The organism is Kocuria tytonicola (genome assembly GCF_003687175.1).
In the GTDB taxonomy this organism is placed as follows: Bacteria; Actinomycetota; Actinomycetes; order Actinomycetales; family Micrococcaceae; genus Kocuria; species Kocuria tytonicola.
This window is the reverse complement of sequence record NZ_RDEX01000001.1, coordinates 569,621-797,298: the sequence shown is the minus strand read 5'-3', so window position 1 is coordinate 797,298 and position 227,678 is coordinate 569,621. Positions and strand designations below refer to the sequence as shown.

General features: G+C 71.8%; 203 protein-coding genes, 5 tRNA genes, 1 other RNA gene, 4 pseudogenes and 1 riboswitch (2 of these 214 running past the window's edge). Of the genes and pseudogenes, 107 read left to right on the top strand and 106 right to left on the bottom strand.

The genetic code is table 11. The annotated features are described in order from the left end of the window. On the bottom strand, positions 1–879 hold the 5' portion of the coding sequence (locus EAE32_RS03610; RefSeq protein ID WP_243635561.1) for a DUF7059 domain-containing protein. 822 nt of this gene lie to the left of the window's left edge; 879 of the gene's 1,701 nt are visible here — the first part of the coding sequence; the start codon lies at positions 877–879; its stop codon lies off the left edge, out of view. A 114-nt stretch (positions 880–993) separates the two neighbouring features. Beyond that, positions 994–1,467, bottom strand: coding sequence for a pyridoxamine 5'-phosphate oxidase family protein (locus tag EAE32_RS03605; protein ID WP_121864205.1), 474 nt, complete (start codon positions 1,465–1,467; stop codon positions 994–996). Positions 1,468–1,725: 258 nt separating this feature from the next. Between EAE32_RS03605 and EAE32_RS03600 the strand changes: the two genes are divergently transcribed. Then, positions 1,726–4,056: a DEAD/DEAH box helicase gene (locus tag EAE32_RS03600; protein WP_121864777.1), complete on the top strand. Its 2,331-nt coding sequence runs from the start codon at positions 1,726–1,728 to the stop codon at positions 4,054–4,056. 138 nt (positions 4,057–4,194) lie between these two features. Here EAE32_RS03600 and EAE32_RS03595 read toward each other — a convergent pair whose 3' ends face one another. The 7 genes from EAE32_RS03595 to ssd form a co-directional block, all read right to left on the bottom strand. Beyond that, positions 4,195–4,566 (bottom strand): Rv3654c family TadE-like protein, encoded by a 372-nt coding sequence (locus EAE32_RS03595; RefSeq protein WP_243635560.1) that lies wholly within the window; start codon positions 4,564–4,566, stop codon positions 4,195–4,197. After that, positions 4,550–4,993, bottom strand: coding sequence for a TadE family type IV pilus minor pilin (locus EAE32_RS03590; RefSeq protein WP_243635653.1), 444 nt, complete (start codon positions 4,991–4,993; stop codon positions 4,550–4,552). The genes EAE32_RS03595 and EAE32_RS03590 overlap by 17 nt, the downstream gene beginning before the upstream one ends. 178 nt (positions 4,994–5,171) lie before the next feature. Beyond that, entirely contained in the window at positions 5,172–5,549 is a 378-nt protein-coding gene (locus tag EAE32_RS03585; RefSeq protein WP_121864203.1) for a DUF4244 domain-containing protein, read from the bottom strand. 150 nt (positions 5,550–5,699) lie between these two features. After that, complete coding sequence (locus EAE32_RS03580; RefSeq protein WP_243635559.1) at positions 5,700–6,188, bottom strand: type II secretion system F family protein; 489 nt, start codon at positions 6,186–6,188, stop codon at positions 5,700–5,702. Positions 6,189–6,469: 281 nt separating this feature from the next. Next, positions 6,470–7,237: a type II secretion system F family protein gene (locus tag EAE32_RS03575; protein WP_243635558.1), complete on the bottom strand. Its 768-nt coding sequence runs from the start codon at positions 7,235–7,237 to the stop codon at positions 6,470–6,472. Next, on the bottom strand, positions 7,231–8,430 hold the full coding sequence (locus tag EAE32_RS03570; protein WP_121864202.1) for a TadA family conjugal transfer-associated ATPase: 1,200 nt from the start codon (positions 8,428–8,430) through the stop codon (positions 7,231–7,233). The genes EAE32_RS03575 and EAE32_RS03570 overlap by 7 nt, the downstream gene beginning before the upstream one ends. After that, positions 8,427–9,737, bottom strand: coding sequence for a septum site-determining protein Ssd (gene ssd / locus EAE32_RS03565; RefSeq protein WP_121864201.1), 1,311 nt, complete (start codon positions 9,735–9,737; stop codon positions 8,427–8,429). The genes EAE32_RS03570 and ssd overlap by 4 nt, the downstream gene beginning before the upstream one ends. Before the next feature lie 252 nt (positions 9,738–9,989). Here ssd and EAE32_RS03560 point away from each other — a divergent pair, with 252 nt between their 5' ends. Further along, complete coding sequence (locus EAE32_RS03560) at positions 9,990–10,559, top strand: hypothetical protein (RefSeq protein ID WP_124035154.1); 570 nt, start codon at positions 9,990–9,992, stop codon at positions 10,557–10,559. A gap of 6 nt (positions 10,560–10,565) precedes the next feature. Here EAE32_RS03560 and EAE32_RS03555 read toward each other — a convergent pair whose 3' ends face one another. Beyond that, positions 10,566–11,243, bottom strand: a complete 678-nt coding sequence (locus EAE32_RS03555) for an aminoacyl-tRNA hydrolase (RefSeq protein WP_207803850.1) — start codon at positions 11,241–11,243, stop codon at positions 10,566–10,568. Positions 11,244–11,522: 279 nt separating this feature from the next. Here EAE32_RS03555 and EAE32_RS03550 point away from each other — a divergent pair, with 279 nt between their 5' ends. Beyond that, positions 11,523–11,969, top strand: coding sequence for an HD domain-containing protein (locus EAE32_RS03550; RefSeq protein ID WP_121864199.1), 447 nt, complete (start codon positions 11,523–11,525; stop codon positions 11,967–11,969). 190 nt (positions 11,970–12,159) lie between these two features. Continuing rightward, entirely contained in the window at positions 12,160–13,917 is a 1,758-nt protein-coding gene (locus tag EAE32_RS03545; RefSeq protein ID WP_165860439.1) for a bifunctional 3'-5' exonuclease/DNA polymerase, read from the top strand. A gap of 53 nt (positions 13,918–13,970) precedes the next feature. Here the strand turns inward: EAE32_RS03545 and EAE32_RS03540 are convergent, their stop codons facing one another. Next, on the bottom strand, positions 13,971–14,753 hold the full coding sequence (locus EAE32_RS03540; RefSeq protein ID WP_121864197.1) for an NUDIX hydrolase: 783 nt from the start codon (positions 14,751–14,753) through the stop codon (positions 13,971–13,973). Between the two features lie 11 nt (positions 14,754–14,764). After that, complete coding sequence (gene nth, locus EAE32_RS03535) at positions 14,765–15,628, bottom strand: endonuclease III (protein ID WP_121864773.1); 864 nt, start codon at positions 15,626–15,628, stop codon at positions 14,765–14,767. 182 nt (positions 15,629–15,810) lie between these two features. On the opposite strand from nth, the gene acs reads away from it, so the two are divergent. Further along, the gene (acs, locus tag EAE32_RS03530) at positions 15,811–17,763 is read left to right on the top strand and encodes an acetate--CoA ligase (RefSeq protein ID WP_121864196.1); all 1,953 of its coding nucleotides are present in this window, start codon (positions 15,811–15,813) and stop codon (positions 17,761–17,763) included. 171 nt (positions 17,764–17,934) lie between these two features. Further along, positions 17,935–18,381: a type II 3-dehydroquinate dehydratase gene (gene aroQ / locus EAE32_RS03525; protein ID WP_165860438.1), complete on the top strand. Its 447-nt coding sequence runs from the start codon at positions 17,935–17,937 to the stop codon at positions 18,379–18,381. Positions 18,382–18,384: 3 nt separating this feature from the next. On the opposite strand, the gene EAE32_RS03520 is transcribed toward aroQ, so the two are convergent. Beyond that, complete coding sequence (locus tag EAE32_RS03520; protein WP_121864194.1) at positions 18,385–19,569, bottom strand: MarP family serine protease; 1,185 nt, start codon at positions 19,567–19,569, stop codon at positions 18,385–18,387. Positions 19,570–19,827: 258 nt separating this feature from the next. Here EAE32_RS03520 and EAE32_RS03515 point away from each other — a divergent pair, with 258 nt between their 5' ends. Next, positions 19,828–20,505 (top strand): Crp/Fnr family transcriptional regulator, encoded by a 678-nt coding sequence (locus EAE32_RS03515; RefSeq protein WP_121845447.1) that lies wholly within the window; start codon positions 19,828–19,830, stop codon positions 20,503–20,505. Positions 20,506–20,570: 65 nt separating this feature from the next. On the opposite strand, the gene EAE32_RS03510 is transcribed toward EAE32_RS03515, so the two are convergent. Genes EAE32_RS03510 through EAE32_RS03500 form a run of 3 tightly spaced genes read right to left on the bottom strand, consistent with a single transcriptional unit; the run spans position 20,571 to position 22,181 of the window. After that, positions 20,571–21,485: an NUDIX hydrolase gene (locus tag EAE32_RS03510; RefSeq protein WP_121845446.1), complete on the bottom strand. Its 915-nt coding sequence runs from the start codon at positions 21,483–21,485 to the stop codon at positions 20,571–20,573. Between the two features lie 2 nt (positions 21,486–21,487). Further along, the gene (locus EAE32_RS03505) at positions 21,488–21,967 is read right to left on the bottom strand and encodes a RidA family protein (protein WP_121864772.1); all 480 of its coding nucleotides are present in this window, start codon (positions 21,965–21,967) and stop codon (positions 21,488–21,490) included. Between the two features lie 19 nt (positions 21,968–21,986). Further along, positions 21,987–22,181, bottom strand: a complete 195-nt coding sequence (locus tag EAE32_RS03500; RefSeq protein ID WP_121864193.1) for a DUF4177 domain-containing protein — start codon at positions 22,179–22,181, stop codon at positions 21,987–21,989. Between the two features lie 115 nt (positions 22,182–22,296). Between EAE32_RS03500 and EAE32_RS03495 the strand changes: the two genes are divergently transcribed. Genes EAE32_RS03495 through EAE32_RS03485 form a run of 3 tightly spaced genes read left to right on the top strand, consistent with a single transcriptional unit; the run spans position 22,297 to position 28,427 of the window. Beyond that, positions 22,297–24,438 carry a transglycosylase domain-containing protein gene (locus EAE32_RS03495; protein ID WP_121845444.1) on the top strand — a complete coding sequence of 714 codons (2,142 nt, stop codon included), beginning with the start codon at positions 22,297–22,299 and terminating at the stop codon, positions 24,436–24,438. Further along, on the top strand, positions 24,438–25,358 hold the full coding sequence (locus EAE32_RS03490; protein ID WP_121864192.1) for a metallophosphoesterase: 921 nt from the start codon (positions 24,438–24,440) through the stop codon (positions 25,356–25,358). The genes EAE32_RS03495 and EAE32_RS03490 overlap by 1 nt, the downstream gene beginning before the upstream one ends. A 9-nt stretch (positions 25,359–25,367) precedes the next feature. Beyond that, positions 25,368–28,427, top strand: coding sequence for an FAD-binding and (Fe-S)-binding domain-containing protein (locus EAE32_RS03485; RefSeq protein WP_121864191.1), 3,060 nt, complete (start codon positions 25,368–25,370; stop codon positions 28,425–28,427). Positions 28,428–28,466: 39 nt separating this feature from the next. On the opposite strand, the gene EAE32_RS03480 is transcribed toward EAE32_RS03485, so the two are convergent. Beyond that, complete coding sequence (locus tag EAE32_RS03480) at positions 28,467–29,705, bottom strand: MFS transporter (protein WP_121864190.1); 1,239 nt, start codon at positions 29,703–29,705, stop codon at positions 28,467–28,469. Between the two features lie 98 nt (positions 29,706–29,803). Between EAE32_RS03480 and EAE32_RS03475 the strand changes: the two genes are divergently transcribed. The 3 genes from EAE32_RS03475 to EAE32_RS11965 all read left to right on the top strand — a co-directional run bounded on the left by EAE32_RS03475 (position 29,804) and on the right by EAE32_RS11965 (position 31,465). After that, positions 29,804–29,877 (top strand) — tRNA-Pro (locus EAE32_RS03475). A gap of 143 nt (positions 29,878–30,020) precedes the next feature. After that, positions 30,021–30,878 carry a PhzF family phenazine biosynthesis protein gene (locus tag EAE32_RS03470; protein WP_121864189.1) on the top strand — a complete coding sequence of 286 codons (858 nt, stop codon included), beginning with the start codon at positions 30,021–30,023 and terminating at the stop codon, positions 30,876–30,878. Continuing rightward, positions 30,875–31,465 carry a thiol-disulfide oxidoreductase DCC family protein gene (locus tag EAE32_RS11965; RefSeq protein WP_243635557.1) on the top strand — a complete coding sequence of 197 codons (591 nt, stop codon included), beginning with the start codon at positions 30,875–30,877 and terminating at the stop codon, positions 31,463–31,465. The genes EAE32_RS03470 and EAE32_RS11965 overlap by 4 nt, the downstream gene beginning before the upstream one ends. A gap of 81 nt (positions 31,466–31,546) precedes the next feature. On the opposite strand, the gene thiE is transcribed toward EAE32_RS11965, so the two are convergent. After that, the gene (gene thiE / locus EAE32_RS03455) at positions 31,547–32,209 is read right to left on the bottom strand and encodes a thiamine phosphate synthase (RefSeq protein ID WP_121846834.1); all 663 of its coding nucleotides are present in this window, start codon (positions 32,207–32,209) and stop codon (positions 31,547–31,549) included. Between the two features lie 212 nt (positions 32,210–32,421). On the opposite strand from thiE, the gene thiO reads away from it, so the two are divergent. The 4 genes and pseudogenes from thiO (at position 32,422) to moeB (ending at position 36,618) form a co-directional block, all read left to right on the top strand. Then, complete coding sequence (gene thiO / locus EAE32_RS03450; RefSeq protein ID WP_341537792.1) at positions 32,422–33,720, top strand: glycine oxidase ThiO; 1,299 nt, start codon at positions 32,422–32,424, stop codon at positions 33,718–33,720. Continuing rightward, complete coding sequence (gene thiS, locus EAE32_RS12165; protein ID WP_121864187.1) at positions 33,717–34,127, top strand: sulfur carrier protein ThiS; 411 nt, start codon at positions 33,717–33,719, stop codon at positions 34,125–34,127. The genes thiO and thiS overlap by 4 nt, the downstream gene beginning before the upstream one ends. Before the next feature lie 122 nt (positions 34,128–34,249). Beyond that, a pseudogene (locus tag EAE32_RS03440) lies at positions 34,250–35,014 on the top strand (thiazole synthase); the annotation flags it as partial. Positions 35,015–35,235: 221 nt separating this feature from the next. Then, a complete protein-coding gene (moeB, locus tag EAE32_RS11955) occupies positions 35,236–36,618 on the top strand; it encodes a molybdopterin-synthase adenylyltransferase MoeB (protein WP_243635556.1) in 1,383 nt (460 codons plus the stop codon). 271 nt (positions 36,619–36,889) lie between these two features. Here the strand turns inward: moeB and EAE32_RS03425 are convergent, their stop codons facing one another. The 3 genes from EAE32_RS03425 to EAE32_RS03415 are packed head-to-tail and all read right to left on the bottom strand — an operon-like array spanning position 36,890 to position 40,286. Next, entirely contained in the window at positions 36,890–37,534 is a 645-nt protein-coding gene (locus EAE32_RS03425) for a LutC/YkgG family protein (RefSeq protein WP_121845720.1), read from the bottom strand. Next, complete coding sequence (locus EAE32_RS03420; protein ID WP_121864186.1) at positions 37,531–39,447, bottom strand: lactate utilization protein B; 1,917 nt, start codon at positions 39,445–39,447, stop codon at positions 37,531–37,533. Before EAE32_RS03420 ends, EAE32_RS03425 begins: the two co-directional genes overlap by 4 nt. Beyond that, positions 39,444–40,286 (bottom strand): (Fe-S)-binding protein, encoded by an 843-nt coding sequence (locus EAE32_RS03415; protein ID WP_121845718.1) that lies wholly within the window; start codon positions 40,284–40,286, stop codon positions 39,444–39,446. The genes EAE32_RS03420 and EAE32_RS03415 overlap by 4 nt, the downstream gene beginning before the upstream one ends. Before the next feature lie 323 nt (positions 40,287–40,609). Here EAE32_RS03415 and EAE32_RS03410 point away from each other — a divergent pair, with 323 nt between their 5' ends. Next, positions 40,610–42,280: an L-lactate permease gene (locus EAE32_RS03410; protein WP_121864185.1), complete on the top strand. Its 1,671-nt coding sequence runs from the start codon at positions 40,610–40,612 to the stop codon at positions 42,278–42,280. Between the two features lie 100 nt (positions 42,281–42,380). Next, positions 42,381–43,112, top strand: a complete 732-nt coding sequence (locus tag EAE32_RS03405; protein WP_121864184.1) for a FadR/GntR family transcriptional regulator — start codon at positions 42,381–42,383, stop codon at positions 43,110–43,112. 339 nt (positions 43,113–43,451) lie between these two features. Here EAE32_RS03405 and EAE32_RS03400 read toward each other — a convergent pair whose 3' ends face one another. Beyond that, positions 43,452–44,198 carry a response regulator transcription factor gene (locus tag EAE32_RS03400; RefSeq protein WP_121864183.1) on the bottom strand — a complete coding sequence of 249 codons (747 nt, stop codon included), beginning with the start codon at positions 44,196–44,198 and terminating at the stop codon, positions 43,452–43,454. 22 nt (positions 44,199–44,220) lie between these two features. On the opposite strand from EAE32_RS03400, the gene EAE32_RS03395 reads away from it, so the two are divergent. Genes EAE32_RS03395 through EAE32_RS03385 form a run of 3 tightly spaced genes read left to right on the top strand, consistent with a single transcriptional unit; the run spans position 44,221 to position 46,075 of the window. Then, positions 44,221–44,427: a hypothetical protein gene (locus EAE32_RS03395; protein ID WP_121864182.1), complete on the top strand. Its 207-nt coding sequence runs from the start codon at positions 44,221–44,223 to the stop codon at positions 44,425–44,427. A 50-nt stretch (positions 44,428–44,477) separates the two neighbouring features. After that, positions 44,478–45,620 carry a sensor histidine kinase gene (locus EAE32_RS03390; protein ID WP_121864181.1) on the top strand — a complete coding sequence of 381 codons (1,143 nt, stop codon included), beginning with the start codon at positions 44,478–44,480 and terminating at the stop codon, positions 45,618–45,620. After that, the gene (locus EAE32_RS03385) at positions 45,617–46,075 is read left to right on the top strand and encodes an MGMT family protein (RefSeq protein WP_243635554.1); all 459 of its coding nucleotides are present in this window, start codon (positions 45,617–45,619) and stop codon (positions 46,073–46,075) included. The genes EAE32_RS03390 and EAE32_RS03385 overlap by 4 nt, the downstream gene beginning before the upstream one ends. A 118-nt stretch (positions 46,076–46,193) precedes the next feature. On the opposite strand, the gene EAE32_RS03380 is transcribed toward EAE32_RS03385, so the two are convergent. After that, a complete protein-coding gene (locus EAE32_RS03380) occupies positions 46,194–47,165 on the bottom strand; it encodes a phosphoribosylaminoimidazolesuccinocarboxamide synthase (RefSeq protein ID WP_121864180.1) in 972 nt (323 codons plus the stop codon). Beyond that, positions 47,162–48,511: a phosphoribosylamine--glycine ligase gene (gene purD / locus EAE32_RS03375; protein ID WP_121864179.1), complete on the bottom strand. Its 1,350-nt coding sequence runs from the start codon at positions 48,509–48,511 to the stop codon at positions 47,162–47,164. The genes EAE32_RS03380 and purD overlap by 4 nt, the downstream gene beginning before the upstream one ends. A gap of 69 nt (positions 48,512–48,580) precedes the next feature. On the opposite strand from purD, the gene EAE32_RS03370 reads away from it, so the two are divergent. The 5 genes from EAE32_RS03370 (at position 48,581) to purM (ending at position 53,327) form a co-directional block, all read left to right on the top strand. Further along, positions 48,581–49,582: an asparaginase gene (locus tag EAE32_RS03370; protein ID WP_121864178.1), complete on the top strand. Its 1,002-nt coding sequence runs from the start codon at positions 48,581–48,583 to the stop codon at positions 49,580–49,582. A 181-nt stretch (positions 49,583–49,763) separates the two neighbouring features. Next, entirely contained in the window at positions 49,764–50,123 is a 360-nt protein-coding gene (locus tag EAE32_RS03365) for a sterol carrier family protein (protein ID WP_121845710.1), read from the top strand. Positions 50,124–50,270: 147 nt separating this feature from the next. Next, positions 50,271–50,612: a hypothetical protein gene (locus tag EAE32_RS03360; protein WP_121845709.1), complete on the top strand. Its 342-nt coding sequence runs from the start codon at positions 50,271–50,273 to the stop codon at positions 50,610–50,612. 13 nt (positions 50,613–50,625) lie between these two features. Next, positions 50,626–52,170, top strand: coding sequence for an amidophosphoribosyltransferase (gene purF, locus EAE32_RS03355; RefSeq protein WP_121864177.1), 1,545 nt, complete (start codon positions 50,626–50,628; stop codon positions 52,168–52,170). Beyond that, positions 52,167–53,327, top strand: coding sequence for a phosphoribosylformylglycinamidine cyclo-ligase (gene purM, locus EAE32_RS03350; protein WP_121864176.1), 1,161 nt, complete (start codon positions 52,167–52,169; stop codon positions 53,325–53,327). Before purF ends, purM begins: the two co-directional genes overlap by 4 nt. Before the next feature lie 176 nt (positions 53,328–53,503). Here the strand turns inward: purM and EAE32_RS03345 are convergent, their stop codons facing one another. Beyond that, on the bottom strand, positions 53,504–53,704 hold the full coding sequence (locus EAE32_RS03345; RefSeq protein WP_121845706.1) for a DUF3073 domain-containing protein: 201 nt from the start codon (positions 53,702–53,704) through the stop codon (positions 53,504–53,506). 388 nt (positions 53,705–54,092) lie between these two features. Here EAE32_RS03345 and EAE32_RS11950 point away from each other — a divergent pair, with 388 nt between their 5' ends. After that, the gene (locus EAE32_RS11950; protein WP_243635640.1) at positions 54,093–54,596 is read left to right on the top strand and encodes a BCCT family transporter; all 504 of its coding nucleotides are present in this window, start codon (positions 54,093–54,095) and stop codon (positions 54,594–54,596) included. Then, positions 54,479–55,945, top strand: a pseudogene (locus EAE32_RS03340) (BCCT family transporter). The gene EAE32_RS11950 and the pseudogene EAE32_RS03340 overlap by 118 nt, the downstream one beginning before the upstream one ends. 121 nt (positions 55,946–56,066) lie before the next feature. Here the strand turns inward: EAE32_RS03340 and clpB are convergent. The 4 genes from clpB to EAE32_RS03320 form a co-directional block, all read right to left on the bottom strand. Beyond that, positions 56,067–58,733 (bottom strand): ATP-dependent chaperone ClpB, encoded by a 2,667-nt coding sequence (clpB, locus tag EAE32_RS03335; protein WP_121864175.1) that lies wholly within the window; start codon positions 58,731–58,733, stop codon positions 56,067–56,069. Positions 58,734–58,827: 94 nt separating this feature from the next. Next, positions 58,828–59,439, bottom strand: coding sequence for a DNA-3-methyladenine glycosylase I (locus EAE32_RS03330; RefSeq protein ID WP_121845722.1), 612 nt, complete (start codon positions 59,437–59,439; stop codon positions 58,828–58,830). After that, positions 59,436–60,287 (bottom strand): GNAT family N-acetyltransferase, encoded by an 852-nt coding sequence (locus tag EAE32_RS11870; protein WP_121864174.1) that lies wholly within the window; start codon positions 60,285–60,287, stop codon positions 59,436–59,438. Before EAE32_RS11870 ends, EAE32_RS03330 begins: the two co-directional genes overlap by 4 nt. Beyond that, positions 60,284–60,883, bottom strand: a complete 600-nt coding sequence (locus EAE32_RS03320; protein WP_121864173.1) for a hypothetical protein — start codon at positions 60,881–60,883, stop codon at positions 60,284–60,286. The genes EAE32_RS11870 and EAE32_RS03320 overlap by 4 nt, the downstream gene beginning before the upstream one ends. Before the next feature lie 52 nt (positions 60,884–60,935). Here EAE32_RS03320 and EAE32_RS03315 point away from each other — a divergent pair, with 52 nt between their 5' ends. Both EAE32_RS03315 and EAE32_RS03310 read left to right on the top strand, forming a co-directional pair. Continuing rightward, on the top strand, positions 60,936–61,610 hold the full coding sequence (locus EAE32_RS03315; protein ID WP_121864172.1) for an HAD family hydrolase: 675 nt from the start codon (positions 60,936–60,938) through the stop codon (positions 61,608–61,610). 131 nt (positions 61,611–61,741) lie between these two features. After that, positions 61,742–62,392, top strand: a complete 651-nt coding sequence (locus EAE32_RS03310) for an HAD family hydrolase (RefSeq protein ID WP_121864171.1) — start codon at positions 61,742–61,744, stop codon at positions 62,390–62,392. An 85-nt stretch (positions 62,393–62,477) separates the two neighbouring features. On the opposite strand, the gene EAE32_RS03305 is transcribed toward EAE32_RS03310, so the two are convergent. From EAE32_RS03305 to EAE32_RS03295, 3 genes are all read right to left on the bottom strand, one after another. After that, positions 62,478–64,112 (bottom strand): DEAD/DEAH box helicase, encoded by a 1,635-nt coding sequence (locus EAE32_RS03305; RefSeq protein WP_121864170.1) that lies wholly within the window; start codon positions 64,110–64,112, stop codon positions 62,478–62,480. Positions 64,113–64,321: 209 nt separating this feature from the next. Continuing rightward, a complete protein-coding gene (locus EAE32_RS03300) occupies positions 64,322–65,074 on the bottom strand; it encodes an SDR family NAD(P)-dependent oxidoreductase (protein ID WP_121864169.1) in 753 nt (250 codons plus the stop codon). Positions 65,075–65,224: 150 nt separating this feature from the next. Continuing rightward, positions 65,225–66,004 carry a type 1 glutamine amidotransferase domain-containing protein gene (locus EAE32_RS03295; protein ID WP_121864168.1) on the bottom strand — a complete coding sequence of 260 codons (780 nt, stop codon included), beginning with the start codon at positions 66,002–66,004 and terminating at the stop codon, positions 65,225–65,227. A 205-nt stretch (positions 66,005–66,209) separates the two neighbouring features. On the opposite strand from EAE32_RS03295, the gene EAE32_RS03290 reads away from it, so the two are divergent. Then, positions 66,210–66,608: a hypothetical protein gene (locus tag EAE32_RS03290; protein WP_121846017.1), complete on the top strand. Its 399-nt coding sequence runs from the start codon at positions 66,210–66,212 to the stop codon at positions 66,606–66,608. A gap of 160 nt (positions 66,609–66,768) precedes the next feature. Further along, a complete protein-coding gene (locus EAE32_RS03285; RefSeq protein ID WP_121864167.1) occupies positions 66,769–68,307 on the top strand; it encodes an alanine/glycine:cation symporter family protein in 1,539 nt (512 codons plus the stop codon). Positions 68,308–68,418: 111 nt separating this feature from the next. On the opposite strand, the gene EAE32_RS03280 is transcribed toward EAE32_RS03285, so the two are convergent. The 4 genes from EAE32_RS03280 to EAE32_RS03265 form a co-directional block, all read right to left on the bottom strand. Further along, the gene (locus EAE32_RS03280; RefSeq protein ID WP_121864166.1) at positions 68,419–69,279 is read right to left on the bottom strand and encodes a D-hexose-6-phosphate mutarotase; all 861 of its coding nucleotides are present in this window, start codon (positions 69,277–69,279) and stop codon (positions 68,419–68,421) included. A gap of 51 nt (positions 69,280–69,330) precedes the next feature. Further along, positions 69,331–70,791 (bottom strand): amino acid permease, encoded by a 1,461-nt coding sequence (locus tag EAE32_RS03275; protein WP_121864165.1) that lies wholly within the window; start codon positions 70,789–70,791, stop codon positions 69,331–69,333. 152 nt (positions 70,792–70,943) lie between these two features. Beyond that, positions 70,944–72,410, bottom strand: a complete 1,467-nt coding sequence (locus tag EAE32_RS03270) for an alanine/glycine:cation symporter family protein (protein WP_121864164.1) — start codon at positions 72,408–72,410, stop codon at positions 70,944–70,946. Positions 72,411–72,700: 290 nt separating this feature from the next. Further along, the gene (locus EAE32_RS03265) at positions 72,701–74,023 is read right to left on the bottom strand and encodes a multidrug effflux MFS transporter (RefSeq protein ID WP_121864163.1); all 1,323 of its coding nucleotides are present in this window, start codon (positions 74,021–74,023) and stop codon (positions 72,701–72,703) included. Between the two features lie 127 nt (positions 74,024–74,150). Between EAE32_RS03265 and trmB the strand changes: the two genes are divergently transcribed. Then, positions 74,151–75,008: a tRNA (guanosine(46)-N7)-methyltransferase TrmB gene (trmB, locus tag EAE32_RS03260; protein ID WP_121864162.1), complete on the top strand. Its 858-nt coding sequence runs from the start codon at positions 74,151–74,153 to the stop codon at positions 75,006–75,008. Between the two features lie 212 nt (positions 75,009–75,220). Here trmB and EAE32_RS11945 read toward each other — a convergent pair whose 3' ends face one another. The 4 genes from EAE32_RS11945 to dnaK all read right to left on the bottom strand — a co-directional run bounded on the left by EAE32_RS11945 (position 75,221) and on the right by dnaK (position 79,372). Further along, the gene (locus EAE32_RS11945; RefSeq protein WP_240625200.1) at positions 75,221–75,739 is read right to left on the bottom strand and encodes a heat shock protein transcriptional repressor HspR; all 519 of its coding nucleotides are present in this window, start codon (positions 75,737–75,739) and stop codon (positions 75,221–75,223) included. Position 75,740: 1 nt separating this feature from the next. Next, on the bottom strand, positions 75,741–76,790 hold the full coding sequence (locus EAE32_RS03250; RefSeq protein WP_121846562.1) for a DnaJ C-terminal domain-containing protein: 1,050 nt from the start codon (positions 76,788–76,790) through the stop codon (positions 75,741–75,743). Between the two features lie 84 nt (positions 76,791–76,874). Continuing rightward, the gene (locus EAE32_RS03245) at positions 76,875–77,498 is read right to left on the bottom strand and encodes a nucleotide exchange factor GrpE (protein ID WP_424321729.1); all 624 of its coding nucleotides are present in this window, start codon (positions 77,496–77,498) and stop codon (positions 76,875–76,877) included. 2 nt (positions 77,499–77,500) lie between these two features. Then, positions 77,501–79,372 (bottom strand): molecular chaperone DnaK, encoded by a 1,872-nt coding sequence (dnaK, locus tag EAE32_RS03240; protein ID WP_121846561.1) that lies wholly within the window; start codon positions 79,370–79,372, stop codon positions 77,501–77,503. A 353-nt stretch (positions 79,373–79,725) separates the two neighbouring features. Here dnaK and EAE32_RS03235 point away from each other — a divergent pair, with 353 nt between their 5' ends. After that, positions 79,726–81,711, top strand: a complete 1,986-nt coding sequence (locus tag EAE32_RS03235; protein ID WP_121864161.1) for a BCCT family transporter — start codon at positions 79,726–79,728, stop codon at positions 81,709–81,711. 98 nt (positions 81,712–81,809) lie between these two features. Here the strand turns inward: EAE32_RS03235 and EAE32_RS03230 are convergent, their stop codons facing one another. Beyond that, complete coding sequence (locus EAE32_RS03230; RefSeq protein ID WP_121864160.1) at positions 81,810–83,273, bottom strand: MFS transporter; 1,464 nt, start codon at positions 83,271–83,273, stop codon at positions 81,810–81,812. A gap of 323 nt (positions 83,274–83,596) precedes the next feature. On the opposite strand from EAE32_RS03230, the gene EAE32_RS03225 reads away from it, so the two are divergent. The 4 genes from EAE32_RS03225 to EAE32_RS03210 are packed head-to-tail and all read left to right on the top strand — an operon-like array spanning position 83,597 to position 86,376. After that, entirely contained in the window at positions 83,597–84,310 is a 714-nt protein-coding gene (locus EAE32_RS03225) for a TetR/AcrR family transcriptional regulator (protein WP_121864770.1), read from the top strand. A 40-nt stretch (positions 84,311–84,350) separates the two neighbouring features. After that, the gene (locus tag EAE32_RS03220) at positions 84,351–84,842 is read left to right on the top strand and encodes a low molecular weight protein-tyrosine-phosphatase (RefSeq protein WP_121845359.1); all 492 of its coding nucleotides are present in this window, start codon (positions 84,351–84,353) and stop codon (positions 84,840–84,842) included. Beyond that, the gene (locus EAE32_RS03215) at positions 84,812–85,465 is read left to right on the top strand and encodes a uridine kinase family protein (RefSeq protein WP_243635552.1); all 654 of its coding nucleotides are present in this window, start codon (positions 84,812–84,814) and stop codon (positions 85,463–85,465) included. The genes EAE32_RS03220 and EAE32_RS03215 overlap by 31 nt, the downstream gene beginning before the upstream one ends. Beyond that, positions 85,462–86,376, top strand: coding sequence for an aminotransferase class IV (locus EAE32_RS03210; protein ID WP_121864159.1), 915 nt, complete (start codon positions 85,462–85,464; stop codon positions 86,374–86,376). The genes EAE32_RS03215 and EAE32_RS03210 overlap by 4 nt, the downstream gene beginning before the upstream one ends. 18 nt (positions 86,377–86,394) lie before the next feature. Here EAE32_RS03210 and EAE32_RS03205 read toward each other — a convergent pair whose 3' ends face one another. From EAE32_RS03205 to EAE32_RS03160, 10 genes are all read right to left on the bottom strand, one after another. Then, positions 86,395–87,198: an energy-coupling factor transporter transmembrane component T family protein gene (locus tag EAE32_RS03205; RefSeq protein WP_121864158.1), complete on the bottom strand. Its 804-nt coding sequence runs from the start codon at positions 87,196–87,198 to the stop codon at positions 86,395–86,397. Continuing rightward, positions 87,195–88,910: an ABC transporter ATP-binding protein gene (locus tag EAE32_RS03200; protein ID WP_121864157.1), complete on the bottom strand. Its 1,716-nt coding sequence runs from the start codon at positions 88,908–88,910 to the stop codon at positions 87,195–87,197. Before EAE32_RS03200 ends, EAE32_RS03205 begins: the two co-directional genes overlap by 4 nt. Then, entirely contained in the window at positions 88,907–89,530 is a 624-nt protein-coding gene (locus tag EAE32_RS03195; RefSeq protein ID WP_121864156.1) for an ECF transporter S component, read from the bottom strand. Before EAE32_RS03195 ends, EAE32_RS03200 begins: the two co-directional genes overlap by 4 nt. A 57-nt stretch (positions 89,531–89,587) precedes the next feature. Then, a riboswitch (TPP riboswitch) is annotated at positions 89,588–89,694 on the bottom strand. 96 nt (positions 89,695–89,790) lie between these two features. Next, positions 89,791–90,063, bottom strand: coding sequence for a DUF4235 domain-containing protein (locus EAE32_RS03190; RefSeq protein ID WP_121845331.1), 273 nt, complete (start codon positions 90,061–90,063; stop codon positions 89,791–89,793). Between the two features lie 130 nt (positions 90,064–90,193). Beyond that, a complete protein-coding gene (gene mnhG, locus EAE32_RS03185; protein WP_121845332.1) occupies positions 90,194–90,556 on the bottom strand; it encodes a monovalent cation/H(+) antiporter subunit G in 363 nt (120 codons plus the stop codon). Beyond that, positions 90,553–90,822, bottom strand: a complete 270-nt coding sequence (locus tag EAE32_RS03180; RefSeq protein ID WP_121864155.1) for an MrpF/PhaF family protein — start codon at positions 90,820–90,822, stop codon at positions 90,553–90,555. The genes mnhG and EAE32_RS03180 overlap by 4 nt, the downstream gene beginning before the upstream one ends. Beyond that, positions 90,819–91,466 carry a Na+/H+ antiporter subunit E gene (locus EAE32_RS03175; protein WP_121864154.1) on the bottom strand — a complete coding sequence of 216 codons (648 nt, stop codon included), beginning with the start codon at positions 91,464–91,466 and terminating at the stop codon, positions 90,819–90,821. Before EAE32_RS03175 ends, EAE32_RS03180 begins: the two co-directional genes overlap by 4 nt. Next, positions 91,463–93,100, bottom strand: coding sequence for a Na+/H+ antiporter subunit D (locus EAE32_RS03170; RefSeq protein WP_121845335.1), 1,638 nt, complete (start codon positions 93,098–93,100; stop codon positions 91,463–91,465). The genes EAE32_RS03175 and EAE32_RS03170 overlap by 4 nt, the downstream gene beginning before the upstream one ends. After that, positions 93,090–93,620, bottom strand: a complete 531-nt coding sequence (locus EAE32_RS03165; RefSeq protein ID WP_121845336.1) for a Na(+)/H(+) antiporter subunit C — start codon at positions 93,618–93,620, stop codon at positions 93,090–93,092. Before EAE32_RS03165 ends, EAE32_RS03170 begins: the two co-directional genes overlap by 11 nt. Next, a complete protein-coding gene (locus EAE32_RS03160; RefSeq protein WP_121864153.1) occupies positions 93,617–96,718 on the bottom strand; it encodes a Na+/H+ antiporter subunit A in 3,102 nt (1,033 codons plus the stop codon). The genes EAE32_RS03165 and EAE32_RS03160 overlap by 4 nt, the downstream gene beginning before the upstream one ends. A 205-nt stretch (positions 96,719–96,923) precedes the next feature. Here EAE32_RS03160 and EAE32_RS03155 point away from each other — a divergent pair, with 205 nt between their 5' ends. Beyond that, complete coding sequence (locus EAE32_RS03155) at positions 96,924–98,369, top strand: MFS transporter (RefSeq protein WP_121864152.1); 1,446 nt, start codon at positions 96,924–96,926, stop codon at positions 98,367–98,369. A gap of 10 nt (positions 98,370–98,379) precedes the next feature. On the opposite strand, the gene dcd is transcribed toward EAE32_RS03155, so the two are convergent. Continuing rightward, the gene (gene dcd, locus EAE32_RS03150) at positions 98,380–98,958 is read right to left on the bottom strand and encodes a dCTP deaminase (RefSeq protein ID WP_121864151.1); all 579 of its coding nucleotides are present in this window, start codon (positions 98,956–98,958) and stop codon (positions 98,380–98,382) included. A 112-nt stretch (positions 98,959–99,070) separates the two neighbouring features. On the opposite strand from dcd, the gene EAE32_RS03145 reads away from it, so the two are divergent. The 7 genes from EAE32_RS03145 (at position 99,071) to EAE32_RS03115 (ending at position 105,460) form a co-directional block, all read left to right on the top strand. After that, positions 99,071–99,144: transfer RNA gene (locus EAE32_RS03145), tRNA-Gly, on the top strand. A gap of 141 nt (positions 99,145–99,285) precedes the next feature. Next, positions 99,286–99,738 (top strand): aspartate 1-decarboxylase, encoded by a 453-nt coding sequence (panD, locus tag EAE32_RS03140; protein ID WP_121845339.1) that lies wholly within the window; start codon positions 99,286–99,288, stop codon positions 99,736–99,738. Between the two features lie 124 nt (positions 99,739–99,862). Beyond that, a complete protein-coding gene (locus tag EAE32_RS03135) occupies positions 99,863–100,783 on the top strand; it encodes an AEC family transporter (RefSeq protein WP_121864150.1) in 921 nt (306 codons plus the stop codon). A gap of 129 nt (positions 100,784–100,912) precedes the next feature. Beyond that, complete coding sequence (locus EAE32_RS03130; RefSeq protein ID WP_243635551.1) at positions 100,913–102,229, top strand: extracellular solute-binding protein; 1,317 nt, start codon at positions 100,913–100,915, stop codon at positions 102,227–102,229. Then, positions 102,226–103,194, top strand: coding sequence for a carbohydrate ABC transporter permease (locus EAE32_RS03125; RefSeq protein ID WP_121845342.1), 969 nt, complete (start codon positions 102,226–102,228; stop codon positions 103,192–103,194). Before EAE32_RS03130 ends, EAE32_RS03125 begins: the two co-directional genes overlap by 4 nt. 6 nt (positions 103,195–103,200) lie before the next feature. After that, complete coding sequence (locus EAE32_RS03120; protein WP_121864148.1) at positions 103,201–104,037, top strand: carbohydrate ABC transporter permease; 837 nt, start codon at positions 103,201–103,203, stop codon at positions 104,035–104,037. A 49-nt stretch (positions 104,038–104,086) separates the two neighbouring features. Next, entirely contained in the window at positions 104,087–105,460 is a 1,374-nt protein-coding gene (locus tag EAE32_RS03115; RefSeq protein ID WP_121864147.1) for an ABC transporter ATP-binding protein, read from the top strand. A 234-nt stretch (positions 105,461–105,694) separates the two neighbouring features. Here EAE32_RS03115 and EAE32_RS03110 read toward each other — a convergent pair whose 3' ends face one another. Beyond that, the gene (locus EAE32_RS03110; RefSeq protein ID WP_121864146.1) at positions 105,695–106,345 is read right to left on the bottom strand and encodes a hypothetical protein; all 651 of its coding nucleotides are present in this window, start codon (positions 106,343–106,345) and stop codon (positions 105,695–105,697) included. 245 nt (positions 106,346–106,590) lie between these two features. Between EAE32_RS03110 and EAE32_RS03105 the strand changes: the two genes are divergently transcribed. After that, on the top strand, positions 106,591–107,571 hold the full coding sequence (locus tag EAE32_RS03105; protein ID WP_121864145.1) for a hypothetical protein: 981 nt from the start codon (positions 106,591–106,593) through the stop codon (positions 107,569–107,571). Positions 107,572–107,616: 45 nt separating this feature from the next. Here EAE32_RS03105 and EAE32_RS03100 read toward each other — a convergent pair whose 3' ends face one another. From EAE32_RS03100 to malQ, 11 genes are all read right to left on the bottom strand, one after another. After that, positions 107,617–109,563, bottom strand: a complete 1,947-nt coding sequence (locus EAE32_RS03100) for an NHL domain-containing thioredoxin family protein (protein WP_121864144.1) — start codon at positions 109,561–109,563, stop codon at positions 107,617–107,619. 254 nt (positions 109,564–109,817) lie between these two features. Continuing rightward, complete coding sequence (locus EAE32_RS03095; protein ID WP_121864143.1) at positions 109,818–111,992, bottom strand: bifunctional copper resistance protein CopD/cytochrome c oxidase assembly protein; 2,175 nt, start codon at positions 111,990–111,992, stop codon at positions 109,818–109,820. Between the two features lie 88 nt (positions 111,993–112,080). Beyond that, the gene (locus EAE32_RS03090) at positions 112,081–113,373 is read right to left on the bottom strand and encodes a Dyp-type peroxidase (protein ID WP_121845349.1); all 1,293 of its coding nucleotides are present in this window, start codon (positions 113,371–113,373) and stop codon (positions 112,081–112,083) included. After that, positions 113,363–114,118, bottom strand: coding sequence for a copper chaperone PCu(A)C (locus tag EAE32_RS03085; RefSeq protein WP_121864142.1), 756 nt, complete (start codon positions 114,116–114,118; stop codon positions 113,363–113,365). The genes EAE32_RS03090 and EAE32_RS03085 overlap by 11 nt, the downstream gene beginning before the upstream one ends. Positions 114,119–114,430: 312 nt before the next feature. Next, the gene (locus tag EAE32_RS03080; RefSeq protein WP_121864141.1) at positions 114,431–115,105 is read right to left on the bottom strand and encodes a copper resistance CopC family protein; all 675 of its coding nucleotides are present in this window, start codon (positions 115,103–115,105) and stop codon (positions 114,431–114,433) included. 109 nt (positions 115,106–115,214) lie between these two features. Further along, positions 115,215–115,811: a hypothetical protein gene (locus EAE32_RS03075; RefSeq protein ID WP_121845352.1), complete on the bottom strand. Its 597-nt coding sequence runs from the start codon at positions 115,809–115,811 to the stop codon at positions 115,215–115,217. Between the two features lie 339 nt (positions 115,812–116,150). Further along, complete coding sequence (locus EAE32_RS03070; protein WP_035964049.1) at positions 116,151–116,435, bottom strand: HU family DNA-binding protein; 285 nt, start codon at positions 116,433–116,435, stop codon at positions 116,151–116,153. A 79-nt stretch (positions 116,436–116,514) separates the two neighbouring features. Continuing rightward, positions 116,515–116,820, bottom strand: coding sequence for a 30S ribosomal protein S14 (gene rpsN, locus EAE32_RS03065; protein ID WP_012397436.1), 306 nt, complete (start codon positions 116,818–116,820; stop codon positions 116,515–116,517). 4 nt (positions 116,821–116,824) lie between these two features. Then, positions 116,825–116,992 carry a 50S ribosomal protein L33 gene (gene rpmG, locus EAE32_RS03060; RefSeq protein WP_012397435.1) on the bottom strand — a complete coding sequence of 56 codons (168 nt, stop codon included), beginning with the start codon at positions 116,990–116,992 and terminating at the stop codon, positions 116,825–116,827. 1 nt (position 116,993) lies between these two features. Further along, positions 116,994–117,230, bottom strand: coding sequence for a 50S ribosomal protein L28 (rpmB, locus tag EAE32_RS03055; protein ID WP_012397434.1), 237 nt, complete (start codon positions 117,228–117,230; stop codon positions 116,994–116,996). 552 nt (positions 117,231–117,782) lie between these two features. Next, positions 117,783–120,014 carry a 4-alpha-glucanotransferase gene (gene malQ, locus EAE32_RS03050; protein WP_121864140.1) on the bottom strand — a complete coding sequence of 744 codons (2,232 nt, stop codon included), beginning with the start codon at positions 120,012–120,014 and terminating at the stop codon, positions 117,783–117,785. A gap of 175 nt (positions 120,015–120,189) precedes the next feature. On the opposite strand from malQ, the gene EAE32_RS03045 reads away from it, so the two are divergent. Then, positions 120,190–120,894, top strand: a complete 705-nt coding sequence (locus EAE32_RS03045) for an HAD family hydrolase (RefSeq protein WP_121864139.1) — start codon at positions 120,190–120,192, stop codon at positions 120,892–120,894. Positions 120,895–120,943: 49 nt separating this feature from the next. Here the strand turns inward: EAE32_RS03045 and EAE32_RS03040 are convergent, their stop codons facing one another. Together EAE32_RS03040 and EAE32_RS03035 are read right to left on the bottom strand one after the other, a co-directional pair. After that, positions 120,944–121,789 (bottom strand): HpcH/HpaI aldolase/citrate lyase family protein, encoded by an 846-nt coding sequence (locus EAE32_RS03040; protein WP_121845355.1) that lies wholly within the window; start codon positions 121,787–121,789, stop codon positions 120,944–120,946. A 205-nt stretch (positions 121,790–121,994) separates the two neighbouring features. Further along, positions 121,995–123,071, bottom strand: a complete 1,077-nt coding sequence (locus EAE32_RS03035) for a glutathione S-transferase family protein (RefSeq protein ID WP_121864138.1) — start codon at positions 123,069–123,071, stop codon at positions 121,995–121,997. A 212-nt stretch (positions 123,072–123,283) separates the two neighbouring features. Here EAE32_RS03035 and EAE32_RS03030 point away from each other — a divergent pair, with 212 nt between their 5' ends. Then, the gene (locus tag EAE32_RS03030) at positions 123,284–124,150 is read left to right on the top strand and encodes a hypothetical protein (protein ID WP_121864137.1); all 867 of its coding nucleotides are present in this window, start codon (positions 123,284–123,286) and stop codon (positions 124,148–124,150) included. An 80-nt stretch (positions 124,151–124,230) separates the two neighbouring features. Beyond that, positions 124,231–124,716, top strand: coding sequence for a MarR family winged helix-turn-helix transcriptional regulator (locus EAE32_RS03025; protein WP_121864136.1), 486 nt, complete (start codon positions 124,231–124,233; stop codon positions 124,714–124,716). A 468-nt stretch (positions 124,717–125,184) separates the two neighbouring features. Here the strand turns inward: EAE32_RS03025 and EAE32_RS03020 are convergent, their stop codons facing one another. Together EAE32_RS03020 and EAE32_RS03015 are read right to left on the bottom strand one after the other, a co-directional pair. Continuing rightward, positions 125,185–126,066, bottom strand: a complete 882-nt coding sequence (locus EAE32_RS03020; protein WP_121864135.1) for a LysR substrate-binding domain-containing protein — start codon at positions 126,064–126,066, stop codon at positions 125,185–125,187. Between the two features lie 113 nt (positions 126,067–126,179). Then, complete coding sequence (locus EAE32_RS03015; RefSeq protein WP_121864134.1) at positions 126,180–127,889, bottom strand: long-chain-fatty-acid--CoA ligase; 1,710 nt, start codon at positions 127,887–127,889, stop codon at positions 126,180–126,182. A gap of 140 nt (positions 127,890–128,029) precedes the next feature. Here EAE32_RS03015 and EAE32_RS03010 point away from each other — a divergent pair, with 140 nt between their 5' ends. The 5 genes from EAE32_RS03010 to EAE32_RS02990 all read left to right on the top strand — a co-directional run bounded on the left by EAE32_RS03010 (position 128,030) and on the right by EAE32_RS02990 (position 133,018). Beyond that, entirely contained in the window at positions 128,030–128,992 is a 963-nt protein-coding gene (locus EAE32_RS03010) for a TIGR04086 family membrane protein (protein ID WP_121864133.1), read from the top strand. Positions 128,993–129,055: 63 nt separating this feature from the next. Then, positions 129,056–129,772, top strand: coding sequence for a response regulator transcription factor (locus EAE32_RS03005; RefSeq protein WP_121846790.1), 717 nt, complete (start codon positions 129,056–129,058; stop codon positions 129,770–129,772). A gap of 19 nt (positions 129,773–129,791) precedes the next feature. After that, positions 129,792–131,093: a sensor histidine kinase gene (locus tag EAE32_RS03000; protein ID WP_240625237.1), complete on the top strand. Its 1,302-nt coding sequence runs from the start codon at positions 129,792–129,794 to the stop codon at positions 131,091–131,093. Continuing rightward, positions 131,090–132,115: a hypothetical protein gene (locus EAE32_RS02995; protein WP_121864132.1), complete on the top strand. Its 1,026-nt coding sequence runs from the start codon at positions 131,090–131,092 to the stop codon at positions 132,113–132,115. Before EAE32_RS03000 ends, EAE32_RS02995 begins: the two co-directional genes overlap by 4 nt. Positions 132,116–132,319: 204 nt before the next feature. Next, positions 132,320–133,018 carry a DNA-3-methyladenine glycosylase I gene (locus EAE32_RS02990; protein WP_121846693.1) on the top strand — a complete coding sequence of 233 codons (699 nt, stop codon included), beginning with the start codon at positions 132,320–132,322 and terminating at the stop codon, positions 133,016–133,018. Between the two features lie 117 nt (positions 133,019–133,135). On the opposite strand, the gene EAE32_RS02985 is transcribed toward EAE32_RS02990, so the two are convergent. The 6 genes from EAE32_RS02985 to EAE32_RS11865 all read right to left on the bottom strand — a co-directional run bounded on the left by EAE32_RS02985 (position 133,136) and on the right by EAE32_RS11865 (position 140,953). Then, complete coding sequence (locus tag EAE32_RS02985) at positions 133,136–134,677, bottom strand: dihydrolipoamide acetyltransferase family protein (protein WP_121846692.1); 1,542 nt, start codon at positions 134,675–134,677, stop codon at positions 133,136–133,138. A 57-nt stretch (positions 134,678–134,734) separates the two neighbouring features. After that, positions 134,735–135,709, bottom strand: coding sequence for an alpha-ketoacid dehydrogenase subunit beta (locus EAE32_RS02980; protein WP_121846691.1), 975 nt, complete (start codon positions 135,707–135,709; stop codon positions 134,735–134,737). Further along, positions 135,706–136,887, bottom strand: a complete 1,182-nt coding sequence (locus EAE32_RS02975) for a thiamine pyrophosphate-dependent enzyme (protein WP_243635550.1) — start codon at positions 136,885–136,887, stop codon at positions 135,706–135,708. The genes EAE32_RS02980 and EAE32_RS02975 overlap by 4 nt, the downstream gene beginning before the upstream one ends. A 96-nt stretch (positions 136,888–136,983) precedes the next feature. Continuing rightward, positions 136,984–138,144, bottom strand: coding sequence for a histidinol-phosphate transaminase (locus tag EAE32_RS02970; protein WP_121846689.1), 1,161 nt, complete (start codon positions 138,142–138,144; stop codon positions 136,984–136,986). A gap of 212 nt (positions 138,145–138,356) precedes the next feature. After that, positions 138,357–140,351: an alpha/beta hydrolase family protein gene (locus EAE32_RS02965; protein ID WP_121864130.1), complete on the bottom strand. Its 1,995-nt coding sequence runs from the start codon at positions 140,349–140,351 to the stop codon at positions 138,357–138,359. After that, positions 140,348–140,953 (bottom strand): hypothetical protein, encoded by a 606-nt coding sequence (locus tag EAE32_RS11865; RefSeq protein WP_206059883.1) that lies wholly within the window; start codon positions 140,951–140,953, stop codon positions 140,348–140,350. Before EAE32_RS11865 ends, EAE32_RS02965 begins: the two co-directional genes overlap by 4 nt. 127 nt (positions 140,954–141,080) lie before the next feature. Here EAE32_RS11865 and purB point away from each other — a divergent pair, with 127 nt between their 5' ends. Next, positions 141,081–142,523 carry an adenylosuccinate lyase gene (gene purB, locus EAE32_RS02955; protein ID WP_121846322.1) on the top strand — a complete coding sequence of 481 codons (1,443 nt, stop codon included), beginning with the start codon at positions 141,081–141,083 and terminating at the stop codon, positions 142,521–142,523. 125 nt (positions 142,524–142,648) lie between these two features. Here the strand turns inward: purB and EAE32_RS02950 are convergent, their stop codons facing one another. The 6 genes from EAE32_RS02950 to manA form a co-directional block, all read right to left on the bottom strand. Next, the gene (locus EAE32_RS02950; protein WP_121864129.1) at positions 142,649–143,590 is read right to left on the bottom strand and encodes a glycerophosphodiester phosphodiesterase; all 942 of its coding nucleotides are present in this window, start codon (positions 143,588–143,590) and stop codon (positions 142,649–142,651) included. Between the two features lie 176 nt (positions 143,591–143,766). Continuing rightward, positions 143,767–144,570 (bottom strand): di- and tripeptidase, encoded by an 804-nt coding sequence (locus tag EAE32_RS02945; protein ID WP_121846320.1) that lies wholly within the window; start codon positions 144,568–144,570, stop codon positions 143,767–143,769. A gap of 238 nt (positions 144,571–144,808) precedes the next feature. After that, positions 144,809–145,147: an acylphosphatase gene (locus tag EAE32_RS02940; protein ID WP_121846324.1), complete on the bottom strand. Its 339-nt coding sequence runs from the start codon at positions 145,145–145,147 to the stop codon at positions 144,809–144,811. 190 nt (positions 145,148–145,337) lie between these two features. After that, complete coding sequence (locus EAE32_RS02935; RefSeq protein ID WP_121864128.1) at positions 145,338–146,000, bottom strand: SDR family oxidoreductase; 663 nt, start codon at positions 145,998–146,000, stop codon at positions 145,338–145,340. 126 nt (positions 146,001–146,126) lie between these two features. Beyond that, positions 146,127–146,675, bottom strand: coding sequence for a TetR/AcrR family transcriptional regulator (locus tag EAE32_RS02930; protein ID WP_121846323.1), 549 nt, complete (start codon positions 146,673–146,675; stop codon positions 146,127–146,129). Positions 146,676–146,769: 94 nt separating this feature from the next. Next, entirely contained in the window at positions 146,770–147,951 is a 1,182-nt protein-coding gene (manA, locus tag EAE32_RS02925; protein ID WP_240625173.1) for a mannose-6-phosphate isomerase, class I, read from the bottom strand. 81 nt (positions 147,952–148,032) lie between these two features. On the opposite strand from manA, the gene EAE32_RS02920 reads away from it, so the two are divergent. Then, complete coding sequence (locus tag EAE32_RS02920; protein ID WP_121846317.1) at positions 148,033–149,442, top strand: phosphomannomutase/phosphoglucomutase; 1,410 nt, start codon at positions 148,033–148,035, stop codon at positions 149,440–149,442. Positions 149,443–149,604: 162 nt separating this feature from the next. On the opposite strand, the pseudogene EAE32_RS02915 reads toward EAE32_RS02920, so the two are convergent. Together EAE32_RS02915 and EAE32_RS02905 are read right to left on the bottom strand one after the other, a co-directional pair. Beyond that, positions 149,605–150,000: pseudogene (locus tag EAE32_RS02915) on the bottom strand (globin domain-containing protein); the annotation flags it as partial. A 227-nt stretch (positions 150,001–150,227) separates the two neighbouring features. Further along, entirely contained in the window at positions 150,228–152,093 is a 1,866-nt protein-coding gene (locus EAE32_RS02905) for a phosphoenolpyruvate carboxykinase (GTP) (RefSeq protein WP_121864127.1), read from the bottom strand. Positions 152,094–152,360: 267 nt separating this feature from the next. Here EAE32_RS02905 and EAE32_RS02900 point away from each other — a divergent pair. Together EAE32_RS02900 and EAE32_RS11940 are read left to right on the top strand one after the other, a co-directional pair. Beyond that, positions 152,361–152,433, top strand: a tRNA-Arg gene (locus EAE32_RS02900). A 4-nt stretch (positions 152,434–152,437) separates the two neighbouring features. After that, positions 152,438–153,634 (top strand): GmrSD restriction endonuclease domain-containing protein, encoded by a 1,197-nt coding sequence (locus EAE32_RS11940; protein WP_341537802.1) that lies wholly within the window; start codon positions 152,438–152,440, stop codon positions 153,632–153,634. Between the two features lie 25 nt (positions 153,635–153,659). On the opposite strand, the gene EAE32_RS02885 is transcribed toward EAE32_RS11940, so the two are convergent. The 3 genes from EAE32_RS02885 to upp form a co-directional block, all read right to left on the bottom strand. Continuing rightward, a complete protein-coding gene (locus EAE32_RS02885) occupies positions 153,660–154,181 on the bottom strand; it encodes a SixA phosphatase family protein (protein WP_121864124.1) in 522 nt (173 codons plus the stop codon). 88 nt (positions 154,182–154,269) lie between these two features. Then, positions 154,270–155,058: a winged helix-turn-helix domain-containing protein gene (locus EAE32_RS02880; RefSeq protein WP_121845663.1), complete on the bottom strand. Its 789-nt coding sequence runs from the start codon at positions 155,056–155,058 to the stop codon at positions 154,270–154,272. 334 nt (positions 155,059–155,392) lie between these two features. After that, positions 155,393–156,028: a uracil phosphoribosyltransferase gene (gene upp, locus EAE32_RS02875; protein WP_121845664.1), complete on the bottom strand. Its 636-nt coding sequence runs from the start codon at positions 156,026–156,028 to the stop codon at positions 155,393–155,395. A 213-nt stretch (positions 156,029–156,241) separates the two neighbouring features. Here upp and EAE32_RS02870 point away from each other — a divergent pair, with 213 nt between their 5' ends. From EAE32_RS02870 to EAE32_RS02840, 7 genes are all read left to right on the top strand, one after another. Then, a complete protein-coding gene (locus tag EAE32_RS02870; RefSeq protein ID WP_121864123.1) occupies positions 156,242–157,147 on the top strand; it encodes an ABC transporter ATP-binding protein in 906 nt (301 codons plus the stop codon). Beyond that, positions 157,144–158,427 carry an ABC transporter permease gene (locus EAE32_RS02865; RefSeq protein ID WP_121864122.1) on the top strand — a complete coding sequence of 428 codons (1,284 nt, stop codon included), beginning with the start codon at positions 157,144–157,146 and terminating at the stop codon, positions 158,425–158,427. The genes EAE32_RS02870 and EAE32_RS02865 overlap by 4 nt, the downstream gene beginning before the upstream one ends. A 50-nt stretch (positions 158,428–158,477) precedes the next feature. Continuing rightward, positions 158,478–159,191, top strand: coding sequence for a hypothetical protein (locus tag EAE32_RS02860; RefSeq protein ID WP_121864121.1), 714 nt, complete (start codon positions 158,478–158,480; stop codon positions 159,189–159,191). A 6-nt stretch (positions 159,192–159,197) separates the two neighbouring features. Then, positions 159,198–159,683 carry a tRNA adenosine(34) deaminase TadA gene (tadA, locus tag EAE32_RS02855; protein ID WP_121845668.1) on the top strand — a complete coding sequence of 162 codons (486 nt, stop codon included), beginning with the start codon at positions 159,198–159,200 and terminating at the stop codon, positions 159,681–159,683. Positions 159,684–159,873: 190 nt separating this feature from the next. Further along, positions 159,874–159,963: transfer RNA gene (locus tag EAE32_RS02850), tRNA-Ser, on the top strand. Between the two features lie 200 nt (positions 159,964–160,163). Continuing rightward, complete coding sequence (locus tag EAE32_RS02845) at positions 160,164–161,216, top strand: flavin reductase family protein (RefSeq protein ID WP_121864120.1); 1,053 nt, start codon at positions 160,164–160,166, stop codon at positions 161,214–161,216. Between the two features lie 64 nt (positions 161,217–161,280). Beyond that, the gene (locus tag EAE32_RS02840) at positions 161,281–162,396 is read left to right on the top strand and encodes a fatty acid desaturase family protein (RefSeq protein ID WP_243635549.1); all 1,116 of its coding nucleotides are present in this window, start codon (positions 161,281–161,283) and stop codon (positions 162,394–162,396) included. A gap of 49 nt (positions 162,397–162,445) precedes the next feature. On the opposite strand, the gene EAE32_RS02835 is transcribed toward EAE32_RS02840, so the two are convergent. Beyond that, positions 162,446–162,898 (bottom strand): Lrp/AsnC family transcriptional regulator, encoded by a 453-nt coding sequence (locus EAE32_RS02835; RefSeq protein WP_121864119.1) that lies wholly within the window; start codon positions 162,896–162,898, stop codon positions 162,446–162,448. A gap of 97 nt (positions 162,899–162,995) precedes the next feature. Here EAE32_RS02835 and EAE32_RS02830 point away from each other — a divergent pair, with 97 nt between their 5' ends. The 8 genes from EAE32_RS02830 to EAE32_RS02795 all read left to right on the top strand — a co-directional run bounded on the left by EAE32_RS02830 (position 162,996) and on the right by EAE32_RS02795 (position 174,884). Further along, positions 162,996–163,625, top strand: coding sequence for a LysE family translocator (locus EAE32_RS02830; protein WP_121864118.1), 630 nt, complete (start codon positions 162,996–162,998; stop codon positions 163,623–163,625). A gap of 183 nt (positions 163,626–163,808) precedes the next feature. Continuing rightward, positions 163,809–164,630, top strand: coding sequence for a thioesterase family protein (locus EAE32_RS02825; RefSeq protein WP_121864117.1), 822 nt, complete (start codon positions 163,809–163,811; stop codon positions 164,628–164,630). Positions 164,631–164,791: 161 nt separating this feature from the next. Next, complete coding sequence (locus tag EAE32_RS02820) at positions 164,792–165,118, top strand: 2Fe-2S iron-sulfur cluster-binding protein (protein ID WP_121845674.1); 327 nt, start codon at positions 164,792–164,794, stop codon at positions 165,116–165,118. A gap of 57 nt (positions 165,119–165,175) precedes the next feature. Continuing rightward, positions 165,176–168,193, top strand: coding sequence for an FAD-binding and (Fe-S)-binding domain-containing protein (locus EAE32_RS02815; protein ID WP_121864116.1), 3,018 nt, complete (start codon positions 165,176–165,178; stop codon positions 168,191–168,193). After that, positions 168,190–168,960 (top strand): DUF4232 domain-containing protein, encoded by a 771-nt coding sequence (locus EAE32_RS02810; protein WP_121864115.1) that lies wholly within the window; start codon positions 168,190–168,192, stop codon positions 168,958–168,960. The genes EAE32_RS02815 and EAE32_RS02810 overlap by 4 nt, the downstream gene beginning before the upstream one ends. Continuing rightward, positions 168,950–174,244 (top strand): Lhr family helicase, encoded by a 5,295-nt coding sequence (locus EAE32_RS02805; RefSeq protein ID WP_121864114.1) that lies wholly within the window; start codon positions 168,950–168,952, stop codon positions 174,242–174,244. The genes EAE32_RS02810 and EAE32_RS02805 overlap by 11 nt, the downstream gene beginning before the upstream one ends. A 77-nt stretch (positions 174,245–174,321) precedes the next feature. Beyond that, on the top strand, positions 174,322–174,525 hold the full coding sequence (locus tag EAE32_RS02800; protein ID WP_121864768.1) for a CopG family transcriptional regulator: 204 nt from the start codon (positions 174,322–174,324) through the stop codon (positions 174,523–174,525). Continuing rightward, complete coding sequence (locus EAE32_RS02795; RefSeq protein WP_121864113.1) at positions 174,522–174,884, top strand: type II toxin-antitoxin system death-on-curing family toxin; 363 nt, start codon at positions 174,522–174,524, stop codon at positions 174,882–174,884. Before EAE32_RS02800 ends, EAE32_RS02795 begins: the two co-directional genes overlap by 4 nt. 64 nt (positions 174,885–174,948) lie before the next feature. Here EAE32_RS02795 and EAE32_RS02790 read toward each other — a convergent pair whose 3' ends face one another. After that, positions 174,949–175,491 carry a GNAT family N-acetyltransferase gene (locus EAE32_RS02790; RefSeq protein ID WP_121864112.1) on the bottom strand — a complete coding sequence of 181 codons (543 nt, stop codon included), beginning with the start codon at positions 175,489–175,491 and terminating at the stop codon, positions 174,949–174,951. 107 nt (positions 175,492–175,598) lie between these two features. Between EAE32_RS02790 and EAE32_RS02785 the strand changes: the two genes are divergently transcribed. The 4 genes from EAE32_RS02785 (at position 175,599) to EAE32_RS02770 (ending at position 177,718) form a co-directional block, all read left to right on the top strand. Further along, positions 175,599–175,793: a hypothetical protein gene (locus tag EAE32_RS02785; RefSeq protein WP_124035153.1), complete on the top strand. Its 195-nt coding sequence runs from the start codon at positions 175,599–175,601 to the stop codon at positions 175,791–175,793. Positions 175,794–175,892: 99 nt separating this feature from the next. Then, on the top strand, positions 175,893–176,183 hold the full coding sequence (locus EAE32_RS02780; protein ID WP_121864110.1) for a hypothetical protein: 291 nt from the start codon (positions 175,893–175,895) through the stop codon (positions 176,181–176,183). Next, positions 176,180–176,536 carry a type II toxin-antitoxin system RelE/ParE family toxin gene (locus EAE32_RS02775; RefSeq protein WP_243635548.1) on the top strand — a complete coding sequence of 119 codons (357 nt, stop codon included), beginning with the start codon at positions 176,180–176,182 and terminating at the stop codon, positions 176,534–176,536. Before EAE32_RS02780 ends, EAE32_RS02775 begins: the two co-directional genes overlap by 4 nt. 45 nt (positions 176,537–176,581) lie before the next feature. Continuing rightward, positions 176,582–177,718: a DNA-formamidopyrimidine glycosylase family protein gene (locus tag EAE32_RS02770; protein ID WP_121864109.1), complete on the top strand. Its 1,137-nt coding sequence runs from the start codon at positions 176,582–176,584 to the stop codon at positions 177,716–177,718. Positions 177,719–177,789: 71 nt separating this feature from the next. Here EAE32_RS02770 and EAE32_RS02765 read toward each other — a convergent pair whose 3' ends face one another. Together EAE32_RS02765 and EAE32_RS02760 are read right to left on the bottom strand one after the other, a co-directional pair. Next, positions 177,790–178,809: a CAP domain-containing protein gene (locus EAE32_RS02765; RefSeq protein ID WP_121845682.1), complete on the bottom strand. Its 1,020-nt coding sequence runs from the start codon at positions 178,807–178,809 to the stop codon at positions 177,790–177,792. 210 nt (positions 178,810–179,019) lie between these two features. Beyond that, positions 179,020–180,012, bottom strand: a complete 993-nt coding sequence (locus EAE32_RS02760) for a pseudouridine synthase (RefSeq protein ID WP_243635547.1) — start codon at positions 180,010–180,012, stop codon at positions 179,020–179,022. Positions 180,013–180,074: 62 nt separating this feature from the next. Between EAE32_RS02760 and idi the strand changes: the two genes are divergently transcribed. Continuing rightward, positions 180,075–180,617 carry an isopentenyl-diphosphate Delta-isomerase gene (gene idi, locus EAE32_RS02755; RefSeq protein ID WP_121846828.1) on the top strand — a complete coding sequence of 181 codons (543 nt, stop codon included), beginning with the start codon at positions 180,075–180,077 and terminating at the stop codon, positions 180,615–180,617. A gap of 22 nt (positions 180,618–180,639) precedes the next feature. Here idi and EAE32_RS02750 read toward each other — a convergent pair whose 3' ends face one another. Further along, on the bottom strand, positions 180,640–181,338 hold the full coding sequence (locus tag EAE32_RS02750; RefSeq protein ID WP_121864108.1) for a type 1 glutamine amidotransferase domain-containing protein: 699 nt from the start codon (positions 181,336–181,338) through the stop codon (positions 180,640–180,642). Between the two features lie 127 nt (positions 181,339–181,465). Between EAE32_RS02750 and EAE32_RS02745 the strand changes: the two genes are divergently transcribed. The 6 genes from EAE32_RS02745 (at position 181,466) to EAE32_RS11860 (ending at position 187,770) form a co-directional block, all read left to right on the top strand. After that, the gene (locus EAE32_RS02745) at positions 181,466–182,044 is read left to right on the top strand and encodes a TetR/AcrR family transcriptional regulator (RefSeq protein WP_207803848.1); all 579 of its coding nucleotides are present in this window, start codon (positions 181,466–181,468) and stop codon (positions 182,042–182,044) included. 64 nt (positions 182,045–182,108) lie between these two features. Further along, positions 182,109–183,032 (top strand): NAD-dependent epimerase/dehydratase family protein, encoded by a 924-nt coding sequence (locus EAE32_RS02740; RefSeq protein WP_121864106.1) that lies wholly within the window; start codon positions 182,109–182,111, stop codon positions 183,030–183,032. A 122-nt stretch (positions 183,033–183,154) separates the two neighbouring features. Next, complete coding sequence (locus EAE32_RS02735; RefSeq protein WP_121864105.1) at positions 183,155–184,327, top strand: glycoside hydrolase family 76 protein; 1,173 nt, start codon at positions 183,155–183,157, stop codon at positions 184,325–184,327. A gap of 62 nt (positions 184,328–184,389) precedes the next feature. Then, complete coding sequence (locus EAE32_RS02730) at positions 184,390–184,932, top strand: NUDIX hydrolase family protein (protein WP_121864104.1); 543 nt, start codon at positions 184,390–184,392, stop codon at positions 184,930–184,932. Positions 184,933–184,953: 21 nt separating this feature from the next. Then, the gene (gene tgt, locus EAE32_RS02725; protein ID WP_121864103.1) at positions 184,954–186,240 is read left to right on the top strand and encodes a tRNA guanosine(34) transglycosylase Tgt; all 1,287 of its coding nucleotides are present in this window, start codon (positions 184,954–184,956) and stop codon (positions 186,238–186,240) included. A 120-nt stretch (positions 186,241–186,360) separates the two neighbouring features. Next, on the top strand, positions 186,361–187,770 hold the full coding sequence (locus EAE32_RS11860) for a polysaccharide deacetylase family protein (protein ID WP_207803847.1): 1,410 nt from the start codon (positions 186,361–186,363) through the stop codon (positions 187,768–187,770). Between the two features lie 200 nt (positions 187,771–187,970). Here EAE32_RS11860 and EAE32_RS02715 read toward each other — a convergent pair whose 3' ends face one another. Together EAE32_RS02715 and EAE32_RS02710 are read right to left on the bottom strand one after the other, a co-directional pair. Then, positions 187,971–188,441 carry a GNAT family N-acetyltransferase gene (locus tag EAE32_RS02715; RefSeq protein ID WP_121864102.1) on the bottom strand — a complete coding sequence of 157 codons (471 nt, stop codon included), beginning with the start codon at positions 188,439–188,441 and terminating at the stop codon, positions 187,971–187,973. Positions 188,442–188,580: 139 nt separating this feature from the next. Next, positions 188,581–188,919: a putative quinol monooxygenase gene (locus EAE32_RS02710; RefSeq protein ID WP_206059899.1), complete on the bottom strand. Its 339-nt coding sequence runs from the start codon at positions 188,917–188,919 to the stop codon at positions 188,581–188,583. A gap of 49 nt (positions 188,920–188,968) precedes the next feature. Here EAE32_RS02710 and EAE32_RS02705 point away from each other — a divergent pair, with 49 nt between their 5' ends. Then, positions 188,969–189,766 carry a helix-turn-helix domain-containing protein gene (locus EAE32_RS02705; protein WP_121846700.1) on the top strand — a complete coding sequence of 266 codons (798 nt, stop codon included), beginning with the start codon at positions 188,969–188,971 and terminating at the stop codon, positions 189,764–189,766. 171 nt (positions 189,767–189,937) lie between these two features. Here the strand turns inward: EAE32_RS02705 and EAE32_RS02700 are convergent, their stop codons facing one another. Continuing rightward, positions 189,938–190,465: a GNAT family N-acetyltransferase gene (locus EAE32_RS02700; RefSeq protein ID WP_121846701.1), complete on the bottom strand. Its 528-nt coding sequence runs from the start codon at positions 190,463–190,465 to the stop codon at positions 189,938–189,940. 512 nt (positions 190,466–190,977) lie between these two features. Between EAE32_RS02700 and EAE32_RS02695 the strand changes: the two genes are divergently transcribed. Continuing rightward, a complete protein-coding gene (locus EAE32_RS02695; RefSeq protein ID WP_121864101.1) occupies positions 190,978–191,838 on the top strand; it encodes an MBL fold metallo-hydrolase in 861 nt (286 codons plus the stop codon). 65 nt (positions 191,839–191,903) lie between these two features. Here EAE32_RS02695 and EAE32_RS02690 read toward each other — a convergent pair whose 3' ends face one another. Further along, positions 191,904–192,713 carry a queuosine precursor transporter gene (locus EAE32_RS02690; protein ID WP_121864100.1) on the bottom strand — a complete coding sequence of 270 codons (810 nt, stop codon included), beginning with the start codon at positions 192,711–192,713 and terminating at the stop codon, positions 191,904–191,906. A 127-nt stretch (positions 192,714–192,840) separates the two neighbouring features. Here EAE32_RS02690 and EAE32_RS02685 point away from each other — a divergent pair, with 127 nt between their 5' ends. The 3 genes from EAE32_RS02685 to EAE32_RS02675 all read left to right on the top strand — a co-directional run bounded on the left by EAE32_RS02685 (position 192,841) and on the right by EAE32_RS02675 (position 195,113). Next, positions 192,841–193,668 (top strand): hydroxymethylpyrimidine/phosphomethylpyrimidine kinase, encoded by an 828-nt coding sequence (locus EAE32_RS02685; RefSeq protein ID WP_121846821.1) that lies wholly within the window; start codon positions 192,841–192,843, stop codon positions 193,666–193,668. A 152-nt stretch (positions 193,669–193,820) separates the two neighbouring features. Continuing rightward, on the top strand, positions 193,821–194,486 hold the full coding sequence (locus tag EAE32_RS02680; protein WP_121864099.1) for a TetR/AcrR family transcriptional regulator: 666 nt from the start codon (positions 193,821–193,823) through the stop codon (positions 194,484–194,486). Between the two features lie 231 nt (positions 194,487–194,717). Next, positions 194,718–195,113 carry a hypothetical protein gene (locus EAE32_RS02675; protein ID WP_121864098.1) on the top strand — a complete coding sequence of 132 codons (396 nt, stop codon included), beginning with the start codon at positions 194,718–194,720 and terminating at the stop codon, positions 195,111–195,113. A gap of 690 nt (positions 195,114–195,803) precedes the next feature. Here the strand turns inward: EAE32_RS02675 and EAE32_RS02670 are convergent. Continuing rightward, positions 195,804–195,888, bottom strand: a tRNA-Ser gene (locus EAE32_RS02670). A 336-nt stretch (positions 195,889–196,224) separates the two neighbouring features. Here EAE32_RS02670 and ffs point away from each other — a divergent pair. The 12 genes and pseudogenes from ffs (at position 196,225) to cls (ending at position 209,903) form a co-directional block, all read left to right on the top strand. Further along, an RNA gene (gene ffs / locus EAE32_RS02665) (signal recognition particle sRNA small type) lies at positions 196,225–196,321 on the top strand. Between the two features lie 64 nt (positions 196,322–196,385). Beyond that, positions 196,386–200,018: a DNA polymerase III subunit gamma and tau gene (locus tag EAE32_RS02660; RefSeq protein WP_121864097.1), complete on the top strand. Its 3,633-nt coding sequence runs from the start codon at positions 196,386–196,388 to the stop codon at positions 200,016–200,018. Between the two features lie 132 nt (positions 200,019–200,150). Next, positions 200,151–200,756 carry a recombination mediator RecR gene (gene recR, locus EAE32_RS02655; RefSeq protein ID WP_121846721.1) on the top strand — a complete coding sequence of 202 codons (606 nt, stop codon included), beginning with the start codon at positions 200,151–200,153 and terminating at the stop codon, positions 200,754–200,756. Between the two features lie 130 nt (positions 200,757–200,886). Further along, positions 200,887–202,173 (top strand): aspartate kinase, encoded by a 1,287-nt coding sequence (locus tag EAE32_RS02650; protein ID WP_121846722.1) that lies wholly within the window; start codon positions 200,887–200,889, stop codon positions 202,171–202,173. A gap of 193 nt (positions 202,174–202,366) precedes the next feature. Next, positions 202,367–202,849: a MarR family winged helix-turn-helix transcriptional regulator gene (locus EAE32_RS02645; RefSeq protein WP_243635639.1), complete on the top strand. Its 483-nt coding sequence runs from the start codon at positions 202,367–202,369 to the stop codon at positions 202,847–202,849. Then, positions 202,842–203,774 carry a 3-methyladenine DNA glycosylase gene (locus tag EAE32_RS02640; RefSeq protein WP_121864096.1) on the top strand — a complete coding sequence of 311 codons (933 nt, stop codon included), beginning with the start codon at positions 202,842–202,844 and terminating at the stop codon, positions 203,772–203,774. The genes EAE32_RS02645 and EAE32_RS02640 overlap by 8 nt, the downstream gene beginning before the upstream one ends. Beyond that, positions 203,771–204,139: a Rieske 2Fe-2S domain-containing protein gene (locus EAE32_RS02635; protein ID WP_121864095.1), complete on the top strand. Its 369-nt coding sequence runs from the start codon at positions 203,771–203,773 to the stop codon at positions 204,137–204,139. Before EAE32_RS02640 ends, EAE32_RS02635 begins: the two co-directional genes overlap by 4 nt. Positions 204,140–204,288: 149 nt before the next feature. Further along, entirely contained in the window at positions 204,289–204,546 is a 258-nt protein-coding gene (gene purS, locus EAE32_RS02630; protein ID WP_019309891.1) for a phosphoribosylformylglycinamidine synthase subunit PurS, read from the top strand. A gap of 2 nt (positions 204,547–204,548) precedes the next feature. Beyond that, positions 204,549–205,340 carry a phosphoribosylformylglycinamidine synthase subunit PurQ gene (gene purQ / locus EAE32_RS02625; RefSeq protein WP_121864094.1) on the top strand — a complete coding sequence of 264 codons (792 nt, stop codon included), beginning with the start codon at positions 204,549–204,551 and terminating at the stop codon, positions 205,338–205,340. Positions 205,341–205,539: 199 nt separating this feature from the next. Continuing rightward, positions 205,540–207,837 (top strand): phosphoribosylformylglycinamidine synthase subunit PurL, encoded by a 2,298-nt coding sequence (gene purL / locus EAE32_RS02620; RefSeq protein ID WP_121864093.1) that lies wholly within the window; start codon positions 205,540–205,542, stop codon positions 207,835–207,837. 48 nt (positions 207,838–207,885) lie between these two features. Beyond that, positions 207,886–208,401: a GNAT family N-acetyltransferase gene (locus EAE32_RS02615; protein ID WP_121846650.1), complete on the top strand. Its 516-nt coding sequence runs from the start codon at positions 207,886–207,888 to the stop codon at positions 208,399–208,401. 12 nt (positions 208,402–208,413) lie between these two features. Beyond that, positions 208,414–209,903: pseudogene (gene cls, locus EAE32_RS02610) on the top strand (cardiolipin synthase). 135 nt (positions 209,904–210,038) lie between these two features. Here the strand turns inward: cls and EAE32_RS02605 are convergent. The 3 genes from EAE32_RS02605 to EAE32_RS02595 form a co-directional block, all read right to left on the bottom strand. Further along, entirely contained in the window at positions 210,039–211,103 is a 1,065-nt protein-coding gene (locus EAE32_RS02605) for an alcohol dehydrogenase (RefSeq protein WP_121864092.1), read from the bottom strand. Positions 211,104–211,358: 255 nt separating this feature from the next. After that, positions 211,359–211,772, bottom strand: coding sequence for a hypothetical protein (locus tag EAE32_RS02600; RefSeq protein ID WP_121864091.1), 414 nt, complete (start codon positions 211,770–211,772; stop codon positions 211,359–211,361). An 82-nt stretch (positions 211,773–211,854) separates the two neighbouring features. Next, a complete protein-coding gene (locus tag EAE32_RS02595) occupies positions 211,855–212,535 on the bottom strand; it encodes a class I SAM-dependent methyltransferase (RefSeq protein WP_121864090.1) in 681 nt (226 codons plus the stop codon). Between the two features lie 207 nt (positions 212,536–212,742). Between EAE32_RS02595 and EAE32_RS02590 the strand changes: the two genes are divergently transcribed. Together EAE32_RS02590 and EAE32_RS02585 are read left to right on the top strand one after the other, a co-directional pair. Next, on the top strand, positions 212,743–213,753 hold the full coding sequence (locus tag EAE32_RS02590) for a succinate dehydrogenase/fumarate reductase transmembrane subunit (RefSeq protein WP_121864089.1): 1,011 nt from the start codon (positions 212,743–212,745) through the stop codon (positions 213,751–213,753). Then, positions 213,753–214,469: a succinate dehydrogenase/fumarate reductase iron-sulfur subunit gene (locus EAE32_RS02585; RefSeq protein ID WP_121864088.1), complete on the top strand. Its 717-nt coding sequence runs from the start codon at positions 213,753–213,755 to the stop codon at positions 214,467–214,469. Before EAE32_RS02590 ends, EAE32_RS02585 begins: the two co-directional genes overlap by 1 nt. Positions 214,470–214,616: 147 nt before the next feature. Here EAE32_RS02585 and EAE32_RS02580 read toward each other — a convergent pair whose 3' ends face one another. Genes EAE32_RS02580 through EAE32_RS02570 form a run of 3 tightly spaced genes read right to left on the bottom strand, consistent with a single transcriptional unit; the run spans position 214,617 to position 217,446 of the window. Next, positions 214,617–215,228, bottom strand: coding sequence for a NifU family protein (locus EAE32_RS02580; RefSeq protein WP_206059856.1), 612 nt, complete (start codon positions 215,226–215,228; stop codon positions 214,617–214,619). After that, positions 215,225–217,153, bottom strand: a complete 1,929-nt coding sequence (gene feoB / locus EAE32_RS02575) for a ferrous iron transporter B (RefSeq protein ID WP_121864763.1) — start codon at positions 217,151–217,153, stop codon at positions 215,225–215,227. Before feoB ends, EAE32_RS02580 begins: the two co-directional genes overlap by 4 nt. Next, on the bottom strand, positions 217,150–217,446 hold the full coding sequence (locus EAE32_RS02570) for a FeoA family protein (RefSeq protein WP_121845762.1): 297 nt from the start codon (positions 217,444–217,446) through the stop codon (positions 217,150–217,152). The genes feoB and EAE32_RS02570 overlap by 4 nt, the downstream gene beginning before the upstream one ends. 330 nt (positions 217,447–217,776) lie before the next feature. Between EAE32_RS02570 and EAE32_RS02565 the strand changes: the two genes are divergently transcribed. After that, positions 217,777–219,027, top strand: a complete 1,251-nt coding sequence (locus tag EAE32_RS02565; protein ID WP_121845763.1) for a YkvI family membrane protein — start codon at positions 217,777–217,779, stop codon at positions 219,025–219,027. A gap of 144 nt (positions 219,028–219,171) precedes the next feature. Here EAE32_RS02565 and EAE32_RS02560 read toward each other — a convergent pair whose 3' ends face one another. Further along, entirely contained in the window at positions 219,172–220,659 is a 1,488-nt protein-coding gene (locus EAE32_RS02560) for an alanine/glycine:cation symporter family protein (RefSeq protein WP_121845764.1), read from the bottom strand. 160 nt (positions 220,660–220,819) lie between these two features. Continuing rightward, positions 220,820–222,658, bottom strand: coding sequence for a dihydroxy-acid dehydratase (ilvD, locus tag EAE32_RS02555; protein ID WP_121864087.1), 1,839 nt, complete (start codon positions 222,656–222,658; stop codon positions 220,820–220,822). 497 nt (positions 222,659–223,155) lie between these two features. Here ilvD and EAE32_RS02550 point away from each other — a divergent pair, with 497 nt between their 5' ends. Beyond that, positions 223,156–224,682 carry a gluconokinase gene (locus tag EAE32_RS02550; RefSeq protein WP_121864086.1) on the top strand — a complete coding sequence of 509 codons (1,527 nt, stop codon included), beginning with the start codon at positions 223,156–223,158 and terminating at the stop codon, positions 224,680–224,682. Between the two features lie 396 nt (positions 224,683–225,078). Here EAE32_RS02550 and bioD read toward each other — a convergent pair whose 3' ends face one another. The 3 genes from bioD to bioA all read right to left on the bottom strand — a co-directional run. Continuing rightward, entirely contained in the window at positions 225,079–225,900 is an 822-nt protein-coding gene (gene bioD, locus EAE32_RS02545; protein ID WP_121864085.1) for an ATP-dependent dethiobiotin synthetase BioD, read from the bottom strand. 201 nt (positions 225,901–226,101) lie between these two features. Next, positions 226,102–227,295 carry an 8-amino-7-oxononanoate synthase gene (locus EAE32_RS02540; RefSeq protein WP_243635546.1) on the bottom strand — a complete coding sequence of 398 codons (1,194 nt, stop codon included), beginning with the start codon at positions 227,293–227,295 and terminating at the stop codon, positions 226,102–226,104. A 67-nt stretch (positions 227,296–227,362) separates the two neighbouring features. Beyond that, positions 227,363–227,678 carry the final stretch of an adenosylmethionine--8-amino-7-oxononanoate transaminase gene (gene bioA, locus EAE32_RS02535; protein WP_121864084.1) on the bottom strand. Its footprint extends 1,100 nt past the window's final position, so 316 of the gene's 1,416 nt are visible here — the last part of the coding sequence; the start codon falls outside the window, past its right edge; the stop codon is at positions 227,363–227,365.

Here is a 227,678-nt window from a genome sequence, read left to right as displayed (position 1 = left end):
CAGCACGGAGGGCAGGGTGGCCAGCAGCTCCCGCACGATCCGGTCCCCGGGCAGACCGCCGTCCCGGTAGGTGAAGCGCTCCTCGGCCCGCTCGCTCGCGGAGCGCGGGGTGATGACGAACGGCGGGTTGGAGACCACCATGTCGAAGCGCTCCCCCGCCACCGGTTCCAGCAGGCTGCCCAGCACCAGACGCACCCGCTGCTCCGGGTGCTGCGGGTCCAGCCCGAGGGCCGCGGCGTTGAGCACCAGGTTGAAGCGGGTGGTGGCCAGTGCACGCTCGGAGATGTCCGTGGCGGTCACGTGGGCCGCGTGCGCGAGCAGGTGGAAGGTCTGGATGCCGCACCCCGTGCCGAGGTCCAGCGCCCGGTCCACGCTGCGCCGCGGGGTGGACTGCACCAGGGTGGTGGAGGCCCCGCCGATCCCCAGCACGTGGTCGCGGCGCAGCACGCCCGGGCGCTGGAAGGCCCCCAGGTCGCTCGCCACGTACAGCTCCGCGGACGAGTCCGTGGCGTAGGGGCGCAGGTCCATCGCGGCGCGCAGCTCGGGGTCACCGTCCGTGGGCTGCCCGGAACCGGTCTCCACCAGCCCCAGCCGGTCCAGGCCGTGGGCGCCCACGGCGGGCAGGGCAACGTCGAGCGTGGAGCGGCGGACCGGGTCGCCCAGGAGGAAGAACGCGACGAGCGCGCTCAGTGCAGGGTCCCCGGCCCCGTGGCGCCGCAGCGCCCGGCGCGCGGGCACGGCCTGGTCCCGGGACCACGCGGCCATGGCCTGCGCACCCAGCAGATCCGTGACGCGGTCCACGGTGAACTGCGCGGCCGTGAGGTCCGCGTGCAGGCGGGCGACCAGGGCGGCGTCGTCCGAGCGCGGGGCGTCAGTCACGACGGTGAACGGGACGGCCCCGGAAACGGGGGTGCCGGACGGGCCGGAGGGGGAGGCTGCCGCACCGAGCGGCGCGTCACCGGACCCTGTGGAGCGCGACGGGGCGGTCACCGCTCAGTGACCCAGCCGGAACGCGCGGCCGGTGATGCGGGTGGGGGTGATCTCCACGAACTCGATCTTCTCGGTGTTCAGCCACGGCCGCAGCCCGAGCTCCTCCACACGCCTGATCTCGTCCGCGTCCGTGATCATGGCCGCGGTGCCGCGGACCACCACGGAGTGCGCCTGGGAACCGGACGTGCGGTCGATCTCCACGGCCACGTTCGGGTTCAGCTGCAGGTGCAGCACCTTGGTGCCCTTGGCGGAGCGGAAGTAGAGCTTCTCCCCGTCCGAGACGATGTTCAGGGGCGTGATGTCGATCTCGTCCCCGTCCCGGGTGGCCAGGCGGGCGAAACGGGCCTGCTTGAGAAGCTCCCAGCTCTCCTGCTCGCTCAGCTCGGTCACCGGTGAGGTGCCGGGGGCGTCCTCGCGCAGGTCCTCGTGCTCGTGGGCGATGTTCATGGGGTGTGCGTGCTCGGCGTCGTTGCTCATGTCTCCATGATTCCACGCAGGTGCCCGCCGCGGGTGAGGACGGCGGGGCGTGCCGCCGGCGGCCTGCTCGGGACGTGGGCCGGACGGGAGACCGGCGCGGCGTCGTTGAGGTGCGGTGCGGCCCCGGAGGCCGGTCGGGGGTCGGTGCGGCGACCGCCTGGCGCCCCGGGCGCGGTGCGGCAGGGGCGCGGAGCGCACTCCGTCCCAGGAACCCGGGGTCCGTTCGTGGTCCACCGGCGGGTGGGCGAGAATGACGGCATGAGGACGTCCCAGGACATGGTGGACCTGCTCGGGCGCGGACCGCGTCCCGAGCAGGTGCGCCACGTGCGCGAGATCCCGGAGCGCCGTCCCGAGCACGCCCCGTGGCCGCAGTGGGTGCACCCGGACGTGGCCGCGGCCTTCGAGCGCCTCGGCATCCACGAGCCCTACGCGCACCAGGTGGCCGCCCTGAACGCGCCGAAGCACGCGATCGTGGCCACGGGCACCGCGTCCGGCAAGTCGCTCGTCTACCAGTCCCTCGTGCTGGACGCCGTCCACCGGGGCAGGCTCGCCGTGGCCGAACGCCCCGGACTGCTGCACCACCCGGACGAGGCCACCGCGCTGTACCTCTCCCCCACCAAGGCGCTCGCGGCCGACCAGCTGAGCTCGCTGCGCGCCCTGGGTTTCGACGACGTCCGGGCCGCCACGTACGACGGGGACACGGACCCCGGCGAGCGCCGCTGGATCCGGGAGCACGCGGACGTGGTCCTCTGCAACCCGGACATGCTGCACCACGGGATCCTGCCGCACCACGCCGGCTGGTCCCGGTTCTTCCGGCGGCTGCGCTACGTGATCGTGGACGAGGCCCACTCCTACCGCGGGGTGTTCGGGTCCCACGTGGCGGTGGTGCTGCGCCGGCTCACGCGGATCGCCGCGCACTACGGGGCGTCCCCGCGGTGCATCGGGGCCTCCGCCACGAGCGCGGCGCCGCAGGACTCGTTCGCCAAACTGGTCGGCGCCGCCCCCGAGGACGTCACGGCCATCACGCAGGACACCTCTCCCCACGGCTCGCGCACGGTGGTGCTGTGGGAGCCGGAGCAGTCCCCCGGCGGTTCGGACAACGGCGCTCCACGACGCCGCACGGTCACCGCGGAGGCCTCGGACATGCTCACGGACCTGGTGCTGCGCCAGATCCGCACGATCGCGTTCATCCGCTCCCGCCGCGGTGCGGAGACGATTGCCCAGGCCGCCCACCGGCAACTGGAAGAGGTTGATCCCTCGCTGGGCCACCAGGTGGCGGCCTACCGCTCGGGTTTCCTGCCGGAGGAGCGGCGCGAGCTGGAGCAGCAGCTGCGGGACGGCCGCCTGCTGGGGGTCGCGAGCACGTCCGCGCTGGAGCTGGGCATCGACATCGCCGGGCTCGACGCCGTCCTGGTCGCCGGGTGGCCCGGGACCCGCGCCTCCTTCCTGCAGCAGATCGGGCGGGCCGGACGGGCGGGCCAGCATGCACTGGCCGCGCTGATCGCCGGGGACGACCCCCTGGACGGGTACCTGGTGAACCACCCGGAGGCGATCTTCGACGTCCCCGTGGAGGCCACGGTGTTCGAGGCCTCCAACCCCTACGTGCTGGCACCGCACTTGTGCGCGGCCGCGGCCGAGCTGCCCCTGCGCCCCGATGAGCTGGCGGTCTTCGGGCCCACCGCCCGGGAGGTGCTGGACTCCCTCACCGCGGCCGGCCACCTGCGGCGCCGCCCCACGGGGTGGTTCTGGACCCGGTCCGAGCAGCCCGCGGGCATGGTGTCCATCCGCTCCGGGGACGGCGGGCCGGTGCAGATCATCGACTCGGACACCGGCACCGTGCTGGGCACGATGGGTGCGCCGCAGTCCCACTACCAGGCGCACCCGGGAGCGGTGTACGTGCACCAGGGCAGGACCTACCTGGTGGACGAGCTGGACGAGGAGCTGCACGTGGCCGCGGTGCGCCGGGCGTTCCCGGACTTCTACACCGTAGCCCGGGACGTCACCGAGGTGCGGGTGGTCTCCGTGGCGGAGTCGACGCAGTGGGGTCCGGTGAGCATCCACCGCGGTTCCGTGGACGTGACCACCCAGGTGGTCAGCTACCAGCGCAAGCTCGTGGCATCCAACGAGGTGGCCGGGGAGGAGCCGCTGGAGCTCCCGCCCCGGCAGCTGTCCACCGTGGCCACGTGGTTCACGGTCTCCGGTCCGCAGCTGGCCGCCATGGGCATCGAGGAGCCGGACATTCCGGGGGCCCTGCACGCCGCGGAGCACGCCATGATCGGGCTGCTCCCCCTGCTCGCCTCGTGCGACCGCTGGGACGTGGGCGGGCTGTCCACCGCCCTGCACGTGGACACCGAGCTGCCCACCATCTTCGTGCACGACGGCCACCCCGGCGGGGCCGGTTTCGCCGAGCGGGGCTACGAGATGTTCCGGCGCTGGATCACGGCCACCCGGGATGCCATCGCCCAGTGCGAGTGCGAGTCCGGGTGCCCCTCGTGCGTGCAGTCCCCCAAGTGCGGCAATCGCAACAACCCCCTGGACAAGGCCGGAGCCCTGAAGTTGCTCAACGGGGTGCTGCGCTTCGCCCCGTGAGCGGGTTCCGTTCGGGCGGCCGCGGGCGCCAGACGGCGGCGTTCTTCCTCACACGACACCGGCCTGTGCCATCCGGTTTCTGCCGGTGCCATCCGGCTCCGGCCGTCCCCGCCCGGGGCGCCTCAGGGGACGCAATCATCACGGCTCCCCCGGTGGCGGTCCGGCGCGGGACACCCCGCGAGCTGGACCGAGGGCGGTCAGCGGCGGGGGCAGCTCGATGGCCGCGGTGACGTCCACGGAGGTCCTCTCGGGTTCCAGCACCGCGCACGCGGCCACCTCCGCCCCGTTCTCGCCGGCCACCCGGGCGGCCTCCTCGCACGGGATGCCGGGCCGCAGGCCCCGGGCGACGTCCGCCGCCGCGAGCGCCGCCAGGTCCGCGGCCTTGGCGGCCCGATGGGTGGCGATGCCCGCCTGCGCGACCAGCAGCAGGGCGAGCAGCAGCGTGCACAGCACAGCGGCCAGGGTGAGCCCGTGCACCGTGCCGGAGCCCTCGTCACGGTGCTCCACCACCGGCTCCCTTCTCTCCACCGACCGGGTCCGGACCGTCGGCCGCGCCACCCTCGCCCCCGGTACCGCGTCTGCCGGAGCCGCCCGAGCCGCCGTCCGACGGCGCGCCCGCGGGGCTCTCCACCGCGGCACTCGCGTGGGCGTCGAGCCGCCAGGTGCTCCACCGGCCCAGGATGCCGGGGGCCGGTCCGCTGATCGTCACGGTCACACGGTCCGCTGCGGCTCCGACCGCCACGGAGGCGGTGTCCCCGGCGATCTCCCGCGCGGTGCTCTCCACGACGGCGCTGCTCTCGCCGCGTGCCGCAGCACGCGCCGACGCCCGGGCCGCTTCCTCGAACCGCAGCGTGGTCATCCCCGCAGCCGCGGTTGCCAGGAGGACCGCGAGCAGCAGGACGAGGGCGGGCATGATCACGGCGGTCTCCACCGTCACCGCGCCCCGGTCAGGATCGGACCGGGACGAACGTGCCGGTCTGTGTTGTCTCATGTGGAGCCTCTCCTCTCCCGATCTTTGGTGGACCGGCTTGTAGTGGTGGCATTCCCGCAGCGGCGCCACCTCGGGCGGGGTGCGGCGCCGGCGGCCCCGCACCCCGCCTGCCGGGCCCGGCACGTCAGAAGGACAGTGCCTTCTGGATGATCCCGAGCAGCATCCCGGACACGGAGTCCGAGGAGAGCACCGCGGCCATCACCCCGCCGAACGCCGCGGCGGCCAGCACGATGACCGCGTACTCGGCGGTGGACGCCCCGAGGTCGGGATCGTCCCAGTTCAGCGGGGCGGGGGCCCGCCCTGCGCGGTGCGGATCGGTGCCCGGCGCGGGATCCCGGTCGGCGTCCCACTCCGGGGCGGACCGGGCCATCCGCTCCCCCGGGATCTCGGTGGCCCCGGCGCCCCCGCTCCACGGCGGCGGGCACTGCGTTGCGTGCGGGCGCGTCTCCTCGTGCTCGGGGCGGAATCCGGTGGGTGCTGCGGCAAGGGTGGTCGTGGACATGGTGGTTCTCCTCTTCGGTGGGTCGTGCAAGTGTTCGACGGGTCGTGCGGTGGATGGGCGGTGCGGGCGGTCTGCCGGTGTCTCCGGGGACGGCCACGACCGGTCCGGGCGGCCCCCTCGGCCGCATCAGCACCGAGTTCGGACGGCCGCTCATGACCCGAACACCCGGGGCAGCAGGCTCATGAGCACGGGCACCACGCCCCAGCACATGAAGGCGGGCAGGAAGCACAGGCCCAGGGGCAGGACGAGCTGCACGGCGAGCGCCTCGGCCGCCCGTTCCGCGCGCCGGTACTGGGCACGTCGCACCAGTTCCGCCTGGCCGCGCAGCACGGAGGCGGACGCGGTCGCGGACGTGGCCGTGAACTCCAGTGCGTCCCGGACGTCCCGCATCTCGCGGCTGAGCTCCCGGTCACCGGGCCACGCGGTGTCCCACGGCAGTCCCAGCCGCAGCGCCCCGGCCACCCGTGCGAGCTCGGGGTGGGCCGTGCCGGCGCAGCTCTCGGCCAGCACTCCCAGGGCTTCCGCGAGCGGCAGACCGGCATCCAGCTGGCACGCGGTCAGCTCCACGAGCGCGGCCGCGGGCAGGGCCGGGAACTGCTCGGACGCCGCCGCACGGTCACCACCGGCACGGGACCGCACCTCCGCGGCCCGGCCAGAGCGGCTGCGGGGCAGGACACCTCCCGCGCTGCGAGTCGCAGTGCTGGACCCGCGTCCGTTCCCAGAGCCCCCGCCCCTGTTCCCGGCGCCCGCACCGGCCCGCCCACCCCCGCCGCCACCGGCGAGCGCACCCCGCGCGGTGGTGGGCCGGATGGAGAGGCCGGCGGAGCGGCGTCGTCGTGCGGTGGTGGGAATGCGAGAACCGGGAGTGAGCCAGAGAAGCAGAGCACCGCCAGCGAGCAGCCCGGCCAGGAGGGAGGCGATCATGACCCGGTCACCGCCTCGGCACGGTGCATGAGGGTGCGCGTCCAGAGTCGCCCGGCGATGCTCAGCGCGGCGCCCGCGGCGAGTGCCACGCGCCCCCACACGGTGGTGAGCAGCGTGGTCACGGGATCGGTGCCCATGAGCACGCCGAGGCCCAGTGCCAGAACGGGGAGCCACGAGAGCGTGCGGACGGTGACGCGCGGCCCGGCGAGCGCGCTCTCCCGGGCGGCCTGGGCGTCCAGCTGGGACTCGAGGGACTGGGCCACCCCCGAGAGCGTCTGGGCCAGGGAGGCCCCGGAACGCTCCGAGATCTCCCAGCACGCCGCGAGCTGCGCGCACACCGAACGGGCGGTGGCGGAGAGCATCCGGTCCCCCACGGGCGCGGGGCGACGTGCGAACTGGGCGAGGGCCGTGGAGACCGGGACTCCCACCTGCGCGGCGGCAGCCACCTCCCGGCACACGCGGGCGATCCAACGTCGTGTGGGATCGGAGCCCGCGGCCGCCGGGGCGAGCTCCCCGAACACGGCCGCCGGGGCACGGCCCGCGTGGAGCAGTGCCGCGAGCCGCCGCACCGCGGTGACCCACTGCATGGCCTCCGCGGCCCGGTCCCGGCGCCAGCGCGCCAGCAGCCCGGGGGCGGAGGGGTCGTTGGCGGTGCCGGGGCGAGCCAGCAGGAGCGCGCGAGCGCGGGCGGCGGTCCCGGGCATGCCGCTCCACACCAGCAGGGCAAGCAGCACGAGGGCGCCGGAGAGGACAGGGATCAGCACGGGACATCACGCCCCCGGGACAGCAGGGCGGCCAGTCGCGGCCACCCGGGGCCCTTCCCCGGCTGCCCGGAGGTCACGGTGAGGGCGGGGCGGGTGGTGAGCACGCCGTCGTCGAGGTGCAGGGTGCACACCGAGTCCAGGCGCCGCCCGGCGGGGGTGCGGCTCACGTGGGCCACCACGTCCAGGGCGCTCGCGGCCTGCAGGTCCACGGCCTCCCGCCCGAGCCCGGCCAGCGACCCCAGCGCGGCGAGACGGGCGGGCACGGCACGGGCCGAGTTCGCGTGCACCGTCCCGGCACCGGAGTGCCCGGTGTTCAGCGCGGTGAGCAGCTCGCGCACCTCCGCACCGCGGCACTCCCCCACCACGAGCCAGTCGGGGCGCATCCGCAGGGCCTGGTGCACGAGGTCCGCGAGGTCCACGGACCCCGCTCCCTCCACGTTCTCCTGGCGGGACTGCAGCCCCACCACGTGCGGGTGCTCGGGGTCCAGCTCGGCGGCGTCCTCCACGAGCACGAGCCGCTGCTCCGGCGGGCACTGGGAGAGCAGCGCGGAGAGCACGGTGGTCTTGCCGGAGCCGGTGGCCCCGCTGATCATGAGGTTCACGCGGGCGGCCACCGCGTCCGTGAGGACGTCCGCGACGAACGGGTGGACGCTCCCCGAGGCCACCAGGTCCGCGAGCGACAGCCGTTGCGGTGCCCGGAAGCGGATCGAAAGCAGCGTCCCACCCGTGGACACCGGCGGGATGACCGCGTGCACCCGCAGGCCCGTGGCGGTCTGCACGTCCACGCACGGGTGGCCGTCGTCCAGCCGCCTTCCCGCCGCGGTGACCAGGCGGACCGCGAGGGCCCGCACCTGGGACTCCGCGGTGAACGGCGAGGCCACCCGCTGGATGCCCTCGGTGGTCTCCACCAAGACGTTCTCGTGCCCGTTGACGTACACGTCGCTCAGGCCCTCCACGGGCAGCAGCGGCTCCAGGGGCCCGAGCCCGGTCAGCTGCGCCTTCACGTGCTGGGCGGCCCGGACCGAGCCCACGGCGCCGAGCACCCGCCCGGTCTCCCGCACGGCACGGGCGATCCGGGTGTCGGTGACGGCGCCGCCCTCCGCGAGCAGCCGTTCGCGCACCTGCGCCACGAACGCGTCGTCGAGCACGGCGGCCGGATCGTGGCCCTGCACACCGGGGGACGCGGGGTTCACGAGGTCCCCTCCAGGGCGTCCGCAATGCGGGCCACGGCCTTGGCGTGCCGGGAGATCCGGCCCCGGCGCAGGACGGAGCCGTCGTCCAGGTGCTGCGGCACGCGGGGGTCGAACGCGAGGGTGGCCACGCACGGCACACCGGTGGCCTCCGCGAGAACGCGGGGTTCGACGTCGGCCACGTTGAGGCCCGCGAGCACCGTGACCGCGGGCACCGCACCGCACGTGAGCACGGCGTGCTCGGCGGCCAGCACCCCGCGCACCGTGCGGGGTGCGAGGACCACCACGGCGTCGCACCAGGGCGCCTGCCGGGCGAGGTCCGCGCGGGAGAGGTCCACCACCTGCACCGCGGCGGCCCCGCGCAGGGCGGAGATCACGGTGGCCGAGGGAACGGTGTCCGCGTGCGTGGCGTGGCGGTCCCACGAGAGGTAGCGCAGCGCGTCCACCCGGGGCATCGCGGCCCACAGCTGGTCCGCGGCCACCGCGCCGGAGAACTGGTGCAGCTCGGGCCAGCGCAGCCCGTCCTCTGACTCCTCCCCGAGCACCAGGTCCAGGCCGGTGCCCAGGGGGTCGCCGTCCACGAGCGCTGTGTCCGTCCCCCGCGCGGTGAAGTGCCCCGCGAGCCAGCAGGCCGCCGTGGAGGCCCCCACTCCCCCGGTGGCGCCCACGACGCCGTACACCCGCCCGAGCGCGCTCTCCGCCGTCTGCTGGGTGGACCGGGACACCAGTTCCGCGAGCCAGGCCGCCGCGTGCGGGAGCACCACCACGGCGGTCGCCTGGAAGCGAGTGGCCACGTCCCACGCGTCCCCGTTGCCGGCGAGCGCCACCACCACGCACCCCGGCGGCACACCGTCCCCGCGCCAGTCGGCATCCACGAGCACCAGGTCCGACGACGCCGCTGCCACCCCGCTCTCGCGCGTCACCGTGAGCTGCGCGCCGGCTCCGATGCACACGGCGTCCACCGCTTCCGCGAGGTCCGGGGAGTCGGTGAAGAGGCGGACACCACGGCCACCCGGCCGGCCGGGTGCCCCGGCGGACACGGCCTGACCGGTGTAGAGCCTCGGGGCGATGGGACCGTCCCAGGCGTGCGCACCGGGGACGTGGGCACCTCTTGGGAGACCTGCACTACCGGGATGGTGGGCGGCCAGGGACTGGTGCCCCTGGGGGTAGGACCCGGAGTACCCGACGGTGCAGGCCTCTGCCGCGGCAGGCAGGGCCCGGTCCGCAGCAGCCTCGGGAGCGGCTCGCCGGGCCCGACGGCGAGGATCCGTGGGCGGTGCCCCGGGGTTCAGGATGTGTGCGCTGGTCATGCCCCCACGGTGGCCGGGCGGCACCGGGGCGTGGGCCCGAGGATGACGGTTTGTGGAGGCCCCGGCCCTCCGCCGCAGATGGAGGCAGGGTGTGCAGGGTGGACGCCGTGCAGGGATCGGGAGCCGGGGTGTTCCCCTGCCCTCCGGGCGTGCCCATCAGTTGTGGCTGGGGCTCGTCACGATCCGGTGACGATGCCCAGGTCTGGCCGGAGGGCCATTGTCCCCGCGGGGTGCACCTGCCAGCGTGGGTGGATGGACATCAAGCCCGTCACCCGAGCAACCGTCGCGAAGGCTTTCGTCGGAACGGTGGCGTATCTCGTGGGCCTCGTGCTGTTTCTCTGGCATGTCAACGGACCCCTGTCACACCCCATGATGATCGCCATGGCCTCGGCGGTGGTCGTCGTTCTGACCCTGGAGCTACGGGCGTTTCCCGAGCGGCGGCGGCGCGAGGACGGGATCGAGATGACGATCCACGGTGCGCGGTGCCAGGGCAGCACCGTCGTGGAGGCTCCCGCGAGCGAGATTCCCCCACTGGTGCAACGGGCGTGCGAAGCGAACCCGGAACTGGATCTCACCCTCAACACCGTCGAAGGAGGGAGGGCGTCTACCGGAATAGCGTTCACCTCCTGGGGTGAACGCCTCCGATTCGTCGTGCGACCCCTCTCCGCCACACGCACCGCTGTGACGGCCACATGTCGCCCCGCCTTTCCCCTGGAGCTCACCAACTGGGGCCGCAGCGAGAGGCACCTCCACCGATTCCTCAGCGGAGTCCAGCAGGCCGCCGCAACCCGGTCCGCCGCCCTCCCGCGGCCGATGTCCTGACCCCGCTCACCCCCACCACGCCCGCGTGGTGTCCGTGGGGCCGTCCAGCTCGGTGAGCCCCGCATCGGTCACGGTCACCGGCCGGTCCTTCCCCGCCCACTCGCTCGCCGAGGGAAACACCAGCCTCACCCGGAACCCGTCCGCGCGCCAGCGCTCGCGCACGTGGTCGGGCATCTGCTCCCACGCCAGCTGCGCCGCGTGACCGCACTGCGCCGCGAGCTTCCCGCTGGAGATGCCCAGCCCCGGAGCCACCTCCACGGCCACCACCACGTCCTCCGTGCGCGAGCGGCCGTCCGCGGGGAACTGCGTCCCGGAGACCTGCAGCTTGTGCAGGGCCTTGGGCAGCGGCCGCACCGGCGCCGGCACGAACGCCCGCACGGCCGCCACTCCGCTGCCCTCCGGCCCCTCGCGGCTGACCGTCACCCCGGGCAGCTGCTGCACGTCGTCCCAGCGCTTCCCGTCCGCCCGCCGCACGAGCTTGCGGATCTGCGCGTCCCGCCACGTGCGCACCGCCTCGTGCCACGGTCCCCCGGGGGCGCTGCGCGGATCGTCCAGCAGCCGCACGACGGCGCTCGCCGCCACCTCCGCGACGTCCACCTCCCGCGCGGGGCGCTCACGGTCCCGGTGCACCACCAGCTGCATGGCCCAGGGAACGTCCTGCTCGGTGCTGTCCTCGCTCGTCATGGCACCGAGTCTCCCACTCTCCCCGGCACGCCCCACACGCCCCTGTCCGCGCAACGCAGGCCGCGTTCCCGCGCAACCTGACGGCGCGGGCGGCGGATGGCGGCCGCGCGGAGCACTGCCCCGAGCCGTCCCCGACGCCGTCCCGGTCGCTTATGCGTGTCACCGCCCCTCGGTAGAAGTGGACGTACGCACGGAGCCCGGCGGCCACGGACCAGCCGCGCGGACGGTTCCCCGTCCGCACGTCCGGGATCGCCGCTCCGCCACCGTCGAGGAGAACCCATGAGCACGCTCACGGACCGCGCCCGGGACATCGCCACCCGCGCCCACCACGGTCAGACGGACAAGACCGGCGCCGACTACATCGACCACCCCCGCCGCGTTGCGGAACGGGTGCGCCACCACGCCGCGGCGGAGCAGCTGGAGGCCGCCCAGGTGGTGGCGTGGCTGCACGACGTCGTGGAGGACACCCCCGTGACCCTCGACGACCTCCGGGCGGAGTTCCCGGCGGACATCGTCGCCGGTGTGGACGCCATGACCCGACGCCCCGACGAGGAGCACGACGACTACTACCGCCGAGTGGCCGCCGATCCCCTGGCGCGCGTGGTCAAGCAGGCGGACCTGGACGACAACACCGATCCCGCCCGCACGGCCCTCCTGGACCCGGAGACCCGCGCCCGGCTCGAGCAGAAGTACGCCCACGCCCGCGAGGTGCTCGCCGCCGGGTGAGTCCGCCGGTGCGTCGTGGCACGCAGGCGGGAACCGCCGTGCTGATCCGCACCCCGGACGGTGTGGTGGAGGTCTCGTTGCGCCCCCCCCCGGGAACCACATGTTCCGTGTCACCTCCGGTTCGACGCGGACGGCCTCGTCGCGCCCCCGGGAACCACCGCTGTCGGAACCCCGCCCCATAATGAAGCCCATGCACATCGTGGTGGCCGCCGCCGAGCCCGGGACCTGGGTCCTGCAGGTGGTCTCCGCCAACGGTGAGCGCGCGGGGCAGGAACTGTTCGTCTCGGACGCGGAACTGCCCGGTGTCGTCACCCAGCGGGAGGAGGCCGCCGCGCGCGCCGGGGTGCAGACTCCGGTGTGGACCTGGCAGGACACCTCCGTACCCGCCGCGCTGCTGTGCGCCGCAGGAGTGTGGGTCACGCGCTGCCGGGACCTGGGGCTGTGCGCGACCATCCTGGCCACCGCCTCCACCGCACCGGGCTCGGGCGCGCCCGACGACGCCGGGGAACCCCGCCCGCTCGACTACCGTCCCGTGCTCGAACCAGCGGACCCGCGGCACGTTCCCGGGCCCCGGCCCCTCGCCACGGCGAGCAATCAGGGCTCCTTGTTCGCGGTTGCGGAGGAGCGCGGCCCGGGCGTCACGGAGCTGATCGCCGAGCTCGCCGCCCAGACCAGCGCGTGCGCCACCGCCCGGAACCCGCGGCGCCTCGAACGGCTGCTCAGCCTGGAGTCCCAGGGAGCCCTCGTAGCGGCGGGCATGCGCCACCGTGGCATTCCCTGGGATCCCGCGGTGCACGAGCAGATCCTGGAGGACATGCTCGGCCCCCGCCCGACCGGCGAGGAGCGCCCGCAGCGCATGCAGGAGCTGGCGGAGCAGGTCCGCGCGGCGCTGGCCGCGCCCACGTTGAACCCGGACTCGCCCGTGGAGCTGCTCAAGGCCCTGCGCAACGCGGGCGTGGACGTGGACACCACCCGCGCGTTCAAGCTGCAGGAGTGGACCCTGGTCAACGGCCAGCCGCAGGAGCAGCGCGTGGCCACCGTCGCTCCGGTGCTGGAGTACAAGAAGCTCTCCCGCGTGTTCTCGAGCACCGGCTGGCACTGGCTGGACACGTGGGTGCAGGACGGCCGCTTCCACCCCGAGTACGTGGTGGGCGGCGTCGTCACCGGCCGGTGGGCGGCACGCGGCGGGGGCGCCCTGCAGATCCCCAAGTACATCCGGGACGCCGTGCGCGCGGACCCCGGTCACGCGCTCGTCGTGGCGGACGCCGCCCAGCTGGAACCCCGGGTGCTGGCCATCCTGGCGCGCGACGACGCCCTGGCCGAGGCCTCGCGCGGCCGGGACCTCTACGAGTCCATTGCCCAGCAGGGTCAGGCCCGCGGCTCGGAGCTCACGGAGCGCTCCCACGCGAAGCTGGCGCTGCTCGGGGCCATGTACGGCGCCACGTCCGGAGCCGGCGGGCGGTTCATGCCGCAGCTCACCCGCATGTTCCCGCGCGCCGTGGGGTACGTGGAGCACGCCGCGCGGGTGGGCGAGCTCGGCCAGCAGGTGTGCACGTACCTGGGCCGCTGGTCCCCCGCGCCGGATCCGGAGTGGTTCGAGGTGCAGCGCGCCACGGACACGCAGGCCGGCGAGCGCCGCGCGGCGCAGGCGTCCCGCAGCCATGGCCGGTTCTCCCGGAACTTCGTGGTGCAGGGCTCCGCCGCGGAGTGGGCGCTCGCGTGGCTCGGACACATCCGCCAGGGCCTGCACACCGCCGGGATGGAGGCGGAGCTCGTGTTCTTCCTGCACGACGAGGTCATGGTGCACTGCGCGCAGGAGCACGCGGAGCGGGTGCGGCAGGTGGTCACGGACGCCGCGGAGCAGGCGGTGCGCACGGTGTTCGGGGCGGTGCCTGTGGAGGTCCCGGTGGCCGCGAGCGTGGTCACGTCCTACGCGGACGCGAAGTGAGCGGGACGCCACGGCGCACGTGGTGCCGCACCTCCCCTGCTGAACCCGAGCCCCTACGCCGTGCCTCCCATCCCCGGCGCCGGCCGCTTCACGGACCGGTCCCACTCCACGGCCCACCCGAGCCGGTCGAGGACGCGGTCCAGCACCACGCCCGTGAACCCCCACACGGTCACGGTCCCGTCCACTCCGGCCACGGAGAGGTCGAACGCCGGGGACTTGTAGGTCTGGCTCCCCCGGGTCACGGTGGCGTAGTAGCGGTGGGCGGGGTTGATGAGGTCCAGCACCGGCACGCGGAACACGAGGGAGGACTCCGCGTGGTCCACCACGTCCACCGGTGACTCCTTGCACCACCAGCCGATCACCGGGGTGACCATGTGGTTGCTCACGGGCAGAGGCACCTCGTGCAGCGCGCCGAGCACCTCCACACCGCTCGGGTCCAGCCCGGTCTCCTCGTGGGCCTCCCGCAGGGCGGCGCGCACGTGCGCTGCACTGACGGTCCCGCCGGGAACCTCCAGCGTGGTGCCCAACTGCCCGTCCGGCGGGTCCAGGCGCCCGCCCGGGAACGCCACCTGCCCGGGGTGCGCCCGCAGCGTGGAGGCGCGCTGCACCAGCAGCACGTCCAGGTCCCGCCCCGGCCCCTCGGAGTGCTCGGCGTACGCGGAGGGCACGCGGTCCAGCGCGCCGAAGAGGATGAGCACGGCGGAGTGCCGGAAGTTCTCGTCCAGCTGCCCGATCCGCCAGGGCTCGCGGTCCTGCATCAGCACGGAGTCACCGTGGCGGGCGAGCTCCACGAGCTGCTCGCGCGGGCCGCCCGGGTGGGGCTGGGAAGTGGTCATCGTCCGTCCTCTCACGCGCTGAGCGTGTGTCCCTCGGCGCGCAGCTGCCGCCGGGTGCGTCCCGCCATGAACCCGGTCAGCAGGTCCTCGCGGCCGGGTTTCAGTTCGTAGCCGAGCAGCTTCCGCGCCGCCTCCGGGTCCGTGGGGCCCTCCCCGTAGGAGGGGCACAGGTCCGCCACGGGGCACACCCCGCACGCGGGCCGGCGCGAGTGGCAGATCCGCCGCCCGTGGTAGATCAGCTCGTGGGACAGCTCCGTCCACAGCGCGGGCGGGAACATTGCCGCCACGTCCGCCTCCGCCTTCACCGGATCGTCCTGGGTACTCCACCCCAGCCTGCGGGCCAGGCGCCCGAAGTGGGTGTCCACGGTGATGCCGGGCACCCCGAACGCGTTGCCGAGCACCACGTTCGCCGTCTTGCGGCCCACGCCGGGCAGGGTCACGAGCTCGGCGAGCGAGCCGGGCACGGCGCCGTCGTACTCGTCCACCACGCGCGTGGCCAGGGCCTGGATGGAGCGCGCCTTGGAGCGGTAGAACCCCAGGGAGCGCACCATCTCCTGGACGTCCTCGGCGGGAGCCTCGGCGAGCTCGCGCGGGCCGGGGTACGCGGCGAAGAGCCCGGGGGTCACGGCGTTGACGCGGACGTCCGTGGTCTGCGCGGACAGGACGGTGGCGACGAGCAGCTGCCAGGCGTCGTCGAAGTCCAGCTCCGCCACGGCGTAGGGGTACGTCTGAGCGAGGATGCGCTGGATCCGCCGCGCACGTCGCGTACGCCCCAGGGCCGTCTCCGCCCCGGCACGACGACGCCGCGCGGCCGCCTGCTCCGCCTGCCGCGCCGGGACGAATCGCACGTGGGCAGCGGCGGCGGGGGTCTCCATGCCCTCGATCATGCTGTGCGCCGTGACGGGGGTCAAACCCGCCGGGCACCGCGGAACCGGGCCGACATGCACCCGCGCACGATGGAGCGCTCCCACGCCGTTCCACTAGGCTGAACCGGAGAATGTGAACTGCACCACGCGCCCGTGCGAGCGGCGCGCACCGGCCCCAGCGAAGGAGCACCATGACCCCGGATCCCGCAGCAGCCCAGCCCCAGACCTTCGCCCCCAGCGAGGAGTTCGCGGCGCAGGCCAACGCCACCGCGGACCTCTACCGGCAGGCGGAGGAAAAGGGGGAGGAGTTCTGGGCGAGCCAGGCCCGCGACCTGCTCACGTGGTCCACGCCCTTCACCGAGGTGCTGGACTGGTCCAACCCGCCGTTCGCCAAGTGGTTCCAGGACGGCACCCTGAACGCCGCGTACAACGCCGTGGACCGCCACGTGGCGGCCGGCAACGGTGACCGCGTGGCCCTGTACTTCGAGGGCGAGCCCGGGGACAGCGCCGTCTACACGTACGCGCAGCTCAAGGACGAGGTCTCCAAGGCCGCCAACGCGTTCGAGTCGCTGGGCGTCACCAAGGGCGACCGCGTGGCCGTGTACCTGCCCATGATCGCGGAGGCCGTGATCACCATGCTCGCGTGCGCGCGCATCGGGGCGATCCACTCGGTGGTCTTCGGCGGCTTCTCCGCGGACGCCCTGCGCTCGCGCATCGAGGACGGCGAGGCGAAGCTCGTGGTCACCGCGGACGGCTCCTACCGCCGCGGCAAGCCCACCACGCTGAAGCCCGCGGTGGACGCCGCACTGGAGAAGGGCGGCGAGTCCGTCCAGCACGTGGTCGTGGTCCAGCGCAACGGCGAGGACGTCGCCTTCCAGGACGGCCGGGACGTGTGGTGGCACGAGGCCGTGGAGAACGCCTCCACCGAGCACACCCCCGCGGAGCAGAACGCCGAGGACCCGCTGTTCATCCTCTACACCTCCGGCACCACAGGAAAGCCCAAGGGCATCCTGCACACCACCGGCGGCTACCTCACCCAGGCCGCGTTCACGCACAAGAACGTGTTCGACCTCAAGCCGGAGACGGACGTCTACTGGTGCACCGCGGACGTCGGGTGGGTCACGGGCCACACCTACATCACCTACGCACCGCTCGTGAACGGCGCCACCCAGGTGATCTACGAGGGCACCCCGGACTCCCCGCACCGCGGCCGGTTCTGGGAGATCGTGCAGAAGTACGGTGTGAGCATCCTCTACACGTCCCCCACTGCCATCCGCACCATGATGAAGTGGGGCGAGGAGATCCCGGGCGAGTGGGACCTCAGCTCCCTGCGCCTGCTGGGCACCGTGGGCGAGGCCATCAACCCGGAGGCCTGGACCTGGTTCCACCGCGTGATCGGCGGCGGGCGCTGCCCCATCGTGGACACCTGGTGGCAGACCGAGACCGGCGCCATGATGATCTCCCCGCTGCCCGGGGTCACCACCGCCAAGCCGGGTTCCGCGCAGGTCCCGCTGCCGGGCATCGCCGTGGACGTGGTGGACGACGCCGGGAACTCCCTCCCCAACGAGACGGACGGCTTCCTCGTGGTCCGCAAGCCGTGGCCGTCCATGCTGCGCACCATCTGGGGCGACGACGAGCGCTTCGTGAACACCTACTGGGGCCAGTTCGGGGACAAGTACTTCGCCGGTGACGGCGCCAAGCGGGACAAGGACGGCGACGTCTGGATCCTGGGCCGCGTGGACGACGTCATGAACGTCTCCGGTCACCGCCTCTCCACCCCGGAGATCGAGTCCGCCCTGGTCTCCCACCCCTCCGTGGCGGAGGCCGCCGTGGTGGGCGCCAAGGACGAGACCACGGGCCAGGCCGTCTTCGCGTTCGTGATCCTCTCGGACCAGGCCACCGCCGAGGGCCGGGACGCCACCGAGCTCGCCGAGGAGATCCGCGCGCACGTGGGCCGGGAGATCTCCCCGATCGCCAAGCCCAAGAAGGTGCTGATCGTCCCCGAGCTGCCCAAGACGCGCTCCGGGAAGATCATGCGCCGCCTACTCAAGGACGTCGCGGAGGACCGCCCCGTGGGAGACGTCTCCACCCTCGCGGACCAGACGGTCATGCAGCAGATCGTGGACTCGCTCGGTACCAAGTAGCCCGTCCGCACACCGCCGTCAGTGCGGGCGCGCAGCCGCCTGCCGCTGCCCCGCACGGCTCGGCCCGGCTCGGACCACGACGCCGCCGCGGCGCCTTCTCCCCGGAAGGCACCGCGGCGGCGTCGCCCGTCCCGGGGGCCGTGCGCGGGGTCGATGCGCTTGAATGGGGGCATGAGCGAGCTGCCGATCCACGTCCTCAACGGGCCCAACCTCAACACCCTGGGCACGCGCAGGCCCGAGGTCTACGGGCACACCACGCTCGCGGACGTCGAGACGAACGTGCGCGCCCGGGCACAGACGTACGGGCTGGAGGTCGTGTTCGAGCAGACCAACTGGGAGGGCCAGCTCGTGGACTGGATCCAGCGGGCGCGCACGGAGGCGTGCGGGATCGTGATCAACCCCGCGGCACTGACCCACTACTCCGTGGCCGTCCACGACGCCCTGGAGATGTGCGAGATGCCGGTGGTGGAGGTGCACATCTCCAACGTGCACCGCCGCGAGTCCTTCCGCCACACCTCGTTCGTGTCCCCGCAGGCCACCGCGGTGATCGCCGGTGCCGGGGTGCTCGGCTACGAACTGGCCGTGGACGTGGTCGCCCGCAACCTCGGGCTGGGCTGAGGCTCAGCCCGCCACGCACTGCCCCGTGGCCACGGTCCGGGTGGAGTCCCCGGCCGCGGCGAGGGCCTGCTGCACCCGGTCCACGGGGATCACGTACCCCGCCTCCCCCTGCACGGCCTTGGCGAACACCACGCCCACCACGTGCCCGGAGACGTTGAGCAGCGGCCCGCCGGAGTTGCCCTGCTCCACCTTGCCGGCAATCTGGATGATGCTGCGGGTCTGGGTCTCGCCCGTGGTCACGTTCTGCACGGGTGCGACGGCCTCGCCCTGGACCGTGGCGGGGCGCAGCGTGTAGGGCCCGCCCAGGGGGTAGCCCGCGAAGGACACGGCCTCGCCCGGGGTCACGGAGCTCTCCAGGGGCAGCGGTGACTCCGGCAGGTCCGGGACGCGCAGCACCGCGAGGTCCGAGGCGGCGTCGTAGTGCACCGTCTGCGCCTGGTAGACCCGGCCGTCTCGGGTCTCCACCACCGGCTGGTCCACGCCGGCCACCACGTGGGCGTTGGTGACCACGGTGCCCGGCTGGGCCACGAACCCGGAGCCGGTCTGGTTCTGCGCGCACTGGGCGGCCGTCCCGTAGACCTGCACCACGGACTGGCCCGCGTCCGCCACGGTCTGCGAGTCCGGGGTGTCCTTCGGGTCCGGAGCCGCCTCCGTGGGGAACAGCAGCTCGTCCAGCTGACGGATGCCCTGCGCGCCGCTGATCGCGTTGCGGGTCTGGGTCATGGCGTGGCGCACGGGGTCCGGGGTGAGCCGTTCGATGCCCCGCAGCACCTGGGAGGACGCCACCTGCTGGGACAGTGCGGGAATGCCCATCTGCCCCACCAGGGAGCCCAGGAGGGACATGAGCAGCGCCGCAACCACCACGTTCAGCACCGCACCGCCCAGGCGGTCCAGGATGCCCACCCCGGACTTCTCCAGCGCCCGGGAGAGCGCACCCCCCAGCAGGGAGCCCAGGAACTCGCCCAGCGCGAGCGAGACCAGGACCGTGAGCAGCACGGTGGGCACCTGCCACTGCCCGGAGGCGTAGGCCGCCACCACGGGACCCGCCCAGAACGCCAGCACCGCGCCCAGCACCAGGCCCAGCAGGGCCGCGAACGAGCGGAAGAAACCGCGCCGGAACCCCGCGACCAGATAGGCCACGAGCACCAGGATGAGCAGCACGTCGAGCAGGTTCAGGGCAAGGGTCATGACGGTCCTCACGGGTGGGGGGAACGCGGGGATCGGGCGCGTGTCGGATCGAGCATACGGGGGTGGACCGGGTGGCCGGGCAATCCGGAGAACACGTGCTGTTCACCCGGGTGCGCGCGGCGCGTTCACTGGACGTTCACACTGGGCACAACCCCACAGGTGGACCCGAACGGTGTGAAACTCGTTACGATGGACCGTAGTCATGCACGAGGCCCGCGCATCATATGGGCTCACCCCTTCTTCGTGAGGAGTTTTACCTTGGATACAGACGTCCTACGCCGCGCTCCGCTGTTCGCTTCCCTGGACGACGAGGCGTTCGCCGCTCTGACCGAGGAGATCACCGAGGTGGATCTCTCCCGCGGAGCCACCCTGTTCCACGAGGGAGACCCGGGAGACCAGCTCTACTTCATCGTCTCCGGCAAGATGAAGCTCGGCCGCACCGCGAGCGACGGCCGCGAGAACCTGGTGGCCGTCATGGGCCCGGGTGAGATCTTCGGCGAGATGGCGCTGTTCGACCCCAGCCCCCGCTCCACCTCGGCCACCGCCGTCTCCGAGACCCGCCTGGCCGGGCTCAAGCATGAGAACCTGCGCAAGGTCATCCAGCGCTCCCCCGAGGTCTCCGCCCAGCTGCTCCAGGCGCTCGCGCGCCGGCTGCGCCGCACCAACGAGAACCTCGCGGACCTCGTGTTCTCGGACGTCCCCGGCCGTGTGGCCAAGGCCCTGCTGGACCTCGCGGACCGCTTCGGGCGCCCCGCCACGGACGGCATCCTGGTGGCCCACGAGCTCACCCAGGAGGAGCTCGCCCAGCTGGTGGGCGCCTCCCGCGAGACCGTCAACAAGGCTCTCGCCGAGTTCGTGCAGCGCGGCTGGATCCGCCTCGAGGCCCGCGCCGTGGTCATCCTGGACCTGCAGCGACTCAAGCAGCGCTCGCGCTGACCCGTTCCACCCCACTGACGACGACGCCCGCGGCACGTGCCGCGGGCGTCGTCGTCAGTGGGGGCTCACCCGTCGAGGACGAGGACGGGCTCGCCGTCGCGCAGGTCCAGCCGTGGACTCCTGACCCGCAGGTCCCGCCGCGCCGCGAGGAACGCCACCGCGGAGCCCGCCTCGGCCACCGCCTCCACGGCACCCTGCACCCCCGGGGTGGTGAGTTCCATGAGGTCGAAGTGCCCCGGGTCCCCGGTCTGGGCGGAGTCCTCGGACTCGCTGCGGAACAGCTTGGGCACGGGGGTGGACCAGGGGTCCTGCAGCAGCATCCGCGCGTCCACCCACCCGAGCCAGGCACGGCCCTGCTGGGTGGCCAGCGGTGCCGGGCGCTGGCCCACGGGCACGGCGGCGGCGAAGAAGTAGAGGTCCACGCGCTGGTGCACGAAGTCCGAGGTGACCCAGTGGGACAGCGGACGGAGGCACTCGCTGTGGAAGGCCATGCTGCGCTTGGCCAGCAGGTCCGCGAAGGAGATCTCCTCCGCGGCCAGCTGCTCGCGTGAACGCATCCAGTCCACGCCCTCCACGTTCTCGGCCACCCCGTGCGTGGGTGCGCCGGCGAACAGGATGCCCGTCTCCACGAAGGTCTTGCGGGCCGCCGTGACCACGCTGCGCCGCGCCAGGCCAATGTCGTCCGAGAGCAGGCGGTGCGCCCAGTCCGCGGACGAGTGCCCGCGCCAGTCCAGGGGTTCGTCGTCGCTGGACTCGGTGATGCCCCCGGGGAAGGACAGGGTGCCCATGGACTGCCGCCCGGGGCGGTGCAGCATGAGCGTCTCCACCCCGTTCTCGCCGTCCCGCACGAACACCGTGGCGGCGCCGTGGCGCGGGGCGGAACCGTGCAGGCCCAGCCCGCGCTCGAGCCACGCCCGCGCCGCCTTGGAGTAGGCACGGGGCACCGTGAAGATGCGCTCGTTCCCGGGGGGAGCGGCCATGCTCAGGCGAACTCGACGATCAGCTCGACCTCCACGGGCGAGTTCAGCGGCAGCACGCTCACACCCACGGCGGAGCGGGCATGCACCCCGGCCGCGCCGAAGACCCGGCCCAGCAGCGTGGACGCGCCGTCCACCACGGCGGGCTGGCCGTGGAAGTCCGGGGCGGACGCCACGAACCCGGTGACCTTGACCACGCGGCGGACCCGTTCCAGGACCTCGATCTGGGACTTCACGGCCGCAATGGCGTTCAGCGCGCACCGCTCGGCCAGCTCCGCCGCGCGCTCCGGGGACACGGTCCCCTCGGCGCCGGACTCGCTGACCACGCCCGTGGCCGGCAGCGACCCGGAGACCAGGGGCAGCTGCCCCGCGGTGTAGACGTAAGAGCCGGTCACGACCGCCGGGGCGTAGGCCGCCAGCGGACGGGCCACCTCCGGCAGCTCGAGACCGAGCTGCGCGAGACGCTGCTCACAGGTGCCGCTCATGGCGTCCGGCCTCTCCACGTCAGTTCTTGGGGCGCTTGAGGTAGGCGATCGGGTTGGTCTGCGCCGGCGCGTTCATGTTCCCGGCCGGGGTGTCCGCGGCCTGGGTTCCGGGCAGGACGGTGACGAGCTCCCAGCCGTCGTCCCCCCAGTTGTCCAGAATCTGCTTGGTGGCGTGGATCATGAGCGGCACGGTGGCGTATTCCCAAGTGGTCATGGCCCCACACTACTGGTCCCGGCCCCTGACCGGGCGAGACCCGCCCCGGGAAAATCACAGTGGGCCGCCCCGCGCTGTGGCCCGTCCGTGCGGGCCCGGCTTGTAGACTGGCGCAATGGCATCACGCAAAAACTCGGGCTCCGAGCCCACCTCGGTTCTGGGCAACGTCGTCGCGTTCATCGCCGTCGCCGTCGTGGCCGGAGTGGTGGCGGCCGGGCTTCTCATCCCCCCCGCCGCGGCCGCAGGAGCGGCCGCGAACGCCTCCATCGGATGGTTCAAGTCCCTGCCCTCGGACATGGAGTCGGGGCCGGTGTCCCAGAGTTCCACCGTGGTGGCCAAGGACGGCACGGAGATCGCCAAGTTCTTCGCGCAGAACCGCGAGCCGGTGCCGCTGAAGGAGATCTCCCCCAACATGCAGAAGGCGCTGCTCTCCATCGAGGACCGTGACTTCTACGACCACGGCGGTGTGGACCCGTGGGGCATCGTGCGCGCGATCGGCAACAATCTGCTGCGTCCGAGCAACCGCCAGGGCGCCTCCACCATCACGCAGCAGTACGTGAACAACCTCATCATCGACCAGCAGGTCCGCAATGGTGAGCAGGCCAGCACCATCGGCGCGGACAAGGGCGTGGTGGACAAGATCAAGGAGATGAAGCTCGCCATCTCCATGGAGCAGGAGAAGTCCAAGGACGAGATCCTGGAGGGCTACCTCAACGTCGTCCTCTTCGGCGGCTCCAACTACGGGGTGGAGGCAGCGTCCCAGTACTTCTGGGGAATCCACGCCTCCGAGCTGAGCATCGCCCAGTCCGCCACCCTGGCGGGCATGGTGCAGTCCCCCAACTACTACAACCCCGAGGTCAATCCGGAGGCCTCCACGCAGCGGCGCAGCATCGTCCTGGACACCATGGTGCAGACCGGTGCCATCACCCGGCAGCAGGCGGAGCAGGCCGCCAAGGAGCCCATGAACCTGGACATCCACCACACCAGCTCCGGGTGCACCGCGGCCAAGTCCGCTCCGTACTTCTGCGACTACGTGGAGAACCAGGTCATGCAGTCGGACACCTACGGCGCCACGCCGGAGGAGCGCCTGGCCACGCTGCAGCGCGGCGGTCTGACCATCAGGACCACGCTGGACCCCAAGGCCCAGAAGGCGGCCGAGACCCAGGTCAACGCCACGCAGCCCAAGGACAACAACCCGGACAACGTGTCCACGGCGCTGATCTCCCTGGAGCCCGGCAACGGCCACGTGGTCTCCATGGCGCAGAACACCAACTACTCGGGTGCCGAGGGCGACTCCAACACCACGTACAACTTCAACGTGGACTCCAACGTGGGCGGCGCGGGCGGCTTCCAGGTGGGCTCCACGTTCAAGCCGTTCACCCTGGCCGAGTGGATCAACTCGGGCAAGGGCGTGAAGGCGAGCATCGACGCCCGGAGGCTGAACTACCCGGCGGACTACCAGTGGAAGGCCTCGTGCCTTCCCAACGGGTACAAGATCGAGCCCGGCACGGACGGCAACGGCCTGTCCTTCCAGAACGCCACCGAGGGCTACAACAAGGTGATGGACGTGGACTACGGCATCTACAACTCCATCAACTCGGCCCTCTACGCCATGGCCGCGGACCTGGACCTGTGCGCCATCGGGAACATCACCAAGGCGCTGGGCATCCACGACGGCAAGACCGGGGACCCGGTGGACACCACCGTGCTCTCCGCCCTGCTGGGTGGCTCGGCGGACATCTCCCCCATGACCATGGCCCGGGCGTTCTCCGCGTTCGCGAACGACGGCGTGATGTGCGAACCCCGCGCCATCACCGACGTGCGCGACGCCCGCGGCAAGACCTACGAGGTCCCCGCGGACAAGTGCCAGCAGGTCATCAAGAAGGAAGTGGCCCAGGGCGTGAACCACGTCCTGGAACAGGTGCTCGTGAAGGGGTCCGCGTACCAGCGCGGGATCGGACTGCCGAACGCCTCGGCCGCCAAGACCGGCACCACGGACAACTCCACGCAGACCTGGATGCTCGGCTACACCAAGGGGCTCGCCACCGCCTCGTGGGTGGGCAACTACCAGTACGGTTCCCGCTCCCTCAACGGGCTGAACATCGGCGGCAAGAGCGGCGGATCGGGCACGGACTGGGTGGACGGTGCCACCTATGCCGGTGGGCAGTGGCAGAAGTACATGCAGGAGGTGGCTCCGAGCTACAGCACCAAGCCGTTCTCCGAGCCCCCCGCCAGCGTGCTGTCCACGAAGAAGTGATGAGCCGCAGCTCCGGTTCGCCCGCCCCGGTCACCCGCATCCTCGCGGGGGCCGGGGCGGGCCTCGTCGCCACGGGTGTGGGAACGCTCGGCTGGGCGGTGTTCGGCGAACGCCGACGCTTCCAGCTGCGGGAGGAGACCGTGCGGGTGCTGCCCGCGGGCTCGCGGCCGCTGCGGATCCTGCACATCTCCGACCTCCACACCGTGCCGGGCCAGGAGGCCAAGAAGCGCTTCGTGCACTCCCTCGCGGCGCTGGAGCCGGACCTGGTGGTGGACACGGGCGACAACCTCTCCCACATGGCCGCGCTGCCGTACCTGCTGGAGATCCTGGGGCCGCTCTTCGCCTTCCCGGGCGTGTACGTGCCCGGGTCCAACTGCTACTTCGCGCCGCGCCCCAAGAACCCGGCCCGCTACCTGTGGCGCACCACCGCGAGCGAGAAGAAGGACGAGGCCCCGCGGCTGCCCACCGAGGACATGCACCGGGCCTTCGACGAGCGCGGCTGGACGGGCCTCGTCAACCGCTCCGACCGGCTGCGCATTGCGGGCACGCTCATCGACTTCTCGGGCGTGGACGATCCCCACCTGCACTACGACCGCCACCCCGGCTTCCCTGCGCCCGGCACCGAGGCCCCGGGCGTCCGCATCGGTGTGGCCCACGCACCGTACCTGCGCACCCTGGACCGCTTCGCGCGGGACGGGGCTGACATTGTCTTCGCGGGCCACACCCACGGCGGCCAGGTGTGCCTGCCCGGTGGGCGCGCACTGGTCAGCAACTGCGACCTGGACCCGGCCCTCTGCAAGGGCCTGATCACCCACCGCGGCGTGCCCGTGAACATCTCCCAGGGACTGGGCGAGTCCCGCTTCGCCCCCGTCCGCCTCTTCTGCCCGCCCCAGGCCGTCCTGGTCACGCTCACCGACTGAGGTTCCCGCATGACTCCCTCCCGCCTCCCCTTCCCCTTCCCCCGTCCGGCGCACGACGGCGCGGGGCCGGGTTCCCCGGGCGGGGCACCCGGCGGGGTCGGCACCGGGGACTCGCCGCTGCACCGCGCGGTGCGGCGGATCGAGAAGGAGTGCGGCAGCGGCGTCGTGGTGGCGGGGGAGCTGGAGCGCCGCGCGGTGGCGCACGACGCGTCCCACTACCTGATGCAGCCCCACGCGGTGCTGCGCCCCCGCAGCGAGAACGAGGTGGGGCGGATCTTCGCGGCGGCCGCGGGCACCGGGGCGGGGCTGACCCTGCGCTCGGGCGGCACGTCCCTGTCCGGGCAGGCGGTCACGGACCAGCTGCTCGTGGACGTGCGGCGGCACTTCAAGGACGTGGCGGTGCTGGACGGTGGCGCCCGCGTGCGGGTGCAGCCGGGCGTGACGGTGCGGCGCGTCAACGCGCTGCTGGCCCCGCACGGGCGGGCGCTGGGACCGGACCCGGCGAGCGAGACCGCGTGCACGCTGGGCGGCGTGGTGGCCAACAACTCCTCCGGCATGGCGTGCGGCACCGAGTTCAACACGTACCGCACCCTGGAGTCCATGGTGCTCGTGCTGCCCTCCGGCACGGTCCTGGACACCGCGGCCCCGGATGCCGCGGAGCAGCTGCGCTCGCGGGAGCCCGAGCTGTTCGAGGGCCTGCTGCAGCTGCGGGACCGGGTGCGGGGCAACCCCGAGTCCGTGCGGACCGTGGAACGGCTCTTCGCCATGAAGAACACCATGGGCTACGGGCTGAACTCGTTCCTGGACCACGAGGACCCGGTGCGGATCCTCGAGCACCTCATGATCGGTTCCGAGGGCACGCTGGGCTTCGTGGCCAGTGCGACACTTCGCACCGTTCCCGTGCACCCGCACGTGTCCACCGGGCTGCTCGTGTTCCCCACGGTCGTGGCCGCCACCAGCGCGGTGCCGAGCCTCGTGGCCTCGCGCTGCGCCACGCTGGAGCTGCTGGACGCCACCTCGCTCGCGGTCTCGCAGCGCACGGGCCTCGCACCGCCCGTGATCATGGACATCCCCGTGGACCAGCAGGCCGCCCTGCTCGTGGAGTACCAGCACGACACCCCCGAGGGTGTGCGGGACCTCGCGGAGGCGGCCCTTCCCACCTTCGATGCGCTGGACCTCGCCGGCCCCGTGGCCCTGACCACCGATCCCCGGGAGCGCGCGAGCCTGTGGACCGTGCGCAAGGGCCTGTACACCACCGTGGCGGGCAACCGGCCGCAGGGCACCAACGCCCTGCTGGAGGACGTGGTGGTGCCCGTGGACCAGCTGGGCACCACGTGCGAGGAGCTCACGGGGCTGTTCGACGCGCACGGCTACCGGGATTCCGTGATCTTCGGCCACGCCAAGGACGGCAACGTCCACTTCATGCTCAACGAGCAGTTCGACGACCCCGCCCAGCTCACCCGCTACGAACGCTTCACGGAGGAGATGGTGGACCTGGTGCTGGGTCACGGCGGGTCCCTGAAGGCCGAGCACGGCACGGGGCGCATCATGGCGCCGTTCGTGCGGCGGCAGTACGGGGACGAGCTGCACGCGGTCATGGTGGAGCTCAAAAAGCTCATCGACCCCGACCACCGCTTCAACCCGGGCGTGATCCTCACCGCCGACCCGCGCGCCTACCTGCGGGACCTCAAGACCGCCCCGCCCGTGGAGTCCGAGGTGGACCGGTGCGTCGAGTGCGGCTACTGCGAGCCCGTGTGCCCGTCCCAGGACCTCACGCTCACCCCGCGCCAGCGCATCGTGGGGCGCCGGGAGATCGCGCAGGCCGAGGAGCGCGGGGACGCTGAGCTCGCCGCCCGGCTGCGCCGCGAGTACGACTACGCGGGGCTGCAGACCTGCGCCGTGGACGGCATGTGTGTCACGGCGTGCCCCGTGCACATCAACACCGGGGACCTGGTGCGGCGGCTCCGCGCGGAGAACCACTCGAGGGTCGCGGACCTCGCGTGGGCCGCGGCCGCCCGCTCCTGGGCCGCCACCTCCGCCGGGGCATCGTTCGCGCTGACCCTGGCCTCCCGCATGCCCCCGGCGCTGCCCTCCTCCGCCACGCGCGCCGCCCGCGCCGTGCTCGGGGCGGACACCGTGCCGCGCTACAACGCGTCCCTGCCCGCGGGCGGCGGCGCGCGCTCCCGGTTGACGACGCCGCCCGGCCCGTCCTCCGCCGAGCTCCCGCTTCGCCGTGCTGCGGATTCCAGGACCACGGATTCCAGGGCCGCAGATCCCCGGGCCACGGGAGTGGGCGCGGCGGGCGGCCGCGAGGACCACGCGGCGTCGGACCCCGTGCAGGACGACGCCGTCCGCGCCGTGTTCTTCCCCGCGTGCATCAACGCGATGTTCGGCACGGCCACGGGAGAGGGACCGAACACGTCCGAGGCGTTCCTGCGGGTCTGCGAGCGCGCCGGGGTCGCGGTGCGGATCCCCGAGGGCATCGACGCGGCGTGCTGCGGCACCCCGTGGAAGTCCAAGGGCCTGCCCACGGGCTACGCCACCATGACCGAGCGGACCCTCGGCCTGCTGTGGGAGGCCTCGGACCGCGGTCGGCTCCCGGTCGTGTGCGATGCGGCGTCCTGCACCGAGGGGCTGGCGACCATGCAACGGCTCGCGGCGGAGCACCCCCGGTACGGGGAGCTCGAGTTCGTGGACGCGGTGACGTTCACCGCCGAGCACGTGCTCCCCCGCCTGGACCCCACGTCCCCGCTGGAGACACTGGCCGTGCACCCCACGTGCTCGTCCGTGCACCTGGGGATCACGGAGGACCTGCTGAGCGTGGCGAACGCGTGCGCGCGGGAGGTCACGGTGCCGGTGTCCTGGGGCTGCTGCGGCTACGCCGGGGACCGCGGGATGCTGCACCCGGAGCTCACGGCCTCCGCCACGGCGCGGGAGGCCGCCGAGGTCCGCGCGGGTGACTTCGAGGCGTACGCCTCCGTGAACCGGACGTGCGAACAGGCCCTCACCGAGGCCACCGGAGAGCCCTACGAGCACGTGCTGCAGGTCCTGGAGCGCGTCACGCGCTGAGGCCCGCGGCACGGCCGGGACCGGCGTCGCGGAGGGGCGCTACGCCGTCGTCCCCGGGTCCGGAACCCCGCGCGAGGCCGCACGGGCCACGGGAACGGCGGACACGGCGCACACGAGCACCCCGGCGAGCAGGCACCACACGAATCCCGTGCCCGCGCCCACCCCGGCGAGCTCCGCCACGGCAGGAGCCAGCACGGCCAGCACGAACGGCACCGCGAAGCCCACGTAGGTGAGGGTGTAGAAGACCCCGATCAGCGCCCCGAGGTCGTGCGGGCGGGCCAGCAGCTCCACCTCGCGCAGCCCGGCGACCATCATGAGCCCGTAGCTCACCCCGAGCATCACGGCGGTGGGGAACGCGAGCCAGCTCAGCTGCCCCGCGACCGTCACGGCGCCGAGCAGGAGACCGGCGCTCGCCGCCCCGAGGCCCGTGACGGACAGCGGGAGCCAGCCCCGCTCCCCCAGCCGCGAGGCCAGGGGCTGGACCAGCACGCCCGTGAACATGACCGTGGCAGCCACCAGGCCCAGGTACGCCACCGGGAACCGCACGATGCCGATCACGAAGGACGGGATGCTCGCGAACGCCACCGTGGCCGTGCCGAAGACCCACGGGGACCAGGCCGCAACCACCCAGAAGAACCGGGCCGTGAGGGCCACGGGAGGCACCAGTGGCCGCGCCGCGCGGGGCCCCCGGGCGGGGAGCTGCGTCTCGGGAACCCGCCACACGAGCGCGCCCGCCAGGAGCACGAGCACCGCGTGCACCACGAACGGCGTGACCTGGGGAGCGGGAAGGAACTGCGCCAGCAGGCCGGCCACGAGGGGCCCGGCGCCGAAACCGCCGGAGAGCACCACCGTGGCCCGGCGGGGCCCGGCACCCGGGCGGTCCGTGCTGAGCTGCTTGACCCACGCGGACCCCGAGGACATGGCCATGCCCACGCCGAAACCCATGACCCACCGCCCCGCGTAGAGCAGCCAGTCCGAGGCCTGGGAGGACAGCGCCAGCACGAGGGACGCCACGAGCACCACGGCGAGCGCGGGGCGCATCACCGCCCGTCGGCCCCGGTGGTCGGACACCGGCCCGAACACCAGCAGCGCGGGCACCAGCCCGGCCGCGTAGATCCCCAGCATCCCGGTCACGAAGGACTCGCTCAGCCCGTCCTGCGAGCGGTACACCTCGAGCATCGGGGCGAAGAGGTTTGCGCCGAATCCCACGGTGAACATGGCCGCGCCAACGCGCCACCACGTGCGCGGGGTGACCGCCTGACCACCTGCTCGTCCCATGGTGGCGAGCGTACCCGCGGGCCCGGCGGGGATTTCGCATTCCCCGAATCCTGACGCTATGCTGGAGCAGTTGTTCGCGGGCTCCGTCCGTGCAGCAGCGGGATGTGGCGCAGCTTGGTAGCGCGCGTCGTTCGGGACGACGAGGTCGCAGGTTCAAATCCTGTCATCCCGACTCGAATCCCCTTGCTCCTCCGCAACCGGAGCAAGGGGATTTTTCATGTCCGCCCCCGCCTCGGACGCCGTTGCGTTCTCCTGGACGACGCGCACGGGGTCCCTGCGTGCCACCGCGCGCCCGGCCGTGGTGGAATCGTGGTCATGACATCACTGCCCCGCCACCGCCCGTTCGCCCAGGTGGACGTGTTCTCCGCCGAACCCTGCCGGGGCAATCCCGTGGCCGTGGTCCTGGACGGCTCGGACCTCACGGACGAGCAGATGGCACGCTTCGCGCGCTGGACCAACCTCTCCGAGACCACGTTCGTCCTGCCGCCCACCTCCCCCGACGCCGACTACCGGCTGCGGATCTTCACTCCCGACCGCGAGCTGCCGTTCGCGGGCCACCCCACCCTGGGCTCGGCCCGCGCCTGGCTGGCCGCCGGGAACTCGCCGCACGCCCCCGTGCTCGTGCAGGAGTGCGCCGCGGGTCTCGTGCGCATCCACCCCTCCCCGGACGACGACGCCGCCCTGGCCTTCGAGGCCCCGCCCACCCTCCGCTCCGGGGACCTCGCACCCGAGGTTCTGGAGGCGGTCACCACCGCTCTGGGACTCCGGCCGGAGCAGGTCCTGGCGCACCAGTGGGTGGACAACGGCCCCGGGTGGGCCGCCGTGCTGCTGGGATCCGCAGAGGAGGTGCTTGCCGTTGAACCGGACCTCACGGCGCTGAACGGGCACAAGGTGGGCGTGGTGGGCCCCGCCCCCGAGGGGGCGGAGCACCACTACGAGGTGCGCGCGTTCGTGTCCGGAACTCCCGGCTGCGAGGACCCCGTCACCGGCAGCCTCAACGCGGGCCTGGCCCAGTGGCTGCTGCGCACGGGCCGCGCCCCGCAGACGTACACCGCGCGCCAGGGCACCAGGATGGGCCGCCGCGGCATGGTGCACGTCAGCACGGACACGACGGGCACCGTGCGCGTGGGCGGCTCCTGCACGGTGTGCGTCACGGGGAGCGTGACGCTGTGAGCACCCGGCTGCACGTGGTCTTCGACGGCCGGTGCGGGTTCTGCACCCGGTCCGTGGGCTGGGTCCGGGCGCTGGACCGCCACGGTCGGATCGAGCTGCACCCGTGGCAGGGCCCGGGCGTCCTGGAACGCTTCGGGCTGACCCCGGAGCAGGCGAACACCTCGGTGTGGGCCGTTCCCGCCGAGCACGCCGCCTCGGACACCGACGCCGATGGGCACACCCCCTCACGCTCGTCCACGCACTCGCGCCCCGCCACCGGCGCCGATGTCGGTGCCCCGGCCGGCGCCCCCGCGGACTCGGGCGTGCGTGCCACACGCGGAGTGGGCACCGGCAGCGCTACCAACGAGCCCGCCCCGAAGGGGACGCGCTCGGACTCGGACGTACGTGCCACGAGCGGCGCGCGAGCCATCTCCGCCATCCTCGACACGGCCCTGGGCGGCCGCTGCTTCGGCACGTTCTACAACCTGCCGCTGGTGGGTCATACCGTGGAGGCCGTCTACCGCTGGGTGGCCGCCCACCGGGGCAGCTTCCCGGGTGTCACCCCGTGGTGCGAGCAGCACCCCGGGCAGTGCAGCCGGAAACACTGACCCGCGGGAGAGTCAGCCGCCCTCCGTCTCGCGCCGCCCGCACCGCCCTCTCCGTGCTGCCCTCGCCCGGGCACCGCCAGATCATGCGGGCAGCGCGTTCCGCAGCTCCCGGGCGGCTGCGGTGACGTCGGTGGCCTCGGTGACCGCCCGCACCACCACGATCCGCGAGGCGCCGGCGTCGAGCACGGCGGGCAGCCGGGCGGCGTCGACGCCCCCGATGGCGAAGAACGGCGTGTCCCCCGCGTGCCGCGCGGCGTACCGGGGCAGCTCCAGGCCCACGGCTGAGCGGCCCGGCTTGGTGGGGGTCTCCCACACGGGGCCGGTGCAGAAGTAGTCCAGCCCGGGGTCAGCGAGCGCCGCGTCCACCTGAGCCGGTGTGTGGCACGAGCGCCCGAGCACCACGTCCGGGCCCAGCACCGTGCGTGCCTGCTCGGTGGTGAGATCCCCCTGGCCCACGTGGAACACGTCCGCGCCGGTCAGCAGGGCCACGTCCGCGCGGTCGTTCACCGCGAACAGCCTGCCGTGCTCGCGGGCGACCTCCGCGAGCACCCCGATGGCCTCGATCTCCGCCGCGGCCTCCAGCGTCTTGTCCCGCAGCTGGATGATGTCCACGCCGCCCTCGTACGCGCCGTGCAGGAACTCTCGCAGGTCACCGCGCTCCTGCCGCGCCGTCACGCACACGTAGAGCCGCGCGTCCCTCAGCTGGTCACGGCGGCGTTCTCCCTGGTCCTCGGTCTGTGCCATGACGCCATGGTGGCACGAACCCCGCACCCGCGCGCGGGGCGGTCGCTCAGCCCGCCGCGAAGCCCCGGGGACGTGGCACGGGGCGAGGGCTAGACTGGCGGCGTCGTCCGGCAGCCGACCCCGTGCCGCCCGACGAGTTCCACGGGAGCCCGCACGCGTCACAGACCACCCGCAGCGGGCTGAGAGGGCGTGAGTCGCCGACCGGTCACCTGATGCGGGTCATGCCGCCGGAGGGAGGAAAGTTGTCCGAGAACGTCCCCGCGCACGTCGTGGTGGCCGGGGCCGGGCTGATCGGCCTGGCCACCGCTCTGGAGCTGCGCCGCCGCGGCACCGCCGTCACCGTGGTGGACCCACGGCCCGCCTGGGGCGCCACCCGCGCCGCCGCCGGCATGCTCGCCCCCGTGGCCGAGACCCAGTACGGGCAGGAGCGCCTGTACCCCCTCATGCGCGCCTCGGCCGCCGAGTACCCGCAGTTCGTGGAGCGCGTGGCAGAAGCCACCGGCCTGCCCGCCGGCTACCGCACGGAGGAGACCCTGGTGGTCGCCGCCGACGCCGCTGACGCGCGTTCGCTCTCCGACCTCGCCTCCCACCAGATCGCCTCCGGGATGGACGTGGAGGAGATCTCCACCCGCGAGGCCCGTTCCCTGGAGCCGGCCCTCGCACCACGGCTGGGTGGTGCCGTGCGCATCGTCTCGGACCGGCAGGTGGACCCACGGATGCTCGCCACCGCCATGGTGGAGGCCCTCAACGCACCCCTCCTGGACACGCTCGGCAGCACCCCGGACCCGGGTCCCGTCACGTGGCTCACCCACCGGGTGGAGTCCGTGCACGTTCCCCGCAAGGGCCCCCACGCCGCAGCCGGGGTGGTCCTGGACGACGGCACCCGGATTCCCGCGGACGCCGTGGTGGTGGCCGCAGGGCTCACCGCCAACACCGTGGGAGGCCTCCCGGAGGACCTGGACCTGCGGCTGCGGCCCGTGTTCGGGGACATCCTGCGGCTGCGCGTCCCCGACTCCGTCCTGGCCCCCGGCGAGGAGCACCTGCTGACCCGCACCGTGCGTGCCCAGGTGCTGGGGCGGCCCGTCTACATGGTGCCGCGGGCGGACCGAACCCTGGTGCTCGGTGCCACGAGCCGCGAGGACGGCCGCGAGTCCGTGCTCGCCGGCGGCGTGCACCAGCTGCTGCGGGACGCCCGCACCGTGGTCCCCGCGATCGACGACTGCGACGTCCTGGAGATGATGGCCCGCGCCCGCCCCGGCACCCCGGACGACCTCCCCTACCTCGGAGCCACCTCCGTGCCCGGTCTGGTGGTCAGCACGGGCCACTTCCGGCACGGCATCCTGCTGACCCCGGTGGCCTCACGACTGGCCGCCGAGCTGGTCACGGGAGTCCTGGACCCGGACGTGGACCACGCGAAGGACGCCGGGTTCCTCGCCGCCACCGACCCCGCCCGCCACTGCGGCTCCGACGAACCCACCGACCCCACCCCGATGCTGGGAGGACTGGCATGACCCCCACCGACGCCCCGGACCCCACCCCCACCGCGCACTCCGCCCCGGAGTACAGCACTGCTGGTTCCCCGTCCCACGACCAGGACGCCGCCGCCCCCGCGGCCCCGGAGCCTCCCGCCCCAGCGGCCGGCGAGTTCCCGCCCCCGCCCGCCCCGGACGACGACGCCGCGGGCACCGCCACCGTCAACGGCTCACCCGTGGCGGTGGCCGGGGGGTTCACCCTCACGGACGCGGTGGCCCAGCTCACCGGCCGGGAGATCGGCCCGGACGGCACCGCCGCGGACGGCCACCCCCTGGGGATCGCCGTGGCCGTGGACGACACCGTGGTCCCCCGTTCCCTGTGGGCCACCACCGCGGTGGTCCCCGGGCAGTCCGTGGAGATCGTCACCGCGGTGCAGGGGGGCTGAGCACCATGACGCACGACGACGCCCCGCGCGCCCCTCTGCCGCACCGGTCCGCGACCCCCCACGCACCGCAGGACCAGCCTGCGCTGCGCATCGACGGCGTGGATCTCACGTCCCGGCTCATCATGGGCACCGGTGGGCTCACGGACCTCGCCATGCTCGAACGGGCCCTGCTCGCCTCCGGGACCGAGCTGACCACCGTGGCGCTGCGCCGCTTCGCCCCCGGTCCGGCCCACGGGACCGGGAGGAGCACGAAAGGCGGCGCGGCGGCGTCGTCGGCGGCACCGCAGGACAGCCTCTACGGGATCCTGCGCCGCCACGGGATCCGGGTGCTGCCGAACACCGCGGGGTGCTACACCGCGCGGGACGCCCTGCTCACTGCCGAACTTGGGCGGGAGGCCCTGGAGACCGACTGGGTCAAGCTGGAGATCATCTCGGACGAGGACACCCTGCTGCCGGACGGCGTGGAGCTGCTGGACGCCACGGAGAAGCTCGTGCGCCGCGGCTTCAGGGTCTTCGCGTACACCTCCGACGACCCCGTGCTCGCGCTGCGCCTGCAGGACGCCGGGGCCACGGCCGTGATGCCGCTGGGCGCACCCATCGGGACGGGGCTGGGCATCCTCAACCCGCACAACATCGAGCTCATCGCCTCCCGCGCGGCCGTGCCCGTGGTGCTGGACGCGGGGATCGGCACCGCCTCGGAGGCCGCCCTGGCCATGGAACTGGGGTGCGACGCCGTGCTGCTCGCCTCCGCCGTGACCCGCGCGCAGGACCCCGTGGCCATGGCCACCGCGATGCGGCACGCGGTCGAGGCCGGCCGACTGGCCCGCGGGGCCGGACGCATCGCGCGCCGCACCCATGCCCTGGCGTCCTCCCCCATGGCCGGGCGCATCGGCTCGGACCAGGAGGCACCGCGGGGCGACTGGCCCGCCCGCGCCGTGGCCGAGGCCGCGGGCGAACCCGGGAACGGGCGGCGTGCGGACCGGAGAGGGACCACCACCGCGCCCACCACCACGGGCCGATCCGGCGTGGTGGGCGGCGGGGAGGCCGCGCCGTCCGACGTCGTGGACACCTCCCCCGCAGCGCCCCGCGCAGACGGGAGCGGCCCCCGATGAGCGCGCTGCCCACGTTCGACCCCCTTGTGGAGCCGGCCGCGGAGCTCACCCGTGAGGAGCTCGAACGCTACTCGCGCCACCTCACGCTCGCGCAGTTCGGGCCGGTGGGGCAGCGCCGGCTCAAGAACGCCCGCGTGCTCGTGGTCGGAGCGGGAGGCCTGGGCGCCCCCGCGCTCCAGTACCTCGCGGCCGCGGGCGTGGGCACCCTGGGGATCGTGGACGACGACGTCGTCTCCGTCTCCAACCTGCAGCGCCAGGTGGTCCACACCGTGGCGGACGTGGGCCGGCCCAAGGTGGACTCCGCCGCGGCCGCCGTGGCCCGGCTCAACCCGCTGGTGACCGTGCGCACCCACGACACCCGACTGAGCCCGTCAAATGCGCTCGAGATCTTCGCCCGGTACGACCTCGTGCTGGACGGCGCGGACAACTTCGGCACCCGCTACCTCGTGGCCGACGCCGCCGAGCTCACCGGAATCCCCGTGGTGTGGGGCTCCATCCTGCGCTTCGACGGCCAGGTCTCCGTGTTCTGGGCCGGGCACGGGCCCGTGTACCGGGACCTCTACCCCGAGGCGCCCCCGCCCGGGTCCGTCCCCTCGTGCGCCGAGGGCGGCGTGCTGGGCGTGCTGCCCGCGACCATCGGCTCCGTCATGGCCACCGAGGCGCTCAAACTCCTCACCGGCATGGGCGCACCGCTCGTGGGCCGTGTCCTGGTCCACGACGCCCTCGCCCAGACGTGGCGCACCCTCACTGTGCTGCCGGACCCGCGCCGCGAGCCCGTCACGGACCTCTCCCAGGTCCTGGTGGCATGCGGCCTGCCCGGACCCGACGACGCCGCTCCCCCGGTTCCCGGCGCACCCGCCGGGGGCGCACCGGCAGGCCAGGTGCCCGGCGGTGCCGGGGGCGTGGACGGTTCTGGCGGACCGGACGGTGGCGGCGCCGGGCTGGGACGCAGAAGCGGAACCACCGCGGCAGGCACCCCCGGCCGAGCCGCGCCGGGTCAGGTGGGCGTCCCGCACTCCGGACCGAGCGCCGTCGAGATCGTGGCGGCCACCGAGCTGGCGGAGCTGCTGGCCGCCCGCGAACGCGGGGAGGCGGCGTTCACGCTGGTGGACGTGCGGGAGGACTGGGAACGTCAGCTCGTCTCGATCCCCGGGTCCGTGGCGGTGCCCCTGGACCGCCTGCTGGCCGACGGTGTGCGGGCACTGCCCGCGGGCACCGAGGGGGACGTGATCCTGCACTGCAAGGCCGGGGTCCGCTCCGCGCAGGCCCTTGCCGCGCTGCGGGCGGACTACGCCCTGCGGGAGGACAGCCTCAAGCACCTGGACGGCGGCATCCTGGCGTGGATCGAGGACGTGGACCCCACCCAGCCCAGCTACTGACGAGGCGGCACCACCGAACCGGGGCAAGAACGCCGCCGGGACGCGCTGCCACGTCCTTCCCCGCCTGCACTGACGGAGCAACTGCGCTCTACCCGGCAGTAGCGTGCAGTTGCTCCACCTCACAGTCACGGCATGTGCGTCAGGGGCGGCTGACGCTGGGCGCCGGATGCACGAGATGCCGCCCACCCGGTGGTGGACGGCATCTCGTGCGCGTCGTTCTGAGGGTCGGAGCGCCCCGGGCGGTCCGCGGAGGGGGCCGCCCGGTAACCGGTCAGCCCAGCAGGATCACGTCCAGCGTACGCGGCCCGTGGACCCCCTCCACGCGCTCGAGCTCGATGTCCGACGTGGCGGACGGGCCCGAGATCATGGTGGTGGGCGCGGTGGGCTCCACCCGGGACATGGCTTCCGGGATCAGTTCCACCACGGTGTCCAGCGGCACGATGCAGATGTGGTGGTCGGGCACCAATGTGATGGCGCGCCGTCCCTCGTCCGGGCGCCCCGACAGGAAGATGGTTCCCGTCTGTGCGCAGGACACGGTGGACGAGGTCACCACGGCGTCCACCCGGTTGAGGTCCCGCACGGTCAGGGCCGAGGCCTTGCGCCCGTCGTTGGGGTCCACGATGGCCCGGCGCGCCGCGGTCTCCTCGGGGAGCAGCGCGGTGTCCAGGCCCTCGGGAATCACGTACCGCGCGGAGGCACCGAGCTGCGTGGCGATCCGGTCCGCCACGGTCTGCGTGGTCTCACGGAACACGTTGGCCTTGTAGTCCACCAGGCGGTCCTCGAGCATGTCCACGATCTCCTCGCGGGAGAGCTCGGAGGTGTGCCGGTAGCCACGCGGCACCTCCGGGGCCTGCGGGTGGTCCGCCAGCGCGCCGTGGAGCCGCTCCAGGATCTGGGTCTTGGCGTCCGCACTCATGCCCGGCCTCCGTTCTGCTGGCGGCCCTCGCCGCGCTCGATGTTGTCCCGCTCAGGATCGCCCGTCGACTCGGACGCGGCGCCGGCGACGGCGTCCGGTCCGGCTCCCGGCTCGTCGTCGCCCGGGCCGTCGGCCGGGGAACCACCGGTGGCCGCGGAGTGCCGGGCCGCGGCGTCGTCCGCGGAGACCGGGTCCTCCGCGCCGGACACGCCGTCGCGCTCGAGCCGCTCGGCCGTCTCGCCCTCGTGCTTCTTCCACCAGTTGCGGAAGGACTCCCTGGGCGGTTCCGGCACGTTGCGCTCGTCCGTCCAGCCGCCGACGACGCCCGGCAGCCAGCCGATCGCGTGGTCGCGCCCGGCCACCACACGTCCCAGCGGGAGCCCCCGTTCCGCCATGGCCATGCGCTGACCGGAGGACATCACGAACGAGGCGCCCTTCATCATGGCGTCCATCTGCGTGGGCAGACCGCGCGACGGCACGGCCTCGCGGACGCGGCGACCGGCACGACGGGCGCGCGAGCCCAGCTGCTGCAGCGAGCCCTCGCGCGGGGAGGTGTCCTGACCGCCGCGGCCCTCGTCCTGGGTGAGAGACTTCTCCTCGCGCCAGTCGTCCTGACCGCCCACGGCGGGATCCTGGGAGGCGGGAGCGGGGGCCGACTGGTCCACGCGCTGCCCGTGCTGGGTGCGGATGTCCTCGTCCCGCAGGTGCACCAGGATGTCCGGGATGTTGATCTTCACGGGGCACACCTGGTAGCACGCACCGCACAGCGAGGACGCGTACGGCAGTGACGCGTTCTTCTCGGAGGTGATCCCCGTGAGCTGCGGCGAGAGGATCGCCCCGATGGGCCCCGGGTAGGTGGAGCCGTAGGAGTGCCCGCCCGCGTGCTCGTAGACCGGGCACACGTTGAGGCACGCGGAGCAGCGGATGCAGTGCAGCGCGGAGCGGCCCTTGGGGTCCGAGAGCACCGCGGAACGGCCGTTGTCCAGCAGCACCACGTGGAAGTTCTTAGGCCCGTCCCCCGGGGTCACACCCGTCCAGAGGGAGGTGTAGGGGTTCATCCGCTCCCCCGTGGACGAGCGCGGGAGGAGCTGGAAGAACACCTCGAGGTCCTGGTAGGTGGGCAGCAGCTTCTCGATGCCCATCACGGTGATGAGGGTCTCGGGCAGGGTGAGGCACATGCGGCCGTTGCCCTCGGACTCCACCACCGAGAGGGTGCCGGTGTCCGCGATCCCGAAGTTCGCACCGGAGATCGCCACCTTGGAGGTGAGGAACTTCTCGCGCAGGTGCTGGCGGGCGGCCTCGGCCAGCACACGGGGCTCGCTGGTGAGATCGTCCGTGACGCCGGGCATCTCGCGGCTGAAGATTTCGCGGATCTCCTCGCGGTTCTTGTGGATCGCCGGCACCAGGATGTGGGAGGGCTTGTCCCGGCCCAGCTGCACGATGAGCTCGGCGAGGTCCGTCTCCCTGGCGGTGATCCCGTGCTCGGCCAGGTGCTCGTCCAGGCCGATCTCCTGGGTGGCCATGGACTTCACCTTGATGACGTCCGTGGTGTCCTGCTCCTGCACCAGGCGCGTGACGATGGCGTTGGCCTCGTCCGCGTCCCGGGCCCAGTGCACCACGCCGCCCTGTGCCACCACGTTCTGCTCGAACTGCTCGAGCAGCTCCGGCAGGTGCGCCATCACGGTCTCCTTGATGGCGGAGCCGGCGTCACGCAGCTCGCTCCAGTCCGGGACCTCGCCCACCACACCGGCCCGCTTGTGGCGGATGGTGTGGGTGGCGTGCCGGATGTTGGCGCGCATCTGCTCGTTCTGCAACTCCTTCTTGGCGGCCTTGGGGAACGCCACCTGTGCGTGCAGGTTGCCCTGTCCGTGCACGGGGCGCACCGCGGGCATGCCGAGGGACGTGACGCTCATCGAGTTGCTCCTGCCGGGGTGGTCCGGCCCGCCGGGCGGCGGCCGGGCTGGGGGATGGACAGTTCCACGGGCCCGTCCACGGTCAGCGGGTTGCTGCGGGTGGAGGCCAGGATCTCCGCGAAGTGCACTGTCTGCACGTCCACGTTGCGCTTGGAGGCGGCGCCGCCCAGGTGCAGCAGGCACGAGGCGTCCCCGCCCGTGCACAGCGAGGCGCCGGAGCTCTCCACGTTGCGCAGCTTGGCCTCGGCCATGGCACCGGAGACATCCGGGTTCTTGAAGGAGAAGGTGCCGCCGAACCCGCAGCACTCCTCGGCGTCCGGCAGCTCGTGGAAGTCGATCTCCGCGACGGAGCGCACCAGGTCCTTCTGGCGGTCCCCCAGACCCAGCAGGCGCATGCCGTGGCACGAGGGGTGGTAGGTCACGGGATGGGGGAAGTACGAGCCCAGCTGCTCGGCGGCGTCCGTCACCCCGAGCACGTCCACGAGCAGCTCGGAGAGCTCGTAGGTGTTGTCCGCGACCATGGCGGCGTCCTCCGCCAGGGCGTCGTCACCGCACTCGCGGGCCACCATGGGCTGCTGGTGGCCCAGGGAGGCCACACAGGAGCCGGAGGGGGCCACGGCGACGTCGTAGTCCACGCTCGTGAAGGCGCGCACGTGGTTGCGGATCACCGGCACGGCGTCCTCGAAGTAGCCGCTGTTCACGTGCATCTGGGAGCAGCAGCCCTGCCCCTGGGGGAACACCACCTCGTGCCCCAGTCGCTCCAGGATCCGCACGGTGGCCAGTGCCACCTTCGGATACATGGCGTCCACGATGCACGTGGCGAAGAGCGCGATTCTCATGTTGTGGTCTCCCAACCGTCTGCCCCGGTGATGCTGTGCCCCGGTCCATCTCTGTGGCCAGACCAGGCTACGCCCGTGAGTCGGATCACAACAATGCACGGCACGCTCCGGGAAAGTGCTCGCAGAGCGGCTGCCGCAGCGCGCCCGGCGGGGTGCGGCACCTTCACGGTGTGATCTGGATCATGTACGCTGTGTGGTCGGACCACTGTGGTCTGACCACTTATCGTACGACCGGTCCCGGACCCGGTGCACGCCGCCCCGTCGGGACCACCCCTCGATCCCGGAACTGCGGTTCCGATCCGGCCTCACCCCTGGGAGAACGCGTGAACACCTTTACCGCCGCGACCGATGCCGTGGGAGGCAGCGTGGGCCTGTCCGCCCTGGTCGGCTGCCTGCCCCTGCTCACCTTCTTCGTGATGCTGCTCGCCTTCCGGGCGAGCGCGTACGTGGCCGGCCTGACCTCCCTGTTCGTGGCCCTGCTGGTCGCGATCCTCGGCTTCGGGATGCCCGCCCACCTGGCCGCCCTGACCGCCACGCAGGGTGCGGTGTACGGGCTCTTCCCGATCGTGTGGATCGTGGTCATGGCCCTGTGGTTCTACCAGGTGACGGTGCTCTCCGGCCGCTTCGAGGACCTGCGCACCATCTTCGACACCATCGGCGGCGGCGACCTCCGCATCCAGGCGATGCTCATCGCCTTCTGCTTCGGCGGCCTGCTGGAGGCCCTCGCCGGCTTCGGCGCCCCCGTGGCCATCACGGCGACCATGATCCTCTCGCTGGGTCTGAAGCCCCTCAAGACGGCCACCGTGGTGCTGATCGCCAACACCGCCCCCGTGGCCTTCGGCTCCGTGGCCATCCCGATCACCACGGCCGGCACGCTCACGGACCTGGATCCCGCGCACATCGGCGCGGTCGTGGGACACCAGGCCCCGTTCTTCGCACTGGTCGTTCCCTTCATCCTGCTCCTGATCGTCGACGGCGCCCGCGGCCTCAAGCAGGCATGGCCCGCAGCCCTCGTGGTGGGCGGCAGCTTTGCGATCGCCCAGTGGTGGTGCGCCTCGCACTTCTCCTACGAGCTCACGGACGTGGTGGCGTCCCTCGCGGCCCTCGCCGCCGCAGTGGTCCTCATGCGGTTCTGGCGCCCCCGGGGCGCGGAGGCCGTCCGCGCGGACCTGGGTGTGGAGCGCCCGGAGAAGGCCGCCGCGCTCACCCCCGGCCGCATCTGGATGGCCGTCCTGCCCTACGTCCTGGTGGTCACGATCTTCGGCATCGCCAAGCTGTGGACCGCGGGCGTGAACGTGCCCAAGGCGCTGGCCTCCACGGACGTCAAGATCCCCTGGCCCGGACTGCACGGGCACCTGCTCAACGCCAAGGGCGAGGCCATCTCCGGCACCGTCTACAACTTCCAGTGGCTCTCCAGCCCCGGAACCCTGATGCTCATCACCGGCCTGCTGGTGGCCGTGATCTACACGGTGTTCAACGGCCATGGCCGGTTCCGGCTCTCCCTGGGCAACGCCCTCGCGGAGATCGGGCGCAGCGCGTGGAAGATGCGCTTCTCCGCCCTGACCATCATGTCCGTGCTGGCCCTGGCGTACGTGATGAACTTCTCCGGTCAGACGCTCGCCATCGGCACCTTCGTGGCCGGGCTGGGTGCCGCGTTCGCGTTCTTCTCCCCCGTGCTCGGCTGGGTGGGCACCGCCGTGACCGGTTCCGACACCTCCGCCAACGCCCTGTTCGCGAACCTGCAGAAGACCGCGGCACTGGGCTCCGGGCTGGATCCGCACCTGATGACCGCCGCGAACACCTCGGGCGGCGTGGTGGGCAAGATGATCTCGCCGCAGTCGCTGGCCATCGCGTCCTCCGCGGTGGGCATGCAGGGCAAGGAGTCCAGCATCTTCCGCTCCGTGGTCCCGTGGTCCCTGGGCATGCTGCTGGTGCTGTGCTGCCTGGTGTTCCTGCAGTCCAACGTGCTCTCGTGGATGCTGCCCGCGGCCTGAGCAGCACGGCCGTCGTGACGTGAACCGGCCCGCCCCCGCCGCGCGCGGTGGCGGGCCATCGCGTGTGCGGACCCGCACGCGTGAGGAGCCAGGAGGAACCATGAGCACTGATCCCGCCTACACCGTGGTGCTGGAGTGGATCGAGCAGCAGCTGCGCTCGGGCGGTCTGCGCGTGGGTGACAAGCTGCCCGCGGAGCGGACGCTCGCCGAGGACTTCGGGATCTCCCGGGCCTCCGTCCGGGAGGCCGTGCGCATTCTCGCCGCCATGGGCCTGGTGCGCTCCGCCACCGGATCGGGGCCGCACTCCGGGGCCACCGTCATCTCGGACCCCTCCGCGGCCCTGGGGTGGGCGCTGCGGATGCACATCGCCACCCGGTCCCTGCCCGTGGCGGACGTGGTGGCCACCCGCGTGCTGCTGGAGACGCAGTCGAGCCTGGACGCGGCGGCGTCCCGGGATCCCGGACGGGACGCGGTGCTCACCCGGGCGGGCGAGCTGCTGGACCGCATGGACGACCCCGCGGTGGGCGACGCCGAGTTCCACGTGCTGGACGCCCAGTTCCACCTGCTCCTGGCATCGCTGGGCGGGAACGTGGTGCTGGAGACGATCATGGCGTCCCTGCGGGAGGCGACGATCGGGTACGTCCAGGAGACCGTGGCGGCCACCTCGGACTGGCCGTCCATCCGGGCCCGGCTGCAGTCGCAGCACCGTGCGGTGCACCGCGCCACGGTGGACCGGGACGGCGAGGAGGCGGCCCGGCTGCTGCGGGAGCACATCATGTGGTTCTACGGACACGCGCCCAGTGCTGCGGAGTCCACGGCGAGGGGGCGGTGACCGCGCCGGGATGACAAACACCCCGGCGCCCCCTGGTCGGAGGGCGCCGGGGTCAGGCCTGTGTCTGCCCTGGACCGCTGACGCAACGGAGGTTCCCGGAGCTGCACGCGAGGTGATCCAGGCCTCGCGGAACTCGTCCGTTGATGGGGAGTACGAGAACCCCCGCTGCGAACTCAGCGGTCCGCTCCCGGCGGGGCGAGCGCCGTACAACCGCCCGACCCGCGTGGAGCGCGGGACACCTGATGTTGGTGTCCACAGAACACTCTGCCCCATGCGGGGCGTGGACCACCATGGCCATTCGGCCAGACATGCGCGGCGAAACTGGGCGGGGACTGGGAGTCAGCGGGGGTCGGGGCCGGACTCGTCGTCCAGAGCGGGGTGCACCAGGCCCCACTGGATCCCGGAGATCAGCACCTGCACACGGTCCCGCACGGCCAGCTTCTCGCACAGGTGGGACACGTAGGCCTTCACGCTGCCGTGGGAGACGGTCATGCGCTCGGCGATCTCCGCGTTGTTGAGCCCCTTGGCGATCCACTCGAGCGTCTCCTGCTCCCGCGGGGTGAGCTTGGGAGCCCCGGGGTGCGGCCCGGGAGGTGGGGACATGGCTGCCTGTGTCAGGGCCCCGCGGTTCCTCCCGCGCCGGACCGACGGCACGGGGACGTCCCCCAGCACGTTGTTGGCCAGCGAGTTGGCCACGGACGGGGAGAGCGCCAGCTCGTCCTCGCGGATCAGACTCACGGCGGAGACGATCTCGCCGTGGCGGGCGTCCTTCACCAGGTATCCGGAGGCGCCGGCACGCAGCGCGGGCACCACGTACTCCAGGGTGGAGAACGTGGTCAGGGCGAGCACCTTGGTGTCCGGGCACTGCTGGACGATCCTGCCGGTGGCCTCGATCCCGTCCATCCCGGGCATCCGGATGTCCATGAGCACCACATCGGGAGACAGCTCCAGGCACGAGGCGAGCGCCTCGGCACCGTCGGAGGCCTCACCGACCACCTCGAAGCCGGGTTCGGCACGGAACAGATTGGCGAGGGCGTCTCGCATGAGCGGATGATCGTCCACCAGAAGAAGCCTGCACAAATCCATGAAATGATCATAAACTGAGCGCATGACTCAGCATCTTCAGGGCCTCGACACGGTGTCCGCCCCCGCCCGCCGCTCCTCCGCTCTCCGGGTGACGGCGGCCGCCGCACTCGCGGTCTCCATGCTCTTCGCCTCCGTGGGCCCGTCCGTGGCCGTGTCCCAGGGGGACTCCGTGCGCGGACCGGGCAGCGCGCTCTGCCGTTTCTTCCCCATCTACTGCAACCCTCGGTGACGCCCGACCCCACCGTTCCGGAAGGGGAAACCGCCACCCAGCCGGGTGGCATGCCGAACTGGTTGCGCGTCACCGTGGTGCTCTTCGCCGCGGTGGCCATGTTCGACGACCTGCATGCACTGGACTGGTCCGCACTCGCGCCGGTCACTGCCGTGCTGAGCTCCGCGTGGATCGTGCTGAGCTACGGCGCTGTGGCCCTGCTCGCGTGGTCGGCCGCGGCGAGCGCCGTCATCATCGCCCTGTCCTACGCCCTGTGCCTCGTGCTTGACGAGTACTCCATCGCCCTCCTGTGTGGGTGCGTGGTCATGGTCGGTGCGGTGGCCATGCTCGGCAGGGTCGGCCTGCTGCTCCACCTGGGAGTCACAGTCGTGTGGGTGGTCGTCACCGCGTGGGTGCTGGAGAGCACCGACTTCATCTGGGCACTGGGTCTGCCCCTGGGCATTGCCGCCCTCATCGGCGTGGCAGTGCGGTTCTTCCTGGGCCAGTACCGGCTCAACACCCGGCGGCTCGCGGCCATGGAGGCCACGCACGAGCGGCTGCGGGAGCAGGAGCGGCTCGCCCTGGCGCGGGACCTGCACGACGTGGTGGCCCACGAGCTCACCCTCGTGACCATGCAGGCCGCGGGTTCGCAGCGGCAGTCCGATCCCGCGGAGCTGCACCGCACCATCAGCACCATGGACACCGCCGCCCGCTCGGGTCTCACCGAGCTGCGGACGTTGCTGCACATCCTCCGGGATTCCCCGGGAGCCGGAGACTCCGACGGTGCGGGCGAGCGCGGCAACGCCTCAGGGCTGACCACGGGATCGCTGCACGGTGTGGCACAGACCCTGGAGTCCAGCCTGCGCCGCGCTGGGCTGGTCCCGGACTTCGTGCTGGGGGAGGGCGTGGACGACATCCCCACGTCCATCCGCGGCACCGCGGCCCGCGTGCTCCAGGAGGCATCCACCAACATGATCAAGTACGCGCCCGTCGGCTCCCCGTGCCGCGTGCGCATGACCGCCGTGGACTCCGCCGTTCACATCCACACGGAGAACAGGGTGGCCCACGGGGCGGCGGAACTCGACCACCGTGAGCTGACCAGCGGTTTCGGCCTGCGAGGCATCCACGAGCGAGTGGCCCTGCTGAACGGCACCGTGGACTACGGCCCCCGGGACCACACCTGGCACCTGGACGTGCGGATCCCGTTCGCGTGAGCTCCTCGCAGAACCTGGGCGGGCCCGACCGTCCGGGGACACCGCGGGCAGCGGGCGGCACCCTGGATGCCGCGGGCTCCGCCGCTCCGGCGAACTCCGCAGACACAGCCGCCGCGGACGGCCGGCACGCGCTGACCGGCCACGACGCCGCCGGGGCCGTGCGCGGCGTCGTGCTGGGGATTCCCCGGGCAAGGGTGCTCAGCTACGGGGACGTCGCCGAACTCGCGGGGCTCGCCACCCCGCGCCTCGCCGCCCGCATCATGGCGCTGGGCCAGGCGGGTGAGGACGCCCCGTGGTGGCGGGTGGTGCGCGCGGACGGCACCCTGCCGGACCGGCTGCAGATCACTGCCCGGGAGCACTACGAGCGGGAGGGCACACCGCTGCGGGAAACCTCCGCGCACTGGGTGCAGGTGGACATGCCGCGTGCCCGCTGGAACGCCCCCGCACCGCGTTGAGCCCGTACTGCCGTGAGCTCGCTCCGGGCTGAGCCCGTGCTCCCGTGCGCCCCGGCCACCGGGGGCATCCGTCCGGGTGTGCCCGCTCCGCGGGGGCGGGCGACCGAGGACGAGGTCCTCAGGCCTCGGGCGGGCCCGCCACCTCGACGAAGGAGCCGCGCGGGTCGAAGACCCTGCCGGTGAGGCGCTCGTAGGCCTCCACGTAGCGCTCGCGGGTCTTGGCCACCACGTCCTCCGGCAGCGCGGGGACGGGTCCGTGGCCGTCCCACCCGGAGGCGTCCGAGCGCAGCCAGTCCCGCATGTACTGCTTGTCGAAGGAGGGCTGCGAGCGCCCGGGCCGGTAGGTCTCGAGGTCCCAGAACCGTGAGGAGTCCGGGGTGAGCACCTCGTCCCCCAGGGTGATGGCTCCGCGGTAGGAGTCCAGGCCGAACTCCACCTTGGTGTCCGCCACGATGATCCCCCGTTCCCGGGCGATCCGCTCGGCACGCGTGTAGATCTTCAGGGAGAGCTCCCGGAGCCGGTCCGCCACCGAGTTGCCCACCACGTCCGCCATCTCCCGGTAGGTGATGGGCTCGTCGTGCTCCCCCAGCTCCGCCTTGCCGGTGGGGGTGAAGATGGGCTGCTCCAGGCGGTCGCCATCCTGCAGGCCCTCGGGCAGCTCGATCCCGCACACCGACCCCGTGGCGCGGTAGTCCTTGAGGCCCGAGCCGGTGAGGTAGCCGCGCACGATGTTCTCCACCGGGAACATGGACAGGTTCTTGCACACCACCGCGCGGCCCCGGACGGACTCGTGCACGTCCGTGGTGAGGATGTGGTTGGGGATCCCGTCCAGCTGCTGGAACCACCACAGGGACAGCTGCGTGAGGATGACTCCCTTGTCCGGGATCTCTGTGGGCAGCACCCGGTCGAACGCGGAGATGCGGTCGCTCGCGACCACCAGCACGGCACCCGCGCGGTACTCGGCGTCGTCGTTGATGGCCACGCCCGTGGCGGCCAGACGGGACTCGTCGGGGACGTAGAGCTCCCTGACCTTGCCGGAGTAGACGTGCTTCCAGCCGGGAATCTCGGGGGGTGTGCCGTGCTCGCTCATGCCTGCTCCTCTGCTGCGCTCTGCCCGGGCTGCTCCGCCGAGCCGGGTGCACCGTCCGCCGCGGGCCGCGCCGGGGGAAGGCCCACGCGGTCCTCGGCGGCGGCCAGTGCAATGTCACCGCGGTGGTGCGAACCGTCCAGCCCGATGCGTCGGATCCCACGGTAGCCACGCTCACGGGCCTCCCGGAGGTCCGCGCCGTGGGCCACGACCGTGAGCACGCGACCGCCGGCTGAGACGATCTCCCCCGCCTCGTTGCGCACGGTTCCCGCGTGGCAGACGTGCACCCCGGGTTCCGCCGCGGCGTCGTCCAGTCCCGTGACGGGATCCCCCGTGCGCGGTGCGCCGGGGTAGTTCTTCGCGGCGAGCACGATGGTCACGGAGGCACCGGGCCTCCACTCGAGCTCCCGCTCCTCGCAGAGCCGGCCCTGCGCGGCGTCGAGCAGCAGCGAGCCCAGCGGGGTCTCGAGCATGGCCAGCACGGACTGGGTCTCGGGATCGCCGAAGCGCGCGTTGAACTCGATCACGCGCACACCCTGCGCCGTGACGGCCAGGCCGCAGTAGAGGACGCCCGTGAACGGGGTGCCGCGGCGTCGCAGCTCGTCCACCACGGGGCGCGCCACGCGCTCCACGACCTCCTGCGTGAAGCCCTCGGGCAGCCAGTCCAGCGGCGTGTAGGCGCCCATGCCACCGGTGTTGGGGCCCTGGTCACCGTCCCGCACGCGCTTGAAGTCCTGCGCGGGCAGCAGCGGCACCACGTGGGTGCCGTCGCTGAGCACGAACAGGGAGACCTCGGGACCGTCCAGGTACTCCTCCACAAGCACCGAGCCGCCGGCGTCGAGGCACTCCCGCGCGTGGGCCTCCGCGCGGTCCCGGTCCTCGGTGACCACCACTCCCTTGCCCGCGGCCAGGCCGTCGTCCTTGACCACGTGGGGAGCGCCGAAGCGCTCGAAAGCCTCGCGGACCTCCGCGAGGTCCGTGGTGGCGACGGCGCGCGCGGTGGGCACGTTCGCTGCGGCCATGACCTCCTTGGCGAACGCCTTGGAGCCCTCGATCCGTGCGGCCTCCCGGGACGGCCCGAAGACGGGGATGCCCGCCTCGCGCAGCGCGTCCGCGACGCCGGCCACGAGCGGCGCCTCCGGACCCACCACCACGAGATCGGCGGCCAGCTCCCGCGCGAGCGCCACCACGGCCTCGGGGTCCTGGGCGTTGAGGGGGTGGACGGGGACGTCCTGGGCGATTCCCGCGTTGCCGGGGGCCGCGTGGACCTCGCTCACGTGCGGGTCCCGCAGCAGGGACGTGATCATTGCGTGCTCGCGGCCGCCGGGGCCCACCACCAGTACCTTCACGCGTTCAGCGTATCGGCAGGGACCCCCGGGCGGGAAAGGTGGCCCGGGGCCCGCTGTCATACTGGGGCCATGGAGACTTTCAGCTCGGATCAGGCCGTGGACCTCGCCGTGGTGCGGCGCAGTGGTTTCGTGGAGTCCCGGCACCGCGGCTCCGCCGTGGTGCTCGCCCCGGACGGTTCCGTGGCGTTCTCCGTGGGCGCCCCGGAGGAACTGGTCTTCCCGCGCTCCACCCTCAAACCCTTCCAGGCCATCGCGGCCATGAAGGCCGGTGCGGCGCTGCGCGGCGAGCAGGTGGCGATCGCGGCGGCGTCGCACACCGGCACGTTCGACCACCTGGACGCCGTGAGCTCGATCCTCAAGGCTGCGGAGCTGGGCCCCGAGGCCCTGCAGTGCCCGCCGGACTGGCCCCAGGACGACGACACCCGCGCGTGGCTGCTGCGCACGGAGCGCGGCCAGAACCGCATGTGCATGAACTGCTCCGGCAAGCACGCCGCGTTCCTGCTCGCGTGCGTGACCAACGGCTGGCCCACCGACTCCTACCTGGACCCCGAGCACCCGCTGCAGCGCCTCGTGGTGGAGACCATCGAGGAGTTCTCCGGGGAGCGCGCCGCGCACGTGGGCGTGGACGGCTGCGGCGCACCGCTCACGGCCATCAGCCTGACCGGGCTGGCACGCATGTACTCCACGCTGGGGCGCGCCGCGCGCAACATCCAGGCGGACGCCCGCGCCGCCACGGTGGCCACGTCCATGCTCGACTACCCCGAGTACGTGCAGGGCCCGGGCCGCTCCAACACCGTGATCATGGAGGAGCTGGACGTCATCACCAAGCTCGGCGCGGAGGGCGTGCTGGGTCTCGGCACACGGTCCGGCTGGTCCGTGGCCATCAAGATGCTGGACGGCTCGTCCCGCGGCAACTCCCTGGTGGGCCTCACGCTGCTGTCCCACGTGGGTGCCATCTCCCCCGCCGAGGCCGACCGCGTCCTCTCGCGCGTGCTCTCCCCCATCACCGGGGCCGGGCGTCCCGTGGGCACCATTGAGCTCGCCCCCCAGCTGCAGGAGCTGCTGGGCTGACGACGCCGCCGCGCGCCACCTCCGCGGCACCCCCGCCCCGGGTGGCCGAGGCACCGGCCCCACCGGGAGGGCTGGATGCTCCGCCCCGTGGTCCGCGGCGTGCCCCGCCGCCGGTGGCGCACAGCGGCGCCCCCCGCCCTCTTCTTCCCCGACCGCACCAGGACCCCGGAGGCCCAGCACCGTGAAACGCCGCATCAATCCCGCGGACGGCTCTCTCGCCCTCGCGCAGTGGCGCCGGGCCCCGGAGACCACCGACCGCCGAACCCTGGCCACGGCGGTGCGGTACTGCCTGGAGGAGCTCGGCACGCGGGCGGAGGGCAACTCCGTGGAGGTGCGCGTCCCGCCCTTCGGCGTCACCCAGTGCGTACCCGGGCCCCGGCACACCCGCGGCACGCCGCCCAACGTGGTGGAGACGGACGCGGGCACGTGGCTCGCGCTGGCCACCGGTGCCGAGACCTGGGCGAGCGCCGTGGCGGAGGGGACCGTGGCGGCGTCGGGAACCCGCACCGACCTGTCCGCGTGGCTTCCCCTGTTCGGTTGACCCCCGCCGGGACGCGGGCACGCAGCGAGCGGCCGCAGAGCGCCGGGGGCCGGGCGCCCGGCGCCGCGAGGAACTCCCAGCGGACCGGAAGATCCTCCACCGCCACCGCGGCTCTCCGAGGACCGCGCGCGCGATAGCCTGGAGACCATGAGCTCCGCCAGCCCCGAGACCCCTGACCGCTCCGCGCGGCCCGCGCCTGCCACGCAGCAGATGACGGCGCGCCGCGCCCCCAACCTTCTGGCGTTCGTGGCCACGGGCGCCGGGGCGGGAGCCATTGCGGGACTGCTCGTGGGCGCGCTCGGTCCCGGGGCGCTGGCCTACACCCGCGGGGCGATCATCGGCTTCTTCCTGATGGCGTTCCTGATCCTGGGGGCCGCCGTGGGTGCGGTGGTGGGCCTGGTCCTGGACCGGATCTCCCTCAGGCGCGCCCGCAGCGTGGCCGCCGAGGTCCACGACGTTCACGGAGACGAGGGTCACTCCGGCTCGTGAGACACTGTCTCTCGTGGTTCGAGCTGACGGAAAACTCTCTCACGACCTTCTTCCCGGCGAAAAAGGCCCCCAGGACGCGTGCGGCGTGTTCGGCGTGTGGGCCCCCGGGGAGGACGTGGCCAAACTGACCTACTACGGTCTCTACGCGCTGCAGCACCGCGGGCAGGAGTCCGCGGGGATCGCCACGTCGGACGGTGAGCGCATCTCGGTCTACAAGGACATGGGCCTGGTCTCCCAGGTCTTCGACGAGACCACGCTCAACACCCTCAAGGGCTACCTGGCCGTGGGCCACGCGCGGTACTCCACCACGGGCGCGTCCCACTGGGCCAACGCCCAGCCCACGCTCGGCGCCACCCCGCACGGGACGCTGGCGCTCGCGCACAACGGCAACCTCACGAACTCCGCCGAGCTCTACGACCTGCTGCTGGACAAGTCCGGCTTCCCGTCCCGCGGGGAGATGGCCCGCGGCAACACCACGGACACCGCGCTGATCACCGCCCTGCTCGCGGAGCACCCGCTGAACTCGCTCGAGGAAGCGGCCATGAAGCTGCTCCCGCAGCTCGTGGGCTCCTTCTGCCTCACGTTCATGGACGAGACCACGCTCTACGCCGCCAGGGACCCGCTGGGCGTGCGCCCGCTCGTGCTCGGCCGCCTGGAACGCGGCTGGGTGGTCGCCTCCGAGACCGCGGCCCTGGACATCGTGGGCGCCTCGCTCGTGCGCGAGGTGGAGCCCGGCGAGTTCATCGCCATCGACGAGAACGGCCTGCGCTCCAGCCGGTTCGCCGAGCCGACGCCGGCCGGCTGCGTCTTCGAGTACGTCTACCTCGCGCGCCCGGACACCACCATCAACGGCCGTTCGGTGTACGAGTCCCGCGTGGAGATGGGACGCCGGCTCGCCCACGAGCACACCGTGGAGGCGGACCTCGTGATGCCCACCCCCGAGTCCGGAACCCCCGCCGCCATCGGCTACGCCGAGGCCTCAGGCATCCCGTTCGGGCACGGCCTGGTGAAGAACTCCTACGTGGGCCGCACGTTCATCGAGCCCTCGGACACCATCCGCCAGCTCGGCATCCGCCTCAAGCTCAACCCGCTGCGCTCGATCGTGGCGGGCAAGCGCCTGGTGGTCGTGGACGACTCCATCGTGCGCGGCAACACCCAGCGGGCGCTCGTGCGCATGCTGCGGGAGGCCGGGGCCGCGGAGATCCACGTGCGGATCTCATCCCCGCCCATCAAGTGGCCGTGCTTCTACGGCATCGACTTCGCCTCCCCCGCCGAGCTGATCGCCAACGGCATCTCGGTGGAGGACGTCCGCGCCTCGCTCGGTGCGGACTCCCTGGGCTACATCTCCGAGGACGCGATGATCGAGGCCACCCGGCAGTCGCGGGGCAACCTGTGCACCGCGTGCTTCTCGGGCGAGTACCCCACGGCCCTGCCCAAGGCGGACCGCCTGGGCAAGGCCGTCCTGGAGGCGCCCGGTGCCCACGCCGAGCCCTCCGAGGACCTCGTGGCCCCCGTTCCCACCGACGCCGCCCCCACCACCGAGGAGACCAGCGCATGAGCCCCGAGCGCCCCCAGGACTCGCAGTCCGTCACCTACGCCAGCGCCGGCGTGGACGTGGAAGCCGGGGACCGCGCCGTCGAGCTCATGAAGGCCGCGGTCAAGGCCACCCACACCGACGGCGTGGTGGGCGGCGTGGGCGGTTTCGCGGGCCTGTACGACGTCTCCGCGCTCACCGCGTACCGCAGGCCCTACCTGGCCACCTCCACCGACGGGGTGGGCACCAAGGTGGCCATCGCGCAGTCCCTCGACATCCACGACACCATCGGCTGGGACCTCGTGGGCATGGTCGTGGACGACATCGTGGTGGTGGGCGCCGAGCCGCTGTTCATGACCGACTACATCGCCACCGGCAAGGTGGTCCCCGAGCGCGTGGCGGACATCGTGCGCGGCATCGCCGCGGCCTGCGAGGCGGCCGGCACCGCCCTGGTGGGTGGGGAGACCGCCGAGCACCCCGGGCTGCTGGGCGTGGACGAGTACGACGTCGCCGGGGCCGCCACCGGCGCCGTGGAGGCGGACGAGCTGCTCGGCCCGCAGCGCGTGCGGGACGGGGACGTCGTCATCGGGATGGCGTCCTCCGGGCTGCACTCCAACGGCTACTCCCTGGTGCGCCGCGTCATCAACGTGGCCGGGTGGCAGCTGGACCGCCAGGTCAGCGAACTGGGCCGCACCCTGGGCGAGGAGCTGCTCGAGCCCACGCGCGTCTACGCGGCGGACGTCCTGGACCTCACCCGCACCTTTCCCGTCAACGGGGCCGACGGCGCCACGGGCCACGGGGTGCGCGGGTTCTCCCACGTGACCGGTGGCGGGCTCGCCGCGAACCTCGCCCGGGTGCTGCCCGCGGACCTGCAGGCCACCGTGGAGCGCTCCACGTGGTCCCTGCCGCCCGTGTTCCGCCTCGTGGCCGAGCTGGGCGGGGTGCCGCAGCCGGACCTCGAGCGCACCCTCAATCTGGGTGTGGGCATGGTCGCGATCGTGGACCCCGCCGTGGCCGACGCCACCGTGGCCCACCTGAACGAGCGCGGACTGCCCTCGTGGGTCATGGGACGCGTGGGCCCCGTGGACCCGGCCGCCGCCCAGCACGGCAGCGACTGGGTGCAGGGTGCCAAGGGCGTGGCCGGCGGCGGTGTGCTGATGACCGGCTCCTACGCCAGCTGAGCGACGACACGCAACGAACCGCCCACACGACGGTGTGGGCGGTTCGTTGCTGCACTGAGCTGGAGTGGCACTGAGCCTTCGTTGCTGCACTGAGCTGGGACGACGCTGAACTGACGTGTCGCGGGACTGCAGCAGCGCGGTGCCGTGGCGGCGCGGTGGTGGCGCCGGACGCCGGGTCAGTCGTAGTCGGAGTACTTCTCCGCGTAGGTCGAGTAGTCGTCCCCGTCCTCGGGTCGTTCCTCGTGATCCACGGCTCGGGAGGACGGTGTCGTGCCGCGCAGCTCGCGCTGCAGGGCCGAGTAGTCGGTCTGCGGGCTGAAGTACTTGATCTCCCGCGCCTGTCGTGTCGCCTTCGCCTTTTGACGGCCGCGCCCCATGGCGTGACCCCCTCTGCGTCTCGTGTCCGGTGGGCGGTGCCGTGTTGCGCACACAGTACGGCCCCGGAGTGTCTTGTCAGTTTTTCGTGAGTCCAGGGTACATGTTTTGAACCGTTCTCGCGTACCCGTCCCCGCCGCGGCCACACGCGGCCCGCCGCCCGCTCGCGGGGGCTCCACGGGAGGGGGCTCCGGCGGTCTCGGCGGGGCGGCCGAGGAGTGCCGGAGGGCCGGTACAGTGGGACGGCCCCGGTGCCGCGCGCCACCTTCCCGGACCAGAACGCAGGTTCCCATGAGCTCGTCCTCACGCCCGACGCCGCCCTCCTCCAGTCCGTACCCGCACGACACCCACCCGGGACTCGTGCCCGGTGTCTCGGTGGAGGAGCAGCGGGTGCGCTACCGCACCGACTGGATCACCTTCGGGGTGGCGGGAGCACTCATCATCGGCTTCGTGGTGTGGGGTGCCGTGTCCACGGAGTCCCTGACGAGCGTCTCCCAGGCCGCCCTGTCCGCGGTGGTCACCTACGGCGGGTGGATCTTCACCCTGCTGGCGGCCGTGGTGCTGCTCTTCCTGCTCTACGTGGGATTCTCCCGCCACGGCAGGATCCCCCTGGGCAAGGACGGGGAGGCCCCGGCCTACTCCATGGGCTCGTGGATCGCCATGCTCTTCGCGGCCGGCATGGGCGTGGGACTGATCTTCTTCGGCGTCTACGAACCCGTGACCTACTACATGACTCCTCCCCCCCCGGGCGCGCCGAGCCCGAGAGCTTCCACGCCATGCACTCGGCCATGGCCCAGACCATCTTCCACTGGGGGCTGCAGGCGTGGGCCATCTACGCGCTGGTCGGCGCCGCGGTGGGCTACGCCGCCTACCGCCGCGGCCGGCCGCTGCTGATGTCCGCGATCTTCGGCCCCCGGGCCCACCTGAGCGTGGGCGGGCGGCTCATCGACATGTTCGCCATCGTGGGGATCCTCTTCGCCACCTCCGCCTCCCTGGGACTCGGGACCCTGCAGATCGGACGCGGACTGCAGATCGTGACCGGCATGGGCGAGCTGGGCAACGGCGTGCTCGTGGGGATCATCGCGGTGCTCACGTGCGTGTTCCTGGTCTCCGCGGTCTCCGGCGTGGCCAAGGGGATCCGGCGGCTGTCCAACGTGAACATGGTGCTCGCCGCGCTCGTGGCGTTCTTCCTGTTCGTGGCGGGCCCCACCGTGTTCCTGCTGAACTTCATCCCGTCGGTGGTGGGCACCTACTTCGGGGAGATGTTCCAGATGCTCTCCCTCTCCGCGTCCTGGGGGCCGGAGGCCTAGAAGTTCATGCGCTCCTGGACGCTGTTCTACTGGGCCTGGTGGGTCTCCTGGGCACCCTTCGTGGGGGTCTTCGTGGCCCGTATCTCCCGCGGGCGCACCCTGCGCCAGTACGTGAGCGTGGTGCTGCTGGCACCCACCGTGATCTGCGTGCTCGCGTTCTCGGTCTTCGGCGGGACCGCCATCTGGCTGCAGCGCTCAGGCACGGACATCGCGGGGGCCGCCTCCCCGGAGGACATGCTGTTCCGCGTTCTGGACGCCCTGCCGCTGTCCGCCCTCACGCCGATCGCCGTCATGGTCCTGCTGGCGATCTTCTTCATCACGTCCGCGGACTCCGCGACCCTGGTGATGGCGTCCATGTCCCAGCAGGGCAAGCCGGAACCGGACCGGAAGATCACCGTGTTCTGGGGCCTCGCCCTGGCCGGGGTCTCCTCCGTGATGCTCGCCGTGGGTGGCGCGGACGCGCTGCAGGGGCTGCAGGACCTGGTGACCGTGGCGGCCCTGCCGTTCGCGCTCATCCTGCTGGCCCTGATTCCCGCGTTCCTGCGGGACCTCTCCACCGATCCCATGAGCCTGCGCCACCGCTACGCACGCGTGGCCCTGGAGAACGCGGTGCGCCAGGGCATGGGCGAGCACGGGGACGACTTCGCCCTGGAGATCCGCCACCAGGAGGGGCCCGCGGCGGCGGGGCACGACGTCGACTCCACCGGCGAGCGCATGAGCTCCTGGTACCAGCGCACGGACGAGGACGGGCGGCCCGTGGCCTACGACTACACGCTGGACAGCTATGTGGACGCGGCGCCGGACCGCAGGGCGGGGGCGAACCGCGGGGACCCTGCCCACGGCGCTCCGGTGCAGGGCCATCCGGGCGCCGGCGGGGGTGCGGGCGTCGGCGCGGAGCCGGGCTCGACGGCGTCGCCGGGGCGGGACGCGTAGGTCCGCGCACGGCACGGCATGGCGAGAGCGCCGGTGCGGACTGCTCCGAGTCCGCACCGGCGCTCTTCTCGTCCCGGTCACCGCCGCCCCTGCGGCAGGGCCGGGGCGGGCGGTCAGCCGGTCACTCGTTTACGATCTCCGCGTCCACGATGCCGTCGTCGCCCTCGGACGGCGACGCCGCGGCGTCGTCACCGCGTTCGGTCGTGACCGTGAGGCCGTCCTCGGCGACGTCCGGGTTGACGTCCACCACCACGGTGTCCCCGTCCAGGATGGCGCCGGACAGCAGGCCCCTGGCCAGACGGTCGCCGATCTCGCGCTGCACGAGCCGGCGCAGCGGGCGCGCACCGTAGGCGGGGTCGTAGCCGGTCATGCCCAGCCACTCGCTCGCCGCGGGCGTGACCACCAGGGACAGCCGGCGCTGCGCGAGGCGCGTGGCCAGCTGGGCCACCTGGATGTCCACGATCTTCGCGAGGTCCTCGGTGCTCAGCGGCTCGAACATGATGATGTCGTCCAGCCGGTTGAGGAACTCCGGCTTGAAGGACGCGTTCACCACGCCCATCACGGCGTCGTTCTTGGCCTTCTCGTCCATGGTGGGGTCCACCAGGAACTGGCTGCCCATGTTGGAGGTGAGGATCAGGATCACGTTGCGGAAGTCCACGGTGCGGCCCTGGCCGTCGGTCAGGCGACCGTCGTCGAGCACCTGCAGCAGGATGTCGAAGACCTCGGGGTGGGCCTTCTCCACCTCGTCCAGCAGCACCACGGAGTACGGGCGGCGCCGCACGGCCTCGGTGAGCTGGCCGCCCTCGTCGTAGCCCACGTACCCCGGAGGGGCACCGACCAGGCGCGAGACGGAGTGCTTCTCCGAGTACTCGGACATGTCGATGCGGATCAGGGCGCGCTCGTCGTCGAACTGGAAGTCCGCGAGGGACTTGGCCAGCTCGGTCTTGCCCACCCCCGTGGGCCCCAGGAACATGAACGAGCCGATGGGGCGGTCCGGGTCAGAGATGCCCGCACGGGAACGACGCACCGCGTCCGCCACCGCGGTCACGGCCTTGCGCTGCCCGATCAGCCGCTTGCCCAGGACATCCTCCATGTGCAGCAGCTTCTCGGACTCGCCCTGCAGCATCTTGCCCGCGGGAATGCCGGTCCACGCCGAGATCACCTCGGCGATGTCGTCCGCCGTGACCTCCTCCGAGACCATGGTGTCCTCGCTCAGACCGCTCGCGTCCTCCTGCGCCTGCGCGGCGTCGAGCTGCTTCTGCACGGCCGGGATCTCGCCGTACAGCAACCGGGAGGCCTCGCCGAGGTCCCCGTTGCGCTGGGCGCGCTCGGCCTGCGAGCGCAGGTCGTCGATCCGGGCCTTGAGCTCGCCCACCCGGTTCAGGCCGGCCTTCTCCGACTCCCACCGGGCGTTGAGCGCATCCAGCTCCGCCTGCTTGTCCGCCTTGTCCTGGCGCAGCGCGGCCAGTCGTTCCACGGAGGCGGGATCCGTCTCGCCGTCCAGGGCGAGCTCCTCCATGGTGAGCCGGTCCACGGAGCGGCGCAGCTCGTCGATCTCCTCCGGTGCGGAGTCGATCTCCATGCGCAACCGGGACGCGGCCTCGTCGATCAGGTCGATGGCCTTGTCCGGCAGCTGCCTGCTGGGGATGTACCGGGTGGACAGCTGGGCCGCGGCCACCAGGGCGGAGTCCGCGATCTGCACCTTGTGGTGCGCCTCGTAGCGCTCCTTGAGCCCACGCAGGATGGCCACGGTGTCCTCCACCGAGGGCTCCCCCACGTAGACCTGCTGGAAGCGGCGCTCCAGGGCGGCATCCTTCTCGATGTTCTCGCGGTACTCGTCCAGGGTGGTGGCGCCGATCAGACGCAGCTCACCACGGGCCAGCATGGGCTTGAGCATGTTGCCCGCGTCCATGGAGCCCTCGGAGGCGCCCGCACCCACCACGGTGTGGATCTCGTCGATGAACGTGACGATCTGCCCCTCGGACTGCTTGATCTCGTCCAGGACCGCCTTGAGCCGCTCCTCGAACTCGCCGCGGTACTTGGCCCCGGCCACCATGGACCCGAGATCCAGCGAGATCAGGGTCTTGCCGCGCAGGGACTCGGGGACGTCCCCGGCGACCATGCGCTGCGCGAGGCCCTCGACCACGGCGGTCTTGCCCACACCGGGCTCGCCGATCAGCACGGGATTGTTCTTGGTGCGGCGCGAGAGCACCTGCACCACGCGGCGGATCTCGGAGTCCCGCCCGATCACGGGGTCCAGCTTGCCGTCCCGCGCAATGGCGGTGAGGTCCGTGCCGTACTTCTCCAGGGACTGGAACGTGCCCTCCGGGTCCGGGCTGGTCACGCGGCGGTCACCGCGCACCCGCGGGATCGCCTGGGCCAGCGCCTCCGGGGTGACGCCCGCGCTCTTGAGCGCCGCAGCGGTTCCGTCCTGCCCCGCAGCCAGTCCGTAGAGGATGTGCTCGGTGGAGACGTACTCGTCCTGCAGCTCGCGCGCGTAGTTCTCGGCGGCCTGCAGGGCCTGCAGCGCGGTGCGGCTCAGCTGCGGCTGGGCCGTGGAGCTGCCCGAGGCGCTGGGCATCTCGTGGATGAGGTTGCTGGCCTTGAGCGACACGGCGTCCGCGTTCGCACCCGTGGCCTGCAGGACCGCCACGGCCACGCCCTCGCGCTGGTCCATGAGGGCCTTGAGGATGTGGGCGGGCTCGATGTTCGGATTGCCCGCGGTGGCGGCGTTCGTGGCCGCGGCGCTCAGGGCTTCCTGAGACTTGGTGGTGAACTTGGTGTCCACGGCATCTCCTTCGCTTGACTTATGGTTTATCAGTTACCTTGAGTCTACCTCGCTCAACCAAGAAAGTGAAGAGTTTTCCACAGGAACTTTCCGGTCACGCCCGGTCCGGCCAGAGCCCCGAGCTCCCCCTGCGGTGGCTGCCCACCAGGTGGGTGTCCACCATGCCGATGGCCTCCATGAGCGCGTGCATGGTGGTGGGGCCCACGAACGCAAACCCCCGCCGCTTCAGTTCCTGGGACAGTGCCCTGCTCTCCGGGGAGACCGTGGGGACGTCGGCGAACCGCTCCGGGCGGGGCGTGTCCACCGGCTGAAAGGACCACACCAGCTCGGCGAGCCCCTCGTGCTCGCGCAGCGCCACGGTGGCCCGGGCATTGGTCACCGCTGCCTCGATCTTGCGGCGGTTGCGGATGATGCGCACGTCCCCCATGAGCCGTTCCACGTCCGGCGCACCCATCGCGGCCACGGCATCCGGGTCGAATCCGTGGAAGACCTCCCGGAACGCGGGCCGCTTGGCGAGCACCGTGCGCCACGACAGCCCCGACTGGAAGCCCTCCAGCACGATCCGCTCGTACAGCCCCGCCTCGTCCCGCACCGGCATGCCCCACTCGGTGTCGTAGTACTCCCGCAGCACGGGGTCCCCGGCCGCCCACACCGGACGTGCCAGCCCGTCCGCACCGACCACCAGATCAGGATTAGTCCCGCTCACCTGGGTTCCTCCTCGCTCCCCGTGCCGGCGACGCCGCTCCCGCCGCCCCTGCCCCGCCGTTCGTTGCGCGGGTCGTACCCTTCGCCGCACACGCTGCTCCGCCCCGCCGCCCCGTGCTCCGCCATCGTGCGCGCGCCGCGCCGCGCCGTCGTGGGAGTGCCGCGCCGCGCCGTCGTGGGCGCATCGTGCCGCGCCTCCGTGGGAGTGCCGCGCCGCGCCGTCGTGGGCGCATCGTGCCGCGCCTCCGTGGGAGCAGTGGAGGGCACCGCCGGTGTCGGCGCGGTGTGCTCCGTCCCGGACGACGGCACGGCGAGCGGGGCCGTGAGCTCGAAGAGGGCGCACTCGGCGTCGTAGTACGCGGTGCTGAGGCCGCGGGCGGTCATGCCCAGGCGGTGGCACACCGCCTGGGAGGCCTCGTTCTCCGGGTGGGTCACCGCCACCACCCGCGTGAGACCGGACGACCACGCGTGGTCGAGGACGGCGCGTGCCGCCTCGGTGGCGTACCCGAGACCCCACGCGTCCGGGTGGAAGTGCCAGCCGATCTCCGTGTCCCTGGCGGTGTCCGCCCCGGAGTCCGGGATGGGCTTGAGCAGCACGGTTCCCACGGGCTGCCCCTCGTGCGTGTGCGCGAGCCAGATCCCGTGCACGGGGTGCTGCGAGTACAGCTCCTGCCAGCGCCGGATCTTCTCCCGGGCCTCACCGAGCGTCCGCACGCGCTGGGTGCCGTCCCCGATGTAGCGCTGCACCGCCTCGCGGGAGTAGAGGTCCCGCACGAAGTCGGCGTCTGCGTCCGCCGCGGCGTCATAGGCCCGCAGCCGCAGGCGCGGGGTGCGCAGGGGAACCGTCACGAGCGGACCCCGGACGACGACGCCGTCCCCGGCCGTGCGGCGTCGTCCTCCCGCTGGGCCTCCAGACGGTCCAGGCGCTCGTCCTCGGTAAGCGGTTCTCCGTTGAGGCGCCGCGCGGTGACCCGCAGCTCGGTCACGGCCAGCAGCACGAGCGCCACCGCGAAGGCGACCGAGAGCACGCCCAGGATGTTCACGAAGCCGTAGCCGAGCTCCAGGTAGTCCGCACCGGCCACGTGGGTGAACACCGAGCGCATGCCCTCCGGGGTGACGTCCGGGAGGAAGAAGCCGAAGGCCGCCGTCACGAGCCACGCGACCGCCGCAGTGAGCATCCCCCGCAGGCTCACGGCGTGGGAGGGGTGGTTGAGGGCGTCCCGCCGGAACAGCGCGGCGGCCACCACATGCAGCACCAGCAGGGGCAGCGCGAGTGCCGCGGCGTAGACGAGGGTGAGAGGGCTGCGCAGCCCCACGAGCCCCCGCCCGAAGCCCACCCACAGCGCCAGCACGACGGCTGCCGCCACCATGACCATCGGGAAGGCGCGGGCCAGCGCCGATCCCGGTCTGGAGAGGGACGCGGGAGCAGGGTCCGGGGAGCTCATGTGCCCATCGTAGGACCCAGGGGATGTCGGGGGCAGGACGTACCGTGGGTCCATGACCGCCTCAGCATTTCCCCACGCCGTCCTGTTCGACCACGACGGCACCCTGGTGGACACCGAACCCCTCTGGGAGTCGGGCAAGCAGCGGATCGTGGCCGCCCACGGCGGCGAGTGGACCGAGCAGGACACGCGGGACACCCTGGGCAGGCCGCTCGCCGCCACCGTGCAGCGGCTCTCGGAACTGGGCGTCCCCGGCTCCCCGGAAGAGGTGTTCCGCGAGTTCCACGCGGTGCTGGAGGACGTGCTGAGCGAGAACCCGCCCACGTTCATCCCCGGCATCCGGCCCCTGCTGGACGAGCTGGCCGCGGCGAGCATCCCGGCGGCCATCGTCACCAACGCGACCTCCGAGGTGGCCCGGTACACCGCGGGCCTCGCCCCGGACAACCTGTTCCGGGTGGTCGTCGGTGACGAGGAGGTGGCGCAGGGGGTCCGGCCCAAGCCGGACCCGGACGCCTACCTCCAGGCCGCCCACCGGCTGGGCGTGGACCCGCGGCAGTGCGTGGTGGTGGAGGACTCCCCCTCGGGCGCCGCAGCCGGTGTGGCCGCGGACATCGTCACCGTGGTGGTGCCCGGCGTGCAGGACGTGCCGCCCGGGCCGGGGATCGTGCACGTTCCCTCCCACTCCGCCGTGACCCTGGAGCTGCTGCGCTCGCTCGCGCCGCGCGGCTGAGCGGAGGCGTCGACCGCCCGCCACTACACTGTCCCCGGCCTCGAACCCGACCCGCGACCCCGTGCACCGGGCGACCGGAGCCGGACCACCGGACCCACGAGGGTCCTCGCGGCCCCACTCGAAAGGCGCACATGACCTACCCCCTCGCCGTGCTCTTCGACCACGACGGCACCCTGGTGAACACCGAGCCCCAGTGGGCCGTGGCCAAGCGCGCCGTGGCCGAGCACTACGGCCAGACCTGGACCGTGGCGGACGACCACGCCACCCTCGGCGGCACCGTGCAGGACGCGGCCCGGCGGTTCGTGGATCGCGGTGCCCCGGACTCCGTGGACGAGATCACCCAGCAGCTGGCCCGCCACGTGATCGACGAGGTGGCCGGAGACGTCCCCTTCCTGCCCGGGATCCCGGCCCTGCTCGGCGAGCTGCGCGCGGCCGGCGTTCCCGCCGCGATCGTCACCAATGCCCTGACCTCGGTGGCCCGCACCACGGCGGACGCCGCGCCGGACGTCCTCACGCGCATCGTCTCCCACGACGACGTCATCCACCCCAAGCCCGACCCCGAGCCGTACCTGCGCGGCGCGGAGCTGCTCGGGGTGGCGCCCGCGGACTGCGTGGCCGTGGAGGACTCAGAGCCCGGGGTGCGCAGCGCCGTGGCGGCGGGGATGATCGTGGTGGTGGTCCCCGGCGACAAGCCCGTCCCGGACGGGCCGCACCGCGTGTTCGTGGACTCCCACGAGGACGTCACGCTCGACTTCCTGCGCTCTCTCACGCCCCGGAGCTGAGCCGGTCCCGCTCCCGCCCCCAGACAGCGAGGAACCCCCGGTTCGACGGATCGGACCGGGGGTTCCTCGCACCACCGCGGGGGTCTCAGCGCACGGACTGTCCCGCACGGTTGCTCTCACGACGCCGCTGCGCCGCCGCCATGGCGCGGTCCGGCACCTGACCGGCCCCGGTGGCGGCGGAACCGCGCTGACCCGAGCCACGCTGGCCCGAGCCGCCGCGTCCGCCCTGGGGAGTCGAGGTGCGGGCCGAGCCGGACCCGGCGGCGTCGCCGCGCCCGCGGGACGAGGATCGGCCCCCGCGCCCGGCCTCACCCCGGGAGTCACCGGTGCGACCACCGGAGGAACGACCACCGCTGCGGCCCTGGGACTCGCCACCCCGGGCGGAACCCTGGGAGGCGCCCCGACCGGAGCCGGACCGGCCACCGCCCTGGGCGGAACCGCCGGAGCGGCCACCACCGGAACGGCCACCGGGGCGACCGCCGCCGGGGCGCTTGCCGCCGCCGTTCTGGGCCGCAGGAGCCGCCGGGGTGTAGGCCACGCGCTCGGCGCGCTCCCCCACGAGCTCCTTGACCACCTCGGAATCCGGGCGGACCTCGTCCACGCGGGGTGCGACGCCGGCCTTCTTCATGAGCTTGCTGACGTCCGAGCGCTCCTCCGTGGTGGCGATCGTGATGACGGCACCGGAGGCACCGGCGCGGGCGGTGCGCCCGGAGCGGTGCAGGTAGGACTTGTGCTCGGCGGGCGGGTCGATGTGGACCACGAGCTCCACGTCGTCCACGTGCACGCCGCGGGCGGCCACGTCCGTGGCCACGAGTACGCGGATGTCGCCGTCCGAGAACGCGGCCAGGTTGCGGTCGCGGGCGCCCTGGGACAGGTTGCCCTGCAGGTCCACGGCGGGGATGCCGGCCTGGCTGAGCTTCTTGGCCATCTTCTTGGCGCGGTACTTGGTGCGCGTGAACATCATGCGCCGCCCGGTGCCGGAGGCCAGCGCCTCGATCAGGGCCTGCTTGTCGTCCGCGTGGGTCACGAGGACCTGGTGGTCCATGGTGGTCACCGCGGCCTGGGCGTTGTCCGCGGAGTGCAGGACCGGATCCTTGAGGAACTTCTTGACCAGCACGTCCACACCGTTGTCCAGCGTGGCGGAGAACAGCAGCCGCTGCGAGCCCTTGGGGGTCTTGGCGAGGATGCGGGTGACCACGGGCAGGAAGCCCATGTCCGCCATGTGGTCGGCCTCGTCCAGCACGGTGACGCGGACGTCGTCGAGCGTGAGGAGGCCCTGCTTCATGAGGTCCTCCAGGCGCCCGGGGCAGGCCACCACGATGTCCACGCCGTCCGCGAGCGCCTTCTCCTGGCGCTTCTGGGACACGCCGCCGAAGATCACGGTGGTGTTCAGCCCGGCGGCCTTGGCCAGCGGTGCCACGGTGCGGTCGATCTGGGTGGCCAGCTCACGGGTGGGTGCCAGCACGAGCCCGGTGGGGCGGTGCGCCCGGCGGCTCACGCGGCTGGAGCCGGGGGCCAGGCCGGCCAGGCGGCTCACGAGCGGCAGCGCGAACGCCACCGTCTTGCCGGAACCGGTGCGGCCACGGCCGAGCACGTCGCGCCCGGCGAGGGAGTCGGGGAGAGTCTTCTCCTGGATGGGGAACGCTTCGGTGATGCCGCCGCGGGCGAGATCAGCGGAGAGCGCCTCGGAAACGCCGAGGTCGGTAAAAGAATGAGACAAAGAAAGTCTTTCAGGTGTTGGTCCGCGCGAAACGATTCCGCGCGCACGCGCCTCGCAGTGGGCGCGGCCTGCGCGCCTCGGACCGGCGCGCTTCGACCCCGCAGCGTGTGCGGGGGAACTGGTCCACTCTACACCTGCCGCGGCCACCCCACGAGACACGCCCCCTCACGCCGGGTCCGGACGCCGGACCGGGCGTGAGGGGCCGCGGATCACACCGCCGTGTAGCCGCCGTCCACCAGGTGGTAGGAGCCCGTGATGAACGAGGCCGCGTCCGAGAGCAGGAAGACGGTCAGCTGCGCGACCTCCTCGGGCGTGCCGAGCCGGCCCATGGGGTGCTTGGCCACGAGGTCCGCGAGCACCTGCGGCGGCAGGTTCTCCAGCAGCGGGGTGTCGATGTAGGCGGGACCCACGGCGTTCACGCGGACCCCGCGCCGGGCGTAGTCCACCCCGGTCTGGCGGGTGAGCCCCACCAGCCCGTGCTTGGCCGTGGTGTACGCGGAGTTGCCCACCGAGGTGGCCACGGCGGAGTGGATGGAGCCCACGTTCACGATGGCCCCGCCGCCGTGCTGCTCGATCACGGGCAGCTGGGCGTGCATCCCGTACGCGATCCCGTGCAGGTCCACGGCCACGGTGCGTTCCCACGCGTCGAGATCCGTCTCCCCCAGCGCGTCGGTCTGCCCGCCCACGCCGGCGTTGTTCACGGCGTAGTGCAGCCCGCCGTAGGTCTGCACCGCGAAGTCCACCGCGGCCGCGGCGTCCTCCCGGCGGGAGACGTCCTGGCGGATCCCGGCGGCGTCGCCACCCGCGGCCATGATGGCCTGCACCACGTCGTCGATCCCCGTGGGGTCGAGGTCCGTGACCACCACCTTGGCACCCTGCCGCGCCAGGTGCTTCGCGATGGCCGCGCCGATCCCGGAGGCCGCTCCGGTGACCAGTGCTACTCGGGACGTGAACTCTGACATGGGAACTCCTGGACGTCGATCTCCGTGCGGACCCTCCCAGTCTCACCCGTGGCGCGCACCCCCGGCCAGGGTGTGCGGCAATGAGTCAGGGGCAGGGGGCGACGCCGCGGCGTCGCCCCCTGCCCCTGCTGCCGGCAGTCCCCGGGAGGCTCAGTCCTCGTCCTCCTCGGCGGCCTTCTCGGCGTCGTGCTCGGCGCGCAGCTCCTGGGCGGCCTGCTCCTCCTCGGCCTTCTGCTCGCGCACCACCTCGGTGAGCAGCTTGGTCATCTCCTTCGCCACACCGGCCGCGGACTGGGGGTTCTGCCCGGTGACGAGGCGCTCGTCCACCTGCACGTTCTCCTCCCAGTTCTCCGCCACCTTGACCGTGGCGCCCTGCTCCTCGAGCTTGTCCTGCAGCAGGTAGGGCACCGTGTCCTGCTTGCCCACGGCCTCCTCCTCCGCGTTGGTGAACCCGGCCACCTTTCGCCCGGAGAGCAGGTTCAGGCCGTTGGAGAGCTCCACGTCCACCAGTCCGGACGGACCGTGGCACACCGCGCCCACCACGCCCCCGGCGTCGTAGACGGAGGCCACGAGCTTCTGCAGGTCCGCGTTGCCCGTGAAGTCCCACATGGTGCCGTGCCCGCCCACGAGGTACACGGCGTCGTACTGGGAGGGGTCCACCACGGAGACCTTGGGGGTGTTGTAGAGGGAGGCCTTCGCGGTCTCGTCCTGCGTGAACTCCACCTGCACGGGATCGTCCTGCTGCACCTCGTCCTGCGGGGGCTGCCCACCCGCGATGGACGCGAAGTCCACGAAGTACCCGGCGTCCCGGAACACCTTCCACGGGTGGGAGGCCTCGGCCACGTTGTAGCCGGTCGGCTCGCCCGTCTCGCCCAGGGTGTCCTGGCTGGTCAGGACCAGGAGGATCTTCTTCATGGTGGTGATGTCCACGGGTTCTCCTTTCGTGAGCGCGCGGTGCGCGCAGCGTGGCACCACCCTAGGCAACGCCCCGCGGGCCCGCGGCGACCGTTCGCTGTGGGCATGGTGGCACCCCCGGGGCGCCGGAAAGGTGCCGCTGTTAGCATGACTTCCGATCCGGACGGGGCCCTGCGGTCCGCAGCGCCGCCCCGCCGCACCCCGACGAAAGGCACCCCTCATGCGCATCTCCAACGCCATTCTCCGCGGCATTCCCGGCGCGTACCTGCTGCAGTCCGGCTACGGCAAGCTGGGCATGGACGCCCAGGCCGCGGAGGGCCTCAAGCAGTTCGCCGCCACCGGTGTGCCCCAGTTCGCGGAGTGGGACTCCCAGACCTTCGCCACGTTCATCGCGGGCAGCGAGCTGGCCGTGGGCGCCGCCCTCGTGACCCCCTTCGTGTCCAAGCGCCTGGCCGGTGCGGGGCTGCTCGCCTTCTCCGCCGGGCTGCTCTCCATGTACTTCCGCAACCCGGAGATGACCCAGGAGGACGGCATCCGCCCGTCCGAGCAGGGCATCCAGCTCTCCAAGGACGCGTTCCTCGCCGCCATCGGCGCGGCGCTGGTGGTCCAGAAGAAGTAGCGCACCCCGCTCCCGTCCGACGCCGACGCCGCCGTGGTCACCACGGCGGCGTCGGCGTCTGCGCGTCCGGGAACCAACCGCAAGGGGGCTGACGAGTGCCGCGCCCCTGCTAGGTTGGTCAGCAGTTCGCTCCGCTCCTCACGGAAAGCACCGCACCCCCATGGAATCCCTGCAAAGCAGCTTGGACACCGTTCGCGATCTCATCTGGGGGCCGTGGCTGCTCCTGCCCCTGCTCTTCGGAACCGGCGTCTTCATGACGTGGCGCCTGCGCGGCATCCAGTTCCGGCTGTTCACCAAGGCCATGAGCCTGGGCTTCGGGCGCCGCTCCCGGGCCACCGGCGAGAAGGGCGACATCTCCTCCTTCGCCGCGATGTCCACCGCGCTCGCGGCCACCGTGGGCACCGGCAACATCGTGGGAGTGGCCGCGGCCATCTCCATCGGCGGGCCCGGTGCACTGTTCTGGATGTGGATCACCGCCCTGTTCGGCATGGCGTCCAAGTACGCGGAGTGCTTCCTGGGCGTGCGCTTCCGCACGCGGGACACCGCAGGGCAGCTCACGGGCGGCCCGCAGGTGTACCTGGCCCGTGGCATCCCCAACAAGTTCGGTCGCTTCCTGTCCGTGGTGTTCGCCGTGTGCTGCGTGGTGGCCACGTTCGGGATCGGGAACATGACGCAGGGCAATGCGATCGCCTCCAACCTGGAGCACTCGTTCAGCGTCCCCCCGGTGCTGACCGCCGCGGTGCTCGCGGTGGGCACGGGGCTCGCCCTGGTGGGCGGCATCCAGTCCATTGCCAAGGTCACCACGTACATGGTGCCGCTGATGATCGTGCTGTACATCGGCTCGGGGCTCTACATCATCGGCGTGAACTACCAGGGCATCCCCGAGGCTCTGCGGCTCATCCTCACCGGAGCCTTCACACCGATGGGCGCCACGGGCGGCTTCGTGGGCTCCACGGTGCTCGTGGCCATGCGCATGGGTGCGGCCCGCTCCCTGTTCTCCAACGAGTCCGGCATGGGCACCGCGTCCATTGCGGCGTCCATCGCGCAGACCAGCCACCCCGTGCGCCAGGGCCTGGTGTCCATGACGCAGACGTTCGTGGACACCCTGGTGGTCATCTCCATCACGGGCTTCGTGATCCTCACCACCGGCATGTGGAACCAGGGCGACACCGCCACCATGACTTCCCGCGCGTTCGCCACCGGCCTGCCCGGGGAGTGGGGCGGGACCATCGTGACCATCTGCCTGGTGCTGCTCGGCTACTCCACGGTGCTCGGCTGGGCCTACTACGGCGAGCGCAACGTGGAGCGCCTCGCCGGGGCCCGGGCGGCCATCGTCTACCGGGTGGTCTTCTCGGTCGCCGCCGGGCTGGGCGCGCTGGCTCCGCTCGCGCTCGTGTGGACGTTCTCGGACATCATGAACGGGCTCATGGCCATCCCCAACCTGATCGGCCTGGTTCTGCTCTCGGGCCTCGTGGTGCGGGAGACGAAGCTCTACCTGGACCACGACCCCAAGTTCAACGCGTCCACGCGGGAGATCGACGCGTTCATGGGCTCCCACCCCGGTGCGCTGGACGCCCAGATCCACCACACGGTGGACCTGAGCTCCCCCACGCCCGCGCTCTCGGAGACCGGTTCCGCTCCGGCGCCGGCGCCCACCACGGGTCACGACGCCGCCGCGGTGCCGCCCGAGCGCGCGTAGCCCGCGGGAGAGGCGTCGAGCGCGCCCGGCGGGTGCCGGACGCGCTCGGTGCCGGAGGGTGCGCGGCTGCTGGCGGGTGCGCGGCTGGTCCCGGGCCACGCCCCACAGGTGTCAGGCGCGCTCGGCAGGCAGGTCCTGGACCGCGATGACCTGGGCGATGGTGTGGGCCTCTCCTGCGGCGAGCCGCACCGGGGAGCCCATCACGTTGCCGGCCTCCACGCACAGCATGGTCTTCCACTCGTCGTCCGCGAAGTCGCTCATCCCCACGGCCTTGTCAGCCCACGGGTTCCACACCACGGTGCTGTCCGAGCCCTCCTTGGACACCACGAGCACCCGCTCCAGCGCGGGATCCGTGACGCGCACCTCGCCCCGGTGGGCGAAGACGGCGTCCGTCTCCCCCGTGATGGTGAGGTCCCCCACCTGGGTGCGCTGCTCCTTGGCCACCTTGTCGAAGTAGGACGCACCGGCCAGGCCGCTCACGGAGATCCGCCGCGAGTCCCCCACGTGCAGATAGGTGTGCAGGGCCTCCTCCATCTCGAACGTCTCCGAGCCGGTGTTGGTGACCGTGAGCTCGAGGCGCAGGCGCTCTCCCACCGTCATGCGCAACCGGGCCCGGAACTCGTGCGGGAAGGCTGCCCGCAGCTCCTCGGCCACGTCCTGCGGGGACAGCGTGAACTCGGCGAACGCGTTGCCGTGCTCGTCCTGGCCCTGCTCCACCAGCTGCCACTGCGCGGTGCGCGCGAAGCCGTGGGCGGGTTCCATGTCACCGGTGCGCCCCGGGCCGAACCACGGGAAGCAGATGGGCACACCACCGCGGATGGCCCGGCCGGTCTCGTTGTGCGCACGGGAGGACATCCACAGGACGGGGTCCCGGCCCTCGGGGGCCCAGGAGACCGCGTGGGCTCCGTGGCTCAGGACGGCGCCGGAGCCGGCCGCACTCGTCAGGGACAGGGGTTCGGGCAGTCGTGTCATGACCTCACCCTAACCACGGTCCCCACCGTGGGCGCTGGAGGACCCCCGCGCTCAGTCCTGTGTGCGCTCGGCCTGCGCGGGACGGTCCATCTCCTGCTTGAACCACTCGAAGGCCTGGCGGTGGGACTGGGTGCGGCGCACGAACGCCCACGAGATGCCCAGCACCAGGAGCCACACGGGCACGGCCACGAGTCCCGCGGCCGTCTCCGGCTCGGTGGTCAGGGTCCACACGACGAACGCGAAGAACGCGAGCACCACCACGCACATCACCACGCCACCCGGCATCTTGTACTCGGACGCGGCGTGCCGCTCGGGGAACTTCCGGCGGAAGCGCAGGTAGCAGATCAGGATCATGGACCACACGAAGAGGAAGAGCATGGAGGCCACGGACGTGATGAGCGTGAACGCCTCGATGATGGAGTCCCCGGCGTAGAGCACCGGGATGGTCAGCAGCAGCACGAACGCCGTGAGGAACAGCGCCCGCACGGGCACGCCCACCCTGTTGAGCCCCCGGAAGAAGCGGGGGGCGCTGCCCTCGGCGGAGAGTCCGAAGAGCATGCGGGACGTGGAGAACACCCCGGAGTTGGAGGAGGACATCGCGGAGGTCAGCACCACGAAGTTCACCACGGAGGCCGCCGCACCCAGCCCGGCCAGGGAGAACATGGCCACGAACGGCGACTGCTCGGGGTCGATGGAGCGCCACGGGGTCACCACCAGGATGGCCAGCAGGGACCCCACGTAGAAGATCAGGATGCGCAGCGGGACGGAGTTGATGGCCCGCGGCAGGGTGGTGCGCGGATCGCGAGCCTCGGCCGCAGTGGTGCCCACGAGCTCCACGCCCACGAAGGCGAACACCGCGATCTGGAACCCTGCGACCACGCCCATGGCGCCGTGCGGGAACCACCCGCCGTCGTTCCAGAGGTTGGAGATCTGTGCCGTGTGGCCGTCCGGGGACGTGAAGTGTGTGACCGCCATGACGGCGCCCACCACGATCAGCGCGAGAATGGCCACGATCTTGATGAGCGCGAACCAGAACTCCATCTCGCCGAAGCTCTTCACACTCACCGCGTTGAGGAGGAACACGATGACCAGCACCGCCACCGTGGGCAGCCACAACGGCACGGAGGGCCACCAGAACTGCACGTAGCCGGTGATGGCCACCAGCTCGGCAATCGCGGTGACGATCCAGCAGAACCAGTAGGACCAGCCCACGAAGAAGCCCGCCCACGGGCCGATCAGGTCCGCCGCGAAGTCCGCGAAGGTCTTGTAGTGCAGGTTGGACAACAGCAGCTCGCCCATGGCCCGCATTACGAAGAAGAGCATGAACCCGATGAGCATGTAGACGAACACCACCGCCGGGCCCGCCAGGGAGATGGTCCGCCCGGAGCCCATGAACAGCCCGGTGCCGATGGCACCGCCGATCGCGATCAACTGGATGTGGCGGTTGCTCAGGCCACGGGTGGGACCGGAATGGGAGTGGGGCGGAGACACCGCGGTGGAGCTGTTGGTCATGGCTCACGAGGTTACACCTCGCACCCGCCCCGGCCGTGGCGTGGCGCACACGCACCACGGGCCCGCTCCCCGCGGCTGCGGAGGGCGGGCCCGCGGCGTCGTCGCAGGTGGCGCCGCACGGGCGTCCGGGGCGACGACTGGTGCGGAGCGGCTCAGCGCGCGGAGCGCGGCGCGGTCTCACCCGGCAGGACGTAGCTGTCGATCGCGCCGGGGTGCCCGTCCATGAAACCGTCCACCTGCAGCTTGTCCGCGCGCAGGTGCGGATCGTTGCGCAGGTAGTGCCTGGTCTCCCGGGCCACCAGGCCGGAGAGGATGAGCAGGCCGATCAGGTTGGGGATGGCCATGAGACCGTTCATGAGGTCCGCGAAGGACCACACGATCGCCAGCGGCACGCTGCAGCCCACGAACACGATGACCGAGAAGAACACGCGGTACGGCATCACCGCACCGCGGCCGAACAACCGCTCCATGCAGCGCTCGCCGTAGTAGGCCCAGCCCAGAATGGTGGAGTACGCGAAGAGCACCAGGCCCAGGGTCACGATCAGGTGGCCCCAGCCGCCGGGCAGGCCGTGGCTGAAGGCGTCCCCGGTCATGGTGGCCGCGAAGTCCTCGCCCTGCTGCCACACGCCGGTGGTCACGATCACGAGGCCCGTGCAGGTCACCACGATGATGGTGTCGATGAACGTCTGAGTCATGGACACCAGACCCTGGCGCACCGGGTGGGTGGTCTGTGCGGCGGCCGCCGCGATCGCCGCGGAGCCCATGCCCGACTCGTTGGAGAAGATGCCTCGGGCCACACCCATCTGCACCACGACGATGAGCAGGGAGCCCGCGAAGCCGCCCACGGCCGCGTGGCCGGTGAATGCGGACGCGAAGATGGTGCCGAACGCCGCGGGCACGGCGCCGATGTTGACCACCAGGATGAACAGCGCACCCAGCACGTAGAAGATGATCATCACGGGCACGAGCGCGGAGGTCACCTTGCCGATGGACTTGATGCCGCCCACGAGCACGAGCAGCGTCAGCACGGCCAGCACGGCGCCGGTGATCCACACGGGCACGCCGAACGAGGACTCCACGTTCGCGGAGATCGAGTTGCCCTGGGTCATGTTGCCGATGCCGAAGGACGCGAGCACCGCGGCGACCGCGAAGAACAGGGACAGGAACTTGCCGAACCCGTTGGGGATGCCGCGGAACAGGTAGTACTGCGGGCCGCCGGAGATCTCTCCCTTGGCGTCACGGGTGCGGAAGCGCACGCCCAGGAACGCCTCCGAGTACTTGGACGCCATGCCCAGGATGCCCGTGACCCACATCCAGAACAGCGCACCGGGCCCGCCGATCGAGATGGCGGTGGCCACGCCCACGATGTTGCCGGTGCCCACGGTGGCCGCGAGCGCGGTGGTCAGGGCCTGGAACTGGGAGACGTCACCACCGGGAGCGTCCTTGTCCGCGCGCTCGAACAGGGCGAGCCGCAACGCCGGGACCAGCTTGGTGACCTGCAGCCCGGCCAGCCGGACGGTCAGGTAGATGCCCGTGCCCAGCAGCAGCGGGATCAGGACGAACGGCCCCCAGACGAAGCCGTCGAGCGTGTCGAGGAGGGTTTGGAGCGAATCGAGCATGGAGGTGTCTCTCGTTCGAGCGGGAGGCGGGACGCCACGGAGCAGCTGTGAAGCACGTCACTGTTGGGCACAGTGAACCACACTCCGCGCGGCACGTGCGCCCCATCCGTGTCGTTGCGGCCCGATGTCGCGCCGCCGCACCTCGCTCGGGGGACGACGACGCCGCACGGCCGCCCGGGTGCCCGCACCTCACCTGCCCGTTCGGTTGAACACACGGGAGGCTGGGTGCCGCGCCGCCAAGGCACCAGGGCGGGGCGGGAGCCGCGGACCGGACCGGGCGGCGTCGTGGTTCAGTGGCGCCGGGCGCGGAGGACGAGGAGCACCGAGACCACGGCGCACCCGGCCATGCAGACCAGCATGGGAACGGCGGTGTCCTCCCCGCCCAGGCCCGTGAGCGGCGTGACGAGACCGGCCATCACGAACTGCCCGGTGCCCACCACGGCGGCGCCGGTGCCCGCGAGCTGCACGGCCTGCGCACGGCGCTGGGCCAGGGCCACGGCGTTGCCCAGCACGAAGCCCATGCAGGACTGCGCCAGGAAGATCAGCGCGAGCGTTACGGTGCCCACCGCCCCCAGCAGCGCGAGGGCCAGGTTCAGCCCGGAGAACACGGCGAGCCCGGTGACCCCGGCGAGCAGCAGGGACTCGGGCGAGCGGGTGCCCACGATCCTCGTGTTGACCACGCCGGTGACGATCGAGCCGCACGCGTTGAGCGCGAAGACCACCGAGTAGCCGAGGGCGCTGAAGCCCAGGACGTTCTGGACCACGAACGAGGAGGCGGAGATGTAGGAGAACAGGGCTCCGAACGCGAACGCGAAGCTCAGGGCGTAGAGCGTGAACGGGCGGTCCCCCAGCACGGCACCCGCATTGCGGAGGGTGCGCCCGAGCCCACCCCGGGAGCGGGCGTCCGGCGGCAGGGTCTCCGGGACCACGAGCACCGAGCACGCGAGCATCACCGCGCCGAAGACCGTGAGCACCGCGAAGGCGGTGCGCCAGTCCGCCACGGAGGCGATCACCCCGCCCGCGAGCGGTGCCACCACGGGGGCCAGGGAGGTGATGAGCGAGAGCACCGAGTACAGCTGCGCGGCCCTGCGGCCACGGGCGATGTCCGAGACGACGGCGCGCGCGATCACCACCCCGGCGGCCCCGGCAACGCCCTGCAGCAGCCGCAGCGCGAGCACGAGCCGCACGTCCGGGGCCAGGATGATCCCCGCGGAGCTCAGCAGGAAGACCAGGTTCCCCGCAATCATCAGCCGGCGGCGCCCGAGCACGTCAGAGAGGGGGCCCAGGAGGAACTGCCCCGCGGCCATGCCCACCATGTAGGCGGTCAGAGTGAGCTGCACCAGGCTCGCGGGCGCACCGAACCACTGCGCCATCTGCGGCAGGGACGCGAGGTACATGTCCGTGGCCATGGGGCTCACGGCGGAGAGGATGCCGAGCGAGCCCACGAGCACGATCCGGTCCCGGCGCGGGCCCAGCGCCAGCCTGCTGGGCACCAGATCGGAGGGCTCGGGGCCCGGGGAGCTGCGGGGCGGCGGCGCCGGGTCCTTCGATTCGGGGTGCCGGGGCTCGGGGTGCTGGGGCTCGGGGTGTGGCGACTCGTGCTCCTGGGGCATGCGGCATCTCCTGGATCGCGCGGGTCGGGTGCCCACGGGTGGTGCTCGCGGGCGGGTGGGCCTCAATCCTAGAGCTGGCCCCGCGGCGTCGTGACCTTGCCTCACGGCCCGCCTAGGATGTTCCACGATGGAATCCAGCGACCGCACTCCGCAGCCCTCCGAAGCACACCGCCCCGCACCGCGGCCCTCCGCGGACGACGCCGCCCTGCCGGGCTCTCCTGCCGCCGGCGACGGCGCCCCGGCCACCGTGGCGTTCCCGCGGCAGCCGTACTCGTTCGTGCGCCGCGGTGACCGGCTCTCCCCCAAGCGCCAGAAGGCGTGGGACGAGCACGCCGGTGACTGGGTGCTGGACATCCCCCGCGTGCAGACCGACACCTCCGTGGACCCCTCCTACCGGCTGGACCGCGAGGCCGTGTTCGGACGCACCGCACCGCTCGTGGTGGAGATCGGCTCCGGGCTGGGCGAGGCGATCGTGGCCCACGCCGTGGCACACCCCGAGCTGGATCACCTGGCCGTGGAGGTCTACAAGCCCGGTGTGGCGGACCTGCTCATGAAGGCCGCGCAGGCGGGCGTGACGAACGTGCGCGTGGCACAGGCCAACGCCCCCGAGGTGCTCGAGCACATGCTCGAACCGGCATCCGTCAGCGAGCTGTGGGTGTTCTTCCCGGACCCCTGGCACAAGACCCGCCACCACAAGCGTCGCCTGGTCTCCCCCGCCTTCGCGGAGCTCGCGGCCCGCGTGCTCGCGCCGGGCGGGCTGTGGCGCCTGGCCACGGACTGGCAGGAGTACGCGGTAGTCATGCGCGAGGTGCTCGACGCCTCGGACGCGGACTTCGAGAACCTGCACCCCGGGCCCGTGGCGGACGACGAGCACCCCGAGACCGGCTGGGCCCCGCGCTGGGACGGCCGGATCCTCACGAGCTTCGAGCGCAAGGCCACGGAGGCCGGGCGCATCCCCCGTGACCTGACCTATCGGCGTCGCTGAGGCCACCGACCCCTCGGTCCAACCTCGCGCCCGGAACACGGACCGCAGGAGCCCGGCCGCAGAGACGCAGAACGCCGCGCCACCTCGGTGGTGCGGCGTTCTGCGTCAATGGGCCCGGCGGGTCACCGCACGCTGAGCCCCGCTGGACGGACCGTCGGCGCGGCCCCTCAGAGCTCCCTGGGCCGACCGTCGCGGAGCCCAGCCGCGAAGGGTCAGCGCGCGCTGCGCCGGCGCGCCGGGCGTCCCGGAGTGTCACGGGAGTTCTCGTCCCGTTCTGTTCCCCGGTCGTGGGTGACGGAGCCCGGTTTGGCCGGGCGGTACAGCATGAGTGCCTGCGAGACCTTGCGCGGTGCCCGGCGGGTGCCGCGGGCGATCCGCACCACGTCCCCCTCCGAACCGGCGGTGAAGATCATGTCCCGCTCCCGCCGTGCCTGGCGCTCCTGGTCCAGCTCCTCGGACAGCTCGGTGACCCGGGACTGCAGCGCCTGCACCTGGTTCTCCAGCTGCATGATGCGCTTGATCCCCTCCAGGGACACCCCCTCCTGGGAGAGCTCCTGGATCTGGCGCAGCTTCTGCACGTCCATCTGGGAGTAGCGCCGTGCCCGCCCGGAGGCGCGGGACGGGGTCACCAGACCCATGCGGTCGTACTGGCGCAGGGTCTGCGGGTGCATGTCCGCGAGCTCGGCGGCCACCGAGATCACGAAGACGGGCTGGGTGAAGTCCAGGGCCATCTCAGCTCGCCGCCTCCTCGCTCAGGGACGCACGGGGATCGAAGCCCTCCGTGGCCCGGGCGAACTCGCGCAGGGACTCGCGTGCGGCGTCGTCGAGGTCCGCGGGCAGCTGGATCTGCACGGTGACGATCATGTTGCCCGTGGTGGACCCGGACGTGAAGCCCTTGCCCTTGACGCGCATGCGGTGCCCGGAGGACGTGCCCGCGGGGACCTTCAGGTTCACGTGACCCTCGTCCAGGGTGGGCACCTGCACCGTGGCACCCAGACCGGCCTCGGAGACGGTGAGCGGCACCGTGACGTGGACGTCCTGGCCCTCACGGGTGAAGAACGGGTGCTCCTTGACCTTGACGGTCACGAAGAGGTCGCCGTTGCCCCCGGGCCCGCTGTGGCCCTTGCCCGCGATCTTCAGGCGCTGGCCGTCCTTCACGCCCTGCGGGACGCGCACGGTGGTGGACTGCCCGTTGCCGCGGCGCAGCTTCACCGTGGTGCCGCGGAAGGCGGAGCGCAGCGGGATGGTGGTGGTGGTGTGGATGTCCTCGCCCTTGGTGGGAGGTGCCTGGTAGCCGCCCTGGCCCCCGAAGCCGGGCTGCCCGCCGAAGCCGCCCCCGGTGCTGAACCGGGTGTTGCCGCCCTGGGCACCCCCGAACTGCGCGAAGAGGTCCTCGAAACCCCCGCCGCCACCACCGCTGGAGGTGGTGTAGCGCCGACGTCCGCCGCCCCCGCCGCCGTTGAACAGGTCCCCGAAGATGTCCTCGAAGCCCGCGCCGCCGGCACCACCCGCCCCGCCGGGTCCACCGGCCGTGAAACGGGCGCCGGAGCCCATGGCGCGGATGGCGTCGTACTGCTCACGCTCCTCGGGGTCGGACAGCACCGCATTGGCCTCGGTGATGTCCTTGAACTTCTTCTCCGCGGCCGCGTCCCCCGGGTTCTGGTCCGGGTGGTACGTGCGGGCCAGCTTGCGGTACGCCTTCTTGACGTCCGCCTGGGATGCGTCCTTGGAGACGCCCAGCACGCTGTAGAAATCCTTGTCGATCCAGTCCTGACTGGCCATGACGCCTCCTTCCTGTGAGTTCTTCCTCGGTGCGGCTCGGGGCGGGTCCCGTCATGTGGACCCGCCCCGAGGAGATGGTGTGCCTTACGGCTGCGCCGCCACGGCCACCTGGGCCGCCCGGACCACCCGGTTGCCCACCTTGAAGCCCGAGCGCAGCACCATGGACACGTGGTCCGGCTCCACCTCGTCGGTGGGCTGCTGCATCACGGCCTCGTGGATGGTGGGGTCAAAGTTCTCCCCCACCTCACCGATGCGGGTGAGACCCTTCTTGACCAGTGCGTCCTCGAGCTTGGTGGCGATCGCCGCGAACGGACCCTCTTCGAGGTCCCCCGCCTTGCGGGCGGCGTCCACGTCGTCCAGCACCGGCAGCAGCGCGGCGATCATCTCGCCGGACACGAAGTCCCGCAGCTGGTCCTTCTCCCGTGCCGTGCGGTTCTTGAAGTTCACGAACTCCGCCTGCAGCCGACGCAGGTCCTCGAGACGCTCCTCCGCGAGCCGGTGGCCCTCGGAGTCGCCCGCCGGGGCGGCGTCGCCGTCCGACGACGCCGCGTCCGCGGCCTCTGCGTCCTGGGACTGGGGGGTGTCGAGGATGTCGTCCACGGTGAGCCCCTCCTGCCCCTCGGCGCTGTCCTGGTCGGGGCGAGCGGGCTGCTCCGGATCCTCCGGCACGGACTGGCCGCCACCCTGGGTGTTCTCGGAATCGCTCATGCTCACTTCTTCCCGTCGTTGTCGTCGTCCACGACCTCGGCGTCGACGATGTCGTCGTCGTCCTTGGCCTGGGCGCCGGCGGCACCCTCGGCACCCGGCTGGGCACCCGCGGCGCCCTCGGCCTGGGACTGGGCGTACAGCGCCTCACCGATCTTGGTCTGCGAGGACTGCAGCTTCTCGAACGCGGTCTTGACGGCGTCGTCGTCATCGCCCTCGAGCGCGGCCTTGACGGCGTCCACGTCCGCCTGGACCTCGGTCTTGACGTCCTCGGGGATGGCGCCCTCGTCGTCCTTGATGAGCTTCTCCACCGAGTACGCGGTCTGCTCCGCGTTGTTGCGGCGGTCCGCGGCTTCACGGCGCTGCTTGTCGGCGTCCGCGTTGGCCTCGGCGTCCTTGACCATGCGGTCGATGTCCTCCTTGGACAGCGAGGTGCCGCCCGTGATGGTCATCGACTGCTCCTTGCCCGTGCCCTTGTCCTTGGCGGACACGTGCACGATGCCGTTGGCGTCGATGTCGAAGGTGACCTCGATCTGCGGCATGCCGCGGGGAGCCGGCGCAATGCCGGTCAGCTCGAACGTGCCCAGGTTCTTGTTGTCCCGGGTGAACTCGCGCTCGCCCTGGAAGACCTGGATGGACACGGACGGCTGGTTGTCCTCCGCGGTGGTGAAGGTCTCGGAGCGCTTCGTGGGGATGGCCGTGTTGCGCTCGATGAGCTTGGTCATCACGCCGCCCTTGGTCTCGATGCCCAGCGACAGCGGGGTCACGTCGATCAGCAGCACGTCCTTGCGGTCGCCCTTGAGCACACCGGCCTGGATGGCGGCACCCACGGCCACGACCTCGTCCGGGTTCACGCCCTTGTTCGGGGCCTTGCCGGCGAGCTCGGTGACCTTCTCGACCACGGCGGGCATGCGGGTGGAACCACCCACGAGCACCACGTGGTTGATGTCGGAGACGTTGATCCCGGCCTCGGCGATGACGTCCTTGAACGGCTTCTCCGTGCGGGCCAGCAGGTCCTTGGTGAGGTCCTCGAACTTGGCGCGGGACAGCTTCTCGTCCAGGTGCACCGGGCCCTCGGGAGTCACGGACAGGTACTGCAGGGAGATGGTGGTGGAGGTCGCGGAGGACAGCTCCTTCTTGGCCTGCTCCGCCGCCTCCTTCAGGCGCTGCAGGGCGATCTTGTCCTTGGACAGGTCAGCACCGGTCTTGGACTTCACCTGCTCCAGCAGCCAGTCCACGATGCGCTGGTCCCAGTCGTCACCGCCGAGCCGGTTGTCGCCGGCGGTGGCGCGCACCTGGATGGTGGAGAAGTCGTCCTCGTCCTTGCCGACCTCCAGGAGGGAGACGTCGAACGTGCCGCCACCGAGGTCGAAGACCAGGATGAGCTCGTCCTCCTTGCCCTTCTCCAGGCCGTAGGCCAGGGCCGCGGCGGTGGGCTCGTTGACGATGCGGAGCACGTTCATGCCCGCCACCTCACCGGCCTCCTTGGTGGCCTGGCGCTCGGCGTCGTTGAAGTAGGCGGGGACGGTGATCACGGCGTCCGTGACCTTGTCGCCCAGGTAGGACTCCGCGTCCGCCTTGAGCTTCATGAGCGTGCGGGCGGAGATCTCCTGGGGGGTGTACTTCTTGCCGTCGATCTCGGTGGTCCAGTCGGTGCCCATGTGGCGCTTCACGGAGGCCACGGTGCGGTCCACGTTGGTCACGGCCTGACGCTTGGCGACGTCACCCACGAGGGTTTCGCCGTCCTTGGAGAAGGCCACGACGGACGGGGTGGTGCGGTTGCCCTCGGCGTTCGCGATGACGACGGGCTCGCCGCCCTCGAGAACAGCCACCACGGAGTTGGTGGTGCCGAGGTCGATTCCCACTGCGCGAGACATGTGTTGGTCCTTTCGTTGTGCTGCTTCGGCCCGGGGCCGCCGACCGGGCGGCCGGAACGGGCCTTCTGAAGACTTGAGCTTTCAGGACTCAAGTCTACACATTGAGTGGGGGATGTCAACCAAAGTTGAGCCGGGATCACTCAACTGCAACGCGCCGCCGTCATGCTGAGTTAGGGCGCCTACCAACGGAGCATTACAATCGGGGGTTTGTACGCCCACGGCGAAACGGTCGGCTCCGGGACATCACCCTGTCGGTACCGCCGCCGGGCGTCGCGCATGCACATCGTTCACGGGAGACGCACCACACCATCACGACGTCGAACACTCCCCCCGCAGCAGTCAGGAGAACTGTCTTGAGCACGCCACCCCACTCCCCCGACCGACAACAGTCGCCCGAAGCGGCCGCAGAGCCCGGATCGACGGCGGGGTCCACCTCCCGCAGCCGGCAGATCATCCACGAGCTCACCTACCCCCACGGGATCCACCCCGCACTCGTGCCGGGCGTGGGTGTGGAGGACCGCAAGGTCCGCTTCGACACCGACAAGGCCGTGTTCACCATCACCGCCCTGCTCATCGTGGCGTTCATCGCCTGGGGCGTCCTGGGCACCGACAACCTCTCCGCCGTGTCCTCCACGGCCCTGTCCTGGGTGACCGCGAACACCGGGTGGTTCTTCATCCTGCTGTCCACCGCGGCCGTGTTCTTCATGCTCTTCATCGGGTTCACCCGCACCGGCCGGATCAAGCTCGGGCGTGACGACGAGGAGCCCGAGTACTCCTTCTTCTCGTGGCTCGCCATGCTCTTCGCCGCCGGAATGGGCATCGGACTCATGTTCTACGGCGCGTTCGAGCCCATGAGCTACTTCGAGGGCGGGATCCCCGGCTTCAACCACGTCGCGGAGGCCGGCAGCGACTCCATGGTGGTCTACGCCCTGGTGCAGTCCGCCTTCCACTGGGCCCTGAACCCGTGGGCCATCTACGCCGTGGTGGGCGTCTCCGTGGCCTACGGTGCGTACCGCCGCGGCCGCGCCCCCCTGATCTCCCGCGTGTTCACGGCCCTGCTGGGCCACAAGCGCGTGGACGGCCCCCTGGGCAAGCTGATCGACGTGTTCGCCATCTTCGCCACCCTCTTCGGCACCGCCGCCTCGCTGGGCGTGGGTGCCATGCAGATCGGCTCCGGCATCTCGATCGTGGGCGGCATCGGCGAACTGGGCAACAACGCGCTGATCGTGATCATCGCCGTGCTGTCCGTGGGCTTCATCATCTCGGCGGTCTCGGGCGTCTCCCGCGGCATCCGCTACCTCTCGAACATCAACCTCACGCTGGCGTTCGTGCTCGCGCTGTTCGTGTTCTTCGTGGGTCCCACGGTCTTCCTGCTCACGCTGATCCCGTCCACGTTCTCCACGTACCTGCAGGAGTTCCTGTTCATGACCGGACAGTCCGCGGCCTGGGGCCCGGACAGTGCCAAGTTCTCCAACACCTGGACCGTGTACTACTGGGCCTGGTGGCTGTCCTGGTCCCCGTTCGTGGGCATGTTCATCGCCAAGATCTCCCGCGGCCGCTCCATCCGCCAGTTCGTGACCGTGGTCCTCGTGGTCCCCGCGTCCGTGTGCGTGCTGTGGTTCATCGTCTTCGGCGGTTCGGCCATGTACTTCGCCAAGCAGGGCGCGGACCTCTCGGTGGCGGACGGCTCGGAGTCCATGCTCTTCGGGCTCTTCGACCAGCTGCCGCTGACCGGCGTGACGTCGGTGCTCGCCATGGTCGTGATCGGCATCTTCTTCGTGACCAGTGCTGACTCCGCGTCCGTGGTCATGGGCACCATGACCCAGCGCGGGCGCCCGGACCCCAGCAAGTGGATCGTGATCTTCTGGGGCGTGTGCCTCGCGGGCATCGCGGTCGTCATGCTGCTGGTGGGCGGCGACGACGCCCTGGCCGGCATGCAGAACCTGGTCATCGTCTCCGCGCTGCCCTTCGCCGTGATCCTCGCGCTCATGATGCTCGCCCTCTACCGCGACCTGCGCAACGACCCGGCCACGCTGCGGTCCCGCTTCGCGCTCTCCGCGGTGGAGAAGGCCGTGGCCACGGGCCTGTCGGAGCACGGCGACAACTTCGCTCTGCAGGTGGAGCACGCCGAAGGCCACCGGGCGGCCGGTGACTCGTTCGACTCGCACGCCCCGGCCATCACCGAGTGGTACCGGCAGACGGACGAGAACGGCGATGAGACGGACTTCCGGTACAAGTCCCGCTGGGTCTCCTCCGCCGTGGACGACATCGTGGACGGCACCCCCGAGGGTGAGGCCCCCTGGGACCAGACCAAGCCCAAGAACACCAGCACCCACTAGGTCCGCGCAGCGCCACCTCGTGGCACCACCGCAGAGCGGGGTGCACGTCCCCGGACGTGCACCCCGCTCTTCGTCTGCCGGTTCCGGTCCCCGCCGGCTCAGTGCTCCTCGGTCTCCCGCGAGTCGGTGAGGGTGCGGATGCCCACCGCGGCGAGCACCACCACGAGCACCGCCAGCAGGGCGAAGGAGATCTGCTGCGAGTGCACGAACGCCGAGACGGTCGCGGCGTCCCAGGCTCCCGCGGGCAGGACGGTTCCGACCACGGAGGCCATCACGGTCCCCACCACGGCCAGACCCACCGCGTTGCCGAGCTCCTGGGCGGTGTCGTTCAGGGCGGATCCAATGGACGTGTGGCTCTCGGGCAGGGCACCCAGCAGTGCCACCGCCCCCGTGGTCATGACGGCGCGCATGGCCACCGTCATCATCAGCATGCCCAGGGCGCACCAGAAGAAGGTGTGGCCCACGGCGTAGATCCACACCGCGAGGCTCGCGAGCAGCACCAGCACCGCGTACAGCGAGGTGCGGCGGTGCCCCCACGCGGCCACGGCACGGTCCACGAAGGGCCCGGCTCCCATCATGCCCACCACGAACGGCAGGTTCGCGAGCCCGGCCTGCAGCGGGGTCCAGCCCCACGCGAACTGGTAGAGCTGGGTGGACACGAACATCACACCCGCCATTGCTGTCATCACGGAGGTCTGCAGGATCGCGGAGCCCCGCACCGTGGGGATGCGGAACAGGGAGAGGTCCAGCATGGGCGCTGCGGCGGTGCGCTCACGCCGAACGAAGCCAGCCAGGGCGAGCAGCCCGCCCGCGAGCACCAGCAGGGTGCGCGGGTCCAGCCATCCGAACTCGACCCCCGCGGTGAACGTGGAGAGCAGCAGCCCCAGGGCCGCCACGGACAGCATCGCACCGGGCACGTCCGCGGCGCCGCCGCGCAGGTCCTCGGGCCGGTCCCGGTCCAGGCCCAGCCGCACGCCGAGCCACGCGACCAGGGCCACCGGCGCGTTGAGCACGAGCAGCATCTGCCAGGGCATGTGCTCCAGGGCCAGTCCCGCGAGCGTGGGCCCCACCGCGAATCCGATCATCGAGACCGTCATGATGAGCCCGATGGCCCGGCCCCGCAGGTCGTCCCGGTCGAACAGCCGGAAGAGCAGGGACATGGTGATGGGGGCGATCATCGCCGCGAACGCGCCGGAGACCGCGCGCACGGCGATGAGCTGGGCCGGGGTCTGCACCAGCAGCACGGCGAGCCCCGCGAGCCCGAAGAGCGCCAGACCCCACGAGATGGTGCGGCGTCGTCCGAGCTTGTCCCCCAGGGTGCCGCCCACCATGAGCAGACCGCCGAAGGTCAGGGAGTAGGCGCCCACGATCCACTGCAGATCCGTGGGACTCGCGTCCAGGTCCCGGCCGATCACGGGCACGGCCACGTTGAGGATGGAGTTGTCCACCATTTCCACCAGCTGGGTGAGGCACAGCCCCAGCAGCGCGGGCCACGCCGCGCGGAAGCTCTGCGGGGCACTCGTGCCCCGGTGACGGGCGCGGCCGTCGATCGTCTGAGTCATGGGAGGTCCTTTCTCACGTCGAACACCGTTCGACTTATCGAATTGCGTTCGAGAATAGAACGATGTTTGATCCGGCGCAACACCTCGCTATCGTGATCCGCATGACGCCCCCATCCGGCCCCGCCGGCAGCCCTTTCCGCGACTCGCCGCAGCACCGCGACCCTCACCGCCCGACGCCGCCGCGCGCCGGCTCGGTCTCCGGCTCCGCCCCCGGGAGCCGGCGCGCCCCGCGCGGACCGTCCGGCGGGCGGGACCCGAGAACGCGGGGCGGGGGCGGACGGGCGAGCGGGCGACGTCGTGCCTCCCTGTCCGTGGACGCGATCGTGGACACGGCGATCACCATGCTGGACCGGGACGGAGCCCAGCGGCTCACGCTGCGCAACCTGGCCGCGGAGCTCGACAGCGGCGTGGCGAGCCTCTACTGGTACGCGTCCGGCAAGGACGATCTGATGGCCATGGTCGCGGACGAGGTGCTGGGTCGTGCGCTGCACGAGTTCCAGGCCCTGCGGGAGGGTTCCAGGAGTGCGCCGGAGCAGTTCACGGACTTCGCGGCGCCCGCACCGGACGGGCGCACCAGCGCGGCCACCGCGGCGGCCCTCGCGGACCTGCGGTGCTTCTCGCTGTGCCTCTTCTCCCAGATGCTGGCCCACCGGTGGCTCGCGGCGCAGCTCGTCAACGCCGGCCCGGACGAGGAGAACGCGCTGCGCACGTGGGAGTGCACCGGGCAGATCCTGCAGCGCATGGAGCTCACCACGACGCAGCAGTTCCACGCGTCGCTCGCGGTCACCAACTACGCGTCCGGCATGGGGGCGGAGATCTCCCAGCGCCAGCAGCTGCGGGACGCCGTGAACGCGGAGGAGATGTTCCGCGAGCAGCTCGAGCGCTGGGACCACGCGAGCCCACGGGAGTTCCCGTTCGTGCACTCGATCCTCGGGGAGTTCCGCCGCCACGACGACCGCGCGGAGTACGTCGCGGGACTGGACCTGCTGCTGGCCGGGATCGAGCGGCAGACGTGGTCAGGCGGTACGGCGCCCTGAGCACCACCGCAGGGAGGGGATTTTCCGTACAGTGGTGTCCATGGTCGATATCGTCACGGTGTGCACCGGCAACATCTGCCGCTCCCCCATGGCCGAGGCCCTGCTCCGGGCCGAGGTGGAACGCGCGGGACTCGCGGACCGCGTCCGCGTGTCCTCCGCGGGTGTGAGCGACGAGGAGCACGGGCGCCCCGTGGACCCGCGCGCGCAGAGCGTGCTGACCCGCAACGGGCTGGAGCTGCCCGAGCACAGTGCCCACCGCATCACGGACGAGGAGCTCGCGGACGCGGACCTGCTGCTGGCCATGACGGACTCCCACCGGCGGCAGCTGCTGCAGCGCCTGAACTCGGCGGACGCCGGGAAGGTGCGGATGATGCGCAGCTTCGACCCCGAGGCCACCGGCACCGGCGAGGACCTGGACATCGCGGACCCCTGGTACGGCGGCTCGGAGGACTTCGCCACCGCGTGGGAGCAGATCCGTGCGGCCACCCCCGGGCTGGTCGCGTGGCTCCAGGAACGGGTGACCACCCGGTGATCGGACCCGAGGAGGGCTTCCAGGACGACGAGACCGCCCGTTTCCCGGACGGCGTCAACCTCGCGCGGCTGCTGCCGCCCATCACGCGCAAGCCGTGCATCGTGGGCATCGACGGCCGCTCCGGCGCGGGCAAAACCACGCTCACGGACCAGCTCGCGGAGGTGCTGCGCCGCTCGCACGACGTCGTCGTGTTCCGGCTGGAGGACCTCTACCCCGGGTGGGACGGCCTGGTCCGGGGCATGGGCATGTACTTCTCCGAGGTGCTCGAGCCCCTGCGGCGCGGTGCGGACGCCCACTGGACGGCGTGGGACTGGCTCACCAACGAGCCCGGCACCCCGCGCCTCACGCGCACGGCGGAGATCGTGCTCGTGGAGGGCGTGGGGGCGTGCCACCGGGAGGCCCGTGCCCTGCTCGACACCTCCGTCTGGGTGGAGCTGCCCACGGCGCAGCGCAGGCAGCGCGCGCTGGCCCGCGACGGCGGCGCCTACGACGCGCACTGGGACGAGTGGGCCGCGCAGGAGGCGGAGTACCTCGCCGGGGACCCCGTGTGGGAGGCCGCGGACATCATCCTCCCCGGGCCGTCCCTGGAGCCGTCCACCGCCCCGGAGCGCGAGACCCCGTGACACCCCGCGGCGCGCGAGCCACGGCCGTCATCATCTCCCCGCTCACCGGGCAGCCGCGGCTCGTGGATCCCACCCTGCCCCACGTGGGCCTGGAGGACCAGGCACTCACCCGCGGGGACGGCGTCTTCGAGACCCTGCACGTCCTGGACGGGGTGGCCTACAAGTTCGACGCCCACCACGCACGGCTGCGCGCCTCCGCGGCCGCCGCGGAGCTGCCCGCGCCGTCGGCGGCCACGTGCCGCACCGCGCTGGAGCTCGCCCTCCACGCCGCCGCGCCCGGTTCCCGTGACCCGTCGCGCGACCTCGGCGCGGAGCACGCCGTGAAGCTGACCGTGGCGCGCGGCACCCCGGACGGGGAGCCGTGGGCGTGGCTCACGGCCTCCCCCGTTCCCGGGGCCACGTTCGCGGCCCGCCGGGACGGCGTGTCCGTCCTGCTGCTGGAGCGCGGCCACGACCCCGCCGAGGACGCCGGGCTGCCGTGGCTGCTGCCCGGTGTGAAGACGCTCTCCTACGCCGTGAACATGGCGGCCGTGCGCCATGCCCGCAGCCGGGGCGCGCAGGACGCGGTGTTCGTGACGTCCACGGACCGCCGGATCCTGGAGGGCGCCACGTCCTCCGTGGTCTGCGCCCGCGTCCGGGACGGCGACGCCGCTCCCACCCTGCTCACGCCCGAACCGTCCCGCGGCGTTCTCCCGGGCACCTCCCAGGCCCGGATCTTCGACGCCGCCCGGCGCCACGGCTGGGGTGTGGACTACGGACCCCTGCACCCCGAGGACCTCCTGACGGCGAGCGCCGTGTGGCTCACGTCCTCCGTGCGCCTGGCCGCACCCGTGACCTCGGTGGACGGTCACCCGGTGCCCACGGACGAGCGGCTCACGCGGACGCTCACGGACTTCCTGGTGGGCGCCTGATGCGGCTCGGCCCGCCGCTCACTGCCAGATGAACCGGTGCGTGCCCAGGGACATCGACACCGCCAGTGCCCCCACGGCGGTCAGCACCACGGCGGCGCCCACGAGCACGTCCACGCGGCCGTAGTGCAGCGTGCGCGCCCACGTGCGCGGGCCCGCGCCGAAGCCGCGGGCCTCCATGGTCATGGCGAGCCGCGTGGCCCGGCGCAGGGACTGCACGAGCAGCGTGAAGGCCTGGCCGCCGAACTCCCGCAGCGCGTTCCACGGTCCGCGTCCGCCGCCGGCCCCACGGGCCCGGCGGGCCGCCGCGAGCACACCCCACTCGGTGACCATGACCTCCACGAGTCGCAGGGCGGCGAGTGCCGCGAGCACGAACCGCGCGGGCAACCGGAGCGTCTGCGCGAGACCGTCCGCGAGGTCCGTGGGATCGGTGGTCAGCAGCACGGTGATCCCGGGCAGGGCGATGGCCAGTCCGCGCAGGGCGATCGCGGCACCGGCCGCCAGCGACCCGGTGGTGATGCTCACCCACCCCACGTGCAGCAGCACGGGACCGCCCGCGGTGGAGAGCATCGCGGTGCCCCAGCCGCTGATCACGGCGGCCAGCACGACGGGCCACAGGGTGGTGAGAAGCCGCCACGGGCCCAGCCCCACGCCCGCGAGCAGCACGAGCTGGCCCGCGAGCGCCACGGCGTTGGTGACCGGGTCCGCGCTCACCACGATCATCAGGGTGATCAGCAGCGCCCCCAGCAGCTTGACCACGGGGTTGGCGCGCGCCAGGAACCCGGTGCGGGGCGCAAACATAGACGGTGCGGTGACGGTGCTCATGCACCCAGCTCCAGTTCCTCGGCCGCGAGGGCGTCGATCAGGTCACGGTCGTGGGTCACCGCGACCACCGCGGTTCCCCGGTCCAGCTCCGTGACGAGGAGGTCCACGAGCTCCTGCCACGTCCGCGCGTCCTGGCCGAACGTGGGTTCGTCCAGGATGAGCACGTCCGGCGCGGCCGCGAGCACCGTGGCCACGGACAGCCGCCGTTTCTGCCCCCCGGAGAGCGTGAAGGGGTTGGCGTCCGCGAGGTCCGCCAGGCGGAGGCGGTGCAATAGCTCTGCCACGCGAGCGGCGTCGTCCTCCGGTGCGGGCGGATCCGTGCGGTGCGCGGCGCTGACCCGGCGGCGCAGCTGCTCGGGACCGAACTCGAGCTCCTGCCGCACGGTGGGGCGCAGGAACTGGTGCTCGGGGTGCTGGAACACCGTGCCCACGCGGGCGACGAGCTCGCCGCCGTCCCACAGGGAGGGGTCCCGGGGGGCGTCCCCCGCCAGCCGGGCGCTGGCCCGGACCGTGCCGCGCACGGGCACGAGCAGCCCCGCGAGGGTCAGCGCCAGGGTGGACTTGCCCGCCCCGTTCACCCCGGTCACGGCCAGCGCGCGCCCCGCGCGCACGTCCAGCGAGATGTTCTCCGCGGCCACCGGCACGTCCGGCACGGCTGCGGGCTCCGGGGCCTCCCGGCCGCGCCGCCACGCCGCCCGCGCACGACGTCGCCTGCGCGCCACCGCGCGCCGTGTGGGCTGCACGCGCGAGACCGCGAGATCCCGCGCGCTCAGCAGCACCGCGCCGTCGGACGCCGCAGGGGTCGCAGTCGCAGTTGCAGTTGCAGTTGCAGTTGCAGTGACAGGAACTGTGGCAGGGGCCTCGACGGACGGGGAACGGGAGGCTGGGCCGGTGCCGGTGGCGGGGGCACGGCTGTCCGAGCGGTGCGCCGGCGTGCGGGTCTCGGGGACCCAGCCGGGAACCCACGTGCCCTGCTCCTGCAGCAGGGCCCGGGCCTCGTGGAGGGTCTCGTGCGTGGGCCCGTCGAAGGCCACGCGGCCGTGCTCGTCCAGCACCACCACCCGGTCCACCACGGATTCCCACAGGGCCACGCGGTGCTCCACGACCACCAGGGTGATCCCCTCGCCCCGCACGGCCCGGGCTACGGCGCCGCACAGCTCCTGGGCGCCCTGCCCGTCCACGCTCGCGGTGGGCTCGTCCAGCAGCAGCAGGCGCGGACGCATCGCGAGCACACCGGCGAGCGCGAGGCGCTGCTTCTGCCCGCCGGACAGCGCGGTGGTGGGGTGCTCGAGCGGCAGGTCCAGCCCCACGCGCTCCAGTGCGTCCCGCACGCGCGGCCAGATCTGCTCGCGTGGCACGGCCAGGTTCTCCAGCCCGAAGGCGACGTCGTCCCCCACGCGTGAGAGCACCACCTGCGTCTCGGGGTCCTGGTGCATGAACCCGACGGCGCCCCGGGCGTCCCGGGGGTCCGCCCCGTCCACGAGCACCTCGCCCGAGCCGGACTGGCCGTCCGGGTCCTGCTCCACCCCGGCGAGCGCCTGCAGCAGGGTGGACTTGCCCGCCCCCGAGGGGCCCAGCAGCAGCACCCGCTCCCCCGGCGCCACGGTGGTGGTGACCTCCCTCAGGCTCGCGTCCTGCCGGCCGGGGTAGTGCCAGCCGAAACGGCGGAGCTCCACCGCCGCACCCGCGGGGACGGGCCCCGCCGCCGTCATCGGCGCGCGGCCCCGGACGCGAGGGCACCCAGCACCCCGGTGGCCTGCAGCGCCCGCACCACGAACCACATCAGGGCACCGGCGATCACGGCGCCGGAGATCGTGGTCAGAGCGGCATAGACCACCTTCTGGTCCGCGGCCCACTCGTAGTTGTACATGATGTCCTCGCTCACACCGAGGAACAGCCCGGAGACGGCTCCGCCGAGGGTCGCGACCAGCAGCCCGAAGCGCCGGTACCCGGTGAGGAGGAACACGAGCTCCACGCCCAGGCCCTGCACGAGGCCCGAGATCACCACGGTCCAGCCGAAGTGCGTGCCCAGGAAGCCCTCCAGCACGGCGGCCAGCAACTCGCAGAACAGTGCGGCGCCGGGCTTGCGGATGATCAGCGCGCCGAGGGTGCCCGCCACGAGCCAGCCGCCCGAGATGAGACCGGCCGAGGGCGGGTACGCCACGGCACTCGTGGACACCACGGGGTACAGCAGGTTGGACCACATCCAGAAGATCACCGCGCACACCGCCGCCAGGACGGCGGCCACCACGATGTCCACCACCCGCCACGACTGCGTGCGGGGCCCCCGGCCCGGGGACGTGCGTGCGGTGGTGCTGCGTACCTGCGTCATGAAGATCCTCCTGAAGACTCCAGGAGGGGAGGGACTGCGGACGCCCGTGCGTCCGTGCCCCTGAGATGCTCGACTCCCTAGCGCCGGTATGAACCGGATCAGGTTCGAGGGTCTGCGCTCGCGCGCACTCTCAGCGCCGCTGCGGCGCTCCCCTGTCGTTGAGCCCCCAGTCTAGACGACGCACGGCCGGGTACGCGGGGTACCCGGCCGTGCGGCGTCGTGCGGTGCGGGCCGTAGCCCGGGGGCCGCGGTCACGCGGATCAGATCTCGGTCTGCGAGGTCTTCGCGGAGTCGTTGTCCTCGGACTGCATCTTGGCCACCTGGCGGGAGATGCCCACCTTGATGACGGTGCCCACCAGGCCCGTGAGCAGGGACCAGAGGATGATGTCCCGCCAGGCCTCGTCCTCGTCCGGGTTCTTGGCGGGGGGCTCGTTGCCCGTGACCTTCTTCCAGACCACGGTCAGCGCCTTGTTGGACAGGGCCACACCGCCCAGGGAAGCGGCCGTGCCGAGCAGGTCCATCGCCTTGTTCATGGGTTTCTCCTTGGTTCTCGTGAGTGCCGCCGGCGCAGGGTGGGCGACGGCGTCGTGTTCCTACCCCAGCATACGAACCTCGGCGCGTGGCCGGGGACACCGCTGCGGGGGAGGCGGCAGGATGCCACCCTCAGCCGGACTCGTCCCCGGCGCGCGCCACGACGTCCCGCAGCTCGTCCGCCACGAGGTTCTCCTCGTGCAGGTGCTTGGAACGGTACGCGGCGCGGCCCACCATGTGCGCGGACACCGGAACGGTCAGCAGCTGGAAGATCCACGCGAGGACCAGCAGCGGGACCATCCGGGGCTCTCCGCTCTCCAGTGCCACCGCAGTGAGCAGCAGGAGCAGCCCGAAGACCTGGGGCTTGGTCCCCGCGTGCATGCGCGAGAGCAGGTCGGGGAAGCGCACCAGACCCACCGCGGCCGCCAGGGACATGAAGGATCCCACCACCAGGCACACGAGCGCCACGACGTCCACCACGGTCTGCCAGTTCACGAGCGGTCCAGTCCCACGTTGCGCGCGACCGTCACGGAGCCCAGGAAGCCCACGAGGGAGACGATCACCAGCAGCACGATGTTGTCGGTGTGGTGGTGGTAGACCATCTCCACGGCGAGCGCCGCGCCCACGATGGCGAGCAGCACGTCCGTGGCGATGACCCGGTCCAGCAGCGAGGGCCCCTTGGCCAGGCGGTAGAGGGTGCCCACGGCGGCGAGCGCCAGGATGACACCGCACACCCACACGGCCACGTCGAACACGGTCATGAGCGCTCCTCTCCTGGGCCGTTCCCGGCCTCCTGCATGTTCTCGGTGGGGGACTCCACCGCGCCCGAGGCCTCCGTGCGCCCCGGGTCCCCCTTCACGGGCAGCAGCGCGAGGTCCTCCCGGGAGCCCATGATCCGGATCCAGGCCGCCTCGGTGTCCAGGACGGAGCGGCGGAAGGCCTCCGCGTGCGCCGGTGTGGCGATGTTCAGGACGTGGAAGTAGAGGATGCCGTTCCCCCGGTCCACCTCCACCACGAGGGACCCGGGGATCAGCGCCATGGTGTGCCCCACGGCGGTCATCAGGAGGTCGTTGTTCTGGCGCAGCCGGGTCCCCAGCACGGCGTTGCGCACCCGGGGTCCCTTCCGCAGGGCCACCAGGAACACCACCAGGCTGGCCTTGGCCACCTGCCAGACGAACGTGACCACGAACAGCGCGAAGTGCACCACGTTGAACCTGCCCGAGAGCCGGACGGGTGGCAGCACCAGCAGGCGCGTGACCAGCAGGGCCAGGATCAGCCCGAAGACCAGGTTGCCGGGGCTCCAGTCCCCCCACAGTGCGCCCCAGACCACCACGAGCCACAGGATGAGGGGCAGCTCGGCGCGCAGGGAGTTGCGGGACTGCCGGCGGACGGCGGACGTGCTCACGGGGCCTCCTCGCTCACGCCGCCCTCGCCCACGGGGGCGAGCACGGCCTCGGTGTAGCGGTCGGGGTGCACGAGGTTGTCGGCGGCGCTGCCCGCGAGGTCGAAGAGCGGCCCCGCGAGGACGGTGAGGGCCACGCCCACCGCCACGAGCGCCGTCGTGGCACCCACCATGGTCTTGGGGAGCAGGACCACGGGGGCCGCGCCCGAGAACCTGCTGCCGGGCTTGCCCGCGACCACCCGCGAGGTGCGCGGCCGGTGGCCCTGCGCGGTGGTGGCGCGCAGCACGGGGTCCGGGTACTCGGCGTCGTCCACGCGGCGCAGGAACACGCGGTTCCACACGCGCACCAGTGCCATGAGCGTGAGCAGCGAGACCAGGACGGACACCCCCACCAGGAGGTAGTCCAGCCACGTGCCGCTGCTGATGCCCGCCTCGAGCAGACCCACCTTGCCCAGGAACCCGGAGAACGGGGGGATCCCCCCGAGGTTCAGCGCCGGGATCAGGTAGAGCACTCCCAGCAGGGGCGAGATCTTCAGCAGCCCCGCGAGCCGGTCCACGTTGGTGGAGCCGCCGCGCCGCTCGATCAGCCCCGCCACGAGGAACAGGCTGGTCTGGATCACGATGTGGTGCGCGATGTAGTAGACCACCGCGGCCAGCGCCTGCGGGGTGCCCACCGCGATGCCGAAGATCATGTAGCCGATGTGGCTGATGAGCGTGAACGAGAGCATGCGCTTGATGTCGATCTGGGCGAGAGCACCCAGGATGCCCACCAGCATGGTCAGCAGGGCCACCCACATGAGCAGGTCGTTGATCTGGCGTCCCGGGAACAGCAGGGTCTCGGTGCGGATGATCGAGTAGACGCCCACCTTGGTCAGCAGTCCCGCGAACACCGCGGTCACGGGAGCGGACGCCGTGGGGTAGGAGTCCGGCAGCCAGAAGGACAGCGGGAAGACCGCCGCCTTGACCCCGAAGGCGATGAGCAGCATCAGGTGCAGCTGCATCTGCGTGCCCTGCGGCAGGTCCGCGAGCTTCACGGAGAGGTCCGCCATGTTCACGGTTCCCGTGGCGCCGTAGATCATCCCGAGCGAGATCAGGAACAGGATCGAGGAGATCACCGAGACCACCACGTACGTGACGCCCGCCCGGATGCGCTGCGCCGTGCCGCCCATGGTGAGCAGCACGTAGGACGCGGTCAGCAGGATCTCGAATCCCACGTAGAGGTTGAAGAGGTCCCCCGCGAGGAACGCGTTGGACACCCCGGCCACGAGCAGCAGGAACGTGGGGTAGAAGATCGAGATGGGGCCCTCGTCGTCCCCGCCGGCCACACCCTCGCTCACCGCGTAGACGAGCACCGTGAGGGAGACGACCACCGAGACCACGAGCATCAGGGCGGAGAGCTGGTCCACCACCATCACGATTCCGTACGGCGCGGCCCAGCCCCCCAGGTGCACGGCCTGCGGCCCCTGGTTCCACACGTCCGCGAGCATGAGCGCGTTGAGCACGAGCGTGAGCACCATGGTGCCCACGGTGACGGTGCGCTGGAGCCTGTTGCGGTGGACCACCACGAAGTTCACGGCCGCGCCCACGAACGGGATCAGCACGGCGAGCGGTGCGAGCTGCGCCAGATCAGTGCTCATGGGTGCTCCTCCCGTCGTCCCGCTGCCGCTTCTCGACCCTGTGGTGACCCGGCGACTCCGTGGCCTCCTCGGCGTTGTGCCGGGACGGGGTGAACCGCGCGTCACCGTGGCTGAACTCGGAGGTGTCCTGCGGCATGGCGTCGTCGTCCTCGGCGTCGTAGGAGGACTGCTGGGCCACGCGACGGTCCTCGAGGTCGTCCTGGATCTCGTCCCGGCGGGCGAGGACCCACGAGCGCCAGATCATGCTCAGCAGGAACGCGGTGGTGGCCAGCGAGATCACGATCGACGTGAGCACGAGCGCCTGCGGCAGGGGGTCCGAGTACTCTGAGCCGCCCAGTGATTTGTCGTAGAGCGGCGCGGCGCCGGGCACTCCGCTCGTGTGCAGGATCAGCAGGTTCGCACCGTTGGTGAGCAGCATGAGCCCCAGCAGGACGCGGGTGAGGGAGCGCTCCAGCAGGAGGTAGACCCCCACGGAGAACAGCACGCCCATCACCACGAGCATGGTCAGGTTCACGGTCACTGCCGCACCTCCGAGACTTCGTCGCCGGAGACCATGGAGCCCTCCGGGACATCGGGATCGTCGGAACGCCGGGCGGTCATCGTGGCCCCGCTGCGGGTCAGGCGGATCCTGGAGCCACGGCCCGAGCGCTGCCTCTCCCGGTCCACGGCGGAGCGCTCGATCCGCTCGTCGATGCGGCCGCCCAGGGAGCGCAGGATGTCCAGCACCAGGCCCACCACGATCAGGTACACGCCCACGTCGAAGATCAGGGCCGTGACGAACTTGACGTGTCCGAACAGCGGCAGGTCCCACTCGAACGTGTGGCTCTCCATCACCGCCCCGCCGAAGAGCACGGGCGCCACGGCGTAGAGGGAGGCGATGCCCAGACCGGCCCCGAGCATCCAGCCCGCGTTGACGGGAGTGGCCCGCTCGAGCTCGTAGCGGCCGCCGGCCAGGTAGCGCAGGGTCAGGGCGAGCGAGGCCATGAGGCCGCCGGCGAATCCACCCCCGGGGTCGTTGTGCCCGGCGAGCAGCAGGTACAGGGAGACGATCATGAACGTGTGGAACAGCAGCCGGGCGACCACCTCGAACACGATGGAGCGCCGTTCCGGTGCCAGGGTGCGTCCGGCCAGCAGGAACGGATCCGCGTCCGGGCGGGACGTGAAGCGCCGGGCCACCTCGATCTCCTGGGTCCTGGCCTGCGGCGAGTGGGCCGCGGAGTCCGCGCCCCGCAGGGCCTTGAGTTGACGCGAGTCCAGCAGGTGGCGCTCGCTGCGCAACCGGTCCCCTCGGCCCTTCACGAAGATCAGGGAGGCGATGCCGGTGGCCGCCACGGTGAGCACGGAGATCTCCCCCATGGTGTCCCACGCGCGGATGTCCACGAGGATCACGTTGACCACGTTCTCCCCGTGACCCAGCTCGTATGCCATCCGGGGCATGTTCAGGGAGATCCGCTCGGCCGTGCGGGAGGACAGGGAGAACACCGCGAGGGCCATCATGAACAGCCCGAAGACCACGGCGAACACGGCCCGGAACACACGGTGGCCGGCTTTGCGCCGGTTCCACAGGGGGCCGGGCAGGGAGCGCAGGGCCAGCACGAAGGCCACCAGGGAGATGGTCTCCACGAGCATCTGGGTCAGGGCCAGGTCCGGCGCGCCGTGCAGCGCGAACATCAGCGCCAGGCCGTAGCCGGTCACGGACACCAGCAGCACGGCCAGGAACCGCTTGCCGGCCGTGAGCGCCAGCAGGGCGGCGGCGACCATCACGATCCCGGTGACCACCTGCGCCGGCGAGTCCCCGTACCGGAACCCGGCCAGCGGCGGGGTCTCGTACCAGAACAGCGCCACGAGCGGCACCACGATCGCGGTCACGAGGATCACGGACAGGTAGAACATGAGCGAACCGCGCTGGGTGCGGCCGGTGAGCCACACGGCCACGATGTCCAGCACGTTGATGATCCGGCGGTACACGTAGTCCCCGGTGGGCAGGGACGGCAGCCGCTTCTGGAGCTCGGAGACCGGGCGCCGGGCCGCGTGCAGCAGCGCGCCCGCCGCGATGATCAGGGCGGAGAGCCCGAGCGCCGGGGTGAGTCCGTGCCACAGCTCGAGGTGGACGTGGGCGTCCTCCGCGTGCGGGAACAGCTCCTGGTAGGGAGCGATGCCCGCCTCCAGCGGTGCAGGGTGCAGCCCCAGCACCACGGTGGCGGCCGCCAGGACCATGGGGGCCAGGAGGAACGCCCAGGGCGCGGGCGTGAACTCGCTGATCACGGACTGGCCGTCCGGAGCGGCGTCGAGCTCGGAGAAGCGGGCGGACTTGCGGGCGAAACCGCCCCACAGGAAGCGGGCGCTGTAGGCGAACGTGAGCACGGAACCCACCACGGCGCACACGAGTGCCGCGAGACCCGCGGGCTCGGAGACCTCCTCGAGGAAGGCCGTGATCACGGCCTCCTTGGCCACGAAACCCAGCAGCGGGGGAAGGCCCGCCATGGACGCGGCACCGATCACGGCCACCGTGAACAGCTTGGGGGCCTGGCAGCCCACCCCGGACAGCCTGCGGATGTCACGGGTGCCGGCCTGGTGGTCGATCACGCCCACGCTCAGGAACAGCGTGGCCTTGAACAGCCCGTGGGCCATGACCATGCCCATCCCCGCCATGGCGGTGTCCGGGGTGCCGAAGGCGACCACGGACGTGATGAAGCCCAGCTGGCTCACCGTGCCGTAGGCGAGGATGAGCTTGAGGTCGTACTGCCGCAGCGCCACCCAGCCGCCGAAGACCATGGTCCCCAGGCCCAGCGTGAGGGTCACGGGCAGCCAGTACGTGGTGCCGGAGAAGCCCGGGGCCAGCCGCGCCACCAGGTAGATGCCGGCCTTGACCATGGCCGCGGCGTGCAAGTAGGCGGACACGGGGGTGGGCGCGGCCATGGCTGCGGGGAGCCAGAAGTGGGTGGGGAACAGCGCGGACTTGGTCACCACGCCCGCGAGCACGAGCACCACGGCCACGTCCACGGTGGTGGAGCCCAGCATCTCGGGGGCCGCCTCCAGCACGCCCGAGATCCGGTAGGTCCCCGCCTCGTGCCCGAGCATCAGCAGCCCCACGAGCATCGCGAGCCCGCCCGCGGTGGTGATCACGAGCGCCTGCAGCGCGGCACGGCGCGCGGCGAGCTTGGTGCGGGAGTAGGAGATCAGCAGGAAGGAGAGCACCGAGGTGATCTCCCAGAAGATGAACAGCACCATGAGGTCGTCCGCGGTGACCAGCCCGAACATCGCACCGGCGAAGGCCACGAGCTGCGCCGCGAAGGGGCCGATGCCCTCGGCGTCCGCCTTGAAGTAGCGCGCGCAGTACGCGAGCACCAGGGTCCCCACACCCAGCACCAGCAGGCACATCATGCAGGCCAGCGCGTCCATGCGGAAGGACAGGGTGATGTCCAGCTGGGGGATCCACTCGAAGGTGGTGGACCAGGCGCCCTCGGGGCCGTAGACGCGGGACGTGCCGAGGCAGAGCCACACGAGGCCCGCCAGCGGCGCCAGGGCCACCACGTAGAACCCCGAGCGACCGGTGCGCCGGATGATCGAGGGTGCGAGCAGCGCGGCGATCCCGTGGAGGAGCAGCACCGGGACCATGGAATCCTGCCTTTCGGGCCGCTGGGAACGCACCCGCGCCCCGGGCAGGGCACAGTGGCGGTCACGGAGAAGTGGGGAGGGCAAGCGGAGACCCCATCGTAACAAAACGGATTGTTGACGCGTCCCCTCCCGTTCCGTCGGGGCCCGGGCCGCACGGCGGGCGCGCACACCCGCTGTGACCCGCGCCGCACCGTAGGGTGAACCCATGACCGGTGAGCACAGCCGAACGGCCCCGCAGCACCCCCCGCGCCCCGGCGCCCACCCGGAGACCGCCCCCGACGCCCCCGCCCAGGGTGGTTCGCGCGCCCGGGTGCTGATGTGGTGCCTCTGGGACACCGGCACCTCCGCCTACAACTCCGTGATGCTCACGTTCGTGTTCACGGTCTACCTCACGAGCTCGGCGTTCGGCACCCCCGAGTACACCTCCACGGTGCTCAGCGCGGCGATGGCCGTGGCGGGTTTCGTGATCGCCCTGACCGCTCCGATCGTGGGACAGCGCGGGGACACCCCCCGGTCCCGCGCGCGCTTCCTCACGGTCAACTCGTGGGTGCTCGTGCTGTGCACGGGCCTGGCGTTCCTCACGCGCCCGGAGCCCGCGTACCTCTACCTGGGCGTGGGCCTCGTGGCCGTGGGCAGCGTGGCCCAGGAGTTCGCCACGGTGGGCTACAACTCCATGCTCCCCGCCCTCGCCGGCCCCGCACGCATGGGCAAGGTCTCCGGCTGGGGCTGGGGCGCGGGCTACGTGGGCGGGATCTTCGCGCTGGCCTTCGTGCTCTTCGGCTTCGTCACGCCCGGCTTCCTCGGCATCCCCACGGACGACGCCCTGAACTACCGCGCCGTGGCCCTGTTCAGCGCCGTCTGGATCCTGGTCTTCTGCCTCCCCCTCATGGTCACCGCCCGTTCCATGCCGTTCCGCTCGTACGACGGCGCCGTCCACGGGCCCTCCCCCGCGGCCACCCCCACGCTGGGGGGACTCGCGGGCCCGCCGCTGCCCGCCCCCGAGGCGCCCGCGCACCGCGGGGGGATCCTCGGGGCCTACCGCGAGCTGTTCGCCACGATCGCCTCGCTGTGGCGGGTCTCCCGGGCCACCGTGTTCTTCCTGCTCTCCTCCGCCGTCTACCGGGACGGGCTCGCCGGCGTCTTCACGTTCGGCGGGGTGCTCGCGGCCGGCACCTTCGGCTTCTCCCTCACGGAGGTCATCGTCTTCGCGGTCGCGGCGAACCTCATCGCGGCCCTCGGCGCGTTCGTGGGCGGCGCGCTCGACGACGCCCTGGGCCCCCGGGCGGTCATCACCGGTTCCCTCGTGGGCATCATGGTGGCCGGCGTGGTGCTGCTGTTCTGGACCGGCAAGCCCGCGTTCTGGGTGTGCGGGCTGGCACTGTGCCTGTTCGTGGGACCGGCCCAGGCGGCGTCGCGCACGTACCTGGGGCGACTCATCCCGCCCGGCCGGGACGGTGAGATCTACGGGCTGTACGCCACCACGGGACGCGCCGTGAGCTTCATGGCGCCGGGACTGTTCGGGCTGTTCGTCTCGCTGCTGGGAGCCCAGATCTGGGGGATCCTGGGCATCCTCGTGGTGGTGGGCGTGGGGCTCGCGCTGCTGCTGCTCACGCCCAGGCCGCCGGAGGGGCTGACCACCACCCGCGTGTGACGCGGCGTGGCTACTCGATGACCGTGCGGTGGAAGTTCACGTGGCTGCGCGAGGCCGTGGGGCCGCGCTGACCCTGGTACCGGTTGCCGTACGCGCCGCTGCCGTAGGGGTGCTCCGCGGCGGAGGAGAGCTGGAAGAAGCACAGCTGCCCCACCTTGGAGCCCGGCCACAGCTTGATCGGCAGGGTGGCCATGTTGGACAGCTCCAGGGTCACGTGGCCGGAGAAGCCGGGGTCGATGAACCCCGCCGTGGAGTGCGTGAGCAGGCCCAGCCGCCCCAGGGAGGACTTCCCCTCGAGGCGCGCCGCCACGTCCTCCGGCAGGGTGACCTTCTCGTAGGTGGCCCCCAGCACGAACTCCCCGGGGTGCAGCACGAACGGCTCGTCCGGGGCCACCTCCACGAGCCGCGTCAGCCCGGGCTGCTCCTGCTCGGGGTCGATGTGCGCGTACTTGTGGTTGTCGAAGAGCCGGAACCAGCGGTCCAGGCGCACGTCCACGCTCGCGGGCTGGATCATGGCCGGGTCGTACGGCTCCAGGCGCACGCGTCCGGAGTCCAGCTGGCGGCGGATGTCGCGGTCGGAGATGAGCACGTGTCCACGGTAGTCCACGGCCGGGGCGGATCGGCGGGGCGGCGCATCGTGTTGTACAGTGGTGGGCGTTCCATCGGGTGCCGGTTTCGAGCCGACGCCGTGACGGAGCAGTGCGGCTGTAGCTCAATGGTAGAGCGCACGCTTCCCAAGCCTGATACGCGGGTTCGATTCCCGTCAGCCGCTCCACGCACCACGCCCCGGGCACCCGCAGAGGTCCCGGGGCGTTTGCGTGCCGGACCCCGTGCCGTTGGGCGCCCCGCCCCGCTGCACTCCTCGGCGGCCAGCACCCGCCATGGAACCGGACCACACCTCGCACCAGGAGCACCCATGCTGCGCACCATGTTCACCGGCAAGATCCACCGCGCCACCGTGACCCAGGCGGACCTGCACTACGTGGGGTCCGTGACCGTGGACCAGGACCTGCTGGACGCCGCGAACATCCTCCCGGGAGAGCTCGTCTCCATCGTGGACATCACCAACGGCGCCCGGCTGGAGACCTACACGATCGCCGGAGAGCGCGGCAGCGGCGTGCTGGGCATCAACGGCGCCGCCGCGCACCTGGTGCACCCCGGGGACCTCGTGATCCTGATCGCCTACGCCCTCATGGACACCGCTGAGGCCCGTTCCCACGAACCCCACGTGGTGCACGTGGACGAGCGCAACCGGATCGTGGCCCTGGGCTCGGACCCGGCGGACGCGGTGGTCGGGGACATGGTGCGCCCGCCGCACGCCCGGGACCACGACGCCGCCCGGGAGGACTCCGCCGTCGACGGCGTCTGACGCGCCGCTCACCCTGCGGGCCGGGACCCGCGGTCCGGTGTTCCCGTGCCCAGGGCCCGGCCCCCTCCCCGGGGCCGCTCGTGGCAGACCACCGACCAGCACCGCCGACCCGAGGAGCGCGTCCATGGCAGGTGTGCTGTCCGGCTTCTTCATCGTGTGGGCCGTGATCGGGCTGGGATACCTGGTGGGACGCACGGGGGTGCTCGGCGCGGACGCCCAGCAGGTGCTGTCCCGGCTGGCGTTCTACGTGGGCTCCCCGCCGCTGCTGTTCACCACGCTGGCCCAGGCGGACGTCCGCCACGTCTTCTCCGCTCCGCTCCTGGTGGCCGCGGGGTCCGCATGGCTCACGATGCTCGCGTACGGGCTGCTCTCCCGGTTCGTGCTCGCACGGGACGCCTCCACCGTGGTCATGGGCGCGCAGGCCGCCGGGCAGGTCAACGCGGCGAACCTCGGGATCCCCATCGCGCTGTTCGTGCTGGGGGACGCCTCCCGGGTGGCACCCGTGATGCTGTTCCAGCTGGCGCTGAACACACCTCTGTACCTGACCGTGATGGACACGCTCACGGGCGGGCACCGGCCCACCGTGGGCTCCGTGCTGCGCGGCATCGGGAGCAATCCGCTGATCGTGGGCTCGGCCCTCGGCATCATGTCCTCCACCACGGGCCTGACCCCGCCGGACCTCGTGATGGAACCCGTGCGGATCGTGGCCGGCGCCGCCGTGCCCGCCATGCTGATCGCCTTCGGCATCTCCCTCGTGGGCACCCGCCCCCTCTCCGTGCGCGGCGCCCGCGCGGACACGCTCCTGGCCACGGGCGCCAAGGTGGTGCTCCACCCCCTGCTGGCCCTCGTGCTCGCACGGGTGCTCGGGCTCGAGGGGTCGGCTCTGTACGCGGCCGTGGTCATGGGATCGCTGCCCACGGCGCAGAACCTCTACGTGGCGGCCGTGCGCTACGACCGCGCCACCACGGTGTGCCGCGACACCGTCCTGCTCACCACCGTGACCTCCGTGCTGAGCATGACGGTGGTCGCTGTCTTCCTGTCCTGAGCGCCGAGTCACACGGCAGACGTGACGCACACCACCCGTAGACTGTGCAGATGCTGAATCGACCGGGATTCGCAGCGGATGCCCGGACGGATCCGGTCAGCACATGCGCTCTCCAGGGGAGGAACCACTGTGAAGTCCACTCACCACTCACGCAGGGCCGGGACACCGCGCGCCGTCCGCAGCGTCGCGGCCGTCGCGGCCGCGTCCGCGCTGCTGCTCACGGGGTGCAGCGGCGGGGAGTCCGGCCCGCCCACCCTCACGTGGTACATCAACCCGGACGACGGCGGTCAGGCCGTCATCGCGCAGGACTGCTCGGAGGCCTCGGGCGGCAAGTACACCATCCAGACCTCCCTGCTGCCGCGTGACGCCTCCTCGCAGCGCGAGCAGCTCGCCCGCCGCCTCGCCGCCGGGGACTCCTCCATGGACATCATGAGCCTGGACCCGCCGTTCGTGCCCGAGCTCGCGGAGCCGGGCTTCCTGGCCAAGCCGCCCCAGGACGTCGTGTCGGCCACCACGCAGGACACTCTCGAGGGCCCCCTCAAGGGAGCCACGTGGAACGGCGAGCTCGTGGCCGTGCCCTTCTGGGCCAACACGCAGCTGCTGTGGTACCGCGAGTCCGTGGCGAAGGCCGCGGGCCTGGACATGTCCCAGCCCGTCACGTGGGACCAGATCATCAAGGCCGCCCAGTCCCAGGACAAGCACCTGGGCGTGCAGGGCATCCGCGGGGAGTCCATGTCCGTGTGGGTCAACGGCCTCGTGGAGTCCGGTGGCGGGCACATCGTCACCGACGGCGAGAAGGGCCAGGACGCGCAGGTCAACCTGGACTCCGAGCAGGGCCGCAAGGCTGCGGAGATCATCGGCACCATCGGCAAGGACGGCCTGGGCGGACCGGGCCTGGCCACCCAGGACGAGAACGCCTCCATGATCCAGTTCCAGGGGGACAAGGGCTCGTTCATGGTCAACTGGCCCTTCATCTACTCCGCCTCCCAGAGTGCTGTGAAGGAAGGCTCCCTGGACCAGTCCGTGGTGGACGACATCAAGTGGACCACGTGGCCCCGCGTGAACGCCGACACCCCGTCCGCTCCCCCGCTCGGCGGCATCAACCTGGGCGTGGGTGCCTCCTCGCAGCACCAGGACCTCGCGTGGGACGCCGTGCAGTGCATCGTCTCCTCCGAGCACCAGGCGCAGTACTTCGCCACCAACGGCAACCCGCCGTCCTCCGCGAAGGCGTTCGACGACCCCGAGGTCAAGAAGGCCTACCCCATGTCCGACACCATCCGGAAGTCCCTCGACGCCGCCAGGCCGCGCCCGCAGACCCCGTACTACAACGAGATCTCCACGGCCATCCAGCAGAACTGGACCCCGCCCGGCGACGTCAGCGAGGACACCCCTCGTGAGACCACCGAATTCATCAAGGAAGTCCTGAAGGGAGATGCGCTGCTGTGAGTAGCACCGTCGACTCGCGCGCTCGCGCGGCCGCACCGGAGAAGGGCCGGTCCAAGACCCACCTCTCGGACCGGGCCCGCTCGGAGCGGAAACTGGGGTGGCTGCTCGCCGGCCCCGCGTTCGTGATCATGCTCCTGGTCACGCTGTACCCGATCGTCCAGGCCCTGTGGGACTCCCTGTTCTCCTTCCGGCTCACCGCGCCCGGGGACAAGGAGTTCGTGTTCCTGGGCAACTACGCCACCGTGTTCTCGGACCCCGTGTTCTGGCAGGACCTGGGGGTGACCATGCTCATCACCGTGGTCACCGTGCTCGTGGAGCTCGTGCTCGGCCTGGCCCTGGCGCTCGTGATGCACAGCGCCATCAAGGCCACCCGGGGACTGCTGCGCACCGCCATCCTGGTGCCCTACGGCATCATCACCGTGGTCTCCGCGTTCGCGTGGTTCTACGCGTTCGACATCACCACCGGGTACGTCAACAACTGGCTCTCCTGGTTGCCCGTGATCGGTCCGGACTTCAACTGGTTCGCCTCCGCGGGCCCGTCCCTGACCGTGATCATGGCCTCCGAGATCTGGAAGACCACCCCGTTCATCTCCCTGCTGCTGCTCTCCGGCCTGGCCCAGGTGCCCGGCGAGCTCACGGAGGCCGCCCGTGTGGACGGCGCGTCCTCGTGGCAGCGGCTCACCCGGGTGGTCCTGCCGAACATGAAAGCCGCCATCATGGTGGCCGTGGTGTTCCGTGCGCTGGACGCCTTCCGCATCTTCGACAACATCTTCATCATGACCCAGGGGCAGTACGGCACCGAGACGCTCTCCCTGCTCGCGTACCGCACGTCCATCGGTCGCCTCGAGATCGGCCTGGGCTCGGCCATCTCGGTGATCCTGTTCATCTGCGTGATGATCATCGCGCTCGTGGCCATCAAGGTCTTCAAGGTCGACCTCACCGGTGGCTCTGGGAAGGGGAAGTAACCCGCCATGCTGAGCACGAAACAGAAAATCGGCTGGACCGTCATCTCCGTCCTGGTGCTGGTGTACGCACTGTTCCCGGTGCTGTCCATCCTCATGACCTCGTTCAAGGCCCCCTCGGACCTGAACTCCGGGAAGTTCCTCCCCAGCAAGTTCGTGGGGGAGAACTACGAGCAGATCTTCGTGGGGGACGCCAAGGACCTCTTCCTCCCCGCGCTGCGCAACTCCATCGGCATCTCGCTGATCGCCACGTTCATCGCCGTGGTGCTGGCCACCCTGTGCGCGTACGCCATCGCACGGCTGGACTTCCCCGGCAAGAAGCTCGTGCTGACCACGGCGCTGATGGTCTCCATGTTCCCCGTCATCTCGATCGTCACGCCGCTGTTCAACCTGTGGCGTCAGATCGGGCTGTACGACACCTGGCTCGGCCTGATCATCCCCTACCTGTCCCTGACGCTGCCGATCTCCATCTGGACGCTCACCGCGTTCTTCCAGCAGATCCCGTGGGACCTGGAGCGCGCGGCCCAGGTGGACGGCGCCACCACGTGGCAGGCGTTCCGCAAGGTGATCGTGCCCCTGGCCATGCCGGGTGTGTTCACCACGGCGATCATCGCGTTCTTCATCGCGTGGAACGACTTCGTCTACGGCATCGGCCTGACCTCCACCTCGGCGGCCCGCCCGGTGCCCGCGGCCCTCGCGTTCTTCACCGGCGCCTCGCAGTTCGAGGACCCGGCCGGCGCCATCTCCGCGGCGGCGATCATCGTCACGATTCCCGTGGTGCTCCTCGTGCTGGCTTTCCAGCGCCAGATCGTCTCCGGTTTGACCCAGGGCGCGGTCAAGGGCTGAGCCCGGGCCTCCCCCTTCCACGCTTAGACACAGTTAGGACTGAGAAGACATGGCAGCAATCACCATGGAGCACCTCGTCAAGAAGTACGACGACGGCTTCCCGGCGGTCAACGACATCTCCATCGACATCGCGGACGGCGAGTTCCTGATCCTCGTGGGACCCTCGGGCTGCGGCAAGTCCACGCTCCTGCGCATGGTCGTGGGCCTGGAGGACATCACCAGCGGTGACCTCAAGATCAACGGCGAGCGTGTCAACGACCGCCAGCCGCGCGACCGCAACCTCTCGATGGTGTTCCAGAACTACGCCCTGTACCCGCACCTGTCGGTGTACGAGAACATCGCGTTCCCGCTGCGCCTGGCCAAGGGCCAGTTCAGCAACGACGAGATCGACCGGAAGGTGCGCGAGGCCGCCGAGACGCTGGACCTCAACGAGCACCTCGAGCGCAAGCCGGCGAACCTCTCGGGTGGTCAGCGCCAGCGCGTGGCCATGGGCCGCGCGATCGTGCGGGACGCGGACGCGTTCCTCTTCGACGAGCCGCTGTCCAACCTGGACGCCAAGCTGCGCGGTCAGATGCGCACGGAGATCGCCCAGCTGCAGCGTCGCATGGGCATCACGTCCCTGTACGTGACGCACGACCAGACCGAGGCCATGACCCTCGGTGACCGCGTGGCCGTGCTCAAGCGCGGTCAGCTGCAGCAGATCGCCTCCCCGCGCGAGCTGTACGAACAGCCCGTCAACCTGTTCGTGGCGGGGTTCATCGGCGCTCCGTCCATGAACTTCATCCCGGCGCGGATCAGCGGCGGGGTGTTCCAGACCCCCATCGGTGACATCGAGGTCCCCGAGCGGGTGCAGGCGAAGCTCTCCGGCGCGCCCGAGCTCGTGCTGCTGGGGCTGCGCCCCGAGCACTTCGAGGACGCCAAGTTCGTGGACGAGGCGAAGGTGGGCCACGGGACCATGTTCGACGCCGAGTTCACCCACACAGAGTGGCTGGGCAACCAGCAGTACGGCTACATCCAGTACGAGCAGGACCAGACCGTGCAGCACAAGCTGAACGAGCTGGCCCAGGAACTGGACGCGGACGAGATGCCCGCCCAGGTCATCGTTTCCCTGGACGCCTCCTCCCGGATCCGCGGCGGGTCCACCGCCAAGATCTGGCTGGACAGCCGCCGGATGCACGTGTTCAACCCGGAGACCGGCGAGAACCTCACGCGCGACGCCGAGGCCGGCGCAGAGCTGACCCGCGAGGCGAACGAGGAGCGCAAGTCCGAGATCGAGCGCGCCCGTCAGCGGGACGCCTCCCGCGGCGGGCAGAACACCCACACGGGAGCCGGGACCGCCACGACGGGCGCTGCGGCGCACCGCGGCGGGGATGCCGTCACGGGCCGGGAGAGCACCGGGCAGGGCGGCTCCACCGCTCTCTGACCCCCACACGCACCCGAGCTCCCACCGCGGCGAGCACGCGATGACGGCCGGCCCCCTCCGAGGGGACCGGCCGTCGTCGTGCCCGGTAGCGGGCGCGGTGACTGCCCGGTGACGGCACCGGCGCAGCCTCCCGGGATGTCGCGGCAGCGGATGGCGAGGACGACCCGCGGACGGCGCCGGCGCGGCTCCCGAGGACCTCGCGGCGGGGTGGCGCGGTGGTGGCGGCAGGAGCGCTCAGGCCGCGGGCGCGCCGAAGGCCCACCATGCGAGCAGGGCGATCACGGCGAGCAGCGCGAGCGAGGACGTGGCGTAGCGCAGCCGCGGGTACCGCACCCGCCAGGAGACGAGCCGGGGCCAGTGCTCGCTGACCTCGGCGGGGGTGGCGCGGGTGAAGTTGACGTGCTCGACGCCGCTGCGCAGCGCGAGGTCCTGCAGCGTCCTCCCGTCCCACACGGTGCCGTGCAGGGCGAGCGCGCAGCGCCCGGACGCGGTGACGAACCACAGCTGCGGACGCCCGCGCGTCCTGCCCGCTGCGCCGTGGACCGGCAGCAGGTGCTCCACCGTGACCACCTGGGCGATCTGCTCCCGTGCCACGGCGCGGAACCCCACCCACCGGGAGAGCAGCACGTGCCGTGCAGTGAGCACCACGAGGGCCGGGCGGAGGTACGCGTAGGCCGCCAGCAGCCCCAGGAGGGCGAGGAGCGCGAGAGCCGCGGTGACGGGACCTGCGGCGCGGCGGTGGTACAGCAGGGCCACCACGGCGGCCGCGACGCCCAGCGGGGGCAGCGCGGCGGCGATCCTGCGGCCGTAGGAGCCCAGGCGGGGGTGGAACACGTGCTCGGGTGCCCCGTACCGGGAGGGGATCTGTCGGACGGTCTCTGCCATGTGCTGCCTCGCGCGTGCTGGTGCGGTTCCTCGGGGGCCGTGGGCCCGGTGGGTGGTGGTCTTGGGCGAGCGCGGTGAGCTCAGGCGGGCCAGGTCGCTGGGCCCCGGTGGTGCCCGGTGGGTCGCTGGGCCACGGTGGGTGGCACCGGAGCACCGGGGCAGGTGCCCCGCGCCGCCGGGTTCAGCCTAGTGCTCGGGGGACACGCGTCCGGCCCGCGCCCGGGCATCCACTACCGTGGGGAGCCATGGAACGCAGTGATCGCATCGTCAGGGCCGTGGGGGCGTGGTTCTTCCTGATCGTGCTGGCGGTGGCGGCCACGGCGGTGACCATTGCGCTCGTCAACAAGTACCAGTACGGGCCGGAGACGGATGTCCGCGAGTACTTCCAGGCCCTGCAGGACGGCGACGGCGGCAAGGCCCTCGGTCTGCTGAACGCCGGGGTGCCGGACTCGAACGCGGCGCTGCTGGACGGGGAGGCACTCCGGGAGGCGGGCAGCCACCTGGAGGACGTGCAGGTCTCCACGGTGTCCTCGGGCGGGGACCACGCCGTGGTGCGGGCCTCCTACCTGCTGGACGGCCGGGAGGCGTCCTCGGAGTTCAGCCTTCACCCCGCCGAGACCCAGTGGGGGTTCTTCACGGTGTGGGACTTCGACCCCTCCACCCTGCCCACCATGACCGTCTCCATGCCCGGTTCCACGGCCGTGGACATCAACGGTGCCTCCGTGGCGCTGCGCGGCTCGTCCCGCGACTTCGCCGTGTTCTACCCCGGCGTCTACACCGGTTCCTACAGCTCCCCCATGATCAGCGCGGAGCCCCGCGAGGTGGCCGTGAGCGACGAGGACCAGCGCACCACCATGGAGCTCACGGCGGTGCCCTCGGAGCAGCTCAGGCAGCAGGTGGAGGAGCAGGTCCACTCCCACCTGGACGCGTGTGCCTCCCAGGACAGCCTGTACCCGGCCGGCTGCCCGTTCTCCCACGACTTCCCCGGGCGCATCCAGGGCAGGGTCTCGTGGCGCGTCACCGACTACCCCGCACCCGAACCGCGCCTCGGAGGCCCGCACACGGACCAGTGGTCCCTTCCGGACAGCAGGGGCACCGCGCACATCGAGTTCACCGCCGTGGACCTCTACGACGGGCACACCACCAAGGTCTCGAAGGACGTGCCGTTCACGTTCTCCGCCCGGCTCGCGGTCACCGGGGACAAGGCCACGGTCACCCCGAGGTGAGCAGGGAGGGCCTGCGCCCCCGCCGGCCCCAGCCCCGTCCGGCCCTCAGTCCAGTCCGCGCAGCTCCAGCGTGAGCGTGGCGGGGGCTGCCGGGTCCACGGTGAACGGGATCCCCCAGTCCTGCTGGTACAGGTGGCACGCCGCGTGCTCGGGGATCTCGCCGTCCGGGGAGCCGTCGCACGCCGCCGCGCGCGCGGTCACGTGCAGGACCCCCTCCGTGACGCCCTCGGCCAGGCGCAGCGTGCGGGTCAGGCCCTGAGCGGTGCCGCCACCTTCCGCGAGCGCCTCCTCGGGCGAGGACGAGACCTTCAGCTGCGTGGGATCCCCCCACCGGGTGTCGAGCTTCTGTCCCGCCGGTGCCGCGAACCGCACCGCGAGCTCCAGCTCACCGGGAGCCACGGGCGTGCGCCTGCGTTGCATCTGCGCCGCGCCCTCGTCCACGGTCTGCGCCTGCTTGGGCACCGCCACACGCACCAGGCGGTGCGCGTTGGTCTCCACCACCACGAGCGTGGGCTCCTCCTGACCGGTGTCCAGCAGCACGTCCGAGGGCTCCGCGAGTCCGCGCGTGAGCGTCGTCGTCTCCCGCGTGGCCGGGTCGTAGCGGCGCACCGCGCCGTTGTAGGTGTCCGCCACGGCCACGGAGCCGTCCGGGAGCACCGTCACGCCCAGGCAGTGCTGCAGCCGTGCCTCGCCCGCGGGACCGTCCCGGAACCCGAAGTCGAACAGCCCCAGCCCCACGGCCGACTCCACCACGGGCGTCCCCTCCGCGCTGCCGACGCCGCTGTCCCCGGCCGGGTCCGCGGCCTCGCCGCCTCCGGTGGCCGCCTGCGGGAAGCGCACGCTGCGCAGCGCGGAGGACTCGGAGTCCGCGACCCACACGGTGCCGTGCACGTCCTGCACGAGCCCCGAGGGCTGGGCGAACCAGGACTCGTGGGCGGTGCCGTCGCGCAGGCCCTCGTCCCCGGTGCCGGCCAGGACCGCGATCGCGCCGGTGCGCGGGTCGAAGGAGAACAGCTGGTGGGTGCCGGCCATCGCGACCACCAGGGTGTCCGCGGCGTCGGACCACACGAGGTCCCACGGGGAGGACAGCGCCACGTCCGTGGGATCGGTCTCCGGAACGAGGTTGGGGTCCACGCCCCGGGCGCGGGCGTCGTCGAGCAGCCGCTGCACACCGCTGCCCGCGATCGTGCGGACCGAGCCGCTGCCCAGGTCCACGCCGCGCAGCCGGTGGTTCACGGTGTCCGCGACCACGAGGTCGTAGCCCACCGCCGAGCGCACCGCGCCGGGGAGCACGGCAATGCCCTGGGGCTCGTTGAACCGCGCGAGCTCCGGGCCGCCGTCCGCCCAGCCGCGTGCGCCCGAGCCGATGGTGCGGCGCACCGTGGTGAGGTCGGACTCCAGCTGGACCAGGCGGTGGTGACCGGTGTCGCTCACCATGAACGAGCCGTCCGGCAGCGCCACGACCTTGCCGGGGAAGCGCAGGTCCCCCTCGGGCTGGGGGCGGGGCACGTACGGCCCGTCCCCGCGGTGCAGCGTGCCCTTCTCCTCGTGCTCGGCCACGAGCTCCTCCACCAGTGAGGTCAGACCCGCCACGTGGCCCTCGCCGGAGAGGTGCGCCACGATGTAGCCCTCGGGGTCCACCACCACCAGGGTGGGCCACGCGCGCGCCGTGTAGGCGTCCCAGGTCTGCAGGCGGGGGTCGTCCAGCACGGGGTGGGTGATCTCGTAGCGGTCCACCGCGGCCGCCAGCGCGTCCGGGTCCGCTTCGTGCTCGAACTTGGGCGAGTGCACACCCACCGTGACCACCACGTCCCCGTACTTCTCCTCGAGCGGGCGCAGCTCGTCCAGCACGTGCAGGCAGTTGATGCAGCAGAAGGACCAGAAGTCCAGGATCACGATCTTCCCCCGCAGGCCCTGCAGGTCCAGCTCCTGCCCGCCGGTGTTGAGCCAGCCGCGTCCGGTGAGCTCGGAGGCGCGGACGGGAGTGGTCATGCGTGCAGCGGTCAACGGGGGTCCTTCCACGGGGGTGCAGGGGTTCTCTCCCTGCCAACGCTATCCCCGCGCCAGGACTTCCCGCGCACCGCATGACGCCCGGCACACCGCCCCGGGCACCCCCGGGCCAGCTGCGCCGGGACGACGCCGCCGCGTGCCGGAGCGGGCAGGGGGCCCGAGGACGGGGCTGGGCCCCGGAGACGGACCCGTGCGACGTCGTCCTCCGCTGCGGCAGGACGTGGGAGTGGGGCGGGTCAGCGGCGGGGCTCGTCCCGTTCGGCGAGTTCGGCCATCATCGCGTTGTAGGCGCGCAGCTCGGCGTCGTCCGTGCGGTCCGCCTGCCGGTCCACGCGGCGGTTCTCCTTGCTGCCCTCCATGGCCCACAGCACGGCCATGATGACGGCGAGCAGGAACGTGGGGAACTCCCCGATGCCCCACATGAGCATGCCGCCCAGCTGCTGGTCCTCCAGGGCGCCGGGGCCCCACGGGCGGCCCATGTTGCCGAACCACGAGGCCTGCAGCACGGTGGTGAGGCTCATGATGCTGATGCCGATGAAGGCGTGGGCGGCCATGGTGGCCAGCAGCAGCACCAGCCGCATGGGGTAGGTGGGCCGGCGCGGGATGGGGTCGATCCCGATCAGCACGAGCGCGAACATGTACCCCGTGAACAGGAAGTGCACCATCATGAACTCGTGGCCCACGTGGTAGCGCAGGGTGAAGCGGAAGAGGTCCGTGAAGTAGAACAGCACGATCGAGAATGCGAAGTTCGCCGCCGCGAAGATCGGGTGGGTCACGATCTTCCCCCACGTGGAGTGCACGAGGCGCAGGATCCACTCGCGCGGCCCACGCGTGCCGTCCCGGCGGGGCTCCAGTGCCTTGAGAACCACCGTCACGGGCGCGCCGGACACGAGGAACAGGGGCACGATCATCGTGAGGGTCATGTGCTCCACCATGTGGGCGGAGAACAGCACGCGCGCGTAGACGGACACCCCGCCGCACGTGGCGTAGACCAGGGCCGCCAGACCCACGAACCAGGACGCGGTGCGCAGGGGGGACCAGGTGTCGCCGCGCCGCCAGACCGTCACGGCGGACCACAGGTAGACCACGGCCAGGAACACGGCCACGGCCACCCAGAACCAGTCCCAGCGCCACGTGGTGAACCAGCCGGCCACGGTGGGCTCCGGGGGCAGCTCGTACCACGTGAGGATGCGGGCGGGTGAGGCGTCCGGGGACAGTTCCTCCGGGACGGGCGGAGCGGTGCGGCTCAGGGCGGTCGCAATGCCCATGAGCAGGCCCATGAGCACGACCTCCACCACGATCACGCGCCACAGGGTGGCCGTGCGGGAGCGGGAGCCGTCCGCCACACCGGGAATCAGCCACTGCCGGTGCGCGAAGCCCGCGGCCGCGAGCACCAGCGTGAGCACGAGCTTGGTCACCGCGAGCATGCCGTAGGAGGAGCTCAGCTGCTCCCAGGACCCGATCCGCACGGCGGCGTTGATGATCCCGGACAGCACCACCAGGAGGTAGCAGCCCAGCGCCACCACGGAGTAGCGCCGCAGCACCACGGCGAGCAGGGGCTCCGTGCGGGTGGTGCCACCGCGGTGGCTGACCACCGCGGACTCGCGGGCCAGCAGCGGGCCCACCCACACGAGCACGATGATCCCGCCCACCCACAGGCACACGCCCAGCAGGTGCAGGCCCAGGGAGTTCACCGCCCCCATGTGGTCCGCGCCGCCGGCCGCGTGCCCGTTGAGGGCCAGGGCCACGAGCGCCACGAAGGACAGGGCGAGGGTGCAGAAGAGACCGAGCAGGGAGCGCACACCGAACACCAGGGTGGTCACCACCGCGGCCACCATCACCAGCACCGCCTGGGACTGGCCGGTGGAGATGCCGGTGACGTAGTGCAGCAGCTCCTGGGTGTACCCGGCACCCGCGCCGATCCCCGTGCCGGAGACGTCCGAGTAGGTGAAGACCAGCACGGCCACGGCGGCCACCGTCCACACCACGGACGCCGCCTCCACGAGCTGCATCACCGCCCGGAACACGGGGTGCTCGGGCTCCCCCGTCTGCTCCCGGCTGTTGCGCGGGGGCCGGGTGCGGGAGCGGTCCGCGAAGCGCGGCACCACGCCGATGGCCAGCAGCAGACCACCCATGACCACGCTCATGGCGATGTTGTGGACGGTCTCCACCACGGGCAGACCCCACCGCACGAACGTGCCGGGGTCCGCCACCTGCCGGGGAGCCGCCGCACCGCCGTAGACGAGCGCGACCGTCATGCCGATCATCGCGGCCACGAGCACCACCGTGACGGTCCACGGGCTCACGCTCACCCCCGCACCCTTCGAGGGGGCGGGACCCCGGCCCGTGGATCCGGGGGATCCGCCCCCGCGTGCCGGGCGGGAGCCCCTGGTCCGTGCGGTGGTACTCATCGTGGCGCTCCTCCGGCCCGTCGAGTGATCGGTCTGTGCTTCCGGCGTGTCACGCCACCGGGGACGCTGTGCGCTCCGCAGTACGGGCTCACCCGAACAGTGTGTCCCCGATGAACCCTCCGGGCCCGCAACCGGGCGGGATGGCGAACACGGCCGAGCCGATGGGCACCGTCCAGGTGTTCAGCATGTCCAGCTCGTCCAGGCGCTTCTGGATGGGCACGAACTGCCTGCCGGGGTCCGCCTGGTAGGACGCGAAGATGAGTCCGGTGTTCGAGACGCCGCCGGAGACGTCCCCGGACCGGCTGTGTCCGGACGCGTCGCTCACCGCCAGATCATAGTTGTAGACCCTGCGGAAGATCTTCTCGTCCGGGTTCTCGCTCCGGGAGCGTCGCACGTGGCTGTAAGAGGAGATCACCGGGAACCCCAGCGGGCCCTTGGCCCCGAAGTCCGGCTCGTCGTGCTCCTCGCTGCCGGTGAGCGGCGCACCGGTGGAGAGCTTGCGCCCCACGGCGTCCTCCCGGGCCGGGGTGTCGGCCTCGTCCCACGTGTCCAGGTTCATGTGGATGCGGCGGATCACCACGGACGTGCCGTCCTGGATCCAGGGCTCGAACCCGCCCTGTCCGTAGACGACCCTGTCGTGGTCCGGTTCCCCGGGGTAGGGGTTCACCGTGCCGTCCACCTGCCCGAACAGGTTGCGCATGGTCTGCCCGTCCTCCGTGGCCCCCACGGTGTTCCGGAAGCCGTCCTGCACCCAGCGCACGCTCGCGAACGAGCGCACGTCCTTGAGCAGCACGCGCTGCGCGTGGGCCAGGGTGAGCTTGTCGTCGCAGCACAGCTGCAGCAGCAGGTCCCCCTGGTTCCACTTCTCCTGGAGCCGGTCGATCGAGAACGCGGGCAGGGGGCGCAGCCACCCGGGCACGCGCGAGGCGTCCACGAGCTTCAGCGCCCGCGGGCCGAAGCCCACCGTGACCGTGAGCCGTGACGGGTTCTGGGCGAGCCACGGCTCCTGGTCGTTGAGGGGCGCCTCCCCCTGGGTCAGCGCCGCGGCGTCGTCGGTCAGGATGCGCAGCAGCCGCCGCAGGGAGTCCCGGGAGGCCCCGGTGTTCAGGTCCAGGCCCACGAACGCGCAGAAGGCCTGGGGCAGCGTGGTGACGCCGGCCTGCCGCGCGCCGTGGAACGGCTCGGTCCTGAGCCCGGGGCGGGGTCCGTTCTGCGCGTCGGCCAGGCCGGGGGCCGTGGCACCCAGCGCCGCCGCGGACACCGCTCCGATCCCCGTGGCGCCGGCGCCGGCGACCGCGCCCGTGAGCAGCGATCGCCGGCTCCACCCGGTGCGCGCGGGGGACTCGTTCCCCGCCTGCGGGGGATTCCGGTCAGTGGCCATGGCATTCCGGCAGTGCCGAGGAGGACGGGGACGCGCCGTGCCCCGCATGCCCCGAGTGCTCGTCGTGCGAGCCGCTGCCGTGGGACGAGCCGTGCGAGGCGTGCTCGTCGGAGGGGCCGTGCGAGGCGTGCTCCTCCGAGGAGCCGCTCGCCCCGTCGCCGGGCGCGTAGTTCTCCTTGGCGCCCGAGTAGTCGCGCACGGGAACGGTCACGTCCTGGGTGCCGGCGTCGGTGGTGAGCTGCAGGCTCAGGTCGGCCCCCGGCTGCAGGGAGCACGTCAGCCCCATGAGCATGATGTGGTTCCCACCCGGCTCCAGGGTGAGGCTCTGGCCGGCCGGGATCGTGAACCCGCCCTTCTTCTCCTGCATCTGCGTGGATCCGCTCTGCGCATCCTTGGCGGTCTCGTGCATCTGCACGGACTCCGCGATGCCGTGGGTGTCCGCGCCCGTGAGCGTGACGTCCTTGTCCGAGGTGTTCTTCACGGTGCCGAACACGCCCGTCATCCCGGAGTTCGCCGCTTTGGCCCAGCCCTCGCTCAGCTCCAGCGGACCGGTCGCGGTGGTCCGGGACGCGGAGCTCTCCGCGGAGCCCGACGACGCCTGCTCGCCGTTCTGCGCGGAGCAGCCGGTGAGCGCCGCGAGACCCAGGCCGAGGGCGGCCACGGTGGCCAGGGCCCGGTGGGCCGGGCGCACCGGGCGGGACGCGGCGGGAGCGGTGTTCTGGTGGGTGGTGGTGCTGGTGTTCATGGTGTGAATCCTTCGAGATCTGTGAGGTGTGGTCGGCGCGGGTGCACGCCCTGCCGCACGGCGCGGAACCAGGCCATCCGGGGCGGCGCACCGTACCGAGCGCACCGCAGCGGGCGGGCTGCAACGGGCGAGCCAGGACTCCCGCATGCCTCTACCGGCATGCGGTGGGTGCCGGGCGGCCACCGGGGCGCGCAGACGCACCGCGGGCCCGGGTGGGCCGGCAGCCCTGGCGGGACGTGCGGCGTTGACCGTGAGTGGTGGGAACGGGCGTCGAACCGCGGAGCTCAGGGCTCCGGGCGGGCCCGGCGCGCATCAGCGCTGCTTGGGACGCGTGGCGACCGCGAGGACCACGAGCAGCAGCAGCAAGGCCACCACGCCGCCGATCACGGGCAGCACCCAGCTGGGTACTCCGGTGCCGCTGACCTTCTCCTGCTTCTCCTGCTGGGACGCCGAGGTCCCGGAGCTCTGGTCTCCGCTGGCCACCGGGGCGGGAGACGCCGTGGTCTCGGCCCCCTTGCCCACGGAGTACGTGAACGTGCCCTCGATGGGGTGCCCGTCCTGTGAGACGACGCGCCACGTGACGGTGTAGGTCTCGTCCGTGTCACCACCCTCGCGCAGCGGCTGGGACACCTTGGTGTTCTGCACCGCGAGGGTTCCGCGGGTGACGTCCGTGCCGTGGGAGTCCGTGACCCGCACCTCGCTGCCGATGTCCTGGATGTTGCCGGAGAAGGTGAGCTCGAGCGTGGTCGGTGCCTTCTCGAGCGTCGCCCCGGACTCCGGGTTGGTGCGGACGAGCTCGTCGTGCGCACTGGCGGGACCGGCGGTCCCCAGGACGAGGAACAGGGCCAGGACGGCCGCGAGAAGCGCCGGGACCGTGGTGGCCGCCGCGAGACCGGGGGTGGTCCGGGCGGGGCCCGCCGGGACAGCTGGCATGGCGGTGTGGTGTGTGGCCGTCCGGGGTGCGGACCGGCCGTGGATGTCAGTCATGTGAGTGCTCTCCTGCGCCAGGGGCGCGTTGCGGCCGCGGGTGCGCGGCCAGGTGGATGCGTGGATGCGCTGAACGGCACCGGCGTCCGGGAGTGCTCCGTGGCGGTGCCTAGACCAGGGCAGGAGGACCGCGGTATCCGCAGACCGCGGAGAGCAGCAGCTGGTCCGCGAGTGCTCGCGGGGAGGTCCAGGACGTGCGCCGCGGCACGGCAACCGTGACCGGGCGGTGCACTGCCCGCAGGATCCGCAGGACGCGCAGGGAGAGCGCGTGCAGCAGCCGGAAGAGCGCCACCTCGCCGTGGCGCAGCAGCAGGTAGGTGGCCACCGCGGCCACCGCGTGCGCGGTGAGCATCCCGCCGCCGTGGTGGGCGGCGGAGGGCAGGACCGAGACGACCACGGCGGGGCCGTCCGCGGCCGCGGCACCGTGGTGGTGGGTGTGGTCCACGGTGTGCGCCGCACCCCCGGAGTGCGCGAAGAGCACGTGCAGCAGCATCTGGGAGCTCAGGACCGCGCCGGCCACGCTGCCCCGGGACAGCACCCGGCCGGCGAGCAGCATGCAGAGGGGCGCGGCCAGGCACGTGCTGAGCGCGACGATCAGCGCGGGGGGCCAGGATCCGTCCGCGGCGGCGTGGGAACCGGCCGCGAGCGTGGTGGCCACGAAGGCGGCCACCCAGCCCCGGGCAAGCCGGTGGGCACGACGGGACACCGAACACCTCCGGGGCAGACGCAATGGGGACGGGTCTCCATTATGCGCCACGGCACGGCGGAGTTCGAGCATGCCCCCCCCGCGCGCCATGCTCCCTTTCTTCTCTGCTCTTCTCTGCGCGCGGACACCTCTGAGGGTGCGGCGCCCACGGGTGCGGCCGGTGGGGGCGTCGCGCCCTGCCCGTGGAGACCCCCATCCCGGCACGGGGTGCACCGGGGCCGTGGGCGACGGCGGATGCCGCGGACGGAATATGGGGCTGACGTGCGAAGGGACCGTTCACGCGGTGCGTGAACGGTCCCTTGAGCAGTGCCGGGTGCGGACACCCGGACCGGGCCTACCTCACTTGGAGGAGACAGCAGCCTTGAGCTTGGAGCCCGCGGTGAGCTTGACACCGTGGCCGGCCGGGATCTGGATGGCCTCGCCGGTCTGGGGGTTGCGGCCCTGGCGAGCGGCACGGTCGGTGCGCTCCACGGACAGCCAGCCCGGGATGGTGATCTTCTCGCCCTTGGAGACGGAGCTCTCGAAGACCTGGAAGAGGGAATCCAGCACGCCGTTGACGGCGGCCTGGGTGTTGCCGGACTTCTCGGCAACCTCGGCAACGAGTTCGCTGCGGTTCATAGCCATGTGCTTGTCCTCCTGGACTCGGTTGGCGTTCTCTGGGGGAAGGGGTGACCGGGGGTCACGGGGTCCTTCCGGTGAGAAATTACCAGCTGGACTTGTAGATGCCGGGCAACTCGCCGCGGTGAGCCATGTCGCGGAAGCGCACGCGGGAGATGCCGAAGCGCTGGAAGGTGCCGCGGGGACGGCCGTCGATCTGGTCGCGGTTGCGCACGCGGATCGGCGAGGCGTCACGGGGGAGCTTCTGCAGACCCAGGCGGGCCTCTTCGCGGGCCTCGGGGGACGCGTTCTCGTCCACCAGGGTCTTCTTCAGCTCAGCACGCTTCGCGGCGTAGCGCTCGACGATGACCTTGCGCTGCTCGTTCTTGGCGATCTTGGACTTCTTGGCCATGGATTCAGCGCTCCTCGCGGAAATCGACGTGCTTGCGGACCACCGGGTCGTACTTCTTCATGACGAGACGGTCGGGGTTGTTGCGACGGTTCTTCCGGGTCACGTAGGTGAACCCGGTGCCTGCCGTGGACTTGAGCTTGATGATGGGACGTACGTCCTTGTCCTTGGCCATCTCAGATCTTCTCCCCACGTGCGATGAGCTCGTTGACCACGGCATCGATGCCGCGGGCGTCGATGACCTTGATCCCCTTGGCGCTCAGGTTGAGCGTCACGTTGCGACGTAACGACGGCACCCAGTAGCGCTTCTTCTGGATGTTCGGGTTCCACCGGCGCTTGGTGCGGCGGTGCGAGTGCGAGATGCTGTGGCCAAAGCCCGGCTGGGCCCCGGTCACCTGGCAGTGCGCTGCCATAGTGTTCTCCTCCAATGTCCAATGTCGACGAAATGACGGCACGCATGGTGGCCACCGGACGGGTGTACCGCCGGCAGCCGCACCCAAGAGTGATCCGCCACCTCAAGAAAATGCCACCGTTCGCGCGCCGGGCGTGATGGGTATGACCCCGCGGCAGTACCGGTCAGGGCACTCGCTACGACGAAGACGGTGAAGATCAAGGCGCCGGTAGATGGACTCCACCACACGACAGCCTTAGATTCTAGGCTTCTACGGACTCTCTCGCAAATTCGGCAAACGAAAAAGGTGCGATCGAGCGCCCCTCGATCCTAGCCCGTGGGCCGCGCTGCGCCAATTCGGCGACCCCGCGGATTCAGGGTCATCGGACCGGCCCCGTAACGACTGGGGGGCGGGGCGACGGCGGGGGCAGGGCCGTCCATGACCCGGCACTGCGCCCCGCCGCACTTTCCTCGGTCCCATCTCCTCACCCAGGAGATTAGGTAAGGGTAGTCTTACCTAATTAGTGCTCGGGTGCAAGTGTCACCCCCGGCACCGGGCCCCAGCCGCGAGACGTCAGGAGTCCTGCCCGAGGGGATCGGTGGGGTCCCGGCGCTCGGGCTGCCTGGGGGCCCTGCCCGTGGGTGTGCGCCGGTGCGTTCCGAGAGCTTCGTTGAGCACGTCCACGAGCGCGTTCACCCGGTCCGTCCGGGGCAGGGACTCCAGCATCACCGGCCGGCCGTCGGAGTCCGCGAGCGGCACCCGCCAGTTGGGGTACTCGTCGCTCGTGCCGGGCTGGTTCTGGATCCGCTTCTCCCCCACCGCGTCCACGAGGGCCACGTTGAGCAGCAGCGAGGGTGCGTCGCACAGGTAGCGGTAGAGGGCCTCGATCTTCCGCTCCTGCGGCGCGTCCAGGCCCTCGGGGAGGTACCCGGCGTCCTGCACGGCGGTGAAGAACGTCTCGAGCTGCCTCCGCGCGTCCGCCCGCTCCTCCTCGGGGGAGCGGGCGAGCAGGCCCAGGTCCTCGCGCAGCTGCAGCTGGACCCCGTCCAGGTAGCCCGGAGTGGGCGGGAGGTCGTGCGTGTTGACCGAGGCCATGCACAGCTCGCGGTAGCGGGACGGGTCCAGCGGGACCTCGCCGTCCATCTCGAACCACAGGATGGAAGTGCCCAGCACACCCTTGCGCTCGAGGTGCTCGCGGACGCTGTCCTCCACGGTGCCGAGGTCCTCGCCCACGACGACCACTCCGGCCAGCTCGGCCTCCAGCGCCAGCACGCCCACCATGGCCTCGTGGTCGTAGTACACGTACGTGCCGTCGGAGGCATCATTGCCCTCCGGGATCCACCAGAGCCGGAACAGTCCGGCCACGTGGTCGATCCGCACACCGCCCGAGTGCCGGAAGATGGTCCCCATCATCTCGCGCCACGGGCGGTAGCCGGCCGCGGCGAGCTTCTCCGGGTGCCACGGCGGCTGACTCCAGTCCTGGCCCAGCTGGTTGTACATGTCCGCGGGGGCACCCACGCTCACCCCGGAGGCCATGACGTCCTGCAGCGCCCAGGCGTCCGCGCCGTGCTTGTGCACCCCCACCGCGAGGTCGTGCATCACGCCGATGTCCATGCCCGCCCGGTGAGCGGCGCGCTGGGCGGCCTCGAGCTGCTCGTCCAGCAGCCACTGCAGCCACACGTGGAAGTTGATGCGGTGGCTCAGCCGGGACCGCGCCTCACGGGCGTAGGGGGCTTCGGGCGAACGCGCCCCGTCCTGCCACAGCGGGGAGTCCTCCCCGAGCTCCTCGCGCAGCGCGCACCACAGGGCGAAGTCCTGCAGGGGCTGGCCGGCGTGCGCCACGAAGGCCTCGAGCTGCTGCTGGCGGTAGGGGGAGCGGCGGACCGTGTAGAGCAGCTCCAGGCTCTTGAGCTTCGCCGCGTAGGCGGAGTCCCGGTCGATGCTGCCGGGGTCCAGGACGGCCTTGCGCTGGATGGCCGCGAGCCGCGCCACCACCTCGCGGTCCGCGGGCCGCAGGTACGGGAACTCGGCCACGTCCCCGATCCGCAGGTAGAGCGGGTTGAAGAAGCGCCGGCTCGAGGGCAGGTAGGGCGAGGGCTCCACGGGCGGTGCGGGCTCGGCGGCGTGCAGCGGGTTGATGAGCACGTAGTCCGCACCCTGCACCCCGCTGATCGCGGCGAGGGAGGCGAGGTCCGAGAGGTCCCCCACGCCCCACGAGCGGGAGGACATCACCGAGTACAGCTGCGCCATGTACCCCCAGCGGCGCCGGCCGCGCAACCGGTCCGTGGTGCTGAGCCGCACCGGGGTCACGGCCACGTCGACCTCGGCCCGCTCCCCGGAGTCCGTCACGGCCTCCAGGCGGTACCAGCCCAGCGGCAGGTCCTGCGGCAGGGCGTACTGCACGCGCCGCCGGGTGCGTCCGTCCACCTCCGCGCTCTCGGGGGTGCCGCCCTGCTCGGGCTCCAGAACCCTCGCCTCGTCCGGCTCGTCCTCGGGCCACAGCCGTATCCGCACGGAGTCCCCCTCCGCGAGCGTGACGGCCACGGTGTCCCCGCGCCCCGCCTCCGCGACCACCACGGGAGGGAGCAGACGCAGCCACGGGGCCGCCTCACGCTCGCGCAGGGAGCGGGCCACGGCGTCGTCGTCCGTGACGTCCGCGCCCAGGGCCGTGAGCACGCTGCGCAGCGTGTCCTGCGGAACGGTCACCGTGGTGCCGTCGAAGCCCTCGTACTCGGTGGCCACCCCGTACCGCGCGGCCAGGCGCTGCACCGCGGATTCCCCTGAAGTTCCTGCTGTCTCAGCCATGCGTCCACTCTAGCCAGCGCGGACCGGGTCCCCCGCCGCCGGACGACGACGCCGGCCCCGCCCCTCGTGCGTCCCGCACCGGTGCGCGTGGTGGCCACCACAGCGCGCAGGGGCGCTCGCCCGTGGCCGCCCCGGCGCGGGCGGGCCCCGCCCGTGCGCGTGGTTGACTGGATGCATGGAACCCACTCTCCCCGCACCGGACCCGCAGTGGCGCCCGCGCGCCGTCGTCTTCGACTGCGACGGGGTGCTCATGGACACCGAGCGGGCGTGGGCCCGCGTCCAGAAGCGCGTGGCCGCCGGATTCGGGGTGGACATCGACGCCGCCACGGAGACCCGGCTGATGGGCCTCTCCGCCACCGACATCGCCGAGTTCGTGGCCGGCCAGGCGCGGCGTGCCCACGGCGAGCAGTCCGCGCCGAGCGAGGAGGCCGTGTACCGGGCCCTCGTGGGCACCGAGGCCGAAGTGGTGGGCGCCGTCCTGGAACCGCTGCCCGGCGCGGTGGAGACCGTGAAGGCCCTCGCCCGGCACGTGCCCGTGGCAGTGGCGAGCAACTCCACGAGCGCGATCCTGGACCGCAAGATGCACGCGGTGGGACTCGCGGACACGCTGCGGACCTGGGTCAGCGCCGAGGACGTCCCGCGCGGCAAACCCGCCCCGGACATCTACGAGGAGGCGGTGCGGCGCCTGGGCGTGGCACCGGAGGACACCCTTGCGGTGGAGGACTCCCCCGCGGGGAGCACCGCTGCGGCCGCCGCGGGGCTGTGGGTGCTGGGAGCACCACACGGCCACGAGGAGCCGCTCCGGAGCCACTTCCTGGTGGAGTCCCTGGGCGATCCGGCGGTGGGCGAGCTGCTGCGCGGCTGGGGCATGCCGCTCTGAGGCGGGGCGTCCCGGGCCGCGCGCGGACCGGACCGCTCCGGGGCAGGGCTCAGCTGTTCCAGAGACCGTACGTCTCGGCCAGCTCGGAGACCTTGCGGGCGCGGGCGAGGCGCGGCAGGTAGGAGCCGTCCGCTCCCCCGTGCCCGGAGTTCGCCTGCTCGATCATCTCCTTGGCCCAGTGGATCTCCTGCTCGCTCGGGGCCAGGGCGCGGTTGATGCCGTCCGTCTGCTCCGGGGTCAGGCACAGCTTGCCGGTCATGCCCATGGACTGGGTGACCCTGCACGCCGCCGCCAGCTCCTCCCCGAGCACGCCGTTGCTCGGCCCGTCGATGGGCCCGGGCAGCTCTCCCACGCGCGAGGCGGTCACCAGCGTGGAGCGGGCGAACGCCAGCGCCATGGGGTCCGCGGAGGCCCCCGTGTCCTTGCGGAAGTCCCCCACCCCGAACGCCAGCCGGAACACCCCGGGGGCGCGGGCGATGTCGTAGGCGTTCATCAGGCCCACCGCGGACTCGATGAGCGCGACCACCGGGGTTCCGGCACGGCTCATCATGGCGGTCTTGGTGATGTGGTCCGGGTGCTCGGTCTTGGCGAGCACGATCCCCCGCAGGTTGCGCACCTCGCTCAGGGCGGCGAGGTCCTTCTCCCAGTGCGGGGTGGTGATGTCGTTGATGCGCACCCAGGCACTCACACCCTGCTGCATGGCCTCGACCATCTCGGCGCGGGCGCGGTCCTTGTCCTCCTCAGGAACGGCGTCCTCGATGTCCAGGACCACGGAGTCCGCCTCCGAGGCCAGCGCCGGGGCGAACAGGGAGGTGTCCGCCGCGGAGGTCAGCAGCCACGAGCGGGACAGTCGGGCGGGAAGTGCTGCGGCGCGCTGGTTGCGGTACGGGGCCATGGTTCTCCTCGGGGCGGGGCGGTCATCGGATCGGTGGGTGGGCGGGCACCGCGGGATCAGTGCGGGGACGACGGCGCCGTGCCGCGCGGCGCCTCGCCAACCCTATGCGCGCCGCACGGGGGCGCGCCGCCCGCACCCACCACAAAAGCCCCCGCCCGGGGTTTGTGGGATTCCCACCACGTGGGCGGGTGCAGCGCCCCTGTTGCTACGCCACGAACGGGGTGTGTCCCGCGGGCACGCGCTCCCCGGGACGGACCGGCCCGGGGGCGGTGGTGCCCGGGGCGAACGGCGAGCCACCGAGGGCTTCCCGGCCGTGCGGCGTCGTCCAGTTCTCCAGGGCGGGGCCGCGCGGAACGATCCCCGAGGGGTTGATGTCCCGGTGCACCACGAAGTAGTGCTCCTTGATCTGCTGGAAGTCCACCGTGTCCCCGAAGCCCGGGGTCTGGAAGAGGTCCCGCGCGTAGCCCCACAGGTGCGGCAGCTCCGTGAGCTTGTTGCGGGAGGCCTTGAAGTGGCTCACGTAGACGGGGTCGAAGCGCACCAGCGTGGTGAACAGCCGCACGTCCGCCTCCGTGATGTGCTCCCCCATGAGGTAGCGGCGGGTGCTCAGCCGGTCCTCCACCCAGTCCATGGCGGCCCACAGCCGGTCGTACGCGGCGTCGTACGCCTGCTGGGACCCCGCGAACCCGCAGCGGTACACGCCGTTGTTGATCTCGGTGTAGACGCGCTTCATGACCTGCCGCATCTCAGGGACCAGCTCGGCGGGCCACAGGTCCGGGGCGCCCTCACGGTGGAAGCGCCGCCACTGGGTGCTGAAGTCCTCGGTGATCTGGGGGAAGTCGTTGGTGACCACCTGACCGGTGGGGACGTCCACGATGGCCGGGACGGTGATGCCGCGCGAGTAGTCAGTGAACCGCGCGAGGTAGTTCTCCTGCAGCCGCTCGGTTCCGAGCACCGGGTCCCGCCCGTCCGGGTCCAGGTGGAAGCGCCACGAACGGGCGTCGTGCGTGGGCCCGGGCATGCCCACCGAGATCGCGTCCTCGAGCCCCAGCAGGCGGCGCACGATGAGCGTGCGGTTGGCCCAGGGACAGGCGCGCGCGGCAACCAGCCGGTACCGCCCCGCAGCCACGGGCCAGGCACGGGCGCCGGGAGCGAGCTCGGCGTGGTCCGGGTCCGCCACGATCCGGTCCTCGATGTACGCGGTGTCCCGCGTGTACTCCTGCCCCGCGTGGACGTAGAGTCCCGCGGTGGAGTGGGGGTCCCCGCTCGTGGGTTTCGTCATGACGGCCTCCTCCGGTGGTGTGCAGTGATGATACGTCACGCATTTTGGCGGCCACGCTCCCGCGTGCGCCTTCCCACGGCATTCACCACCCGGCTGCGGGCCGGGCACCCCGCAACGTTCGCCGCCCCGGGGCCTGGCCGTGCCCGCCGGGACTACAGTGGCCGTGTCCGGGCCGTGCACGGCCTCCCCGACCTCCTTCCCCTGGATCTGCCATGAACCCCGTTCAGCGCCCCCGGCACGAGCACGACTCGTCGGAGCCCCCGTCGCAGGAGCACCCGCGCGAGGGCGTGCGCCACCACGACCATGTCTCCCGCGGCACGGAGGATGACCGGCCCCGGTACGGGATCCGCGTCCCTCCCACCCCCGCGGAGGGCGCCTGTCCCCACGGGGACACGGCCGCCGGCCACGTGGGCGGCCCGGAGCGCCCAGGGCACCCGGGGGACCCTCGCGCCACGGGCGACGCCGCGGCGTCGGGCCCCCACGGCGTGTCCGCTCCCGGGGGCGCCCGACCCGCGCCGTCCCCGCAGGAGCGCACCGCGACCACCCGCGCAGCGCGCCGCATGGGACGCGGCCTTTCCTTCACCGTGATCCTCCTCGGCCTGCTCGTCGGCCTGGGTCTCGTGGCGGCGGACGTGTGGTTCGGCTGGGTGCTCGGCGTGGTGCTCGTGGTGCTCGGCGTGCTGGGCTACGCCGTGGTGCAGACCGGCGCCCTGCCGGTGTTCCAGGACCCGGGCGGAACCGCACGCCGCTCCTGGTCCAAGCTCTGGCTGATCCCCGCCGCCCTGCTCGTCCCCGGTCTCGCGTGCCTCGGGATGGCCTTCGTGGTGCCCTCGTGGCTCGGCCCCCGCGTGCCCGCGGAGCTGCTGGACGACTACATCCTGGCGTTCGTGGTGGGCGGGATGACCATGGTGGTGGGCGCCGGGCTGGGCTTCGGGCTCGTCGCCACCGCCCGCTTCACCCGGCCCGACGACGACGACTCGCCCCTGCGCCCCACGGACTACGCCGAACGGCTGCGCGAGCGCGAGGACGGCGGCGACTACTACGATTCGGACTGGATCAGGCGCGACCACCGACCGTGAGCGGCCCCGGTCCGGCACTCGTGCCAGGGCACGGCCCGTCACCACGACCCCCTACGGCGTCCCACAGGAGGCAGCGGAGCATGGACAGTTCAGCCACCCCCGGGCCCACCCCGTGGCTCTCCCCCGCCGAGGAGGACGTGTGGCGCAGCTTCCTGCGCCTGACCCGCGGGATGGAGCGGGCCGTCGACCGGCAGCTGCAACGGGACAGCGAGCTCTCCGGCTCGGAGTACGAGATCCTGGTGCCGCTGTCCGAGTCCACCACGGGCGAGCTGCCGTCCCGGGAGCTGCTGCGGGGCCTGCGGTGGGAGCGCTCCCGGCTGTCCCACATGCTCTCCCGCATGGAGCGGCGCGGCATGATCCGCCGCTCCCCCAGCCCCACGGACGCGCGCGGACTGGTGGTGGGCATCACCGAGCACGGGCGCGAGGCGATCGGCCGCGCGGCCCCGGCGCACCTGGCGATGGTGCGGGAGGCGTTCATGGACCAGCTCAGCGAGGAGGAGAGGACCGCGCTGCTCAGCATCACCCGCAAGGTGATGCCACGGCTGGAGCGCATGGACCTCGTCTGAGAACCCGGCAGGGAGCACCCCGCCCCGGGGCGCCGTGCCGAGCTGGGCCGCAGGTCCCGTACCGGGGTGCCGGACGGCCCGTGCCCGCCCGGCGGATCTCACCCTCTGTTCCTCTGACGCAAGGAGGAAAGGCCTTTAACAGGGGACGGGTCCTGCCACTTGGGGGATCGGCAGGACCCGTCGGACATCCCGAATCTGGGGGAGATCGGGACGCCGGCCGACCGGGGGATCATCCAGGCGCTGTTTGGGGGGATGCGCCCGGGCCACTTCGGCCGACACCAACACTTTATGTGGCAACTCCATCGAGACGCAAGTAACCCGTCAGACGATTCTGGAAATATCAGCTGACGTGCGGAAATAGTCACGCCTGTGATCCGGTTCACGACTTTTTTCGTCAGAAACCTGCGTTTTCCCGCCACCTCCTTGTCCCCGGAGTGAGCCACACGTATTGTCCTCCCGGCCTGTGGGTCATTCGGACCGCAGGATTTCCTCGACCACCACCAGCGCGCTGCGCACCACGGGCGAGCGCTCCTCCCGGCGCCACACGACGGCAAGATCCACCGTGGCCGGGGCCGCCAGCTCCTCGTACACCACGCCCGGAAGCCTCAGAGCTGCCACGGAGGCGGGCACCACGGCGGCGCCCACGCCCGCGGCCACGTGGGCCAGCAGCTCCGCGGTCTCGTGCGCCATCTGCGTGATCCGCCAGGGCACCCCGGCGTCCCGGAACAGTTCGCCCACCGTCCGGTGGAGCACGGAGTCCGGCGGGTGGGCCACGAACTCGTGTCCCGCGAGCTCGGCCACTTCGAGCGGCCGGCCGGTGGCCAGTGGCGCACCCGCCGGCACGGCCACTACCAGCGCCTCACGGCACAGGGTCCGGGACTCCAGCCCCGGGGAGACCACGGGCGCGTGCAGGAGCGCGAGGTCGAGGGCCCCCTCACGCACAGCGGTCTCCGCAGCCGGGCCGGACAGCTCGCCACGGAGCCGCACCGTGACCCCGGGGAGCTGCGCCGCCAGACCCCGGGCGACCCGAGGCATGGTCCCGTACGTGGCCGCGCCGCAGGACCCCGCACGCAGAACACCCGCTGTCGCGCGGCCCAGCCGGGAGACCTCCGCCGCGAGCGAAGCGGTCTCCTGCACGATCCGCCGCCCGCGCTCCAGCAGCTCCTGGCCCGCCGGTGTGAGGTCCACGCGGCGCGTGGTCCGCTCGAGCAGCCGGGCGTCGAGCTGTTCCTCCAACCGGCGGATCTGCTCGGAGAGCTGGGGCTGGGCCATGTGCAGCCGCGCGGCGGCACGCCCGAAGTGCCGCTCCTCGGCCACCGCGATGAAACAGTTCAGCTGGCGCAGCTCCACGGCCTCACTCCTCTCGTGGCGGCACCCGCCGCCGCCCGGCGGCCTGGGACCGGTGCCCGTGCGGGTGCCGACGGGTGTCCCCCAGGGGGGTGATGCCGGGCCCGGCCCTGTCCTCAGGAGTCCAGGAGGTTCTTCTCCAGGATCTCCTCCTTGACCGCCCGGCGCAGGGTCTTGCCCAGCATGGTGCGCGGGAGGTCCTCCATGGCGATGATCCGGCGCGGCACCTTGTAGCGGGTGACCTTGTCGTAGCAGTGCTGGCGAAGCGCAGCCTCGTCCAGCGCCACACCGGGCTCCAGGACCACGGCGGCCACCACGGTCTCGTTGCCGTCCTCGTTGGGGATGCCCACCACGGCGGCGTCCGACACGGCGTCGTGCAGCTTCAGCGCGGTCTCCACCTCGGTGGGAGCCACGTTGAAACCGCCGGTGATGATGACCTCCTTGATGCGGTCCACCACGCGCAGGAACCCGTCCTCGTCCACGGTGACGATGTCCCCGGAGCGCAGCCAGCCGTCCTCCGTGAACAGCTTGGCGGTCTCCTCCGGGCGCTTCCAGTAGCCCGTGGTGGTCTGGGGGCCCTTGACGAGCAGCTCGCCCTCGCCGTCCACCGGGACGTCCTCACCGGTCTCGGGATCCACCATGCGCACGTCGGTGCTCGGGAACGGGACGCCGATCGAGCCCGCACGGCGGTGCTCGTTGAGCGGGTTGCACGCGACGAGCGGGGAGCACTCGGTGAGGCCGTAGCCCTCGATCAGCATGCCGCCGGTGGCCTCCTCCCACGTGGCCACCAGGGGCACGGGAAGGCTCATGGCGCCGGAGACGGCCACGCGGATGCCGGAGATGTCCTTGCCACTGTCCACGGCGGCGTCGAGCACCTTCTGGTACACGGGCGGCACGGCGGGCAGGACCGTGGGCATGCTCTTCTTCATGGCGCGCAGGATGAGGTCCGCCCGCACGGTGGGGAACAGCACCAGCTTGGCGCCCAGGGACATGGCGAAGGTGAGCCCCAGGGTGAGCCCGAACGCGTGGAAGAGGGGCAGCACCCCGTACACGACCTCGTCGGAGGTGCTCTCCAGCCAGTGCTGGCCCATCAGCGCGTTGGACTCCAGGTTGCGGTGGCTCAGCATGGCGCCCTTGGGCTGGCCCGTGGTGCCGGAGGTGTACTGCAGCAGGGCGATGTCCGTGGCGGTGGGACGCGGGTGGTCCGCGCGCACCGGCGCGGAGTCCAGCAGCGTCTTCCAGGCGATGGTCCCGGGAGCGGGCGCAGTGAGTTCACGGCGCTGCTCGGCGAGCTTCTTGAGCGGCAGCCTGAGACCGAGGCGCATGGCCGTGGGCATGGCCTCCGTGATGTCCACGGAGATCACGTTCTCCACCGCGAGGTCCCGGGGCATGTCCGTGATGCGCGCGGCCACCTTGTCCCACGCGATCACCACGCGGGCGCCGTGGTCCTCGAACTGGTGGCGCAGCTCGGGAGTGGTGTACAGCGGGTTGTGCTCCACCACGATGGCTCCGAGGCGCAGCACCGCGTAGAACGCCACGATGTGCTGCGGGCAGTTGGGCAGCACGATCGCCACGCGGTCCCCGGCCTGCACACCCAGCACCCGCAGCCCCTCGGCCACGCGCTGCACGCGGTCACCCAGCTGGGCGTAGGTCATGCCCGCCCCGAAGAACTCCACTGCCGTCTTGGAGCCGTGGCGCGCCACGGACTTCTCCAGCATGTGGACCAGGGAGGTCTCCGGCAGGTCCAGGTCCCGCGGGACCCCGGGGTCGTAGCTCGCGATCCAGGGGCGGGTTGCCAGGAAGTCACGGGAATTCACGTCAGCCATGAGAGCGAGGTTACCCGTCCCCGCGCGCGGGCCGGTCAGCAGCTGCCGGTGTCCCCCGTTCCTGCCACTGCCGCGGGGGACGTCTCGTTAGACTTCTGGGGACCCGCCACCGGACTCCCCGCCGAATCGAGGCCCCCGCCATGTCCCCCTCCTCCGCCCGTGATCCCCTCGACGACGGCACCGCCCCGTGGACCGGGATGTCCCCCGCCACCCGCGCGTCCCAGGACTCGCAGGACACCCGCCCGCTCCCCCGCCCGGACGCCGCGCCGCAGTGGACCGGGGCCACCGCCGCCATGCCCGTCACCCCGTCCGACGACGCCTCGGCCCGCACCGGGCGCGACGCGCCCCGCACCGGTCGCACCGGCGTGGCCTCCGGCCGGCTGCACCCCCGCGATCCGCAGACGGGCCCGGTGGACCCCGTGGGTGACGACCACCTGACCCGACCGGACGAGCGGATCTCCGCGGAGGCGGCCTGGGACACCATGCGCCCGGCCGTGCGCTCGGACGGTTCCGGCGCCACCCCCGTGACCCGGCCGAGCGCGGAGCAGGTGCGCGCCCGGCAGCGGGAGCGCTTCGGCCGCATCCAGTTCCTGCCGGGGATGTTCGGGCTGCTCACGGCGATTGCCCTGGGTGCGCTGCTGCTCGCCCTGGCCGCCCTGGTGGGACCGCAGTTCGGGGTGGACACCGCGGACGGCGCCGGAGACACCCTGGTCCGGGCGTGGAACGGCTCCGGAACCGCCCAGCTGTGGGGCGGCGTCGTCGTCCTGGCGGCGGTGGAGCTGCTGTCCATGCTCGCGGGCGGGTACGTTGCGGGGCGCATGGCCCGGTTCTCCGGGGCGGCCCAGGGCGTGGGGCTCTGGCTGTGGTCCCTGGTGGCGCGCGCCGTCGTGTCCGGAGCCGTCCTGCTGTGGTCGGACGCGTTCCGTGAAGGCGGGCGGCGCTGGCAGGTGCAGGAGCTCATCGGCTCCCACACCGGCATCGGGCTGGTGGCGCTCGCGGCCACGCTGGTACTGGGACTTGTGGGCGCGGTTCTCGGCGGCGTGTGGGGCATGCGCTACCACCGCAAAGTGGACACGTGGACCATTTCGAATACAAGGGAATAGTAGACTTCCGTACTGTCGGAGACCTGGGCTGGGCCTCCGCAGGGGAGTACGGAGGAAACGACCATGCCTTCAACGCTTGTCGCGATAGTCGACGACCATGAAGTTGTCCGCGAAGGTGTGCGGCTGGTGTCCATGACATCACTCGCGGACGTGAAGCTCGTGGGATCATCCGATTCGGTGACCACGCTGCTGGACCAGCTGGGCCGGGACCCGGAGAATCCCGCGCTCACGGCACAGGGGGCCAAGCGCATCGAGTGCGACGTGGTGCTGCTGGACCTGTCCCTCGCGGACAAGTCCCGCCCGGCGAGCAACGTGGAGCGGTTGCGCAGCGCCGGGATGAAAGTGCTGATCTTCAGCATCGGGGAGAACACCGGGCTGATCCGCGAGGCCCTGCGCGCGGGTGCGCTGGGCCTGGTCCGCAAGTCGGACCCGCTCGAGCACGCCATCGAGGAGGCGCGGGCCATCGCGGACGGCAAGCCCGTGATCACCAAGGAGCTCGCCGCAGCCATCGACGGTGACGTGGAGTTCTCCCGGGCCGCACTGTCCCCGAGGGAGAGGGAGACACTGAGGCTGTACGCCTCCGGGTTCGCACAGGTGCAGGTGGCACGCCGCATGGGCATCAAGCAGTCCGCAGTGAAGACGAACATCGACCGCATCCGCGAGAAGTACGCACGCATCGGCCGCCCGGCGCCCACCAAGATCGACCTGCGCATCCGCGCCATCGAGGACGGCCTGGTGGACCCGGAGGACGACGTCACGAGCGCCGAGAAGAAGCTGTGACCCTTCCCGCGGGCGCTCCATGATCCTCCGCGGCTCAGGCAGCAGGGCCCGTTCCTACCGGGTGGTCAGCACCCGGCTGCGGTGGAAGCGCTTCTTCGCGACCACCGCACCGGGTGAGCTGGGGGTCTACACGTACCGGGCCCACTGGCTGGCGATGATCGGCCTCGGGGTCTTCGGGGTGACGCACCTGATCGAGGTGCTGCCCATCTTCGCGCAGCAGCAGTCCGCGCTGCACGGGTGGTACACGCTCTTCCTCGCGGCACTCGCCGTGCTCACGGGGCTCACCCTGTACTACGGGCTGCGCCACTCCGTGCGCCCGTGGGTTTTCCTCGCGTACACAGCCGTGGTGGCCGCCTCCATCCTGGCGCTGCCCCTGGCGTGGCGAGGTGGCTGCCTGCCGCAGAACCCGTGGATCTCGGGGTTCATCATCCTGGCCGTGGGGGCCGCGGCGGTGCTGTGGAGCCCCCGGGTGGCCGTGCTCTACATGCTCATGATCGAGGTGGCCTACGGGGTGGTGTCGAGCCAGCTGATCAGCGTGGGCCCCGGCGCGGAGTCGTGGGTTGCCGCGGGGATGTCCCGCGCGGTGTTCTCCCTGATGCTCGTCATGATCCTCACCGCGGGCAAGCGCGGGGCGCAGCGCATGGACCTGGACTACGCCGAGGCGCTGTCCGAGACCCTCGCGATGCGCCGCAGCCGCTCCGAGACCGAGGACCAGGAACGCATCGACCGGCTCATCCATGACAACGTCATGGCGGCGCTGCTGGACGCCTCCCGCTCCCGCGGAGTTCTCCCCCGGCGCACCCGTCAGCTCGCCGCACGCGCCCTGGACGTGCTGGCCGAGGAGTCCAGCCGGTCCACGGGCGCACACACCGTGATGGTGCACGAGCTCATGGACGAGCTCATGGACGCCCTGGCCCCGTGGCGCGCCCGGGTGCGGTTCACCAACCTGCGGGCCCCCATGCGGCCCGTGGGGGAACCCCGCGTGTTCGTCCCCGCCTACGTGGCGCACGGTCTCACACAGGCCGTCACGGAGGCGGTGGCGAACAGCGCCCGCCACTCGGGCAGCGACACCACCACGGTGTCGATGGAGGGTGAGATCTGCGAGCCCACCCCCATCAACCCGGAGGGCTTCTACCTGCGCTTCACCATCAGTGACACCGGGCGGGGCTTCCACTACCACGACGTCCCGAACCACAGGCTGGGAGTGCGCGTGTCCATCATGGAGAACCTGGACTCGATCGGCGGCCACGTGGAGCTGGACACCGCTCAGGGACGCGGCACCCGGGTGACGCTGATCTGGCCGAAGGATGCCCGCGCGTGAGCGGGGTCAGGCGTGCCGCCTTCGCGCACCGGTTCATGGGTCTGTTCGTCCTCCCCGCGTTCGTGGCCCCTTTCCTCGACGCCATCCAGTACTTGGATGAGGCCACGCACCCCGTGCCCATCGTGGTCTCCCTGGTGACGTACTCCCTCGCCGGACTGATCGTGGCCGTGCCGCGCTGGGACGGGCGCCGCTTCCACGCGCTGCCCGCGGCGGTGTCCGCGGTGCTCTTCCTGACAGCCGCCCAGCAGGGCTACGCCGTGACCCCGAGAGCCATGGACGCGGGGCAGGTCCCGTGGTTCCACCTGGGGTTCATCGCGGAGCTCCTCGCCCTGGGGATGCGACGGCGCCCGGGCTGGGCGTTCCTCGTCTGGTGCGGTGTCACGGTGCTGTCCGTGGCCCGCTGGCCCGTGGTGGACGGCGTCCCCCTGCCCATTGAGGCGTACCACGTGGTGGGGGTCGCCGTGATGATCGTGACCTGGCTGGTGGAGCGGCAGTACAACTTCTTCATGCGACGGCGCGAGGACACCCGGCGCATCCTGGACGCCGCGCGCAGCCGGGACGAGGCGGAGAGGGGCATCCGCTACGCGTCCAGCCAGCGGGTGGACGTGGTGCGCCGCCTCGCGGGCGGGCTGCTGGAGCAGATCGCGCATGAGACCGCAGAGGTCACGGACTACGACCTGCAGCAGTTCCGCCTCACCGAGGCCCAGCTGCGGGACAGCATCCGGGGCCGTTCGATCGCCACGCCCCACATCCTGGAGCTCACGCGTGCCGCGCGCGCCCGGGGCATCGCCGTGGACATCCTGGACGAGCGCGGCTACCCGCCGTCGCCCGAGGTGCTCGCCTCCACGGCGGAGCAGCTCGCCCAGGTCCTCGCCCAGGCGGAGTCCGGAGTGGTCACCGTCCGCGCCCTGCCCCCGGACGACACCGCGGCCGTGTTCATCGTGCACGACTCCCAGAACCCCGACGACGACCCCGTGGCCGTGGAGATCGAGGACGTCACGGGCACGGCGTCGGTCTTCTGACCGGCCCCCGACCACAGCAGCCTTCCGCCGACCGCTCTCCTCTGTCTGCGCTCCTCTGTCCGCTGGTCCGTCCTCGTTCTCTCCCCCACCCCCCCACGGCGAGGGCACTGCACAGCACCCGGCCGCGGTGCACACCGCACGTCGTTGTCCCCGGGTGCGCGACGAGCAGCGGAAGGCCGCACCCCCGGGTCCTAGCGTGCTCGCATGACCTCCACCGCACCACCGCCCGCACCCAGCACCCCGCCCGCTCCGCAGCGCTTCCACCACGACGACGCCCGTGCCACTCCCGGGGCCACCGCACCGCCCGCGGCGGCCGCGTTCCAGTCCGTCCGCTGCGGTGACGGCCTGGACAGGTGCCCCTGGGCCCTCGCCACGGCCGGAACCCTCGCGGACCACGACCTCGACTGGGGATCCCCTGCCACAACCGCCCGGGAGCACTTCGCGGCGCTCGCCCTCGAGCTGGTGGACTCCGGACTCGCGCGGTGGTCGCAGTCCGCGCGCCACGGCTCCTGGTACCTGCACATGGCGGGCCTGGACCCGGAGCGGGTGGCTCTGTTCGACGAGGACGACATCGACGACCTCGTGGTCAACCCCGAGCTCATCCGCAACCGGGCCAAGATCGAGGCCGTGGTCCACAACGCCGGCGTGTGCGCGGACTGGGACCTCGCCCGGTGGAACGAGCTGCTCGAGGAGGCCGAGATCCCACCCTGCGAAGCACCTCCCCGCAACGCCCTGGACCTCTCGGACACCACCGCGGCCTCACGGCGACTCTCGCAGGCGCTGCGCGCCCACGGCATCGTCCTGGTGGGCCCGGTGAGCGCGCACCGGTGGTTGCAGCGGATCGGCCGCGCACCCGGGCACGTGGCGGGGTGCTTCCGGGCCACCACCACGGCCGTCGGCTGACCCCGCCCCGTCCGCGCCGAACTGCTGCCCTTCCCAGCACCGGGCACGCGAACGGCCCGCAGACCAGGGTCTGCGGGCCGTCACCACGAGCAGCGGCCGGAGCCCACCGGTGGGGCGTCACTCCAGGAGCAGAGCGGGCTCCTCCACGATCCGTGCGACGTCGGACATGAAACGCGCAGCCAGCTCGCCGTCCACCACGCGGTGGTCGAAGGAACCGGACAGCGTGGTGATCCAGCGCGGCACCACCTCCCCGTCCACCACCCACGGCTTCTGCTTGATGGCGCCGAACGCCACGATGGCGGACTCCCCGGGGTTGATGATGGGGGTCCCGGTGTCCGCACCCAGCACGCCGATGTTGGTGATCGACAGCGTGCCGCCCTGCATGTCCGCGGGCTGGGTGCGTCCCGCGCGAGCGGTCTGGGTGAGCTCCTGCAGGGCTCCCGCCAGCTCCCGGAGGGAGAGGTCCTGGGCGTCCTTGATGTTGGGCACCAACAGCCCGCGGGGCGTGGCCGCGGCAATCCCCAGGTTCATGAACCGCTTCACGACGATCTCCGTGTCCGCCCACGTGGCGTTCACGTCCGGGTTGCGCTCCGCCGCCCAGATCACGGCCTTCGCCACGATGAGCAGGGGGGAGATCTTGATCCCCTCCATGCGCGGCGACTGCTTGAGGCGCTTGACGAACTCCATGGTGCGGGTGGCGTCCACCTCCACGAAGATGGACACGTGCGGAGCGGTGAACGCGGACTTCACCATGTTCTGGGCGGTGGCCTTGCGCACACCCTTCACCTTGAGCCGCTCAACACGCTCGTCCGAGACCTGGGGCCCGGCGGAGGCCCGCCCGCCCGAGGGCTGCCCGGCCGCACCTGCCCCGCTCGCGTGCGCCAGGAGATCGCGCTTGGTCACGTGACCGCCGTCGCCGGTGGCCCGGACGTCTGCGAGGTCGATGCCCATCTCCTTGGCGGCTTTGCGCACCGGGGGCTTGGCCAGGGTGGGTCGACGTGGCACGGCGGTCTGCTCGCCCACCCCCTCCTCGAGGGTGCGCAGCAGCGAGCCGCCGCGCTCACGGATCCTGCCCGCCCGTTCCGCGAGGTCCACGGCCGCTCCGCCCAAGCCGGTCCGGGACAGCTTCCCGGCCCAGCCGTGCCGGTGCTCGGCCTCGTCACCCGCGTGCGCTTCCGCCGGGGTGCTCGCCGTCTGGCCCGGGGCCGCGTCCTCGGCGGCCGGGGCACCCGCGCGGGTACGACGCCGCCTGCGCACGGGATCCGCCTTCGGACCGGATCCCACGAGGGGCTGGCCCTCGGAGGAGTCGGCGCTCGTCTCCTGCGGAGCGCCCGGAGCCTCGGGGGAGGATCCTGCGGCGAGCCCGTTCTGCGGCACCGTGCCCGTGTAACCGGGGTCCGTCCCGCCCGCGGGCTCGTCCTCACCGGAGCTCACGGCGATGATCGGGGTGCCCACGTCCACCGTGTCACCCTCCTGGACCAGCAGCTCCTGGACCGTTCCCTCGTACGGTGAGGGCAGCTCCACGACGGACTTGGCGGTCTCGATCTCGACCAGCACCTGGTTGACGGACACGGTGTCTCCCTTGGACACCTTCCACGCCAGGATGTCGGCCTCGGTGAGCCCCTCGCCCACGTCGGGCAGCATGAAAACCTGGGACATCTGTTCTCCCTCCTGGGGAGCCGCTCCCTCGGGGCAGCGGCGAATGGGGTGGACGCTCTAGTAGGCGAAAGTGCGGTCGAGCGCGTCGAGCACCCGGTCGAGGTCGGGCACGTAGTGCTCCTCCACCGCGGCCGGCGGGTACGGCAGGTGGAACGCGCCCACGCGCAGGACGGGTGCCTCGAGCGAGTAGAACGCCTGCTCGGTGACGCGCGCGGCGATCTCCCCGCCGATGCCCCCGAACGTGGGAGCTTCGTGGGCGATCACCAGGCGGCCCGTCTTGCGCACCGATGCCGTGATCGTGTCGATGTCGATGGGCGAGATGCTGCGCAGGTCCACGACCTCCACGCTGCGGCCGTCCTCCGCCGCGGCGTTGGCCGCGGCGAGCGCCACCGGTACCAGAGGACCCCAGGCCACGATCGTCGCGTCCCGCCCCTCCCGGATCACGGACGCCGAGAACGGGTCCCCGGGAGGTGCACTCTCGTCCACCTCACCCTTGAGCCAGTAGCGGCGCTTGGGCTCGAAGATGATGACGGGGTCGTCACACGCAATGGCCTGCTGCTCCATCCAGTAGGCGTCGTTCGCGTTCGAGGGGGTGATGATGCGCAGCCCGGCGGTGTGCGCGAACAGCGCCTCGGGGGACTCCGAGTGGTGCTCCACTGAACCGATGACACCGCCGTAGGGGATGCGGATGGTCATGGGCATCTTCATGCGGCCCTCGGAGCGGGCGTGGAGCTTGGCCACCTGGGTGGTGATCTGGTTGAACGCCGGGAACACGAAGCCGTCGAACTGGATTTCGCACACGGGCCGGTAGCCGCGCTGGGCGAGACCGACCGCGGTGCCCACGATCCCCGCCTCTCCGAGCGGGCTGTCGAGGACGCGGTGGGCCCCGAACCGGGCCTTGAGCCCCTCCGTGACGCGGTACACGCCGCCGAGGGAGCCGATGTCCTCCCCCATGAGCATGACCTTCGGGTCCTCGTCCATCGCTCGTGCGAGCCCCGCGGTGATGGCCTTGGCAATGGTCAGCCTGCTCACGCGCCCACCCCTTCCGCTGCGGTGCCGTGCACGTCGGACGCGTCCTCGAAACCGGCCTGGTACTCGAGGTACTCGGCGCGCTCCGCCGCCACGAGGGCGTGGGGCTCGGCGTAGACGTGTTCGAAGCGGTCCACGAACTCGGGCGGGGTCATGGCCAGGAGGTCCGCGCGCATGCGGCGCGCGAGATCGTCGTTCTCCTGGGCGACGGTCTCGAAGAAGGAGTCCGCCACACCGTGCGCGGTGCGCAGGTGCTCCTTGAGGCGCTCGATGGGGTCCAGCAGACCCCACTGGTCCTCCTCCTCGCGCTTGCGGTACTTGGTGGGGTCGTCCGCGGTGGTGTGCGCGCCCATGCGGTAGGTCTCCGCCTCGATGAGCACCGGGCCCTCCCCTCGGCGGATCTTCGCGAGCGCATACCGGGTGGCGGCCACCACGGCCAGGATGTCGTTGCCGTCCACCCGCAGCCCCTCGAAGCCGTAGCCCGCCGCGCGCGTGGCGAGGGGGACGCGGGACTGCGTGGCAAAGGGCACGGAGATGGCCCACTGGTTGTTCTGGATGAAGAACAGCACGGGGGCGTCGTAGGACGCCGCGAACACCATGGACTCGTGGACCTCGCCCTCGGTGCTGGCGCCGTCCCCGAAGTACGCGACGACGGCCTCCAGCTCCGTCTCCAGCGGGGTGCCGGCGTCCTCGGCGGCCTTGCGGTCCAGGGCGGTGCCCATGGCATAGCCCACCGCGTGGGGGGCCTGGGAACCGAGCACCACGGTGTAGAGGTTCAGGTTGTGCTTCTCCGGGTCCCAGCCGCCCGCGGTGTGGCCACGGAAGTAGCGCATGAGCTCGGACGGCTCCACACCGCGCTCGAAGGCCACGGCGTGCTCACGGTAGGAGGGGTAGAGCCTGTCGGTGGGCCGCGTGGGCCACGTGGAGCCGATCTGCGCGGCCTCCTGGCCCTTGAGGGGCACCCATAGCACGAGCTGGCCCTGGCGCTGGAGCGACGTGCCCTCCTCGTCCACCCGCCGCGCCTTGGTCATGGAGCGGTAGAGGTGCTGGAGGTCGTCGACGGTGATGTCCTGCGTGTACGGGCTCAGGAGGTCGTCCTCGGTGACGGCCCCCCGCTCGTCCAGCAGCTGGTGCTTGGGGAGTGTGCTTTCCACGACGCCTGCGTGGCTGCGTGATTCCATGGTGGGTTCAGGTCCTTCCACTGTCTTCACGGCTGGAGGATCGCCCCAGTCGTGACGAGCATTGCGAACGCGAGGTTCTCGGTGCGCTCCACCACCTCAGGTGTGCCGGGGTGTCGGCATGGTGCTGGGGTGCGGGAAGGCTGCGCAGAGTTCCAGGAATCGGGAGTTCGCCTCGGGTTCCCCGAAACTAACACGCACCCCCTGAGAAGTGAAGCACCTCACAGACAGAGCGTGTTCATCGCATAGTCGGGCGAAGTCCGCACTGTGGTCCCCGAGGGGAAGCCACACGAAGTTCGCCTCGGTCCGGGGGTGTTGCCATCCCAGTTCCGCCAGCCCCGCCAGCACGCGCTCCCGCTCGTCCACCACGAGCTGCACCCGTTCCTCGACCTGCTCGATGTTCTCCACGGAGGCCTCCGCCGCGCGCTGCGCGAGCTCCGTGACGGCGAAGGCGGGAGCGCTCTGCCGCAGGTACCGGGTGACGTCCTGCTGGGCCACGGTGTAGCCCACGCGCAGTCCCGCCAGGCCGTGCGCCTTGGAGAACGTGCGCAGCGAGACCACGTTGGGGTGCTCCCGGTAGAGGGCGATCCCGTCCGCCAGACCCTCGCTGCGCTGGAACTCCCAGTAGGCCTCGTCCACCACGACCACCACGTCCGAGGGGACGCGCTCCAGGAACTCGCGCACGGCGTCGTCGCGCAGGCTCGGACCGGTGGGGTTGTTGGGTGTGCACAGCAGAACCACGCGGGTGCGGTCCGTGATCGCGTCCGCCATGGCGTCGAGGTCGTGGGAACCGTCCGGGAGGTTGGGCACCTGCACGCTGAGGGCACCGGCCAGACCCACCGAGATGGGGTAGGCCTCGAACGAGCGCCACGCGTAGACCACCTCGTCCGGCCGCCCGTCCTCACCGGTGCCCGCAAAGGCCGCGAGGAGCTGGTTGAGGGCGCCGAGGCTGCCGGCGCCCGCCACGATGTCTTCGGCGGGAACTCCCAGGTAGCCGGACAGGGACTCCCGCAGGACGGTGGCCGCGGGGTCCGGGTAGCGGTTGTAGTCGTCGAAGGCTGCCACGGCCTCCCTGACGGCGGGGACCGCACCGAAGGGGTTCTCGTTGGAGGCCAGTTTGTAGGCCACCAGCCCGGGGATCTCGGAAGCCGGTTTGCCCGCTGCGTATGCGGGGAGCGCAGCGAGCGCGGCACGGGGCGTCACGCGCCTGACCTCGCGCTGCGACGACGACGGGCCAGGGGTGGGCGTGGGGGTGTTCATGGCTGTCATGCTAGCGCCAGGGCCCTTCCGTGAGCACCGCGCAGCGGCGCCCGGCAGGCACCGTGGTCGAGCGCGGCGCGTGCTCCGGCGAACCACCGCGGGGGCGCCCACCCGCGGAGCGCGCCGGTGCAGCGGGGCTCCCGGCGGCCACGGCCGGGCCTCACGGGCGGGTTCCACGGCGGGCCCGGCTCCGCGGAGTGACAGACACGCACCTAGCCGTCCCCGGGGGCCACGGCAGGCTGCCGGTCCTCCTCGAGCCCCTCGCACACGTAGGTCTCGGTCCGCGTTCCCGGGCCGTGGGGCACCGCCGCCGCGAGCCTCTGCTCGTGGGCCTGCACCACCGGGTGATCCGCCGCGGTGATCCCCTGGGCTCCGAGCGTGTAGAGGTACATCTCGTGGGCCGCCGTCCCGAGTCGGCTGTCCCACGGGTCAGGGGCCTCGGGAAAGGGCGTGTCCACGCGCACGGTGGAGCGGTGCGCGGCATCCGGGTTGGGCACCCCGTCCAGCGGCGGCACGGCGTCGTCCACGTGCTCCACGGCCATCACGGAGGTGGAGTCCGGGATGGCGAAGTCCCCCACGGGTGCCCCGAACGTGGTCACCGCCTGGACGTCGTAGAGCTCGCGGAACGCGTGGTTCGCGGCGAGCCCGGCGGCGTCGATCCCGCCGAGGCTGTGGCCCGTGAGCACCACGGTGTCCCCGGGGCGGATGCCCGCGTCCTGCAGGGCCTGCACCGCCATGCGCTGGGCCTGGGGCAGCTCGGTGAGCGCGGCCGTGGCCGGTGCCGTCATCCCGTCGCCGATGCCCTGGACGTCGTGCACGCCCGGACTGTCGTGCCACCGCTCCGTGCCGGTCAGCACCACGGAGTACGCGGTGCGCGCGTCCCCGCCCGTGGCCTTCTGCACCATGACCGTGCTGTTCTCCACGTCCTTCCCGTCCGGGCCCGCGCCGGAGACGATGTTCTTCGCGTCCTTCAGGACCGCCGCCGTGCCGGCGACCGTGGTGGGGACGGCGCCGGCGCAGTCCACTCCCCGGGGCAGAGGCCGCTGCCCCGGCCCCGTCAGGTGGTGGGCGGTCGCGTTGCCCGGGGTGAGGCCCGTGAACACCTCACGTCGGGCGGGGTGCAGTGCGTGCGGCTCGAGCTTCGACCGGAGCGCGGCCCGGAGGTCCCGCTCCACGCGTGCCGCTGCGGGCAGCAGCCTGCCCGTGGCGTACGGCCGGAAGTACGCGGGCAGCGGCGAGGCACTCACCAGCGCCGCGGTCACGGAGGCCGCGAGCGCGGTGTCCATCTCCGGGGGTGCCCCCTGTTCGTGGTACCCCCGCAGCGTGTCCACCGCCCAGCCCCGCAGGTACTGCCCCAGGGTCTGGGGACCCTCCCCCACGCCCCCGTTCGACGACGACGCCGCGCCACCCGGTGCCGGCCCACCACCACCGGCACCGGGTGCGTCCTCGGGTGCAGAGAGGGGCGCCTGGAGCACCGTGTCCAGCACGTCGTCCAGGCCCGGGCCCCGGATCACGGCATCCGTGCCGCCCGGTCCACCGCCCGTGACGACCACGCCCAGGTTCGAGAACCGGACCTTGGAGGCGAAGTCGGCCGGGGACGTGATGTCCGCACGGGTCAGGGCGACGTCCAGTGCCTCCGCGGTGCGGGCGACCTCCTGCACCAGGGTGGCGGCGGAGCCGTGCCACGGGGAGTTCAGCTGCGCCGCGGAGAACATGCCCAGGACGGCGTGCTCCGTCGCCTCGTAGCGCTGTGCCGCGAGCGCGAGGCGGGCCACGGTGACCCCCATGTGCGCGATCCGCCCCACGAGGTCCCCCGCGAGGAACTCGGCACCGGCCGCGGCCTCCCCCAGGAGGGACTGGCCGGTGAGCGCCCACAGCTCGAGCTCGGCCGTGAGCGGGGTCAGGCCGAGCAGCACCTCGCCCAGGTCCGCCGCGATCCGGCCCACGTCCGCCGTGGTGGTGTGCAGATCCGCGGTGTCCACGGCCACGGCACCCGCTCCGCCGCCGTGGACCTGGATGCTCGTACGGGCACCCTCCACCGCGGCGGAGACCTGCTCCGCCGAGGTGTACCCCTCGGCCACGGGACGCCGCCCGGTCCCGAACAGCTCGGACTGCAGGTCCTCCGCCCTGCCGTGCACCTCCGTGATCCCGTGGTCCATGTCCGGGGCGGGCCCCGGAACCACGTCCCGGTGGGGCACCGCGGTCACGGCGTCGCTCCCGAGGGCAGGCGGCCCGCAGAACCGCGCGACGCGGCGCCCGGCCCGGGTGCCCCGAGGGCCGACGGCCCACCCGGCGGACCCGCGGCACCGGACGGCGCCGGGCCCGTCGGAACCGGAGCATTTGCACTGGTACCGCCGCCGGGCGCCACGACACCCTGGAGGATGCCCACAGGCCCCAGGACCGCCCCGAGGACGCCCAGCAACGGCCCGCCCAGTTCAGCCACGGATTCCACCGCGGCGATGCGCTCCCCGAGCGCGCCGGCCGCCCACCGGATGCTCTGGGCCGTGTCCCGGCACCGCTCGACGTCCTCCCTGAGGTCCGACTCGTGACGTTCCAGGCGCGCACGGAACGCACGGGCACCGGGACCGGTCCAGGGGGTGCAGCCCACGGCGGGATCCGAGCACCGGGAGGCGAGCCCGGAGAGCCGCTCCGCGACGTCGTCGTAGCGGTGGGCGAGCCCGACGAGGTGCTCCTGGACGAGGAACGAGACCGCCCAGGGGTTGGCACCGGGCAGTGCAGCGGTGGCGGCGAACGGCATGACGGGGTCCTTCCCGCGCCACGGGAACCGCCCCGGGCGCTCGGCGATCACGCTAGGCCGCTCCACCGCGGACCCGGGGACCCGGTGGGCGCCCGGTGGACGGACCGCCCACAGGGGGCTCGGACGGGCGGGGGTGCAGTGCGCTCGCCGCGGCACCGGGAACCGGGCCCGTGGAAGAATGGGGACCATGTCGAACGCCGCGCAGACCCTCCCGTCCGGACGAGTGGCCCTGGGCCAGCAGAGCCCCGCCATCGCGCTGGGCCCCCTGGACGGGCGCTACCGACCGCAGACCGCCGCTCTGGTGGACCACCTCTCGGAGGCGGCGCTCAACCGGGAACGGGTGCACGTGGAGGTCGAGTGGTTCATCCACCTGTGCCGGGAGCGGGCACTGCCCGGTCTGGAGCCGCTCACGGCGGAGCAGGAGCGCGGTCTGCGCGCCGTCGTGGAGACCTTCGACACGGACTCGGTGGCGGAGCTCGCCGAGCTCGAGGCGGTCACGGTGCACGACGTCAAGGCCGTGGAGTACTTCCTCGACCGCCGTCTCCCGGAGCTGGGGCTGGAACGGCTCACCCCGCTGGTGCACTTCGCGTGCACGTCCGAGGACGTCAACAACCTCTCCTACGCCCTGGGGATCAAGGATGCGGTGGAGCGCGTGTGGCTTCCCGCCGCACGCGGTCTCGTGGACGCGGTCTCGGCCATGGCCCGGGAGGCGAAGGCCACCCCCATGCTGTCCCACACGCACGGGCAGCCGGCCACCCCCACCACCCTGGGCAAGGAGCTCGCGGTCTTCGCGCACAGGTTGGACCGCCAGGTGCGGCGTATCGAGGGCACCGAGTACCTGGGCAAGCTCAACGGCGCCACCGGCACGTTCGCGGCGCACACGGCAGCGGCCCCGGACACCGACTGGCCCGAGGTCTCCCGCTCCTTCGTGACCGGGCTGGGCCTCACCTGGAACCCGCTCACCACCCAGATCGAGTCCCACGACTGGCAGGCGGAGCTCTACGCGGATGTGGCGCGGTTCAACCGGATCCTGCACAACCTCTGCACGGACGTGTGGTCCTACATCTCCATCGGCTACTTCCAGCAGATCCCCGTGGAGGGTGCCACCGGCTCCTCCACCATGCCGCACAAGGTGAATCCCATCCGCTTCGAGAACGCCGAGGCGAACGCCGAGATCTCCTGCTCCCTGCTGGACACCCTGGCTGCCACGCTGGTGACCTCCCGCTGGCAGCGGGACCTCACGGACTCCTCCTCGCAGCGCAACATCGGTGTGGCCCTGGGGCACTCCCTGCTGGCGATCTCCAACGTGGTGAAGGGCCTCGAGCGCCTGGACGTCGCAGAAGCGGTCCTCGCCGAGGACCTCGACGGCAACTGGGAGGTGCTGGGCGAAGCCGTCCAGACCGCCATGCGGGCCGAGGCCGTCGCGGGCCGCGAGGGCATGGACAACCCCTACGAGCGGCTCAAGGAGCTCACGCGCGGGCACCGGGTGGACGCGCAGCGCATGCGGAAGTTCATCGGATCGCTGGGGCTCTCCGAGGAGACCGCACAACGTCTCGGCGCCCTGACCCCCGGTGACTACACGGGACTCGCCGAGCAGCTCGTGGACGCCTACGGGCTCTGAACCGCCCCGCCGGGGCGCACCCGTCGGGTCGCCCCCAGAGTGCGCCGAAAGGTCGGGCCGCGAGGCCGTGCCCTCGGACCGCGCAGCGGGATCGCGTTGCCGCACCACGTTGCCGCACCGCGCCGTCAGGCCGCGCCGACCACCTGGGGAATCCGCGGCTGATTCCCTCCTGCTGGCGCCCGGTCCGGAGCTGTCCAGCGTCGCACGAGTGCCGGAACGTTCGTGGTGATCTGCTGCACGCCCAGGGCCAGGCACACGTGGGTGTCCGCGAACGTGTCCACGGTCCACACCCGCAGCACGGAGCCGTTGCGTCGCCACTGCTCCACCTGCCACGGGTTCTCGCGGACGTAGCGGATGCCCGGCCCGGCGATCTCCACCTCCCCGCGGGAGATGAGGGGAACCGCCGGGGGCACCACCAGGCGCACACCGGCCCGGCACAGCGCCGCAGTGACCGCCCCCACCCCGAGCCCTGCGCGCACCGTGGACAGGCTCGTGCCGGACACCAGCTGGCACACGTGCCGCGGTGAGACGTAGTCCAGGAGGTGGCGCACGGCATCGGGGTGGAAGCTCATGACGGACACCAGCACGGTCCCCAGCCAGCCGGTCTCCGGATTCCAGCCGCGGCGCATGAGGAGCGCGAGCACCGCTTCCTCCAGCCCCTGGCCGTACGGGCTGGGGTGCTTGGTCTCCACGGCAAGCCCCACCGGGCGGTCCGCGGCGAGCAGCAGGTCCAGGAGTTCGTCCAGGGTCATCAGCTGCTCGTGGGCGGCGCCGTGGGACGGCGGAATGCGCACCCCCTTCCAGCTGGTCACGTCCAGGCGGCGCAGCTGGGCGAGGGTGTGCTGGGCCACGGGCCCGCTGCCGTTCGAGGTGCGGCCCAGCCGGGCATCGTGGTGCAGCACCAGGTGGCCGTCGCTCGTGAGGTGGACGTCGCACTCCACACCGTCCGCGCCGTCGGCGAGCGCCTGCACGAAGGCGGCCCGGGTGAGTTCCGGGTAGCGCCGCGAGGAGCCACGGTGCGCGTAGACCAGGGGACGGGCGGGAGGACTCTCGAACGGGGCAGCCACGCGGCCAGGCTAGGAATCAGGAACGTCGCACCGTGGAGCATCGGCTGTCCGGCCCGTGCACGCCCGGTGACGGGTGGGTGAACGGGTGCTGCGGGCAGAGCACGGACGAGGTCGGGGCGCCCCGCGGTGCCCAGCACCCGGGACGCCCCCGACCTCACCTCGCGCGTGCGCGGAGCCTACTTCTTCCGGCGGTCCTTGCCGGACTCCACGGCCTTCTCCTGCGTGGCCGAGGCGCCCCCCGGGAACTTCTCGGCGCGCTCACCGGTGTCCAGGGTGGCGGGGAAGTCGGCGGGGTACTCGCCGAAGGCTTCCTGCGCGGACTTGATGACCTGCCGGGCCATGGCCAGATTGGCGCCGCCGCCCACCACGGCTCCGAGCCCGAACGGCAGGGCACGGCCGAGCATGGCCCCGGACTGGCGGGCCAGGAAGCGCTTGACGAACATGTTGCGGACGGTGCGCCCCACGTCGAAGTGCTTGGAGTTCCCGGAGGACCTGCCCAGCATGAGCCCCCACTTGCTGGAGAGGCTCTTGCTCGCCGAGGAGCTGGAGAGCAACTGGCCCATCAGCGCCTGGCCGTCCTCGCCCAGCATGAGCGCCATGATCATGGTGCGGTTCTGCTCCTCGTCCTGCGGCTCCACGCCGTGCAGCTCCGCCACGGCCTGCGCGTAGAGGGCCGTGGCCTCCAGGTAGCCGGCCACCGCCACGGACGAGAGACCGAGCGAGGCAATGGTGCCGATGCCGGGCACCGCCGCCGTGGCACCCACCGCACCGCCGCCGGCGGTCACCGAGCGCACGTAGACCTTCTGCGCCCGCTTGGCCAGCTGGGCGGGGGTCTCGTCCGGGTGCTGACGGCGCATGTGCTTGATCATCTTGACCACCCACGGCCGCTGGATGCGCAGGGCGTGGTCCAGGAACTTGTTGATGCCGGGGGACGGCTTGCCGTTCTCGTCGAATGCCTTGTTCAGGGGGTTCAGACCCATCGGTGCCACTCCTCGAAAAGGGATAGGGGGTGCTCGGCGGGGGCGCCGAGGACATCGGACTCACTATGGCACAGCACCCCCGGGATTGCGCACGGGGCACCTCGGCGTACGCCGAGGGCTCACAGCTGCGCCGCGCCCCGGTCCGCAGGGGGCCCACGACGCCGCTCGCGGACCCGGCGCGCCGTCCCGAGGCCCTGCGTCGAGCCTCCGCGTCCCGCCCTTGCCCGAACGGGAGGTCTCAGTGGGTGGTGAAGTCGGTGTACTGTCCCGTGGCCGGACCAAAGTGCTCGTCCACGGTGATCACCGCGCCCGGGGTGTCCCGGGAGATCAGCGCCTTCAGGAGGTCCCCCACGGCCCAGCGGGGCCCCTCGGCCACCACGGACACGGTGCCGTCGTCGTTGTTGGTGGCGGTTCCGGTGAGCCCCAGCTTCTCCGCCTGGCGCCAGCACCAGTACCGGAAGCCCACGCCCTGCACCGTGCCGTGCACCACCGCCGCCAGGGCGATGACCTCGTTGAGGTCCAGGTTCTCCGGTTCACGGCCCGCTGCGGCACGCGGGTGGTTGGCTGGCATCTCCATGCCCCTCAGCATAGGAGATCACCCGGTGCGCACCACACCTCGAGGGTGCGGGGCGCACCGGGCGGTGCCGCGCGGAGTGTTCGAGCGGAACGTTCGAACGGAGTGCTCGGGCGGATGCACGTCACGGGGCGGGCGAGCCGTCCTCCGTTGAGCACTGCTCCGGAGGGCGGACCGCCGGGCCCGCAGGGGCTCAGGCCAGGGAGTCGACGGCGTCCGCGACCGGGGTGTCCCCGTCCGCGAACTCGATGAACTTCCCGCTGGTCCCCTGCCCGTGGGTCAGGACGCGGGCGGCCACGAGGGCCACGTTGCCGCGGGACGTGTTGCGGTTGTCGTCCTCACCGGCCCTGCCCAGGGTGATGGAGCCCGAGGGGTCCTCGTCCGTGAGCACGCCCGGACCCAGGATGGTCCAGTCCAGGGACGACTCACGCAGGTGGTCGTCCGCGTCCGCCTTGGACTGCGCGTAGGCGTAGAAGTCGTTGTCCTCGGGGACGCCGTGGTCCTGCCCGGCGCCCATGTAGGACACCATGACGTACCGACGGACCCCCGCGGCCTCGGCGGCGTCCATGGAGCGGATGGCGGCATCACGGTCCACCGCGTAGGTGCGCTCGGGGGAGCCCCCACCGGCTCCGGCGGACCACACGACGGTGTCCTGCCCGCGGAAGAGCTCGGTCAGGGCGGCCACGTCCATGTCCTGGACGTCTGCGACCACGGGGGTGGCGCCGGTGTCCTCGATGTCGCGGCTCTGCTCCTGCTTGCGGATCACGGCGCGCACCGTCTCACCCTGCTCGGAGAGCAGCCGGTTCAGCTGCAGGGCCACCTTGCCGTGGCCGCCGATGATCGTGATCTCGGACATTGCGAGTCCTCCCTCTCGGAACGGGTCTGGCGGGAACAGCGGATGTCCCCGGGCCCTGTACAGCACACCCCGCCGCCCGATTATTCCGGACAGACACCGGAGGGACCGCCTCGGAGAGTGCCCCGCTCAGTGGGAAGGAGTGGTCCCCGCCAGACCCGCGGTCAGGGAGGACACGAACTCCCGCAGGTTCGCCTCCCGGTGCTGCACGAGGGTGTCCGCCACGACTCCCACCAGGCCGTGCACGATGAAACGGTCGCACGCACCGGCCTCGGGATCGACTGAGGGGCCGTGCTGGGCGCGCGCGTTCCGCAGTCCCGTGACGGCGTGCTCCACCACCGCGTCCCGCACCGTGAAGCACCCGGGCCCGGAGAGCACCGAGCGGTAGTAGTCCCGAAACGCCTCGATGTGCTCCGCGATGGGCAGCAGCACCACGTCCCACGGGGTCGGGTGGTGCCCGTCGGGGGCCGGTGACCGGCGGGGGACGCGCGCCAGGAGCGACTCCGTGGCGCTGCGCAGCACCTGGTCCCGAGAGCCGAAGTTCTCGTAGACGGCCTTGCGGCTGACACCGGCGGCATCGGCGATCTCGGTCATCCCCACCTGCGAACCGCGGCTGGACACCAGGGTCACCGCGGCCTCCACCACTGCGGCGCGGGTGCGTTCGATCCGCCGGTCCATCTTCACTCCATTTTCAAGGTCGTCGATCGGGGGCCTGGCCATTCAACGCTTTCGGCGGACATTGCGCGACAACCCAAAGGGTGAGATGCGACTGCTACGGACGTCGCGGAGTCACCGCCTCCACCAGGAACACCTGCCCGGTTCCCTCCACCGTCACCGTGCTGGGCCCGTCCAGGCACACGAGCGACTCCCCCGACGACGCCGTGCACTCGGCCGCCCCGCCCCGCCCGGAGCACCCGGCGCGGGCCGTGACGCTCCCCTCCGTGACCAGCAGCATGCACGTCCCCGCGGTCTCCCGCACGAGTGGTCTGCCGGGGGCCACCGTGGCCCGCACCAGGCTGATCGCGGGGTCCCACAGCGGGTACCGCACGGCACCGTCCGGGGTGGGGAGGGTCTCCAGCAGGGTCACGGGCTGCTGCTCCTGCGCCATCACGGCGAGCAGCTCCGGGACGTCCACGTGCTTGGAGGTGAGCCCCGCCCGCAGCACGTTGTCCGAGCAGCCCATGACCTCCACCGCCGTGCCACTGAGGTACGCGTGGACCTGCTGGGCGGGGGTGAACAGCGCCTGCCCCGGCGCCAGGTGCACCACGTTCATGCACACCGCCACGAGCAGTCCCCGGTCCTGCGGGTAGTGGTGGCCCAGCAGCCGGATCAGGCGGCGGGTGAGCTCCGCCGGCTCCAGGCCGGGGGTCAGCGACACGGTCCCCTCTTGTGAGGACGGGCCCGCGGCGGTGGCGCACGCGCGCACGGCGGCCGCGGCGTCGTCGTCGGAGAGCTCCAGGGCGTGGCGCAGGGGGCTCGGCGACGCCGCCGCGCGGGCCAGCCACGGCAGGTCCAGCTCCGCGGCGAGTACTGCGAGCGCCTCCCGGTCCCGCTGCCCGGCGAGCAGCCACATGTCCGTGAGGGCCACCACGGTCTCGGGCTTGGCGTGCTCGTCCTTGTAGTTGCGGTGGGGCGCGTCCGGGGCGGTGCCCGCGGCGTTCTCCCGCGCGAACCCCTCGCGGGCCTGGTCGGAGGTGGGGTGGACCTGGATGGACAGCGGCGCCTCGATGGCCAGGATCTTGAGCAGGAACGGCAGGTGCGGCGCCACCTCGTCCAGGCCGCACTGGCGTCCGTCGAGCTCCACGCGGGAGGGCGCGCTCGCGTGGGCGCCCATCCACAGCTCGGCCTCCGGCCGCTCCGTGGGGCAGGGACGGCCCTGGAGACCGGCGAGCACCGAGCGGGACCCCCAGGCGTAGTGCTGGATCGGGTTGCTCATCCTCAGGAACTCGGCCATGGCACACATGTAACCACAGCGCCCCACGAATCCCGGGGCGCACCGGATCCGGCCCAGGGGGCTCCCGTAGAATCGGCAACCGTGACCACAGACCTTTCCTCATCATTCAAGGCTTACGACGTCCGCGGCATCGTGGGCGAGAGCATCACCGCCGAGAGCGTGCGGGCCACCGGCGCCGCGTTCGTGGACGTCCTGGGCCTGGCCGGGTCCAGCGTGGTGGTGGGCGGGGACATGCGCCCGTCCTCCCCGGAGTTCATCGAGGCCTTCGCGGACGGCGCCACGCGGCGCGGCGCGGACGTCACGGTGATCGGCAGCATCTCCACGGACGAGCTGTACTTCGCGTGCGGCACCCTGGGCTGCGCGGGCGCCACGTTCACGGCGAGCCACAACCCGGCACAGTACAACGGCATCAAGATGGCGAAGGCGGGAGCGGTCCCCGTGTCCTCGGACACCGGGCTCTACGAGATCCGGGACACCGCCCAGGGCTTCCTGGACGCCGGGGAGATCCCCGCCGCCGAGCACCGCGGTCAGATCTCGCGCCGGGACGTGCTGGGCGACTACGCCCACTACCTGCGCTCGCTGGTGGACCTGCGGCAGATCCGCCCCCTGAAGGTCGTGGTGGACGCGGGCAACGGCATGGCGGGGCTGACCACGCCCGCCGTGCTGGGCAACGCCCTGCTGGACCCCCTGCCCCTGGACATCGTGCCCCTGTACTTCGAGCTGGACGGCACGTTCCCCAACCACCCGGCCAACCCGCTGGAGCCCGCCAACCTGGTGGACCTGCAGAAGGCGGTGCGGGAGCACGGTGCGGACATCGGCCTGGCCTTCGACGGCGACGCGGACCGCTGCTTCGTGGTGGACCAGGACGGCGAGCCGGTGTCCCCGTCCGCGGTGGCCGCGATCGTGGCGGAGCGGGAGATCGCCCGGGCCCAGGCCGCGGGCGAGGAGCACCCCGTGGTGATCCACAACCTCATCACCTCGCGGGCCGTGCCGGAGCTGATCGAGGCGCAGGGCGGTCGCCCCGTGCGCACTCGCGTGGGCCACTCCTTCATCAAGGCCGTGATGGCCTCGGAGCGCGCGGTGTTCGGCGGGGAGCACTCCGCGCACTACTACTTCAAGGACTTCTTCAACGCGGACACCGGGATGCTCGCGGCCATGCACGTCCTGGCCGCGCTCGGCGAGCAGGACGGCACCCTGAGCGATCTCATGGAGCGCTACGACCCCTACACGGCCTCCGGCGAGATCAACTCGGAGATCGAGGACAAGGCCGCCGCCGTGGACCGCGTGCGCTCGCACTTCGCCGCGACCGATCCCGCGGTCACGGTGGAGGACATGGACGGCACCACGTTCACCCACCCCGAGCAGGGCTGGTGGTTCAACCTGCGCCCGTCCAACACCGAGCCGTTCCTGCGGCTCAACGTGGAGGCCCCGGACACCGCCGCCATGGAGAGCGTCCGGGACACCGTCCTGGGCCTCGTGCGCCAGGGCTGATCCTCCCCCGAGCGCACCCCGCGCCACCACGACGACGCCGCGCAGCCCTCGGCAGTTTCCAGGGGGCCGCGCGGCGTCGTCGTCCGTGCTCGGGACTCAGGCCGCGGTGCGCGTCTCGTCGTGCAGCATCCACAGGTCCGGGCCGGAGATCTCGTAGTGGATCATGAGCCAGTAGACCTCGTCCCACGCGGCCACGACCTCCGGGGTGGCCGCGTCCCCCAGGTCCGCGGCGACGGCCTTGAACAGGTGCTCGTGGACGGTGGGGTACTCCTCGGGGAGCAGCCCCAGCGAGGCGTGCTTGTGCGCCACACGGGAGAGCACCTCGTCCGGGTAGGAGTCCGGGTGCTCGAGCAGGTGGGAGGCGAACACGGCGATGGACCCGGCCAGGGCCTGCGGCTGGGTGCCGTTCCTCTGGTCGGCCCGGCTGAACATCCCGTCCGGCAGGTCCGGGCGGGTCCCGAACATCGGCCGGTAGAACTCCGGGGTGATGTGCGGGATCCGTTCCGCGATGACACCCAGGGTCTGGGCGATGACCGGGCGGGACTTCTCGGACAGCATGGCGGCTTCCTCTCGTCGTGACCGGACGAGACCAATGCGGGCAGGCCGTCTCGTCCGCCTCGCACTCCACGACCGCGGTGTCCGCCCCCAGCACCCTCAGCACGTGCCCCGCGCTCGCGGCACGCCCCTCACCGGGGAGCACGACGACGCCGCGCGGCCGGTGTGGCCGCGCGGCGTGATCCCCCAGGGGTGCCGGGGACCGCAGTGGTGCGGTCCCCGGCCCGGTGTCAGTTGCCCTTGAGGCGTTCCTCGAGCCCGGCGCGCTGCTCCAGGATCACCTCGGGGACGTCCCGCAGGCGGGCGAACCACTCGTCGATGCCGGGCAGCTCCGCGAGCCACTCGTCGGTGTCCACGCGCAGCGCGGCGTCCAGCTCCTCGTCGGAGATCTCCAGACCGGTGAGGTCCAGGTCCTCCTTGCCCGGGAGGATGCCCACGGGGGTCTCGTGGCCACCCGCGGTGCCCTTGAGGCGCTCCACGATCCACTTGACCACGCGGGAGTTCTCACCGAAGCCGGGCCACGCGAACCCGCCGTCCGGAGTGCGACGGAACCAGTTCACGTAGTAGATCCGCGGCATGTTCTCCTCGCCCATGCGCGCACCCGTGTCCAGCCAGTGCTCCAGGTAGTCGTTGGCGTTGTAGCCGATGAACGGGAGCATGGCCATGGGGTCGCGGCGCACCACACCCACCGCGCCCTTGGCGGCGGCGGTGGTCTCGGAGGACAGCGTGGCGCCCTGGAACACGCCGTGCTCCCAGCCGAAGGACTCGGAGACCAGGGGCACGGTGGTCTTGCGGCGTCCGCCGAAGATGATCGCGGACAGCGGCACGCCCTCGGGGTCGTCGTACTCGGCCGCCAGGATGTCCACCTGCTTGATGGGAGTGCAGAACCGGGAGTTGGGGTGAGCGGCGGGCCGCCCGGACTCGGGGGTCCAGCCGTTGCCCTTCCAGTCCGTGAGGTGCTCGGGGACCTCGTCGGTCATGCCCTCCCACCACACACCGCCGTCGTCGGTCAGCGCCACGTTGGTGAAGATGGTGTTGCCGCGGGCGATCGCATGCATGGCGTTGGGGTTGGTGGACCACCCGGTGCCGGGTGCCACGCCGAACAGGCCGGCCTCGGGGTTGACCACGCGCGGGGTGCGGTCCTTGCCGAAGCGGATCCAGGCGATGTCGTCCCCGACCATCTCGGCCTTCCAGCCGGGCACCGTGGGCTCGAGCATCGCGAAGTTGGTCTTGCCGCACGCGGACGGGAACGCCGCGGCGATGAAGCGGGAGTCGCCCTCGGGATCGGTGACCTTGAGGATGAGCATGTGCTCGGCCAGCCAGCCCTCGTCGTGGGCGATCGCGGAGGCGATGCGCAGGGCGTAGCACTTCTTGCCCAGCAGGGCGTTGCCGCCGTAGCCGGAGCCGAAGGACCAGATGGCACGGTCCTCGGGGAACTGGACGATGTACTTGGCCGGGTTGCACGGCCAGGGGACGTCCTCCTCACCGGGCTGCAGCGGGGCACCCAGGGAGTGGACGCACTCCACGTAGGGCGCCTGGTCCCGGGACATCTTCTCCAGCACGGGGGTGCCGATGGTGGCCATGATCCGCATGGAGCACACCACGTAGGGAGAGTCGGTGATCTCCACGCCGTACTGGGGCTTCTGGGCGTCCAGGGAACCCATCACGAACGGGATCACGTACATGGTGCGCCCACGCATGGCACCGGCGAAGCGCTTGTGGAGCGTCTCCTTCATGACCTGCGGGTCCTCCCAGTTGTTGGTGGGGCCCGCGCCCTTCTGGGTCTTGGTGCAGATGAAGGTGCGCTCCTCCACACGCGCCACGTCCTCGGGGTCGGAGAACGCCGCGAAGGAGTTGGGGAACTTGTCCTCGGACAGACGCACGAGCGTGCCCGCCTCGACCATCTGGTCGGTCAGCTGCGTCCACTCGGCCTCGGAGCCGTCCGCCCAGTGGATGCGCTCCGGCTGCGCGAGCTCCGCGATCTCCCGCACCCAGTCCACCAGCTCGCGGTAGTCCGTGGGGGGATTCTCGAGTGACTGCCGAGCCTCGGGGGTGAGCTCCGCGGTCCCGGTGCGTGCAGTGCTGTTGTCAGCCATTGACATGTCTCCTCGTTGAGGCCGTCGTGCGTGCCGCGCCACCCCGGGTCCGCCGGCTCGTTCCGTGCGTCCACGTCCCTGTGGAGCACGCCGTGGCCGGGTCCCGCCGGGGTCGCGCGTTGGTGTGCCTGGAGTCTAGCGCGGGCGGCCGTCACCCGGAGGAGAGTTACACCACCGCGGGCCCCGCGCCCCCGTCCGGCGATTTGTGGCCCGGGGCCCGCGGGTGTAAGTTGTTACCCGTTGCACGGGCTTCGGCCCGGCACGAGGGCGCCTGTAGCTCAACGGATAGAGCATCTGACTACGGATCAGAAGGTTGTAGGTTCGAATCCTATCGGGCGCACACTCTGAGGAACCCCGCATCCACCGGATGCGGGGTTCTCGCATTAACCGCCGCGCCCCGCGCGTCCGGCGCCCCCAGGAACGAGGTCCCCCTGCCTTCCTCCCGCACGTCCCCCGCCCGCCGTCTCGTCCTGGGCGCCGCGGCCCTCGCGCTCGCGCTCACGGGGTGCACCGCTCCCACCTCCCCCGCACCCACGGGCACCGCCGCGGTCTCCAGCACTGCCCCGCGGTCGACGACGCCGCCCACCCCCTCCACGTCCCCGACCCCGTCCGCGCGCGCCGGGTCCACGGCCGGCGAGTCCGCGGGCGGCGCGGCGTCGTCGTCATCCGGCGGGGACGCGGAGAAGGCCGCTCCGGGCACCGCGCTGGCCGCGCTGGACACCCTGCCCGTCAAGGGCCGGGCCCCCAAGACCGGCTACTCGCGGGACGAGTTCGGGCCCCGCTGGGCGGACACGGACCACAACGGCTGCGACACCCGCAACGACGTCCTGCGCCGGGACCTCACCGGGATCACTGTGAAACCGGGGACCCACGGCTGCAGGGTCAGCACGGGAACGCTCGTGAGCGCCTACACGGGCGGGACCGTGGACTTCGTCTCCGGGCAGGACACGAGCGCCGAGGTGCAGATCGACCACGTGGTCGCGCTCTCGGACGCGTGGCAGAAGGGTGCCCAGCAGCTCGACGCCGCCCGGCGCACCGAGCTCGCGAACGACCCCCTGAACCTGCTCGCGGTGGACGGGCCCAGCAACAACCAGAAGTCGGACGGGGACGCCGCCACGTGGCTGCCGCCCGCCGCGGGGGAGCGCTGCGAGTACGTGGCCACGCAGGTCGCCGTGAAGGCGCGCTACGAGTTGTGGGTCACGGACGCGGAGAAGAGGGCCATGACCACCGTGCTGCAGGCGTGCCCGGAGCACGGCATCCCGGAGGGGAAGCCCGTTCCCGCGCCGGGGAAGGATCCGGAGGCCTCCGCGCCAGCGGCTTCCGCGGTCCCGCCGCCCCCGGCCGTTCCGCAGGCCCCTGCGGCACCGGCCGCACCCGCGGCACCCGCGGCACCTCCCGCTCCGGCCGGCGGAGATGTGTACTTCGCCCGCTGCGCCGATGCCCGGGCCGCCGGCATGGCACCCCTGCACGCAGGCTCCCCGGGCTACCGCCCGGGACTGGACGGTGACGGCGACGGCGTGGCCTGCGAGGCCAGGCACTGAGCCGACCGGCTCACACCCGACCGTCTCACACGTGCGGGGCGTAGAACTGCGTGAGGCGGGCGTCGGCGCCGTCGAGCAGCGCCCACTCCCCCGGCACCTCCAGCACCGCGGTGCCCGCGGTGGGGAACCCGCCCGCGGCGTCCATCATGGCGTCCGGCTCCGAGTCCCGGGACGCGAGCCGCAGGACCGCGTCCACCACGCCGGGCATGTGGGCCACCACCAGCAGGGTCCGCACGGTTTCCGGCACGTGGTTCACGGCGGCCACGAGCTGCGCGTCCGTGCCGTGGTAGAGGCTCTCCCACAGCTGCGGCGTGGGGGCCTTCTCCCCCAGCTCGCTGCACACCCACGTGACCGTCTGCCGCGTGCGCAGTGCCGGGGAGACCAGGATCATGTCCGGGCCCGCGTGCTCGGCCAGCCACGCGCCCGCCGCCGCGGCCTCGCGAGCGCCGCGCGGCATCAGGGGGCGGTCGTGGTCCGGCACGCCGCGGGGGAAGTCCGCCTCCCCGTGACGCATGATCACCAGGTGCTTGAGGTCGTGGCGCTGCATGCCCGTCAGTCTGTCACGCGGCAGGGATGACGACGACGCCGGGTCCGGACCCGGCGTCGTCGTGCTGCGGTCCGTGGGGACCGGGGCGTCAGATGGAGTACTCGGGGGCGGCCCACACGACCACTTCGGGGTGGTCGTAGAAGCGGTAGCCCTGACCGCGGACGGTGCGAACGGTGTTGGCCAGTCGGCCCAGTTTGGAGCGCAACCGCCGCACGTGGACGTCGATGGTGCGCTCGGAGGGCACTTCCTCGGCATCCCCCCAGAGGTTCTCGAGCAGCTCGGTGCGCCCCACCGTGCGGGTGCCGTTCTCCACCAGGTAGTTGAGCAGCTCGAACTCGCGGTGGGTGAGGTTCAGCAGGTCCCCGTCCAGGAACACCTCCCGGCGGGAGAGGTCGATCAGCACGCCCACACGCTGGTGGTCGATGCCGCTGCCCGCACCGCACGCGGGGAGCGGGGCAATGGGCTCGATCACGGGATCCGTGAAGGTGGGGTCACCCAGGGCGCTGCGGACCACCTCGAGGTCCGTGCCCTCGGCGTGCACCGGGGCCAGGGCGACGGCCGCGTAGGAGTCCGACTCGGGGACGGTGGAGCGGATGAACTGACGGATGTCCTGCACCAGCTGCACCAGGCTGATCCCGCGGTCCGCCGCGGCCTGCTCGTCCACGCCCACGTAGAGCACGAACCCGCGAGCCTCGGTGGGCTGCTGCTCGGCGGGCGCGGGAGGCTCCGGGGCGTAGTTCGCCGGGACGGAACGCAGATGACGGTGCTCCTCGGGAGTTGCCGTGGTGCGGTGCGTCCCGCGCGCGCGCGCCGGGGTCTGGGCTCCGGCCAGCCGGTGCCGCTGCGAGATGTGGACGTAACCCGGTGCGCCTGCCATGCCAACCCCTGCCTCGTGAAGCCCCGTTCCCGTGAATTCCCTGGAAAACGGTGTTATCCCCCATGGTCCGCGAAACCAGGCAGGACTGGCAAGTAATATATGAGCTTTTTTCTCACATGCTGAGACGGCCCGAGGGTGATCCGCCCAGATGTGGTCCGAGCCCCGGGAGGTGGACGCCACCACGACGCACATGGCACCGGGAAACCGCGAATTTCCGCCCGTGAGCATCCCGGGCCACCCCGGGCGGAATCATTCACACCGGGAGCCGCTTGTCAATGCTCCGTGTCCGTGCACGGCTCGCCCGACCGGCGTGACCGTGGGGCAGGGGTGGACCTCAGTCCACCACGCCGTAGAGCCGGTCCCCGGCGTCCCCCAGCCCGGGCACGATGTAGGAGTTCTCGTCGAGGCGCTCGTCCACCGAGGCGAGCACCACATTGACCTCGCTGTCCTGGAGCTCTTTCTCGAGCCGCGCCAGGCCCTCGGGAGCGGCGAGCAGGCACACGCACGTGATCTGCTCCGCGCCGCGGCGGTACAGGAACTTGATGGCCTCGCTCAGGGTGCCGCCCGTGGCCAGCATGGGATCGAGCACGTACACCTGGCGGCCCGTGAGGTCGTCCGGCAGCCGCTCGGCGTAGGTGATGATGTCCAGGGTGGCGTCGTCACGGGCCATGCCCAGGAAACCGACCTCCGCGGTGGGGATCAGCCGGGTCATGCCCTCGAGCATGCCGAGCCCCGCGCGCAGGATGGGCACCACGAGCGGGCGCGGACGGGTCAGGGCGATGCCCTGCGCCTGCGCCACCGGGGTCTGGATGGTCACCGGCTCCACACGGACGTCCCGCGTGGCCTCGTAGGCCAGCAGTGTGACCAGCTCCTCCACCAGCAGCCGGAACACGGGTGAGGAGGTGTCCTTGTCGCGCAGCACGCTCAGCTTGTGGGCTACCAGGGGGTGATCCAAGACGGTGACTCGCATACCCAGAATCTAGCAGTCGCACGCGCCCGCCACCGCCGCCACGACGCCGCACGGATCCGGCCGCGCGCGGTCGCCCGCCGTGGCGGGTCACGATGTCGTCACGGCCCGGTCATCCTCCCCCTGTACAGAGAGCCCGTGCTCTAGTCTCGGAGGGGAAACCTCTCGAAAATCCATGAATTTCGATGCACGCCGACCCCCGAAGGGACACTTCTTATGGCTGCTCCGGTTCTCGAAACGGAGAATCTGGTCAAGATCTACGGCAGGGGAGACACCAGGTTCGACGCCCTGAAGGGGATCAACCTGGAGATCGGCAAGGGCGAGTCCGTGGCCGTGGTGGGCAAGTCCGGCTCCGGCAAGTCCACCCTCATGCACCTGCTGGCGCTGCTGGACGGGCCCACCCACGGTGTGGTGGCTCTCGAGGGCAGGCCCACCGGTGACCTCAGCGCCAAGGAGCTCAACGAGCTGCGCAACTCGGCGTTCGGCTTCGTCTTCCAGCAGTTCTTCCTGACCCCCAACCAGAGCGTGCTGGAGAACGTCACGCTGCCGCTGAAGATCGCGGGCGTCCCCGCCGCGGAGCGCAAGCGCCGTGGGCTGGAGGCCCTCGAGCAGCTGGAGATGGCGGACAAGGCGGACAACAAGGCCACGGACCTCTCGGGCGGGCAGAAGCAGCGCGTGGTGATCGCGCGCGCCCTGATCAACAACCCGTCCGTCATCTTCGCGGACGAGCCCACCGGCAACCTGGACTCCGCGACCTCCAAGGTGGTGGAGGACATCCTGTTCGGCCTGAACCGGGACAAGGGCATCACCCTGGTGGTCGTCACGCACGACGAGGACCTCGCCCAGCGCTGCGGCCGCCAGATCTACCTGGTGGACGGCGAAGTGGTGCCGAACCTCCCGAAGTCCACGAGCGGCGTCGGCGGCGAGCACGGTGGACAGCCCGGGACGCGGCCCGCGAGCTCGACGACCGGCCCGCTGCAGGTCACCGAGCCCACCACGGGCGCCATCGTGACGCTCAGCGAGGCCGACGCCGCCGAGATCGCCCGCGCTGCCCAGGAGCCGCCGCGCGCGGGCCGCCACGCCGCCCCCAGCACCACCGACCAGCCAGGAGCCACCGCGTGAAATTCATTGATCTGCTGCGCACGGCGATCGGCAACACCTTCCGGTCCAAGGCGCGCACCGTCCTGACCGTGATCGCCATCTTCATCGGCGCCTTCACGCTCACCCTGACCTCGGGGATCGGCACGGGCGTGAACGACTACATCGACAAGACCGTGGCCGCGTTCGGCAACGACAACGCGCTGTTCGTCCAGAAGGTCTCGGAGCAGTCCACCCCCGGCTCGAACGAGGGTGACGGGCCCACCGAGTACAACCCCGACGAGGCCGACGTGCGGCTGGGCTTCGGCTCCGTCAGCGGGCTCACGGACTCGGACATCGAGAAGATCGAGAAGATCGACGGTGTGGGTTCCGTGGATCCGATGTACCTGGTGACCCCCAAGTACCTGGAATCGGCCAGCGGCAAGAAGTTCAAGCTGAGCCTGGGCTCTCCCCCGGAGGCGGACGGGCTGCAGCTGGAGTCCGGCGAGGCCCCCGAGCGCGCGAAGGACGAAATCCTGCTCCCCGCCTCCTGGGTGGAGCCACTGGGCCTGGGATCGAACCAGGATGCCGTGGGCAAGTCCGTGAAGATCGCCATCGGCAACGCGGTGGACCAGGAGAGGACGTTCACCGCAAAGGTCTCGGGCGTGTCCCAGGCGTCCCTCGCGGGCCCCTCCGACAACCCCATCCCCTCGGCCGGTCTGAACAAGAAGCTCTACGACTACCAGGTCTCGGGCAGCCCCAGGAAGGTCCCGAACTCGTACTTCACCGCCACGGCCACCGTGGACGACATCTCCAAGGTGGGCGCCATCAAGTCCGAGCTCTCCGACGAGCACATGCAGGGCCGGACCGTGGAGGACCAGCTGGGCATGTTCCGCGCGGTCATCAACGGGATCGTGTGGATCCTCAACTCCTTCGCAATCATCGCGCTGCTCGCGGCCGGCTTCGGCATCGTGAACACGCTGCTGATGTCCGTGCAGGAGCGCACCCGGGAGATCGGGCTCATGAAGGCGCTGGGCATGAGCGGGGGCAAGGTCTTCGGCCTGTTCTCGCTCGAGGCGATCTTCATCGGCTTCCTGGGCTCCGCCATCGGGGCGGCCGTGGCCGTGGCCGCCGGGAGCATCCTCAGCGGCGTGCTCTCCAACGGGCTGCTGTCCTCCCTGCCCGGGCTGAGCCTGTTCCTGTTCAACCCCGTGAACATTGCCGCGATCATCCTCTCGGTCATGTTCATCGCCTTCCTGGCCGGCACCATCCCCGCGATGCGTGCCGCACGCCAGGACCCCATCACCGCCCTGCGATACGAGTAGACCCCCCGACCTGCACCACCCACTCGCACCACACGGAAGGACACCCCCCCATGAGCACCACCCAGAACGAACCCCAGAACCCGCAGTCCGGCGTTCCCGGCCAGTACGGCCAGTCCGGTTCCACGCAGCCCGGCCAGCCCCAGCCGTACGGCCAGGGCGCGGTCAACGGCGCGCCGCAGGGCGGCCCCAACGGGCAGCCCTACGGTCAGCAGTACGGTCAGGCCGGCGGGAAGTACGGCACCGCCGAGTACAACCCCGGGCAGTACACCGGCCTCATGGAGCGCCCCTCCACGGTGGACCGGCTGCTCAAGCTGACGCTGATCTCCCTGGGGATCTCCGTGGTGAGCACCATCCTCAGCATCATCGGCATCCTCACCGCGGACACGGACGCGCTGCTCCGCGAACAGGGCGGCTCCGCCGCCTCGCAGGCCGGCGGCGCAGACGTGGCCCAGATGGTGGGCACCATGGGAACGGTGGCCGGCATCATCGGTCTCATCATCTCGGTCGGCCTGTACCTGCTGGTCTACTTCGGCCTGAAGAAGGGCCAGAACTGGGCCCGCATCCTGGGCACCGTGTTCGCCGCCATCGCCATCCTGTCCGGCATCTACGGCCTGTTCGACGGCACCACCGGGATCGCTCCCTGGATCTACATCGCCGGCATCGTCCTGGGGGTCGTCAAGATCATCGTGGACATCCTCTGGATCGTCACCGCGTTCAAGGCGCCCACCACGGCCTGGTTCAACCAGGACCGCGTCCAGCGCTAAGCACGCATGGCTCTTCCGCACACCGCCAGGTCCATCCAGCTCGCGGGCTGGATGGACCTCGCGCTTTCCGAGGCCGAGCGCACGTCCGCGTCCGGGGACGTGCCGATCGGCGCCGTCGTCCTGGACCCCGAGGGCCGGGTGGTCGGCACGGGCCACAACCGGCGAGAGGAGTGCGGGGACCCCACCGCCCACGCGGAGGTGCTCGCCCTGCGGGAGGCCGCCGCGCGGCGCGGTGAGTGGCGGCTGGAGGGGTGCACGCTCGTCGTCACCCTGGAGCCGTGCGCCATGTGCGCCGGGGCCGTGGTGCTCGCGCGCGTGCCCACCGTGGTGTTCGGCGCGTGGGACCCCAAGGCCGGGGCCTGCGGCTCCGTGTTCGACATCGTGCGGGACCCCCGGCTCAACCACTGGGTGGAGGTCACCGGCGGAGTGCGGGAGGACGAGTGCGCCGCCCTGCTGCACGAGTTCTTCCGGGGCCACCGCGAGCGCCGGTGAGTGCCCCGCCGCACGACGCCGCCCCGCGCCATCTCGACCCCGTTCCCTCCGGCGCCGGCGCGGTCCGGCATCACCCCACGCCGGAGGCCACCGCGCCGTGGGGACCCACCGTGTGACCCGCGCCCGGCCGCTGACCGGCCTCGCGCCGGTTTGGAGGGGTTGCGTCCCGGCCTGTAAAGTGCTGGGAGCTGGTGACGTGTCCGAGCGGCCGAAGGTGCATCACTCGAAATGATGTTTGGTGTCAAAGCCAACGTGGGTTCAAATCCCACCGTCACCGCCAGCGACTGGGGGCCCTGCTACCCCGGGAAACCGGGGTGGCAGGGCCTTCGCTCATGCCCCGGAGACGCGGTGTGGACACGCCCTGGAAACGCCCTGGACACGCTGCCCAGTGAGACCATGGGATCCGCGCGGCACCTCCGCCCTGACCACCCGGGTGCTCAACTATTGACAGCCTGCTTACTGTCCTGTAGACCATGAGTCATGGGCCTTCCCGGGATCACAAGATTCCTCCGCACCGCCGCCGGGGTTCTGACGTACCCCCAGGACCCCCGCTCCTTCGCACAACTCTTCGGTTCACTCTCCAGCGCCCACTACACCCGTGGGCGCATCACGCGCGTCCACCGGGAGACACCCGACACGGTAACCGTCTGCTTCACCGCGGGCGAGGGCTGGATCCCGCACCGCGCGGGCCAGTGGGCGCGGATCGGCGTGGAGGTGGACGGGAAGCGGATCTGGCGCCCCTACTCCCTCAGCGCGCCCGAGCACGGGGACCCCTCGATCACCGTCAAAGCCCAGGGAACCGTGTCCAAACACCTCGTCCACCGGGCCGCACCCGGGGACGTGCTGTACTTGGAGCGCCCGGAGGGGCAGTTCATCCTCCCGGAGATGCCCACGGAGCTGCTGTTCATGGTGGCTGGTTCCGGTATCACACCGGTGATGTCCATGCTGCGGACGCTGATGCCGCGCAGGCCGGATCACGACGTCGTCCTGGTCTACGTGTCCCGGACCCAGGAATCGTGCATCTTCCACGAGGAGATCCTGGAGCTCGCTGACCAGTTCGAAGGACTCCGCCCGGTCTTCTGGTTCACCGAGGAGCGCGGAAGACTCGATGTCGCAGATCCGCGAGCGGTGGGCGCGCTGTGCCCCGACCACCAGGCGCGGGCCACGTACGCGTGCGGCCCGGACTCCTTCGTCACGGCCGTGGAACACCTGGGGGAGGCGTCCGGGCACGCCCCCGTGGTGGAGAGGTTCGACGTGACCCGCGCGTCCGCCAGTGGACAGCCGGGTGAGGTCAGTCTCCTGCGCAGCGGGATCACGGTGTCCGTGGGCGAGCGCGACACCATCCTGGAGGCAGCGGAGCGCGCGGAGCACCCACTGCCCCACGGCTGCCGGATGGGCATCTGCCACAGCTGCCTGGTCCCCATGACGGACGGAGCGGTCACCAACGTTCGTACGGGGGAACTCCACAGGGAACCCGGGCCCGTCCAGACCTGCGTGACGCGACCCGCCCCCTACGCGGCGTTCGACGCCTGATGACCACCCCTCTCTTCCGCCGACGGTCACCCCTCGGCGGCACCCTCGGAACGAAGGAGCTCCTATGACGTCCACCTCGGTTACTCCCACAGCCTCCCCCGAAGCGGCGGTGACGCGGCCATCCCGCGACCCCCTGAGCCTCACCCCTGTGGAGCTCGACGAGCTTGCGGCCAAGCTCGACGCGGTGCGGGACGACATCTTCTCCCAACGCGGGAGGTCGGACGCCCAGTACATCCGCCGGGTGGTGGCACTGCAGCGCGGCCTGGAGATGACGGGCCGCGCGTGCATGATCTTCTCCCGGCACAAACCTCTCTGGTGGGCCGGTGTGGGCTGTCTGAGTGTGGGCAAGATCCTGGAGAACATGGAGATCGGTCACAACGTGCTCCACGGCCAGTGGGACTGGATGAACGACAAGGAGATCCACTCCACCACCTGGGAGTGGGACTTCGTGGCGCCCTCCGCCGGCTGGCAGCGCACCCACAACGAGACGCACCACACGTGGACCAACGTGCTCGGCAAGGACCGGGACGTGGGGTACAACGTGCTGCGCATGGACCCGGATCAGCCGTGGAAACCGGTGAACCTGCTCAACCCGGTGATCAACCTCTTCCTCGCCCCCGCGTTCGAGTGGGGCATCGCCATCTACGACGTCGAGCTGGACCAGTTCTTCGCGGGCAACAAGTCGGGACGCGCCACGTTCGAGGACTTCAAGCGGGTGATGAAGAAGCTCGGTCGGCAGTCCGCGAAGGACTTCGTGGTCTCGCCCCTGCTGGCGTCCCTCACCGGGTCGGGGAAGGCCTCGATCAAGGGGTTCCTGGCGGCGAACGTGATCCGCAACGTCTGGGCGCACGCGGTGATCTTCTGCGGTCACTTCCCGGACGGCGCGGAGACCTTCACGGAGAAGGACATTGAAAACGAATCGCGGGGGCACTGGTACCGCCGGCAGGCCATGGGCTCCGCGAACATCGACGGCTCACGGCTGATGCACTTCATGAGCGGCAATCTCTCCTTCCAGATCGAGCACCACCTGTTCCCGGACATGCCCTCCAACCGCCTGGCCCAGATCGCGCCCCGCGTCAAGGAGATCTGCCAGCAGTACGGGATCCGCTACACCTCCGGGCCGCTGCCCCGCCAGGTGTTCCAGGCGTGGCGGAAGGTGGTGCGGCTGGCTCTGCCCTGAGCGCAGGTGGTGTCCGGGCCGGGGCCGTCACGATCCGGGGCACGACCCCTCACACCGGGATCTCCCGGTCCGGGCCGATCCGCTTCATCACCAGTGTGGAGTTCAGCCGCTGCACGCCGGGCAGCCCGCTGAGCACGGTGTCGTAGAACTTCTGGTACGCGGCGAGGTCCGGGACCAGCACCCGCAGCATGAAGTCCGGTTCCCCGAAGAGCCGCTCGGCCTCGATGATCTGGGGGATCTGCTCCACCATCGCCTCGAACCGCGCGATCACGGCGGGCCCGGTGTGCTCCATGCGCACGAAGACCAGGGCCTCGAACCCGAGCCCCACGGCCTCCGGAGACACCACCGCGCGGTAGCGCTCGATGGCACCAGAGCGCTCCAGCTCCTTGAGCCGCCGGTGGCACGAGGAGAGGCTCAGCCCCACCTGCTGCGCGAGGTCCGTGGTGCTGGTCCGACCCTCGCCCTGCAGGAGTGAAAGGATCTTGCGATCAAGGGCATCCATGCCGTTGATCCTTCCACAGAAACCCCTCTTTCCCCGGGAAGAAGAAAGCACATTTCGCGCTCTGCCGCATAGTGTTTCGCCCGGAAAGGGGATTCACATGGACATGACGCTGCTGGTGCAGTTCTGGGTGCTCGGCGTCCTGCTGGTGCTGGTGCCGGGGCCGGACTGGGCCTACGCGATCGGTGCGGGACTGCGCGCCCAGTCGGTGACCCCCTCCGTCCTGGGGATGCTCTCCGGCTACGTGGTGGTGGCCACCGCGGTGGCAGTGGGCGTGGGCGCCCTGGTCACCGAGTACCCCGTGGCACTGACCACCCTGTCCGTGGTGGGCGCGGGCTACCTCCTCTACCTCGGGACCACGGCCCTGACCGCCCAGACGGGCGAGGGCATGGCCGCCGGGGACGCTCCCGTGGCCGACGGCGGCTCCGCACAGTTCGTCAAGGGCATGGGCGTGAGCACGCTCAACCCCAAGGGGCTGCTGCTCCTCATGGCCCTGCTGCCCCAGTTCGTGAGCCCGCAGGGGTGGTCCTCCACCGGGCAGATGCTGGTGCTGGGCGGACTCCACGTTCTCAACTGCGCCACGGTCTACTTCGCGGTGGCGCTGCTGTCCCGCAAGCTGCTGGGCTCACGCCCCGGGGCGGGCACGGTGATGAGCAAGATCGCCGGGGTCATGATGCTCGTGGTGGGGCTGGGGATCCTGGGCGAGAAGGCGGCCGAGCTGGTCGGCTGACGTGCGTCGTCGTCCGCCGTCCGGGATACCCAGCAGTAGGGCTGGCGCCCCGCCCCTCTAGGATGTTGCGCGGACCACATTCTTCCGCGCGGTCGGACGCGCCCGGGGCCCCGCAGTCGACGGCGTGGCCCGAGCACCGGGCGTCAGGGACCGGGCGGGCACCGACGAGACGAGGAGCACAGCATGAGCGACGAGCAGCCCGTGGGCCACCTGGGAGTGAACGGCGAGGACGTCCCGGACGCCCACTACATCCGCACCGGGGAGCACAGCTTCCGCACCACCGTGTACACGCAGGGGGCGTGGAGCCCGCTGGAGCAGCACATGGCGGCCTCCTCCGGGCTGCTGGTGCACGAGATCGAGCGCAACCACCCGCGCGAGGACGTGATCCCGGTGCGGTTCTCGTTCGACATCCTGGGGTTCATCGCGGGCGGCGAGATCGAGGTGCACACCCGGGTGCTGCGCCCGGGCAGGACCATCGAGCTGCTGGAGGCCACCATGAGCAGCGGCGGGCGGGACTGCATCCGGCTGAGCCTGTGGCGGCTCAAGACCTCGGACACCCAGGAGGTGGCCGGCGGGGAGATCGAACCGCTGACCCCGCTGGAGCAGTGCGAGGAGCTCAACATGTACGAGCAGTGGGGAGGCGGCTACATCGGCTCCCTGCAGGCCCGCGTGGCGCGCATGCCGCGCCCGGGCAGCGGCGCGGGCTGGCTGCGGATCAGCAAGGCCGTGGTGCAGGGCGAGGAGTCCTCCCCCACCGCCCAGTTCGTCAGCGCGGTGGACGCCGCCAACGGGCTGGCGCCGCGCGTGGAGATCGGCCCGTGGGCGTTCCCCAACGTGGACCTGAGCATCCACATGTTCCGCGCCCCGGTCTCCGCGTGGGTGGGCCTGGACACCAGCGTGGAGTTCGGCGGGGACGGCGTGGGCCTGACCCACTCCGAGCTCTTCGACGAGCAGGGCCCGATCGGCCGGGTGGCCCAGGCGCTCACCGTCCGCCGCATGGGCTGACGGGCTCCGGCCCGCACGACGCCGCCGGGGAGCCGCACCCGACCGCGGAAGCCGGCCGGGCGGCGCCGTGCCCCGGTGCCGGGTTTGACGCCCCCGCCTAGAATGGCGGCTGGTTCCCACATGAATTCGGACGGGGCGCGTGCCCCAGGAGGTCCAGGCGAGTGAGCAGCATCCAGATCAATGTGACCGACCGCGACGGCGCCCGCACCGAGGGCGTGGAGTGGAAGGACTACGAGACGCTCATGGAGTGCCTCACGCGCAACAAGTTCCCCATCCTGGCCACGTGCGGCGGCAACGCCTCGTGCTCCACGTGCCACTCGTACCTGGACCAGGAGACGTTCGTGAAGACGGGCGGCACCAACGAGGAGGAGGAGGACCTCCTGGAGATGCTGGACGACACCCGCCACGACAACTCCCGGCTCGCGTGCCAGGTGGAGTGGTCCGAGTCCCTGGACGGCGCGGAGATCGAGATCGCCCCCGAGTGGTGAGGTCCGTCCGCTGAGACGCACTTGGACACCTCGCGGCGCGTAGGTGAGAGTTGGGGCATGACCGAGCTCCGGGACGATCTCACCACACGCGCCGCCTACGTGTCCGACGCCTCGATCTACCGCAGGCTCCCGGCCGCCGTGGCCGAGCCCCGCTCGGTGGCGGAGATCCGCGAGCTGCTCGCCACCGCCCGGGAGAACGGGTGGCCGGTGACCTCCCGCGGTGCAGGCACCTCGGTGGCGGGCAACGCCATCGGCGAGGGCCTGGTGATCGACACCTCCCGGCGCTTCCACCGCATCCTGGAGATCGACCCGCAGGCCCGCACCGCGCGCATCGAACCCGGCGTGGTCTGCGACCAGCTCCGGGACGCCGCCGCCGAGTTCGGCCTGACCTACGGCCCGGACCCCTCCACGCACTCGCGCTGCACGGTGGGCGGGATGGTGGCCAACAACGCGTGCGGCTCCCACTCGGTCGCGTGGGGCACGAGTGCCGAGAACCTCGTCTCCGTCACGGTCATGCTGGGCGACGGGCGCCTCGTCACCCTGGAGGCGGGGGCCACCTCCGAGCCCGCGCTGACCTCGCAGCTGGAGCGGCTGCGCAACGACCACCTGGCCGTGCTGCGCACCGAGCTGGGCCAGTTCCCGCGCCAGGTCTCCGGCTACGGGCTGCACCACCTGCTGGGCGAGAACGGCTTCGACACCGCCAAGGCCTTCGCGGGCACCGAGGGCACGTGCGGGATCATCACGGAACTGACCGTGAAGCTCGTGGCCAGGCCCGCGCACACCGCGCTCGCGGTGCTGGGCTTCGAGGACGCCATTGCGGCGGCCACCGCTGCTCCGACGCTCCGCGTCCCGGGAGTCACGACCATCGAGGGCATGGGCTCGGACCTGCTGGCCGCGCTGCGCACCCGCCCGGGCCAGGAGCACGCCGGGTCGGAGCTGCCCCGCGGGGGCGGGTGGCTCTACTGCGAGGTCGCCGGGGACACCCCCGAACAGGCGTACGACGCCGCCCGCGCCCTCCCCGCGCTGGTCCAGGAGACCGTGGTGGACTCGGTGGTCGTGGGGGACCCCGCCCAGGCCCGTGCCCTGTGGCACATCCGCGAGGCCGGTGCGGGCATCGTGACCCGTCTGCCGGACGGCGGCGAGGCGTGGCCCGGGTGGGAGGACTCCGCAGTGCCCCCGGCCCGGCTGGGTGAGTACCTGCGGGACCTGTACGCCCTGCTGGACGAGATGGACCTGCGCGGCATCCCGTTCGGGCACTTCGGCGAGGGCTGCGTGCACATCCGGATCTCGTTCGACTTCAGCACCGAGGCCGGGGTGGCGCAGTACCGCGAGTTCATCGAGCGCGCCGCGGAGCTGGTGCACCGCTACGGCGGTTCGGTCTCCGGGGAGCACGGGGACGGCCGCGCCCGCTCCGAGCTGCTGGGCACCATCTACACTCCCCAGGCGCTGGCGGCCTTCGCCCGGTTCAAGCGGATCTTCGACCCCGAGAACGTGTTCAACCCGGGGGTCGTGGTGGACCCGGAGCCCCTGGACCAGGGCATCCGCCCCGGCCCGGGCGCGCGCACGTTCGAGCTCACCCCGGTGCACGCCTTCTCGCACGACAACGGCTCGTTCGGCCAGGCCGTGAACCGCTGCGTGGGCGTGGGCGCGTGCCGCTCCGACTCCGGGGCCATGTGCCCCTCCTTCCACGCCACCGGGGACGAGGTGCACTCCACGCGCGGGCGCATGCGCTCCCTGGCGGAGATGCTGCGCGGCGAGCACCTCACGGACGGCTGGAAGTCCAAGGAGACCTACGAGGCCCTGGACCTGTGCCTGTCCTGCAAGGCGTGCGCCACCGAGTGCCCTGTGAACGTGGACATGGCCACTTACAAGGCCGAGTTCCTGCACCACCACTTCCGGCAGGGGCTGCGCTCGTTCGTGGGCCGGGACCGCCGCCCCATGGCGCACTTCACCATGGGGTGGATGCCGTGGCTCATGCGGATCGCCGCGCGGGTGCCCGGTTCCCTGCGCGCGGTCAACGCCCTGGAGCGCATCCCGGCGGTGGAGGCACTGACCAAGCGGCTCGGCGGCATCGAGCCCCGCCGCGACATGATCCGCTTCAACGACACCCCGTTCACCGCGTGGTTCCGCGCCCGTTCCCGGCACGCCGCCTCGGGCGAGGTGCGGGGCACCGCGTCTCCGGGCACCGGGGACGACGCCGCCGGTGCCGGTCCGCGCGGAGGTGGCCGTGCGGCGTCGTCGTGCGGGGGTGGCCGGACGGCGTCGTCGTCCGGGGGTGCCAGGACGCGCGGAGCCGTGGGCGAGGACCCCGCCGGACGCCCGTCCGTGGTGCTGTGGCCGGACACCTTCACCACCTACTCCGCAGACGGGCCGGGCAAGGCGGCCGTGGCGGTGCTGGAGGCCATGGGCTACCGGGTGCTGATGCCCATGGGTCCCGTGTGCTGCGGGCTCACGTGGCACTCCACGGGTCAGCTGGACATGACCCGGAAGGTGCTGCGGCAGACGCTGGACGTGATGGCGCCGCTGATCGAGGCGGGGTACCCGGTGATCGGGCTGGAGCCGTCCTGCACGGTGATGCTGCAGCACGAGATCACGGAGCTGCTGCCCGAGGATCCGCGGGCCCACGCGGTGCGCACCCTCACCCGCACGCTGGGCGAGTTCGCCGCGGAGCACCTGGAGGCCGGCGGTGACTGGCCGTTCGAGCCGCTGGAGACCCGCTCGGGCCCGAGCAGCGCAGTGTGCCAGGTGCACTGCCACGAGAAGGCGCAGGGTGACTACTCGCCCGAGCTGCGGGTGCTCGCCGAGCTGGGCGTGGACACCTCTGTGGTGGGCGGTGGGTGCTGCGGGCTGGCCGGGAACTGGGGTTTCGAGCCCGGGCACTACGAGATCTCGCAGACGCTCGGGGAGCGCACCCTGTTCCCCGCGATCCGCGCGGCCGAACCCGGCGCCATCGTGCTCGCGGACGGTTTTTCCTGCCGCACGCAGATCGCCCAGGGCACGGGTGCCGACGCGGTGCACCTCGCCGAGGTGATGTTCGCCGCATTGCGGACGGAACGTAGGACACTGTCAGCATGACGACCACCTCGCCCACCCCCAGGGGCACCCGCAAGCACTCCCGCCCGCTGCTCGCCGCCACCGCGCTGACCGCTCTGCTGGCGCTCTCCGCGTGCGGCTCGTCGGAGGACCCGAAGCCCGCGGACACCGCCAGCCCGAGCACCACGGCGTCTGCTTCCGCCAGCTCCTCGCAGAGCGCGTCCGCGTCCCCCACGCCGTCCGCGTCCTCGGAGACCGCCCAGGCCTCCGAGGCGTCCCGGGCCGAGCCGGAGAAGACACAGGCCGCCCCGGAGGAGACCCGCAAGGCCACCTCCCCGGAGCTGACCATGCCCACCGCGAGCCCCTTCGACAAGGAGAAGGCGGACGCCCAGGCCGCCGGCGGGGTGTGCAACGCCTCGCAGCTCAGCGGCACCGCGGCCCCAGAGCAGGGCGCGGCGGGACACACCATCGTGTCCCTCACGCTCACGAACAAGGGTTCCGCACCGTGCACGCTCACCGGCTACGCGGGGGTCTCGTTCGTGGACGCCTCCGGGGCCACCGTGGGCGCCCCGGCTTCGCGCGAGGGCGCCGGGGCCGGGGCCGTGACGCTTCAGCCGGGGGCCTCCGCGAGCGCCGGACTGAGCGTGACCCAGCCCGGCGTGGTCGGCCAGACCTGCAACCCGCACGACGTCACCGGCCTGCGCGTCTACCCACCGGGCAGCCACGAGTCGCTCGTGGTCTCCTACCCGGGGCAGGCCTGCGGCAACCCCAAGGTCTCCCAGCTGCAGGTCAAGGGTTTTGGGTCCTGATCCGGTCCTGAACCTCTTCTCCCCCGCGACCGCGCAGTGGTTCGACGCCGCGTTCAGCGGGCCCACGGCGGCCCAGCGCGGCGCGTGGGAGGCTATCTCAGCGGGCCACCACGCTCTCGTGGTGGCCCCCACCGGTTCCGGCAAGACGCTCGCCGCGTTCCTGTGGTCCGTCGACCGGCTCCTCACGGCCAAGGGCCCCGCCCCCACCGGGGACGACGACGCCGCCGCCCTCCCCGAGGACCGCACCTCGGTGCTCTACATCTCCCCGCTCAAGGCCCTGGGCGTGGACGTGGAGCGCAACCTGCGGGCACCGCTGATCGGCATCACGCAGGCCGCGAAGGCCGCCGGAGGTGAGCCCCCGGAGATCTCCGTGGGGGTGCGCTCCGGTGACACCCCGCAGGCCATCCGCCGCTCCCTGCTGGCCCACCCACCGGACATCCTCATCACCACGCCCGAGTCCCTGTACCTCATGCTCACGTCCAAGGCGCGGGAGACCCTGAGCCACGTGAACACGGTGATCATCGACGAGGTGCACGCGATGGCCGGCACCAAGCGCGGTGCGCACCTGGCGGTGAGCCTGGAGCGGCTGGACGACCTGCTGGAGCGCCCGGCCCAGCGCATCGGGCTCTCCGCCACGGTGGAGCCCGTGGACACCGTGGCCGGTTTCCTGGGCGGTTCCCAGCCCGTGGACGTGGTGCGGCCCCCGTCCGAGAAGGACTGGGACCTCACGGTCTCCGTGCCCATCCCGGACATGACCGTGCTGGGCGGTGCGGCGGCCTCCCCGTCCTCGGACGGCTCCCCGAACCTGGACGGGGACCTGGGCGGCTCCGGTCAGGCGACCGCCTCCATCTGGCCGCACGTGGAGGAGCGGATCGTGGACCTCGTGGAGGCCCACCGCTCCACCATCGTGTTCGCCAACTCCCGCGGGCTCGCGGAGAAGCTCACGGCACGACTCAACGAGATCCACGAGTTCCGGCTGGAGAACGCACAGGAGGCCGCGGTCCAGGCCGGCGGGGACCGCGAGGGCGGCGACCCGGTGGCGCTCGGGGACGCCCTCTCCGGGCTGCTCGCTGAGAGCGAGGCGCGCGCCGCGGGCAGCCGGACGGCCACCGGCCCGGACCCGCAGGACACGGACGACGCAGAGGACACGGGCGGCACGGGGAGCACCGCCGACGGCTCCGGCCCCCGGCCCGCGCAGGACGGGACCAGCGCGCGGGCCCGGACGGGCGGCGTCGTCCCCTCCGGCGGTGAGCGGGAGCCTGCCGCGATCCCCCGCCAGAGCAACCGCCACGAGGGGGCGTCCCCCGTGCTCGCCCGCGCCCACCACGGCTCGGTGTCCAAGGACCAGCGCAGCCTGATCGAGGAGGACCTCAAGACCGGGCGGCTGCGCTGCGTGGTGGCCACCTCGTCCCTGGAGCTGGGGATCGACATGGGCCACGTGGACCTGGTGGTCCAGATCGAGTCCCCGCCCTCGGCGGCCTCGGGCCTGCAGCGCGTGGGGCGCGCCGGGCACCAGGTGGGCGAGGTGTCGATCGGGCGGATCTACCCCAAGCACCGCGGGGACGTGCGGGACGCCGCCGTGATCGCGGAGCAGATGCTCCAGGGGAACCTGGAACCGCTCTCGGTGCCCGCCAACCCCCTGGACATCCTGGCCCAGCAGACGGTCTCCGCGGTGGCCGCCGAGGACGTGGACGTGGAGGCCTGGTACGACACGGTGCGCCGCAGCGCGCCGTTCCGCTCCCTGCCGCGCTCCGCGTACGACGCCGTGCTGGACCTGCTCGCCGGGCGCTACCCCTCGGACGAGTTCGCCCAGCTGCGCCCGCGCCTGGTGTGGGACCGGGAGACGGGAACGCTGCAGGCCCGCCCCGGTGCGCTGCGCCTGGCCACCACGAGCGGCGGGACCATCCCGGATCGCGGGCTGTTCCCGGTGTTCCTGGTGGGCGAGCAGGACTCGAAGTCCCCCAAGCGCGTGGGCGAGCTGGACGAGGAGATGGTCTACGAGTCCCGCGTGGGGGACATCATCGCCCTGGGCGCCTCCAGCTGGCGGATCGAGGAGATCACGCACAACCGGGTGGTCGTGGCACCCGCCCCCGGGGTTCCGGGCAAGCTGCCGTTCTGGCACGGGGACGGGCTGGGGCGGCCCGTGGAGCTGGGGCGCGCCGTCGGCCGCTTCACCCGCGAGCTGGCCGGGGCCCCGGGCGGCGAGGCCCGCGAGCGCCTGGCGGTGTCCGGGCTGGACGAGTGGGCGCAGGACAACCTGCTGGCGTACCTCGCGGAGCAGCGCGAGGCCACGGAGCACGTGCCGGACGACCGCACGCTCATGGTGGAGCGGTTCCGGGACGAGCTCGGGGACTGGCGCGTGGTGCTGCACAGCCCGTTCGGCACACCCGTGCACGGGCCGTGGGCGCTGGCCGTGCGGGCCCGGCTGGACGAGCGCTGGGGTCTGGACGCGTCCGCCCAGGCCGCGGACGACGGCATCGTGCTGCGCGTGCCCGCCACGGACGAGGAGCCCCCCGGTGCGGAGCTGTTCCTGTTCGACCCCGAGGAGCTCGAGCGCACCGTGACCGAGGAGGTGGGCGGTTCCGCGCTGTTCGCGTCCCGGTTCCGGGAGAACGCGGCCCGCGCCCTGCTGCTGCCGCGCGCGGACCCCGGCAAGCGCACGCCGCTGTGGCAGCAGCGCCAGCGCTCGGCGCAGCTGCTGGACGTGGCCCGGAAGTACCCGCAGTTCCCGGTCATCCTGGAGACGGTGCGCGAGTGCCTCCAGGACGTGTACGACGTCCCCGCCCTGCTCCAGCTGCAGCGGGACCTGGCCGGGCGGAAGCTGCGGGTGGTGGAGACCACCACGGACTCCCCCTCGCCGTTCGCGCGCACCCTGCTGTTCGGGTACGTGGCCCAGTTCCTCTACGAGGGGGACTCCCCCCTGGCCGAGCGCAAGGCCGCAGCCTTGTCCCTGGACCCCGCGCTGCTCAACGAGCTGCTGGGCCGCGCCGAGCTGCGCGAGCTGCTGGACCCCGACGTCATCGAGACCACCGTCCTGCAGCTGCAGCGCCTCGCCCCGGACCGCCGGCTGCGCGGGGTGGAGGGCGCCGCGGACCTGCTGCGCCTGCTCGGGCCGATGACCGCCGACGACGCCGCGCTGCGCCTGCGCCTGCGCGCCGAGGGACCCGTTCCGGCGGGAACCGCATCCCCCGCGACCTCACCAGCTGCGCCCGACGCCGCGGGGTCGGGTGCGGTGGTGTCGGAAACGGCGGCACCGAGGACCGTGGACTCCACCTCCGCGCTGCCCACGGCCGCGGCGGAGGCCGCGAGCGCCACGGCCGACGCGGCCGACGGGCGCTCCGGTGACGCGGCGGCGTCGGACGATCCCGGTGCGGAGGAGGACCCGGAACGGTCCGAGGACCCGGCGTACCGAGCCATCTCCCCGGAGGCCGCGCGCGAGCTGCTGGACGCCCTCGTGGACAGCAACCGGGCGATCGTGCTGCGGGTGGGCGGGCGCGAGGTGTACTGCGCGGTGGAGGACGCCGCCCGGATGCGGGACGCACTCGGCCAGCCGCTGCCCATGGGGGTGCCGCTCGCGTTCCTGGAACCCGTGGCGGACCCCGTGGGGGACCTCGTGTCCCGGTACGCGCGCACCCACGGACCGTTCAGCGTGGCCGAGGCGGCGCAGGCCCTGAGCCTGGGCCCGGCCGTGGTGGAGTCCGCGCTGCGCGGTCTGGCCAAGCAGCGGCGCGTGAGCGAGGGGGCGTTCCGGCCGAGCGGTGACCCGGCGGCGTCGGACTCGGAGTGGTGCGACATCGAGGTGCTGCGGACCCTGCGGCGTCGTTCGCTCGCGGCGCTGCGCGCGGACGTGGAGCCCGTGGACCCGCAGGCGTACGCCACGTTCCTGCCCGCGTGGCAGCACGCCGCGAAGGGGCACCAGCTGCGCGGGCTGGACGGGGTGCTCACCGTGGTGGACCAGCTGGCCGGGGTGCCGATCCCGGCGTCCGCGTGGGAGCCGCTCGTGCTCGCGCAGCGCGTGGTGGACTACCGCCCGGCCATGCTGGACGAGCTCATGGCCACGGGCGAGGTGATCTTCTCCGGCGCCGGGTCCCTGGGCGGGGAGGACGGCTGGGTGGCGTTCCACCTGGCCGAGGCCGCGGAGCTGTCCCTGCCGCCCGTCGCGCAGCTGGACGCCGCAGCGGACGCGCTGGACTCCGCGCTCGAACGCGAGCTGCTCACCGTGCTGCAGGGCGGCGGCGCGTACTTCGCGTGGCAGCTGGTTCAACCCCTCGCGGCGGCGGGCGTCACCGTGGACATGGCCCAGCTGCGCACCGCGCTGTGGAACCTGCTGTGGGCCGGGCTCGTCACCAACGACACATACGCGCCCGTGCGCGCGCTGATCTCCGGCGGGCACTCGGCGCACAAGACCCCCAGGCGCCCGGCGCGCTCCCGCTCGGCGGGCCGGCGCGGGGCGGCCCGGCTGCGCGCGGTGGGGCGCGGCCCCGCTGGTTTCGACCCTGCGGGTTCCTCCGACGACGCCGCCCCGTCCGGCACGCGCGTGGTGCGCGCCTCCGGGGGTGGCGAGGACCGGGCGACGGCCGGGCGCTGGTCCGTGCTGCGCCCCGAGCCGCTGAACCCCACCGTGCGGGCCCAGGCCCAGGCGGAGCTGCTGCTGGACCGCTACGGCATCCTCACGCGCGGTCCCGTGGCGGTGGAGGACGTCCCCGGCGGGTTCTCCACGGTCTACAAGGTGCTGCGCGCCCTGGAGGACGCGGGGCGGGCACGCCGCGGCTACTTCATCGAGGGACTCGGGGCCGCCCAGTTCACGCAACCCGCGACGGTTGACGCGCTGCGCAGCTTCACGGACGACGACGCCGCCCGCAAGGGTGACCCCCAGGTCCTCGCCCTGGCGGCCACGGACCCGGCCAACCCGTACGGCGCGGCACTGGAGTGGCCGGAGGCCGTGGTGCTGGAGTCCAGCACCAAGCACCGCCCGGGCCGCAAGGCCGGTGCCGTGGTGGTGCTCGTGGACGGCGCGCTGACCCTGTACCTGGAGCGCGGCGGCAAGACGGCGCTGGCGTTCGTCTCGGACGCGGGTCTGCTGCACCTGGCTGCGGAAGCCGTGGCCGGTCTGGTGCAGCGCAAGGCCGTGGACTCGCTCGTGGTGGAGAAGGTCAATGGGGACTCGGTGCTCTCCTCGGAGGAACTCGTCACCGCGGTGCGGGACGGACTGCTCGCGGGCGGGTTCTACCAGACGCCGAAGGGCGTGCGGATGCGGGCGCCGGTGGGTGGGGGCAGGGGGTGAGGTACTGCAATCCCGCGCGGGTCCCCTCGTCGAAAGCGCTCCCACCCGGTTGATACCACCTTGATACCATGGCCCGCATGGCCATGACCTTGCGACTGACAGAAGATGACGAGCGCGTCCTGGCGGACCTCGCGGAGGCGGAGGGCATCAGCCGCCAAGAGGCGACGATCCGGGCCATCCGCGAGGTAGCCGCGCGCCGCGGCCACGAGCGCCGGGTGAGTGAGTCCTCGGCGCGCGCTCGGGCGCGGTACGCCGATGTGCTGGACCGGCTCGGACGGTGACGCAGCACCTCACCACGGAGGACCTGCTGGGGCTGGCCGAGGATCTCGGCGTGGGTCCCGTGCGGGACCTGGGCCTGCTGGATGCCGCCGCGCACCGCCCCACCACGGCACTGTGGGGCCGTGAGGCATATCCGCCGCTGGACGAGAAGGCTGCCGCACTGCTGGAGTCACTCGTCCATCACATGCCGCTGGTCGACGGGAACAAGCGTCTTGGCTGGCTGGCCACCGTGGTGTTCCTCGACCTCAACGGCGCCCGGATCGAAGCCCCGGACGACGACGCCTACGACCTCGTCATCGCCGTGGCGAGCGGGCGGAGCACCCTGCAGCACAGTGCGGAGATGCTGAGCCGCTGGCACTGATGTCGGCCGCGCACGCGGCGCAAAGCCACAACGGTCCTCCCTCGGTACATGGCCGCATCACCGATTACGGCGTCCGCCCGAGCACCAGCGCAAGAACCTCATCGCTCAGATCCCGGTCGGCGAGGACCAGGCGAACGGCCTGTTCATCGGGATTCCCTCGATCGGGCCCCCTGTACCTCAGGGACAGGCCGGCCTTCTTCGCCACTAAAACGGAGGGGGCGTTGTGCTCGAGAACTTTGGCCACAACGGGAAGGGCCGCCCGATTCCGTCTAGCTGCATCAACAGCTGCGCCCGCGAGTTCCGTGGCCAGACCTCTGCCTTGGGCCTCCGGCGCAAAGCGGTACCCCAGGTTCCAATAGCGATCTTTCTGACGCGTGCATCCACCGGTCCCCACCACCCGACCGCCCTCCCGCACTATCCAGGAGCCCAGGCCGTTTGCCTGCCAGTCCTCCATCCACCGCGTAAGCAGAGCGTTCGTCTGCTCACGAGAGGTGAGTCGACCGCTCGGGAAGTGGGTCCATGTCCGAGCGTCCGAATAGATGCGGTGGATGTCCTCGAGGTCGGACAGGGTCGGTGGATCGAGGCTAAGGCGAGCGGTGCTGTCCATGCGGCAAGCCTGCCACGGTGGAGCACATGAATCGGGCGTCTGCTCACCACCGCCCCAGGAATTCCGGAGCGCCCACCCGGAACGCCAGATCTGACAGGATGGCCGACATGGCCCCATTCAAGAACACGTCGCACACGTACCAGGTGGGAAAGTTCTTCATCGGGATCGGCGCGGTGGTGGCGGTCATCTTCTTCGTTCTCGACCCTCGGGCGAGCATCGTGAGCCCCGGCCTCGCCCTGATCGAGGTCGGATTGGTCCTACTCGTGATCGGGTGGTTCCGCCACCCTGGCCGCAGGCGATAGCGCTCCCCCTGCTGTGGGGCTGCCCACCCCTCAGATTGACCAGCATCATGAGTACGCAAACGTGTACACATAGACGTACACGTCACGTACACTCGTCCCATGGCATCACTCCTTTCCCATCCCCTCACCAGCCGCGAAGCGCGCGAAAGCCTCGGGGACACCCTCCAGCGCTTCCGTACCGAGGGGCTGACGGCTGAGCCGGTCACCTTCGGAGCGCAGCGCAAGCCAGAGGCGGTGATGATCCCCTACGAAGCCTTCGAAGCCATTGCTCCCCTCCTGGAGGACCTGGCCACGGCGGAGACCGCTCGGGCTCGCATTCGCGCCGGTGGAGCCTCCCCCCTGTCCGAAACCGCAGAGGCACTGGGCCTCGACCCCGCTGACTTCCAGTGACCCGTCGAGCGCTGAAGCTCACGAAGCTACCGGGCTTCGAGGAGGACGTTCTCGCGTTGCCTCGAAAGCCTCACGACATCGCCAAGATGGCGCTGGAAAGACTCGTCTTCATCCGCGACGGGACGATTCGTGGGGTTCCTCTCGAGGATCATGCTGGAACAGGTGATCTGTCGGACTGCTACAAGTTGTACTTCGACCCCGTCCCGACGAGAAAGCCGCGATACCGCCTGGTCTACCGCTACACACCCAACGAGGTTCAGGCTGTGGCGCTGGAGGCGGTGTCCGTGGGCGAACGCGAGGGGCTGGCGGTCTATCTGCAGGCCGCAAAGCGACTCGGACGAGACACGCACTGAGTCCAAAGCTTCCCCCGGGTCTCAGCCACTACTCAGGAGGCCCCCGTGCCCGAAGGTGATTCCGTCTACCGGCAGTGCAAGATGCTGCGTGAGGCGCTGGAGGGTGCGGTGGTCGAGAGCTCGGACTTCCGGGTGCCCGCGCTCGCCACCTCGGACGTCTCCGGGCGCACCGTGGTGGCCGTGGTGCCACGGGGGAAGCACATCCTCATCCGGCTCTCCGCCGCGCCGGACGCCGAGGAGATGCGCTCCGGCGCCGAGCCCCTCACCCTGCACTCGCACCTGATGATGGACGGCACCTGGCGGGTCTTCGACCGGCAGAGGGATGACGACGCCGCCCGCCCCGGCGACGCTCACACCACCGGCAGCGCTGCCGGGGAAAACGAGGCGCCGCGCAGGGGAACCGGTGCTGCGCCCCAGCCCGGCGCGCGCGGGCGGGGAGCTGCCCGTGCGGCGTCGTCGGCCGGCGGTGGCACGGGCAGCGTGCGGCGGAGCCGGCCCGGCGCGAGCCCCTACCGTCCGCGCGCCAGACGCGGTGGGAGCGTGCGGTCAGCCGCGGAGGCGCGGACCCGGATCAGCGCGGACGTGGCCATCGGGCAGGGCTCGCACACCATCCGCGCGATCCTGCGCACCCAGGACGTGGAGGCCGTGGGCTTCGACGTGAAGGACGTGCGCCTGGTGCCCACCCGGCTGGAGGACCAGGAGCTCGTGGGCTACCTGGGCCCGGACATCCTCGGCCCGGACTGGGACCTGGAGAAGGCGCTGGAGCGGCTGAGCGCGCAGCCGGACCGTGCGATCGGCACCGCGCTCATGGACCAGCGCAACCTCGCCGGGATCGGCAACGTGTACCGCGTGGAGACCCTGTTCATGTCCCGCACGAACCCCTGGGCCCGTGTGGACTCGCTGCCGGAGGGGAAGCTGCGGGAGATTGTCGTCCTCGCCCACAAGCTGCTGCACCTGAACAAGGACCGCTCCATGCGCTCCACCGTGGGCCAGGCGCCGCAGGGCCGCCCCCTGTTCTGGACGTACGGCAAGGACGGTCAGCCGTGCCGCCGCTGCGGGACCGTGCTGAAGCGCGGGGAGATCGACGACGCCCTGCTCACCGTGGATCCCGCACCGTCCCGCACCGCGGTGCAGCACCTGCGCACCATTGCGTGGTGCCCGCGGTGCCAGGCCGCGGAGTGACGGAACCGCCCCGCGGACCCGTGCCGAGGCAGGGAGTCCGCGGGGCGGCGTCGTCGGACGGGGCGCAGAGGTCAGCGGGTGACCCAGGTGCGGCCCGTGGTGCGGGACCAGTGCGCGGTGTACCCGTTGGAGAAGCGCTGCTGCACCTCGGAACCTGCGCTGTACTCCTCCGTGAGGGGGTAGCCCCAGCCGCGCTCGAAACCGGCGCGCTGCCACGCCTGGCCGATGCCGCCGGACTCCTTGACCGCGTGCGCACCGGTGCGGGCGGTCCACAGGATCTTGTGCCGGGCGCCGTTCGCAGCCCGGAAGTTCTGGTAGATGCCGCCGTCGACCAGTCCGCCGCGCTGGATGGCCACGGGCGCGCCCACCACGGGGGCGCCACCCATGGCGAGGTAGCGTGCGCGGATCCCGCCCGTCACCGGAGGAAGAGCGGCCGCGGCACCAGTGGGCGGCGCAGGCTTCATCTGTGGGGCCACGGCCCCACCCGTCACACTGCTGCGGGTGTCCGCCGGGGCCCCGGCACCCGGGAACCCGTAGGAGTCCACGGTGCCCACGAGCCGCCAGCCCTGCCCGTTGCCACCCAGCTGGCCGTCCACGTAGGTGAGGCCGATGCCCACCACCTCCATGCGCGGGTCCGTGAGCACCTTGTTGTGCGCGGGCGAGTTCTTCCACCACGTGGTGAGGTCCGTGACCGAGTTCTGCCAGGACAGGGCGTGGATCTCCCCGGCGGCGTCGTACCCGGCGGCACGGCGGTCCGTGAGGAACGTGTTCGAGTGGTCGATGACCTCCTGCCGGACCAGGCGGTCCGACTGCCCCTGCGCGATCCCGGACAGGGACGGGGAGTACTTCACGGGCTGCAGCCCGCGGGACGCGCGGTGGCTGTTGATCTGTCCGAGCATCTTCTGGGCGTCAGCGTTGCGGGTGCCCGAGGAGACGGAGACGATGTCCGACGGCGCGGCGTCGGCACCGGGGGCCGTCACGAGACTGCCGGTCACCAACACGGCGGCCGCGGCGCTCGCCGCGGTGAGGGTGGAGAGGGCACGGTGCAGGACGCCCGGACGGGTGCGGGCAGAGAGGTGGCGAGGGGGCATGGCGGGATCTTTTCGTCGTCGGGCGCGCATGCGACCCACCACGGGGTGCGGCGGGGGCGGTGCACGGTGCGGGGACAGCTCACGTCGGCAGGCACCGACCGGTGCGGCGCACACCGGGTGTCGGCGTGCGCGGCGTGGGCCCAGAAGGGGAGGAAAGACCCGCGGCCACGGTACCCCGGCGGGGCATGGGGCGGTGCCGCGCGTCACATATTACGCAATCGTTACGTTGTCGCCGCTCGTGGCCGCCGCGTGCCTGCTCGGCGTCAGGCGGGAGTCGATCCGCACGGGCTGTCCCGTCCTGGGGTGGATGAACTCGAGGGAGCGCGCGATCAGCTGCAGGGGGTTCTCCGGGTCCTCCACGTCGAAGTCCTCGCGCGGTGCGGGGTAGAGCTTGTCCCCGCGCAGCGGCAGACCCAGCGAGGTCATGTGCACCCGGATCTGGTGGGTGCGTCCGGTCAGCGGGGCGATCTCGTACAGCCCCCACCGCCCCTGCGCATCCGTGAACGTCTCCGCGCGCCGCACGTCCGTGACCGCGTTGACCTCCCCCGGCTCCTCGAAGGCCTGCACCACGCCCTGGATCTTGCGGATCCGGGACTCCACGCGCACGGGATCCTCCCCCACGCGCCCGTTCACCCCGGCCACGGCCCAGTACGTCTTGCGCACGGTGCGCTCCTGGAACATCCGGTGGAACGCCCCGCGGTCCTCGGCGTGCTTGCACAGCAGCAGCACCCCTCCGGTGGAGCGGTCCAGGCGGTGCAGCGCGGAGATCTCGTCGTTGCCGAACTGGCACCGTGCGGCCACCACCACCGACCGCCGCACGTTCTCGCCCTTGGGGGTGCTGCACAACCCGTGCGGCTTGTCCACGGCCAGGATCCAGTCGTCCTCGTGGAGCACGTCCAGGGTCACGGGAGCGGCGTCCTCGTCCGGGACCGGGCGGTGGAACCACACGGAGACCCCCGCCTCGTACGGGGTTTCCGGGGTCACGACGCCGCCGCCGTCCCCCAGCACCCGACCGGCCGCCACCTGCTCGCGGAACCAGGCGGCGTCGTCCGGGAAGCGGCGCTGCACGTACTCCACCGCGGTGGCGGGAAGGCCGGGCAGCGCGTCCAGCACGGGGTCCGGGGCGCCAGGGCCCGGCATCCGCACCCGGGCGGGGCCCACGCCGCGCACCGTGGGCAGCGGCGGGCTCACGCGGCGCCTCACGGGGTGTCCTCGCCTGTCGCTACCATGGGCGGGAACCTAACACACGACCGTGAGGCGGCCAGGTGGACCAGCACAGCACCCCGGAGCGCGTGATTCTCCTGGACGGCAAGCACCGCCCGGCCGGAACGGCCCTGAAGTCCGAGGTGCACACCGAGGACACCCCCCTGCATCTGGCGTTCTCCTGCCATGTGCTCGACGCGCGGGGCCAGGTGCTCGTGACCCGGCGCGCGCTGAGCAAGCGCACGTGGCCCGGCGTGTGGTCCAACAGCTTCTGCGGCCACCCCGGGCCGGACGAGTCCTTCGAGGACGCCATTGCGCGCCGCGCCCGCCAGGAGCTCGGGCTGGAGATCCGGGACCTCACCCTGGTGCTGCCCGAGTTCCAGTACCGTGCCACGGACGCCACCGGCGTGGTGGAGAACGAGTTCTGCCCGGTGTACGTGGCCGCCACGGACGCGGAGCCGCGCCCCGCGGAGACGGAGGTGGCGGAGTACGCCTGGACGGCCCCGCGGGACCTCACGGCCGCCGTGACCAGCGCGCCCTACGCGTTCAGCCCGTGGCTCGCGGACCAGCTCCGGGAGTCCGCGCTGCGGGAGGCGCTGGGCTGAGGGGGGCCCGCGGCGTCGTGCGTCAGGCGAGGTCCGCGAGGATCCGCTCCGCGAGCGCGTGCGCGGACTGCGGGTTCTGGCCCGTGTAGAGCGCGCCGTCCACCTCCACGAAGGGGCGCAGCGGCAGCAGCCCCTTGCGGTAGTCGATCCCGGCCTCGGTGAGCGCGTCCTGCAGGTACCACTTCGCCTTCCACCCGAAGGGGTTCAGCCGCTCCTCCGCGTTGGACAGCCCCGTCATCCGCCGTCCCGCGAAGGGGTTGCCGCCCTTCTCGTCCGCCGCGGCCAGCACGGCGACGGGCGCGTGGCACAGCAGTGCGAGCGGCTTGCCGGAGGCCAGCCGGTCCCGCAGCAACTCGCCCGAGACGGGGTCGAAGGCGAGATCCTCCATGGGCCCGTGGCCGCCGGGGTAGAACACGAGGTCGTACTCGGACTCCTCCACCTGGTCCAGGGCAACGGGGTGCTCCAGCTGCCCCTGAATGGAGTCGAGGTACGCACGGACCTCCTTGCGCCGCTTCGGGAGACCGCCCGCGCCCCCCAGGCTCAGCTCGTCCAGCGTGGGAGCGACTCCCCCGGGCGTGGCCACGGTGATGTTCCACCCCGCCTCGGTGAACAGCCGGTGCGGTTCCGCCAGTTCCTCGGCCCAGTAGCCGGTGGGGTGCACCGAGCCGTCCTTGAGCGTCCACCCGGTGGCGGCGGTGACGACGAAAAGCACCTCGGTCATGTGCGTGTCCTCTCGGTGGTGGTGCCGCGGCTCGACGGGTCCGTCCGCACCCGCGCCCGCGTGCGGTGGCGCGAACCGTCGGCCGACCCTAAAGTGTTCACCGTCAACTTTAGGCGGGGGAGCACCGGTGTCAACGACCACGCGCAAGCAGTCCCACCACCACGGCAACCTGCGAGAAGCCCTGGTGGAGGCCGGAATCGCCCTACTGGAGGCCGGGGACGCCTTCTCGCTGCGGGCCGTGGCGCGCCAGGTGGGCGTGTCCCAGACCGCCCCCTATCGGCACTTCCCCGACAGGTCCCACCTGGAGGCCGCCATGGCCACCACCGGTTTCGTGCGGCTGCGGCGGCGGCTCGAGGGCGTGCTGGCACACCCCGAGCCCGCCGCCTCCGTCCTCACGGGCCTGGCGGTGGCCACCGTGCGCTTCGCCGCGGAGAATCCCGCCCTCTACACCCTCATGTTCTCCCGGTACTGCGGGGCCGACGACGCCCGCCTCCCCGCGTCCGCCGAGGTCTTCGACCTGCTGCAGCGCGCCGCCACGCGGCACTTCCCCGGCGTGGACGCCCACCACCTGGCCACCGCGGGCTGGACCATGACGCACGGACTCGCCTCCCTCCACCTGAGCGGCCAGCTCCGCGCGGCAACCCCGTCCGAGCTGGACGACCGGGTGGCCGGCGCCTTCTCCGCCGTGCTGGCCGCCCACCCCTGACGCCCCACACCCCGTTGCGGCCGTGGAGCCGCACCGCGAACCACCACCCCGGAAGGACCACCCCATGCAGACCATCCTCGGAGCCGGCGGACCCATCGCCGATGAGCTCGCCCGCGAGCTGCACCGCGAGTTCACGCACGACATCCGCCTCGTGAGCCGCCACCCCTCCCTCGTCAACACCACCGACGAACTGGTGGCCGCGGACCTGACCGACGCGGAGGCGACCTCGCGCGCGGTGGCGGGCAGCGACGTCGTCTACCTCACAGTGGGGCTGCCCATGGACTCCGGGTTGTGGGAGGAGAAGTTCCCCGTGATGATGCACAACACCATCGCGGCGGTGAAGGAGCACGGCGCGAAGCTCGTGTACTTCGACAACACCTACATGTACGCGGGGACGCCCGAGCCGCAGACCGAGGACACCGCGTTCGCACCCAACGGGCGCAAGGGAGCAGTGCGCGCCGAGATCGCGACCCTGCTGCTCAAGGAGATGGAGACCGGGACGATCGACGCGCTGATCGGGCGTGCCCCGGAGTTCTACGGGCCCGGCAAGACCAAGAGCTGGACCAACACACTCGTCTTCGACCGCATCCGGGCGGGCAAGCGGCCGTTCGTGCCGGTCAGCGCGAGCACGCGTCGATCGCTGATCTGGACCCCGGACGCGAGCCGCGCGCTCGCCCTGATGGGCAACACCCCGGACGCGTTCGGACAGACCTGGCACCTGCCCATCGACCAGGACCGGCTCACCTACCGGCAGATGATCGAGATCGCCTCCCAGGTCACCGGCCGGAAGATCCGGTACACCGTGCTGCCGCGCGCCGTGTTCGTCGCGGGTGCGCGGTTCATTCCGACCCTGCGGGAGGCCAACGAGCTGCTGCCGCGCTACCGCGGGGACAACCTCTTCGACACATCCCGGTTCGCGGAACGCTTCCCCGAGTTCCAGGTCACCCCGTACCGTCGGGGCATCGAGGAGATCCTCGCGCAGGACTGAGCCGCGCTCAGGCGGGTTCTGGGGGCCGCCCCGCCCCCATCCGCCCCCGCCAGGGGCGGCCCCACCGCACCTACCCCCGGTAGGCTTCTGCCACACCCCACCAACCCCGCAGGAGCACCGCGATGCCCGAGTCCCCCGCCCACCGCGCCGCCACGGCCGCCCGCTCCGTGGACCGCCTGTTCGGCTCCCGCGCCTTCCGGGTTCCGGGCACGTACCTGGGCGCCGTCGCGTTCCCGCACCCCCGCCGGGGCCCGTGGCACTACTGGTGGCAGGCGCACCTGATGGAGGCGTTCGTGGACGCCGCCGCCCGCGAGCGCCTGGCCGGTCACCACGACGACGCCGCGCGCGCCCGGTCCCGCGCGCACCAGCTGCTGCGGGGCATTGCCGTGCACAGCGGCGGCCGGGTGACCAACAACGTGTTCTTCGACGACATGGCGTGGCTCGCCCTGGCCCTGGGCCGGCTGCGCCACGAGGACGTCACCGCCACGGGGGCCACCACGCGCGCGGTGCAGGACGACGGCGTGGCGCTGGCCAGGCGGCTGGACGCGGGGTGCGACGGCAACCTGGGCGGCGGTGCGTGGTGGAACATGACCCGCGACTACAAGAACACCGCCTCCACTGCGCCGGTGGCGCTCACCTTCCTGCGGATGCACCGCGTGGCGCAGGCCCGGGAGCTTCTGACGTGGCTCTTCGACACCCTCTTCGACGCCGAGCGCGGCGTGTTCCTGGACGGCATCCGCATGGTCGCCGCGGGCTCGGGCTCGGAGATCACGGCGGTGGACCCGCACGTGTACACCTACAACAGCGGCCCGGTGCTCGGTGCGGCCCTGGAGCTCGCGGAGGCCGTCACGGACCCGGACGAGAAGCAGCTGTGGCTCTCCCGCGCCGCGGCCCTCGTGCACGGCGCCGCCCGTGAGTTCACGGTCCCCGGACCCCACGACCGCCCGGTGCTGAAAGGCCAGGGCGGCGGGGACGCCGGACTGTTCACGGGGATCCTGGCGCGCTACCTGGGCGACGCGGCGGCGTCGTCCGCGCTGGACGCCGAGGCACGCGGGAACGCACGGGCCCTGGTGGCCGACACCGCGGACGCCCTGTGGGACGGACGCCGCGAGTTCGACCCGGACGAGGACTTCTCCCGGCCGGGCGCCACGGGGGGCGAGACCGTGGCGGTGTTCTCCCCGGAGCCGTCCCAGCACGCGAACCAGGCGCAGCGCACGGGCGCACCCGTGGAGCTGAGCACCCAGGTGCAGGCGTGGACCGTCCTGGAGGCGGCCGCGCGTTCGGCTGACCGCTGAACCAGCGGCGTCAGGGGCGTGATCCCTGGCACGCAGGGGTGTGGCGGGGGTAGAAACGAACCATGAGTTCAGTACGCACACCGGACCCGAACCCTGGCTGGCTCAGCGAGGAGGACCTCAACCGCGCCCGGGCGTCCCTGCCCATCGTGTACGTCCAGGCCATTCCCGTGCGCCTGGACCCGCTGGGCTGCCTGTCCGAGATCGGGCTGCTGCTCACCGCCACCGACGAGGGCCGCATGGTCCGCACGTTCGTCTCCGGGCGCGTGATGTACCGCGAGACCGTGCGCGCGGCCCTGCTGCGCCACCTGGAGAAGGACCTGGGACCGCTGGCCATGCCGCAGATGCCCTCCACCACCGTGCCGTTCGCGGTCTCCGAGTTCTTCCCCTCCCCCTCGGAGACGGGACTCACCGACGACCGCCAGCACGCCGTGGCGCTGAGCTACATCATCCCCGTGCGCGGCGAGTGCGAGCCCCGCCAGGACGCCCTGCAGCTGTCCTGGATGACCCCGGACGAGGCCCTGTCCCTGGACGTCCAGGAGGAGTTCGAGGGCGGGCGCGAGGACCTCATCCGCCAGGCCATCGCCCACGCCGGCTGGGGCCGCTAGCAAACCCGGCACAATGGTGGGGTGCCCACCACAGAACCCACACCCCCGTTCAGCTTCGAGCTCCACACGAGGTTGCGTGACAGCCCATCCGTCCCGCCGGAGCGGGTGGCGGAGAACGGCGGGCAGTTCCAGGCCAGGACGGGTACGATCACCACGCCGCACGGGCAGATCCGGACCCCGGCGTTCATCCCCGTGGCCACCCAGGCCGCCGTGAAGGCGGTGCTCCCGGAGTCCATGGCCGCGGAGGGTGCGCAGGCGATGCTCGCCAACGCCTACCACCTGTTCCTCGAGCCCGGGGACGACGTCCTGGACGAGGCCGGCGGGCTGAGCACCTTCATGAACTGGCCCGGACCCACGTTCACGGACTCCGGCGGGTTCCAGGTGATGTCCCTGGGCTCGGGGCTGGGCAAGGTGATCGACATGTCCACCGTGGCCAGTCCCCTGGGGGACTCCCAAATGGCACCGGGCCAGAAGCGCATGGCCCGCGTGGACAACGACGGCGTGTGGTTCCGCTCCTACCTCAACGGGGACCTGCACCGGTTCACCCCGGAGGTCTCCATGCGGGTGCAGCACAACATCGGCGCGGACATCATGTTCGCGTTCGACGAGCTCACCACCCTCCACAACACCCGCGAGTACCAGGAGATCGCCCTGGAGCGCACCCGCCAGTGGGCCCTGCGCTGCGTGGCGGAGCACCGGCGGCTCACGGAGGAGCGCGCCACCAAGCCGTACCAGGCGCTGTTCGGCGTGATCCAGGGCGCCCAGTACGAGGACTTCCGGCGGAAGGCGTGCCGCGACCTCTCGGAGATGGGCTTCGACGGCTTCGGCATCGGCGGCGCACTGGAGAAGTCGCAGCTGGGCACGATCGTGCGCTGGTGCACCGAGGAGCTGCCGGAGAACACTCCCAAGCACCTGCTGGGCATCTCCGAGCCGGACGACATCTTCACCGCGATCGACAACGGCGTGGACACCTTCGACTGCGTCTCCCCCACCCGCGTGGCCCGCTCCTCCGCCGTCTACACCCCCACGGGCCGGTTCAACCTCACGAACATCCGCTTCAAGCGGGATTTCACGCCCATCTCTGACACGTGCCCCTGCTACACGTGCACGCACTACACCCGCGCGTACCTGCGGCACCTGTTCAAGTCCAAGGAGCGCAACGCCGCCACGCTGGCGTCCATCCACAACGAGCGCTTCGTCCTGGACCTCGTGGCCGGCGCCCGCACCGCCATCGAGGCGGGCGACTACTTCGAGTACCGGGACGCGTTCCTGGGCACCTACTACGGCACCACCGAACCGGGCGCCTGAGCACGACGACGCCGCAGGGCCGGCTCCACGGCGTCGTCACCCGATCCCCGGACCGTCCGAGGGGCAGCAACACACCCGGGGCGGGAGGCCGGCTCGGCCGGGCCGTGAAACAATTCCGCGGTGGCCCCGTTCTCCCCCCGTCCCCTCCTCGCCCTGGCACTCGTGGTGGCCCTCGCCGGCTGCTCCGCTGGTTCGCCCCGCGGTGACGGCTCGTCCACCGCCTCCCCCGCCGCGACCCTGCCGGCGCCCGGCCCCGTGGTCCTGACGTCCTCGAGGCCCGCCGATGTGGTCCCGGCCCCGATCCACCTCTCCCCCGCGGACGCCCACGTGGAGACGTCCCGCGGCGCGCCGCGCTACGCCCTGCAGTGGCCCACGCTGGCGCAGGCGCCGGCCCTGACGAAGGCCCTGGCCTCTCGGGCCGGCGCCTGGCGGGACGAGTTCCTGACCGGGGCGGGTGGAAAGCGGCCCGCCGCTCCGGAGCTCCACGTGCGGTGGGAGCCCGTGGTGCATGCCGGTTCCCTCCACGGGGTGCGTCTGGTCAGCCGTCCGAGCACGAGCGGCGCCGCCACGCGGGAAACCACGGTGTACGGCGACGGCGACGCCAGCTGGTCCTCGGAGGACCTCGTTGCCGAGAAGTCCCGGCAGAGTCTGCTGAAAGCCGTCTCCCAGGCCGTGGCGCACGAATCCCACGAGAACGGGGCCGAGAGCCTCACCCCCTCGCGCGCACTGTCCGACGTGTCCTTCACGAGCACGGGGGACATGGTCGTGAACCTCTCCCACGGCCTGACCGGGCCCGCACCCAGGAGTGGACTCTCCGCCAGGATCTCCGATCCCCAGCGCTACCTGTCCGCGCGGGGGCGGCAGGTGCGTGCAGCCATGACCCGCCCGGTGGACGCCGCACCTACGACCCCCGTGCCGCGCCCCGCACACACGACGGACTGCACGAGGGCGAAGTGCATCGCCCTGACGTTCGACGACGGGCCCGGCCCCTTCACCTCGGCGATCCTGGATGCCCTGGAGAAGGCGAAGGCCCGCGCCAGCTTCTTCATGATCGGCTCCGCGATCACGACGGACCCCGGCATCGTGCGCCGCATGGCCGCCGCGGGCATGGGCGTGGGGAACCACACGTGGTCCCACCCGCAGGTCACGGCGCTGACTCCGGACCAGGTCACGGGGGAGATCACCCGGCAGTCTTCCGCCGTTGCCGCGGCCACGGGCCACGAGCCCTTCGCCGTGCGCCCCCCGTACGGCGCCTTCACGAGAAGCACCCCGCACGCCGGGCTCCCTTTCGTGCTGTGGGACGTGGACACGGAGGACTGGAAGAACCTCGACCCCACCCGCACGACGCAGCGAGCGCTCAGCGGCGCGCACCCCGGCGCAATCGTCCTGATGCACGACATCCACCCCTCCACCGCGAAGGCCCTGCCGGGGATCATCGCGGCGCTGCAGAAGCAGGGATACACGCTCGTCACCGTGGACGAGCTCCTGCCCGGGATGGACCCGTCCGGTTCGTACTACTCGGCGGGGTAGCCGCCCACTGGTCGGCGCCCCCGCCGCAATCGAGGCGGGGCCGGCTCCGCGTGCCCCGTTCTGCGCTCAGCCCAGCGGCCGCATGGTGGCCTCCACCCGTTCCGGCACCACGTGGACCTGCGGAACCAGGTCCTGTGGTGGGAAATCCGGGTCGATGCACTCTACGAGACCGGTTATCGGCGAGGTCCGGGGGTGCGCTCTCAGATGTCAGCCCGCATCGCAGGAAAGGTCGTCTCCGCGAATCCCGCGCGCGCGTACATGCCGCGCCCGGCCGCCGTGGCCATGAGTTCAGCCCGTGGAACTCCGGTCCGATGCGCCCACTCCAGCGCCGCGCTGAAAGCGCGCCGTCCGTACCCACTTCCGCGGTACTCAGGAAACGTGCACACATTGCTAATGAGCACATCACGTCCGTGCGGGTTGCCGGGGGATGGTGCAGCGTCCCGGATCGCTGCCACGGAGCAGGCCACGACGGACCCACCAGAGGCGACCACGAAGATTCCGAAGGCAGGATCGTGAATGCGCTCGGCAAACCACGACCGCGCGGCACTCACCCATGGCCCGTCAATGTTCTGGGTTCCCATGGCGCGGAACATCTCGGCGCGCAGGGCCACGAGTGCCTCGACATCCTGCTCCGAGGCGCGACGACAGGTGGTTAGTGTGACGTCCGACATGACCCCACCATAGGGACATCCGGTGCATGGACGGGCAGGCCACATGGAGCGGAGCCCCCTCCCCACCGCGCTGGAATACATCGAACTTCATCACTCCAGAGGAAGTCCTCTGCATGCGGATCCACGGCCCCGGTGGGTGTCAGGACGGCATCGGAACGCCCGCGACAGCCACGAGCCGCTGCTGAGTCATACTTTTCATGTCAATGATCGGCATTGCTCGCCCGATCCGAGCCTGCACCGCAGGAATCTGCAGCGACGCCTGGTGCGCATCTTCGCTGTCCCAGACTTCCGTGACCCACACGGCGTCTGCATCCCCTGGGTCACGAGCGACCAGGTAGAGACGGCATCCAGGCATCGGCTCGCTGCGGTCCTGCTCACTCAGGATGGCAGCCAGGGCGTCCCCCTCCCCTGGTATGGAGCGCAGGCGCCCGTGAAGCATGAACGCGGAACCGGTGGTCATGGTGTCGATGTCAGCCATGGCCTCACCGTAGGCTTCGGGAACCGGTGCAGGCTTGTAGATTCTTGCCATGGCCGAGGAAACCATTCCGAACGGGCGCGGGGTCCCTTTTCCGAAACGTCTCCCTGTCGCGTTCCGACGGCTGCCCGCCCAGCCGGACGCTACTGACCTCGTGGCGTGGTGGTGGTTGTGCGAGTGGGACCTGCCGGACGGCGAGCGCTCGGATCAGCGAGTCCTGGCGTTCCCTGCCCTGAACTTCACTGTCGACAATGAAGGGTCCGCGGTGGCCGGCCCGACCAGCACGGCCACCACGCGCATGCTGACGGGCAGCGGATGGGTCATCGGCGCACTGCTCAAGCCGGCCGCCACCCCGGTGTTCACTGCCGACCCGGGATCGCTGCGTGATCGTCTGGAACCGGTCGACCTGCCTGACCTTCACGCTCGTGTCGCGGAGTTGGCCGGGAGCGGTCACTTGGACGGGGCCACGGATGTCGTGTCGCAGTGGCTCGTGGGCCGCGCTGGAGACCTTGCCCACTCTGCTCGCGCAGCGAACCTCATGTGGCACCTCGCGACAACCGGCCGCCACATCACCTCGCTCACCAGCCTTGCCGGGGCTGTCGGCATCTCCCAGAGCGGCCTCTACCGGCTGGCTCGACGCTACGTCGGGGTCTCGCCCTATGACATGGTTCGGCGCCGCCGCCTGCAGGAGATCGCGGAGCACATCCGGGACAATCCGCAGGAGTCGCTGGCAGGCGTGGCAGGCCACTTCGGTTTGACCGATCAAGCCCACATGAACCGCGAGTTCAAGGCGGCGTTCGGCATCACCCCCGGCGACTACCGGTCCGAGTGCACGTCAACGAGAACGTAGGTCGACGCGAAACGTCCCCCACGATGAGCTTCGACCACCGATCCCCGCGGCCAGGCCCCCTCCGATGCGGGTCCACGAGCCAGGTCGACAGGGGTGCCTTTCCCCGCGTCAGACGGAGGAGAGCATGTCGTTGTTGCCAGGTGGCTCCGAGCAGGGGTCTCCGCTCCTGTCTCAACGGGGTGAGGGCGAACCATCGGCTGCCGGAAGAACATACGTGCATTCCGCGACTTCGCGCCCGTCCGCCGTCGTTCCCGTCGAAACCAGAGTCATACCCAGTCGCTTGCACAGCGCGCGGGACGCCGTGTTGGCGCGGTCCGTCTTCGCCATCACCTGGACGAACCCCCACTCATGGCGAGCCGCGTCCAACACCGCCGCCACAGCTTCCGTCGCCAAGCCTCTGCCGGTGTGAGTCGGGTTGAAGACATAGCCGATCTCGGTCGCGTTCCCGGCGAGCCACGTCAAACCCACTTCGCCCGCCACTTCACCGGTCTCGAGAATCTCGGCAAGGAGCACCAGCTCGTCTCCTGGCCCATCGAATCGAGCGACGGCATACCGGGACATCTCTCCCAGCGTGTGCTCCCGCGTCCACACGCCAACACTCAAGTACTGTGCAACATCGCGCCTCGAGCGATAGGCGAAGACCGCAGCGACATCGGTCTCGCGTGGCGGCCGGAGACAAAGTCGGGAGGTCTCAATCACACCGAAATCGTAGCCAAGAAGACACTGCGGAACTGCTTCCGGAGACCGGTTCAGCATCCGAGATGACCTCACCGGACCTCGATCTGCACAGCATCCCCTGCAGACCACAGTGACCGGCGCCTCTCTGCTGCGCGTTAGACTTCCTTGAACTTCGTCGCCCCGCCGGGAGTCCACTGCCTGCGGATCCACGGTCCCGGTGGGTGTCGAGGGGAGACGCTCCACGGTGCGTGCGGCGTTCCCGCGAACCGGCACGGCCCGCACGAGGGGCCGGCCGCGCAGCGCGAACGCGGCGCAGGCACCGAGCGGACGCCCGAGACACGATCCGCCCGACTCCCTCGCCCCCTTCGGCGGAGGACCCGGGATCCGCAGCTTCGAGGGCCTCACGTGTTGAGCGAGACCAGGTGCGTCCCCGCTGCGGGTTCGCTCAGCCGCACCCCGCGCACGTCGTCCCGAACCGCGCGAACCGGCCGCGGCGGCGTCGTTGAATCCCCGCGGGACCGGGGCGTCCGCTCGTGACCGCCGCGCAGCCCGAGTACGCGACCCCCGGCGTCCTGCGCCGCGTGAGCGCGTGCGCGGGCGTGGTCCTGGCCCCGAACCCCGGTCCCATGACCCTGGACGGCACCAACACCTGGATCCTCTCCGCGCCGGGCGCCGGCCCGGAGCACCCGAACTACGGGCAGCACCCGTCCGCGCAGGGGCGGGGCGAGTGGCCCGGCCCGGACGTCGTCGTCGTGGATCCGGGCCCCCTGGACGAGGAGCACCTGCAGGCGGTCGCGGCCACCGGCACCGTGGTGCTCATCCTGGTGACGCACCACCACGGTGACCACACGGACGGCATCGACCGGCTGCACGAGATCACCGGCGCCCCCGTCCGCGCGGCCCTGCCCGAGTTCTGCCGGGACAGCGGCGAGCCCCTGCGGGACGGCGACTGCGTGCTCGCGGCGGGCGTGAGCATCCGCGTGCTGGCCACCCCGGGGCACACCTCGGACTCCGTCTCGTTCCTGCTGCACCACGACGAACCCGAGACGATCCTCACCGGTGACACCGTCCTGGGCCGCGGCACCACCATGATCGACCACCCGGACGGCACCCTGGGTGACTACCTGCGCTCGCTCGAACGGCTCGCCCGGCGATCCGGCGCGATGGGCCTGCCCGCCCACGGCGCGCCGCTTCCGGAGCTGCAGGACGCGTGCGAGGAGCTCGCGGAGCACCGCCTGGAGCGCCTGGAGCAGGTGCGCGGCGTCGCCGCGGAGCTGGGTGAGCGCGTCAGCGTGGAGACGGTCACGGACGCCGTCTACGCGGACGTCCCCGCCGGGGTGCGCCGCGCCGCAGAGCACTCGATCGCCGCGCAGCTCGCCCACCTGGGCCTCTGAGCGCCGGGGACGACGACGCCGCACGCGCCCTCCCGCGCGGCACTCACCGCTGACCGCTGGGGCGCTCAGCCCTGCAGCGGGGCCGCCTCCGCGTAGCCCGGTTCGCGGCGCTTGACCCACGCGATCGCGGCGTAGGTGACCGGCATGATCACGACCTCCACGAGGCACTTGTACACGTAGCCCACCAGCACGTAGTTCAGGAACCCGGACCACGAGTCGATGCCGATCACGGGCGCCGCGATGGTGCAGAAGATGACGGTGTCCACCAGCTCGCCCACCATGGTGGAGGAGATCAGCCGCGCCCACAGGTGCCTCTCCTGGGTGCGCTCCTTGACCTTGACCATCACGTACGCGTTGAGCAGCTGCCCCACCAGGTAGCCCAGCAGGGACCCGGCCACGATCAGGGGCACCGGGCCCAGCACCGCCTCGAACGCGCTCTGGTTCTCGTAGAACGGTGCCGGAGGCAGGACGATCACGATCCAGAACACCAGGGATGAGAACGCTCCGAAGAAGAACGAGGTGAGGATCGCCTTGCGGGCGGCCCGGAAGCCGTAGACCTCCGAGACCACGTCCCCCAGGACGTAGGCGAGCGGGAACAGGAAGAACCCGCCGTCCGTGATGACCGGACCGAACTGCACACCCTTGGTGGCGCCGATGTTGGAGAGCACCAGGATCACGCAGTACGCCGCCAGGATGAGGTCGAAGTACGTGCGGGGCCGGCGCGCGAAAGCGGGCTCCGCGGGCGTGTGCTGCGTGGGGGCGCCCGGCACGGAGGTGGGCCGGGCGGCGGAGGTGGCCGCGGCGTCGTCGGCGGGTGCGGGGTGCGTGGAACCCTGGGCCGGGGTGGCATGGGGCGGGGTGGCGTGGGAAGACACGGGTGTCCTTCGGGTCGTCACGTGCGGTGAGGGGACGTCGCCTGCCACCCGACGTCGCGCCCCAGTGTAGTGGGAGCCCCGGGCCACAACTCGCGCCGGCGGCGGCGGGCGGCGCACAATACTGTGCATGAGCGAAACCACACGCAACCAGCCGCCCGTCGCCATGACCGTCGCGGGCTCCGAGGCCACCGGCGGTGCCGGCGCGCTCGCGGACATCAAGACCTTCACCTCTCTGGGGGTTTTCGGCTCCCTGGCGCTCACGTGCATCGTGGCGTTCGACCCCGAGAACGACTGGGGCCACCGCGTGACCCCCGTGGACCAGCAGACCCTGGCGAACCAGCTGCAGACCATCACCGCGGCCTACGACCTGGACGCCGTGAAGATCGGCATGCTCGGCCACCCGGACACCATCCGCACCGTGGCTGAGGCCATGAAGAAGCTGCAGCCCCAGCACCTGGTCCTGGACCCCGTGCTGATCTGCAAGGGCCAGGAGCCGGGCGCCGCGCTGGACACGGACCAGGCGCTGAAGGCCGAGGTGCTGCCGCTGGCCACGTTCGTGACCCCCAACCACTTCGAGTCCCTGTCCCTGTCCGGGATGGAGTCCATCGACTCGGTGGCGGACCTCAAGGAGGCGGCGCAGCGCATCCACGACTCCTCCGGCGCCACCGTGCTCGCGAAGGGTGGGGTGCGCCTGGCCGGGGCGGAGGCCGTGGACGTGTTCTACGACGGCTCCACCCTGGAGGTGCTCTCCGAGCCCAAGGTGGGCGAGGTTCCCGTCTCCGGCGCGGGCTGCTCGCTGGCCGCCGCCGTCACCGCTGAGCTCGCCAAGGGAGCCTCCCCGCTCGACGCCGCCCGCACCGCCAAGAGCTTCGTCTCCGCGGGCATCCGGCACCGGCTGGGATCCCACCTGCCGTTCGACTCCCTGTGGCAGGGCGGGTACGCCGCTGAGGCGTGACCGCACAGCGCCACCAAGGTTCCTGGGAGCCTTCGGGGAATGCCCTGTTCCGCAGGGCATTCCCCGTTTCCATGGGGTGGAATGGACACCGAACCCGCACGAGATGTCGGCAAGGCGCGATTTTTGCTGACAGAACAGGATATGGTGTCGTCATGCCCCGCATCACAGCCCCCAGCAACGCAGCCCAGAGAGAGCGCACCCAGCGTGCGATCCTGGACGCGTTCGGGGAGCTGCTGTACAGCAACGGGCTCACGGACCTCACCATGACCCGCGTGGCCAAGACCGCCGGGGTGGGCCGCACCGCGGTCTACAACTATTTCGCGGACATGGGCGAGCTGCTCGTGGCCTACGCCCTGGACAAGACCGAGCGCTTCGTGGCGGACCTCAACCGCGAGCTCGCGGAGACCGAGAACCCCGTGGATCAGCTGGGCGTCTACATCCAGCACCAGATCGAGGACCTCAGCCGCCGCCACCTGCCCCCAGGCCAGGCCATGCGCACCGTGCTCTCCCCCGAGGACTTCGCCAAGCTCGGGGAGCACGTGCAGAAGCTGCAGGGCGTGCTCGCGGGCATCCTCCGCCGGGCCATGGACGAGGGCTACCTCCCCGAGGGCGACACCCACGAGCTCTCCCAGCTGGTCCACGGCTCCCTGACCTCCACCGCGGACCGCAGCACCTGCCTGGAGAACTCCCGGACGCAGCAGGAGCGCACCCTGGCCACCGTCCGGTTCATCCAGCGCGGTCTGGGTGCCCAGTTCGACGCCCGGATGCGCCCCGTGCGCCTGCCCCAGCAGCCCCCGCGGCTCAGCGCGGTGTCCTGAGCAGGCTGGGCCGCCACCCGGTCGGCACAACGGCCACGACAGGCACTGCGCGCTTTCATTGCAAAATCATGCGTAATTTTCACGCGCAAACCTACCCGGGGGTCACCCCGGGGATACGATCCTGCTGTTCTCAAGCTTCATCTCCCTCGGGCGCAGGAACCGATCGGACGGGCCGTCGATCTCCGACCACTGCGGGACCCACAGCGCGCCCCCTTTCGAAAAGGACCCACCATGGTCACTGCTGCACCCCTGCGCCGTTCCCTCGCCACCGCGTTCGTGGCACTCGCCCTCACCGCCGGCGTCTCCCTCGCCGACGCCGCCCCGGCAGAGGCTGCCAGCCCCGCCAAGCCCTGCTCGGCGAGCGTCTCCGTGAAGAACCCCCGCCAGTGGACCACCACGGTGGTGAACGTGTCCCGCGTGGGCGCCAACGCCAAGGTCACCACTCGCGCGAAGTACAAGACCACCACCAACACGAAACAGGCCAAGGCCTCCACCCGTGGCACCGCTGCCGTGAAGTACCCGATCGCCGGCGCAACTCCGGGGCGCACCGTGCGGGTGGACATCACTGCGGTGTCCGGCAAGACCACATGGCAGTGCTCCACGTCCTTCACCCCGCGCCACAAGTAGGCCACCGGCCGGTCCAGGGGTCGTGCACGCCCCGGGTGTCCTGGCCGATGGACCTCCCGCACGAGAAAGCGCCGCGGGCCCCTGCGGGGGCCCGCGGCGCTGTCGTTGCGCCAACATCGCATCTCTCGCGCAGCCCTCATCCCGCGCCGCACGTCGTCCACCGTGGTCCGCGCTGCGAGCTCCGCCCCCCCCCAGAGTCGCAACCGCAATCGCAGCGTGCGAGAGGGAACCCTTCGTGAGGACGCTCATCACGGGAGCGAAGTCTCCGGTGAACCGGGCGTCGCCCTCCGCGACAAGGGGGATCGGAGATTGGGGTCCGGGCCACTGTGCTGCGCGATGCGCGGATCACCCGCGCATGGCTCATGGCGCACCGGATCTCCACTGGCGCGGGAGAGTGCTCGTCGAACTCGAGGAAACGCTCGGCATCGAAGTACGGAGTCCCGTCCTCGGTGGCGCTGCGGAAAGCGGCCAGGACCTCGAACATTTCACTCAGCGGCTGGGAGAGGAAACCCGGTCTGCGACAGCTGCCGGAAGGCTGCTGACAACCTCCCACGGCAGGCCGAAGGGAAGCTCCTCCATGGGGCGGACCAGACACAACCCGCAACCATTTCGGACCCCCCGCACGGGAACCCGGTGTACGAGCAAAGCCCCCGACCCGCCGTGTGGCGGATCAGGGGCTTCGTCATGCTGCGGAGGATGGGGGATTTGAACCCCCGAGGGCGTTAACCCAACACGCGTTCCAGGCGTGCGCCATAGGCCGCTAGGCGAATCCTCCAGGCAAGCACGCAACCCACTCATGCGGGGCACGTGCGGCAATCAGCATAGCGGAACTCCTGCCCGCGGCGCGAATCCGGTCCCGGTTCCGCGCCGCTCGGAGCATGGCAGAAGCGCGGGTTCTGTGGGGCCGCACCCTCGTCGGCAGGCCCGCCACGAACCCGGGGAGCCGGCAGCACGGGATTCCAGTGCGGCAGCCGGAACGGGTCCGTGCACGTGGGGCGGCGGGGCCGGGACGCGGGCTGGCGGCGTCGTGAGCAGAGCGCGCGCGCTGGGCGCCCACGGCACAGGCCGCCCGGCCGGTTCGAACTCCGCGTGCGCTTGGGCTAAAGTAGAGCCCAGCCCCTCGTGTGGCGCCATCTCGTAAAACTCCCCCAGGGCCGGAAGGCAGCAAGGGTATATGGGCTCTGGCGGGTGCACGGGGGGTCTTTTCTTTCCTCCCTCCCCAGCCACCCGGGCACGCTGTGCGCGTCCGAGGCCCCGGCTAAGGTGTGCTCTGTGACTACCGCCCTGTACCGCCGCTACCGCCCGGAGACCTTCGAGGACGTCATCGGTCAGGAGCACGTGACCGAGCCCCTGATGACCGCGCTGCGCAAGAACAGGGTCAACCACGCCTACCTCTTCTCCGGTCCGCGCGGCTGCGGCAAGACCACGTCCGCACGCATCCTCGCGCGCTGCCTCAACTGCGCGGAGGGCCCCACGGCCACACCGTGCGGACAGTGCGAGTCCTGCCGTGACCTGGCCCGGAACGGCGCCGGCTCCCTGGACGTCATCGAGATGGACGCCGCGTCCCACGGCGGCGTGGACCACGCCCGTGACCTGCGGGAGCGCGCCACCTTCGCCCCCGTGCGGGACCGCTACAAGATCTTCATCATCGACGAGGCCCACATGGTCACGCGCGAGGGCTTCAACGCGCTGCTGAAGATCGTGGAGGAGCCGCCGGAGCACGTGAAGTTCATCTTCGCCACCACGGAGCCCTCCAAGGTGCTCACCACCATCCGCTCCCGCACGCACCACTACCCGTTCCGCCTGGTGCCGCCCGAACCGCTCATGCGCTACCTGGAGCAGCTGTGCCAGGAGGAGGGGGTCACCACCGAACCCGGCGTCCTGTCCCTGGTGGTCCGCGCCGGCGGCGGTTCCGTGCGGGACTCCCTCTCCGTCCTGGACCAGCTCATGGCGGGCTCGGACGAGCGCGGTCTCACCTACGACCTCGCCGTCGCCCTGCTCGGCTACACCCACGCGGCCCTGCTGGACGACGTCGTGGACGCCTTCGCCGCCGGGGACGCCGCCACCGTGTTCTCCTCCGTGGACCGCGTGGTCCAGACCGGCCAGGACCCGCGCCGTTTCGTGGAGGACCTGCTGGAGCGATTCCGGGACCTCGTGGTGGTCAACGCGGTTCCCGACTCCGCGGCCAACATCCTGCACGGGATGCCCACGGACCAGATCAACCGGCTCCGCAACCAGGCCACCCAGCTGGGCGCCGCGGAGCTCTCCCGCTCGGCGGACATCACCAACGAGGCCCTCAACGAGATGACCGGGGCCACCTCCCCGCAGCTGCACCTGGAGCTGCTGTGCGCCCGCATCCTGCTGCCCTCCGCGGACCACACCACGCGCGGGATCACCTCGCGCGTGGACCGGTTGGAACGCCGTCTGAGCATTCCGCGCGGTGCCGGGATCCGGCAGAGCGCGCAGGACGGCACGGTTTCCGCCCCTGGCGCGGAGCCGACGCCACCCCCGTCCTCCGGCGCCTCGGAGCCGGTTCACGACGCCGCGCCCGCCCGCACCCCGAGCTCGTCCGGGGGTGCTGCCGGCCCCGAGACGTCGTCAGCGCCTCGGGCCTCGTCCTCGCCACGGCCAGCTGCTCCGGGGCGGACCGCCGAACCCGTGGGCGGGAACGGCCCGGTGGACGAGAGCGGCGAGGAGACGGTGGACACCGGCCCGGCCCCGTCGCGCCCCGTGCGGCAGGACGGCTCGGAGCCCGGCAGACCCGCGTTCGAGACCCCGGACGTCGCAGAACCCTCCGACCCCCAGGACGAGTCCGAGGAGCCGCAAGGCAGCGAGCACCCCGCCGCCGCTGACCCCGTCCCCGAGGACGAGCGCGGCCCCGACGCGGAGCACCCGCCCGCCGACGGCACCACCACCGATGTCGAGGCCGGGCAGTCGGAGACCGCCACGTCATCGGCACCCACGGGACAGCAGGACCGTGCGACCTCGAACGCCGCAGCGCGCCAGGACGCGCCCTCGTCCGCGGGGCAGCCCGCCCCGGACCTGCCCTCCGAGCGGGGCACCGGAGCAGCGGGCAACCCCCGGGAGACGAGCGCCCCGAGCGACGTCACCAGCGGGGAGCTCGAGCTGCTGCGCTCCTCGTGGCCGGAGATCGTCTCCGCACTGGCCGAGATCCGCCGCGTGGCGTGGGCCATCACGGTGCGCGGCACCCCCATCTCGTTCGAGAACAACACGCTGCGCATCGCCTTCGAGGGCGACGGCGACATCATGAACTTCCCCCGCTTCGAGGGGGACGTGCGCACTGCCATCCAAACCGTGGTGGGCCTGGACTGCGCGGTCGAGGCCGTGCGTCCCGGCGACACCCGCGGGCGCCAGGGCGGTCAGGACGCCGGCGGACCTCCGCACGGGTCCGGTCGCGGCCCGGGGCCGGGCCGGGGGCCGGGGTCCGGTGGCGGGCCCGCCTCGGACCGAGGGGTGTCGAGCGGCTCCCCCGGCTCGGGACGGGGTGCCCCGAGCGGTCGGGGCGCAGGTCCCGAGCGGCACTCCGGCGCCCAGCACGGTGAGGGTTCCCCATCCTCCGAGACACCGGACTACTTCCGCGAGCCCGAGGGGTTCGGGGTCAACCGTCGGCGCACCAGCGAGACCACCCCGGCCCCCACGCCCGGTCAGGCCCAGGACGCCGCGGGCGGGCAGAACCCGCGCCCCGCAGCGGGTGCCTGGGAGGGCCCCGGGGGCGAGCAGAGGGGCACCGGTGCAGGGGCCCCGGAGCACGCCCACGCTCAGGAGGAGCGCCGGGGACACGGCCAGGACCGCTCGCAGGGGCGCTCCTCCCAGCCGTCCCAGGGCCATGGCCGCCCGGAGGGCCCCACGTCCTCCCCCTCTGCAGATGACGACGAGCCCGTCACCTCGTGGTCGGTGGCCGCCATCCCCCAGCCGGGTGACTCCGCCGCGGACACGAGGCGGCCGGAGACCCCCGCGGTCGACGAGGTCCGAACGGGCACGCCGGACAGCACGGGCGGGGAAGCCACGACCGGAGCGGCGGGCTCGACCGCCGCTCCCACCGCGAACGAGAGCCCGGGAGCGCTCGACGGAGCCCCTGCCGCCCCCCGCAGCACTCCCGCCGCGGGATCTCCGAACCACCCATCCGATGACCGGGCGGGCGGGCGCCCCGATTCGAGCACCCGGAGGGCCTCGGCGCCGACTCCCGGAGCCGACACGGCAGCCGTCTCTAACGGTGCCGACCCTGCCCCCGGCGCATCCGCCGGTCCCAGCTCCGCGCGGCACGGCGGCCCCGACGAGGCAGGGGACTCCGAGCGCGCCGGCATCGCGGAACGTGCCGGGACCTCGGGGGACCCGGAGAGGTCCGCGCCCCGCTCCCCGCACGAGTCGCAGCGAGCAGCTTCCCACGCCCCCTCCTACGACCGCAGTCCCGAGTACTGGAGCCCCGAGGAGCCTCCTCCCCCGCCGGAGGACGAACCCCCGGCGGACATGTACGACGAACCGGGCCCTGCGCCGTCGTCCCACCGGCGGTCTCCGTCCCCGGTGGAGGGGGACGGCCCTGCTCCCGGGCAGAGCCGCGGTGCCGCCCGCGCGGGGGCGTCCGCTCAGGCACCGCTCGCCGGAAGGACGGGAGGTGAATCGCCCAACGGGCAGCCCACGGCTGCACCGGGCACGAACCGCCCCAGCTGGCGCGAGCGCCACGCCGCGGCCATTGCGGCGGCCGGCCGGACGCCCCCCGACATGGCCCCACCCAGCACCCGCGCGCCGGGAGCGGACGAGGAGGCCTTCGTCCCCGGGGCCGACGACGAGTCCCTGGAGGACTCCTCCCTGTACGGCAGGGCCGCCATCGAGCGCATCCTGGGCGGCATGCTGATCGACGAGCGCGCCCACGACACGGCACAGTGACCAGGGGCCCCGCCGCACCACCCCCGTGACACCGTGGTCCCCGGTGCAGACCCCGGCCACCTCCACGGACCCCGATCGAGGCCCCGGCTCCGGCCACGGCCTCGATCACGAGAATCTTCACGAAGGAGCACGGTGTACGAAGGACCGGTTCAGGACCTCATCGACGAGCTGGGGCGGCTGCCCGGCGTGGGCCCCAAGTCCGCCCAGCGCATCGCGTTCCACCTGCTGGACGCGGACAAGGACGAGGTCCAGCAGCTCGTGGACGCCATCTCCACGGTGAAGACCTCGGTGTCCTTCTGCGTGGTCTGCGGCAACGTGACCGAGCAGGAGGAGTGCGCCATCTGCCGTGACGCCCGCCGGGACCGCAGCGTGATCTGCGTGGTGGAGGAGTCCAAGGACGTCATGGCCATCGAACGCACGCGCAGCTACCGGGGGCTCTACCACGTGCTGGGCGGGGCCATCTCCCCGCTGCAGGGCGTGGGCCCGGACCAGCTGCGCATCCGCGAGCTGATGACCCGGCTCTCGGACGAGACGGTGCAGGAGATCGTGCTGGCCACGGATCCCAACCTGGAGGGCGAGGCCACCGCCACGTACCTGTCCCGCATGCTGAAGACCCTGGGGATCCGGGTCACCCGCCTCGCCTCGGGTCTCCCGGTGGGCGGGGACCTGGAGTACGCGGACGAGGTCACGCTGGGCCGGGCGTTCGAGGGCCGCACGGTGGTTGCCGAGGGGCGGTAGCCCCGTGGCCCCCCGCGGCCTGCGCGGCCCACCGGTGGCGGCGAGCCGCTAGCATTGAGCACTGAATCCCCGACCGAACCCGGCAAATACCCGCGCCCCGGCGCCGGGTCCCAGCCCGCGAGAGGAATGCATGAGCCTCATTGTCCAGAAGTTCGGCGGTTCGTCGGTCTCCGATGCCGACGGCATCCGCCGCGTCGCCCGGCGTGTGGCCGAGACCAGGAACGCCGGTCACCGGGTGGTCGTGGTGGTCTCCGCCATGGGTGACACCACGGACGACCTCCTGGACCTCGCCCGGGAGGTGGCCCGCAAGCCACCGGCCCGCGAGCTGGACATGCTGCTGACCTCCGGCGAGCGGATCTCCATGGCGCTGCTGGCCATGGCCATCTCGGACCTCGGCGTGCCCGCCCAGTCCTTCACCGGTTCCCAGGCCGGGATGATCACGGACGGCGCGCACGGTGCGGCCAAGCTCGTGGAGGTCAGCCCCCGGCGGGTGAGCGAGGCGCTGGAGAACGACAACGTGGCGATCATCGCCGGCTTCCAGGGTGTGCACCGTTCCACGAGCGACATCACCACGCTGGGCCGCGGCGGCTCGGACACCACCGCCGTGGCACTGGCCGCCGCCCTGGACGCGGACGTGTGCGAGATCTACTCGGACGTGGACGGCGTCTACACCGCGGACCCGCGGATCGTGCCCTCGGCCCAGAAGCTGGACCGGGTCTCCTCCGAGGAGATGCTGGAGCTGGCCGCGAACGGCGCGAAGATCCTGCACCTGCGCTGCGTGGAGTACGCCCGCCGCTTCAACGTGCCGCTGCACGTCCGCTCGTCCTTCACCCACAACGAGGGCACCTGGGTCATCCCCAGCCCCCACGAGAACCTCACGCCGCAGAAGGAGATCCCCTTGGAACAGCCGCTGATCGCCGGAATCGCCCATGATCGCAGCCAAGCCAAGATCACGATCGTGGGCGCACCGGACCACCCGGGCATCGCCTCCCGCATCTTCCGTCTGCTCGCGGACGCCGAGGTGTACGTGGACATGATCGTGCAGAACGTCTCCACGGGCGAGCACCCCCTCACGGACGTCTCCTTCACCCTGGACGAGTCCCAGGGCACCCTGGCCCTGAACCTGCTGCGCGCCGCCGAGGAGAAGATCGGCTACACCCGCCTGGACTACAACGACCAGGTGGGCAAGCTGTCCCTCGTGGGCGCCGGGATGAAGACCAACACGGGCGTGGCGTTCACGTTCTTCCAGGCGCTCGCGGATGCCAACATCAACGTGGACATGATCTCCACGTCCGAGGTCCGGATCTCGATCGTCACCTCCGTGGAGAAGCTGGACGACGCCGTGCGCGCCGTGCACACGGCCTTCGGCCTGGACTCCTCCGAGCAGGCCACGGTCTACGGAGGCACGGGTCGCTGACCCCGCGCACCCCATGACCAGCAGCACCTCATCCCCGGGTTCCCGGCAGGACGACGCCGCCGCGCCCGGTCCCGCACCAGCGGACGGTCCCGGTGCTCCCACCAACGTGGCCGCCGACAGGACCGCCGGCGGCCAGACGGGCGCCGGGCAGAACGCCCCGGGAGCGGCCGACTTCGGGGGCGGGGCCGCAGGCATCCCCACCGACGACCCCCTGGCCCTGGCCAACCAGCTGTGCTTCTCACTGTCCGTGGCCTCGCGCATGGTGGTGCAGAGCTACCGCCCGGTCCTGGAGCCGCTGGGGCTCACGCACCCGCAGTACCTGGTGATGCTGGCGCTGTGGGACTCCCAGCCGCGCACGGTCAAGGACCTGGGCGAGCAGCTGATGCAGGACTCGGCCACGCTGTCCCCGCTGCTCAAGCGCCTGGAGGCCCGCGGCTACCTCACCCGCGAACGGGATCCCCGCAATGAACGGGCGCTCGCGGTCTCCCTGACGGGGAAGGGCAGGGAGCTGCGGGAACGGGCCATGGCGGTGCCCACCCGGATGATGGACCGGCTGGACGTGTCCCGCGACCAGGTGCACCTGCTCAACGAGGGCATGCACCGGCTCATCTCCGCCGCGCAGGCGCTGGGCCCGGATGCCGAGCAGGGCCGGGCGCAGGACCCTTGCGATGAGTGAGTCAGCGACCAGGACGCGGCCCGAGGTGCTCACCCGGGAGCAGTGGACGCAGCGGGCACGGGCTCACGAGGATCGCGTCTCGCGCTACACCCAGCCGTTCCTGGACCGGCGGTTCCGAGGCGAGAAGCACCCCGTGGAGGACTTCCTCTTCACCTACTACACGCTCTCCCCCGCGCAGTTCACCCGCTGGCACCCGGGCCCCGGGGTCGTCCTCCTGGGCGCCCCCGAGCGGGCGGACTGGAAGTTCTACCGCCCGGCCACGCGCGCGGAGCTCACGGCGGCCGGCGCGCGGGAGGTCGCGGGCGGCGTCGTCGTGGACGCTGCGGCGTTCCTGACCAAGCGCGGGACGGCGGTGCGCTTCACGCGCGAGATCCTGGCGAACACCGCGGCGAGGAGCGGCACGTTCGACTGCTTCGGGCTGCACGAGTGGGCCATGGCGTACCGCGCGGAGGAGAACGGCGTGCGCCACGAGGACGCGGGCCTGCGCCTGGGCTCGCGCGGCACGGACGCCGTGGTGGAGGGCCACCGGATCCGCTGCTCGCACTTCGACGCGTTCCGCTTCTTCCAGCCCCAGGCCGTGGAGCGCAACGAGCTGCAGCCCACCCGGCAGGCCCAGCGCACCCTGGAGCAGCCGGGGTGCCTGCACGCCACCATGGACCTCTACAAGTGGGCGTACAAGCTGCTGCCCGCGGTGGACTCGGACCTGCTGGCGGTCTGCTTCGAGCTCGCGTGGGACGTGCGCCGCACGGACATGGAGGCCTCCCCCTACGACCTCGCGGACTGGGGCTACGAGCCGGTGCGGATCGAGACGCCCGAGGGCAAGGCCGAGTACGTGCGCCGGCAGCGGGCCTTCGCCGCGCGCGGCACCGCGCTGCGCGAGCGTCTGCTCGCCGCCACGGACCGGATCCTGGAGGCCGCCGCGTGAGCTGGCACCCGGTTCCCGACGCCGCCGCGCTCGCCCGGGCGCTCACGGCACCGGCCAGCGCGGTGCCCGTGCGGGTGGCCGGGATCCCCCTGGTCCTCACCCGCGGCGACGACGGCACACTGCGTGCGCTGTCCAACGAGTGCCCGCACCAGGGTGCCACGGTGTGCCGCGCCGCGGAGCACGGCGTGGCCTCCCTGGAGTGCCCCAACCACTACTGGGTCTTCGACCTCACGGGCACGTTCCAGGGCTCCCGGCTCGCCCTGGACAGGGGACGCACCGCCCCACCGGACCCGGCCGAGAACCTCCGGGAGCACCCGTGCCGGGAGACGGCCGGGTTCATCGAGGTCCAGCTCCAAGAGCGCTGACGCGGCACCGGGGCGGGCACCCACTAGAGTGGGGGGCGCAAGCTCGCGGAGCGTCGTCGTCGCCCGGGGAGATCCCCGGAAGGCGCCCGGCGTGAGACGGCACGGACTCCGCGCGCCGACCACTGCCACACCGCGTACAGGAGCGTTCCATGGCCCGAATCGTCGTCGACGTCATGCCCAAGCCGGAAATCCTCGACCCGCAGGGCAAGGCCATTGCGAACGAGCTGCCCCGCATCGGTCTCAGCGGCTTCACCGAGGTCCGCCAGGGCCGCCGTTTCGAGCTCACCGTGGAGGGCGAGGCCACCGAGCAGGTGCTGGCCCAGGCCCGCGAGGCGGCGGAGAAGCTGCTCTCCAACCCGGTGATCGAGGACGTGGTGAACGTCAGCGCACTGCCCGAGGAGCACTGAGCGTGGCGCAGCAGCCGAGCCCCGAGCAGACGCCCCTGGTGGCGGACCTCTCCCAGCCCGCGCCGGACTCCCGCCTCGCGGACGTGCGCGTGGGCGTGGTGACCTTCCCGGGCACCCTGGACGACCGCGACGCCGCCCGCGCCGTGGACATCGCCGGCGGCACCGCCGTACCGCTCTGGTACGCGGACGAGGACCTGCAGGGCGTGGACGCCGTGATCCTGCCCGGCGGCTTCTCCTACGGGGACTACCTGCGGGCCGGTGCGATCGCGCGCTTCGCCCCGCTGATGGACCGGATCGTGGACGCCGCGAGCTCCGACGGCGGGATGCCCGTGCTGGGGATCTGCAACGGCTTCCAGGTGCTCACCGAGGCCCACCTGCTGCCCGGGTCCATGATCAAGAACGAGCGGCTGAAGTTCATCTGCCGGGACCAGGCCCTGCGCGTGGAGAACACGGACACCGCGTGGACCGGGCGCTTCACCGCGGGCCAGGAGATCGTGGTGCCGCTGAAGAACCAGGACGGCCAGTACGTGGCGGGCCAGCGCACCCTGGACGAGCTCGAGGCCGAGCACCGCGTGGTGTTCCGCTACACCGGCGGCAACCCGAACGGCTCCCGCAACGACATCGCCGGGATCACCAACGCCCGGGGCAACGTGGTGGGCCTCATGCCCCACCCCGAGCACGCCGTGGAGCCCGGTTTCGGCGCGGATCTCTCCGGGGCCGGCCCCGTGGGCATGCGCGAGGGCACCGACGGGCTGGACGTGTTCGTCTCCGCTCTGGAGCACCTGCTCCGCTGACGCACTCACGCGGCCGACGCCGCCCGCGGCGGTTCGCGAGCGACGTCGTCCGCCGCGCGCAACGCCTCCGGGCCGCGTCCCGGGCGCGGCACCCGCGCCGCCACCGGCACGCCCCACCGACCCGCCAGCCCCCACCACGCACCGGCGTGGCACGCACCCCACGCCCCACCCAGTTCACGTAAGGGACCCCGCAGACGTCATGAGTGAAACGCACTTCAACCTGGACACCGTGGAGCACGCCGCCTCCACCCCGGACACCGAGCTGCCCTGGGCGGAGCTGGGCCTGAACGAGGCCGAGTTCGAGCGCATCAAGGAGATCCTGGGCCGGCGCCCCACCGCCGCGGAGCTCGCCATGTACTCCGTGATGTGGTCCGAGCACTGCTCCTACAAGTCCTCGAAGGTGCACCTGAAGCAGTTCGGCGAGAAGGTCACGGACGAGATGCGCAGGAACCTGATGGTGGGCATCGGGGAGAACGCGGGTGTCACGGACATCGGGGACGGCTGGGCCGTGACGTTCAAGATCGAGTCCCACAACCACCCCTCGTACGTGGAGCCCTACCAGGGCGCGGCCACGGGCGTGGGCGGGATCGTGCGGGACATCATCTCCATGGGCGCCCGCCCGGTGGCCGTGATGGACCCGCTGCGCTTCGGGGCGATCGACCACCCGGACACCCAGCGCGTGGTGCACGGGATCGTGGCCGGCGTGGGCGGCTACGGCAACTCGCTGGGGCTGCCGAACGTCGGCGGCGAGGTGGAGTTCGACCCGTGCTACCAGGGCAACCCCCTGGTCAACGCCCTGGCCGTGGGCGTGATGCGCCACGAGGACATCCGCCTGGCCAACGCCTCCGGCACCGGCAACAAGGTGGTGCTCTTCGGAGCCCGCACGGGCGGGGACGGCATCGGGGGCGCCTCCGTGCTGGCCTCCGAGTCCTTCGACGACTCCAAGCCCTCCAAGCGTCCCGCCGTGCAGGTGGGGGACCCGTTCGCGGAGAAGGTGCTCATCGAGTGCTGCCTGGAGCTGTTCAAGTCCTCGCTGGTGGAGGGCATCCAGGACCTCGGGGCGGCCGGCATCTCGTGCGCCACGTCCGAGCTGGCCTCCAACGGTGACGGCGGCATGCACGTGGACCTGACACAGGTGCTGCTGCGGGACCCCTCGCTCACGCCGGGCGAGATCCTCATGTCCGAGTCCCAGGAGCGGATGATGGCCGTGGTGACCCCGGAGAAGGTCGAGGCCTTCGAGGCGGTCATGGCCAGGTGGGACGTGGAGTACTCGTGGATCGGGGAGGTCACGGACACCGGGCGCCTGGTCATCGACCACCACGGCGAGGTCATCGTGGACGTGGACCCGCGCACCGTGGCCCACGACGGCCCGGTCTACGAACGCCCCTACGCCCGCCCGGAGTCCCAGGACGCGCTGCAGGAGGCCCACTTCACGGGCTCGCCCGAGGACGCCGCCCGCCCGTCCGGCGCGGAGCTCGGCCCGGCGCTGCTGGAACTCATGGGCTCCCCGAACCTGTGCTCCAAGGAGTGGGTGACCAGCCAGTACGACCGCTACGTGCAGGGCAACACCGCCATGGCCATGCCGGACGACGCCGGTGTGGTCCGCGTGGACGAGCGCACCAACCTGGGCGTGGCCCTGTCCACGGACTCCAACGGCCGCTACACCCGCCTGGACCCGTACCGCGGCGCGCAGCTGGCACTCGCGCAGGCCTACCGCAACGTGGCCACCGCGGGTGCCCGCCCGGCGGCCGTGTCCGACTGCCTGAACTTCGGCTCCCCGGAGGACCCGGACGTGATGTGGCAGTTCGCGGAGGCCGTGCGCGGGCTCTCGGACGGCTGCCAGGCGATCGGCGTGCCCGTGACCGGCGGCAACGTGTCCCTCTACAACCAGACGGGCGGTGTGGCCATCAACCCCACCCCGGTGGTCGCCATGCTGGGCGTGTTCGACGACGTCACGCGCCGCACCCCCTCCGGCTGGCGCGAGGACGGCCAGGCCGTCTACCTGCTGGGAGACACCGCGGACGAGCTGGACGGCTCGGAGTGGGCGCGACTGCGCGGGCACCTGGGCGGCACGCCCCCGCGCGTGGACCTGGAGCGTGAGCGCGTCCTCGGGGACATGCTCGTCAACATGTCCCGGGACGGCATGATCGACGCCGCCCACGACGTCGCCGAGGGCGGGCTGGGTGCCACGCTCGCCGAGATGGCGCTGCGCTTCGGTGTGGGGGCCCGGATCGGGCTGGGTGAGGTGGCCGAGCGCGATGGTGTGGACCTGTTCACGCTGCTGTTCTCCGAGACGCAGGGCCGCGCCGTCGTGGCCGTGCCGCGCTCCGAGGAGGTGCGATTCCGGGACATGTGCACCGTGCGCAACTACCCCTTCGCGCGGATCGGTGTGGTGGACACCGAGAGCGGCACCCTGGACTTCCAGGGCGAGTTCGCGGTGGACCTGGACGAGCTGCGCAGCGCGCACGAGTCCACGCTGCCCCGCCACTTCGGCTGAGGGCCGCGGCGGACCGGACACGACGAGATCTGATGGGAGACCCACGCCATGGAGGAGCTACTGCCGCAGCCGGAACCCCCGCGGCCGCTGCGCACCGAGCACCTGGAGCTGCGTCCGTTCACGCGTGGCGAACTGGAGGTGATGGCGGACGCCGCCACCATGCCCCACTTCGCGCAGGGTTTCCCCTCCGCGGAGAACACGGACTGGGCGCGCGGCGCGATCGAGGCCGGGGAGCACTTCTTCACGGAGTCCGAGCTCACGCGCCTGGCCGTGGTGGAGCGCACCTCAGAACAGGTGGTGGGCACCGCCGGGTTCTCGGGGCCCCTCATGGAGGGTGAGCTGGAGGTGGAGGGCTCCATGGTGCCGGGCGTGCGCCGTCGTGGCCTGGCCGGCGAGGCGCTGGACGCCCTGGTGGAGCGGGCCTTCGAGGACCCGGGAGTCCGGGCCGTGTGCGCCTCCGTGCCCGAGGACATGGTGGCCGCCCACCGTTTGCTGGTGGGCCGCGGCTTCGTGCGGCGCCCCTGCGCGGGTTCCGAGATCTCGTACCACCTGCCCCGCCCCTGACGAGCCGCGCCCGTGAACCCCTGGATACCCTTCGACCTGCTCCCGGCGGACACCGTCCCGGAGTGGACCCTGGTGACGCTGGCCGTGCTGGACCTGCTCCTCAAGCTCGTGGCCCTGGGCTGGATCCCCCACCAGAGGCGGCCCTCCGTGGCGCTCGCGTGGTTGCTCGCCATCTTCCTGGTGCCGTACGCGGGGATCGTGCTGTTCGTGGTGATCGGCTCGAGCCGCCTGCCACGGACCCGGATGGCCAAGCAGGCGCGGATGAACCATGTGATCCAGGAGAACACCCCCGAGGGCGTGGCGCTGGGTCCCGAGTTCGAGCGCTATCCGGAGTGGGTGCGCACCACCGCGGAGCTCAACCAGAATCTCGGATCGCTGCCCATGGTGGGCGGCAACGACTTCCAGATCCTCCCGGACAACCACGAGAGCATGGCGCGGATGGCCGCGGCGGTGGACGCCGCCACGACTACGTGCACTTCGAGTTCTACATCGTGGCCGTGGACCGGGTCTCCCGGGACCTGCTGAACGCGCTGATGCGGGCGCACGAGCGCGGGGTGCGGGTGCGCATCCTGATCGACCACGTGGGGTCCCTGGGCTACCCGGGCTATGCGGAGCTGGTCCGGGAGTTCGACCGCAGCGGTGTGCCCTGGCGCCGGATGCTGCCCATCCGCCCGTGGCGCGGGGAGTGGCAGCGCCCGGACCTGCGCAACCACCGCAAGATCCTGGTGGTGGACGGGCAGGTGGCCTACACGGGGTCGCAGAACATCATCCACCGCTCCTACAACAAGAAGAAGAATCTCCGCAGGGGCATGGAGTGGAAGGACCTCATGGTCCGGGCCACCGGCCCCGTGGTCACGGAGCTCAACGCCGTGTTCGTCTCGGACTGGTACTCGGAGACCGACGACCTGCTGCTGGACGAGTCCCCCGCCGCACTGGAGCAGACCTCCGGGCCCGCCTTCGCGCAGGTGGTGCCCTCCGGGCCGGGGTTCGAGACCGAGAACAACCTGCGCCTGTTCAACCACCTGATCTACAACGCGAACCACCGGGTGGTGATCTCCAGCCCGTACTTCGTGCCGGACGAGTCCCTGCTCCACGCACTCACCACGGAGGCCCAGGCCGGGGTGCGGATCCAGCTGTTCGTGGGCGAGACCTCGGACCAGTTCCTCGCGCAGCACGCCCAGAACTCGTACTACTCGGAGCTCGCCCGCGCCGGCGTGGAGATCTACCGGTACAGCTCCCCCACCGTGCTGCACGCCAAGTTCGTGCTGGTGGACGACATCGTCTCCGTGATCGGCTCCTCCAACATGGACGAGCGCTCCTTCGCCCTGGACCTGGAGGTCTCGGTGCTGATCGTGGACGAGACCTTCCGTGCCCGCATGGAGGAGGTGGTGGAGCAGTTCGCCGCCCACTCCACCCTGCTGGACGTCGCCGCCTGGGAGCAGCGCCCGCTGCCGCACAAGTTCCTGGAGAACGTCTGCCGCCTCACCTCCGGCCTGCTCTGAGCCCACTCCCGGACGACGACGCCGCCCGCCCGGGTACGCGAACGCCGTCGCCACCCCGGGGTGCACGAACGCCGCCGTCGCCCCTGGCTGTGCTGCGCACGCGGGGCGACGACGGCGTCGTCGTGGGGAGGGCGCTCAGGAGGCGACGAGCACCGCGCGGCCGTTGACGGTTCGGTTGCGCAGCCCGTCCAGGGCGGCGTTGACCTGCTGGGCGGTGAGCGGGAGCTCCTGGATGGGCGGCCTGGGCAGGTCCGTGTCCTGCGCGAGACGCACGAGCTCCTTGAGCTCCGGCAGGCTGCCCACGAAGTTGCCGCGGATGTTCAGCAGGTTGAACGCGACGAGCGCGGTGGGGAACGTGAACTGGCCGCCGAACAGGCCCACGCTCACCAGGGTGCCGCCGTTGGCCATGGCGAACAGGGCTGCGCTGGAGGTGTCCCCGTTGTTGACCAGGTCGATGGCCGCGGCGATCTTCTCCCCGCCGGCCGCCACGATGTCCTTGTGGGGGGCCTCGCCACCCGCGACCACGGTGGCCGTGGCACCCATGGCGGTGGCGTTCTGCAGGGCGGCCTCGCTCACGTCCACGGCCACGATGTTCTCGTGGCCCAGGGCCTTCAGCAGGGCGATCGTCATGAGCCCCACACCGCCCGCGCCGATCACCGCCACGGGCTTCTCCGCCGGCACGGGCATGATCTTCTGGATGGCGGAGTAGGACGTGAGCCCCGAGCAGGCCAGGGTGGCACCGAAGGACGGGTCGATGTCCCCGAGCGGCACCAGGTAGCGGTCTCCGGGAACCAGGACCTCCTCCGCGTAGCCGCCGTTGAGCGCCACCGAGAGGTTGCGCTTGGCGCCGCTGCAGTAGTTCTCGCGGTCCTCCCGGCAGGCCTGGCACTCACCGCAGCCGACCCAGGGGTAGACGATGTACTTGGTGTCCCCCGGCTGAACCGTGGCCTCCGGGCCCACCTCCACCACCTCTCCCACGATCTCGTGGCCCAGCACCACCGGGTACTGGGCACCCGAGGCGGTCAGCTCACGACGCCCCGCGCTGCCCAGGTCGAAGTACCCGTCCTGGCAGTGGACGTCCGAGTGGCACACCCCCGAGTGCGTGACGCGGACCAGCACCTCGGAGCCCGTCAGCTGGGGTTTCTCCAGCTCGATCTCCTCCGCCGGTGCACCGGGTTCTGCGTGACCGAAAACCTTCATGGCTACTCCTTCGCAGCACATCCGCATGTGCACTTCACATGTGGCCTGTGTCATCACTGTAGGCCGCGTCACAAAGAAGTCCACCGGCCCGCGGAAACACGTGAACTGGGGAGTAACATCGGCGCACGCGGTGGCCGCGGTCCAGCCCACGACGACGCCGCGAGGCCGCGGGCTTCGACGGAACGAGCGGGACTGCGGGGGCGGGTGGCGTCGTCCCGCCGGTGCGGCGCTCCACCCTGCTGGACGCCGCTTCGCTCAGCCGTTCCGCTCCAGCAGAGCCGCATAGCGCTCGGTGGCGAGCTTCGAGAAGAGCAGCACCACCAGGGCGGACACCGCGCTCGTCAGCACGAGCCCCAGGGACCAGGGCACCCACACGGAGAACAGGGCCGCGACCACCGCCACGAACACGGCGGCCGAGCAGATCTGGGTGGCCACACGGCTCCGGGTCAGGGCGAGGAACAGGGCATCCAGCAGGGTGTCCACCAGCATGAGGACCACGACGACCACGCAGACCCCCAGGAACTGCACTAGCAGTGTCAGCACCCCGACGCCCTGGTGCTCCCCGAGCACCTGCCACAGCACCTGGGGAGCCAGCACCGACAGCGGGAACCCCGCCACCACCAGGCACAGTTCCGCCAGCACGCCCCATTCCTTGACTTTGCCGCGCATCGCCGCCTCCTCCGTCGATCGTCCTTCGTGTCGCGCAGTGCCCCTCAGCCTTCACGCGATCCCGCGCGCCCGCCGGTCCGGTTCAGCAGCCGTCCACCGAGCAGCCCCGACCCACCGGAACCGGCGGGGCCTCGGCGGTCTCCTTGACCGCAAGCAGGTGGCACTCCGGAAAACGGTGCTCGGCATCCGGGCGGCTCACCGCGCGCCACCGCTCCGTGAACCCCGCGCGGTGGAGGTGGTCCGCCATGACGTCCGGGTGCCAGCGCCAGGCGGGGGCCACCGCGTGGTCGAAGGACACGACCGCCCGGCCGCCGTCCACGGCCTGGAACGCCACCAGCACCACGCCGCCCACCGGCAGCAGCTGCGCCCACGAGCGCACGACGCCCGGAACCCGGTCCGGAGCCAGGTGGATCAGGCTGAACCGGGCCAGCACGGCGGACGGCGCCTCTGCCTCCCCGAGCGCGTCCTGCCACGTGGTGGGGTCTGCGGTGCCCTGCACGAACCGCAATTGTGGGTGCGAGTCCCGCGCGATGCCCAGCATGGCCTCCGAGGGGTCCACACCGAGCACCGGAACACCGGCCGCCGCGAGCTCCGCGGTCACGTGTCCCGTGCCGCACCCCGCGTCCACCACGGGGCCGGGCAGTCCGGACTCCCGCACGCGCTCGGCGAACGCCGCCACGGCGTGCCGCTCCAGGGGCGTGCGGAACGGTTCGGGGAAAGCGTCCTCGTACTGCACGGCGAGACGGTCGTATCCGGGCTGCATGGGCTCCACGCTCACACACCGCGCCCGGCGCCACAACACCGCGCACCCGCATCGACCCCGGCCCCCAGGGCCGGAATGCTTCGCACCGCAAGGGCGTGGAACCGGATGACCGCAGAAGCAGAGACCTGCGGGACCGCTCCGGCGCGATGACCGCATGTGACTCCCGGAACTGCCCCGGCCCGCCCGAACTCCTAGGATTGGCGGGTGATGACTCCCGCCACGCCTCCCCAGCGAGACCGCGCGGCCGCGCCCGCCTCGCCCGGCTCCCCGGGCCGCGCACCCGCGGCCTCCCCCGCAGCGACCGGCGGGGCCGACGACGCCGCACCGGCACCCGCGGGCCTGTGGCAGCGGAGCGTGGGAGCGGCGTCGAACCCGGACCTCAAGCTTGCGATGGCCGCCTCCGGAACCGTGCTGAGCGTGTTCACCGCGGGGCACATGGCCGGGAACATGCAGGTCTACCTGGGCCGGGAGCGGTTCAACGGCTACGCCCGTCTGCTGCGCAGTGCCGGGGCACCGGTCCTGCCCCCGAACACGCTGCTCTGGGCGGCACGGACCGGGCTGCTCGCGAGCGCGGGCGTGCACGTGGCGGCGGGCACCGAGCTGACCGTGCGCGCGTGGCGGGCCGAGGGCCGCACCCCCGGGGACGTGGCCCGGCAGAGCGCCCGCAACGCCGCACGGCTGCTGCGGAGCGCGACCGCCCGGCTCCCCCGCCTCTACCTCTCGCCCGGACCCCGAGGGAGAGGCTACGCGGAGATGTACCGTGAGGCGCCCTTCAACGGTTTCTTCCTTCCCGGCTTCGATTCCGCCCACGACCCCCGCCGCCGCCCCCGGGGACGACGCCGCTCGGTCCACCGCATCATCGCCCGCTCCATGCGCTCCACGGGCGCGGTGCTGGGGCTCTTCGTGACCTACCACGTGCTGGATCTGACCACGGGAACCCGCCCGGCGGCGGCGCGCTCGTTCGAGCACGGGGACGCGTACGGGAACCTGGTGGGCAGCCTCTCCCGGCCGGTGACCGCAGCGTTCTACGCCGCGTCCATGGCCGCGCTCGCCGGGCACATGGTCCACGGCCTGCGCACGGCCGCGCTGGACACCGGACTCACGGGGACCGCGGAGCGCGTGCGCCGGGTGGACGTGGCCGCGAAGGCCGTGGGCGCCGTCGTGACCCTGGGTAACCTGAGTATTCCCGTGGCCGTACAGATCAAGGTGGTGCGCTGATGCTGCTGACCGTTCACGTGTGGCGTCAGGCGGACGCCGAGGAGCCGGGAGGGTTCCACACCGTCCACCCCGTGGAGGCGCGCGAGGACATGAGCATCCTCGAGCTGCTGGACGCCGTCAACGAAACCCTGGAGCACCAGGGGGACGAGCCCGTGAGCTTCGACGACGGCTGCCGCGAGGGGATCTGCGGCAAGTGCGGCGTGACCGTGGACGGTGTGCCGCACGGCCCGGACCGCAACCGGGCGTCCTGCATGCAGTCCCTGAACGCGTACCGGGACGGTGACGAGGTCTTCATCGAGCCCCTGCGTGCGGGGGCGCTGCCCGTGAAGAAGGATCTGGCCGTGGAGAAGAAGTCCCTCCGGCGGGTCTCCAAGGAGGCCAAGTTCCCGGTGGCCATGAAGGCGCTGAACACCGCCGGGTGCATCAGCTGCGGCGCGTGCATCGCCGCGTGCCCCAACGGCTCCGGGCAGCTGTTCGTGGGGACCATGCTCAAGCACCTCCCCCCGCTGGCCAAGAGCCCCGAGGAGCGCGACGAGCGCGCCGCCAAGGTCCTGGACGCCGCGGACCAGGAGTTCGGGCCGTGCTCCCTGCTGGGCGACTGCACCGAGGTGTGCCCCGCCGGGCTGCCCCTGGAGAACCTCACCGCCGTGACCCGCGAGAACCTGCACCGCCGGTTCCCGGAGCGCTACCCCGCACCGGAGGGGCCCGCAGAGTAGGCGGCTCGGATCAGGCGCCCCGCGGAGTAGGCGGCTTGCGCAGCAGGCGTCGCGCAGACGCGGTCTCACGCGGCCACAGGGAGGTTCCGCCCCGCGCTCACGTGAGCAGGCCTTCCCGGAGCCTGCCGCTTGCGGGCGCTCTTTCCCCTACCGGCGCGAGCCAGCGCGTCCGCGCAGACGCGGAAAGGGCAGCCACGAGACGGCCCCGGCACCAACGCCGTCTGCCGTGGCTGCGGTGGCCGCGGACCCGGCCGTCTCCACCACCATGGCCCGCGGGTCGTGCCGCCGCAGCGTGGTCTGGAACCGGTCCTGCAGCGTGCTCCTGGCCGCCGGACAGCCGTGGCACGCGCCGTCCAGCGCCACGGACACGGTGTGACCCGCCACCCGCACGATCCGGATGCGCCCGCCGTGGGCACCCGCCAAGGGTGCCACGTCCCGCTCCAAAACGGTCTCGGCCAGGTCCCGCAGGTCGTCCTCGGTGAGCTCGCGCGGAGCGGTGCCCGCCACGTGGTCCGTGACGGCGCGGCGAACGGTTGCCGCGGCGTCGCGCCACGAGCCCCCGGGCGCCAAGGTGGTCTCGATCCAGCCGACGCCGCCCGCGAGCCCCACGAGCACCCCGTCCCGCACGAGCGCCGCCAGCGCCGCGCCAGGGCTGCGGGCGACCTCGGTGAAGGAGTCCGTGCGTCCCGTGAGGACCCAGCGGACGACGTCCGGATCGGCCTGGACCTCCGGGTGCAGGGAAACCACCGGGGTGGTCATCGGGTCACCGCGGCCGTGATCTCGTGGCCGATCCACGCGGCCCCGTATGCCAGGACGAACATGTATGCCACCGCGATGGCCGGCCACTTCCACGAGTTGGTCTCCCGGCGCATGGTGGCCAGGGTGGACACGCACTGCATGGCGAACGCGAAGAAGATCATGAGCGCCACGATCGTGGGAGGCGTGAACATGGGCTCCCCCTGGTGCGGACCGTGGGTGTAGGTCAGCTGCTGCAGGGCCGCCCCGGGGTCCTCCGGGTCCTCCGCCGCGGCCACCTGACCCATGGTCGAGACGAACACCTCACGGGCGGCGAAGGAGGCGATCAGCCCGATGTCCACGCGCCAGTCGAAGCCGAGCGGCTCGAACACGGGTTCCACGGCCTTGCCCGCGGCACCCGCGAACGAGTTCTCCATGACGTAGGACTGCGCCTGGGCCTCGTCCATGTGCGCCGTCTCCGCATCCCGCGCCGGGAAGTTGATGAGCACCCACAGCACGGCGGTGACCACCAGGATGATGGTTCCCACCTTCCGCAGGAACATCCACACGGGAGTCCACACCGCGCGCAGGATGCCGCGCGGTGTTGGCAACCGGTAGGGCGGCATCTCCAGGTAGAACGGCAGCGCACCGTGGCGCAGCAGCGTGGCCTTGAAGACCCGGGCCACCACGAGGGACGCGAGCCCACCCAGCAGGTACATGCCGAACAGGGCGGCACCCTGCATCGAGAAGGGGCCCAGCCGTGCCTCCGCGGGCACCAGCAGGGAGATGAGCAGCAGGTACACCGGCAGCCGGGCCGAACAGGTCATGAGCGGGGCGGACATGATCGTGGCGATCCGGTCCCGGGAGGACGGCATGGTCCGCGTAGCCATGATCCCCGGCACGGCGCACGCCGTGGAGGACAGCATGGCCACGAAGGCCCGGCCGTCCAGGCCGCTGCGTGCCATGATGCGGTCCATGAGGAATGCCGCGCGGGACATGTACCCCACGGACTCCAGGACGGAGATCATCAGGTACAGCAGCAGGATCTGCGGCAGGAACACGAGCACACCGCCCACACCGCCGATCAGCGCCGTGCCCACGAAGTCCGCCAGGAAGCCCGATCCCAGGGTGTTCGCCGCCACCTCCCCCCAGTGGTCGAACACCGCCTGGATGGCGTCCTGGATGGGCGCGGCCACGGTGAAGATCACCTGGAAGAAGCAGAACATCACCGCCAGGAACACCAGGGCGCCCCACACCGGGTGCAGCAGCACCGCGTCGATCCTGCTGGTGGCCACGGAGGACCGCGGGGAGCGGTAGCGGGCGCTGTCCAGGACGGAACGGATCCACCCGCTGAGCTGCGCGGCGTCGTCGTGCGGGGGCGCGATCAGCGCCACGGGCCACGAGGCGGCCTCACCCAGGAGCTCCCGGACGTCCTCGAGACCGCGGCCCCGGTGGGCCACGGTTTCCACCACCGGCACGCCGAGCGCCCGGGAGAGACCGGTGACGTCCAGGTCCCCGCCGCGGGCCCGCAGCTCGTCCACCATGGTCAGCACCACAGCAGTGGGGCGGCCCAGGGCGAGCGCCTCGGCGCACAGTGCGAGGGAGCGGTAGAGGGTGGTGGAGTCCATGACCACGAGCAGTGCGTCCGGGGCGGTCTCGCTCTCCAGCCGCCCGGTGAGGTGGTCCAGAACCACGTCCTCGTCCGGGCTCGCGGGCTCCAGGGAGTAGGTGCCCGGCAGGTCCGTGACCGTCACCGAGCCGGACGAGGTGCGCGCGGTTCCGCGGGAGCGCGTCACCGTGACCCCGGGGTAGTTCCCGGTGGCGGCGGAGAGTCCCGTCAGCCGGTTGAACAGCGAGGACTTGCCGGTGTTCGGGGATCCGAGCAGCGCAACCTCGGTGGTCCTCCCGAGGGTCGCGACGTCGCCCTCCCCCGGTCCGTGGCAGCTCACGACACCGACGCCACCGGCGCCGGGGACCACTCACCGATCCGCACGGACCGCGCCTGCTCCTTGCGCAGGCACACCTCCGCGCCGCACACGCGGAAGAGGATGGGGCTGCCCATGGGCGCGCGCCGCAGGCACGTGACCTGCTCACCCTCACGGAAGCCGAGCGCCCCCAGACGACGCCGCACCACCGGGTCCAGCGCGTCCTCCACCAGGGCGATGCACGCGATCTCCCCCGGCTTCACATCACACAGGGTCACGGGCGACGGAGTGGCTGCCCCCTGCTTGCTGCGCTTCATGGCCCCGACCCCTCAGCTCGTCCTGCCGACCGGAGGGGCGCCGCAGGGCCCACCCGACATCTCTTACGTCAATTCTGCGTTGTAGAACTACGTAAGGCAAGGCTAACCTACAGCCCTCCGGGGTGGGATCGGGAGCGGGCATGCCCTCGTCGGCTCACTCCAGCCGCAGCACCACGGCTGCTCCTCCGCTCGTTGCCGATGTCCGTGCCGAGTATGCCACCGGGTCCCGGCTCAGCCCGGGGCACCCGTGTTCTCTATGCTTGGCCGAGAGGTTCGCCCGGCGCGGGGCACGTCAGCGCGCCATCCCACCACTTCCGAGGAGTCACTTCCGTGTCAGTCAAGAAAACCCTTCAGGTCGCCCTGGCCTTCATCGGCCTCATGGTGGGTGCAGGTTTCGCCACGGGCCAGGAAGTCATCCAGTACTTCGTGTCCTTCGGGGTGTGGGGCCTGGCGGGTGCGCTCGTCGCCGGGATCCTGATGATCACCGCCGGCGCGGTCATCATCAACATCGGCAGCTACTTCCTGGCGGACGAGCACCTGGGAGTGTTCCGCTCGGTCTCGGCGCCGGTGGTCTCCCGGTTCCTGGACATCACCGTCTCCCTGACGCTGCTGGCCATGGGCATCGTGATGCTCGCCGGCGCCGGGTCCACCCTGGAGCAGCAGTTCGGTCTGCCGGCGTGGATCGGGGCCCTGATCATGGTGGTCCTGGTGATGCTCACCGGGCTGCTGGACGTCAACAAGGTCACCAACATCATCTCCGCCGTCACCCCCGTGATCTTTCTGGCGGTCATCGTGGCGTTCGTCTACACCCTGATGCAGCTGCCCGTGGACCTGGGCGCCATGAGCGACCTGGCCGTCCAGGCGGACTCGCCCGTGAGCCCGTGGTGGTTCTCCGCCATCAACTACACCTGCATGGCGCTCATGCTGGGCGTCTCCATGTCCCTGATGATCGGTGGCAACACCCTGGACCCCCGGGACGCCGGGCGCGGCGGGCTGCTGGGCGGCGTGGTCTACACGGTCCTGCTGTGCATGAACGCGTTCGCGCTGCTCGTGAACTTCGATGCCGTGGGGGATGCAGACGTCCCCATGCTCAAGCTCTTCGAGACCATGCACCCCGTGGCCTCGATCGCCATGGTGTTCGTGACGTTCGTGATGATCTACAACACCACCATCAGTATGTTCTACGCCCTGGGCCGTCGCGTGACGGTCAACCACCGCAAGCGCTACGTCCCGGTGTTCCTGGGGATCTGCGCGGTGGGCTACGTGGTCAGCCTGGTGGGCTTCGGCACCCTCATGAGCGTGGTGTACCCGGTGATCGGCTACGTGGGCATGGTGCTGGTGGTCGTCATGTTCGTGTGGTGGTTCCGCAACCGCTCCAAGATCCGCGAGGAGGCCGGGCGGCGCACCCGCATCCGCGCGCTGCTCACCAAGCGCGGTGACGACAGCAAGGAGTTCTCCGAGTACAACGAGACCCAGCTTCGCGGCGCCACCGACGACTCCCCCGTGGACAACGAGGCCCTCACCGGCGCCATCGAGACCCAGGTCAAGCGTGACCTCGGGGAGGGCAAGCAGAAATCGTGAGCGCTCGGCACGGCCCCCCAGACGGCCGAGCCACGCCACACCGCTGAATGCGCGAAAGCCCCCGGCACCCGCCGGGGGCTTTCGCGTGGGGCGAGCGGGCGGCGTCGTCGTCCGGGGCGCGGAGGACGACGCCGCCCGGGCGGGTCAGCCGCGCGGGGCGGCCTTGTCGCGGTCGCGCTGCTCCCAAAAGATGGGCAGGGTCACGGTGTCCGTGCCGTCCCACGCGGAGAGGCCGCGGATGCCGGGGACGTCCCCCGCCTTGAACACGGGCTCCACACCGGCCTTGCGCTGCTCCATGTAGTTCTGCAGCACCTTCACCGCCACGCCCGCGAGCATGACCAGGGCGATCAGGTTCAGCGTGGCCATGAACGCCATGAACAGGTCCGCGAGCGACCACACGAGGTCCAGGGCCAGGACGGATCCCATGAACACGCTCACCAGCACGGCGAAGCGGTACACGTTCATGGCCAGCTTGGACGGGGTCATGAAGCGGACGTTGGACTCGCCGTAGTAGTAGTTCCCGATCACCGAGGACCACGCGAACATGAAGATCGCAATGGTCAGGAAGTGGACGGCCCAGTCCCCCAGCTGCATGCCCAGGGCGGTCTGCGTGAGGGACGCGCCCTGACGCTTGTCCCCGAACGCGGGGTTGGACAGCAGCACGATGAACGCGGTCACCGAGCACACGAGCATGGTGTCGAAGAAGACGCCCAGGGACTGCACGAAACCCTGCTTGGCGGGGTGGGAGATGGACGCGGTGGCGCCGGCGTTCGGGGCGGAGCCCATGCCGGCCTCGTTGGAGAACAGGCCGCGCTTCATGCCCTGGATGATCACGCCGATCAGACCGCCGGTCACGAACTCGCGGATGCCGAACGCGCCCTCGATGATCATGGCGAGCACGGCGGGGACCTCGGTGATGTTCAGGACCACCACGAGCAGGCCCAGGACCAGGTACAGCACCGCCATGACGGGGACCAGGACCTGGGTGACCGAGGAGATGGAGCGGATGCCGCCGAAGATCACGGCCGCGGTCAGCGCCACGACCGCGAGGCCCAGCACCACGCGCAGCCAGGTGTTCTGGCCGTCGCTCACGTCCACGTTGAAGGAACCGCTCACGGCGTCCACGATCGAGTTGGACTGCACGGAGTTGAACACGAAGCCGTAGGTCACGGTGATGATGACGGCGAAGAGCACGCCCATCCAGCGCTTGTTGAGCCCGCGCTCCATGTAGTACGCCGGGCCGCCCACGTAGCCGTCCGCGGTCTTGACCTTGTAGAGCTGGCCCAGCAGGGACTCCGCGAACGCGCTGGCCGCGCCGATTGCGGCAATGACCCACATCCAGAAGACGGCGCCGGGCCCGCCCAGGGTGATGGCGATGGCCACACCGGCGATGTTGCCGGTGCCCACACGGGCGGCCGCGGAGACCGTGAACGCCCGGAACGAGGAGATGCCCTTGCGGCCACCCTCCTCACCGGCGGGGTCCGTGAGGACGCGGAACATCTCCGGGATGCCGCGCAGCTGGATGGCCTTCGTGCGGATGGTCAGGTACAGGCCCACGCCGATGAGGACGGCGAAGACCACGTACCAGACGTATTCACCCACCGTTCCGACGAGTTCTGTCAGTGCTTCCATGAATGACTCCGGGATCTACGGGGAGCGCCCGGATCCCTGCGTGCGGCGTGCACGCGGCCCGGGCGGGAACGAGGAAAAGTGTGTGCTGTCGCACCGATTCAGGACACAGTATCGGATTCCCGCCCGGGCCGAGGTCATACCCCGGCGGCTGCGCGCGGGCTCAGTCCTCGACCACCCGCACCGCGCCCTTGTCCGCGCTGGTCACCATGGAGGCGTACGCCCGCAGCGCCTTGGAGACCCTGCGCTCCCGCGGCCTGGTGGGCTTCCAGGGGGCGTCCCCCTTCTCCTGCCGACGCCGCGCGAGCTCGGCATCGTCCACGTTGACCCGCAGCACCCGGTTCTCCACGTCGATCTCGATCTCGTCACCGTGCACGATGAGCCCCACGGCCCCGCCCGCGGCGGCCTCCGGGGAGATGTGCCCGATGGACAGCCCGGAGGTGCCGCCGGAGAACCGGCCGTCCGTGATGAGTGCGCACTTCTTCCCCAGGCCCAGGCCCTTGAGGTAGCTGGTGGGGTACAGCATCTCCTGCATCCCGGGCCCGCCCTTGGGGCCCTCGTACGCGATGACGACGATGTCCCCCTCCTTCACGTTCTTGGAGAGGATCTCGTGCACGGCCTCGTCCTGGGACTCCACCACGAACGCGCGGCCCGTGAAGTGGAACAGCTCCGGGTCGATGCCCGCGGTCTTGATGACGGCGCCGTCCTCCGCGATGTTGCCGAACAGCACGCACAGCCCGCCCTCCGCGGTGTAGGCGTGCGCCACGGAGCGGATGCAGCCCTCGGTGGCGTCCACGTCGTGATCCTCGTACTCGTTGGCCTGCGAGAACGCCTGGGTGGTGCGCACCCCGCCGGGCGCGGCCAGGAAGAACTCCCTGGCCTCCTCCGAGGCCTGGCCGGAGCGGATGTCCCACTCGTCCAGCCACTCGCCCATGGTCTGGGAGTGCACGGTGTGGACGTGCTCGTTGAGCAGCCCCCCGCGGCGCAGCTCGCCCAGGATCGCGGGGATGCCGCCCGCGCGGTGCACGTGCTCGATGTGGAACTTGGTGGAGTTCGGGGCCACCTTCGCGAGGCACGGGACGCGGCGGGAGAGGGCGTCGATGTCCGAGAGGGTGAAGTCCACCCCCGCCTCCTGCGCGGCGGCCAGGATGTGCAGCACGGTGTTGGTGGACCCGCCCATGGCCACGTCCAGGGCCATGGCGTTCTCGAACGCGGCCTTGGTGGCGATGCTGCGGGGCAGCACGGACTCATCGTCCTGCTCGTAGTACTTCGTGGCGGACTCCACCGCACGGCGTCCGGCCTCCAGGAACAGCCGCTTGCGGTTGACGTGGGTGGCCAGCGTGGTGCCGTTGCCGGGCAGGGAGAGCCCCAGCGCCTCGGTGAGGCAGTTCATGGAGTTGGCGGTGAACATCCCGGAGCACGAGCCGCACGTGGGGCACGCGTTCTCCTCGATCTGGGCCAGCTGCGCGTCCGTGACGGACTCGTCCACGGCCAGGGACATGGCGTCCACCAGGTCCACGCGGTGCTCCACCACGCCCTCCACGCCCTCGCCGGACTCCATGGGGCCGCCGGAGACGAACACCACGGGGATGTTCAGCCGCAGTGCCGCCATGAGCATGCCCGGGGTGATCTTGTCGCAGTTGGAGATGCACACCAGGGCGTCCGCGCAGTGCGCGTTGACCATGTACTCCACGGAGTCCGCGATGATGTCCCGCGAGGGCAGCGAGTACAGCATGCCGTCGTGGCCCATGGCGATGCCGTCATCCACCGCAATGGTGTTGAACTCCTTGGCCACGCCCCCGGCCTCCTGGACGGCGGACGCCACCAGGTCACCCATGTTCTTGAGGTGCACGTGGCCCGGGACGAACTGCGTGAAAGAGTTCGCGATCGCCACGATCGGCTTGCCGAAGTCCTCGCTCCCCATGCCGGTGGCACGCCAGAGAGCGCGCGCCCCCGCCATGTTGCGGCCGGTGGTGGACGTTGCTGAACGCAGCTGCGGCACTGCGACTCCTTCCCGAGGAACTGGCCGGGGCGGGCGCCTCACGGGCCGCCGCCTCCCGGCACACAGATTGCGTCCCAGACTACGCGCGGCCCCCGACCCGGTTTCACATTCCGGTCACACATCTCACATCCCGGACCTGCTTTCCTGCGCGCCCCGACTCCCCGCACGACGACGCCGCCCCGCCGGCTCCCCGGGGCAGCACCCTTCCCCACGGCGCGCCGACCCCGAAAGACCACACCCCTTCCCTCGCTGCACCGCGAACACCGGGGCCGAAGCAGCCCGTCACCCGCCCACCGCGCGGTGCGCAAAGAACCGAGGGGCCACGCCGACGACTGTGCGGTGCGCGGAGAGCCGGGGAGCGGCGTCGTCCGCCGTGCCGAGCGCGTGAGGTCCGCGAGCGGCGTCGTTCCCGGAGCCGTGGGCCGCGCCTGCCGGGGCCGTTCCTACACTGGACGGGAACCACAGCACCGAGGCGTACGCGCGGGGAGCAGGACGAGATGGGCAAGCACAGGAAGACGCCGCAGCCGGAGGACGGTGCGGACTTCGCCGTGGACCTGGGGGAGGCGAGGGACCCGCTGGTGATGACGCTGGACATCGGCTCCACCGCCACCCGCGGCTCGCTGTACGACGCCACGGGGACGCCCGTGCGCCACTACCGGGACAAGATCCCGCACGCGTTCACCACCACCGGGGACGGCACCTCGGTGATGGACCCGGACCAGGTCACCGGCGAGATCGCGGAGCTGCTGGACCGCGTGTGCGACCGGCCGGAGCTCGCGGGGCGGGTGCGCGGCGTCGGCCTGGACTCCTTCGCGTCCTCCCTGGTGGGCGTGGACGCCGAGGGCAGCGCGGTGACCGAGTGCTTCACGTACGCGGACTCCCGGTGCGCACCGCAGCTGGCGCGGCTGCGGGAGGAGCTGGACGAGCTCGAGGTGCAGCAGAAGATGGGCGCGCGGCTGCACACGAGCTACCTGGCGCCGCGCTTCCGGTGGCTCGCGGAGACCCGGCCGGAGGTGTTCGCGTCCGCCACGCGCTGGCTGAGCATCGGCGAGTACGCGTGGCTGCGGCTGCTCGGCACCACCGCCGCAGGGACAGCAACCGCCGCGTGGACGGGGCTGCTCAACCGACGCTCCGGAAACTGGGACCAGCGAATGCTGCGCGCGGCGGGGATTCCCGAGGAGAAGCTGTCCCCGATCCTCGAACCCCACGAGCCGCTGCCGGACGTGGACCCGGAGCGCACCGCCCGCTGGCGGGGACTGTCCGGGGCGCAGTGGTTCGCGCCGGTCGCGGACGGGCTGTGCGCGAACATCGGCGTGGGCGGTACGGACGAGCGCACCATCGTGGCGTCCGCCGCCACCTCCGGGGCCATGCGCGTGCTGCTGCACCACCGGCCGCAGGACATTCCGCCGGGACTGTGGTGCTACCGCATCGACTCCGCCCGCTGCCTGCTGGGCGGGGCGCTCAACGACGTGGGCCGGGCCGTCTCCTGGCTGCAGGACACCCTGGCGCTGGACGACGCGGTGCTCAACGACATCGCGGCGGCCCCTGTCTCCCCCGACACCCCGGGGGTGCTGCCCTTCCTCACCGGCGAGCGCTCCACGGGCTGGGCGGGCAGCGCCCGTGCGGTCTTCGCGGACGTCTCCGCGGCCACCGATGCACCGGCCATGGCCCGCGGGATGCTCGAGGGGATCGCAGGGTCCTACCGCCGTGTGTCCGACGAGCTGGGGCAGGCGGCACCGCATGTGGAGCGGGTCATCACGGCGGGACGGGTCACACAGGAGCTGCCGTCGTGGCTGCAGATCCTCGGCGACTACCTGGACACCCCGGTGATCCACCAGACCATGAAGCGCTCCACGTGCCGTGGGAACGCCCTGCTCATGCTGGAGTCCCTGGCCCCCGATGTGGAGCGCTCCGCCCCGGAACCAGCGGGCACATACTCCCCGCGCGAGGCGGCGCAGGAGCGCTACCGGGCGGTCCACGAACGCTTCGAGCGGCTCTACGACGCGCTGGTGGCGAGTCGCTGACCGCGGGGAGTGGCACTTCGGATCGGCAGGGAGCCGCGGCCACCGTCAGTTCGCGCTGTCTAGCGGAGTAAAAGCAGATCCGGGGCCGCGATCCTGCGTTTACTGAGTTAGTGCACCGGCACTCTGCATGCTGACGGGCGCGGACCGGGCCCTGCCGTCCACCCCAGGATCAAGTGCAGCTTCTGCCATCCGGGGCGAGATTCCTGGCAACAGCTGCACTTAAGACTGCCGTGTCAAGCACGGAGAGGACGCCCGACCCCATCACCGCCGGTCTTCGACGCTTTCTGGTGGAGCAAATGCGGATTCGCGACCGGTTTTCTGCATCAGCTCCGTTGGTGCAACGGGGGCTTGGCGGGGAGAGCGGGGACGACGACGCCGCTCCACGCCTCCCCGGGGTCAGCCGGCCTGCGAGCCCCAGCCCGTCGGCACCGCGCCCAGCAGCGGGATGTGATTCCCCTGGATGGCGGGCAGGTCCGCCAGGTACTCCCGGTTGGACTCCTGCACCCGGTCCGGCTCACCGGGCCAGCTGCCGAGCACCACACCGGCCACGGCGACCCCGCGGTGCAGCAGGGCTTCCAGGCTCAGCAGCGTGTGGTTCAGCGTGCCCAGGTCCGGGCGGGCCACCAGCACCGTGCTCACCGGCGCCGGGCCAGTGGTGTCAGGGGTGCCCACCCGCCCGTCGGCCGCATCAGCCTGACGCACGGGGGCCGTTCCCTGGTTCATCGGCCACTGATCCACCGTCCCCCACGGAGCCACCCCCTGCAGCGCCACCGCCAGGTCCGCAATGGTGTGCCGGTCCCCGTCCAGTTCCACGAGCACACCGCCGCTACCCTCGACCAGCACGAGGTCGTGGGATTCCTGTAGTTCCAGGATTTTCGCCACGTGGGCAGAGATCGCCAGCAGCTCCACCCCGTCGATGGCCGCCGCGGGGGGTGGCGCCATGGGTTCGGTCAGCCGCTGCCCCTCCACAGTGGTGAGTGCCTCGGGGGGCATGCCTGCCGCGCGAGCCAGCCGTGCGACGTCGTGGACGTCGCCAGGATCGTCGCCGTGCATGCCGGTCTGCTGGGGCTTGTAGACGGCGATCCGCCGCCGGCCCGCGCACCACCCGGCCACGGCGAGTGCGGCGGTGGCGTAGGTCTTGCCCACGTCCGTGTCCGTGCCGGTGACCAGGACGGTGCGGCCCAGCGAGTTGGTGCTTCCGCTCAGCGGATTGTTCATGGGATCTCCTGTGTACTCGTGGGTGGGGTATTCAGACGGCGCGCCCCGCTGGGGGCACCTCGACAGGACGCGGCTGCGCGCGGGACACTCCCCGCGCTTCCCCGGCGGCGGCCGCCCGGCCGCTCGACGGATGGGCCGCAGGGCACCGGGCCGCCCGACCGCCGGGACCCAGCGGTGCACCGGGGACAGCCCGAGGAACCGTCATCCTGCCCGCGACACGTTTCCGAGGACCTCGCGGACGGTCTCCAGTGCCCCCGCCAGTTCTTGTAATTCCATGTTTCCCGGCGCGGTGATCCGGAGCCTGCTGATCCCGTCCGGCACCGAGGGCGGGCGGAAGCAGCCCACGGCCACGCCCCGTGCGCGGAGCTCGTCCGCGGCGCGCACCGCCAGTTCAGGAGTGCTCAGCGGGACCGACTGCACCGCCGCGCGGGCCAGCGGAATGCCCAGGGTGGCGGCCACGAACCGTGCCCGCTCGTGCAGCCTCTTGGACAGCTCCGGCTGCTCCCGCACGATCCGCGCCGCCCGGGCCGCGGCGGCAGCACTCGTGGGGGCCAGTGCGGTGTCGAAGATGAACGGGCGCGCCGTGTTCACCAGGTGCTCCCGCAGCGCCTCGGCCCCGAGCACGGCCCCGCCCTGCGCGCCGAGCGCCTTGGACAGGGTCAGGGTGAGCGCCACGTGCGGCGATCCGGCAAGGCCCAGCTCGTGGACGAGCCCGCGCCCGTGGCCCGCCACGCCGATGCCGTGCGCCTCGTCCACGAGCAGCAGGGCATTCCATTTCTGGCATGTCTCGGCCAGCTCCAGCAGCGGGGCATGGTCGCCCCACACCGAGTACACGGACTCCACCACCACGAGCGCGCGCGGCTCCGTCCGCTCGGCCAGCAGCTGCGCCACGTGTGCGACGTCCGAGTGCCGCGCGATCCGAACCGGCGAGCGGGAGAGACGTGCGCCGTCCACGAGGGATGCGTGCGCGTGGGCGTCCGAGACGATCAGCGTGTCCGCGTCCCCGAGCGCCGTGAGCACGCCGGTGTTGGCCGCGTACCCGCTCGAGAACGCGAGCGCCGCGGGCTGCCCGGTGAGCTCGCACAGCTCCCGCTCCAGCACCTCGTGGATCCCCAGGGTCCCCGTGACCAGGCGGGATGCCCGAGCCCCCGCGCCGTGCACGTCCAGGGCCTCGCGCGCCGCCGCCACGACCCGCGGGTCCCGGGAGAGCCCCAGGTAGTCGTTCGAGGCGAGGTCCACGCAGCGCCCGGGAAGTGTCCGCGGTCGACGCCGCAGGCCCGCCTCCTCGCGCCGCTCACGTCGGTCCCGGAGCCAGTCGTCGAGCGGACCTTCGGCATCCGCGGAAGAAGTGGCCCGGAGCTGCGGAACGGCCGCGTCGTCCATCGGGGAGATCATGCGCGACCCTCCGCTCCCGGGACTGGACGTGCGGGCGGCGTCGTGAACGCGTCCAGGCGGTGGGCCTTCATGCGCCCATCCCGTTCCCCGACGGTGCATCCGCCCCGTGGAGCCCGGCACCCCGGCCTGTGCTCGTGAGTTCCACTTCCTGCGCCGCACGCAGCAGGGCGTAGGCGATGGTGCGGAGCTCCTCCTCGGTGCACACGTAGGGCGGCATCGTGTAGAGCAGCCTGCCGAAGGGCCGGAACCACACTCCCTGTTCCAGTGCGGTGCGCGTGAGCAGCGCGGGATCGGGGGCATGGTGGAACTCGATGACCCCCACCGCCCCGAGCACCCGCACGTCCTTGACCGCGCGCAGGTCCGCGGCCACGGGCAGGATCTCC

Excerpts from the sequence above, each read along its gene's own strand:
- EAE32_RS03605 (WP_121864205.1), bottom strand. The coding sequence starts at position 1,467 with ATGAGCAACGACGCCGAGCACGCACACCCCATGAACATCGCCCACGAG.
- EAE32_RS03600 (WP_121864777.1), top strand. The coding sequence starts at position 1,726 with ATGAGGACGTCCCAGGACATGGTGGACCTGCTCGGGCGCGGACCGCGT.
- EAE32_RS03585 (WP_121864203.1), bottom strand. The coding sequence starts at position 5,549 with ATGTCCACGACCACCCTTGCCGCAGCACCCACCGGATTCCGCCCCGAG.
- ssd (WP_121864201.1), bottom strand. The coding sequence starts at position 9,737 with ATGACCAGCGCACACATCCTGAACCCCGGGGCACCGCCCACGGATCCT.
- EAE32_RS03560 (WP_124035154.1), top strand. The coding sequence starts at position 9,990 with ATGGACATCAAGCCCGTCACCCGAGCAACCGTCGCGAAGGCTTTCGTC.
- EAE32_RS03555 (WP_207803850.1), bottom strand. The coding sequence starts at position 11,243 with ATGACGAGCGAGGACAGCACCGAGCAGGACGTTCCCTGGGCCATGCAG.
- EAE32_RS03550 (WP_121864199.1), top strand. The coding sequence starts at position 11,523 with ATGAGCACGCTCACGGACCGCGCCCGGGACATCGCCACCCGCGCCCAC.
- EAE32_RS03545 (WP_165860439.1), top strand. The coding sequence starts at position 12,160 with ATGCACATCGTGGTGGCCGCCGCCGAGCCCGGGACCTGGGTCCTGCAG.
- EAE32_RS03540 (WP_121864197.1), bottom strand. The coding sequence starts at position 14,753 with ATGACCACTTCCCAGCCCCACCCGGGCGGCCCGCGCGAGCAGCTCGTG.
- nth (WP_121864773.1), bottom strand. The coding sequence starts at position 15,628 with ATGGAGACCCCCGCCGCCGCTGCCCACGTGCGATTCGTCCCGGCGCGG.
- acs (WP_121864196.1), top strand. The coding sequence starts at position 15,811 with ATGACCCCGGATCCCGCAGCAGCCCAGCCCCAGACCTTCGCCCCCAGC.
- aroQ (WP_165860438.1), top strand. The coding sequence starts at position 17,935 with ATGAGCGAGCTGCCGATCCACGTCCTCAACGGGCCCAACCTCAACACC.
- EAE32_RS03520 (WP_121864194.1), bottom strand. The coding sequence starts at position 19,569 with ATGACCCTTGCCCTGAACCTGCTCGACGTGCTGCTCATCCTGGTGCTC.
- EAE32_RS03510 (WP_121845446.1), bottom strand. The coding sequence starts at position 21,485 with ATGGCCGCTCCCCCCGGGAACGAGCGCATCTTCACGGTGCCCCGTGCC.
- EAE32_RS03505 (WP_121864772.1), bottom strand. The coding sequence starts at position 21,967 with ATGAGCGGCACCTGTGAGCAGCGTCTCGCGCAGCTCGGTCTCGAGCTG.
- EAE32_RS03500 (WP_121864193.1), bottom strand. The coding sequence starts at position 22,181 with ATGACCACTTGGGAATACGCCACCGTGCCGCTCATGATCCACGCCACC.
- EAE32_RS03495 (WP_121845444.1), top strand. The coding sequence starts at position 22,297 with ATGGCATCACGCAAAAACTCGGGCTCCGAGCCCACCTCGGTTCTGGGC.
- EAE32_RS03490 (WP_121864192.1), top strand. The coding sequence starts at position 24,438 with ATGAGCCGCAGCTCCGGTTCGCCCGCCCCGGTCACCCGCATCCTCGCG.
- EAE32_RS03485 (WP_121864191.1), top strand. The coding sequence starts at position 25,368 with ATGACTCCCTCCCGCCTCCCCTTCCCCTTCCCCCGTCCGGCGCACGAC.
- EAE32_RS03480 (WP_121864190.1), bottom strand. The coding sequence starts at position 29,705 with ATGGGACGAGCAGGTGGTCAGGCGGTCACCCCGCGCACGTGGTGGCGC.
- EAE32_RS03470 (WP_121864189.1), top strand. The coding sequence starts at position 30,021 with ATGACATCACTGCCCCGCCACCGCCCGTTCGCCCAGGTGGACGTGTTC.
- thiE (WP_121846834.1), bottom strand. The coding sequence starts at position 32,209 with ATGGCACAGACCGAGGACCAGGGAGAACGCCGCCGTGACCAGCTGAGG.
- thiO (WP_341537792.1), top strand. The coding sequence starts at position 32,422 with ATGCGGGTCATGCCGCCGGAGGGAGGAAAGTTGTCCGAGAACGTCCCC.
- thiS (WP_121864187.1), top strand. The coding sequence starts at position 33,717 with ATGACCCCCACCGACGCCCCGGACCCCACCCCCACCGCGCACTCCGCC.
- moeB (WP_243635556.1), top strand. The coding sequence starts at position 35,236 with ATGAGCGCGCTGCCCACGTTCGACCCCCTTGTGGAGCCGGCCGCGGAG.
- EAE32_RS03425 (WP_121845720.1), bottom strand. The coding sequence starts at position 37,534 with ATGAGTGCGGACGCCAAGACCCAGATCCTGGAGCGGCTCCACGGCGCG.
- EAE32_RS03420 (WP_121864186.1), bottom strand. The coding sequence starts at position 39,447 with ATGAGCGTCACGTCCCTCGGCATGCCCGCGGTGCGCCCCGTGCACGGA.
- EAE32_RS03415 (WP_121845718.1), bottom strand. The coding sequence starts at position 40,286 with ATGAGAATCGCGCTCTTCGCCACGTGCATCGTGGACGCCATGTATCCG.
- EAE32_RS03405 (WP_121864184.1), top strand. The coding sequence starts at position 42,381 with ATGAGCACTGATCCCGCCTACACCGTGGTGCTGGAGTGGATCGAGCAG.
- EAE32_RS03400 (WP_121864183.1), bottom strand. The coding sequence starts at position 44,198 with ATGGATTTGTGCAGGCTTCTTCTGGTGGACGATCATCCGCTCATGCGA.
- EAE32_RS03395 (WP_121864182.1), top strand. The coding sequence starts at position 44,221 with ATGACTCAGCATCTTCAGGGCCTCGACACGGTGTCCGCCCCCGCCCGC.
- EAE32_RS03390 (WP_121864181.1), top strand. The coding sequence starts at position 44,478 with ATGCCGAACTGGTTGCGCGTCACCGTGGTGCTCTTCGCCGCGGTGGCC.
- EAE32_RS03380 (WP_121864180.1), bottom strand. The coding sequence starts at position 47,165 with ATGAGCGAGCACGGCACACCCCCCGAGATTCCCGGCTGGAAGCACGTC.
- EAE32_RS03370 (WP_121864178.1), top strand. The coding sequence starts at position 48,581 with ATGGAGACTTTCAGCTCGGATCAGGCCGTGGACCTCGCCGTGGTGCGG.
- EAE32_RS03360 (WP_121845709.1), top strand. The coding sequence starts at position 50,271 with ATGAGCTCCGCCAGCCCCGAGACCCCTGACCGCTCCGCGCGGCCCGCG.
- purM (WP_121864176.1), top strand. The coding sequence starts at position 52,167 with ATGAGCCCCGAGCGCCCCCAGGACTCGCAGTCCGTCACCTACGCCAGC.
- EAE32_RS03345 (WP_121845706.1), bottom strand. The coding sequence starts at position 53,704 with ATGGGGCGCGGCCGTCAAAAGGCGAAGGCGACACGACAGGCGCGGGAG.
- EAE32_RS03320 (WP_121864173.1), bottom strand. The coding sequence starts at position 60,883 with ATGAGCTCCCCGGACCCTGCTCCCGCGTCCCTCTCCAGACCGGGATCG.
- EAE32_RS03315 (WP_121864172.1), top strand. The coding sequence starts at position 60,936 with ATGACCGCCTCAGCATTTCCCCACGCCGTCCTGTTCGACCACGACGGC.
- EAE32_RS03310 (WP_121864171.1), top strand. The coding sequence starts at position 61,742 with ATGACCTACCCCCTCGCCGTGCTCTTCGACCACGACGGCACCCTGGTG.
- EAE32_RS03300 (WP_121864169.1), bottom strand. The coding sequence starts at position 65,074 with ATGTCAGAGTTCACGTCCCGAGTAGCACTGGTCACCGGAGCGGCCTCC.
- EAE32_RS03290 (WP_121846017.1), top strand. The coding sequence starts at position 66,210 with ATGCGCATCTCCAACGCCATTCTCCGCGGCATTCCCGGCGCGTACCTG.
- EAE32_RS03285 (WP_121864167.1), top strand. The coding sequence starts at position 66,769 with ATGGAATCCCTGCAAAGCAGCTTGGACACCGTTCGCGATCTCATCTGG.
- EAE32_RS03280 (WP_121864166.1), bottom strand. The coding sequence starts at position 69,279 with ATGACACGACTGCCCGAACCCCTGTCCCTGACGAGTGCGGCCGGCTCC.
- EAE32_RS03275 (WP_121864165.1), bottom strand. The coding sequence starts at position 70,791 with ATGACCAACAGCTCCACCGCGGTGTCTCCGCCCCACTCCCATTCCGGT.
- EAE32_RS03270 (WP_121864164.1), bottom strand. The coding sequence starts at position 72,410 with ATGCTCGATTCGCTCCAAACCCTCCTCGACACGCTCGACGGCTTCGTC.
- EAE32_RS03265 (WP_121864163.1), bottom strand. The coding sequence starts at position 74,023 with ATGCCCCAGGAGCACGAGTCGCCACACCCCGAGCCCCAGCACCCCGAG.
- trmB (WP_121864162.1), top strand. The coding sequence starts at position 74,151 with ATGGAATCCAGCGACCGCACTCCGCAGCCCTCCGAAGCACACCGCCCC.
- EAE32_RS11945 (WP_240625200.1), bottom strand. The coding sequence starts at position 75,739 with ATGGCCCTGGACTTCACCCAGCCCGTCTTCGTGATCTCGGTGGCCGCC.
- EAE32_RS03250 (WP_121846562.1), bottom strand. The coding sequence starts at position 76,790 with ATGGCCAGTCAGGACTGGATCGACAAGGATTTCTACAGCGTGCTGGGC.
- EAE32_RS03245 (WP_424321729.1), bottom strand. The coding sequence starts at position 77,498 with ATGAGCGATTCCGAGAACACCCAGGGTGGCGGCCAGTCCGTGCCGGAG.
- dnaK (WP_121846561.1), bottom strand. The coding sequence starts at position 79,372 with ATGTCTCGCGCAGTGGGAATCGACCTCGGCACCACCAACTCCGTGGTG.
- EAE32_RS03230 (WP_121864160.1), bottom strand. The coding sequence starts at position 83,273 with ATGACTCAGACGATCGACGGCCGCGCCCGTCACCGGGGCACGAGTGCC.
- EAE32_RS03220 (WP_121845359.1), top strand. The coding sequence starts at position 84,351 with ATGGTCGATATCGTCACGGTGTGCACCGGCAACATCTGCCGCTCCCCC.
- EAE32_RS03205 (WP_121864158.1), bottom strand. The coding sequence starts at position 87,198 with ATGAGCACCGTCACCGCACCGTCTATGTTTGCGCCCCGCACCGGGTTC.
- EAE32_RS03200 (WP_121864157.1), bottom strand. The coding sequence starts at position 88,910 with ATGACGGCGGCGGGGCCCGTCCCCGCGGGTGCGGCGGTGGAGCTCCGC.
- EAE32_RS03195 (WP_121864156.1), bottom strand. The coding sequence starts at position 89,530 with ATGACGCAGGTACGCAGCACCACCGCACGCACGTCCCCGGGCCGGGGG.
- EAE32_RS03190 (WP_121845331.1), bottom strand. The coding sequence starts at position 90,063 with ATGAACAAGGCGATGGACCTGCTCGGCACGGCCGCTTCCCTGGGCGGT.
- EAE32_RS03180 (WP_121864155.1), bottom strand. The coding sequence starts at position 90,822 with ATGACCGTGTTCGACGTGGCCGTGTGGGTGTGCGGTGTCATCCTGGCG.
- EAE32_RS03170 (WP_121845335.1), bottom strand. The coding sequence starts at position 93,100 with ATGAGCACTGATCTGGCGCAGCTCGCACCGCTCGCCGTGCTGATCCCG.
- EAE32_RS03160 (WP_121864153.1), bottom strand. The coding sequence starts at position 96,718 with ATGGTCCCGGTGCTGCTCCTCCACGGGATCGCCGCGCTGCTCGCACCC.
- EAE32_RS03155 (WP_121864152.1), top strand. The coding sequence starts at position 96,924 with ATGACCGGTGAGCACAGCCGAACGGCCCCGCAGCACCCCCCGCGCCCC.
- panD (WP_121845339.1), top strand. The coding sequence starts at position 99,286 with ATGCTGCGCACCATGTTCACCGGCAAGATCCACCGCGCCACCGTGACC.
- EAE32_RS03135 (WP_121864150.1), top strand. The coding sequence starts at position 99,863 with ATGGCAGGTGTGCTGTCCGGCTTCTTCATCGTGTGGGCCGTGATCGGG.
- EAE32_RS03120 (WP_121864148.1), top strand. The coding sequence starts at position 103,201 with ATGCTGAGCACGAAACAGAAAATCGGCTGGACCGTCATCTCCGTCCTG.
- EAE32_RS03115 (WP_121864147.1), top strand. The coding sequence starts at position 104,087 with ATGGCAGCAATCACCATGGAGCACCTCGTCAAGAAGTACGACGACGGC.
- EAE32_RS03110 (WP_121864146.1), bottom strand. The coding sequence starts at position 106,345 with ATGGCAGAGACCGTCCGACAGATCCCCTCCCGGTACGGGGCACCCGAG.
- EAE32_RS03105 (WP_121864145.1), top strand. The coding sequence starts at position 106,591 with ATGGAACGCAGTGATCGCATCGTCAGGGCCGTGGGGGCGTGGTTCTTC.
- EAE32_RS03100 (WP_121864144.1), bottom strand. The coding sequence starts at position 109,563 with ATGACCACTCCCGTCCGCGCCTCCGAGCTCACCGGACGCGGCTGGCTC.
- EAE32_RS03095 (WP_121864143.1), bottom strand. The coding sequence starts at position 111,992 with ATGAGTACCACCGCACGGACCAGGGGCTCCCGCCCGGCACGCGGGGGC.
- EAE32_RS03090 (WP_121845349.1), bottom strand. The coding sequence starts at position 113,373 with ATGGCCACTGACCGGAATCCCCCGCAGGCGGGGAACGAGTCCCCCGCG.
- EAE32_RS03085 (WP_121864142.1), bottom strand. The coding sequence starts at position 114,118 with ATGAACACCAGCACCACCACCCACCAGAACACCGCTCCCGCCGCGTCC.
- EAE32_RS03080 (WP_121864141.1), bottom strand. The coding sequence starts at position 115,105 with ATGACTGACATCCACGGCCGGTCCGCACCCCGGACGGCCACACACCAC.
- EAE32_RS03070 (WP_035964049.1), bottom strand. The coding sequence starts at position 116,435 with ATGGCTATGAACCGCAGCGAACTCGTTGCCGAGGTTGCCGAGAAGTCC.
- rpsN (WP_012397436.1), bottom strand. The coding sequence starts at position 116,820 with ATGGCCAAGAAGTCCAAGATCGCCAAGAACGAGCAGCGCAAGGTCATC.
- rpmG (WP_012397435.1), bottom strand. The coding sequence starts at position 116,992 with ATGGCCAAGGACAAGGACGTACGTCCCATCATCAAGCTCAAGTCCACG.
- rpmB (WP_012397434.1), bottom strand. The coding sequence starts at position 117,230 with ATGGCAGCGCACTGCCAGGTGACCGGGGCCCAGCCGGGCTTTGGCCAC.
- malQ (WP_121864140.1), bottom strand. The coding sequence starts at position 120,014 with ATGGCTGAGACAGCAGGAACTTCAGGGGAATCCGCGGTGCAGCGCCTG.
- EAE32_RS03045 (WP_121864139.1), top strand. The coding sequence starts at position 120,190 with ATGGAACCCACTCTCCCCGCACCGGACCCGCAGTGGCGCCCGCGCGCC.
- EAE32_RS03040 (WP_121845355.1), bottom strand. The coding sequence starts at position 121,789 with ATGGCCCCGTACCGCAACCAGCGCGCCGCAGCACTTCCCGCCCGACTG.
- EAE32_RS03035 (WP_121864138.1), bottom strand. The coding sequence starts at position 123,071 with ATGACGAAACCCACGAGCGGGGACCCCCACTCCACCGCGGGACTCTAC.
- EAE32_RS03030 (WP_121864137.1), top strand. The coding sequence starts at position 123,284 with ATGAACCCCGTTCAGCGCCCCCGGCACGAGCACGACTCGTCGGAGCCC.
- EAE32_RS03025 (WP_121864136.1), top strand. The coding sequence starts at position 124,231 with ATGGACAGTTCAGCCACCCCCGGGCCCACCCCGTGGCTCTCCCCCGCC.
- EAE32_RS03015 (WP_121864134.1), bottom strand. The coding sequence starts at position 127,889 with ATGGCTGACGTGAATTCCCGTGACTTCCTGGCAACCCGCCCCTGGATC.
- EAE32_RS03010 (WP_121864133.1), top strand. The coding sequence starts at position 128,030 with ATGTCCCCCTCCTCCGCCCGTGATCCCCTCGACGACGGCACCGCCCCG.
- EAE32_RS03005 (WP_121846790.1), top strand. The coding sequence starts at position 129,056 with ATGCCTTCAACGCTTGTCGCGATAGTCGACGACCATGAAGTTGTCCGC.
- EAE32_RS03000 (WP_240625237.1), top strand. The coding sequence starts at position 129,792 with ATGATCCTCCGCGGCTCAGGCAGCAGGGCCCGTTCCTACCGGGTGGTC.
- EAE32_RS02990 (WP_121846693.1), top strand. The coding sequence starts at position 132,320 with ATGACCTCCACCGCACCACCGCCCGCACCCAGCACCCCGCCCGCTCCG.
- EAE32_RS02985 (WP_121846692.1), bottom strand. The coding sequence starts at position 134,677 with ATGTCCCAGGTTTTCATGCTGCCCGACGTGGGCGAGGGGCTCACCGAG.
- EAE32_RS02975 (WP_243635550.1), bottom strand. The coding sequence starts at position 136,887 with ATGGAATCACGCAGCCACGCAGGCGTCGTGGAAAGCACACTCCCCAAG.
- EAE32_RS02970 (WP_121846689.1), bottom strand. The coding sequence starts at position 138,144 with ATGAACACCCCCACGCCCACCCCTGGCCCGTCGTCGTCGCAGCGCGAG.
- purB (WP_121846322.1), top strand. The coding sequence starts at position 141,081 with ATGGGGACCATGTCGAACGCCGCGCAGACCCTCCCGTCCGGACGAGTG.
- EAE32_RS02945 (WP_121846320.1), bottom strand. The coding sequence starts at position 144,570 with ATGGGTCTGAACCCCCTGAACAAGGCATTCGACGAGAACGGCAAGCCG.
- EAE32_RS02940 (WP_121846324.1), bottom strand. The coding sequence starts at position 145,147 with ATGGAGATGCCAGCCAACCACCCGCGTGCCGCAGCGGGCCGTGAACCG.
- EAE32_RS02935 (WP_121864128.1), bottom strand. The coding sequence starts at position 146,000 with ATGTCCGAGATCACGATCATCGGCGGCCACGGCAAGGTGGCCCTGCAG.
- EAE32_RS02930 (WP_121846323.1), bottom strand. The coding sequence starts at position 146,675 with ATGGACCGGCGGATCGAACGCACCCGCGCCGCAGTGGTGGAGGCCGCG.
- manA (WP_240625173.1), bottom strand. The coding sequence starts at position 147,951 with ATGGCCGAGTTCCTGAGGATGAGCAACCCGATCCAGCACTACGCCTGG.
- EAE32_RS02905 (WP_121864127.1), bottom strand. The coding sequence starts at position 152,093 with ATGGCTGACAACAGCACTGCACGCACCGGGACCGCGGAGCTCACCCCC.
- EAE32_RS02885 (WP_121864124.1), bottom strand. The coding sequence starts at position 154,181 with ATGCAGCGCCACGACCTCAAGCACCTGGTGATCATGCGTCACGGGGAG.
- EAE32_RS02880 (WP_121845663.1), bottom strand. The coding sequence starts at position 155,058 with ATGGCAGGCGCACCGGGTTACGTCCACATCTCGCAGCGGCACCGGCTG.
- upp (WP_121845664.1), bottom strand. The coding sequence starts at position 156,028 with ATGCGAGTCACCGTCTTGGATCACCCCCTGGTAGCCCACAAGCTGAGC.
- EAE32_RS02870 (WP_121864123.1), top strand. The coding sequence starts at position 156,242 with ATGGCTGCTCCGGTTCTCGAAACGGAGAATCTGGTCAAGATCTACGGC.
- EAE32_RS02860 (WP_121864121.1), top strand. The coding sequence starts at position 158,478 with ATGAGCACCACCCAGAACGAACCCCAGAACCCGCAGTCCGGCGTTCCC.
- tadA (WP_121845668.1), top strand. The coding sequence starts at position 159,198 with ATGGCTCTTCCGCACACCGCCAGGTCCATCCAGCTCGCGGGCTGGATG.
- EAE32_RS02845 (WP_121864120.1), top strand. The coding sequence starts at position 160,164 with ATGGGCCTTCCCGGGATCACAAGATTCCTCCGCACCGCCGCCGGGGTT.
- EAE32_RS02840 (WP_243635549.1), top strand. The coding sequence starts at position 161,281 with ATGACGTCCACCTCGGTTACTCCCACAGCCTCCCCCGAAGCGGCGGTG.
- EAE32_RS02835 (WP_121864119.1), bottom strand. The coding sequence starts at position 162,898 with ATGGATGCCCTTGATCGCAAGATCCTTTCACTCCTGCAGGGCGAGGGT.
- EAE32_RS02830 (WP_121864118.1), top strand. The coding sequence starts at position 162,996 with ATGGACATGACGCTGCTGGTGCAGTTCTGGGTGCTCGGCGTCCTGCTG.
- EAE32_RS02825 (WP_121864117.1), top strand. The coding sequence starts at position 163,809 with ATGAGCGACGAGCAGCCCGTGGGCCACCTGGGAGTGAACGGCGAGGAC.
- EAE32_RS02815 (WP_121864116.1), top strand. The coding sequence starts at position 165,176 with ATGACCGAGCTCCGGGACGATCTCACCACACGCGCCGCCTACGTGTCC.
- EAE32_RS02810 (WP_121864115.1), top strand. The coding sequence starts at position 168,190 with ATGACGACCACCTCGCCCACCCCCAGGGGCACCCGCAAGCACTCCCGC.
- EAE32_RS02800 (WP_121864768.1), top strand. The coding sequence starts at position 174,322 with ATGGCCATGACCTTGCGACTGACAGAAGATGACGAGCGCGTCCTGGCG.
- EAE32_RS02790 (WP_121864112.1), bottom strand. The coding sequence starts at position 175,491 with ATGGACAGCACCGCTCGCCTTAGCCTCGATCCACCGACCCTGTCCGAC.
- EAE32_RS02785 (WP_124035153.1), top strand. The coding sequence starts at position 175,599 with ATGGCCCCATTCAAGAACACGTCGCACACGTACCAGGTGGGAAAGTTC.
- EAE32_RS02780 (WP_121864110.1), top strand. The coding sequence starts at position 175,893 with ATGGCATCACTCCTTTCCCATCCCCTCACCAGCCGCGAAGCGCGCGAA.
- EAE32_RS02765 (WP_121845682.1), bottom strand. The coding sequence starts at position 178,809 with ATGCCCCCTCGCCACCTCTCTGCCCGCACCCGTCCGGGCGTCCTGCAC.
- EAE32_RS02750 (WP_121864108.1), bottom strand. The coding sequence starts at position 181,338 with ATGACCGAGGTGCTTTTCGTCGTCACCGCCGCCACCGGGTGGACGCTC.
- EAE32_RS02740 (WP_121864106.1), top strand. The coding sequence starts at position 182,109 with ATGCAGACCATCCTCGGAGCCGGCGGACCCATCGCCGATGAGCTCGCC.
- EAE32_RS02735 (WP_121864105.1), top strand. The coding sequence starts at position 183,155 with ATGCCCGAGTCCCCCGCCCACCGCGCCGCCACGGCCGCCCGCTCCGTG.
- EAE32_RS02730 (WP_121864104.1), top strand. The coding sequence starts at position 184,390 with ATGAGTTCAGTACGCACACCGGACCCGAACCCTGGCTGGCTCAGCGAG.
- EAE32_RS02715 (WP_121864102.1), bottom strand. The coding sequence starts at position 188,441 with ATGTCGGACGTCACACTAACCACCTGTCGTCGCGCCTCGGAGCAGGAT.
- EAE32_RS02710 (WP_206059899.1), bottom strand. The coding sequence starts at position 188,919 with ATGGCTGACATCGACACCATGACCACCGGTTCCGCGTTCATGCTTCAC.
- EAE32_RS02705 (WP_121846700.1), top strand. The coding sequence starts at position 188,969 with ATGGCCGAGGAAACCATTCCGAACGGGCGCGGGGTCCCTTTTCCGAAA.
- EAE32_RS02685 (WP_121846821.1), top strand. The coding sequence starts at position 192,841 with ATGAGCGAAACCACACGCAACCAGCCGCCCGTCGCCATGACCGTCGCG.
- EAE32_RS02680 (WP_121864099.1), top strand. The coding sequence starts at position 193,821 with ATGCCCCGCATCACAGCCCCCAGCAACGCAGCCCAGAGAGAGCGCACC.
- EAE32_RS02675 (WP_121864098.1), top strand. The coding sequence starts at position 194,718 with ATGGTCACTGCTGCACCCCTGCGCCGTTCCCTCGCCACCGCGTTCGTG.
- EAE32_RS02650 (WP_121846722.1), top strand. The coding sequence starts at position 200,887 with ATGAGCCTCATTGTCCAGAAGTTCGGCGGTTCGTCGGTCTCCGATGCC.
- EAE32_RS02640 (WP_121864096.1), top strand. The coding sequence starts at position 202,842 with ATGAGTGAGTCAGCGACCAGGACGCGGCCCGAGGTGCTCACCCGGGAG.
- purS (WP_019309891.1), top strand. The coding sequence starts at position 204,289 with ATGGCCCGAATCGTCGTCGACGTCATGCCCAAGCCGGAAATCCTCGAC.
- purL (WP_121864093.1), top strand. The coding sequence starts at position 205,540 with ATGAGTGAAACGCACTTCAACCTGGACACCGTGGAGCACGCCGCCTCC.
- EAE32_RS02615 (WP_121846650.1), top strand. The coding sequence starts at position 207,886 with ATGGAGGAGCTACTGCCGCAGCCGGAACCCCCGCGGCCGCTGCGCACC.
- EAE32_RS02605 (WP_121864092.1), bottom strand. The coding sequence starts at position 211,103 with ATGAAGGTTTTCGGTCACGCAGAACCCGGTGCACCGGCGGAGGAGATC.
- EAE32_RS02600 (WP_121864091.1), bottom strand. The coding sequence starts at position 211,772 with ATGCGCGGCAAAGTCAAGGAATGGGGCGTGCTGGCGGAACTGTGCCTG.
- EAE32_RS02595 (WP_121864090.1), bottom strand. The coding sequence starts at position 212,535 with ATGCAGCCCGGATACGACCGTCTCGCCGTGCAGTACGAGGACGCTTTC.
- EAE32_RS02590 (WP_121864089.1), top strand. The coding sequence starts at position 212,743 with ATGACTCCCGCCACGCCTCCCCAGCGAGACCGCGCGGCCGCGCCCGCC.
- EAE32_RS02585 (WP_121864088.1), top strand. The coding sequence starts at position 213,753 with ATGCTGCTGACCGTTCACGTGTGGCGTCAGGCGGACGCCGAGGAGCCG.
- EAE32_RS02580 (WP_206059856.1), bottom strand. The coding sequence starts at position 215,228 with ATGACCACCCCGGTGGTTTCCCTGCACCCGGAGGTCCAGGCCGATCCG.
- EAE32_RS02570 (WP_121845762.1), bottom strand. The coding sequence starts at position 217,446 with ATGAAGCGCAGCAAGCAGGGGGCAGCCACTCCGTCGCCCGTGACCCTG.
- EAE32_RS02560 (WP_121845764.1), bottom strand. The coding sequence starts at position 220,659 with ATGGAAGCACTGACAGAACTCGTCGGAACGGTGGGTGAATACGTCTGG.
- EAE32_RS02550 (WP_121864086.1), top strand. The coding sequence starts at position 223,156 with ATGGGCAAGCACAGGAAGACGCCGCAGCCGGAGGACGGTGCGGACTTC.
- bioD (WP_121864085.1), bottom strand. The coding sequence starts at position 225,900 with ATGAACAATCCGCTGAGCGGAAGCACCAACTCGCTGGGCCGCACCGTC.
- EAE32_RS02540 (WP_243635546.1), bottom strand. The coding sequence starts at position 227,295 with ATGATCTCCCCGATGGACGACGCGGCCGTTCCGCAGCTCCGGGCCACT.